Source organism: Pseudomonas sp. GW821-FHT04C07, assembly GCF_059420325.1.
In genome coordinates this window covers 129567-359507 of the sequence record NZ_JBWKTM010000006.1, presented here as the reverse complement: position 1 = coordinate 359507, position 229941 = coordinate 129567, and the positions used below count along the sequence as shown (strand labels likewise).

The following is a 229941-nucleotide window of genomic DNA, read 5'->3' as shown; positions in this document are numbered from 1 at the left end:
GGTGCGGTGACCTGGGCCGTACTGTTGCTGGCCCGGCGGCTGGTCAAACAATCGGGGACTGTCTTGTGAAACGCTCAACGCTGTTTGTCGGGCAACTGGCTTTTACCTTGCTGGTTTGCGCCTTCATGTTGGTGCCCGTGCTGATGTCGCTGCTGGCCGGGCTGACGCGCAATTATTTCGTGGGCCTGTCCAGCGGACTTACATTCGACTGGCTGATACAGGTTTGGCAGACCTACTCACCAACCGTCTGGCTATCCCTGCAACTGGCAGCGGCCTGCGCGCTATGTGTCTGCGTGATTGGTGTACCGGCGGCTTACGCGCTGGTGCGGATGGACAATCGCTTCAGCCGCGCGTTCGAAGAGTTGATGGTACTGCCCGTGGCGATGCCAGGTCTGGCCAGCGCTTTGGCGTTGCTGCTCACCTATGGTCAGTTCGGTGAGTTTCGTAGCAGCTGGGTGTTCATTCTCGTCGGCCATGTGCTGTTCACGCTGCCATTTCTGGTGCGCCCGGTGATGGCAGTGATGCAACGTCAGCACCTGCCAACGCTGGAGGAAGCGGCGGCCAGCCTTGGCGCCGGGCCGATCCGGCGTTTCTTCAGCGTGGTGGTGCCCAACTGCCGGGCGGGGATTCTCGCCGGGGCGTTGATGGTCGTCACCCTGTCGTTGGGCGAGTTCAACCTGACCTGGATGCTTCACACCCCGATGACCAAGACATTGCCGGTAGGCTTGGCCGACAGCTATGCCTCGGCCAGGCTGGAAGTCGCCAGCGCCTATACCCTCATATTCCTGTTGATGATCGTGCCGCTGCTCATTGCGTTGCAGGCCATCAGCGCCCGTCTTTCCCGTGGAGAGAGTCGATGACCGGAACCACCATTCGCCTGGAGGGTTGCCGCAAGGCGTTCTCTGACGGCACCGTTGCTGTGCATGATCTGAATCTGACCATCGAAGCCGGGGAAACCTTGGCGATTCTCGGCCCGTCCGGTTGCGGCAAAACCACCACCTTGCGCATGATCGCCGGTCTGGAACGCCCGGACGCAGGTCATATATTTTTTGGCGACCGCGAGGTCACGCGTCTGCCCATCGAGCGTCGCAACGTGGGCATGGTGTTCCAGAACTACGCGCTGTTTCCAAATCTGGATGTGGCCGACAACATCGTTTATGGCCTGAAAATTCGCGGCCTGTCGCCCGCTGAACGCAACAAGCGTTGCTCGGAGTTGCTGGAGCTGGTCGGCCTGCACGATCACGGCAAGCGCAGCATTCACGAGTTGTCCGGCGGCCAGCGCCAGCGTGTCGCACTGGCCCGCGCGCTGGCACCCCGGCCGCGGGTGTTGCTGCTCGACGAACCCTTGGCGGCGCTGGATGCTCAGTTGCGTGAACGCTTGCGCAGTGAGCTGGATAAACTGTTACGCGGCTTGGGAATCACCTCGGTATTCGTTACCCACGATCAAGGCGAAGCCATGGCACTGGGGGATCGCATACTGGTCATGGAGCACGGCCGCGTCGCGCAATTGGCCAGCCCGCGGGAAATCTATCAGCAGCCGGCCAACGCTTTCGTCGCCAGTTTTGTTGGCAACCTCAATGCGTTTTCGGTGATCGAGCGCACGACCCATGGCTTGAAAGTCAGCGGCGGCGAACTCCCATGGCATGGCGCCAATCTGCCCGCCACGGTGTATTGCCGCCCCGAACATTTGCGGGTGATGGACAGTCAAGGCCATCTGCGCGGACGTCTGGTGGGTCAGTTTTTCCAGGGCGCCCAAAGCCGCCTGTTGGTGGACGTCGACGCCGCACAGCCGTTGTTGGTGGACAGCACCGACGACGTCATTCACGCGCCCGGCGCCCTGATTGCCCTGGCCATAGAGCCGCAAGCCCTGTTCACCCTGCATTCGTGATGCTGTTGTTTTCAGAGAACTTATTTTGAACTGTCCGTTTCTCATTGCGCAGATCAGCGATCTGCACCTTAAAGCCGGTCAAAGACTGACTTATGGCGTCGTCGATACCCTTGGCGCGTTGCGTCGTGCTGTCGATCATTTGAATGCCAGCCATCCGCGTCCCGACATCGTGGTGATCAGTGGCGACCTGGTGGACTTCGGTCGTCCTGCTGAATATGCCGTGCTGCATCCCGAACTGGCGCGCCTGCACATGCCTTGCTACCTCGTGCCCGGCAACCACGACAATCGCGAGCATTTGCTGGCGGCATTTGCCGATCATGCTTACTTGCCGATGTCGGCCAGCGCACCACTGGATTGGGTGGTTGAGGAGTATCCGGTGCGCCTGATCGGTCTGGACACGACGATCCCTGGCGCCCATGGCGGTCAGTTGCTGGACAGCCAGTTGCTCTGGCTCGATGAACAACTGGCATGTCGTCCCGATGTACCGACGCTATTGGTTCTGCATCACCCGCCGTTTATCAGCGGTATCGGCCATATGGACCGCGAGCCGTTCATCAATGCGGCGGCGCTGGAGCAGCTCATCGCCCGTCACCCGCAGGTGGAGCGCTTACTGTGCGGGCATTTGCACCGGCCGATGCAACGGCGTTTCGGTGGCAGCCTGAGTTGTGTGTGCCCCGGTACTTCCCATCAGATCGTGCTGGATCTACAGGAAGCTGCTGCGGCGCATTTCAATCTGGAGCCGGCCGGGTATCTCTTGCATCGCTGGCATGCGCAACAGGGGTTGATCACCCATAACGCGGTGTTCGGTGAATATCCGGGGCCGTATCCGTTTTATGACGCTCATGGATTGATCGACTGATCACACAGGGACTTTCAAGGCGCTTTTCTGCCGGGTTTCTTCGGAGGTCGTAACGACTATCTCTTTCTGTGTGTTGGTGAAGTTTTTCTCGATGATTGTTTAGCGCACTGGTCAATTCGCTGATTGGCCGGATGCTTTCTGCTGTCTTTTCAATGTGCCCGGAACATAGGTCCCGCGCTGGAGTTCGTCCCGATGAAAGCCACGTTTCAAGTATTAAGTTTTTTGACCGGCGGCCTGAGTATGGCCATGAGCCCGTTGGCCTCTGCTGATTTCATTAAAGACAGCAAAGCCCAGTTGGGCTTGCGCAACTTCTACTTCAACAACGATAACCGCGACGGTGCCGCCGCGCCTTCGAAGACCGAAGAGTGGGGGCAGGCCTTCATGCTCAATTATCAATCCGGGTTTACCGACGGCACCGTGGGGTTCGGCGTGGATGCTATTGGCCTGCTGGGATTGAAGCTCGACAGCGGCACGGGTCGTCATGTCGGCGGCTCGATGTTTCCCAGCGACGGCGACAAGGCCGTGGACCAATGGGGTCGTGTCGGTGCGACGGCGAAGATGCGTTTCTCCAGGACCGAACTGCGTTACGGCACCTTACAACCGAAATTGCCGATTCTGGTCTCCAACGATGGCCGTCTGTTGCCTCAAACCTTCGAGGGCGGGCAGGTCACCAGCAATGAAATCGATAACCTGACCTTCACCGCCGGCCAACTTGAACACGCCACCGGGCGTGCTTCCAGCGATAGTGCAGGTCTGGCCGTTGCGGGCGGCACGCAGGAAAGCAATAAATTTACCTTTGCCGGTGGCGATTACAAACTAACGAAGGATCTGACCGCTCAGTATTACTACGCCAATCTCGAAGACTATTACCAACAGCACTTCGCTGGTTTGCTGCATGTGTTGCCGCTCGGTGAATACGGTTCGCTGAAAACCGACCTGCGTTATTTCAAGACCACGTCCGATGGCAAGAACAGCAGTGCGGCCGGTCGCGCCAGTGGTTTTAAGTTCAGCGGTTTCACCAAAGGCGGTACCGGTGAAATCGACAATGATACCTGGAGCGCGGCGTTCATTTATTCGTTGGGCGGCCATGCGATTACGGCGGGCTATCAGAGCGTTTCCGATAACAGCAACTTTGCGCAACTCAATCAGGGTGGCCTGGTCGATAAAGGAGAGGCAGGTGCCAGTCTTTATCTTTACACCGACCGCACCATTCAGACCTTCATCCAGGCGGGTGAGCGGACCGCGTTCGCGCAGTATGCCTACGACTTCGCTGCTCTGGGTGCTCCAGGCTTGAAGGCATCGGTGATGTACCTCAAGGGCGACAATATTCAGACTGCCAGCGGCAAGGACGCAAGCGAATGGGAGCGCGATATCTCTCTGGACTATGTGATCCAGAGCGGTGCGTTGAAGAACGTCGGTTTCGGCTGGCGGAACGCGATGTCCCGAAGTGATATCGCCCGCGACCAGGACCAGAATCGCCTGATCGTGAGCTATACAATTCCATTGATGTAAGGCGTAAAAGTTATTTACGAAACCCAGGAGCGCGAATTTATCTGACAGGCGTTGATTTGCCCTTAAAGCGAGCGACTGCTTTTGGCCGATTTCTGCCTGTCACCAATGGCCGCAGTCGACCCGAAGCAGACGGTGGTCACCTGCCGATATTGGCCAGAAAAGGCCATTCGATCCGTCTACGAAAATGGGGACGATTCATAGAGTTGTCGTGGTTGAGTATTTAATCAGTGAATTATTCTTGGTAAGTGGTGTTATTTTTAATTATTGCAGTGGATTGGGTTTCGATTGCACTGCACTTAATTAGGTTTTTGGCTAGGAAGTCTACAACCTGCACTTTCTCTTTTAAAGATAAAGCATCGGTGGCTTGGCGTTGAATTTCTTTGTTCAGGTTCTCTGTTAGCGTTTCATATGAAGAGCTGAGCTGGTGTGATAGGGCGTAATGTGTGCTGAATTTAGATTCATACTCTTTCTTGGCTTCTGGCTTGATCAATACTTGTGCGGCCGCATAAAACGCAGCGCAGCTTGTGTTAGCCATTGCAAGAGGTTCAAGACTCAAGCCTTTTTGATCCGCTGACACGTTGTGAGTAATTGCTGAAAGTGAAATTAAAATTATCTTCAGATGCTTGCGTTTCATGTCTTTGGATCCGGTATAACTACAAATAGGCCCTAAATGGGGCAAAAAACGCTTTCGTGGACTTGGTGGATAACATTCCTTGTTTCCTGCCTAGGCTGGGTTTTGCAGCGGTCCGATGACCACATAAGGGAGTTATACACCATGGCTGGAAAGCCACGGTTACTCTCGCAGATGCACGAGCAAATTCAGCTTAAACACTACTCGATTCGCTTTGCGCGAGTCTACTGCGACTGTCCGCTCCTGGCCGGAAGCAGACGTAGGCTGAACGTCCGTTGCTTCTGGCCGAACGCAGCCCGTAGAGAAGATCTCGCGCATCACAGAAATTTGTCACATTACACTGTGGTCAACTTACTGAGCTTGCTCTGGTGAATGGCATGAAAGTTGGCGTTATTTCCGATACTCATGGATTGCTTCGCCCCGAAGCCCTTGCTGCCCTGGCGGGATGTGAGCAGATCATTCATGCCGGGGACATCGGTAGCCCCGAGATTCTTGGTCAACTGGCGTCTATAGCGTCATTACACGTCGTGCGTGGGAACAATGATCAAGAGGCTCCGTGGGCAGCCAATCTCCCTGATCTTCTGCGTTTCGACGTCAACGGATGGCCAGCGCTGTTGGTACATGACATTGCCGATCTCCCGATCGAACTGGATACAGGCATCAAGCTGGTGATCACCGGCCACTCCCACAAGCCACGGATAGAATGGCGTGGGGAACAGCTATTTCTCAATCCTGGTAGCGCGGGACGGCGACGCTTCAAGTTGCCAGTGACCCTGGCTCTGCTTGAGATAACTCCAACCTCAGTTGAGCCTCTACTGATCCACTTATTGGAGTGAAGAGCGAGGGGTTGCCATCGAACCCACGCGGACTTGATCTATTCCATGACCGGTGCGGGTTCTTCATTCGCCTGAATTTTTGGGGCTTTGATAATCAGCAGCAGCGGCATGACCGCCAGTGACAGCACCATCAGCAGCTTGAAGTCATCCACGTAAGCAATCCAACTGGCCTGCACCGTGACCATTGCGTCCAGTGTTGCGCGTCCGGACGCGACCATCGGGTCCAGAAAGTGCTTGATCGGCCAGGCGTCGAAGGCCCGGTTGAAGGGCGTGACGTAGGCCCCTATTTCCGCGTGGTTGGCCTGGATGTTCTGCGTGAGCAGCACCGTCACGATAGAAATCCCGACGCTGGAGCCGACATTTCGCGACAGGCTGTAAAGCCCCGTGCCTTCTGCCCGCAAGGACGTTGGTAAGGTCGCGAAGGCAACCGTGGTCAAGGGCACAAACAGCATGCCCAGGCTGGTGCCTTGAATGAAGCCGACAACGATGATGGTTTGTATCGAGACATTGGGCGTCCAGCCCGTCATCAGCCACATCGACAGCGCTGACAAACCCAACCCCGTCAGCAGTAACAGGCGGGTATCGACTTTGCCCAGCAGTTGGCCGGCGAGGAACATGGTCAGCATCGTGCCCAACCCGCGTGGGCCCATCACCATGCCGGCGGTCAGCACCGGATAGCCCATCAGGGTTTGCAGGTAAGGGGTCATCAGCGCCAGCGAGGCCAGGTAGGTAATGCCGACGATAAAAATGAAAATGACGCTGATCGAAAAATTACGGTCCTTGAACAGCTTCGGGCTGATGAAGGGCGAATCAGTGGTGAAGGTATGGACCAGAAACACGTACGCGGCGACAGCGGCCACCACCGCTTCGATCAGGATTTCACCGCAAGAGAACCAGCCCAGTTGTTCACCTCGGTCCAGAAACAGTTGCAGGGCCATGATCGCTACGCTCAACGAACCAAAACCGAGCCAGTCCAGCCGTGACGAGGTGTCGGTCGACGTTTCGCTGACGTAATAGATGATCCCGGCCAGCGCCAGCAGACCAATGGGCAAATTGATGAAAAACACCCACCGCCAGCTGAAGTTCTCCGTCAGCCAGCCGCCGAGCATCGGGCCCAGCACTGGGCCGACCATGACCGACACACCAAACAGGGCCATGGCTGAACCGCGCTCTTTGAGGCTGTAGATATCCAGCAGAATGCCTTGGGACAACGGCACTAGCGCCGCACCCGCAAGCCCCTGCAGCAGACGGGCCAGGATGATTTCCTCCAGCGACTGCGCCAGGCCGCAAAGGATCGACGAGACGACGAAGCCGACAATCGCCCACAGCAGCACGCGTTTGCGCCCGAAGCGTCTGGCCAGGAAGGCAGAGGGCGGCGTCATGACGGCAGCGGCGACGATATAGGAGGTCAGCACCCAGTTGATCTGGTCCGAACTGGCCGAGATGCTGCCTTGCATGTAGGGCAGGGCGACGTTCGCAATGGTGGTGTCGAGCGCTTGCATGATCACGGCCAGCACGACGCAAGCGGTGATCATCCCGCGATGGGCCACCGGTTGCGTCGTTGCCGGATTACTCATGGGCGGGGGCCTTGCTCGCAAACAGCCCCGAGAACATGGACGGAAGGCCGCGCGCCGAACCTGTATCAATCTGCGCTTCCACACTCATGCCGGTGCGTAGCGGCGGTTTTTGTCCGGCATCATCGATGCTGATGCGCACGGGGATCCGTTGCACGACCTTGACCCAGTTGCCCGTGGTGTTTTGCGCAGGCAGCAACGAGAAGCTTGAACCCGACGCCGGGCTGATGCTTTCGACGGTGCCGTGCCACCAGACGCCGGGGTAACTGTCGACACTGATATCCACGGGTTGACCGGGCTTCATGTGGGTCAGTTCCGTTTCCTTGGGTGACGCGGCGACCCACAGGTGATCATCCGACACCAGGCTGATGCCTGATTGTGGTGGTTGTAGATAGGAACCGACTTGCAGCGAATCAACGTTGGTCACGACACCGTCGAACGACGCCCTGACGACTGAGTTGTTCAGGTTGCGCTGCGCTTCGTCGACGGCGGCCTGGGCCTGTAGATACGTGGATTGTTGTTCGACGGGTGTCTCGATATGCCCACCCAATTGGGCCAGCACCATTTGTGCGGTGGCCTTGGCAACGGCGATTTTTTGCCGGGTGCTGTCCAGTGCGTGCTTGGCATCGTCGTAGTTGGTTTTGGACACCGCAGAAACGCTGACCAGGGTTTGCTGACGCTGGAAGCTGGCCTGGTAGTACGCGAGGTCGATTTGTGCCTGATCGATTTCGGCCAGCGCCTGGTTGTAGTTGGCCTTGAGGTTGAGGATCTGATTGCGCACGTTGTCCCGTTGCGCCTTGGCACTCGCCAACGCTATCTGAAACGGCTCCGGTTTCAGGGTGAACAGTATTTGACCTTTGACGACCCGCTGATTGTCTTTGACATCCACCGAGGCGACCAGGCCCGAGACATCCGTGGAAACGCCGACATGATCAGCCTGTATGTAGGCATTGTCGGTGGAAATGATCTGCCCGCCTGTCACGTACAGGTAACCGGCGACCAGAAGCGCCACGGGCAACAATGTAAAGAGAGCTTTGCGTACAAGCTGCCGTTTTGGACGGGCAGGGGAAGCACTGCTCTGGCTGCTGTCGGTTTGCCCAAGGTCTGGTTTGCGCGCCTCGGTTGAAGCGGGGCCTTCCAGTCGTGAGGTCACGGGCAGCACAGGAGTCTGTGCAGGTGACTTCAGGCGTTGATCAGCCATGGCGGCGCGTCTCGTCGTCGATGGGAAGACTGCAGGCTTCGATCAGGTTGGACCTCATCCGCTTCATCATTTGCAGCAGCAGTTGTTCTTCCTCTTCAGAGAATCCGTTCGTGGCCTCCAGGCGTGTCGATCGGCCCATGTCACGCATGAGTTCCAGAAGCGGATGAGCCTGCTCCGTCAAAAAAAGCAGGGACAGGCGTCGGTCCGTAGGATGCCGGCGCCGTTCAAGCAGTCCGCGTTCCTCCATTTTGTCCAGCAGACGCACAAGGGTGATCGACTCCAGCTCCAGTAAATCCGCGAGGCCTTTTTGATGGATCCCCTCGTTCTTCGACAACATGGCCAGTACTTGCCACTGCGAGCGGGTGAGGCCGACATGCCGCGCCCGCTGCTCAAATCGCTTGCGCATCAACCGGGCGCTGTCATGCAGGGCAAAACCAAGTGTCAATGTGTCAGTCATGTCGAGGTCTGCGGCTAAGAAGTTACCTCATCATAGTTTAGCTTGTGATTAGCGTGCTATCTAAATGTGCGGATTGTTCGACAAGATCGGCCGAAATCAGTCATTCCGGCAGGTTGAGCCTCAGCAGTGCCAGCTGCCTGGCCCGTGCCTTTCGCCGATGGCAAAACAACACCCCCGGGAATGATCGGCGGCAAATACTTGGCTGAAGGCTGAAGGCTGAAACCGGGAATTGGGTTGCGCAATGGATGAGCAAGTGTCGGCGCAGATGTTCGTTTGGTGCCTGCTTCTGGTCGATAGTTGCCTTTCGCGAAGGGCTGCTATCGACCCAGGCTGTGTGAAAACGCATGCACCGTTTTGAAGTCTGCGTTGCTACGTAAAATCTGCCAGCGTTTGGTTAATCAGCAGACCTGAAATTTGCGTAGGAACGTGATTTTCGTTCCGGTCCTGACTGTCAAACCCGCTGTAAAACGTTTTCACACAGCCTGGACCCATAGCTGCCCATCGCATGAGGCAGAAAACGGCCGATGGTGTTGAAAAAGTCGACCCGGCCCGGCTACCCATTCATTGAGCAGTGAAAGCGCCTTTTTTACACGCCGCTACGTCAAATCTGAGTCCTGAACCTTCTGCGCAAAACACAGATTTCAATCTGCGAAGGCAGCAGCGCGCACCTTGAGGAACTGATCAATGAAGGGCGCGTAGACATGGCGCTGCTTCTACGCGAAGCCGATGTGTAACCTGGAAGAGTCGGTGCTGGTACACCCCCAAACTCATGCTGGTCGGTCGCGCCCAGGATCCGGATGTCACGCAGCCAACCGTCGAGTTATCCAGCCTGCAGGGGCTGCCCCTGGTGCTTCCATCGCGGCCACATCCATTACGCGCGCGGCTTGAAAAACTCTCCAAGTCGCACGGCATTCAATTCGATTGTGCCGTGGAGGCAGACTCGATCCGGCTGCAATGGGAAATCGTCGCTGCCGGTGGCGGCTACGCAATCACTTCGGGGTTGTTTGAACATGTCGACGACCCGCGCTTCTCGGGCGCCCGTATCGTCAAGCCGGAACTCATGCGCAGTGTGGTGCTGGCCAGCTCACTGCGTCGCCCAACACGCTGGCGGCCCGCACGGTTCAAAAGCTGCTGGAGCAGGAAGCCCCCCTGTTCTGCGAGTACCGGTAGACCTTTTTCCTGTCGAGCGCCAAAACGCTGATCATCGCTGGCTTCTTTGAACTAGCGCTCGATGCCATACAGTTTGTTGATCAGACTCAGCGCGATGTCGGCTCGCCCGGTCTTACCCTTGGGTTGCACTTTTTGCGCATCGACGAACTTACGTCGCGCATGTGCCCAGCAGCCCAAACGCTCGACACCGGGCTGCGCGCCCCCAAGGCGTTATAGCCGGCGTAATCGTCGGTCATCAGGTAGCCGCGATAATCGGCAAGCAGGCGCAGGGGCACCTCCTGCGCGTGGCTGGTGGTGTAGTCAAACAGGACAACTGGGCGCTCAGGCGGGCCGCTGGCTTGGACCCACATCCAGGGCTGGCTGGTCGGGTCTCGATCCGGCTCCCTCAACACTTGTACCCGCGTTTCGTCACAGTGGATCACCGGACTTTCCAGCAACCTGTCGCGCATCAAATTCAGCAATGGTTGCAAGTGTTCGCCGCACTGGATCACCCAGCGCGCCAAGGTTTGACGGGGGATATCGACGCCGTGTCGACCAAGTAATTTTTCGAACCGATACAGTGGCAAACCATCGACGTATTTGGTGGTCTGCAGCATCGCCAACACGTGGTGGTGCGCCATGAGTAAAAAAGCCCGCCTTCGTGATGAAGCGCGGGCTTTTTTATCCGTGTTGATGCGTGGTGGTTATGGGTGTTGCAGTCGCTGTGCTCGCTTGTCCGCCAGATGCTGCACCACCAAGCGGCCAATCAGCACCAGCAGCGTCAGGGAGATCAGTAACACCGAAATTGCTGCCACGCTCGGGTCGACGTTGTCGCGCAGGCCGCTCCAGATGCGTTTGGGCAGGGTGTCGACGTTGACGCTGGTGATGAACAGCGTCACTGCCACCTCTTCCCAAGACAGGGCAAAGCCCAGCAGGGCGGTGGAGGCCAGGCCCAGTTTCAGGTTTGGCAAAATCACCATGAACGTGGTCTGCATCAGGCTGGCACCGAGGTTGCGCGAGGCCAGTTCGATGCGCCGGTCAATCTGGCTCAACGCAACCAGCATGGTCACCACGCCGTACGGTACCACCATGATCACATGGGCAATCACCACGCCGGTCAGGGTGTCATAGCCCATGCCCGGCGCGAAGCGACCGAGCTTGGTTTCCATGAAGTACAGCACCAGCGCGGAAATCACCGGTGGAATCGCCATCGGCAACAACACCAGGCCAATCAACGCCGTGGCCAGTTTGGAGCGCATGTACCAGATGCCGAGGCTAAAACTCGCCGCCAGCAAGGTGGCGATGATGCTGGTGGTGAAGGCGATGGCCAGGCTCTGGCTGATGGCGTGGAACCAGTCAGGGTTGCTGACCAGCGCCTCATAGTGACGCAGCGACCAGTTGCCTTCGGGCATCGACAGGAAGCGTTTGCTGGTGAACGACACCGGGATGACCGTTAGCAGCGGGAACAGCATGAAGGCCATGGCGACCACGGCCAGCAGTCGGGTACTCAGGCTTGTGCGATGGGTGTTCATAGTGATCTCAGCCTACCAGTCGATTCACGCGGGTCATTTTCAACAGCACCCAGATCAATGCGCTGACCAAGGCCAGCAACACTACGCTCAGTGCCGCCCCCAGGCCCCAGTTACTGGTCTGGAACATTTGCAGGAACACGTACTCGGCGATCATCACCGTTTGCCCGCCACCCAACAGCACCGGGGTGATGAAGAAGCCCAGGCAGAACACGAAGACCATGATGAAGGCACCCAGGATGCCCGGCAGGGTCTGCGGCAGCAGCACTTGCCAGAAGGTGCGCAAGGCACCAGCACCGAGGCCGCGCGAGGCCATGAGCACACGCTGATCCAGTTGGCGCATGGTCGACAGCAACGGGAATACCGCGTACGGGATCATCACGTGGAGCATGCCGATGACTACCCCGATTTCATTGCGGCTCAGTTGCAGCGGCTGATCGATCAGGCCCATGTCCATCAAACCGTTATTGAGCACACCGTTGCTGCGCAGGGCGATCAACCATCCAAAGGCCCGTACCAGCACCGAAATCCAGAACGGGATGAAGATGCAGATCTCCACCACCCGCTGCCAGAACGGCGGGCTGAATACCCAGCAGTACGCCAGCAGATAGCCGATCACTAGGGCCAGGCAACTGACCGTCATACACAGGCGCAAGGTGCGCCAGAGCATCTCTTGGATCGCCGGGTCCGTGGCGATGCGCTGGTACTGTTCGATGCCCGGCGTGGGCAGCGAGAAGCTCCAGCCGACCACGCCGACAAACGGAAGCACATAGAAGACCAGCAGCAACACCGGCAGCGGGAACAGCAGCAAGCTGCGCTCCAGCCCCGGCGAACTGAAGCGGGGCTTGGGAGGGGTCAGGGTTGAGGTCAGGGTCGTAGTCATGGTCAATGGCTCACTTGGACAACCGCGTCAGATACTCTTCCAGTGCTTTGGAGTAATTGTCGGCGTACCACTGGGCATTGAGAGCGATCTGCTTTTTCAGGTTCTCTTCGGACGCGCAGTTGGCTTCCAGTTGCTTGGCCGACATCATTTTTTCCGTGGCGCTGTTCGATGGCCCGTTGCCCAGCAATTCAAACAGTTTGAGCTGGCCTTCAGGCTGCAAGGCTTGCTGGATGAACTGCATGGCCGGTTGCGTGCCGCCCGGATTGCCGTTCAGGACTGCCCAACTGCTGGAGTTGATGAAACCGTTGTCGAAGGTCCAGCGCACGCGATTGTCGGTGTCTTCGCTGAGCAGCTTGGCGCGGGTGTGCCAGATCGCGCCCACCGACACTTCACCGTCGACCATCAATTGCTGGCTCTCGGCACCCGAGCTCCAGAACGACAATACGTGAGGCTTGATCTCATCGATCTTCTTCATCGCCCTCGGCACGTCCAGCGGGTACAACTGATCTGCCGGAACGCCGTCGGCCAGGAGTGCCGCTTCGAGCATCCCGTTCATCCATTTGTACAGCGTGCGCTTGCCGGGGAATTTCTTCACGTCCCAGAAATCGGCCCAGGTCTTCGGCCCGTTGTCGCCGAATTTTGCGCTGTCCCAGGCCATGACATAGCTGAACTGGTAGCTGGCGATACCGAAATCGGAGGCGAGCGCCGGGGCCACGTTATCGCGCTTGATTACGTTGTAGTCCAGCGGTTGCAGTATCTTGTCTCGGCCCAGCACGATGGCGCTGTAGCTCTCGACGTCGACCAAGTCCCAGCTCGGTTGACCGCTGGCCAGTTGCGAGCGGATTGCGCCCTCGGTCGGGCCGGCGCCGTCGATGCGCACCTGGATGCCGGTGTTCTTGGTGAAGGTGTCGGTCCACGCCGAACGGAACGCGTTGAGGGCATCACCGCCCCAGTTGACCACCACCAGCGGCTTGTCCGCCGACCAGCTGATGCCGCTGCGCAGCGCCAGCGGCACTGCGGCCAGCAGGCCCATAGCCTGGATAAAGGTGCGACGGTTGATCTGACCGTCGCGGGCCTTTTCGATAAGCACTTCGATGCAGTCTTGTTGGTGATCCTGGCGCATGGGCAAGTCCTCAGGCGGCGGGTGTCTGCGTGGACACCGGCCTTTTTGTTGTCATTGGAAGAGAGCTTTGTGACGCAGTTTTTTTGGGGGTCAGGCTTGTAGCAGGAAGCTTTGCTGCACCGGCCAGCTCAGCCACACTGGAGCACCGCTGGTCATCGACGCGCCCGGGTGATTGCCGGGTACGGACAGGTTGATCGGTAATGTATCGCCGCCGACCTTGAGCGCCAGATGGGTACTGGAGCCTTGATAGACCTTGTCGGTGAGTTGTGCGGGCATCACGTTGTAGCCGTCCAGGGTCGGGCACTCGCTGTGCAGTTCCATGTGCTCGGGGCGCACGGCCAGCACAATCGGCGCCTGGCTCAGTGCGCTCGGGGCCTGGGCGTGCAATACGCTGGTGCCGCAACGGCCGCTGGCGGTCTGGCCATTGCGGGTCAGATTGTCCAGCGGGAACAGGTTCATCTTGCCCAGGAACTCGGCGACGAAACGACTCTCGGGGCGGTTGTAGATGTTTTCCGGGGTGTCGACCTGAGTCAGCTTGCCGTGGTTGAAAATCGCGATGCGCGATGACAGCGCCAGGGCTTCGTTCTGATCGTGGGTGACGAACACGAAACTGGTACCGACCTGACGGTGGATGCGTTGCAGCTCGGTTTGCAGCTGTTCGCGCAGGTTCTTGTCCAGGGCCGACAATGGCTCGTCGAGCAACAGCAGTTCCGGCTCGAACACCAGCGCCCGGGCGATCGCCACACGCTGCTGCTGACCACCGGACATCTCGGCGGGCTTCTTGTGCATGTGCGCACCGAGGCCGACCACTTCAAGAATATGCTTGACCCGGCGATTGCGCTCTTCGGCGGGGACTTTGCGGATGCGTAGCGGGTAGGCCACGTTGTCGGCCACGCTCATGTGCGGGAACAGCGCATAACCCTGGAACACCATGCCGTAGTTCCGCTTCTCGGCGGAGCGCTTGATGATGTCGACGCCTTGTTCCATCAATTTGCCCGACGTCGGGCTGAGGAAACCGGCAAGGATCATCAGCATGGTGGTCTTGCCCGAGCCGGACGGCCCCAGCAGGGTAAGAAATTCGCCCTGGCGAACGTCGAGATCGACGTTATCCAGCGCCGCGAAACGACCGTAATACTGGCTGATACCTTGAGCGCTGAGCTGAATCGCTGAACGGCTGGACACTATGGAGTTCCTCTTTTTATTGCCCATATGACGTACGAGGACGGATGCAAATCCGAAATGGGCTTTGGGCCTATTATTGTTAAAAATATCGCTACATCAATGGAATTATTTTGCCGATATTGGTTAGTTTTATTGAACAAATAAGCTGTGTATTTCGCCTCGGCCAGAGGCCCCGAAATAGAGCTTCTACCCTGTGGGAGCGAGCTTGCTCGCGATAGCGATTTATCAGGCGACATCAATAGTGACTGTGGTGGCCTCATCGCGAGCAAGCTCGCTCCCACAGGGGAATGTGATGTGCTTTTAAAGCGTGTCCTGCCAGGTCTGATGGGATGACTGAAGCTGCGTCTTGACCCAGCTACTGAAGGCCTGGACCACCGCGCGCTCGGCTTTTTGTGGGTCGGCGACCAGGTAATAGCCACGGTGCAGGTCGATGCTGATGTCGAACGGACGCACCAGCAAACCCTTGGACAAGGCATCGCCGCTGATCAGGTTGTCGCCGATGGCGATGCCCTGGCCGGCAATGCAGGCGGACTGCGCGCAGTGCGCATCGGAAAACAGAATGCCGCTCGTCGCGTTGACCCCTGAAGCACCGGCAGCGGTCAGCCACACGCGCCAGTCCGAGTAGTCGGTCATGTGCAGCAGCGGGTAGGCACTGAGTTCCTGCGGGTTTTTCAGCCCGCTCAAGGCGTTGATCAGACGCGGGCTGCACACCGGGAAAAAACGCAGCGCCACAATCTCTTCAACGACCATTTCCGGCCAGTCGCCGATGCCGTAGGCAATGAACAGATCGGTGTTGGGGTTGTTGGTGTCGTCCGGTGTCCGCGGCGAGATCAGCTGCAATTGCACCTGCGGATACTGACGCAGGAACGCACCGATGTGGTGGCACAGCCAATAAGTGGCGAACCCCGGCGCGCAACTCACGCACAACCGGCCCGAAACCTCCTGATCGTCGATCAACTGCCCGGCATCCAGCAGGTTCAACAGAATCCCGTGCACTTCCCGCGCATAGCGTTCGCCCTGATACGTCAGGCCGATGCCCCGGCCAATGCGCTCGGTCAGGGCGAAACCGACACATTCCTCAAGCTTGCTGATCTGGTGGCTGATGGCGCTGCGGGTCAGGTTCAGTTCACGGGCTGCGATCGACACGCTGCCTGTGCGGGCAACCGCATCCAGCGCGCGAAGGGCTGTCATCGAAGGAAAACGCATAAATCATCCCGTTATTGTTTTGAGTGGCTCATATGGTGACGTAAATCGAACAGTCAGGCCAAAAAAAATCGATTGTTGTATTGGTTGATTCAACAATACTAGCCCCATTCGTCGTTGGGCCACTGTGGCCCTTTATCCAGGAGGTGCTGCATGCCCCGATGTGCCCAGGCGCTTGTTCAGTTGCTGGAAGGCTATGGCGTTGAAACTGTCTTCGGTATTCCCGGCGTGCACACTGTCGAGTTGTATCGCGGCTTGCACGGCAGCCGCCTGAAGCACGTCAGCCCGCGCCACGAGCAGGGTGCCGGGTTCATGGCTGACGGTTATGCCCGGGCCAGCGGCAAGCCCGGGGTGTGCTTCATCATCAGCGGTCCCGGCATGACCAACATCATCACCGCCATGGGCCAGGCCTATGCGGATTCGGTGCCGATGCTGGTGATTTCCACCTGCAACCGTCGCGAACACCTGCGCCTGGGCCATGGTCACTTGCATGAACTGCCGGATCAGCGCGCGCTGGTCGCCGGGGTCTGCGCCTTCAGCCATACGTTGCAGCACCCGGCGCAATTGCCGGAAGTGCTGGCGCGGGCGTTTGCCTTGTTTGGCTGTACGCGGCCGCGGCCGGTGCACATCGAGATTCCGCTGGATGTGCTGGAAATGTCTGCCGGAGGTCTGGACCTGCGCCCGCGTCCGTTACCGGCAGCGCCTGCCCCGGCGCCGGAAGCCATCGATGCTGCGGTGGCCCTGATCGGCAACGCGAAGCGTCCATTGATCCTCGCCGGTGGCGGCGCGCGCCGTGCCGCTGAAGTCCTGGCCGCGCTCGCCGAACGTCTTCAGGCCCCCGTGGCATTGACCACCAACGCCCGTGGTCTGCTGGCTCCCGAACATCCTTTGCTGCTCGACGGTGTGCAGTCGTCGGCGCATGGTCGCGAACTGTTCGCCGAGGCCGACGTGGTATTGGCTATCGGCGCCAAACTGGCTCATCCGCAACGCCCGGCCGTAGCGCTGGTTGGCGACGGCGGCTTGCAGTTTTCCAGCGCCGAACTGATCGCTGCCAAAGAGGCGGGCGTCGGCGTGATCCTGCTGCTGTGGAACAACTCCAGCTACGGCGAAATCCGCGACTACATGAATGCCAAGGCGCCCGTTGCTGGGGGTGGACATCCTTACGCCAGACTTCGCTGCGCTGGCGCAAAGCTGTCACGTGGCCCATCACCGGACAAAAGATCCCGGTGCTTTGCGTGAACTACTGGGCCAACTCGGCAGTACCAAGGAGCCAGTGATGATCGAGGTCGACGCCACAACGTTTCTGGCTGAGTAAAACAACAACAATTTTTTCAGGTCGCCGACATGCACAACGCCCGGTGGACCTTCCAATCTCCCTGAACTCAAAGGTGGCTACCATGGCTGAGTCCGATAACTTTTCTTCTACCCATTCCGTGCAGGGGACCTACGCCGACCTGATCCTCGCCAACGGTCGTATCTACACCCAGGACCCGGCCAACCCGTGGGCCGAGGCCGTGGCCATCCGCGACGGCAAGTTGATCGGGGTCGCCAGCCTCGGCCAGATCGAGATGTACAAGGGGCCGAACACTCGCGTGCATGACCTGCAAGGCGCGTTCTGCATGCCGGGCCTGCACGACATGCACACTCACCCCGACCTTGCGTTGGCACCACGCTACGCCGATGACCTCGATGTCGGCATCGAAGACCCGACCCCGGAACAGCTGCGTGAAAGCATTCTCGCCTACGCCGACAGCCATCCCGGCGACGGCTGGATCTACGGTCAGTACTGGGTGCGCTACACCTTCCGCGAAGCCGGTTTGACCCCGGGCCGCGAGTGGCTCGACAGCGTGATGCCGGACCGTCCGGTGGCGCTGCTCGACCGCATGTGGGGCACCATGATGGTCAACTCCAAGGCCCTGGAACTGGCGGGCATCGACCGTCACACGTCCGACCCGCGCAACGGTTATTTCGAGCGTGACGAAGTGACCGGCGAACCCACTGGCCTGATGATTGACGGCGCCTACGCGATGATCCACGCCGCCATGCCACCGACGCCGGTCAGCGTGTTGCGCCGCGCCTATCGCGATGGCGTGCACTTCCAAAGCTCGCGCGGCGTCACGGCGAGCAAATACGTGCACGTCTGCGAACAACGTTTGCAAGCCTTGAAGGAACTGGACGACAGCGGCGAACTGACGGTGCGCATCGAAGCAGCGATCAGTTGGCAGGACGACATCTTCCCGGTGCGTCGTCGCTGGGAACTGCTGGCCGGCGAGCGTCACTACTACCGCAGCGCGCGCTTGAGCGCCAACGCGGTGAAGTTCCATTTTGACGGTACGGTCGAGCCGAAGTCTTCATACCTGCTGACGCCATGGCCGCAGGAATCGAGCTGGCGCGGCAAGCTCAATCTGACCCCGGAACACATCACCGACATGGTGGTGGACATGGACCGAAAGGGCATTCGCGTGATCGCCCACTGCACCGGTGACGGCGCCTCCGACGTGTTCCTCGACGCCGTGGCCGAGGCCCGTCGTCGCAATGGTTTCAGCGGTGTGCGCCACCAGTGCGCCCACAGCACCTTGCTGCATCCCGGCAACCTGCCGCGCTTCAAGGAACTGAATGTCATCGCCGAGTTTTCCCCGGCCGCCTGGTACCCGACACCGTTCGCCAGCGGCGCGCGTTCCGGTTACGGTCAGGAGCGACTCAAGCGCATTTACGACTTCAAAGGCGTACTCGCCGCGGGCGGCACAGCGGTAATGGGCACCGACTGGCCGGTGGCATCCATCGACCCGTGGCTGGCGCTGGAAACCATGATCACCCGGCAGAACCCGTGGAACGACGACCCGGCCTGCTTCGGTGACCCGATCAGCCTCGAACAGGCGGTGACCGTGATCACCAGCAACGGCGCCGTGGCCATGGGCCTGGAGCACAGCACCGGCAGCCTGCAAGTGGGCAAGTCGGCGGATCTGATCGTCATCGACCGCGATTTGTTCGCCGCACCGGCGCGCAACTACATCCACAAGACCCAGGTGCTGCTGACCTTCGTTGAAGGGCAATTGGTTTACGACCGCCATTCGACACTGGAAAAAGTCGGCCTCAAGGCCGTCTGGCAGGGCGAACCACCGGTGTTGGAGGGCAAGGCAGAATGACTTCCCCACGTATCTCCGTGACCGTCGTTTCGGGGTTTCTCGGCGCAGGTAAAACCACGCTACTCAACCGCATGGTGCGCCGTGCCAAAGGTAGTCGGCTGGCGGTGATCGTCAACGATTTCGGCGAGCTGAACATCGATGCGGCCATCGTTTCCGAAGTCACCGACGCCGTATACAGCCTGCAAAACGGCTGCATCTGCTGCACCGTGCAGGAAGACCTGCTGGCGCAACTCGGCAGTCTGGCGCAATTGCAGCCACGACTGGAGCGCATCGTCATCGAGTGCAGCGGTGTGTCCGACCCGCAGCGCATCGTGCAAACCCTGGCCTACCCGCAACTGCGCAGCCAGATGCAACTGGACATGGTCATCACCGTGGTCGACGCCACCCGTCATCTGCAACTCGATGGTGAGTACGCACGCCTGGCTCGGGCACAAGTGGCCGCTGCCGACTTGCTGTTGCTGAACAAGACCGATCTGGTCGACGAATCACAGCTGCAGGCGCTGCGCGATGCATTGGGCGCCAGGACCCGCGTGCATGAAAGTGTACAGGCCGAGTTGCCCGATGCACTGTGGCTGGATACCGACCTGGACCTTGAGCCCCGGGCGCTGAAACCGCTGACGCGGGTTTCCGACGGCGATCATGGCGAGATGTTCAGCAGCTGGTTGTGGCAGAGCAATGCTGCCCTCGACATCGAATGCTTGCGTGGTTGGTTGAAGGCACTGCCCAGCGATGTATTCCGGGTCAAAGGCTTGGTGCTGCTGACGCCGGGCAGCACCGCGCACTGGCTGCAACATGTCGGTGCGCGCAGCCAGTTTCTGCCGATGGTGGATGACACCCAGGCCAGCTCTACACGCCTGGTGTTTATCGCTCGCCGCGGCTTCGATGGCTGGGAGGCATTGGGACAAGGGCTGGAAGATTGCACCGTTAAAGAGGTTACCGAGGTATGACATTGACAGAGCAACGTCTGCGTGAAGAGTTGGCGGCCTGCTACCGCTTGATTGCGCACTTTCGCATGACCGACCTGATTTTTACCCACATCTCGGTGCGCATTCCGGGGCCGGAGCATCACTTTCTGATCAACCCTTACGGGCTGATGTTCGACGAGATCACCGCGTCCAATCTGGTGAAAATCGACCTCTATGGCCACGCTGTGGAACCGTCGCCGTACCCGGTGAACCCGGCCGGTTTCGTGATCCACAGCGCCATTCACGGCGCCCGTGAAGATGCGCAATGTGTGCTGCACACCCACACCCGATCCGGTTGCGCAGTGGCGGCGCTGAAGTGCGGGTTGTTGCCGGTGAACCAGATTTCCATGGAGTTCTACGGCCGCGTCGCTTACCACGACTACGAAGGCGTGGCGCTGGACCTGAGTGAGCAGCAACGGCTGGTGGCGGACATGGGCGACAAGCCGGTACTGATGCTGCGCAACCACGGATTGCTGACGGTGGGCGAAACGGTGGGCCAGGCATTCATGCGCATGTACTACCTGGAAAAAGCCTGTGACATCCAGTTGGCCGCGCAAACTGCCGGTGAGCTGGTACTGCCGTCGGCCGAGGTGTGCGCGCACACCGAGCGGCAGTTCAATGATCCGGGGCGGCCGCTGGATGAGGGTGAGTTCGATGACCCGGATGCCATGCAACTGGCCTGGGCGGCATTGTTGAGAATGCTGGATCGAGTGGCTCCGGGTTATCGCGACTGATCGCGGCGGGGGTATTCAGATTCATCGACCGCACCGCTAAGGAAGGTCTGAAGTAATCAGCGATTTTTGATGCCCTCCTTGGTTGAGGTTTTCCCCTTCTTCGTCTGATGCATTTCGGGGGCGCGTTTGCCGTCTTTATTCTTGGTCGAACTCGGCGCGTGAATGATCGTCGCATCGACCACCGTACCGTGGCGCAATATCAGGCCACGGTCGTCCAGATAACCATTGATGACCTGCAAAGTCCCTCCGGCCAATTCATGTTTTTCCAACAAGCGTCGGAAGTTGAGGGTCGTGGATTCATCGGGAGTCCGATCCAGATGCAGCCCCAAAAACTGGCACAGGATAGTGGTCTTGTACAGTGCTTCTTCCATCGCCAGATCGCTGTAGCCGAACCAGTTCTGCAGTAGATGGACCCGCAACATCGCCATCAGCGGATACGCCGGACAGCCACCGTCGCCTTTCGGATAATGCGTGCTGGCGCCGACACCGAATTGACCTAGTTGCCGAGATGTCAGTGACCCAGTCGGATACCTCGATAACTATTACCTTTTGCTGGATTTGTGCGGATTTGGAGATGGGTCAGTCTTGCATCAGCACGTGGTTCAATTCGGCGTGAGCGCCAACACAAGTGCACCACGGGCAAGCCAAGGCGCATGCCGAGGGCGCGGGCGAAGGTAGATTTGCCGCTACCGGCATCGCCCAGAATTACAATCCGTTGCACGGCCGGACTTCCTGTCGCGAAAAAAGCCGGCAATTGTGCAGGTTTCGGGGCATCAGTTAAAGGCTGATGTAGGGCGACCACGCCACAGGAATGAATTTTTTGTTGTCTGCTGCGCTATATGCAGATGAGAGCAAGATACTGCCCCCTCTTTGTCACATTGAACGTCTGCTTCTGGCCCAGAGTGTGTAAAAACACTCTGACCTCATCGTCTTGGATTATCGACCTTCGTTGGCTGAGCGATCGCACGGTCAATGCTGCGGGTCGCATCGGTCGCGATCTGGAACACGTCAACGCTGTTTTTACAGCCTCTGGGATGGGCCAAAATCAGCCTTTTTCAGGCCGTCAGCGCTTTCATCAAACCGTTGGCACCGATGATTTTCATAACCCGTTTCAAGTTGTAGGCGAGAACATTCAAGCTTATCTCCGCACTCACCCCGGTCAGTTTTCGCGTCAGGAAGTGCGTCGCACCCATCCATGTTTTAGCGTCCCGAAGGGATGCTCAACCGTCCGTTTTCGGACTCGCATCATCTCCGGTGCTTTGCTCAGCCGAAGCTGCATTTCCTCCAATACGGCTTCATGTTCCCAGCGTCGAACTCGTCGTTCCGTGCTCGGTGTGCATTGCGACTTCAACGTGCAGCCTTGGCATTTCGAACTCCAGTAACGATGCAACTTCAGGCCTTTTTCAACGTAGGAGTAGTGCCAGATCAGCGCCTCGCCAGCGGGGCAAATGTATTCGTTTTTTGCCGCGTCATAGATGAAGGCATCGTTATTGAAACGCCCGTCAGCCTTGGCTCCAGAGGTCATCGGCTTGGGCACATAGGCGGTGATACCTGCATCGTGACAAGCGAGGATTTGTTCGCTTTTGAAGTAACCTCGGTCAGCCACTACCGACAACGTATCTGACGCCATCGCCTCGTGGGCTTGCTTGGCCATCGAGCTGAGTTGATCTCGGTCGGAACCGACGTTGGTCACCTCATGCGCAACGATCAAATGGTGCTGAGTATCGACCGCTGTTTGCACGTTGTAGCCGACGATTCCAGTGCCACGCGTCATCATGGAGCGGGCGTCTGGGTCGGTCAGTGAGACCTGTTTATCCGGGGATTCGTTGAGCTGGATTTCGATCGCTTGAAGCTCCTTATTTGAGTTTTGAGCTTGGCGATTTTCTCTTCCAGCCGTACGGCGCTGGGCTCGGTAGCTGTTGGTTCTTGCCGATCGGCAGCATCGAGTACAGCCAGGTAACGGCTGATGCTCGATTCAATTTCTTCCATTCGCCGCTTCAGTTTGGCGCTGGTGAAATTGCGGTCGCGGTTGTTGACTGCTTTGAATTTACTGCCATCGATGGCTACCAGATTTTCTCCGAATAGTCCCAACTGCTGACACAGCACGACGAACTGGCGACAGACGCCTCGGATGGCCTTGCTGTTGTCTTTTCGGAAGTTGGCGATGGTTTTGAAATCAGGCATCAAACGCCCGGTCAGCCACATCAGCTCGACGTTGCGTTGAGCTTCTCGCTCCAAACGTCAGCTCGACTGGATGCGGTTGAGATAGCCGTAGATGTAGATCTTTAGCAAGATCGCGGGGGTGGTAAGCAGGCCGGCCAGTATCGGCTGGAATGGCACCTTCAAAACCCAGATTGACCAAGTCGAGTTCGTCGACAAAGACGTCGACTACGCGTACCGGATTGGTATCGCTGACGTAGTCGTCGAGGCTCTCGGGAAGTAAGGTGCCTTGGCCTCGATGTTCACCTTGGATAAAGCGCTTCATGGGCGATCCCTGCGATGAAATCCTCAGAATTCATAGCAAGTGTTCGCGAAGGCGTTTTTACACACTCTGGGCCGTTAACTGCCTGCTAAGAACTGCCATAAGCGCCCATTCATGGCTTGAAGGTCGCCTGTTGCTCACGTCCCCAGGGCCTGATCCGCACTTTTTCGCCTCACCTGCCACTTTCGCCACAATCGGCGTGGATCTAAAGTCAGGGGCGCACCTTCAGGGGACTTCCAGTCATGTACAGCTCGCTTGCCATACCGAGCACCGCTCGCCAATTGCATGACCGGATCTATGCTGGCGAGATCATTCGCTTCACTGACCTGCAGCCCATGACGGCGCTGGTGGAATATACGCGTGCGCTCCTCGAAGACGCGCTGCATCCCTGGTCGCCGCAACAGATCCATCGCCATTTGAGCCACCCTGAGCAGACTGAGCGCTTTGCGAAAATTCAGAACGACTTCGCAGGCTCGGCTGAGGTCCAGCAGCGCTGGCAGGACGTCGTGCAAAGCCTTGGCATCGCCCCCGATACCCTGGCGTGCGATCGCCTGCATTTGCGTTTTCAGCCGCATTGCGAGCCAGGGCAGTCGACGCCGCGTGCCCGCACGACGGCCACCATCGCGTTTCACCGCGATACCTGGGGGTCGAATATCTATGCACAAACCAACTGGTGGGCGCCCATCTATCCCATCGCGACAGGGCGTACCGTCGCCTTGTATCCAGGCCTCTGGCAACGACCGCTGGGTAATTCGAGCGCAGATTTCGATATGCGCGCAATTTTGCAGCGATCCCATCGAGACGGCCGCAATGCCGTGGATGCCGACGAAGCCATTCCGCATCTGCTGGAAGCGATCGACCCGCAGGAGGGGATTGCCGTCGATATCGCTCCGGGGAGCCTGATCGCCTTTTCCGGGGCTCATGCCCATGCCGGCGTCGGCAATAGCACCGGGCTGACACGCATCTCCTTCGAGACCCGATCAATACTGATCGCCGACCTGTTGGCCGGATTGGGAGCGCCCAATGTCGATGGTCACGCGCCGTGGAAGACTATTGGACTGTTTCGCCGAATGAACGATGCGCAACGCCTGAACGAGATCCTTGGCTGCGGCTTTATCGAGCCCTATCTGCGGCCAGCAGAGGCCTAACGCTGGCGCCGGTAGTCGCTTGGGGAAAGACCGGTGTGCTTGCGAAATACATGGGCGAAGTGACTGGGGTTGGAGTAGTCGACTTCATTGGCGACAGTGACCACGCTCAGTTGTGTTTCGCGCAATAAGCGCCCCAACGCCTTGAACGAACAGGCGGCTGGCCACGGGCCGTTCGGCTTCTTCGCGCAGGCATTGCAGCAATTCGACCAGCTGCGGATCCTCGAAGCCGGACATATCCCGAAGCGTGGCGTGTGCGGCGTTTGCCCCCGAAGACGTCCTGCAGTGCCTCGTCGAATAGTGACAGGCCCAGCAGCACCATGACCACTTCGAAAGGTTCGGGGCTTAACCGTCTCCAGCGAAAGTCATAGGGCGCATTGGCGGCGGTGAGGAAAAGCGAGAGTCCGCTCCCACAGAACTGCGGTGCTATTCCAACGACAGCTTTTGGCCGATACCTGCCGGTTCGGATGCCCTGCGCGGCGTCCGGTTTGATCTGCATTGAGTAGTAGGCCACCGCAAACCTGCGCGGCGGGTCAAAATGTCTTTGGCTATTTCACCGAGCCTCCTTGCCTGATATCCCCGCAAAAAATATCTACGTTGCCATCTGTTGGTGCAGTTCGCACAACAATGGAGTACTCACCGGAAAGCAGGACTGGCATTGCGACAGGTGCGCCTCTTGAAAAACTCCAGCCGCGTATAGCTTGGCGTTTGGTGTTGACCTGATCATTCATTGCGTAGGCGACTGGCCCGGGTTGCTGGCAGCTGCCTTTATTGATGAAAGTGTAGAGGCGCAAGGGCAGCGAGGCTCCGCTTGGAACACCACTGATGAAGAAACTGAATCCGGTTTGTTTGTCCCAGCTTGTCAAAGTTGCATTGCCGATCTGACCGAGGTTGCGGTGGGTGGCTACCAAAGGAACGCTCACTCCATGGTCTGATGAAGTGGTGCAGCCGAAGAGGCTTGCGGTGACCATTAGCGCTGCAAGTGAGTTTCTGAGCTTCATTACCAACCTCCTGCGTTGAAGAACGGTAGCGGGTATAGCTCATTAATCGCCTTCCAGCCGACAGCTACCGGTCTCGAAAGGCTGCTAACGACCCAAGCTGTGTGAAAACGCATGCACCGTTTTGGGTGGCAGCTGTGCGCGGGTTCGCAGACCGAGGAGTTAAGACCCGGCGATACCCCAAACTATCCGCAGCGAGCCAGTGAAACAGGAGGGGATTAGTCTTGTGCCTGCGGATACGAAAAAGCCCGCACAGGGCGGGCTTTGAAAATCAAGTAGGTGGCCGGTGCTGGTCTCCGGCTTACAAGGTTTATCAGGCGTCTCACAGAACAGTTTTGTGCTCTTCTGCTTCACACGGCATAAGGGCTGGATCTCATCACGGAGATCTTTCTAACCGTGTACCCTTGGGAACGCGCCCCACGTTTCCTTGCTATCCTCTTGTTGCGCATCAGTCTGCGTCTTCACCTACATCTTCAGAATAGCAAAAAGTCCGAAGCGCTGGCCGGGCTTTTTAGACCGATTTTATTCAAGGGGAAGAGCGGCAGGATGGAAAAATGCTATCGCCAGCCGGACATTTCTGGTGCCGTTCGAGTGGGGTACCGACATCGCCTGGAAAAATGCTCGCTGTGCCGGCAGGGGGTAGACAAGTGGCCCCCTGAGCTTGCTGTTATCTGCCTGGAGTCGGTGAGAATTTACCGGGTTTCAAGGGCAAGCTGAATGCACTTCATTGCCAGAATGGTTGTCGGGTCGATCAACGCCACTGTATGGCCTTTGATCATGAAAGCGTCGCTGTGCTCCAGAACCAGAGGCAACTCTGTACATCCCAGGATCAGCACATCGGCGCCCAGTTCACACAGGTGCTCTGCGGCGGTGAGGAGCTGGTCCTTACAAATGCCCTCGGTGAATCCAGCCTTGATACCACGCTCCCCATAAATGGCATCCATGACCAACGCTTGGTAATCCACACCCGGTGCGATTATTTGCAGCCCGGCTCGCCGGGCTGCCTCGTGGTAGACCAGACTTTTTATGGTGCCCGACGTCGCCAGCAGCCCAACTGTTTTGCCCGCACCGTACTGTTGAACGATAGCCTCTACCGTCTCGGTAAGCATGTTCACAATGGGTACACGCAAGTGTGCCTGGATACGCTCAACGAACGCGTGAGCGGTATTGCATGGAATCGCAATAGCATTGGCTCCAGCGCTTTCAAGTCGTTTGCAGGTTGCATACATCGCCATCGTCGGATCCGTCTCGTCATACAGCAGGTTGGCTGTGCGATCGGGAATCTGGGGGTTTTGTTCGACCACCATTTTGATGTGTTCCTGATCGCGGCCGGCTGGGGTATGCGCAACGACCTTACCCATGAAGTCGACCGTTGCGGCAGGCCCCACCCCACCGACAATCCCGAGTTTGAATGGAGGTCGATTCGATTGACCTTTTTCCAGGGTGGCGAAGCCAGCATAAATCTCGTTGATATCCAGGACAGTGACACCCCGACGCTGCAGGTCGCCACAGACCAGCGAGAGCTCGGTCATGCCAGGCAAGACGATCGTGGCGCCTTGCTCCTGAAGCGAAAGGCAAGCCTGATACACACACTCCAGCGGTACTCCGTCAAGGTATCCATCTTTGATACCGTTGACCCCATACATCGCCTCCATCAACCCTGACTGCTCGTCATTACCTGGATAAACCAGCTTGAAGTCAGTGCCGAAATAACGCTCGAACAAACCGGAGTGGCAAACATAGTCTGAAGCGATAATGCCCAATGTAGCGCCTGGTTCGCAGATATGGTCAATGTGCTTGCGTAACGCTGCCATCATGTCCAGAACAGGTATGCCAATCTCCTCCTGGATCTCCTCCCGGAAGGTATGGCTGGCAAAACAAGGCAGTACGACCGCAGTGACTGCGCTTTCCTCGAATGACTGACAAACCTGAAAAACATAGAACTTTCTGGAGGTCATGCTCGCGCCCTGGTCCAAGGGCATCAAGACATCTTTGAAGGGGTGCTGCTCAAACAGAAAGTGATAGCGGCCTTGATCCTCCAGTACAGTCCTGGACTTCACCAACTTGTAGAAAAGATCGCCGCCGGCCAGCGAGCCAAGCCCACCCACAATGCCTAGCTTGCGTACAAACGATGACCCACGAGACGGCTTCGATTTAACTTTCATCGTAATAGCTCTCAGGCGTTGGCTACAGTTCGATTCGCAAGTGTGGAGGCCTCGGTTTCAGGTACGTCGTCCGGCTCCTCATGAGGCTCTGATTTGGCGACTACAGCCGTTGCGATGCTATTGCCAACGACGTTGGTGGCGGTCCTGGCCATATCGAGGAACTGATCAATGCCAAGGATCAGCAAAATCCCCGCTTCTGGCAGATTGAACATGGGTAGCGTCGCTGCTACGACAACCACCGAAGCTCGGGCTACACCTGCCATTCCCTTGCTGGTGATCATCAGCGTCAGCAAGATCAGAAGCTGCTGTGTGAAGCTCAAGTCAACATTGTAAGCCTGAGCAATGAACATGATCGCGAACGCTTGATACATCATCGAACCGTCGAGGTTGAATGAGTACCCCAATGGAAGTACGAAGCTGGATATGCGCTTCGGTGCGCCAAATTTCTCCAGGGCCTCCATGGTTTTTGGATACGCGGCCTCACTGCTGGCAGTCGAGAACGCCAACAGAACAGGCTCACGAATGAGCTTGCCAAGGGTGAAGACTGAACGACCCAGGAACAGGTACCCGGCAGCAAACAAGACCGCCCACAGGATCAGAATACCCAGGTAGAACTGGGCAATCAGTTTGCCGAAGTCGACTAACAGGCCCAGACCCTGGGTGGTGATAGCGGCAGCGATTGCAGCGAAGACGCCGATAGGTGCAAGCGCCATGACATAGTCGGTGATCTTGAACATCACCTTCGCCAACTCTTCAATACTGTCGGTGATCCTGGTGTAGCCGGCGCGCTTGACGCCTGCCAACGCGAATCCGAAGAACAGCGAGAACACTACAATTTGCAGGATCTCGTTGTTTGCCATGGCTTCAGCAATGCTGCGAGGGAACACATGGCTGATAAACACCTTGAGGCTGAAGTCACCCGTGTTTACGGCTATAGGCGCCGCTGTGGCCTGAGTCACTTGCAGATCCAGACCTGCGCCTGGCTGGAATAGATTCACTAGCATCATGCCAATAAACAACGAAATCAGTGAAGCGCAGACGAACCAGGCCATGGCTCTTGTGCCGATCCGTCCTACCGACCTGGAATTTCCCAGGCTGGCAATGCCTGCGACGAGGGTGGCGAAAACCAAAGGAGCGATGATCATCTTGATCAGACGCAGGAAAATGTCTGTCACCATTGAGAAGTAGGATGCGATCTCTTTTGCAGCTTTTTCATCAGCTGAAAAATGATGGCAAGCCCAACCTGCAAAGATGCCCATGGCGATGCCGAGAGCGATCTGGCGGGGTAAGTTATTTTTTTTCACGGTGCTTTCCTCAAGTGGTGTTGTTGCTTTTCTACTTGGCAGGAGACAAGACAGGAATGACCCAATGCTCTACGGCAGCGGGGCTACGGCACCGATTCTAAGGACGCTGTTTGCGCAGGATGATGAGTAATCACCATAGGGTGATGCGTTTTTGGAATAGTTTTTGAAATACCCTCAATGGCGCCACTGCACCGCAGTAAACTCTTCGTCAGAGGCTGAATGAGGAGCCAGCATGCAAACCAAATGGTTGGACGATCTTCTGGCGATTGCCGAATGGAAGAACTTTTCTCGAGCCGCAGAAGTACGCTGCGTCACTCAGTCCGCGCTGTCTCGCCGCATTCGCTCACTTGAGGAATGGGTGGGGGCCGAACTGGTCGATCGCGGCACTTATCCTGTTCAGCTGACTCAAGCGGGTCGTAGTTTTTGCGAAGAGGGTCGCGAGGCGCTGGCTGCCTTGCTTCAATTGCGATTGGCCCTTCGTGAGGGAGAAAGAATGCCTGGCCGCTCCATTCAGGTTACCGCCGGGCACAGTCTTTCCATGACATTTCTGCCTAAATGGCTTACCCAATTTCAAAAGCAGAATGAGCACTTCAATGCTCGCGTTGTGGCCGCCAATATCCACGATGCGGTCATAGCGCTGGAGGAAGGCAGCTGCGACTTGATGATCGTTTACCATCATCCCCTCGCTCCGATCCAGCTCGACCCCGAGAAGTTCGGCAGTTTGACCCTGGGGCATGATTCGTTTGTTCCACTTTGCGCACCTGACAAAAACGGCAAACCGATGCATCGGTTACCGGGGGCGGCAGGCAAGCCGGTACCGCACCTCGCTTATACGGCGACGACCTTCCTGGGGCGCGTGGCCGATATCGTCATCAAGAATGCGTCTACCACTTGCGTTCTTGATCGATGCTATGAGGCGGATATGGCGATGCTGCTGATGAGGATGGCTATAGAGGGATATGGCGTTGCCTGGTTGCCTCTGAGCGCCGTGACTGATGAGCTGGCGCGAGGGCAATTGGTGATGGCAGGCGCTGATGAGTGGAGGACTCGCCTGGAGATACGCTCGTATTGTTCTATCGCCAATCAAAACCCCACGATGCGAGACCTTTGGAAGACGCTTGAAGCCGCATCGCGAGGCCTCCCAAAGCTTCAATAAGAGTGACGTACGACGTTGCTTCGTCTTTAAAATTGAGCCGCCCAATCATCTGATGAGAGTCACGCATGGGCCCATGCCAAATTCGCATCAGCCATTTTTTTTAGCGTGATAGAAAAACGTGTACGTTGTTGCGCTGACCGGTTGAGCCCACCACGGATTTTTTAAGCGGAGATCTTTTGGGTGTCGAAAAAACGGAGGAGGAACAGGCAATAAAAAACCCGCGACAATGCGGGTTTTTTTCGACTGAAATGCGGTCACTGACCCTTGGGCGTATCGAAACCACGCTGTTCAATCACCCCAAACACATCAGCCACATCCTGAACCATGACCCGCGCGATGTTGGTGACAGTGTTGATGTCGGTCTCGGCGTAGTCGGGCAGGTTGGTGCAGGCCATCAGGTTCAGGTATTTGAGGACGGCGCTGAGGCGTTCGCTGACGCAGGCGTGGAGGTCGCGTAGCGGGGCGTCGCTGTCGATGTGCAGGATGGGGTGATCGGTGGCGAAATGGGAGCAGGGGGTGAAGCGGCGGGGCGGGTGTTGAGTCGTCATGGTGTTAATCCTTACATAAGAAGAATTGCCACCTTTCTGCTGCGAAACAAATTGGGTGGCAGTTGTGCGCGGGTTCGCAGACCGGAGGATTAACACCAAGACCCGGCAGACCCGAAGGTCTCCCACGCACAACCGCCATAAAACATTACGCAGCCGGGAGCCGGCTGTGTCATGTCTGACGGTACTGGTGTTTATCGTTTTAGGGCTGCGAAACCCCATCGCCGACCGATGTCAGCGACGGGGCGAACTATAAGCGGCGACTTTGGCGACTGCAACCGGGGTGTAGGACGGTTGCGTGGTCATTATGGCGAGGGGGCTTGCGTTAATGCCGGTCAGTTAAGTGAATGCAGCCTTTGTAGGAGCGAGCTTGCTCCGGGCGGCGTTCCGACGATGGACTCAAGGGCAACGCGTTTATTCAGAAAACACGCGTTATCGTTAACGTCCATCGCGAGCAAGCTCGCTCCTACAGAGACCTCATTTCCTTAACTGACCGGCATTAGCGCAAGCTCCCTCGCCATAATGGGGGGATTCCTACGGGTTTTGCAGACGTCAGGATCAAGTGGTCGCAACCTTCTATCGTTCAGTGGAAGTCCGTCGCGGGTTGGCTCAAGCTCAACATCAACGTGAGCAACCGCTACGGCCTGCAAGCCAAGGACAACCGAGATGACTCAAACACTGGAACGTGCCATCGCCATCGCTGCCGCCGCTCACGAAGGGCAGGTCGACAAGGGCGGCTCGCCGTACATACTGCACCCGCTGAAAGTGATGCTGAAGGTCAGCACCCTGGAAGAACGGATCGTGGCGGTTCTGCATGACGTGGTCGAGGACTCCGGCATCAGCCTCGATGATCTGCGTAAAGAAGGTTTCAGCGAAACGGTACTGGCGGCCATTGAGTCTGTCACCAGGGTGCCTGGAGAGTCCTACGAGCTGTTCGTCGAACGAGCGGCGCAGAACCCGATAGGCCGGGTGGTCAAACTGGCTGACCTTGAAGAGAACAGCGACTTGTCCCGAATTGCCCAGCCGTCCTGGGAAGACCTGGAGCGAATTGAAAAGTATCGGCGGGCGATTGGCCTGCTGCGCTCCTAAATAAGCCAAAAGCCCGGCACTGGGCCGTAATGTTGTTCAGTTAAGGAAGTTGTAGGAGCGAGCTTGCTCCAGGCGGCGTTCCGACGATGGACTTAAGTGCGCCGCGTTTAGCCAGTAAACACGCGTTATCGTTAACGACCATCGCGAGCAAGCTCGCTCCTACAGTGGACCACATTCGCTTAACTGAACGGCATTAGGCACTGGGCCGGGCTCTATTAGCGTTTGAACGTTGTTTAGCTCAAAAGCCCGGTACTGACCGCGACAATCAGGAAAACACCCAGTGCCGCCCGGTAGATAACGAAGGGCCAGGTGGAAAACCTTTCCAGGAACTTCATCAGGCCCCAGATGGCGCAAAATGCCGACACACTGGCGATCACCAGCCCGAAAATCAGGTGCGACCATGCTTCGGCCGGGATGTGTGCATGAAACAGCACCCACAGCTCTTTCAGGCCGGCCAACGCGATAGCGGGCAGCCCGAGCAGGAATGAGAAGCGCGCGGCTTCTTCGCGTTTGAAGTTAAGAAAGAGCGCTGCGGTGAGGGTTGAACCGGAGCGGGAAACACCGGGTATCAGCGCGCCAACCTGGGCAATGCCGACGATCAACGCATCGCGCAGGCGCATCTCGCCCACTGTGCGGCGATGGCGGCAACTGAGTTCGGCCGCAGCCAGCAGAACGGCCATCACCACGCATGAGATACCAATCACCATCAGGCCTCTTAATGGTGAGTCGCACGCATTGAGTATCGAGGACAAGGCCAGGCCTGCGATGCCGATCGGGATGGTCGCAAGCACAATGGCAACGGCCAGCTTGAACGACTGGTTGTTGAAGTCACGTTGTCGCACGGCGCCGATGCTTCCAGTGACGACTTCCCGTACGTCACGCCAGAAATAGCTGACTACCGCGGCCAATGCGGCCAACTGCATGGCGGCGGAAAACGCCGAGCCGGGATCGCGCCAGCCGAGAAGGGCCGGTACGATTCGCATGTGCGCAGTGGATGAAATGGGTAGTAACTCGGTGATGCCTTGAATGATGCCCAGGATGCCAATTTGCATGTAATCCAGAGAAGCAAAGCCAATATCAAGGCCGCTGGAGCAGACGTTTGTCAAAATTTTATTCCTAGAGAATAAGGCTTATCCACTACCCTCGAAAACACCAAGCGAGGCTCGGAAAAACCAGGTAGTGGACAAATGTTCCTGAACTGAACCGCTATATGAGGCGGTCGTGTGTGGTGACTGCGGGCTGAATGATGGCCCTATTTCTGATGATTTTCTACCTGCTGTCGAGATCATTATTGTTCGCCTGGAGCACCGGCGAAACCCATCTGTATACGGCGCCGATCACCTGGTGGTCAGGCTGCGCCTCGCGACTACGGCGGGTTCAGGATGCACGTCGGATCGATAACCTCGGTATCAACGTACACCCCCACGACCGGATTGTAGGAGCGGATGAATACGCGGGGTTTGGCATCAACGACCGTGGGCCACCTGGAGTTGTGGAAGTCATGCCGATCGGTGATCAACACAAAACTCTGGGGTGAAGTCGATAGATAAGGCTGGGGGGGTGTCGAGTGAAACTCCTCCGGCTCGGGATTGGCGTAACGCTGGCCTTGCCCATAGTCGACAGCGAAATCGCCACCCAGCATCAGGTTGCCGGCACGGGATTGGACGCTAGCGGGGACTATCGTGCAGCAGACGAGGATCAGCAGCATCTTGTTGAGGTTTCGCATGGCAGCACCTGCGAATCGAATCCCCCGTGTGCCCCCAAGACTTTTAATTATAGCACTACCGAACTTCGGCTCGGTGAAGGCTACCCGGTACCCGGTACCCGGCATCCTTCGCCTCGAAGGGCATTTCACAGAGCCTCCAGGTAAAAGAACTTCAGTGATGACGAATGGTTGCGCGATGAGCACGCTGACCTAAGCTTCAGAGCAGCACAACGGATGCGGCCCTGAGCTTGAACTCTCACGGATGAAACTTTCAATGAACGATGCATGGACATGAAAAGGTGGTACACATGCTCATTCGGTCACTGACCCTCGTCACCTTGCTTGCTGTGATCAACCCCTTGTTGGCCGCCGACAGCGATGCCCCTCTGGCTCAGGATCAGGGAAAACTACGCCCGCTGATCATCATCGCTCCCAGCGCCATGGATCCGACGCTGGTCAATCTGAAGAAGGCCCTGGAGGAGCCGGCCAACCACGCAGCGTTCGCCGAACGCAACATGGTGCTCTATACCGTGGTCAATACCATTGGCCAGCGCAACGGCAAAGACCTGGACGCGCAGACCACCATGGCGCTGATTCGCGAACTCAAACTGGGTGCCGGCGGCCAGGCCAAAGTCATCCTGGTGGGCAAGGACGGCGAGAAGAAACTCGAACACTCCGGCCCCATCGAAGCCAAGGAAATCTTCAGCACCATCGACCAGCTCCCCCAACAGGAAAAAGAGACTGTAGCGCCACCTCCACCAGAGCCCGAGGCCACGCCGGGCCCTGCGGGCAAAGCAGGCAAAAAAGGCAAAAAAGGCAAAGGAGGCGAAGCCAGGCCGGAGATGCCACCCAAACCGCTGGAAGACTGACAAGGGATATTGGGCCGTTGGAGTCGTGCCGGTATTGCAAGCAATGGGCACGACTCGTTTTCAAATACACACCGACGACACCTTTGGCATAGACCCGGGCACTGCACCGCACTCATTTTTTGGCGACTGTCATCGCCCATTCCTTCGGCAAACAGTCAGTGCATCGCCGTATCAGGGTTTTCGGACGATGCCGAGCACGCTTTGGGTGCGCGCCATTCAAGGCGATGGCGCGTAGAATCGCGCAGTGAAAGGCAAGTTCTTGAGGTTGCAGTGGTGGATTTACAGCAGGGTTTTGTCCTGACCCGGCATTGGCGCGATACGCCCGCGGGTACGCAAGTCGAGTTTTGGCTGGCGACCGACGACGGTCCCCGGTATATCCGTCTGCCTTACCAGCCCTCGGTGGCCTTCATTCCGGCGCAGCAACGCGAGCAGGCCGAGTTGCTGCTGCGCGGCGAACGCGATGTCGAACTTCGTCCGTTGGGTCTGTGCGACTTCCAGAGTCGTCCCGTGCTCGGTCTGTATTGCCAGCAGCACCGTCAGTTAATGCACCTCGACAAGCTGCTGCGCACCGCCGGTGTGGACGTCTTCGAAGCCGATATTCGCCCGCCGGAACGCTACCTGATGGAACGCTTCATTACCGCGCCGGTATGGTTCGACGGCAGGCTGGATGGCAGCGGTATGCTGCTCGAGGCGCAGATGAAGCCCGCACCGGACTATCGCCCGCCACTCAAGCTGGTCTCTCTGGATATCGAAACCACCGCCCAGGGCGAGTTGTACTCCATTGCGCTTGAAGGCTGTGGCGAGCGCCAGGTGTACATGCTTGGGCCTGCAAACGGCGACGGCAGCACGCTCGATTTTCATCTCGAGTATTGCGATTCCCGGACGCTGCTGCTCAAAAAACTGAACGAGTGGCTCGCCCTCCATGACCCCGACGCCATCATTGGCTGGAACCTCGTGCAGTTCGACCTGCGGGTGTTGCACGAGCATGCTCGACGCCTGGCCGTACCGTTGCGCCTCGGGCGCGGTGGCGAGGAGATGCAGTGGCGCGAGCACGGCACGAGCAAGAATCACTTTTTCGCCGCCGCTGCCGGACGTCTGATCATCGACGGCATCGAGGCGCTGCGCTCGGCAACCTGGAGTTTCCCCTCATTCAGTCTCGAAAACGTCGCGCAGACATTGCTCGGCGAAGGCAAGTCCATCGATAACCCGTACCAGCGCATGGACGAAATCGACCGCATGTTCGCCGAGGACAAGCCTGCGCTGGCGCGCTACAACCTCAAGGATTGCGAGCTGGTGACGCGGATCTTCGCGAAGACCGAGCTGCTGACGTTCCTGCTCGAACGCGCCACGGTGACAGGTCAGCCCGCCGACCGTAGCGGTGGCTCGGTCGCGGCCTTTTCGCACCTCTACATACCGCAGATGCATCGCCAGGGTTTTGTCGCGCCGAACCTCGGGGAACGGCCGCCAGAGGCAAGCCCGGGGGGCTTCGTAATGGACTCGCGGCCCGGGCTTTACGAGTCCGTACTGGTACTCGACTACAAGAGCCTGTACCCCTCGATCATCCGCACGTTCCTGATCGATCCGGTGGGTTTGGTGGAGGGCATGCGACATCCCGAGGACAGTGAGTCGGTACCGGGTTTTCGCGGTGCGCGTTTCTCGCGGACCCGGCATTGTCTGCCCGCCATCGTCGAACGTGTCTCGCAAGGTCGCGAAGTGGCCAAGCGTGAGCACAACGGGCCGCTCTCACAGGCGCTGAAGATCATCATGAACGCGTTCTATGGCGTGCTGGGTTCCAGCGGCTGCCGCTTCTTCGATCCACGCCTGGCATCCTCGATCACCCTGCGCGGCCACGAGATCATGCGCAAGACCCGCGAGCTGATCGAAGCAGAAGGTTATGCGGTGATTTACGGTGACACCGACTCCACTTTCGTCTGGCTCGGGCGCACGCATTCAGAGGACGATGCGACGCGTATCGGGCGGGCGCTGGTGCAGCACGTCAACCAGTGGTGGCGCGACCATCTGCTCAAAGCGTTCGGCCTGGAAAGCGCGCTTGAGTTGCAGTTCGAGACGCATTTCAGCCGTTTTTTGATGCCGACTATTCGCGGTGCCGAGGAGGGCAGCAAGAAGCGCTACGCCGGGCTGGTCACGCGCGCCGACGGTAGTCGCGAGATGGTCTACAAGGGGCTGGAAACGGTACGCAGCGACTGGTCGCCACTGGCCCAACAGTTCCAGCAGGAACTCTACCTGCGCATCTTCAATCGGCAACCGCATCAGGATTACGTGCGCGACTATGTGCGCCGTACATTGGCCGGTGAGCTCGACAATCTACTGATCTACCGCAAACGCCTGCGCCGGACACTGGATGACTACCAACGCAACGTGCCGCCGCATGTGCGCGCGGCGCGTATCGCCGATGAATACAACGATAGCCAGGGCCGGCCGCGTCAGTACCAGAACGGTGGCTGGATCAGCTATGTCATCACCACCGCAGGTCCCGAGCCTCTGGAAACCCGGCATGCGCCAATCGACTACGACCACTACGTCACGCGCCAGCTACAACCGGTTGCGGACGCCATCCTGCCGTTCGTGCACGACGACTTCAGCACATTGATCGGCGGCCAGCTCGGCTTGTTCTGAGCCGGGCACATGTTGTGCGTAGGTTTAGATGGGCACGGCGATGAGCACTATCGCGGTGCCGTGTGCGGCCGTGGCAGCGATCACGCCGTAGCGCATGCGGACCAAGGCGCAAGCCAGTCCTTCAATCAGTGTGAACGCCAGGATTGGCCACCCGATCCGGGTGACGGTCAACGCCAGGAACGAATGGCAGGCGGCAAAGGCGACAGCACTGATCAGGGCGGCGCGAAGGGCGGTTGTGTGGTGTTCAAGATGACCTTGCAGGAACCCGCGAAACAGCAACTCTTCCAGCGCATTTCCTCCATAGGCAAGTACCACCATTGCTGCCAGCCAGGACCAGTAGCTGACTGTTTCACCAACATTGATGCCCTGATAGAGCCGCAGCGGAATGCCGATTGCACATCCGGCAGCGACACCTAGCGCTAGCCCGACGGCCGGATTGCCCTTTGTCCAGACGACGAGTTTCCACAGCTGCGGGGCGATCCATGCCAGCGCGGCGATGATCGCCACTGACAGGATGCCTAACGAGGCCACGACAAACGGATTCGAAGTAAAGCCGATCTGCACGTCGTCGCTCAGGGACCATAAACCCAGCGGGGTCATCACATCGCGCATCAGCACAAACGTGAGCAGCAGGATCATGATGCGCAAGCCAGGCTGCGTTTTGGGCGTCAGCCAGAACCAAAGGGAACAGAGGCTCAGGCCAGGCAGCAGATAAACACCGTAGTCGATGAGATGGGAAAGTCCTTCTGTGAGCATTGGCTACCTGCCGGTGTTCTGGTTTTCATAAAAGATCCGGGAGGCGTCAGCACACTGCCTTTGTGTCATTCCCATATCCTGCGCGTGCCGATTCGAACGCTCGTCGACAGCCGCGGCGATAATAAGCGGATTCTGGTTGAGTGTGTAATGACTCAGAATATCGGCGGGAAGAACCCGGTCTTTGAAACGACGGCAAGAACCGATTGCGCCAAGCGAACGCTGCCCTCTGTAGGAGCGCAGCTTGCTCGCGATGGACTCAAGGGCGGCGCGTTTATTCAGAAAACACGCGTTATCGTTAACGTCCATCGCGAGCAATCGAGCGTCGACCGGCTGCTCCTACAGAGGGCAGTGTTGGGCTTGCCCCCGTTACTCGCCACAGGTCCTGCGCCTGACGCTCAGTCTGGCGTTGACGCTGCTGACACGAGTGTTATGCGGTCGGACTCGTCGCTTTCGCATCGCTCGACTGATGAGAGGGGTGTGCCTCCACTGCGTCGCTCACCAGCGCAATCTCCTTGCCTTCGGCGTCGAAGAGTTTGCCGCCGCTGAAATAATCGCCTTCACGCAGCGCCGCGATATCCTGAAAGTGCAGGCTACGCTCGGTGCCGGCGACGAACACCGACTGTTGATCCGAGTTGCCTGTGGTGAAGTGATTGAATGTCAGGTTCAGTACAATCGCCATGATTGCCGAAGAACTGATGCCGGAGTGGAAGATCGTGGCGAACCAGCTTGGGAAGTGGTCGTAGAAGTTCGGTGCCGCGATGGGAATCATGCCAAAACCAATCGAGGTAGCGACAATGATCAGGTTCATGTTGTTGCGGTAATCGACCTTCGACAGCGTGCGGATGCCGCTGGCAGCGACGGTGCCAAACAGCACGATACCGGCGCCACCCAGCACGGACGTCGGTACGGCGGCAATCACCCGACCCATCACCGGCAGCAGCCCGAGAATCACCAGAAACAGCCCGCCGGTGGCCACCACATAGCGGCTCTTGACCCCCGTGACGGCGACCAGGCCAACGTTCTGCGCGAAAGCACTCTGGGTGAAGGAGCCGAAGATCGGCGCGATCATGCTCGACAGCATGTCGGCGCGCAGGCCGTTGCCCAGGCGCCTGGAGTCGACCTTGGTATTGATGATTTCACCGACCGCAAGGATGTCTGCGGAAGTTTCGACCAGCGTCACCATAATCACGATGCACATCGAAATGATTGCGGCCACGTGAAAGGTCGGTACACCGAAATGCAGGGGGGTAGGGAAGCCCAGCATCGGCCCTTCGCTGACCATCGAGAAGTCAGCCATGCCCAGGAAAACGGCGATGACAGTGCCGATGACCATTGCCAGCAGAATCGACAATCGTGAAATCGTCGCACTGCCAATCTTGCTCAACAGTAGTACCAGCACCAGGGTTATCGCGGCCAGACCGATGTTCGACATGCTGCCGAAGTTCTCTGCATGGCTGTTGCCACCCATCGCCCAGCGTGCCGCAACGGGCATCAGTGTCAGGCCGATCGTGGTAATCACAATCCCCGTCACCAGGGGCGGAAAGAACCGGGTGATCCTGGAGAAAACCGGCGTGATCAACAACCCGATCAACGATGCTGCGATGACCGCCCCCAATATCGACTGAAAACCCCCGCTGCCGTCGCTGCTGACAATCGCCACCATGGTGGCGACACCGGAGAAGGACACCCCCTGCACCAACGGCAACTGGCAACCGAAAAATGGCAAGCCGAGGGTTTGCAGCAATGTCGCCAGACCACCCGCGAACAGTGACGCGGCGATCAACAGACCAATGTCGGCAGGGGACAGCCCGGCCGCTTGCCCGACGATCAGCGGTACCGCGACGATGCCGCCATACATGGTCAGCACATGTTGAAGGCCATAAGCCATATTCGCGCCGATCCCGAGATTTTCATCCTCAGGCCGTTGTTGTGAAACAAGAGGCGTTTTCATGGTGAAGGGTTCTCTGTTTTTATTGTTGGCGACACTGTATTCAATAAAACAAAGAGTTGTCCATGAAATTGTATACAGGTTTTTACTCGAAACTCGTCAAAGGTTGCTTCGGCCATGAACCGATGGTCTGCACCCCGACATGACGCCAAGGGTCGTCAGCGCCATGCCCAAGGTGTGGATCTTCCGGTTACTTGCGCGCCTCGAGGATCAGGTTGAACGGCGTTTGTGCAGCGCTGCGCAAATGCGTGAACCCAGAGTCGTCTCAAACCAGCAGACGCAATGTTTCAAAGAGTTGTCGATCTTCTTTTTTGGCTGAGCGGGCGTGACGCCGAATGACCTCCAGCAGGCAATCGGTAAAACAGTTCGCCGCATTGCTGAGCGCGCCATTGCGGCGTGTGACGATGCTCAGTTGCCTGGGTTCGAACTGCTCGATCAGGGACAAGGGAACCACTCGACCCAGAAAAGGCGGGGCGATACTCAAAATGGATGGCCCCCAGGTGCACATGTCGGCGCGCTCGACCATCATCTGCAATATCGCCAGTGAATGGGCTTGAACGATTCGTTCCTCGTTGATCTGCGCGCCATGCTTCCAGAACAGCTCGCGCATGAGCGCATCGTGTCCATCCGGCGCGTAGTTCAGTGTCCAGTTCTGGTCGAGCAGATCAAGAATGGTTCGAGCCCCCTGTCGTGCATGGCCCTGGCGGACCAGAACCGAGGTCTGGTAGTCGAGCAATGTTTCGCAGGCAAACTCTTGGGTCGCTTGCGAAGGATGAAGCTGGCCAATCGCAAAATCCATGCTGCCATCGCGCAGAAGAGGCTGGGCGACCGCCATCAGGCTCTCGAACAGTTCCAGTTTGACTTCCGGCATTCGCTCTCGAAATGCCAGGACCACTTCGGGCAGGAAGGTCAACGCGATCCATGGCGTTATCCCGACGCAGAGTCGCCCCTTGGCTTTTCCACGCAAGTGATCGAGTTCTGTTTGGGCATGTTCCAGTTGCTTGAGCACCAGTCTGGCGTGAGTCAGCAACACCTTGCCATATTCAGTGAAGCTCAGGCCGCTGGGGGTTCTCACGAACAGCGGCAGCTGTTGAGACGTTTCCAGTTCGCGCAGCGCTTTGGTCACGGCAGCCTGAGAAATGTCGAGCGAACGGGCGGCGGCCCGGATGCTACCCGTCTCGGCACAGGCAATCAGCGCTTTTAATTGATGCAGTTTCATCAGCTTACCTTGATGACAACAATTGGTTGTCATCATAACCAAATTGAGCCTCCCCGGCACCGCGTCGGGTCCCTAAGATCAGCCCCAAGCAGCGCCTCGAAGATTCGCCTCATGGATCCGGGTGCCTGATGGATCTTATTGAGGAGCAGCGCCATGAATGCCGGCCACGTACTACCAGCCATTGCCGAGATGCAGGATGAGATGATCGCGCTGCGTCACAGTATCCATGCTCACCCCGAGCTTGGGTTTGAGGAATTCATCACCAGTGAACTCGTTGCGCAGCGGCTGACCGAGTGGGGGTTTGAGGTCAGTAAAGGGGTGGGCAAGACCGGCGTGGTCGCTACCCTGAAAAATGGCGAGGGGCGCTCGCTTGGATTGCGCGCAGATATGGATGCGCTGCCGATACAGGAAGCCACCGGGTTGCCCTATGCCAGTCATATTGACGGCGTCATGCATGCCTGCGGCCACGATGGCCATACGGCAACCTTGCTTGCGGCGGGCAAATACCTTGCTCAATCGCGCGCGTTCAAAGGCACTCTTCATCTTGTTTTTCAACCCGCTGAAGAAGGCCTGGGCGGCGCCAGGAAAATGCTTGAGGATGGCCTGCTCGAACGATTCCCCTGCGACGCCATTTTCGCGATGCACAATATCCCGGGTTATCCGGCAGGGCATTTTGGATTCTACAGCGGACCGTTCATGGCCTCGGCCGACACCGTGACGATCAAGATCATCGGCACCGGTGGCCATGGTGCGGTGCCACATAAAGCGATCGATCCAGTCGTCGTCTGCTCGTCGATCGTGATTGCGCTGCAAAGTATCGTGTCGCGCAACGTCAACCCTCAAGAAACGGCAATCATCACGGTGGGTTCCATACACGCCGGGACCGTCTCGAATGTCATTCCCGCTTCTGCCGAAATGATCTTGAGCGTGCGCGCGTTGACCCCCGAAATTCGCCAACTGCTCGAACTCAGAATTACCGAGCTGGTACAGGGGCAGGCGGCGAGTTTTGGTGCCCATGCCCATATCGACTATCAGCACTGCCATCCGGTATTGATCAATCATCCCGAGGAAACCGCGTTAGCCCGTGAGGTCGCCCGCGAGTGGTTGGGAGAAGAGCAACTGATCAACGACCTGCGGCCGTTCACTGCAAGTGAGGACTTTGCCTTTATCCTGGAAAAGTGCCCCGGGAGCTACCTGGTGATCGGCAATGGCCAAGGGGAGGGCGGTTGTCTGCTGCACAACCCCGGTTACGACTTCAATGATGCCTGCCTGCCGATTGGTGCGAGTTATTGGGTCAAATTGGCTGAACGTTTTCTGAGTTGAAGCAACACCCTTCGAGCGTCAGCGTCTGTACAAAAGTCGTCAGCAACCGGGCTCTGCGGGCCTATAGAGGAAAACAATAATGAATAAAATGATTGCGGCTGTTTCACTGGTGTTCTTGACGGTCTCCAGCATGGCCGGGGCGGCCGATTGGACCGGTAAAGAATTGAGGCTGGGCGTCGATCCGACGTATCCACCGCTGGAGTACAAAACACCGGATGGCAAGTTGACCGGCTTCGGTATCGATATCGCCGAAGCGCTTTGCGAAGAGCTGCACGCCCACTGCGTCTGGGTGGAAAGCAGCTGGGACGGGATGATTCCAGCGCTGCTGGCCCGCAAGTTCGACGCCGTTGCATCGTCGATGACCATCACCCCAAAACGCATGGAGCAAATTGCGTTTACCGACAAGGTTTCCAACGCGCCGGCACGATTGGTCGTCAAACGGGGATCGGATCTGTTGCCAACGGTCGAATCGCTGAAAGGAAAACGCATCGGTGTGGAGCAGGGCTCTACCCAGGAAGCGTATGCGAAAGCGGTCTGGGGCTCCACAGGGGTCGATATTCTCTCTTATCAAAATCAGGATCAGGTTTACGCCGACCTGGTGGTGGGGCGGCTCGATGCCTCTTTGCAAGGCTCTATTCAAGCCAGCTATGGGTTTCTGAATAAACCGGTGGGTAAGGACTACGAGTTTGCGGGCGCCACGCTCAGTGACCCGAAATTCTTTGGCGTCGGTGACGGCATCGGCGTGCGCAAGAGTGATGTGGCGCTGCGCGAAGACTTGAACAAAGCCCTCGCGACCATTCTCGCCAACGGCACTTACGCCCGCATCAACAAGAAGTACTTCGACTTTGACATCTACGGCGCTCAATAAAACGCACCTTGTCTTTTAAGCAAAGCAGTGGCTTGGACAGCACTGCTTCAGCATCACCTTTGCGGTGGTCAGCAACAGCGCGTCGCTATTGCTCGAGCGTTGGCCATGGAGCCGCAAGTGATGCTGTTTGCTGAGCAAGGGCCGCCCGGCAGCGTGCTCGACCATCCCCAAAGTGAGCGTCTGAAGCAGTTTTTGGCTGGCAGCCTCAAGTAACAATAAACACGAAGGCGTGGGCAGACTTCAGCTAGCGACGCAGACTTCAAAGAAGCCCGTCAGGCAGCCACCCTCAAAAAGGCCGCCTGAGTCGCAAAACCGTGTCCAGACTATCTGAGGCGGTACAAAACTTGACGATCGATTGCTGCACCTGCGCCATGTTTGTGGTCTGCTATCATAAAAAAGTCGCCGAAGCGGATGGTTGATGTGTTGACCAAGAACAAGACGCGGTCTGGTCGATAGTGCAAAAAAAGCACCATACGCCGCAATGTTCGTAAGACACTACTTTGGGAAGATCGGGTCGCAATGGACATTAAAGCCGCCTTGCTCGGTACCATCTCGCTGTTGACCATCGTCGTGATCGCCCTTCTTATCGAGCGCATCAATCCAGCCCAGGTGCAACCATTAAAGTCGGCTGGCTTTAATCTGGTCTACACGCTGTTGAACACCTTGGCGCAGGCCGCAATTATTCCGCTCGTCTCCGTTGCCACCGTTGTCGCCGTCAATGCTGCAGGCGGTGGCTGGATCGATCTGCCGAACACTGGATGGGGGCTACTGTTCGGTTTTCTGCTTTATGCTTTCACGCTCGATTTCATGGAGTACCTGTTCCATCGTGCGCAGCATCGCTTTGCGCTGATGTGGGCCATGCATTCGTTCCACCACAGCGATACGGCGCTAAACGCAACGACAACCAACCGGCATCATTGGGCTGAACACGGAATCAAGATGCTGACGATCTACATGCTGGCCGGGGTGATCTTCAAAGCAAATTCCGCCATCGTCGGCCTATACGCGGCCATCAGTTTCTACAACGTGTTCTCCCACATGAATATCCGAATTGGCTTCGGCCGCATGTCGTTCGTTCTGAACTCGCCGCAATATCATCGCATTCACCACTCGGCGCTGCCTGAGCACCACGACTGCAATTTCGCAGGGCTGTTTCCGATCTTCGACGTGCTGTTCGGCACCTACCGCCAGCCGCGCACGGGGGAGTTCCCACCCACCGGCCTCGATGACAGGAAACAACCGTCCGGCCTGATCGATGCGATCATCTGGCCCGCCCGGTCGAAGTAGCACGGATCAGGTGCGGGCGAACACGAAGGCGCGTGGACGGTTCGCGATCCAGCTGATGCATGTTGACCTCGCAAAGAAAAATCCGCCGAAGCGGGTAATGCCAGTCAGTTAAGGAATTTCAGGTTCAGCACTGTCCCCCGTAGCAGCTGCCGAAGGCTGCGTCCGGCGGCGAAGCCGTCGCAAATCCTGCTTCCACGATTTGTCTGGAATACCGCAGTGACTGTTTTACGACTGCTGCGCAGTCGGACGCAGGCTTCGCCAGCTGCTACGGTTCGCGTAATGTCTAAACTGACTGGCATTAGCCGAAGCGGGTTCATTAATTTATGGATTTGTAAAATCTTATGCGTATCCAAGCGCTCTCAAAAAGCTCACCTCGTTCGAGCTGGCTACCGGCCGGCACGCTTCTGCTCGTCGGTGCGGTGATTGCGTCAATAGCGGGTTTCGATATTGTCTTCAACGCCATCACTGGCGACATGCCGTGGATTCGCGTCGCGCTGTTTCTTGCACTCACTACCCTGGGGATTTTTTTTGCGCAGCGCACCGGCCTTCGACTGGCTTCCCATGATCTTGATCATCCTATTGCTGTCGCTTTTGGTATCGGGCTGCTCGTCGCAATATATATCGCAACCATGGACGTCGTAGTATTCAGGCACCTGCTACCGCCGCGCTACGTTGCTTATTTTTCCGAGCATTCCCTATCCGAGCGCATGATTTACTTCATGCTGCGCGCGTTCAACGAAAACATTCTTTACCGACTATTTTTCATGTCTGCAGTGGTATGGGGCATAGGACTTGCCTGGCGAGATTCGCAAGGACTACCCCCCAAAACCGCTTACTGGATCGCCATTATTCTCGCCCAGACCATCCCCATGCTGCTCAACGAAGCCAGTTTTTATCCGCCGCACATAACGCCAATTTTTTTGTTCTACGTCGCCGTGCGATTCATACTGGCAGGCATTCTTTGGGGCTTCCTCTATTGGCGGTATGGCTTTGTAACGGCAGAAACAGCCCACGTCAGCACGCATATTTTTCTGCAGCCGATCCTGGGGTACTCATTTGGGCCAGGTTGACACAAAAACCTGCGGCCTTTGCAAAGTGATCGTAGTGTTCGCCTCCCCCCATCTCCCTATAGCCCTCAAAATTGTCTTTCATCGCTGAGGTGGCCAAGGCGACACCAATGGAAGCGAGCACAACAACGGAAGAGTGACTAAGGGAGAAGAAAAAAACCAAGGTGACCGGACGTTTCTTTTCCTGCATCAACGTGGGGACCGTGCCGGGATTGAACCGGCTTCTCGCTATGCAACATGTAGATAAATTTACCTGACCAGTGACTCAATGCGCTGTCAGTAATGGCGTCACGAGTTTATCCAGCAAAGGCAGATCGATTTTCGGGTCTCCGACGCTGCCATCCTTGCGCACCACACCTTGCTTGTCGATAACGTAGGTCATCGGCATGCGCCAGATTCGGCCAAAACCCTGGAAATCTGCATCTCGCTGGAACGCTGCGGGATAGCTGTAATGGGCCATGACCTTATGCACCATCTGATCATCCTCTGGCTCATCCATGCTGATCGCAATAATCTTTAGCCCTTCACCTTTGTGCTGCTGGTAATAGGTTTCCATGGCTGGCATTTCTTCACGACATGGCTCACACCACGACGCCCAGAAATTCACGATTACCACCTGATTAGCCTGTTTCTGCAAATCAAACGTTTCGCCATTTAGCGTTTTTGCCGTCAGATTCGGGGCGTGCTCGCCTACATCAATCGCCCATGCGGGCAGACCAATCAGGCTGCAACAAAGTGCGAACAATGGCAGTAGTCTTTTTGCGGACATCAGGTTCCCCTCGGCTTCATTAGCTCAGCACAGCAGGCTCAGTCGGTTTCCGATAATCAAAATGCAGTGACAAGGCGTCGGGAGAATGTCGCCGACGCCCGATATCATCACTCAGTGATCTTGAACGTGTAGCTGCCTTCACTCTTGTGGGTGTCGACTGAAACGGCATGCCACTCGACTTTGTATGATCCTGGCTTCAAGGGTTGTTCTGGGGTAACGATCAACAGTTTTTTGTCGTTCGGAGCCGTGTCGATACCTTTGATGGCAACCGGCTGCCCGTTGTCAGTGACAGTCACTTTCGTGAACTTTGCTTCGACGCCTTCGGAGAAATTCAAGCGCAGCTCTTTGGGAGCTGTAACGCTGCTGTCGGCGGCAGGTATTTCGCTTTTCAGATGAGCATGCGCAAAGGCATTGCTGATCGACGCGAGAGAGGCAATCAGGGCAACAGCAGTTAAGGCTTTCTTGGTGAAATGAGCAGACATCTTCAAGTACCTTCGGTAGTGGGATAGGTGGTGTATCAACTCGGCATCTTCGAGACCGTGCAGGCCTGTATGCGCCTTGTCTGGAATCAGAAAGTCAGGGTAATACCGCGAGGGCGTGCTCGCCCGTCCTCCGGTGAAAGTCGGCGGCAAGCCACCGACCCGAATCACTAGAACGAGTAGCGAGCCCCCATGGTCGCGGTATAGCGCGGAGCAAGCTGCACGCCGTTGACGTTTTGATACACCGGCACCTGCACGAAACTGTAGAGCGAGACCTTTTTACCGAGCGGCACTGTCACGCCTGGGCTGAGGTAGGCCAGCGTTCCGCCGGTACTGATGGTATCGGCATTGGCGCCGTCATCGTGCTCGACGTGTCGCACATTCAACTGGATTTGCGGCATGACGTAGGCGTTGCCCATGTAACGCAGGCCCGCGTTCAGATTGACGCCGTCGCCAGGGCGATAGTGGTCGCTCGAATTCAGCGCCTTCTGCACCAACGCCTGGCCGAAGTAGTCCCAATTCTTACTGAGCGTATCCATGTAATAGACACCCAGGATGCCATCGGTGGTGCCGGTGCCGGGTTGCAGGCCACGATCAATGGCCACAGGATCAGGAGCGGTGGGATCGCTCGACGCAGCGGTGTCGTCATGGGCGCCGGTGGGAAGCTTCAAGCCAAACATCACGCCAAAATTATGCTGCGGCGTGAACCCCTGGTAACGGCCGATGATCTTGATGTCCCCCAGACTGGAGGTCTTGGAGTCGTACTGGCCACCGCCATCGCCCGGCGTGGTGCCGTCCGATGCTGTTCCCAGCGTGCTGTGGCTGCGAAAGATGTAGGGCACTTGCAGATCCACGCCCCAGCTCGGATTGAAGCTGTAATCCAGACCCAGTGTCAGATAATCATTGCGCGTGTATTTCTCCACTTCCTGGGGATTGCCGTTGTTGGAGATTTGGCTCGCGGCGGTGGGGGAAATGGTATGGGTACCGCTGCGCAACTGGTTCTGATTCAGGTAGTCGTAGCGCAGATCCAGCTTCAGCCCGGACGAGTTGCTGATGCCGAGGTTGTCCCAATCGGAGCTGAGGGTGCAGCCGCAACTGGCGCAAGCCAACGCAAGGTGCGGGAATAAAGCGGTGACAGACAAAACCGCGAACGGCATTACGGTACGCCGGGTACGGCGCAGTGATGGCATGACCATGGAGATGGCATTCCTTGATTAAGTTGCAACGCATAGAGGCAAGCATCCCGAGCAGGCTGGGGATGCTTGGTCATCGCAAAAGAAATCAGGAAACAGCAGGTGGGCCGCGCGGCTCCGAGATAAGCCAGATTGCACTGATGTAGGGCTTATAGGTCGCTTGCGCACGTACTACATTGGCGTGGCCGGACAGCTGCCACTGCACGATGCTGGGCGGTAAACCGATGTCTACCGCATGCACGACGCACAACAGGCAATGGCATTCGTGATACTGATCCGGAGCGGGGTTGCCACTGCCGGGGGCCTGGACGTGTCCGGCCATATTGCAGTGTTCGCCCATCTCCATCGGCTGCCCATGTGCAGCAGGCAGCCACAGCATCACGCTCGGCAGCAATGCTGCAAGCATGGCCAGGTACATGGCAAGCTGACGCAATGAGTGGGGAACCCGGGGCATGGACACGAAAGGAACGTCGCTAATTGTTATCAAGCCGAAATGGCAAAATCGAAATACTGGTATTGCCTTGGGCGCACTTCAATCCAGGTGCGCGGCTCGCTAACGCTTGCAGTGATCCTGCGACGTTCGTCCGCGACGTTCGTCCTTCGTCGGCGGCAAGGGTGACAAACAATGGGATCAAGTACAACGCATCAACAATGCCTGCGGCATTCCGCCGCAACCCGCGACAAAGGCCCTGATGCTCTTGTTTCACCAATGCGCTCGACAAGGTATGCCGTCGGTGCCCTTTAGGACTGCTTCCATAGCCGAGATATCTTACGAACAGTGAATCGCCCCTGGTTTCGTAGACATACCTGAGCGTCCCTTTTGGTCGATGCTGTTTCCCCATCCTTGCCTGCACCAAGCCAAACCGCTCGCGAACTCACCAATATGGATCGCTTGTATTGAAGTTGATATTATATTGGCATCATTTGTGGGAATCTGATCCAGGGAATTTTATGCGCGCGATGGGGATTTCAGGATTTCTGTGTATTGTCCTGTCAGGCTGCGCGGGGCCCGAAGCGCTCACCCAACAGCAGGTAAAGGACAGCGTTAAGGCCCAGTCGGGCTATGCAGGTTGCGCAGCGTGCTACAAGGTCAAAAGCTTCAGCTCGCCTGTTGTGGCAAACATCCGCTCGCAGGTGTCCGAAGGCAGCCAGTCGGGTTGGCTGAACGCGAAGGTGCGGCTTGTTTCCACCAACGATACGCCGCAAAACATACCGAAATATCGGCTTCGGCTAGAGATGGTTAATAACGGGATATTCCAATCCGGCGTAGAGGTCTTGATCAGAGACGGTAGCGGCAAGCTGGAGAGTCTCTCAACCATTCCACCGGCTCAGAGCGATCTCCAGTGCTTCAGCAATGTTGGGTCCGGTTGCTCATGGACTCAATTCGTCGAGCTGCCGACTGACGCTGTGCAAAACGCGCTGGACAATAAGCAGGGCCTGAGCTTTTTTGTGGGTGTGAAAATCGCTAAGCAGATGCAGTCGAGCGACGGTTACAAGCCTACGACACAAAGAACCCAGGAGTTGAGGGGCGCAGCCTTCACAACCACCGCTCAAGCGGTTGCAGGGTTTGTGGAGGGCATCCAGCTTCAAGGTGGACAATTACCGTCCCTGAAGTCAGAACACGCCAGCGCTTTCGCGATCACTCAAAGCGCTGAAGAACGACGCAATGCGAACGCCGAGCGGCTGATCCGCGAGCGTCCGTTAAAGCAAAAAACGGGCGCCCAGATCTGCCGTACGCATGGACAATGGATCAGTTCCGGTTTTGTCGAACAGGCCACGCAAGACAAATTGAAAATCAGGATCACGGACGTGCACTGGGTGGAAAATCCCAATCTGCAACCAGGCAACTTCAAAGAGCAAATCATATGGGACAGCCCTGACGCCTGGGAACTGTGCGTTCCATGATGTACGGGAATTCGTCGTAGGGGAGTTTGGTTTGCGCCATTTGGGAGAAAGGGGGCGCAGACATCAAATCTGCCAGTGTTAGCTGATCGCAGACGATGAATTTCCTGTCCTCAAAATGCTTGTCGAGCACTGCAGCGTTGGAACGACCGTTGTTGAAGATGAATTCGACCATGGTGGGGTCTTGTGCCCCGCCTATGAAGCGTTTGCCGATGCGCTCGTTGAACAGGCAGGTCGAGAACACGCGCCAGTATTGGGCTGCCCAAAACATCCATTTCAACGCTTTGTAACGCGTGCTGCCCTTTTCTCCGGCCTGGCGGGTTTCCCCCTGGCTGACTCGTCAGTTTTTCCAGGCCCTCCATTCATGCGGAATCTGTCAACAGTGTTTGTCCAGTGGGCCGCTATATGGGGAAGGGATAAACACCTAGCATCGTCTCTACCCAGTGAGCAAATGGAGTAAGTATTAACCCGCTCGCGAGGTGAAAACCAGGAAGTTCGATGTGAGCTTTACGATCATCTCGGTCGCAAAGTAACCCTGAAACGATACGGTGAATATAATGAAATTTTCAAAAGTTGCGATTTTTCTTGCTCTTGGCTTTGTAGGGGCACACGCATTTGCAGACGAGAGCCATTCAACTACCGCGGCCAGCAAGGCACCCGTTGAAATTTACACTTACGCAACAAAACTTGACATAAAAAAAGTCATTACGCTTACAGATATTCCGGACCAGTGCGGGTCGGTCCCGGCGCAAATGACGTATGAAGACTCTCACGGTCAACAACATGTCCTTCAATATCTAGTAATGGGAACTGGCTGTTCAAACGGTTGAATACTGTGCGGACGATGGAGGGTCGACACTCCATGCCTGCAGCACTAGCGAATTCAAAAACTGTTATCGTTTTTTTGATGAGCCTACGATTTTTTCATCGGCTGCCAACAAGCCCGGAATGTAATCCTTAAGAAACTCTACCCATGTTCTTATTTTTGCATCCACGAACTTTCGTGATGGGTATATTGCAAATAAATTAAACTCTTCAAAATGATAGTCTGGCAGTACGCGCACTAACGTGCCCGCCCTGAGGCCGGCGACTGCAGAAGCAATAGGCTGAACACCGATACCCATCCCATTTGTTATAGCGACGGTCATGCCATCGGCGGTGTTGATGTGCAAGGGAGACAATGGGATGTTGACTGTCTCTACGCCTTCGGGCCCCTCAAATGCCCAGTTTTCAACCGGCATTATCGTATTAACAATTCTCAAACAATCATGTGAGCAAAGGGAACCCGGAGAATCGGGGATCCCGCGTTTCTTCAGGTATGCTGGCGAGGCGCAGAGAATACTGTAAGTGATGCCGAGCCGCTGAGCTACAAACCCTGAATCGGGTAGATCCCGCGCCAAAACAATCGATATGTCATATCCTTCCTCCAGCAAGTCAGGTAGCCGATTAGTCAGTGTCAAATCAAACATTACCGAGGGATGAGTCTCTCTATACTTGGCAATGGCGTCGATTACATAATGATTACCAATGGCTCCCATAGCGTGAATCTTCAGCCTGCCAACCGGCATGACGTGAGCGGTACCCGCTTCCTCATCGGCTTCACGTACCTCGTCAAGAATTTTCTCGCATCGTTGCAAATAGCGCGCACCTGCTTCGGTCAACGCCAGGCGTCGGGTCGTGCGGTTAATCAGGCGTGTTTGAAGCCTGGCCTCCAGACTGGAGACAGCTTTGGAAACGTTGGTTGTGGTGGTGTCCAATACCTCAGCCGCCGCCGTAAAGCTGCCGCTCTGAGCGACAGCAACGAAACAACGCATGGTTTGGAAAATGTCCATCGTTTCCACCTCAGGTGGGTCAGTAAAAAAATATCAGCATGCTCTCTGAGCATGTCTCGCGTGAAGATTTGTTCGCATGGATAAAAAGGGGCGGCCCTGCAGCAGACCGCCCCCTTGTCGAGCGTTACTTTTTCCGTGGAATAAATCCAGGCACACCGGTTTCCACTACCGAGTTAAATCGTACCCTGGTCGTAATATCTTCCTGAATTTCACGCATGGCTCTATGAGGCAGGGTAGAAATATCAAAGTTTTCCTTGATATGGCTCGGGTTTGCCGAAGTGGTCAGGAAAGCGACTCCGCGCTGTACAGACCAGGCCAATGCAACTTGAGCCGGGGTCTTCTGTAAGCGCCGAGCGATCCCTGTAATCACGGAGTCTTCCAGTACGTTCGGTTCCATGCCATGTCCGAGTGGCGCAAAGGCAAGGACGATGATTCCATGCTGCTGACAAAATTCAAGGAGCTCCCACTCAGGCAGATAAGGGTGGGATTCGACCTGCACGACGGCGGGTTTTATCCGGGCCACTGCGACAATCTCTTGTAAAGCCTCCAACGTGATATCAGACAAGCCGATGGACTTGCACCGGCCTTCATCCACGAGGCGCTCAAGTGCTCTCCAGGTCTCTATCAACGTCACGCCCGAATCGTAGATGACTTGACCCTGTTCGTCTCTTGGGTCCTGGTTCTCACCGGGTTGAAAGGCAAAGGGCGTGTGGATGAGATAGCAATCGATATAGTCAACTTGAAGTCGTCGGCAGCTTGCTTCAAAAGCCGGTAAAACCCGCTCGGGGCGATGGTTGGTGTTCCACAGTTTCGTGGTAATAAACACGTCCTCTCGCCGGACCTTACCCGCCCCCAGAACTTCCTGTATAGCAACGCCGACCATCTCCTCGTTTCGATAGCGTTCTGCACAATCGAAATGACGAAATCCTGTTTCCAGCGCGTGCTTGACTGCTTGGGTTGTAACGGTCAGATCCCGGAATAGCGTGCCAAATCCAGCGGCCGGCATCTCACCCGATCCGTGTCTAATAGGAAATCTTGTATCGCGAAGTGCATCGTGAAACGCTTCGTATGACATGTCTTTACTCCGATGTCTGGGGCCACAGCCGCGATGGCGGTAGTGGCCTCTCGTAAAACGCAGGTGGACAGATAAAAACCAGTGAACGGCGCTAGACAAGTTTTGAAAAAACGCCGCCGCTATTGATAGGAGGTTTTGCGCTCTTAGCGACTGGCAACTCGTTGCTCAAAAACACCGACGCTATTACCGCCGAGCACCACAAACAGCCGCACCGTGTCGAGATACTGCGCGGTCTTCACCTTGATTCGACCCAGTAACGCCTGCTCATAGGCACGTTCGGCCTCCAGCACCTGGAGAATGCTGTTCTCGCCTTGCGCGTAGGCTTGTTGGTTCAACCGGAAACTCGTTTCTGCCGCTCGTAACGCGTCCTCCTGCGCCTGGTTTTCCTCGGCGTCATGGTTTATTGCCTGCAGTGTGTCTGCGACCTGACCGAACGATGTAATGACGGTCTGTTGGTAGCCGGCAAGAGTCGCCTTGTAGCCGTCGACTGCAGCCTGACGTTCAGCTTTGAGCGTTCCACCATCGAAGATCGGACCCGCCAGCCCCGCAGCCAAGCCCCAGAGTGCGGCGCCGCCATTGCCTGAAGCGGCCTGGACAAGCGACGCGGACAGCGTTACATGGGGATAGAGGTTCGCTGTCGCGACGCCAACTGCAGCGCTGGCCATGTGCAGCTCAGCCTCTGCTTGCAGTACATCGGGCCGGTCGTGGGCCATTTCCGAGGGCAAGCTGACTGGCACGTTTGACGGCAAGGCAAACTCGGCAAGATTGAAGTCAGGCGCGATCCAGTCCCCTGGGCCCTTTCCCGTCAGAATCGACAGAGCGTGTCGGGCCGAATCACGCTGCTGGGCGAGGGGCGGCAACAGCGTGCGGTCCTGAGCGAGCCGTGTCTCGGCCAGCGAAACGTCGATCTGCGTGGTGGCGCCATTGATGTGCGCCATGCGCACGAGTTCGAGGTTCTTTGCGTCATTGGCGAGCAGCTTCTCGACGGCTTCCATCTGCGCGTTTGCAGAGGCAACCAACAACGCCTGGCTCGCGACATCGCCAGTCAGGGTCAGGTACGCCGCTTCGTATCGATGCTTCTGCAGATCGGTAAACGCTTCCTGCTGCTCGACCCGCCGCTTGTTACCGCCGAACGCGTCAAGGTCAAAGCCGACCCGGGGCCCAATCGCATAGAAATTGGAGATGGAAGGCTCTTTCGCGTTGTGTACCCGTTGCCGGCCAGCCTGAGCGCCAAAATCGACCTGCGGATAAAGTGCACCTTCCGCCGCGGCGACGGAGGAGGCCGCTTGCCGGATCGTCGCGTCTGCAGCCACGAGCTCAAGATTGCCGTCGATTGCCCGACGTACAATCTTGTCCAGCTTCAGCGAATGAAAGGCAGACCACCAGTCACCGCTGACCTTTTTCCCAAGCTCAATGTGCTGTTCAGCGAGCCTATTACCCTTCTCGCCGAGATGTTGCTCGGCCTGTTGATCATAGTGCTGCGACAGGCTCGGTGGGGGCATTTGATAGTCAGGGCCGACGGTACAGGCGGACAGGAACACAAGAGCCGACACCGCACCGAACGTGGTGTTGAACATCTGTCTGTTGAGGAAGCGCGCATTGGATTTCATTTGGCAAACTCCACGAAAACTAGTTGGTCGGAACGGGCTTGCGAAGAAAGAGAACCAGTGGACTCACCACCAGCATCGCCACCATCAAAATCTTGAATTGGTCGATGACGGCGATAAAAGCCGCCTGGCCGGTAATCATTTCGTTGAGGCCCCCAAGCGCTTGCAGGGACGTCGACGCCGTCACGGAATGTGCAGCGGCGCGATAGGGCGTCAGTTGGCTTGCTAGCGCCATGTGCATCGCTTGCGTGTTGTTGAAGAAGAAGGTTTGCACGACCGCAACGCCGATGGTGCTTCCGTAAACACGGGCCAGGTTGAAAAAACCGGTACCTTCCGGGCGGAACTTGGGATCGAGCGTGCTGAACGCCACCTTGCTGATCGCCGGCATCAAGACACCGAGGCCGACACCCTGGAGTGCACCCGCCACCGCCACGGGCCACCAGTCCATCAACGGCGAATAGCCGACCATCAGCCAGTTGGCATAAGCCACCACCGCTACGCCCGCCGCAACGAAGAGTCGCGAGTCGATACGAGCGGGAACACGGCCCATCAGGATGAATGCGCCGACGAGTCCCACACCTCGCGGTATCGTCAGGTAGCCCGTCGTGGCAGGTGGGTATCCGAGAATTTCATCCAGCATCGGGGACGTCAGTGCCATCGTCGGCAACAGCACGAAACCGAGTGCGAAAAAGATGATCGTCGACAGCACGAAGTTGCGGTCTCTGAACAAATTTTTGTTGAGGAAATGCACCTTCGCGGTCAGCACATGTACGACGAACAGGTAGAGCCCCACTGCACCTGCCACCGCTTCCAGCCAGATCTCGGGCGAGGCAAACCAGTCCAGGCGCTGACCACGGTCGAGCAGCATTTGCAACCCGATCATTCCGAGCGTGAAGGTGCCGACGCCGAAGAAGTCAAAAGGCGGACTTTTCTCGGCCTTTTTCTCGGCAAGCAAAAGCGCTACCACGAGGAAGATAAACGCCGACAGCGGAACGCTGATGTAGAACATCGAGCGCCATCCGTAATATTCGCTGACCCAGCCACCGATACTCGGGGCGCTGGCGATGCCCAAGAGCACGATGGCCGTGAACACCGAGCCAAATTTCGCACGCCGCGCGGGTGGCAATGTCTCCATTGCAATCGCCATCGAGAGCGGCGCCAGCACGCCACTCGCTGCACCCTGAATAATCCGCGCGCCGACGAATTCCAGCGGGGTCGTTGCCTGCGTAGCGAGCAACAAGCCAAGGACGAAGAATGCTAACGCGGCTTGATAAACAAGCTTCAAGCCATAGCGTCCGGCGAGCCACTGCGCCAGCGGCATGGTGATGGCGCTCGCAGCGAGGTACGACGTGAATACCCAGCCAGCCTCATCGTCGGTCATCGACAAGGTGCCCTGAATAAACCTGAGTGCCGCATTCGGCAGAGGCAGGTTCGCGGACTGCATATAGGTCGCCAGCAGAGCGGCGAACCTTAGCGTGCGCACACCTTCTCCCCCCGGGGCTCCAGCAAGATTGGCGTTCATCAGAAGTTACCTGCGGTTAACAGCGCTTTGAGCGGGTGCCACCAGGGCGTGCGATACCCGGTATCGACTTTGACCGTGGCGCTGGTACCCGAGAAAAGGGGCAGATCGGGATCCACCTTATCCAGTTCCAGTCGAACCGGTACCCGCTGGACGACCTTGACCCAGTTGCCGGTCGCATTTTCGGGCGGCAGCAGTGCGAAGTCCGATCCGGCACCCGGGCTCATGCTGGTAACGTGGGCTTTGAATACGTGATCAGGATAAGTATCGATACTGATAGTTGCTTCCTGGCCTGGACGCATATGGGTCACCTCCGTTTCGCGGAAGTTGGCCTCAACCCAAATCTGGCGATCAGAGAGCAGAGCAAAGGCTGGCGCACCGCTGTTGACATAGTTGCCAACCTGTAAATCGTCGACCTTGGCGACGATGCCATCATCCGGGGCATACACCGTCGCATAAGAGAGGTAAAGCTGGGCCTCGTCGAGCTGAGCCTTGGCCTCACGAACCGTCGGGTGACTATCGGCTTGGATGTCTGGATTGCCGTTCAGTGCAACGACGGTACTGGCGATCTGCTGTTCGATAGACGCTATTCGTTGCCGCGCAACTTTAAGGTCTGTGTCTGCACGCTCGTAAATGGCGCGCGAGACGAACTCGGTAGCGACCAGGGCCTTCTTGCGGGCGAACTCCCTTTGGTCGAAATCGGCCGACTCTTTGGCCGATTGCAGTTCGGCCTGCTGCTGCCGGTAGCTGGCCTTGAGTCCATCGATGCGAAGCCGCGCGACGCTCAGCTGTGCTTGTGCACGGTTAACCGCAATCTGGAACGGCTCCGGGTTGATCCGAAACAGAACCTGGCCCTTGCGAACAGGCTGGTTGTCCTCGACTGCGATTTCGACGACTTGTCCGGAAATGCGAGCGTTGATCGATGCCTTCGCCACCCGGGCGTAGGCGTTATCGGTCGAAACAAAGGGCTCACCCGCCACATAGTGTGCGTACCCAACCGCAGCGAAGATGACAGGGAAACCCACCATAAGCAGTGGTCGTAATTTCTCCTTGAGCGGTTTCTTGATGGGCGTGTCAGTCGGGTTCGGCCCTGGGTGCTCAAAGGTCTGCGAAGCTGGGATGTCGAACTGTTTAGTCATGATCGAGTACACCTATAACCGGGAAGTCGTGCCTGCAGAAGTCGCCTGCGGCCCTGATGTCAATAATTGCTGTGAGAAAGCAAACCCGTGCGCGGTCAGGAGGATCGCCCCGCCGCACCTGTTTCGTCGCCGCAACACCCGGTTCGAGCTCCGCTACAACAAACCTGAAATTTAGGAACTTCTGGTTCCTTAATTTTGTGCGATGGTGTAAGAATATCCCCTCGCAAACCTTCATTCAAGGATTTTGTACAATATGGCACAAAAAAAGATTACAGAGGGGAAAGGCCGAGGCCGCCCCCGCGCGTATGACCCGCAGACAGCGCTGCAGCAGGCGCTTGGCGTGTTCTGGAGCACCGGATATTCCGGCGCTTCTCTGGATAGCATCGCCACTGCAGCCGGAATGAATCGTCCAAGCCTCTATGCGGCATTCGGTGACAAGCACGCGCTCTATATCAAGGCGCTGGAGCAGTATTGGGAGTTTGCCGTTGCTGCCATGCATGAGGCGCTGACGGACAGCGATCTGACATTGCGCCAGGCGTTGATGCGTTTCTATGAGGGGCAGTTGTCGATCTACTTTTCGGGTGACGGCCAAGCGCGTGGCTGCTTTGCGATCGGCACAGCGACTACCGAGGCCGTCGAGGATGCTGAAATACGAGAGGTTCTTTCGGATCGGCTCAGCAGGCTCGATGCCGATCTCGAAACGCGTCTACGAGCAGCAATCGATGCCGGCGAGTTGAAAGGCGATGTCGACCCTGCGGCCCTTGCCGTACTCGCGTCATCCCTGCTGCACAGCATTTCGATACGTGCGCGGGCGGGCAAATCCCGCGCAGAACTGACGGAGCTTGCACGCAATGCGGTCGGCGTGATCTGCGGATGAGAGGCTTTTATGGTGGGTGAAAGACTCGAAGATATTCTTGACGAGCATCTTGCAGTGATTTTTTGTGGCATTAATCCCGGAGTGACTGCCGCAGCCCTTGGGCATCATTTTGCGGGCAGAGGCAATCGCTTCTGGCGCACACTCCATCTCGCCGGCTTTACGCCGCAGGAAATACGCCCGGAAAACGATCGGACGATCTTGCAGTATCAGTGTGGATTAACGGCAGTGGTTGAACGGCCTACGGCGCGAGCGGATCAGCTGTCTTTACATGAATTTATCGCTGCCGCTGCCGATTTTGAACAAAAGATCGCGCGCTATGCGCCACGCTTTGTGGCTTTTCTCGGTAAAGCTGCATATTGCGCGTTATCCGGCCAACGAGAAATTACCTGGGGGCTGCAGTCAAAGACCTTTGGTAATGCCTCGGTATGGGTCCTGCCCAATCCTAGTGGGCGAAATCGTGCGTTCACGCTTGATCAACTGGTTGGCGCGTACCGCCAACTCTGTTTAGCAGCAGGCGAGAGTCGCTTTCCCCGGCTCTGAGAGGGGGAGGGGGCGGCTAGATGATTCTAAGATGACATAAGAACGCCGGGCCGGATCGGCATTGGCGTTCCCTGTAAAGACGATCATCCTGGACTCGCGCAATACCTGCCGGCTGAGTTACACCTGGATGACTATAAGGAAAATGGCAGGGGCGGCTGGATTCGAACCAACGCATGGCAGGATCAAAACCTGCTGCCTTACCGCTTGGCGACGCCCCTGTATCTGTTGCTACGAGTGGCCAGCACTCTCTTCCTGACTTTGCAGCTCGCGAGCAACATCGAGATGTTGCTTCCTTTCGCGACAAGCCCTGTAAGGGCCTCTGCAGGAGTGCGCGGAAATTTATCAACTTTCGCTTCGCCTGGGAAGACCCAAAACACACAAATTGGTTTGAAAACAGCTACTTATTGTTGATCGAGGTCAGGCGCGATCCTCTCGGGGACTTTTGAGCTTTCCAGTGGGAGCTGGAACGTCATCAGGTATCACGAAGGTTTCAAGGCGCTGTTGCCTGCATGAGAGTCCTGCTGATCAGGCTTATCGCTATGCTGTGCGATGGTACAGAATGGAAAACACCGTGAGCCGATCAAGACCGCTGCTGCTATGGATAGTCAGAAGTAATCCCCTGCGCTGCCAGCCATGGCGCTATGTGTCGGGGCAGTCTGCGAGGAGTTTCACGTGTTCGGTTTCACACGGATGTTCTTGCAAATATTTAACGTCTAGATAGAAATGTGCCTGGCTCCTGGACTGAATCGCTCCTGGTTTCATAGGCACTTCGGACTGTCCGCAAAGGGTCGAGGACGACAACCATCATGAAGAAGGCGGCAACCACCATGAAGACGCAGAAGATCGGCTCAAAGGAAGGAGAGGGGGAAGGCTCTGCCTCTCAGCTGATAGATGCGAGGATCGAGGAGCTGCGTGATTGGCGGGGCGAGACGCTTGCTCGGGTCCGAACGCTCATCCGGCAGGCCGACCCCGACGTGGTCGAGGAATGGAAGTGGAGGGGGGTTCCGGTGTGGTCGCACGGCGGAATCATCTGCACCGGTGAGACCTACAAGAATGTCGTGAAGATGACCTTCGCCAAGGGCGCCTCGCTGGAGGATCCTTCAGGTCTCTTCAACTCCAGCCTCGAAGGCAACACCCGACGTGCCATTGATGTCCATGAGGGCGACAGGATTGATGAAGACGCGTTGAAGGCGCTCATTCGCGCCGCCGTGGCGCTCAACACGTCGGTGCGAGCGGCCGCTCGCACCAGACCGGCTGAATGAGCTGCCCAGCGAAACCCTGATTCGGTCTCGCCGACATACTATTCCTTTAGAAGTGAGCTCAGGGACCGGTCCTCTTGAGTATCAACAAAAATCGAATATCCCGGGTGGTGATCGCTACAACTACACACCACCCGACGTCTTATGCCTGAGAGGCGCTTTTAAGGCCGGGCAACAAGGCGCTGGCTGCCGTCGATGAAGGAGCGGCGATGATGTCTGCCTGTACCGTCTCGGGCTTGTCCTCTTCTACTTCCCCATTAAGCGCCTTGTTCATCTTCACCGTGTCCAGCGCTCCGACCCATTTGGCGATGGCCATGGTGCCGACGCCATTGCCGATGGTGTTGGTGATTGCTCGCGCTTCCGACATGAACCGGTCGACGCCCAACAGTAGCACCATACCCGCCACCGGAATGGTACCGAGCGACGCTAACGTGGCAGCAAGAATGATGAACCCCGAACCGGTTACACCCGCAGAGCCTTTGGAGGTGAACATCAGCACCGCCAGTACGATCAATTGATCAGTGAGGGTGAGCGGTGTGTTCGTCGCCTGGGCAATGAAGATTGCTGCGATGGTGTAGTAGATCGCCTGACCGTCCGGGTTGAAGGTCAAGCCGGAGGGAATGATCATCCCGGCCACGGGCTTGGAAACACCGGCCTTTTCCATCTTGGAAATCATCTGCGGCAGCACCGACTCCGAGGAGCTGGTGCCCAGTACGGTGAGCAGCTCTTCCTTGATGAATCGCAGAAACTTCCACAGGCTGAAACCGCTGTAGCGGCAGATCGGGCCCAGCACGAAGATCACGAACACCGCGCAGGTCAGGTACACGCAGGCCATCAGCTTGCCGAGGGAGAACAGCGAGCCGAAGCCGTATTTGCCAATGGTGAAGGCAATCGCTCCGAATGCGCCGATAGGTGCCAGGCGCATGACCATGTTGACGATGCGGAACATGCCCTGCATCAGGCTATCCAGCGCATCAACGAAAACCTTTCCGCGTGGCCCCACCTGTGCCAGGGCAATGCCGAGCAGGATGGAAAACAGCAAAATTTGCAGCACATTGCCTTTGGCGAACGCGTCCACGATGGTGTCGGGGACGATGTTCATCACAAAGTCCATGAACGAGGCGTGTTTCGCTGCCGTGGTGTAGGTCGCCAGACTTGAGGTGTCCAGCGTGGCGGCATCGATGTTCATGCCTGCGCCGGGCTTGAACACATCGACGACGACAAGACCGACGACCAGTGCCAGTGTGGATACCACTTCGAAGTAGAGCAGCGCGCGAATACCGACACGGCCCAGCTCCTTCATGCTTTCCATGCGTGCAATGCCCGTGACCACGGTCAGGAAAATCACCGGAGCGAGGAGCATCTTGATCAATTTGATGAACGCGTCGCCGAGGGGTTTGAGCGCTGTCCCGGTTTCGGGAACGAGCACCCCGACGATTGCGCCGAGGATGACGGCGATGAGGACTTGTACGTACAGTTTGCCAAAAATTCTTTTCATGACAGGGCCCTGATTTTTTATTGTTGTCAGGAAATGCCAAGGGGTCGGATCGGTGATCGGCCCCCTGGCGTTGTGCCGCAGTACTACTTTGAATCCGCGAACAACATCAGCGGTCGATCAATTCGATCACCGCATCAGTGATCTGCCGGGTAGTGGCTTTGCCGCCCAGATCAGGGGTATGCAGACCGCTTTCGGTCACGGCCTCGATGGCAGACATCAATTGTTTCGCCGCTGCCGCTTCGCCGAGGTGTTCGAGCATCATTGCCGCCGTCCAGAACGTTGCGATCGGGTTGGCGACGCCTTTGCCGGTGATGTCGAAGGCCGAGCCATGGATCGGTTCGAACATCGAGGGGAATTTGCGCGATGGGTTCAGGTTGGCGGTCGGCGCGATGCCCAGGCTGCCGGACAGGGCTGCGGCCAGATCGGACAGGATGTCGGCGTGCAGGTTGGTGGCGACGATGACGTCCAGCGTCGACGGTTTGAGCACCATGCGCGTGGTAACGGCGTCGACCAGCTCCTTATCGATCTTCACGTCCGGAAAATCCTTGGCGACTTCGTAGAAGATCTCGTCCCACAACACCATGCCGTGACGCTGGGCGTTGGACTTGGTGACCATGGTCAGGTGCTTGCGTGGACGGCTTTGCGCCAGTTCGAAGGCAAAACGGTGAATGCGCTCAACCCCGGCACGGGTGAACACGGACACTTCGGTGGCGACTTCTTCAGGCAGGCCTCTGTGGACGCGACCGCCGTTGCCGGAGTATTCGCCCTCGGAGTTTTCACGCACCACCACCCAGTCGATCTGGTCACCGTTGTGCAGCGGGCTTTTTACCCCAGGCAGCACCCGAGCCGGACGCACGTTGGCGTACTGGTCGAAGCCCTGGCAGATTGGCAGGCGCAGACCCCAGAGCGAAATGTGATCCGGTACGTTGAGGGCGCCGACCGCGCCGAAGAAGATGGCGTCGAAGGTTTTCAGTTCTTCCAGGCCACCTTCAGGGATGTAGTAACCGTTTTTCAGGTAGTTATCGGAGTTCCAGTCGAAGTGTTTGAAGTCCAGTTCGAAACCGGATTTTTTCGACAGGGCTTGCAGCACCTCAACGCCTGCGGCGATCACTTCCACACCAATGCCATCACCGGGAACCGCAGCAATTTTGTAAACGCTCATCGTCAACTCCACTCTCGTTACGTTCTTGTTGTGCCTGTCGAACCGGACTGTCCAAGCAGGGTGTGAAGGGAGTATATGTAGTGAGCAAAGAGGTGTGAGTTACTCAAAATCACTACATACATAACTTTGAGTTACGAATGAATCAGTCATTGGATTTGTCTTTTTTCTACCTGCTGGCCAACCAGGGCAGTCTGGCTGCGACCGCTCGAGAGCTGGGTGTTACGCCGCCGGCGGTGAGCAAACGCCTGACGGCGCTGGAAGCCCGGCTGGGGATACGCTTGGTCAACCGCACCACGCGTTCGATGAGCCTGACCTCGGAAGGTGAGCTGTATTTCTCACATGCCGCTCGCATCCTGACGCAGATCGATGAGGTCGAGCAGCTGATCAGCAGCAGTCGGGCAACCCCCAAGGGCCTGATTCGCGTCAACGCATCGCTAGGGTTTGGTCGTCGCTACATCGGCCCGGCATTGGCCGCGTTCTTCGCGCTCTACCCCGAGGTGGAAATACAGCTGGAAATCAGCGATCACCCGCTGGACCTGGCGACTCACGGGTTTGATCTGGGCATTCGTTTCGGCACGCTGCCGGATGCCGCCTTCCACGCACGAAAGATCGCGTCCAATCGCCGTTTGTTATGCGCCTCGCCGCTGTACCTGGAAAAGCACGGCGTACCTCAACGCCTGGCGGATTTGCCGCAACACAACTGCATCTTCCTGCGGCAAAACGAAACACCGTACGGTGTGTGGAGTTTTACCAACGGTGGGCGCACGCAAAACATCAAGGTGCGTGGCGCCTTAGGCTGCAACGACGGTGAAGTGGCATTGAATTGGGCGCTGGAAGGCTATGGCATTCTGCTTCGGGCCGAATGGGACATCGCTCGTTATGTGCGTAGTGGTCGCCTGCGTCTGGTGCTGGAGGATCAGACACCGACCCGCGCGGATGTCTATGCGGTTTATCCGCAACAGTTGCACCTGTCCGCGCGGGTGCGCTGCCTGATTGATTTCCTGGTCGAACGCTTCAAGCACATCGACCACCTGGATGAGTCGGAATCGACACTCGACTGAAATACAAAACGCCCGATGCAGTGCATCGGGCGTTTGAGTGAAACAGGCAAACCTGTTTCAGGACTAGACATAGCGGCCTCGTTCTTTGCAAAAGGTTAGCGCTATGCATTGTCGAGTCGTTCGCGCAGAAACTCGATAAATCGCTGGGTTTTCGCCGGCAACAGCCGCGTCTCGGTGAGGGCATAAACCGAGATAGGTGTGGCTTGCCACTGCGGCAAGACTTTGCGCAGTGTTCCATTGGCAAGGTCTTGCGCAGCGATACCTTCCGCTAGTAACGCGATACCCAGATCAAGCGTCGCCAAACGTCGAATCATTCCCACACTGTTGAGTTCGAATCGCCCACCAATCTCAACTTCCACAGCCCCTTCATTGTTTGACAGCGTCCAGCGGTCAGCATGCGTCCCGCGCAACCGCAGGCATTCGTGGTTGGTCAGATCCGAGGGATGAGCAGGCTCACCGGACAGTTCCAGATAGTGGGGCGAGGCGTAAAGACAGCGCCGAAAACTGGCGAGCTTACGGGCGATCAGGTTCGAACTCGCAGGCTCTCCCATGCGAATGACCACATCGACCGGCTCACTCACCAGATCGACCTGACGCGGGGTCAGATCGAACTCGAAGCTGATACCGGGATAAAGCCGGGCAAACTCGGCAATCAGCGGCGCCAGGTAGATATTGGCGAAATCCACCGGGAGCGAGGCACGCAGTACGCCACTGGGTCGGGCAAGCATTTCCCCCAGCTGTTCATGGGCCAGCCTGGCTTCGTCGACGATGCGTTTGCATCGATCAAAGTACAGCTGACCCGCCTCGGTCAGTTCGATCTTGCGCGTTGTGCGGTGCAGAAGCCGTAATCCAATGGCCTTTTCCAGCCCACTTATTCGACGAGACAGCGTCGAGTTCGGCATCCCCATCGCCTCCGCGGCTCGGCGGAAGCTGCGAGCTTTCACGACCTCGACGAACAGAGCCATATCGTTCAGAAATTCCAATGCTATTGCTCCATCAGTGGATCAGTCATTTCAATTTTACCCGGTTTATCCCGGATTCAGATTGATCAATGATAGCCACATCGTTTACAGAGGAGCACCGCAATGAATTCGCTTTTTTCTCAAGTCCGTGTGGGTCGCTATAGCTTGTCCAATCGTATGGTCATGGCACCGATGACGCGCTCGCGTGCCGACGATGCCGGCGTACCAGGCGAACTGGTTGCGACTTATTACGCACAACGCGCCAGCGCCGGCCTGATCATCAGTGAAGGCGTGTTCCCCGCTGCGCTTGGCCAGGGCTATGTCCGTACCCCAGGCATCGAAACCGCCGAGCAGGTCGCCGCGTGGAAGCAGGTCACCGAGGCCGTGCATGCTCGCGATGGCCGGATCTTCATGCAGCTGATGCACTGCGGACGCATTTCGCACCCTTCGCTGTTACCTGATGGCGCCCAGCCACAGGCACCCTCCGCGATCAAACCCGCCGGCCAGACCTGGACCGCGACCGGCCTTCAGGACTTCGTCATCCCCCATGCGCTGAGCGTGGTGGAGATTGCCGCGGTCATCGAGGGCTACCGGCAGGCGGCGCGCCTGGCCATCGAGGCCGGTTTCGACGGTGTCGAGTTGCATGCCGCTTCCGGGTATCTGCCTGAACAGTTTCTCTCGACTGGCAGCAATCAGCGCACGGATGAGTACGGCGGATCGGTTGAAAACCGTGTTCGCTTTGTACTGGACGTGCTGGCCGCGGTATCGACGGAGATTGGTAGTGATCGGGTGGGCCTCAAGATCTCGCCTGAAATGAACTTCAACGACATCCTTGATGCCAAGCCGCAAGAAACCTACACCCATCTGGTCGAGCAACTTCGTGGGCTCAATCTCGCCTATCTGCACGTCGCATTGTTCGGGGCCAGCGTCGACTACCACGCGTTGTTGCGCCCACTGTTCGACGGCAGCTACCTGATCGGTGGCGGACTTGACCAACGCTCCGCCGAATCCCTGATCGCTGAGGGACGGGCCGATGCGACAGTTTTTGGCAGCGCATTCCTCGCCAACCCCGATCTGCCCGAGCGCTTTCGTGCAGGCGCCGAGCTTAATGTTCCGAACAAAGACACGTTCTACGCACCGGGCGCACAAGGGTATATCGATTACCCGGCCATGAGCCCGGCACAAAGCGCCTGAGGAAACAGCCATGACGACCGTCGCACGACTACAGCGTATGAATCACGGCAACCACTTCCGTGCTTTCACGCTGCGGGGAGGTCAGTCCGCCGAGCCCATCGACCCCTTCCTCGCGGTCGACCATGGCTGGATCAGCGGGCCAACTTTTCCACCACACCCGCATGCGGGGTTTTCAGCAGTGTCGTATCTGTTTCTCGATTCCGAGACCGGGATTGATAACCGGGACTCTCTGGGCAATCGCAACCTGATTCAGCCTGGAGGGCTGCATTGGACGGCGGCGGGTAAAGGTGTGGTGCATGAGGAAGTGCCCGCCGAGCCGGGCAAGACGGTACACATGCTGCAAATCTTCATCAACTTGCCGAAGGAGCGCCAAGCGGACGCACCGTTTGCGCTCAGTCTCGAAGCCCAGGATGTGCCCGTGGTGCGCTTGCCAGGGGTCAAGGTGCGCGTGCCACTGGGCAGCTTCGCCCAAGTGTCATCACCCATGTCGGTGCCCACCGAAGTGAGCGTGCTGGACATCTCTCTCGAGAACGGCGCTGAAGTCAGCGTGCCGATCCCCGAAGGCCATGTGGCGTTCGTGATGCCGATTGACGGCGAAGTGTGGGTCGATGGCGACCCCTTCAGCCTCATCGAACCCGCGCTGCCGGTGAAACTCCCGCAGCGTGACAATCGCGTGGTCAGGTTGAGCGCACCCAAGGGCAACGCCAAGGCCGTGCTGTTTTCCGGCGTCCCGTTGAATCAACCGGTGTATTGGCAAGGGCCGCTGGCGCTTGCCTCTTCAGAGGCGCTGGCCGAAGCCATTGACGGCTACCAGCGCGGTGCATTCGGAAAGCTGCAACCTCGTTGAATGATCGAAACAGTCCCAAACCCGGGGCGCTAGAGCCCCAACCTTACTGCCAGGAGAATCATCATGCCGTACGAAAAATTCAGTGCCGACAATGCCGCCCTGCTGTTGATCGACCACCAGGTGGGGACCATGGGCTGGGTGAAATCCATTCCCTTCGAAGAGCTCAAACGCAACGCGCTGATGCTCGCCAAGGCGGCCAGCATTCTGAAACTTCCGGTGGTCTTGACCTCCAGCATGGAGGAGTACGCTCAGGGACCGCTGCTCAGTGAACTGGAGCAGATTCTGCCCGCCGAGTTCGCTTCCCGCGTCAAACGCCTGGGTATCGTCAACGCCATGGACGATGAAAACTTCGCCGCCGCCGTCAAGGCTACGGGTCGTAAAAAACTCATCATTGCCGGTGTCACCAACGACGTGTGCACGGTCTATCCGGCCCTGAGCCTGGTGCGCGATGGGTATGAAGTTCAGGTGGTGGCCGATGGTGGTGGCTCACCGACCGTAATGGCCGATGACATCGCCCTGCGTCGGATGGATAAAGGCGGCGTGACGCTGACCACGACCAACCAGCTGATTGCGGAACTCGCCGGAAGCTGGGCGACGCCAGAAGGCGGACAATTGGTGCAGGTACTGATGGAGGCGCTTCAAGGCTAAAAGCGTGCCTGGATGTGTCCGGTTCCCCAGGCCAGGTCCAGGCCGCCACCATCAATCATTGCAAGCAATTCGGTATTGCGCGTGATCCTTACCTCAAGACTTACCGCCGGCCGCCCCCGCGATAACACGACGAAACAGCGCTTCTTTCATCATCTGGTCGAGAAGTTGAACCAGTCACCGGGCCTTGATCCAGAGGACGTCATGGTGGTTATTAGCACGACCGCGGCGGATGAATGGTCCTTCGCCGGTGGGCGGGGCAATTAGTCCTGGGGACGGATATCGGGCAGGTTTGGCTCAGGGCCTGTTCTGAACCTGCTCACCAATAAGCTGGGCCAGTATCCTGACTGGCTCGGTGAAGCTTTGCCGAGACCGATGCACGAGACCGATATCACGATGGAAGGTGTGCTGCCCCAGATCAAGGGCGCGCACCCCGGTGGGCCAGTCTTGATGAGTCGCGGTCTGAGGCACCAGGGCTACGCCGACACCATTGGCGACCAGTTTGACGATGGCCTCCAGTTCATCCAGCTCGCATACCTCACGCAAGGTGAAATGCGTTTGTCGCAGGAAGCGGTCGACTTGCCGGCCGCCGAATGATGATCGGTCATAGCGAATGAACGGCTGGCTGGAAAGCAGTTCCGACCAATCCTCTCCAGGAACATCGCACGGAACGATCAGCCGATAGGGTTCGAGTGCCAACGTCGTCCAGCGCAGATCGCTTTGAAGCGAGAAAGGGGGGCGAATGATCGCCGCCATGTCGATTTCGCCCGCATCCACCAGGTTGACCAATTCCATTGATAGACCCGGGATCACACGGGTTCGGCATTGGGGGCATTGTTGGTGAAATTTGGCCAGCGCGTCCGGTAAAAAAGAGCGCTGCACGGAAGCGATTGCGCCGATGTTCACCAGGACACTGGCGGGGAGCCCGACCGTTGTGGAGCCCAGGCTGTCATAAAGTCGAAGCAACTCCTGCGCCTGCAGGAGTATTTGATGGCCCATCCTGTTCAGGTGGGCCGAGCGTCCCTTGCGGTCGAAAATCTCGAAGCCGAGCTCGGCTTCCAGGCGTTGCATCTGGGCGCTCACTGCGGCCTGGGTAAGACCAATCTTGTTCCCGGCAGCGGCAAAGGTGCCTTCCCGCGCGACGGCTATAAGTGTTTTCAGTTCTTTGATCATTCACAAATATTAATTGTGTTTCTAAGAAAAATATATTGATTTTTTTGCTTGGTCTGTACCTCTAGGATGACCCCATCCACTCCGTTCAAAACCCCGAAGTTTTTGGACGGTGCTCAAAACCGTCGGACGGGCTTAATTCGCTGTTCCGATTTTATAAACCTATAAAAACACCGCAATTGGAGTTCTGATGAGCCTCTCTCCCTTTCACCTGGCAATCCCTGTTTATGACCTCGCGGCAACCCGCACCTTTTACGGTGAGGTGTTCGGACTGGAGGAGGGTCGTTCCAGCACGCAATGGGTCGACTTCAACTTCTATGGCCACCAACTGGTCATTCACGAACACCCCAAGACGGCTTCCCAAGAGAGCGTCCATAGCAATCCGGTAGACGGGCATGACGTTCCTGTTCCGCACTTCGGCATTATTCTGGGCTGGGAACAATGGGAAGCGTTGGCCGAGCGCCTGAAGTCCTTTGGTACCGAATTTGTGATCGAACCCTACATTCGTTTCAAAGGGCAGGTTGGCGAGCAAGCCACCATGTTTTTGTTCGACCCGTGCGGTAATGCCCTGGAATTCAAGGCCTTCAAAGATATGAGCCAGCTCTTCGCCAAATAACAAAAGTAATGGCACAACAGCGTTGTGCCATTTGATCTCAAGTGAGCTGGAAGCTCATGAATCTAGCTACTGCCTCGTAACGCAGAACATTCATTCCAACAAGAAGGCTAGACATGAAACGTATCCCTTTGGTTTGGCAAATAATTGCCGGGCTTTTGCTTGGCGTGCTCGTCGGTTGGTACTTCAATACACATCCGCAGTATCAATTGTGGGTCAGTACTGAAATCCTCAAACCGCTTGGCGATATCTTCATCAAAATGATGAAGATGGTCGTTGTTCCAATCGTGTTCTGTTGCATGATTCTGGGCATCGCAGGAGGCGGTGATAACAAGTCTTTTGGTCGTATGGGCCTGAAATCGCTGGGTTACTTCTTTGCGGTTACCGGTCTGGCCATTGTAATGGGCTTGTGCTTCGCGAATATTTTCGAGCCTGGAACAGGCACTGACATTTCGGGAATCTCGCACAGCAGCGCCTCGATGAACCTGGAGCCTTCCAAGGGCGCCCTTGTCATCTTGCAGAACATCGTCCCCGATAACGTTTTTGTAGCGATGTCGGAAGCGAAGCTGTTGTCGGTGCTGTTCTTCGCGGTGCTGTTTGGCCTGGCATTGAACTCGCTCCCCAGAGAGAAAAGTGCGCCGGTGGTTGCGGTGATTCAAGGTATCTCTGATGCAATGTTCAAGGTCGTCTCAATCGTCATGGCTTATGCGCCGATCGGTGTATTTGGCATGATCGGTGCCACCGTTGCGACCTTTGGCTTTGCCTCGCTGTTGCCTTTGCTCAAGTTGATCGGTGTGGTTTACCTGGCACTGATTCTCTTTGCTCTGGTGGTGCTCGGCGGTGTCTGCTACCTGATTGGCGAGAATATTTTCAAGCTGATCAAGTACTTCAGGAATGAGCTGATTCTGGCTTTTTCGAGTGCAGCATCGGCGGCCGTAATGCCGCAGTTAATGAGCAAGCTGGAGAACTATGGCGTTCCACGTCGCATCGTCAGTTTTGTGGTGCCTGTAGGGTATGCATTCAACCTGGATGGCGCGTCTATCTTCCTCGGCGTGGCGACCATTTTTGTCGCACAACTCTATGGTATCGACCTGTCGCTGTCTCAGCAGATTCTGCTGGTGGTCACGATGGTGCTGACGTCCAAAGGTGCTGCCGGGGTGCCGGGGTTTGCCATCATCATCCTTTCCGCCACATTGGCGTCTGCCGGTCTTCCATTGGAGGGGGTAGCACTTATCGCGGGTATCTTCAGGATTATCGATAGCGGCACCACCACGCTGAACGTGCTGGGCAATGCGATTGCACCCTTGGTCATTGCCAAATGGGAAAGAGCAACGCTTGAGCCTTCAAGAGTCGAGCGAGTAGCGCAGAAAGCATAGCTACCCGTGAAGAGCCATCGGCCATCAAACGCCCATGGCTCTTCTTGTTTTCGTAGGCCAACAATAAATCTTTATGCCTTTTCTCTTTGCCGGGCTCTGAGCTATGCAGTCGGATTTTCAGAGGCTGATTTCGTGCTTCAAATACCCGAAGGACTTGACCCGGCGAGTGCCGCTCCGACTACGAGGCTTCAGGCGGCACAACCTGTGCTCCACGAGCCCTCAGCAGTTCGCGTAGCACCGAGCGATGGCAGTGGCGCTCATCCTCGCAGTAGCAGCCGATGGCCAGCGATGTCTGATGGGACAAGGCGCTCAACAGATCAAGCAGTTGGCTGGGGGCCGAATGGTTCATCTCGGCCTTGAACCTGCGCCGAAAGGCTTCCCAGGCTTTTTCGTCTGCTGCGGTTTTAGCTTGCGCTATCAGTTCTGCGCTGGGGGACAGGAGGGGGAGCCAGGTGTCGTAAAAGTCGCGGCTGGCGAATTCGCCCTTCGGTACGCCACGCGGTGGCCGGCGTACTGTACCCAGGCGCAGACCTTCATGAGGTGTTCGGGGTGAACCGAGTCGCACGATATGGATAGGCATGAATGCTCCTTTACTCACGGGATCCGTCGAACCCGTCCAGGGCCGTGCGCCAGATGCAGACCCCCAGAAAGTAAGCCGACATTGCCAGCCACAGCCCCATCACCAACGGGTTGATGGCGGGATGGTTGAGCACCAGTGACAGGCTGCACAGCATCCAGATGGACGTCACGGCAATGTTGATCGGCATGAACCGGCGCACGCGGAACGGGTGAAGGAACTTCATTCGGGTCACCGTCAACAGCGCCAGGCCGATGATGGTGAGCAGCGTCAGCCAGGAGGGTGGGGCAACGATGTAGAGGCACAGGGCGACGACGTTCCATGTGGCGGGGAACCCCTGGAAGTAATTGTCGTTGCTCTTCATGTTGACGTTGCAGAAGCAAAAGAGCGACGAGACCAGGATCACTGAAGTGCTCGGCAACGGGGTGTAGGCGGGCAAGTCGATGTAACGGTAGATGAACAGGGCCGGGATGAACACGTAGGTCAGGTAGTCGATGACCAGATCCAGCACGGATCCGTCGAAATGCGGCAGTACCGTCTGGACATTGACCTTGCGCGCCAGCCAGCCGTCCACACCATCGACGATCAGGGCTACGCCCAGCCACAGCAGGCAGGCTGTGGGCTGATTATCGAACAAGGCGAGAGTCGCCAGGAAAGCGATCACCACTCCGGTGGCGGTAAAGCCGTGGGCACCCCAGGCTTTGAGCCTGGCCACACGTCGCGTCGATATCAAGGGGCGTTCTCCAGCGAATGAAACAGGCCGGTTACCACCACCGACGGGGTCACCGGCAAATCTGGATGGGGTGCGGCTATCGACCGGATATCCGGCGACAAGGTTTACCTGCGCTCAAACGACCCGAAGTCGACACTCAGTAAACATAGCCTACCTTTTGCCACCCTCTGATCCACCGGGCATCACATTAATCGCTCGCCCACGGCACGCCTGGGATTCGGCATGGCGGGACCTTCTCACCTGCATCAAATCCTGCGCTGAAATACGCCCAGCGCCAATGGCAGCGACCTACGGTGCAGGAGTGGGTCAAACTGCAACGTCCTGCGATGTAGTCGGGATACGCGTCGTTTGAAGCTACCTTCAATGGGAAACGGGTGCGCCCATTAGCCGGTCTCAAGTGCTAATGGGTGCCCCTTTTTGGTCAGCGCCTTTTCAGCCGCAGATTATTGCTTGCCGATTGCTGCTGCCAGTAGCGGAGCTGCCTGCTCATCGGTCAGTGCCGGGAGAATCTCCATACTGATGAGGTCACTCCACTCGAGTACCCATTTCTGTATCAGCGCAACATCACTGGCCTCTGCGACGCCAAAACCAGTCATGCGTCCTACGGCGTGCCAGCGTCCCAGCATGGTTACGCCTGCGGGTGGAGCTCCACCTGTTTTGAGAAAACGCTCGATTGCGCTATTGCGACGTTCGGGACTGATCGACCAACTGACGATGTATAACATCTGCCACCTCCGGATAGGGATTGGCACCTGTTCTTCTTTTCGCGTACCGGGCGGGCGCCGCGACCACGGCCACGCGTCTGTTCCCGGCCCGCACCCTGGCCAGCCTGAAACGACTTCTCCCATGGGAAGGAATAGCAGCCTCTGCAACCCCGCGTATGACCGCTGATCCTCTTTCCTTTCATCTGAAACAAATCCCGAGCGCACCCATCACGCTTCAGTGCTCCATAACCGTTCGCTGTACTGTGCCCATCGGTAGGGGCTACGAAACCCGCAGCGATTCAGGATGAGGCCGCTGCGTCTCGCGGTCGGGAAGGGTGACGTTCAATCTCTCGCCATCTGCCGGAATGCGTAAGCGTGATTCAACCCCCGCGTGTCGTGCCGCATCGGCCAACGTCTTGCGGGTCACGGGGCAATGGCTGAGTGCTTCCAGATGGTTGGCGATGACGAGGCCCGGCACCAGTCTGGTGAATTCGAGAGCTTCATCGAGGCCCATGATGATGTCGCCTCCCAGATCGAATCGGGCACCGCCGGCGGGAATGACGCTAATGTGCGGCCGATGCCGCGCCACGAACTCCCTGACAGTAGCGGTCAGTAATGTATCTCCACTGAGGTAGAGACTGGGTTCGTCCGGTACTTCGATCAAATACCCGACACCATGCTCCATCAGTTTGCCGACCAGCCCACTTCCATGGGTGCAACGGACGGTTCGGATCTGGCCGCCGAGAAATGGATTCGGTTGCTCATGATCTTTCGGCAAGGATTGGACGTTCAATCCGCGATCGCTCAGATAACCGGCATCGTGCGGCGTACAGATCACCGGGATTCGTTTCTCTCGTAACCACTTTTCCCCTGCTCGATCGAGATGGTCGAAGTGGCCTTTCTGGCAGTGGGTAATCAAGCAATGGGTCACCGATTCGAGCGCTTGTGCTGCCGATTCCGGCAACTCGACCATGGGGTTGCGTTGCCTCGCGCCGAATAGACGCAAGGGCGGCAGTCCATTTTTGGGGGCGAGCATCGGATCGATCAGAATTCGATGGGGGCCCAATTCCACAATGATTGTCGCGTTGCGAAGTTGATGGATATGCATGGCGTGGCCTCTTGGAAGAGGCTTGATTGTGTCTATACGTTTAACGGCGGAGAATGGCATGCCAAGACATAATCAGTTCATTTTATGCCATGACCAAAATACATCGAATCGGCTTGCTGCTTTTCCCGCACTGCATGCCAGCAGGGTTGTTTGCATTTTCAGACTTGCTTAACGCCGCCAATCGCCTGGTAGGTCACACGCTTTTTGAAACTCGCTTTGTCGCGTTGCAGACAGGGTTGGTCGAGTGCGCTCAAGGCGTCTCGTTGCAGGTGAACGAAACGCTTGGGCAGGCTGATCTGGACGCGATTCTGGTGCCCGGTTTCTGGGCTGAATCGGCATCGCAGGTAGACACGATGATCGGCGAAAGCGGGGCTCTGATATCGGCGTTGGCGACACGCGCGAACACCTTGATGCTCTGGAGTTATTGCAGTGGCGTAAGCCTCTTGGCTGCGAGCGGTGGGCTCAACGGGCAGTCTGCAACCGTGACGTGGTGGCTGGCAGAGTCGATGGCCCAGCGTTATAAAAAGGTGAAGTGGCAGACTGAGCAGAACTGCATTGTGAACGACCGTACCGCCACGGCATCTGGCGTGAATGGCTACCAGCCAATCGCACAGGCATTGGTAGAGCGCTATGTCAGTCCGGACGCGTTGCATCATCTGATCAAGTTAATGGTGCTCCCACGCCCCGTGCAGACCCATGGCGTCTTTCAAGCCATGAGCATGATCGAGCAGTCCTCGGTGTTGTTGCGCAAGTTACATGGCCTGGTCGAGCAGTTGCCCGCGCAAGAGATTACGGTGCAGCGGCTGGCTGAGCGACTCGGTATGGCTCAACGCACCCTCGCGCGCAAGGTGATGGGCAAAACCGGGGTTCCGATTGCAACCTATGCGCGCCGTATCAAATTGAATCAAGCCAGCGAACGTCTCATTCTCACCTCATCGTCGGTCAGCGCTATCTGCGCCGAGCTGGGATTCAGCAGCGATTCGAACCTGCGGCGCATGTTCAAGGAGCTTACGAAGCTGACGCCCCTGGAGTACAGGCAGCGGTTCGGGCGCTTATGACCCGGGTTGTGGCAACTGGGTTTTGACCACGTTCACCCCAAGGCAACGTCCAGGAAAGGTGGGCCGATTCATTAAACGTGTCAGTGCCCATCGCTACGGGCAATAATGCCGCGCAATTTTAAATTCAACTCAACGGAGTCCTGCAGCAGTGATGTTCGAGATCAAGCAGATGAGTCCTGAGACCTATCGACGGCAAACGCGCCGCAGCACACTGATCATTGCCCTGATCTTCGTGCTGCTGGCGATGGTGCTGTCCAGCGTTGCCGTGATGCTGGCAGGCGAACCCGGTGGCGATAATTTCCGTTTGAATCTGGGCGGGGTTGTTGCCGCGCTGGTGCTGAGCGTGGCGCTGATTCGGATCAAGTTCTGGTCGCAGCCATGGATGGCACCGGCGGTTTACGGCTGGCAGCTCAAGCGTAGTCTGATGAGCATTACCAACGCCATGCATCAGGTCACCGACGGCGTGCTGGCCGGTGATCCGACGGCGATGAAACTGCTGCGCTTTTATCATCTGGGGTTAACGCAGATGCACCAGCTGGATGGCAACTCCAGCGCCCTCAGCCAGATGGTGCGAGAGATCGACCAACACAAGGTGTGCATGGAGGCTCTGGCAATCGATACCGAGCAGTACCAATTGAACCCCGCCTGGCTTGCGGCGGTGAAGAAGGCCGGTGCGGCGAAGTAAACGCCGCGATCAGCGCCTGCACGCCTGCAAGGCCGATGCTATCCGAAGCGGGCGCGTGGATGTGGGCTGCGGCTATGGCGATGCAATTGTCTTGAGCGTATCGAGGTCTGGCGCAGAGCTTGGCGGAGTATCAGGTGCGATAGAGAAAAGGTTATAAAGTAAGATCGTATCGGTATAAATGATTATAAGAAAAATCGCTATGCTGCTGGCTAGATTTTTTGTAGTCGCGCTTGATTTGTAGGTCGTGATAATGGAATTCAGTAATATTGGTTTTGTGGTTGCAGGCTTGGTTGTCGGGTTTGTTGTCGGCATGACCGGTGTGGGTGGCGGCTCTTTAATGACGCCCATTCTTTTATGGTTTGGCATTAACCCGGCAACAGCAGTCGGGACGGATTTGCTTTACGCTGCAATCACTAAATCCGGTGGCGTACTGGTTCATAAAAAGAACAAAAATATTGACTGGACTATTACCGGCTGGCTGACGCTTGGCAGTGTGCCGGCGGTAATGCTTACCCTGTGGTTTTTGAAGAATTTACATACTGACCCCCAAGCGATGAATGCAATCATCAAGCAGGCATTGGGCTTTGTCTTGTTGCTGACCGCGCTGGCCATTTTCTTCAAGAAGCAGTTACTGGCATTGGCCCATAAGCATGCCGGCGATCGCTATCACCTCAGCGGCTCGAGCTTGAACGTGCTGACCGTGGTCACTGGCATGATACTCGGCACAATGGTGGCATTGACCTCCATCGGTGCCGGCGCCTTGGGCACTGTGGCGCTCTTTATCCTGTACCCTTTTCTGGCCACCAAGCGTTTGGTCGGAACAGAAATCGCACACGCGGTGCCCCTGACGCTGGTCGCCGGTCTGGGCCATGCGAGCATGGGTAATATGGATTGGCATCTATTAGGCTATCTACTGATGGGGTCACTGCCAGGGATTTACATTGGCAGTCATTTATCCGGCCGCATTTCTGACGAAGTATTGCGTCCTTGCCTGGCCGTCATGCTGATTTTTATTGGTTCCAAGCTGGTGTTTTGATCCCGTTGCCATACTCACCCCGAACATCGTCCGCATCGGACTGACCTGAAACACATCGCGCTGATTTGCTGACCTGATCAGATACGACAAAGCCCAGTCTGGTACTGGGCTTTGTCGTATCTGGGATTCGTGCAGGCCGAAAAAGAGCCTCAAAGCTCTGATGGGCGAAGAAGAACCATTGAGGCTCAAGATGTTCGTGGAGCGAACGGCAAGCTTGGTAGGCGTTCAGATCACTCACCACCCACGCAGCTGCACGGAGCATTCAAGCGGCTATGTGGAGTCATCGCAGGAAGGTGGCTGGTCGCGCTCAAGTACCGCTAGTTGAATGGGGCGCGATTCGTGCCGATACCGGTGAGCGTGTAGTGGTCTAATGATTCCGGACACCCATTTAGGCGAGAATACCCGCCAGATAGAGGTGTCTGATGACCAAGCAACGTGGTTCCTTTTCCGCTGAGTTCAAACGCGAGGCCGCAGGCCTGGTGCTCGATCAAGGCTATAGCCATATTGAAGCCAGCCGCGTCCTCGCGGTACGTGCCATCGGAATGCCTAGCCCAACCAGATTTGTAAATTCCGGTGGTTCTCAGGATGCATAGATCAGCTTTCAGAAGAAATGATTGAGTCGTGACTGGATTCAGCCGCCAGCTTCAATCGGTCAGCTTTACTAATGTATTTAGACTTGCTTGGCGGCGCCAATTTGGCACTAGCCTTTTTGGCGTGAGCCTTTAATAACTGCTTTATTTTTTTACGACGATTCATATGTTTCTACTCGGCTTGTAAATTCTTGAATGATATCAGCTTAAAATATTGAAACAGATCCCTGTAGCACGCTCTTAGTGAATCGCCCCTGGTTTCCTGGACGCTTCCGAATGACCTTTTGGGCCGATAGCTGCCTGTCGTAAAGGGCATCTATTGACCCAAAATTGTCATTTCCGCATGTGGCGAGCTTTTCAGTTTACTAATCGAATTTATGTGAATTTGGTATTAGTGCTATGTGATTGGCGCGCTTTATCGATTAATCGTTGAAAGGTAATTTGCATCTCGGCGATATCAAATCGAGAGCAAGCCATGATTCAGAGCTTCATCCGCAAAAGCATGCCCGCCACTGCAAAGGCCGGCAGTCTTTGTTTCGCGCTAGGTGCCAGTGCGTTTGTCAGCGCTGACGGTCACCCCCCGCTGATCATCAAGGATCAGGGCAGCCTCATTGCCGGCGGTGGGTTGATCACCCAGCCGGGAGCCTTCGACCCCTACAAACCCTTGATGCCCGATGGCCAGACCTTTCACGGCGACCATGTGTATGCGTTCTATCAGGTTCCCGTCGACGCTCGTCCGCTGCCGATTCTCATGCTGCATGGCGCGGGGCAGTCCGCGAAGTCCTGGGAGACAACGGCCGACGGCCGTGAAGGGTTCCAGAACATTTTCCTGCGGCGAGGATTCTCCACGTACCTGATCGACCAGCCGCGCCGTGGCGATGCGGGACGCAGCCTGGTTGAAATGACGATCAAACCAGTGCCGGATGAGCAGCTGTGGTTCAATCAATTCCGCATCGGCCTGTGGCCCGAGAGCTTCGAAGGCAGCCAGTTTCCACGTGGGCAGGCGGCGCTGGAGCAGTTCTTTCGGTCGATGACGCCCAACACCGGGCCTTACGACATTGACGTGGTATCCAGTGGCGTTTCCGCTCTGCTGGAAAAGACGGGGCCGGCCATTTTGTTTACCCATTCTCAGGGCGGCGGCCCCGGTTGGCTGGCGGCGATCAAAAGCCCTAACGTGCAGGCCATCGTAGCGTTCGAACCGGGCAGCAGTTTCGTGTTTCCAGAGGGGGAGGTGCCCGCGCCGATTGCCAGCGCGTTCGACACGCTCTCGGCTCAGGCCGTATCGGCGGAACAGTTCAAAGCACTGACCCAAATCCCCATCGTTGTTTTCTACGGCGACAACATCCCCGACCAACCGGTTCGGTTGCCCGCCCAGGACAGTTGGCGTGCGCGGCTCGAGATGGCGCGCCTGTGGCGCGATACGGTGAATCGCCATGGCGGTGACGTCACGCTTGTTCACCTGCCGGAGATCAATATCAAGGGCAATAGCCACTTTCCTTTTTCGGATATGAACAACGTCGAGATCGCTGATCTGGTTTCGCAGTTTCTCGCTGAAAAAAATTTGGATTGACCAAGCGCGTGGCGATATCGGCCACCCCTCTCACAAACTTGAAATGTCAGGAGTATTCCTATGATGCGAACCACGCTGAAGGCCACATTGATGGCTGCCATGATCGGGATGTCGGGCGTCGAAGCCGAGGCTGCGGACTACAAGCAGAATCCATTCACTTTGACCTACGGTGGAGCGCTGACCAGGAACGAACCGGGTAAGGTCAATATCCATCCGGTCACCTACAAACTGGATGGCCTGGACATTGCCGCCAACGTTTACACCCCGGCGAACTATGATGCGGCGAAAAAATACCCGGTCGTCGTTGTGGCGCACCCCAATGGTGGGGTGAAGGAGCAGGTCGCGGGCCTGTATGCCCAGCGTCTGGCGGATCAGGGCTACATCACGATCACGGCGGATGCGGCGTATCAAGGGGCCAGTGGTGGTGAGCCGCGCAATGTGGACAAACCGGCGCATCGCATCGAAGACATCCATGGCATGGCTGACTTCATTGCCGGTTATCCCGGCGTCGACAGCAAGCGTCTGGGCTTGCTGGGTATCTGCGGTGGTGGCGGTTATTCATTGGCGGCGGCGCAAACCGACAAGCGCTTCCAGTCGATTGCGACCTTGAGCATGTTCAACTCCGGGCTGGTTCGCCGTAATGGCTACCAGGATTCGCAGCTGTCGACGATTCAGGAACGCTTGCAGCAGGCGTCGGCGGCCCGCGCCCAGGAAGCGGCGGGTGGGGAAGTTCTCTACGTCGGTGATGTCAAACTGACCGATGAACAGATCGCCAAGCTGCCGTTTGATCTGTATCGACAGGGCTTCGAGTATTACGGCAAGACCCACGCTCATCCCAACTCGACTTTCCGTTACACCCAGAGCAGCCTGATGGACCTGATGAGCTTCGATGCCACGGATCAGATCGAGCTGATCGACAAGCCGTTGCTGATGATCGCGGGCAGCAAGGCCGACAGCCTGTACATGTCGCAACAAGCCTTTGCCAAGGCCACCGGTACCCAGGACAAAAAACTTTTCATCATCGATGGCGCGACGCATATCGACACCTACTGGGTGCCTGCGTATGTGGACGTCGCAATGGGCCAGTTGACCGCGTTTTACGCCAGAACGCTCTGACTTGAAGGGGTACGTCCTCATGAAGAACACCTTGATAGGCATCGCGGTGTGCGCCGCGGCCCCCTTTGCCGACGCCGCCGACGCCGCCGACGCCGCCGGTGCAGACAATGCCAGTGAGTCCCGGACGGCGCAGCAGATCAGCCGGGCGGGCACTCAGGCGGCGGTTGCGGGACCTACGGATTATTTCACCGGGCGGGTACGTGTCGATCCTTTGTTTCCCGCCACGGACGAGATCAATGCTTCCGGCGCTTATGTCAGCTTCGAACCAGGCGCGCGCTCGGCCTGGCATACCCACCCCGCAGGACAGCGACTGGTGGTGACTTCCGGCGTGGGACTGGTCCAGGAATGGGGCAAGCCGATACAGCAAATCCGCCCGGGTGACGTGATCGTCTGCCCTCCGGGCGTCAAGCACTGGCATGGCGCTGCTGCGACGAGCGCCATGACGCACCTGGCCGTGACTGGCTCGGTGGATGGCAAGAGTGTGCAATGGCTGGAGAAAGTGACTGACGAGCAATACAACGCCCAAGGTTCGCAGGCACCGAAAGCCGTGCCGGCGACCCAACCGGTGTCCGAGACGCTGTCCGCCAGGCAACAGGCCATCCCGTTGATGGCCGCCGCCATGGCCACGAGCAACATGTCCGGGCTCAATACCGCGTTGAATCAGGGGCTGGATGCGGGCCTGACGGTCAGCGAGGCGAAGGAAATTCTGGTGCAACTCTACGCCTACAGCGGTTTTCCACGCAGTCTCAATGCACTCGGCGAGCTGATGAGTGTGGTCCAGGTACGCAAGCAACGCGGCGTTCAGGACGATCCGGGGCGCGAGCCCGGTCGGGTCATTCCCGTCGGCGATGAACTCCTGGCAGCAGGCAAAGCCAATCAGACGCGAATCGCCGGTGCGCCTGTTCAGGGCCCGCTGTTCGACTTCGTTCCCGTCATCAACCAGTACTTGCAGGTGCATCTGTTCGGCGACATCTTTGAGCGTGACAACCTGGACTGGCAAAGTCGTGAGCTGGCGACGGTTGCAGCGCTGGCGGTCACACCTGGCGTGGAGGCACAACTTCGCTCGCACATGGCTGCCAGTCTACGGGTCGGTTTGACAGCTTCACAGTTGCGCCAACTGATCCAACTGCTGGCCAACCAAGGTGATGCTGCTGCGGCCAAGCGTGCCGGCGAAGCATTGGACACCATCCAGGCCAATCAACCCAAGTAGCGCAAGGCTTCGCGCAGCAACGTGAAAGCCGGTGAACTCTGGCGCCGGCTCGGATAGTAGAGGTGGTAGCCAGAGAACGGTTCGCACCAATTTTCGAGTACGCGAATCAATCGACCCTGCGCAACATGTGCCTGCACCAGATCCTCCGGCATATAGGCCAAACCCAACCCTTGGAGGGCGGCCTCCAGGCGCATGGCGATGTTGTTGAACACCAGCTGGCCTTCGACCCGAACGTTCAGTTCTTGCCCGTCTTTCTCGAACTCCCAGAGAAAGAGACCGCCGTAAGTCGGCATGCGCAGGGTGATGCAGTTGTGCACCATGAGGTCACTCGGGGTGACCGGCTTGGGATATCGGGTGAAATACGCCGGGGAGCCAACCACCGCCATCCGCATGTCAGGGCCGATGCGCATCGCGATCATGTCCTTGGCTACTTGCTGACCTAACCGTACGCCGGCGTCGAACCCCTCCGCCACGATGTCGGTCAGGCCGTAGTCGACGATGATTTCGATATTGAGATCGGGATTGTCGGGCAGCAGTTTCGCTAGCACCGGATGCAACAGCGTGATCGCCGAGTGCTCACCCGCCGTGATGCGCAATTTGCCGGCCGGTTTGTCGCGGAATTCGCTGAGCAAGGCCAGTTCACTGTCGATTTCTTCAAACCGGGGGGCGATCACCCGCAGCAAATGCTCGCCAGCTTCGGTGGGGGAGACGCTGCGAGTGGTGCGGGCAAGCAACCTGACCCCCAGTTGCTCCTCCAATTGACGCATTGCCCGGCTCAAGGCCGGTTGAGACATGCCGAGCCTGGCGGCGGCGCGGGTGAAACTGCGGTCTTGGGCCACGGCCGAGAAGATTGCGAGTTGATCATAGCTTGCGACGGTCATTTATATGCCCCTGTTATGAACAGTCTGCGATTATGCCATCTGGGCGATTGATCGCCCGGTAGCCAAGCGAGCGAAGAATAAAATATACCGACCGTGACTATCCGCTTTTGGCTGTGGATTCAACCGGTCGATGCAACACTACTAAATTCTGTGTAAGCAGAAGGAATGTTGCAGATGAAGCAGAGACCTCGGATCTATTACACCGAAAGCCAGAAAAAACTGATGTGGGATCACTGGCGCAAAGGCGACTCTCTCCAGCAGATCGCCCAACTATTTGAACGAAACCACTCATCGATACAACGCATCTTGGCGGAGACAGGGGGGATCAGGCCCGCTGTACGCCGCAGGTCCGGATTGGCGCTGACGTTGGCTGAACGCGAAGAGATTTCGCGTGCAGTGGTGGCAGGTAACTCGATCCGCTCCATAGCCGCGTCAGCTGGTTGAGGCCGCCCGAACTCTGGAGAAGGCCGGGGCCGCGATGCTGTTGGTGGAATGCCTGCCCAGTCCTTTGGCCGAACAGATCAGCCAGGCGGTGCGCATCCCGGTCATAGGTATCGGCGCACCCATGTGATCGGCGCGCTCGTTGCTTGCTATTGATGGGACGCTGCCCCTGCTCAGAGGTCAGGGTTCAGCCGCAACGGAATTCTGCGCTGGCCGAACGCGCCGGTATATTGCTCGAAGCGCCCGGCGATGGGGGAGTCGCACTGCGGACAGCGACCGCCTGCCGTCACCTGGTAGTGCAGGATGCGGTGCCAGTCACGCACGATCAATGGCTCGCCGCAGCCCGGACAAGCAGTCGTGCCGCCTTCAGCATCATGTACATTGCCCGTGTAGACAAAGCGTAGCCCTTGTGCACAGGCTATCTGTCGGGCGCGGGTGAGCGTCGCCGCCGGAGTCGGCGGCGTGTCGAGCATCTTGAAATCGGGGTGGAAGGCGGTGAAGTGGATGGGCACATCCGGGCCCAGCTCCGTGAACACCCAGGCGCACAGTGCCTCGATTTCACCATTCGAATCGTTGTAGCCCGGAATCAGCAAGGTGGTAATTTCCGTCCAGACGTCGGTTTCATGCTGCAGATAGACCAGGGTATCCAGCACTGGCTGCAGATGCGCGCCGGTGAGCTTGAAATAGAAGTCGTCGGTAAAAGCCTTCAGGTCGACATTCGCCGCGTCCATCACCGCGAAGAATTCGCGCCGGGGCTCGTCGTGCACATAACCTGAGGTCACTGCCACCGTCTTGATGCCGAGCGTATGGCAAGCGTTTGCTGTATCGATGGCGTATTCAGCAAAGATCACCGGATCGTTGTAGGTGAAGGCCACGCTGCTACAGCCCGACCTTTGCGCAGCCAGGGCTATCTGCTGCGGGCTGGCCTGATCCATCAGACGGTCCATGTCCCGCGATTTGCTGATATCCCAGTTCTGGCAAAACTTGCAGGCGAGATTGCAGCCCGCCGTGCCGAAGGAGAACACCGCCGAGCCGGGGAGGAAGTGGTTGAGCGGTTTCTTCTCGATAGGGTCGATACAAAAGCCGGATGAGCGGCCGTAGGTGGTCAGCACCATCTGCCCGCCTTCGCGCATGCGCACGAAGCAGGCGCCGCGCTGTCCGTCCCGCAGCTTGCAGTCACGAGGACACAGGTCGCATTGAATTCGGCCATCGGGCAGGTTGTGCCACCAGCGGCCGGAGTAATGTCCAGACAGGTCATTCATAGCCAGGTTCCTGCCGCTTGCTGACTGTGTCGCACGCCAGACGGATATCTACATGCCAGAATCGGCGGGCGCGTTTCAGCCGTGTGCACTCCTCACTTGTGGGCAAACGTACAAAACTTCAGATCGGTGGCAGCCTGGCTGCAGAGTGCCCAGGATCGGCAAAAGCAATGCCTGCGACAGCGATATCGTCGTGAGGGATCGCAAGGGCGCGCTAATTGATCTGCACAATGACCGGACCTTCCGTTACGACCGGCGGGTTCGCGTGGATATGCGAGGCATTTTTCTGTATCCAGTCGCGCGCGACTTTCAAGCTCTCATCGGTGCCGGCCTTGTCCGTGCAAACAGTCACCGATATACCGCCATCACCCGTATTGAGCAGTGTGTAGCTAACCAGGCCAGGCACTTTGCGCAGGGTAGATTCGACGTCGGCCTTGCGCTCTTCCAGAAAATCGAAAAGCTGCTTTGCTCCAGCACCCAAGTAGGTTCTTACAACCGTATACATATGAATCTCCTTTGTGAGTTACCGTCTGAATGCCAATCCAGTTTCGCTGATGGCCGCAATCACTTGGGTTTCAGTTCGTCCCTATTTATTCAGCTTAGCCAAACGCCGGCGACAAGCGAAATGCAACGACCATTGGCTGCTCCTGGCCGATTCCCGCCTTTCACGACTGACCGGAGTCGACCCGGTCATTCACCAGGGGGCGCCACAGCATTTGTGGGATCACCTTCAGCAAGCATCTGCGTCAGGATTTCTCGCTCCTTCACGCCAGGCACGACGCCGCTGGTTTCTGCTTCCCGTACGGTGAAGCCTTCTTCGTTGGTCATCGTGATAGTCGCTGAGGCTCGGCCCTGTTCATCCATTTCCTTGATGAGCCAGTGGCAGCGGATGGTGCCACCGGCATAGACCGGCTTCTTGAAGTGGAAAGTCATGCCGGACGCCAGCCAGCCGATCTCGGTGACCAGACTTGCCGTCAGCAGGCGATGGGAAATCGGCGCCCTGAAGCGGCGGGCCTCGGCGTAGCGCGCATCGAAATGCACCGGGTTGTAGTCCCGGGAAATCCTCGCGAAGAGCTAAATGTCTTCCTCGGAAAAGAGTCGGGAAACCGTGAAGCTATCACCCACGTGCAGCCCTTTTGCGGCGCGCTGTCTGAAGCTGATCACTGAATAATCCTTCGTCGTGGTTTTTATGGATTGGCCACTCATCGCACGGGTAGCGGCAAGGGAGTGTTCAATAAATAAGAAATGAATTAACCGCCCAGGCCACTAGCTATCCGGTCAGTACTCCGTTGAACTTTCTGCATCGACGCTTTGAAGGCATTGTTTTGATGACGGGCTCGCTATACTTCACGTGTCGGCATCATCTGTCATCAAATGTTAAGTCACTGACGCTCAATGAAAAGCAGGCGCTTTGTGCGTGACGATACTGGCTTGGTCACCGAAGTCGGTCAGTTAATCGAAAACCCGCTTTTACATTACGTCGGATACCTCTCCGCCTTGACGGGGGGCTGTCAGTTGCATCTCAGTAAAACAATCCTGGAGAGAGCAGCATGAAGTTCAGTCTTGTTGATAACGGCAACCCCAGCCGCCGGCGCGTTCTACGCGATGCCTTCGCCTTGGCTCTGGCAGCTTCTCCATTGGCAAACCTCGCCAGGGCAGCCGACGAAACACCGGAAGAAGTGACCTTTGCTGCCGGCCCACGACCGCTGGTGCAATACCCGCAAAAACGACCGTTGACCCTGGTGACCAGCCGCCCACCGCACCTTGAGACGCCATTCCCCGTCTTCAACGAAGGGCCCATCACGCCGAATGACGCCTTTTTTGTGCGTTACCATCTGGCCAATATCCCTACCAGCATTGATCCGGACAGCTATCGTCTGACGATCAAGGGCTCGATCAACACGCCGCTGTCACTTTCCCTTACAGAACTCAAGGCCCTCGCCGAACCGGTAGAAGTGGTGGCCGTCAATCAGTGTTCGGGTAACAGCCGTGGGTTCTCGATGCCGCGCGTGTTCGGCGCTCAGCTGGGCAATGGTTCAATGGGTAATGCCCGCTGGGTGGGGGTACCGCTCAAGGCGGTATTGGAAAAGGCAGGGGTGAAAGCCGACGCCAGGCAAGTGACATTCCGTGGGCTCGATAAGCCAGTGTTGCCGAGCACGCCGGAGTACATCAAGGCCCTGGACATCAGCCATGCCATGGACGGCGAGCCCATGATCGCCTGGTCTATGAATGGTACCGACCTGCCATTTCTCAACGGTTACCCGATACGTCTGGTGGTGCCAGGCTATTTCGGCACGTACTGGGTCAAGCACCTGAGTGAAATCGAAGTCGTCGACCACACCTACGACGGTTTCTTTATGGCTAAAGGCTACCGCGTTCCGGACAACGATTGTTTCTGCGTCGCCCCCGGCACCACTGCGGCGCAAACGCGGCCGATATCCAAGATGCCGGTACGCAGTTTCATCACCAGCGTCAAACACGGCGATGTGTTGCCGCTGAAAAAAAGCGTGGTGCTCAAGGGCATTGCGTTCGACGGCGGCGTTGGAGTGAACAAGGTGGAAGTGTCGATCGACGGCGGAAAAAGTTGGCGAGAAGCCAAGCTTGGTGCGGATCTTGGGCGTTTCTCCTTCCGTGAGTGGACGTTGCCGATCACCTTTACCAGCAAGGGCGCCACACAGTTAATGGTACGAGCCAGTAACAGTGCGGGCGAAACGCAGCCGCTGCGAGCCGACTGGAACCCCGGTGGCTACCGCCGCCACGTCGTAGAAACCAGCCACGTGACCGTCGCCTGAGGGGGCCCCGCATGAAACGCATGACCACCTTGCTGTGCGCGGCTCAGGTTTGTTTGGCTGCCATGGCTAGCGCAGCGCCACTATCGATCACGTTGCCGCCCGAAACGGCTGTGCTCAAGCCCAATGCGCTGCCTGGCTACCAGTTGGCCCAGCAGAAATGCTCCACCTGCCATTCTGCCGACTACATCAACTTCCAGCCTCCCGGCATGAGCCTGGCGCAGTGGACTGGGGAAGCGAGCAAGATGCAGCACGTGTATGGTGCTCCGATCAGCGATCAGGATGTGAGCATCATCGGCGCCTACCTTGCGGTGACCTACGGGAGTGCCCATGCCAGCGATGCCGATGTGCAGGCTGCCTCGAACCCATCGCCAGGCCAGACCCCGACGGCGCCGGTAACCAAAGTCGACGCCATGGCCTTGCTGCAGAGCAACTCCTGTCTGTCCTGCCACGCGATCGATCATAAGGTCGTAGGCCCGGCCTATCACGATGTGGCTGCCAAGTATGCCAATGACCCGCAGGCACTGGCCAAGGTAACGTCCAGCATTCAGCACGGCAGTACCGGCAAATGGGGGGATATCCCGATGCCGCCTTTCGCGCAGTTAAGCCCGGACGACCTGCAAACCCTGGCGACTTTCGTACTGCATCAGTAAGCCCGGTCCCGGCTCGGCCAGATACCTGATGGTGTAATGCAGCCGAACTCAAAACGCTGTGGACGCCGAGTACTGTCTGGAACTGGAGAGCCTGATCAGCAAACACTCCGCGCTGATGTGGGTCGCGGTCGTGGGCATTGCCGATAAGCAATGGGGTGAACGCCCCATGGCCCTGGTGGTGTGCGAGTCGGGGGCATACCTTGACCGAGCACATTGGCTTCCCACACCGGGTTTATTTAACGGCATAAACCTTTCGTACATACCGAGTGCTTTTCCACGCGCACGGCGTACCTTGCGCTACGAACACGGTGTCACCGGTGTTGACCGTCAGGCTCGTTCCGTCGGGAGCCAGCAGGGTGACGCTGCCTTCGATCAGGTGCATCAGCTCATTGAGTTTGTGCGCTCGAGTATGGCGTTCGTAAGGTGTCGAGTCCCAGACACCCACTCGCAGGTCTGTTGTGTCGTCTTCGAAGGCATTGCGTGACCGGCACTGCGGAGCGGGCCCGATCAGTATGTGTGGTTCCGGTGCCGCCGAGGGCGACAGCATCGCCTGCGGGTCGAGCGCTGTCAGTCCTGGTGTCGGGGCAGCGGTGGGGCGGGTTACCGCGCAGAATGCCCACTGAGTGTCGATTTGCGCCTCGATCCGCAGCGCGGTCCCGCGACCGATCACTGCGCTGGCTCCGATCCCCAGTTCCAGCGTCTGCCCCGGGGATTGCAGTACGACGTGGCCGGCGTGGACCACGATCACTTCGGTATGTGGAAAATCATCAATACTGAGCGCGCCGGACGCATGCACGGTCCCCGCAGATACCCCATCGGGTCCGGTGTAGGCGACCTGACGACTGTCCATAAACGGATCGATGGAGCTCAAAGGCGCTGCATTGAAGGAGGTAGAAACACTGCTGCCGTCGGCGCGGGCCAGCAGCATAAGGGTAGGTTGGGACATACGGGTGACGCTCCATGGAAACAGGGTGTAGAGGGTGTTGGGTGCAAGTGGCTGTATCGCGCACCGTTGTCAGCCAATGGCTTGGGTCACGAGTGCGAACTGCCGGACGCCGTTGAGCGCTTGCGGCGGTGTGCCCCGTGACATTTGCGCCACGGTGTCGACCTGTTTGAGGCCAGCCAGCCCTAGCCACTCGTTCAAGCCACAGTCGGCCGGAATGTCGATGCGCACGAAGGCATCCGGCACTTGGGCCAGCAACACCGCGATCAGGTGTTTGGCCTGTTCGAGGTTTTCTGCGACGACCGGGCCGATGCAGCGACCGCGGCCGAAGGGCCGCAGCAGGGCGAAGGCGCGCAATTGGCCGTCGCGCTCGATACCCACCGAGTGCTCGACGATATCGAACAGATCCGTGAGCACGGCTTGCCGGTCCAGCCCGCTGCCGGCGTTGGCCAGGAAAACTTGCTGAGCCCGATCAGACTCACGTAGTGGGCGGCATTGCTCATCGTCTGCCAGCGGTTCGGGTGCGGGTGCTTGCGCCTGGCCTTGATGCTGCTGAACCCGGCCGAATTCGATAAAGCCCTGGCTGGCGTAAAGCGGCGCACCGGCAAGGGTGGCGTTCAGCATCGGGGTACGTGATGTGCAGGCTTCAAGTGCCTGTTCCATCAGCTTGCGACCGATGCCCTGGCCCTGATAGTCGTTGCTGACAATCACCAGGCCGATCGTCGCGAACTCACCCTGAGGGCAGGCGAAAGCCGTGCCGATCAGACGCTCGCCGTCCAGGACCACAAAGCCTTCGCTGACCCGCTGCAACATGGTCCAGTCTTCCAGGCGATGGGGCCACTTCAACTGCACGGACAAGGCATGGGCCGAGGGCAGGTCGGCGGCCGTCATCGGGCGATAGACATAAGCAGATTGTTGCGAGGCGGACATGGCGAGTCTCCGTTGGACAGTGTGCGCGATCAACCGCTTTGCGGCGCGATGGAGCCTGTATCCCATCTGTGTGAAGGCCTGACAAGGGGGGCTGGAACATTCGGCAGATTCCGCACGCCCGAGGCCGGAAGACCACACTTACTACTTAATTGCACACTAAGGTCGGCAGCAAATGCTTGGGCTTTTTTTCTACGATGGAGGCCTGAGTTCACGACTCGCCGTCCCTTTTTGGAGTGCTCCATGGATAGCTTCGATCCTCGTCTTATCGCTGTGCGCAGCGCTCATTTCATCGCCGGAAAATACCGCGATGCTCAACCGGGGCTGGAGGTCGTGCGACCGTCGGACGGCCAGGTCTATGCCCAACTGCCGATCGCCGATGCCGACCTGGTGGATGAAGCCGTCAACAATGCCTGGCAGGCTTTCAACCGCAGCGATTGGGCAAGCCGCCCACCCCGGGAGCGGGCGCGGGTCATGCGCCGCTGGGCCGACCTGATCGAAGCCGATGCAGCCGTCCTGGCACCGCTCGAAGCGGTGGGCTCGACCCGTCCCCATAAAGATGTGATCGCCTGGGATATTCCCTATGTGGCGGAAGGCATTCGCTTCTTTGCCGAACTGGCGGACAAGCACGGCGGCCATGTTGCAGCGACCCAGACGGATCGGCTGGGCATGCAGATCGCCGAACCTTACGGCGTCATCGCCGCCATCGCGCCGTGGAATTTCCCCCTGAGCATGGCCTCCTGGAAAGTTGCCCCGGCATTGGCGGCAGGTAATGCCGTGGTGCTCAAACCGTCGGAATTGACGCCGTTCTCCAGTCTGCGCTTTGCCGAGCTGGCGTTGCAGGCGGGTATTCCGGCCGGGATCTTCAACGTGGTCCAGGGCGATGGTCGCGTCACCGGCGATGCCTTATGTCGCCACCCGCGTGTGGCCAAGGTGACCTTTACCGGGTCCACGGCGACCGGGTCGAGCATCATGTCCACCTGTGCACTGACAGGACCGAAACCGGTGACACTGGAACTCGGCGGCAAGAGCCCGCAACTGGTCTTCGCCGATGTGCCGGATATCGCGAAAACCGCTCGCACCGTGGCGCTGGCCATTACCGGTAATGCCGGGCAGGTCTGCGTGTCCGGTTCGCGGCTGTTGATCCAGCGTTCGATCATGGAACCGTTTATCGCGCACTTGCAGGCGTATTTCGAGGAGCTGCGTCCAGGTCCGACCTGGTCGAGCGAGAGCACGCTGTCACCGATCATTTCCCGTTTACAGGCCAGCCGCATCGACGGTATCGTCCAGCGCTCGCGTCAGGCCGGGGCCGAGGTACTGACCGGCGGCGGATTGTTCGAGGGCCTGGGCGGTGCTTATTACCAGCCAACCTTGCTGGCCGGTCTGGATAATGAGAACCCGGCGGTGTGCGAAGAAATCTTCGGCCCGGTACTGACGATCCAGGCGTTCGATGATGAAGAGCAGGCACTGAGCCTGGCCGCGCATGCCACCTACGGCCTGGCGGCGGGTGTGCACACCGCCGACATCAACCGCGCCCTGCGCCTGGTTCGGCGCCTGGAGGCGGGAACGGTGTGGGTCAATCGTTACGGGCGCAGCAATGACTACATCCTGCCGACCGGCGGCTACAAACGCTCCGGCATCGGCAAGGACCTGGGGCGAGAAGCGTTCGAAGCCAATTTGCGATTCAAGAGTGTGCTGATCGATATCGCTGGCTAACCCGCCGATCAATTAACGAACGACGTAATCCGTAGCAGCTGCCGAGCCTGCGAGGCTGCGTTCGGCTGCGAAGCAGTCGTAAACCTGGTGTGCGGGATCTGTCTGATGTACCGCGAGTTCTGATTTTGCGACTGCTGCGCAGCCGGACGCAGCCTCGCAGGCTCGGCAGCTGCTACAGGGATCGTAGGCAGGTTTCAAACCGCACCCAAACGGGCGCTTCCTCAGGGAAGCGCCCGTTTTCGTTCGGCCCGGCGCAGGTTCTGCGGCACACAAGTGTGTGCTTGAGCCCCGCGGGGTAACAAGGATCCATAAGAGCGCACAAATACGGGGTTTGCCCAAGGCTGGAGCGAGCCGCAAAGTCTGCTGAGGGGGGGCGGTAAAACGGTGGTTTGTATCAAGCAGAGGTCGCTTTTAACGCCATCTGCTGATTTCGCGGTGTTGTAATGACGGTGTGCTGCAAGGTTGCATCACAGCTTCGGCAACGGAGCGAATGCTTGTCACGCCATGACCTCAACGAACTTTCAGGACCGCACTCAATGAGCTTTCTTCGCCCCAAATTCATTACGTTCGACTGCTACGGTACGCTGACCAATTTCCACATGGGAACGATGACTCGCGAACTATTCGCCGATCGAGTCGTGCCCGAGCAGATGGATCAGTTCGTCAAGGACTTCTCCGCCTATCGCCTGGACCAGGTCATGGGTGACTGGATGCCGTATGACGAGATTCTCAAGACCGCCCTGGCGCGGACCTGCAAGCGTTGGGGGATCGAATACCGTGACGAAGGTCAGCTGTATTACGACGCCGTGCCAACCTGGGGCCCGCACCCTGACGTACCGGCCGGCCTGTCGAAAATCGCCGACAAGATCCCTCTGGTGATTTTCTCCAACGCCAGCAACAGCCAGATCATGTCCAACGTCGACAAGCTTGGCGCACCGTTCCACAAGGTCTTCACCGCCGAACAGGCTCAGGCCTACAAGCCTCGTCTGGCGGCATTCGAGTACATGCTCGACAACCTCAACTGCGGCCCGGAAGACATCTTGCATGTCTCTTCCAGCTTCCGTTACGACCTGATGCCGGCCCACGACATGAAGATCAAGAACAAGGCCTTCGTCGCCCGTGGCCACGAAGTCCCGGCCAATGCGTTCTATGGCTATCAGCAGATCACCGACATCGGCGGGCTGGCCGCGCTGGTCGGTCTCTGAGTCGTAAGGGTAACGGCACTCTTCAAGGCACTCTTTTTGGTATAGGCGGGTTAGACATGCGCAGTGAATCCTACTGGCTCGACACCGCTCCGGCGTTCACCGGTGCCCAGCTCGGTGCGCTGCCCGGGCAGGTCGACGTGGCCATTGTCGGTGGCGGTTTCACCGGTCTGGCGGCGGCTCGGGCGCTAGCCTTGAAGGGCGCCAGTGTGGTGGTGCTGGAAGCCGGCCGGGTGATTGGCGAGGCGTCAGGGCGCAACGGCGGCCAGTGCAATACCGGCGTTGCTCAGGACTATGCCGGCTTGAGCGCCAGCCTCGGCGCCGACAAGGCGCGGGCCTATTACCAGGCTTATGAAAGCGCTGTGCAGAGCGTCGTTTCGCTGGTGGAGCAGGAGCAGATCGCCTGCGACCTCAAGCGCAACGGCAAGCTCAAGCTGGCAGCCAAGCCGCTGCACTACGAAGGGCTGGCGCGGACCTGCGAGTTGATTCGCCGGGAGGTCGATGCCGATGTCGAGTTGCTGTCTGCCGAACAGATACGCGCTGAAGTCGACTCGGCCCAGTTTCACGGTGGCTTGCTGCAGCGCAACGGCGTGCAGATGCATGTCGGGCGTTTCGGCGTCGGCCTGGCCGAAGCCGCCGCACGCCACGGCGCACTGATCTATCAAGGCACGCCGGTGACGGACTGGAAAGCCAATGCCAACGGTTATCAGGTCAACACCACCAAGGGTTCGCTGCAAGCCGGGCAGGTTCTGCTGGCCACCGGCGCCTGTCAGCACGGTGGATTGAGCTGGTATCGGCGGCGGATCGTTCCGGTCGGCAGCTTTGTCATTGCCACCGAGGTTTTGTCCAAGGCCTTGATCGACCAACTGCTGCCGACCCGGCGCGCCTACGTCACCAGCCGGATGATCGGGAATTACTTTCGCCTGACGCCCGACAACCGTCTGCTGTTCGGTGGCCGGGCACGTTTCGCCATGTCCAACAGCGTTTCCGACGCCAAGAGCGGCAAGGTACTGCACGCCGCGATGGTGCAGATGTTCCCGCAGTTGGCCGACGTGAAGATCGACTATTGCTGGGGCGGTCTGGTGGACATGACCTCCGACCGGCTGCCGCGTGCCGGCCAGCATGGCGGGGTTTATCACTCCATGGGCTACAGCGGCCATGGGGTACAGATGTCGGTGCACATGGGCCAGGTCATGGCCGAGGTCATGGCCGGAAAGGTCGAGGCCAACCCCTGGCGCGAACTGGACTGGCCGGCGATTCCCGGGCATTTCGGCAAGCCCTGGTTCCTGCCGCTGGTGGGCGCTTATTACCGGTTCCAGGACTATTTGCACTGAGTTGATGTTGTGGTGTCACCGTCGTTTGCGTTTCCAGGACGTTCCGGTCAACCGGAACACTTGAGCCTTCTCTTTATCGACAGGTACAACTGATATGACTGACAACAAGACCGACCCAAAACTGATCTCGGGCCAAGAGAGCCTGCGGGTATTCGAAGGGCTCAATCGCGGCATGTCGCGCCGCAGTGCCTTGCAAATGCTGGGGGTGGCCGGGGTTGCCGCAGCGGGCGCCGGTAGCCTGTTCGGTGCCGCCGGCAAGCTGTTTGCCGACGAAGCCGCAAGCCCTGGCAAAGGCAAGCCGGGCGGGCGGATTCGCGTCGCCGGCATGTCCAGCTCCACCGCCGATACGCTGGATCCGGCCAAAGGGGCGCTGTCCACCGACTACGTGCGCCACTTCATGTTCTACAACGGCCTGACCCGTTTCGACGGCCATCTGGTGCCGCAGCTGGAACTGGCCGAGCGCATCGATAACACCGATGCCACGCTGTGGACCATCACCCTGCGCAAGGACGTAACGTTCCACAACGGCAAAACCCTGAGCGCCGCCGACGTGGTGTTCTCACTGTCGCGACACAAGGATCCGCTGACCGGTTCCAAGGTCATGCCGCTGATGGAGCAATTCGTCGAGATCAAGGCCACTGGCGCCAACGAGGTACAGATCCGCCTGAGCGCACCGAACGCCGAACTGCCGTCGATCCTGGCGGTGTCGCACCTGCTGATCGTTCCCGAAGGCACCACCGACTTCAACCAGGGCATCGGCACCGGGCCGTTCAAGGTCAAGGAGTTCAAACCGGGCGTGCGCTCGATTGCTGCGCGCAATACCGGCTACTGGAAACCGGGCCTGCCTTATCTGGACGAGATCGAGTTCATTGCCATTGCCGACGAGCCATCGCGGGTCAACGCGCTGCTGTCGGGCGACGTGCACATGATCAACGAGGTCAACCCGCGTTCGACCACGCGGATCAAGGCCAGCGCCGGTCACCGGGTCGTCGATGCGCCGTCGGGCAACTACACCGACTTGATCATCCGTCAGGATCAGATGCCCGGCAAAAGCCCGGAATTCACCCAGGCCCTCAAGCATCTGATGGACCGTGAGCAGATCAAGTCCGCGGTATTCCGTGGGTTTGCGGTGGTCGGCAATGACCATCCGATCGCTCCCGGTTCGCGCTACTACAACGCCGACCTGCCGCAGACGGTCTATGACCCCGAGAAGGCGCGTTTCCTGCTGAAAAAAGCCGGGATGGACAATGTCAGCATGGCGCTGGCCGCTTCGCCAGCCGCCACCGGTTCGGTGGACATCGCGGTGCTGTTGCAGCAGTCGGCGAAACAGGCCGGGCTCAAGCTCGATGTCAACCGCCTGCCCAGCGATGGTTACTGGTCCAACCACTGGATGAAGCATCCGTTGAGCTTCGGCAACATCAACCCGCGACCTAACGCCGACGTGATGTTCTCGCAGTTCTTCCAGTCGAGCGCGCCGTGGAACGAATCGGGCTGGAAGAACGAGCAGTTCGACCAGTTGCTGATGCTCGCCCGGGGCGAAACCGACGACGCCAAGCGCAGCAAGATGTACGCGGACATGCAGACCCTGGCGCATGAACACTGCGGCATTGGCATTCCGGTGTTCATCAGCAACATCGATGGCGTCGACCAGCGCATCAAAGGCTATGGCAGCAACCCGCTGGGCGGTTTCATGGGTTACATGTTCGCCGAGCAGGTCTGGCTGGACGCTTGATGGGCTGGTGCAGGTTCTTGCGGGAGTAGTGCTATGAATTGCAACACACTGTGGCTGATCGGTCGGCGCCTGGGCGCTGCGATCGTGACCTTGTTGATCGTGTCGATGGTGGTGTTCGCCATCACGGCGGTGCTGCCGGGAGACGCGGCGCAACAGGCCCTGGGGCAGTTTGCGACGCCGGAACAAGTGGCGGCGCTACGCCTGAAACTGGGGCTGGATCAGTCCGGTGTGGTGCGTTACCTGCATTGGCTGATGAACCTGCTCAGCGGCGACATGGGCCTGTCCGTCTCCAATGCCATGCCGGTCGGCGAATTGATGGCCGGGCGGGTTCCCAACACCTTGATGCTGGCGGCCGCCACGGCGCTGGTGTCAGTGCCGGTGGCCTTGATTCTGGGTATCGGTTCGGCCATGGGCCGGGGCGGGCGCATCGACAGCTTCCTCAGTCTTGTCACCTTGGCAATGGTTGCAGTACCGGAGTTTCTGGTAGCGACCCTGGCGGTGCTGATTTTTGCGGTGAACCTGGGCTGGCTGTCGGCGTTGTCCTATGCCAGCGACATCACCTCACCGCTGCAATTCCTGCGTACTTACGCCTTGCCGGTGATGACGCTGTGCTGCGTGATCGTCGCGCAAATGGCGCGCATGACTCGGGCGGCGGTGATCGATCAACTCGATAGCCCTTATGTGGAAATGGCCCGGCTCAAAGGCGTGAGCCCGGTGCGGATCGTCTTGCGTCATGCCTTGCCCAATGCCATCGGACCGATTGCCAATGCCATCGCCCTGAGTCTGTCCTATCTGCTGGGCGGGGTGGTGATCGTCGAGACGATCTTCAACTATCCCGGCATCGCCAGCCTGATGGTCGATGCGGTGACCAACCGTGACATGGCGCTGGTCCAGGCCTGCACCATGCTGTTTTGTACGGCGTACCTGGGATTGGTGCTGATTGCCGACCTGTGCGCGATTCTTTCCAATCCAAGGCTGAGAAACCAATGAACAAGCTCATTGTGAAATCGATGCCTGCGACTCCCGACCTGTCGGTTGGCAAGGTGCCTCATGGACCGTCCTGGCTGGGTCTGGTCGGGGCTGCGATGTGTTTTATCTGGTTGCTGGTGGCGGTTTTCGGCCCGTGGCTGGCGCCGCATCCGGTAGGCGAAGTGGTCTCTGACAATGTCTTCGACAGCCTGAGTGCCGCGTACCCGTTCGGCACCGATTACCTGGGCCGCGACATGCTCAGCCGGGTCCTCGTTGGTGCACGTTTCACTGTCGGCCTGGCGTTGGTTGCCGCGGTGCTTGCCAGCGGTCTGGGCACCAGTTGCGCACTGCTGTCGGTGGTCTCGCCCAAGTGGCTGGATGAGGTGATCAGTCGCTTGATGGACGCCTTCATTTCAATCCCGAGCAAGATGCTGGCGCTGATCATGGTCTCGGCCTTCGGCTCCTCGGTGACGTTGCTGATCTGCACGGCGGTGCTGAGCTTCACCCCTGGCGCGTTCCGTATCGCCCGCAGCATGGCGGTGAATATCGAAGCGCTGGAGTACGTACAAGTGGCCCGAACCCGTGGCGAACGCCGGCTGTATATCGCGTGTGTGGAAATCCTGCCAAACATGCTCAACCCGGTGCTGACGGACCTGGGGCTGCGCTTCGGTTTCATCGTGTTGCTGCTCAGCGGCATGAGTTTCCTCGGCCTGGGTGTGCAGCCGCCGGATGCCGACCTCGGTTCACTGGTGCGCGAGAACATCGGCGGCCTCAATCAGGGCGCGCCAGCCATCGTGATTCCGGCCCTGGCCATTGGCACCCTGACCATCGGTGTGAATTTGTTCATCGACAGACTGTCGTCCCGACGTAGTCGACGTGCGGGAGGTCATTGAGATGAATGAATTGATTCGAGTCCAGGACCTGCGCGTGGTCGCCTGTGGTTTACGCGGCGAGGTGGAAATCGTCAAGGGCGTGAGCTTCTCCCTGGAAAAAGGTGAAGTACTGGCGCTGATCGGTGAGTCCGGCTCCGGCAAGACCACCATCGCCCTGGCGCTGCTCGGTTACGCCCGGCGCGGTTGTCGGTTGGCTGGCGGCGTGGTGCAAGTCGGCGAGCACGACATGCTGGCGTTGAGCGAAAACCAGCTGCAAGGCCTGCGCGGCAACCGTGTGTCTTATATCGCCCAAAGCGCCGCTGCGGCATTCAATCCGGCGAAAAAGCTCATCGACCAGGTGGTGGAGGGCGCATTGATTCATGGCCTGGGCAGCCGGGCCGTGCTCGAAGCCAAGGCCATCGAGCTGTTCCGCGACCTGGCCCTGCCGGACCCCGATCACATTGGCCGGCGCTATCCCCATCAGGTCTCCGGCGGGCAACTGCAGCGAGTGATGGCGGCCATGGCGCTGATCAGCGATCCGTTGTTGGTGGTGCTCGACGAACCGACCACCGCCCTCGACGTGACCACACAAATCGACGTGCTGCGCGCGTTCAAGCGGGTAGTGCGCGAGCGTGGCGCGACGGCGGTCTACGTATCCCACGACCTGGCCGTGGTGGCGCAGATGGCCGATCAGATTGTGGTGCTCAATGGTGGCCAGATCTTCGAACAGAGCACCACTGCGCCTTTGCTCAAGGGCCCCGCCCATGAATACACCCGCAGCCTGCTGGCGGCGGCACGGCCGGATACAACGATTCGCCCGCCCTGCGGTGTCGCCGAAGACGAACCGCTGCTGACCATCAAAGGACTGACTGCCGGCTACGGCAACAAGAACCTGCAAGGCATGCCGTCGATCCGCGTGCTGGAAGACATCGACCTGACGGTGCGCAGGGGCCAGGCGATCGGCGTGATCGGTGAGTCGGGCTCCGGCAAGTCGACGCTGGCGCGGGTGGTGGCCGGGTTGCTGACGCCCGCGTTGGGTGGCCTGACCTTCGATGGTCAGCCGTTGGGCGGCAGCCTCTCCGAGCGCACCGATGAACAGTTCCGACGCATTCAAATGGTCTTCCAGAATGCCGACACCGCGCTCAACCCGATGCACAGCGTCAGCACCATTCTGAGCCGACCGCTGAAGATGTATTTCGGCCTCAAGGGCGCCGCGTTGCGCCAGCGTATCGATGAACTGCTGGACCTGGTGCGCTTGCCACGCAGCCTGGCCGAGCGTCGCCCGAATGAACTCTCCGGCGGGCAAAAGCAACGGGTCAACCTGGCCCGGGCCCTGGCGGCCAAACCGGACCTGATTCTGTGCGACGAAGTGACCTCGGCGCTGGATACCGTGGTCGGCGCGGCGATTCTCGAACTGTTGCGCGACTTGCGCCAGGAACTGGGGGTGTCCTATCTGTTCATCAGCCACGACATCTCAACCGTGCGGGCGCTGTGCGATGACATCGTGGTGATGTACAGCGGCCACAAGGTCCAGGCCGGCAGTCGGCAGTCGTTCGCCCAGGCACCGTTCCATCCCTACACCGACCTGTTGATCCACTCGGTGCCGGAGCTGCGCCAGGGTTGGCTGGAGAACTGTGGCACCACCTGCGGCACGCTGCCGCCGATCGGTGCGAAGGCCAACGTGCCGCAGCTGTGCACCTTTCTCAATCGCTGCCCGGTGCGCGTCGATGGCGTGTGCAATCGCACCGCGCCGAACCGTCGGACAATTGTTGGCGGCAGTGAAATCCTTTGCCATCACGACAGTGCCGAGTTGCTCAAGACTCAGCAGGATTTAAACACCATGACCCTGGGAGCCTATGCATGAAGGGGCGTTTTGTGAGGCTGGCCGAGCAGGGCCGACTGACCGTCAATTTGAAGGTGGACGGCGTACCCATCGAGGCGTTGCAGGGCGATACCCTGATGGTCGCGTTGCTGACCCAGGGCTCGGCCTTGCGCCAATCGGAGTTCGATTCGGGCCGACGAGCCGGTTTTTGTCTGATGGGCGCCTGTCAGGATTGCTGGGTCTGGACCCGCAACGGAGAACGTCTGCGCGCCTGTTCCAACGAAGTCCGTGAAGGGCTGGATATCGTCACCACACAACCGGAGGCGATATGGCCACTGCACGGCTGAGCACTCATCGAGTCGTTATCGTCGGCGCCGGGCCGGCCGGTATTCGCTGCGCCGAAACCTTGCTGGCGGCGGGCTGCAAGCCGATTCTGATTGATGAAAATCGCCGGGATGGCGGGCAGATCTACCGTCGCCAACCGGAAGGTTTTACCCGCGATTACGCCACGCTGTACGGCACCGAGGCCGCCAAGGCCAAAGACTTGCACCAAAGCTTCGACCGCTTGCGCGGGTTGATCGACTACCGCCCGGACACCCTGGTGTGGAACCTCACGCCGGGGCAACTGTGCTGCGTCAGCCAGGGCAAACACTCGACCGTCGACTACGACGCGCTGATCCTCTGCACCGGCGCCACCGACCGCTTGATGCCGATCGAAGGCTGGCAGTTAGCGGGCACCTACAGCCTCGGCGGGGCGCAGATCGCGCTCAAGTCCCAGGCGGTGTCCATTGGTCATAGCGTGGCGTTCATGGGCAGCGGACCGTTGCTGTATCTGGTCGCCAGTCAATACCTCAAGGCCGGTGCCAACGTGGCGGCGGTGCTCGACACTTCGCCGCTGAGCAAGCGCATCGGCGCGTTACCGAAATTGCTGGCGCGCCCCGGTTTGCTGTTCACCGGCATGAGACTGTTGGCGCAGCTGTATCGGGCCAGGATTGCTGTGCACTTGGGGATCAAACCGCTGCAAGTGATGGGTGACGCTGCGAGCGGCGTCAGTGGTGTGCGGGTGCTGACCGCCGCAGGCGAGACATTGGCGGTGGATTGCGATGCCGTGGCCCTGGGTTATCACCTGCGCCCGGAAACTCAACTGGCAGATCTGGCCGGTTGCCGTCTGCGCTTCGATGAGGCGTCCAGCCAATGGTTGCTGGCCACCGATGAAGAAGGCCGGACCACGGTCAGTGGTGTGTATGCCGCTGGCGACGGCTCGAAGATTCGCGGAGCCGATGCGGCCGAACACGCCGGACGCCTGGTGGCGATGGCGCTGCTGGAAGATCTGCAGCAACCGGTGGACGCCGGGCTGCGGGCCGAACAGCGGCGTGCCCTGGCGGTGATGGAGGAATTTCGTCTCGGTCTGGCCCAGGCATTTCCCTGGCCGGCGGCCCAGGCCAAGGCACTGCCGGACGAAGCCATCGTCTGTCGCTGTGAAATGATCAGCGCCGGTGAATTGCGTCGCACGGTCAGCGAAAAGGGCGCCTGCGAAGTCAATCGGGCCAAGGCGTTCAGCCGGGTCGGCATGGGCCGGTGCCAGGGCCGTTATTGCTCCCAGGCCGGAGCCGAGGTGATTGCCGCTGCGGCGGGCGTCAATGTGCAACAGGTCGGCCGCCAGCGTGGTCAGGCACCGGTCAAACCGCTTTCGATGCTCACCGAGGAGGTGTCGCCATGACGGTACAGAAAGCCGATGTGGTGATTGTCGGCGGCGGCCTGATGGGCTCGGCGGCGGCGTTTTTTCTGCGCCGACGCGGGCAGTCGGTGATCTTGCTGGAGCGCGACCAGATCGGTCAGTACGCCAGCGGCGTGAACTTCGGCAACGTCCGGCGCCAGGGGCGTTTTCTCGGGCAGCTGGAATTGGCCAACCGTTCCTGGGCGCTGTGGAAGCGCTTGCCGGAGCTGATCGACGACGACCTCGAGTTCATTGCCAGCGGGCACATGCGGGTGTGTTACCGCGAAGACGAAATCGCCGAGCTTGAAGCCTATGCCGCAGCTCCCGAGGCGGCGCAGCTGGACCTGAAAATCTATCGAGGCGCCGAGCTGCACCAGCGTTTCCCGTTCCTCGGGCCGGATGTGAAGGGCGGTTCCTACGCACCCCACGACGGGCACGCCAATCCGCGTCTGGCGGCACCGGCGTTTGCCCGGGCGGCACGACGCCTCGGCGCGCGGATCGAAGAACAGACGGAAGTTGCCGAGGTGCAGAAGGTGGGCGGTGAGTTCAACATCACCACCACCGATGGTCGCCAGTTCAACGCCGAACGCTTGCTGATTACCGCCGGTGCCTGGGGGCAGAAGCTTTCGGCGCAGTTCGGCGAGCCGGTGCCACTGGATACCCATGGCCCGCAAATGGCCGTAACCGAGCCGGTGCCGTATGCCTTGCCGACGGTGATCGGCGTGTACACCAGGATCCCCGAGGAAGTGATTTATTTCCGCCAGATCCCTCGCGGCAACATCGTCATCGGCGGTGGCTACCGCAGCAAACCGGACATGCTCACCCGCAGGGCTCAGGTCGAGCCGCGCAGCATTCTCAACCAGATCCAGCAGATGCGCCGCTTGTTGCCGGGTGTCGGCAACCTGAACATCATCCGGGTCTGGAGCGGCATCGAAGGTTACCTGCCCGATTCCCTGCCGGTGATGGGTCCCAGCGGCACCGTCGACGGGTTGTTCTACGCGTTCGGTTTCTGCGGTCACGGGTTTCAGCTCGGCCCGGGCGTCGGCGATGTGATGGCCGAACTGATCAGCACCGGCAGCACCAGCACTTCGATTGAGCCGTTCTCCATCCGCCGGTTCGCCCCTTCAACCGAGCAACGGAGCAAGGCCTCATGAAACCCCGTGTACTGGATATTCTCAAACGCTTGATGGCCTTCGATACCGTCTCCTCGGAGTCAAACCTGGCCTTGATCGAGTATGTGCGCGAACTACTGCTGACCAAGGGCATCGAGTCGCTGATCGTCAAGGACGAAAGCGGCCACAAGGCCAACCTGTTCGCCAGTACCGGGCCTGGCGAGTTGCCTGGCATCTTGCTGTCCGGGCACACCGATGTGGTCCCGGCGGCAGGCCAGGCCTGGACCTTCCCGGCGTTTCAGGCGACGGTGCAGGACGGGAGGATTTACGGCCGCGGCAGCTGCGACATGAAGGGCTTCATTGCCCTGGCCATCGACGCCATGCTCGATGCGGCGGACAGCCCGTTGAGCCGACCGCTGCAGCTGGCGCTGTCCCATGACGAGGAGACTGGTTGCGTTGGCGTGCGGCGTTTGCTGGACGTGTTGCACCTGGCACCGGTGCGACCGTTTTTGTGCCTGATCGGTGAACCGACCAATATGCAATTTGTGCTGGGACACAAGGGCAAGGGCTCCTACCGCACGTACTGCCGGGGCCAGGAAGCCCATTCCTCGCTGGCGCCGCGATCAGTCAACGCGATTCACGTGGCTTGCGATTTCATCGCGGCACTGCGTCAAAGCCAGCAGCAGTTGCAAGAGCAGGGCGCCCAGGATGCGGACTACGACGTGCCTTACAGTACCGTGCATGTCGGGCAGATTGTCGGCGGCAAGGCGCTGAACATCGTGCCGAACCTGTGCACCCTGGATTTCGAAGTGCGCAACTTGCCGGCGGACGATCTGGATCAGTTCCTGGAGCAGATGCAAGAGCGTGCCGAAGTGATCGTGCGCGAGGCCAAGCGGCTGTCCAGCGTCGCCGCCATCGAGATCGAAACCCTGAATGTCTATCCCGGCCTGGAGACACACCCGAGCGTTGAAGCGGTGCGTTTTCTGAAGCACTTTGCCGCGCCGGATACCAGCATCGCCAAAGTGTCTTTTGGCACTGAGGGCGGGTTGTTCAAACAACGTCTGGATGTGCCGGTGGTGGTCTGCGGGCCAGGCTCCATCGAACAGGCGCACAAGCCGGACGAGTTCATCGAGATCAGCCAGATGGAGGCCGGAGAGCGCTTTCTTGAAGGGTTGCTCGGGTCGTTGAAATTGTGATGATCGTTCCCACGCTCTGCGTGGGAATGCAGCCCGGGACGCTCCGCGTCCCAAGAGCGGACGCAGAGCGTCCATTGAGGCATTCCCACGCGGAGCGTGGGAACGATCAGTAACGGACCATAAAACACCTCGGTAGAGCCTGCCGTCCCACCGCGATCTTCAGCATCCGACGCTGCCGTTGCGACGCTTTCAGCATCCTCGTTCGTGGCACCTCCCTAGACTGGCAAGTGTCTCGGATCAGGACTCGACCATGCTTAAGAATCGTTTGAAAGACCCAAGCCTGCTGGTAGAACGTGCCTACATCGACGGTCAGTGGATCGGCGCCGACAACGCCGCGACCCTGGACGTCATCGACCCGGCCAACGGCCAATGCCTGGCCCGGGTGCCGGCCATGCAAGGCGCGGAAGCCCGCCGCGCCATCGAAGCGGCAGAGCGGGCGTGGCCGGCGTGGCGTGCACGTCCGGCGGCGGAACGTGCGGCGCTGCTGGAGCGCTGGTATCAGGCCATGATCGACAACCTCGACGATCTGGCGCTGATCATGACCTGCGAGCAGGGCAAACCGTTGAATGAAGCCAAAGGCGAAATTCGCTACGGCGCCGGTTTCGTCAAATGGTTCGCCGAGGAAGCTCGGCGGGTTTACGGCGAAACCATGCCGGCCCCCAGCGGCGACCGCCGACTGTTGACCCTCAAGCAACCGGTCGGGGTCTGCGCCGCCATCACCCCGTGGAACTTCCCCAACGCGATGATCACTCGCAAGTGCGCGCCAGCCTTGGCGGCCGGCTGTCCGATCATCGTCAAACCCTCGGACCTGACGCCGCTGTCGGCGCTGGCCCTGGCGGTACTGGCCGAGCGTGTCGGCATCCCGGCCGGGGTGTTCAACGTGCTGACCGGGATGCCGGCGGGGATCGGCGAGGAGCTGACCGGCAATCCGACCGTACGCAAGATTTCCTTCACCGGCTCCACGGCAGTCGGCCGCTTGTTGATGCGCCAGAGCGCTGAGCACATCAAGCGCTTGAGCCTGGAACTGGGCGGCAATGCGCCGTTCATTGTGTTCGACGACGCCGACCTGGAACAGGCGGTGGCCGGCATCATGCTCAGCAAGTTTCGCAACGCCGGGCAGACTTGTGTCTGCGCCAACCGCATTTTGGTGCAGGACGGCATCTACGAACGCTTCGCCCAGCGGCTGGTGGAGGAGGTGGGCAAGCTCAAGGTTGGCAACGGCCTCGACGCCGACGTCACTATTGGCCCGCTGATCAACCCGGCAGCGGTGAACAAGGTCGCCCGGCACATTGACGACGCCCTGAGCCAGGGCGCGCGTTTGCTCTGCGGCGGTGTTCCCGAGGGCGACAGCCAGTTTGTCCAGCCAACGGTACTCGGCGATACCCACGCCGGCATGCTGCTGGCCAATGAAGAAACCTTTGGCCCGGTGGCGCCGCTGATGCGCTTTACCGATGAAGCCGAAGCACTCGCATTGGCCAATGCCACGCCCTATGGCCTGGGCGCCTACTATTTCACCCAGGACTTGCGCCGCTCATGGCGTTTCGGCGAAGCGCTGGAGTTCGGCATGGTTGGCCTCAATACCGGGATCATTTCCATGGAAGTCGCGCCGTTCGGCGGCATCAAACAGTCGGGGCTGGGCCGTGAAGGCAGCAAGTACGGCCTGGATGAATACCTTGAAGTCAAAGCCTTCCATATCGGTGGGCTGTAATTCACAGACACGGGGAGCCACGAGTGATGAGCAAGACATTCAGAATCGCCGCGATTGCCGGCGATGGCATCGGCAAGGAAGTCCTGCCCGAAGGGCTGCGAGTCCTGGAGCAGGCCGCGAAGAAATGGCAGCTGGATTTGAGTATCGAGGTGCTCGATTGGGCCCACTGCGATTACTACCTGGAGCACGGGCAGATGATGCCCGACGACTGGTTCGAACAGCTCAAGGGCTTTGACGCGATCTACTTCGGCGCCGTGGGCTGGCCGGACAAGGTGCCGGATCACATTTCCCTCTGGGGTTCACTGCTCAAGTTCCGTCGGGACTTCGACCAGTACGTGAACATCCGCCCGGTGCGGCTGTTTCCTGGCGTGCCGTGCCCATTGGCCGGGCGCAAACCGGGGGACATCGATTTCGTGGTGATTCGCGAGAACACCGAGGGCGAGTATTCCTCGGTCGGCGGCAAGATGTTCGAAGGCACCGAACATGAGTTCGTCTTGCAAGAGTCGGTGTTTACCCGGCGCGGCGTGGACCGGATTCTCAAGTTCGCCTTTGAGCTGGCCCGGACCCGACCACGCAAACGCCTGACGGCGGCGACCAAGTCCAACGGAATTTCCATCAGCATGCCGTACTGGGACGAGCGCACGGCGTTGATGGCCGAGCAGTACCCGGACATCACCTGGGACAAACAGCACATCGACATTCTGTGCGCGCGTTTCGTGCTGCAACCGGACCGCTTTGATGTGGTGGTGGCGTCGAACCTGTTCGGCGACATCCTCTCCGACCTCGGGCCGGCCTGCGCCGGAACCATCGGCATCGCGCCTTCGGCCAACCTCGATCCGGAGCGGCGTTTTCCGTCGCTGTTCGAGCCGGTGCATGGCTCGGCACCGGATATCTATGGGCAGAACATTGCCAACCCGATTGCGATGATCTGGTCCGGGGCGTTGATGCTGGATTTCCTCGGCAACGGTGACGAGCGTTATCGCGCCGCGCATGACGGGATTCTGCAGGCGATCGAGCGGGTGATTGCCGACGGGCCGATCACGCCGGACCTGGGCGGGAAGGGCTCGACTCAGGAGGTGGGCAGGGCGATTGCCGACAGACTCTAAACCCAATGATCGTTCCCACGCTCCTGCGTGGGAACGCAGCCCGGGACGCTCTGCGTCCCAAGCGGACGCGGAGCGTCCGGTGAGGCATTCCCACGCGGGAGCGTGGGAACGATCAATGGGGGTGTATTCAGTAACCTTGTTTTCGATCGATCTGGCCCACCATCGACTCGCCCCGTTGATGCCGGCGAATGTTCTCCAGCAACACCCCAAACGCACTTTCCGGTTGAGTCATCGCCGCGATATGCGGGGTCAACAGAATCTGCGGATGATCCCAAAAAGGATGATCCGCCGGTGCCGGTTCTTCCTGCAGCACATCGAGTACGGCGCCGCTGAGCTGTCCGCTGTCCAGCGCCTCAAGCAAATCACTTTCCACCAGATGCCCGCCACGTCCCATGTTGATCAGCGCCGCGCCATGGGGAAGTTGTCGGAACAGCCTGCGATCGAGGATGCCCTGGGTCTGTTCGGTCAGTGGCAACACACACAACAGAATGTCGCACTGGCTCAGAAACGCCGGCAGTTGTTCGGCACCGGCATAGCAATCGACGCCCGCGATCCGGTGGGCACTGCGCGCCCAGCCGGACAACGCAAAGCCCAGGGGCTGCAAGGTGGCGAGTATCTGCCGGGCCTGGGTGCCGAGGCCCATGACGCCCACCCGGCGCTTGGCCGCCGGTTGCAGTAAGTGGGCTTGCCAGCACCGCGCCGCCTGTTGCTGGCGATAGCGGAGCATGTCCCGGTGCAGGCTGAGCACCGCAAAACTGGCGTATTCGCACATGCCGCGGGTGATGCCGGGGTCCAGCAGGCGCACCACCGGCAAGCTCGCCGGCAGGCGGCTGAGATCCAGTTGATCGACTCCTGCGGACAAGGCGAACAGCACGTGCAGATTGGGCAGCAGAACCTCGAGATCGTCAGGTGCCTGCCAGGCAGCGAGGTACTGAATGTCCTTGGCGTCGCCGATGTCCGGCCAGGCGCGCCATTCGATATCCGGGGCGTGTTCGGCGAACAGCGCTTTCCACTGTTCGCCGCGCACAGGGTCAGCTTTATAAAGCAGGGCCATGGGCATTTCCTGAAAGGTGAAGGTGCTGTCCAGCATGGCGCAATGACAGAGCAGGATCTGTCGAAAGGGCCGGATTAAACGCGTTGCGCCACGTTCTATTGGCCATGACCCGGCAGAATCGACGGGCTGAAGGAATCTGCCGTTTGGCAGGGTGAAAACAGTCGATCCGAATTTCTCAGGGGGCAAGTTCGGCGTAGTTCGTTTCGCGCAAGCCTTAACCTGAACACCATCGCAACCACTTCCCGGTTGCCGGACTCACGATGGGAAATGCCATGAATAGCAAAGTCGACGAAACCCCTCATTTGCTCCGTCAGCGCGATCAATTCGTGCCACGTGGTCTGATTACCGCTCACCCGTTGGTGATCGATCGGGCCCAGGGTGCCGAGTTGTGGGATGTGGATGGCAAGCGTTACCTGGATTTTGTCGGCGGCATCGGCGTGTTGAACATCGGTCACAACCACCCGAAGGTGGTCGCTGCGGTGCAGGCCCAGTTGCAAAAGGTCTCCCACGCGTGTTTCCAGGTGGTTGCCTATAAGCCTTACCTCGATCTGGCCCAGCGTCTGTGTGAGTTGGTCGGTGGTCAAGAAGCCTATAAAGCGGCCTTTTTCACTTCCGGTGCCGAAGCCGTGGAAAACGCGATCAAGATCGCCCGCGCCCACACCAACCGCTCGGCAGTGATCGCATTTCGCGGCGGGTTTCACGGTCGCACCTTGCTCGGCACCACGCTGACCGGCATGAGCCAGCCGTACAAACAGAACTTCGGACCGTTCGCGCCAGAGGTGTTTCATACCCCATATCCGAATACCTATCGCGGTGTCAGCAGCGAGATGGCACTCAAGGCACTGGACGAGTTGCTGGCCACCCAGGTTGCCCCTGAGCGGGTCGCGGCCATCATCATCGAACCGGTGCAGGGCGACGGTGGTTTCCTCTCGGCGCCGGTGGAGTTCCTCCAGGCCTTGCGTGCCCTCACTGAAAAGCACGGCATCGTGCTGATTCTCGATGAAATCCAGACCGGTTTCGGCCGTACCGGCAAGTGGTTCGGTTTCCAGCATGCCGGCATCCAGCCGGACCTGGTGACCGTCGCCAAAAGTCTTGCCGGTGGCTTGCCGCTGTCCGGAGTAGTCGGTAAGGCCGAGATCATGGACGCACCGCTGCCCGGCGGCTTGGGTGGCACCTACGGCGGTAACGCCCTGGCCTGCGCTGCTGCACTGGCGGTGATCGAGGCCTACGAGCAGGAGCAATTGCTGTCCCGTGGCGAAGCCTTGGGCGAGCGTCTGCGTCAGGGGCTGCTGCGCTTGCAGGCCCGTCACCCGCGTATCGGCGACGTGCGAGGCACCGGGTTCATGCTCGCACTCGAATTGATCAAGGATGATGAGGCCCGTAGCCCGGATGCAGACCTGACCCAGCGGCTGATCGATGAAGCCCGGGCAGGCGGCCTGCTGGTGATCAAATGCGGGGTGTACCGCAACGTGCTGCGCTTCCTCGCGCCGCTGGTCACCCGGGAAGAACAGATCGACGAAGCGCTGCAGATTCTTGAAGCGGCACTGGCACGAGTCTTGAACTGAACTCATGCCTGCTCGGGGCGGTGCCGCAGGCTATCGCCCGTGAGCATTTATGGAGCATGGATTGATGGAACGCATCATTGGAGGCTTTGTACACCATGGGGCTGACTGATTATCGAGCACTGCTCATCGATTGCGATGAGGTCCTGGTCGATCGGGACTCGGGTGTCTGGACGGCATTGCAACCGCTGCTCGAAAGCCTGGGCGGTAATCCGGACAAGGAACAGGTGCTGGCCGAGTACAGCGAGGTCGTGCGTGCGCTTTACCCGCGTTTCGGTGAGCTGGGCTTCAGTGGCCTGCTGTGTTTCGCCCATCGCCAGTTGGCCGAACGCTGGGGGCTGAAAGCCAGTTGGGAGGAGGGCATGAGCTTTGCCCGCTCGGTCACCAGTTGGTCGCTGTTCGAGGATGCGCCCGGCGCGATGTTGTACCTGCGCAAGTTCTATCGCATGCTGGTGCAAGGCGACCGGGATGCCGAAGATCGAGGGCTGCTCTGTGAGCGTTTGGGGATCATGCCCGATGATTTCATTTCACTGGCCAGCGATCCCTTGCTGGATCACGACTGGTTGCAGGCCAATGAGCTTGAAGTCGGGACAATTCTGCAAGTGACCCGGCCATCTGCCGGTCGGCAGGCTGCCACCCATGTGTGCCTGATCTGTCGTGGTCGGGCGAAACACCTTCAGCCTTGCGCCGCGGATTACTGCATAAACAGCATGGCTGATCTGGTGGCTCAGCATCAGCTGTCTTTACGGCGCTGATTTTGCTAGAAGATTGTCCTACAAACGGCAATCAAGAGGTACCCAATGGAAGGTTTAGTGAAACTGGACCGGATCGATATCAGCATCTTGGTTGAGCTGCAGAAAGACGGTCGCATGACCAACGTCAGCCTGGCCGATGCCGTGGGATTGTCGGCAAGCCCCTGTTTGCAACGGGTCAAACGGCTTGAATCGGCCGGGTATATTTCCAGCTACAAGGCTCACCTGAATCTGGCGAAGATCACCGATTCGGTCACGGTCTTCACCGAGATTACGTTGAGCGACCACAAGCGTGAAGACTTCGCCAAGTTCGAATCCAATATCCGTCTGGTGGACGAAGTGCTCGAATGCCATTTGATCAGCGGTGGCTATGATTATCTGGTGCGCTTCATGACCCGCAGCATCCAGCATTACCAGGAAGTGGTCGAAAGCCTGCTGGACAAGAACATCGGCATCTCCAAGTACTTCAGTTACATCGTCATCAAGTCTCCGGTGCTCAAGGACGGCGTGCCGCTGCGCAAATTGCTGCGTCACTGAACTGACTCTGCAAACATCCTCCTGTTATGCAGCTTGCCGCGCCTTTAAAAGAGGCGCGCGACGGGCTGCTTTGACGTACCAATCAATCGGTGGCGTATTTGGAGTGCGCCTCGATAGAGCCTTGGGCCTGCTGGGTCTCTCGTTGCGCCTGATTTTGGTGTGTTTCGCATAAATAGCTGTTTCCGGCCACAAAAATGCTCATCGAGGGCACCGTGTGCAGCGGGTTCGCAACAGCGCTCCCGACGAATGTCGACTTCCTCAGTCCCAGCTAAGTTTGCCTGCGTAGTCTCTCTCCTGCGCCAATTGCAGCGCTGTTATGGAGACGCACCCCACATGAAGCCGCTTACAAAAGCCGATTGGCTCAACAAAGTCCCCGAAGTGACGCTGTCGTTCTGGGTCATCAAGATCATGTCCACCACCGTGGGTGAAACCGGTGCCGACTTTCTTGCCGTCGATGCGGGTTTAGGACAGGGTTTGACCAGTATCGGCATGGCAGTGCTGCTGGCGATCGCATTGTTCGGGCAACTTCGCACACGCGCCTACACACCCTGGATTTACTGGCTTACCGTGGTGCTGGTGAGCGTTGTCGGGACGCAGATTACCGATGTGCTCACCGACAAGCTGGGCATCAGCCTGTATGCCAGCACGGCCGTATTTTCCGTACTGCTGGCGATCAATTTCATGGTCTGGTTCAGGTTTGAGCGCAGCCTGTCCATCAATGAAATCGTTACGCCGCGCCGGGAGTTGTTCTATTGGACGACGGTGCTGTGCACCTTTGCGCTGGGCACGGCGGCCGGCGATCTGGCCACCGAGGCGCTGGGCCTTGGTTTCACACTGGGCGCAGTGATTTTCGGCGCGCTGATCGCCGGGACTTTCGCCGCCTGGCGCCTGGGTGGCAATACGGTCCTGACTTTCTGGATCGCCTACATCCTGACCCGTCCTTTCGGCGCCTCCCTGGGAGACTTGCTGACTCAAGCCAAGACCTATGGTGGCCTCGGCATGGGCGCGATGTGGACCAGCGCCATTTTCCTCAGTGTCATCCTGATTCTGGTGGCCGCCGCGCAGATGAGCGTCGGCAGTCGCAAACTCGTCACTGAATAACACGTTCAAAAGCCTATCAAGGAATCATCATGCTCTACGTTCAAACCGCCATTCGTAAAGCCGCCATCCTTTCAGCCATCGTCGTATTTGGCCTGGCCGCCGGGTGTTCGAAACCTGCTGACGCCCCAAATACGAGCGCTACTTCGGGCGCGGCCAGTGTTCAGCAGAGCTCGGCCTCGAAACTGGGCGACCTGTCGGCGTTCCAGAGCATTGCGGCAAACGTCGCCGATCTCGTCGACAAGAACGACTTGCCGGGCGCGAAAACACGTATCAAGGACCTGGAATTGTCCTGGGACTCCGCGGAAGCCGGCATCAAGCCTCGTGCTGCCAGTGACTGGCATGTACTGGACAAGGCCATTGACCTTGCACTTGAGGCCTTGCGCGCCAGCACCCCGAAACAGAGCGACTGCAAGGCGGCAATGGATGATTTGCTGAAAACCTTCAATTCGCTGCAAGGAAAAAAATGACGGCAAGAAGCGAAGGGGACGGCTTTCAATCCAGATAAATCGCTTCGCGCACGCTTGAACAGGTGATTCAATGCGGGCTCGACACTCACGCAGGTATACCCGCGTGAGTGTCGAGCCTCACTTATCACCGGAGAGGGCCATGCGGATATTGCTGGTCGAAGACGATCCCATGATCGGGGATGCGATCCAGGGCGCGCTGACGGATGCCAGTTACGCCGCCGACTGGGTCAGGGATGGGCTGACCGCCCTTACTGCGCTGGACACTCAACATTATGACCTGGTGCTGCTTGACCTTGGCCTGCCCGGCAAGGACGGCCTTGCGGTATTGAGCAGCATTCGTGCCGGCAACAACGGCGTTCCGTTGCTGATCATCACTGCCCGCGACAGCCTCGACGATCGCTTGCGCGGCCTCGATGGCGGCGCTGACGACTACCTGCTCAAACCCTTTGAAATGGCGGAATTGCTGGCCCGCATGCGTGCCGTTCTGCGCCGCAAAGGTGGCAGCGCGTTACCCGTGTTCAGCAACGGCGTGGTGTCGCTGGATCCGACCTCGAAACAAGCCAGCACCGAAGGAAATCCCGGCGTCCAGCTCTCCAGCCGTGAGTTTTCGCTGCTGCAGGCGCTGTTGATCAGGCCGGGCGCAATTCTTTCGCGCAGCGATCTCGAAGACCGTATCTATGGCTGGGGCAATGAAGTGGAAAGCAATGCGGTGGAGTTCCTGATCCATGCACTGCGTCGCAAGCTGGGTAGCCACGTCATCAAGAATGTCAGGGGTATGGGATGGATGGTTTCAAAAAGCGACTGAGCGAGTCAGTCCAACTCAGGCTGTCCGTTTCCCTGTCGCTGGTCATCCTGATCGTCGCTATCGTGGCCGGTATTTTCGCCTTCGTCTCTGCCTTCGATGAAACCCTCGAAATGCAGGACAATACCTTGCGTCAGGTGGCCGCGCTGTTCGAGCGTCAGCAGATGACGCTGGCCTATCCGCAGCACGGCGGGGGTATCGAGGGCGACGATGAAGAATCCAGGGTCATCATTCAGCACCTGACCGATGGCAGCAAGGCGTCGGGCAACGTTGATGCCGGGGCACCGCTGCCACTGCCGACCACGCTGGCCGATGGGCTGTCGACGCTGGAAGTCGGTGGCGAACCGTTTCGTGTGTTGGTCAAGACCATGAAAAGTGGCGAACGCATCGCCGTCGCGCAGGAAACCGGCGCGCGCGACAAGGACGCCCGCGAGAGCGCCTGGCGCGGCCTGCTGCCGTTTTTCATCCTGTTTCCCGTGCTCTTGCTGGTGGTTGCCGATCTGGTGCGCAAGCTGTTTCGACCCATCGCGGTACTGGCTTGTGAAATCGACCAGCGCGGCGAGCAGGAACTGCACCCCATTGACGAGAACCATCTGCCTGCCGAAATCCGCCCCTTCGTGCTGGCCATCAATCGATTACTCAACCGTGTGGCTCAGTCGATGGAAACCCAGCGCCGCTTCGTCGCCGACGCTGCCCACGAACTCCGATCGCCGCTGACGGCGCTGTCCCTGCAAGCCGAACGCCTGGCTGGCGCAGAGATGTCGACTCTGGCCCGGGAGCGTCTGTTTCCGTTGCGGCGGGGGATCGAGCGCGGCAAGAATCTCATTGATCAACTGTTGGCGCTGGCCACCGCACAATCGACCTCGATGCTGCCCACATCGCCGGTTTCCGTGCATGGTGTCTATCGTCGCGTGCTGGAGGACCTGCTGCCGCTGGCCGAAATCAAGCAGATCGACATCGGCGTCGAGGACGAACAGGATGTGCAGGTGCTGATCAACGAGATCGACCTGCTCGCCGTGGTCAAGAACCTGGTCGATAACGCCATTCGCTATACACCTGCGGGCGGGCGGGTGGACCTTTCGGTGGGCATGGAGGCGGGCGGGGCGCTGTTGCAGATCAGGGACTCCGGCCCCGGGATTGCGGCTGAGGAACGGGAGCGTGTATTCGATCCGTTTTATCGCAGCCTGGGGAGCCATGAGGTGGGGTCCGGATTGGGACTGTCCATCGTCAAGGCGATAGCGGATCGCAACGGGGCACGGATCCGCCTGGGATTTTGCGATGAGACGGGAAGAAGCGGGTTGTGTGTTTCGGTGTGGTTGCCGTCAGCGATCACCCGCAGAGCCCCCGTCGCCGCCCGTCTGTAGGAGCGGATTCATCCGCGAAAAGAACACATGGCTGGCCCATATACCCCTTCGGCCAGCCCTGGATACTCATACAAGGATCAACCCATGCTTTTAACCAAACGCGATCAGGCGCGAATCGAGCGTCGCCTGGTGGCTACCCTGACCGAGGCTTGTGAGACGGCCAAAGCGGAAATTACAGGGTTCTCCTGGCTGACCCACGAGGTGGATTACACGGTGTTCCCCGCCAGCCTGATGGTTACCTGGATCTTCGACACGCTGGCCAACAAGAGCCAGGCCCTGGCCAGCGGGCAAGGTGAGCGCATGGTCGAACTGACTGCCGCGGCGTTCAGTGACGCGGATATTGTCGTCAGTCCGGTCTCGGCCCACGTGCAATTTGACACTGAAGAGCAATGTCAGCGCGCCAATGCCGGAAACTGGCAGCAACGCCTGGCGCGCAAGCGCTCGACTCGAGGTTGACGCATGGCCAAAGATATCGAAAACCCGTGTATTGCCGTTTGTCAGCTGCGCGGTGAGCTGTGTGTGAGTTGTGGCCGCACCAAGGAGGACATCAGAAAATGGAAGCGCATGAAGCGCCCCGAAAAGATGGCCGTCGTGCAACGAGCGAGCCTGCGCCTGCAAAGTCTGCAAAAAAAGAACGCGTGAGCCGCTGGCTTCATCGCGGACAAGCCATCCGACACTGGAACCGTTTCAGTCGTGCAACAGTCCCGAACTGTATTGATTGAAACTGTTACCCAGCGTTGCCCCCCCAACATTCAGCTTGGGGTTACTGGTGTCAGACTGACGGCAACTCTCTGAAAAACAAGTGCTGGTAGTCATTCCAGAGCAGGCGCTCAACAATAAAGTGCTGACCATTAAAAAAACTTTGACGTGATTCAACTTCATTTTTCAGTCTCGCCTGGCTGGAAGCTACACAATGCATGATCCGATAACCTTCCGAACGCCGCCACATACCCTGCCGTTGTTCCAACCTGTCGCAGGAGTGGCGCAGCATTAGCGTCGAACGCATGGCTGTTGGAGTTTGGTACAGGTTCTGTATTTTTCGTATTTCTTCATCGGGATCCTGTCGGCCAGCAGGGCACACAATCGTGCTCTGCCTTGGCCTGTCTCCCGTGGCGAGTGCTACAGGCTGCCTTCGACGTCTTCCAGACTGAACGTCTCGGTGTGGTCGTTATAGGAAAAAATTTCAGCGTATCGTCCCCAGCTGATTACGCTTTCCAGTGTTTCTTCCACAAAAGCTTCACTGAGTGAATCTTCCAGTTCCTGCTCGAAACGTACACGTGGCGCCCAGTGCCCGTGCCGTTCCTGCAATACCTGGCGGATTCGCGCGGCCAATGGCACCTGTCTGAGCAGATGTTCCGCGAACATGACTTTGCGTTCCTGGGTGCCGTACTCGGCGAACAGCTTGCCAGCCTCGGTGAGTGTGATCTCGGCACCCTTGAGTTCAGCAAACCCCAGATGTTCCAGCATCTCTGCCACCGGGAACAAATCGTCCACTTCCAGCAACAACCGCTCTGCAACGTTCGGCAAGCCTGCATGGCCGTTATAGGGTTCGGCCGCCAGTGCTTCGATCAGGCCAGCCATCAGGTTGGTTGAGACATCCGGCAACTGACTGCCCACCTGCAGTTCGGCCTTGCCGGTCTTGGCGTCGGCACTTCGCCGGTTGGTCATCAATGCATAGATGTCATCGACCATCTTGCGAAAGGGCTTATCCAGACGGTTGCGTGGGTGGGCGAACGGCACCTTGATTTCCGCCACAACCCGCCCGGGATTTGACGACAAGACCAGAATACGGTCGCACATCAATACCGCTTCTTCGATATTGTGAGTCACGATCAGGATGGATTTGATCGGTAGCTGCTCCCCGCTCCACAAATCCAGCAAATCGGTTCTAAGCGTTTCTGCCGTCAGTACATCCAGGGCAGAGAAAGGCTCGTCCATCAATAACAAGGTGGGGTTGACCACCAGGCCTCGGGCGAAGCCCACCCGTTGACGCATCCCGCCGGACAGCTCACGCGGGTAGGCGTTTTCGAACCCGTCAAGGCCGATCAGGTCAATCGCGGCCAGCGCGCGCTTACGCGCAGCTTTTGGTTCTACCTGCAGCGCCTGGAGACCGGCCTCTACGTTTTCCAGTACGGTCAGCCACGGAAACAGGGCAAAGGTCTGAAAGACCATGGCCACACCTTCAGCGGGACCCGACAACAATGAGCCGTTGTATCGGACCTCGCCAGAGGTGGATTGTATAAGGCCGGCGATGATGCGCAGCAACGTCGACTTACCCGAGCCGGAGCGGCCCAGCAGGCCCACAATCTCGCCTTCGCGCAGGGTCAGGTCAACGTTGCTAAGAACTTGCCGCTCATCCTTGCCATTGCCAAAGCCCTTGCTCACCTTGGTGAGCGAGTAGATTTCGGAGGCTGCGCTGGAGTATTCGGTATGGCTATTCATGAGACCGACTCGGGTTAATTCAAACGGAGTTTGTTTTCAGCAATGGCGTACATCGGCCGCCACACCAAACGATTGAAGGCCACGACAAACAGCGACATGACCACCACGCCCAAGGTAATTTTCGGAAAATCGCCGGCCGCCGTGGTTTGCGCGATATAGGCACCCAAGCCATGTGCCACCACCTTGTCTTGTCCCCATGAAACGAACTCGGAAACGATACTGGCGTTCCAGGCCCCGCCAGAGGCGGTAATCGCCCCGGTCACGTAGTACGGGAAGATGCCGGGGAGCATTACTTTGCGCCACCACTGCCAGCCGCGGATGCGGAAATTGGTAGCCGCCTCTCTGAAGTCATTCGGAAACGCACTGGCGCCGGCGATCACGTTGAACAGAATGTACCACTGAGTACCCAGCACGATCAGTGGGCTCAGCCAGATATCCGGGTTCAACTTGTAGTGCAGGATCACGATGACAAACACTGGAAACAACAGGTTGGCCGGGAACGCCGCAAGGAACTGGGCCAAGGGCTGGATTTTTTCCGCAAGGTGCGGACGCAGACCAATCAGCACCCCAAGTGGAACCCAAATGAGTGACGCGACGGCAATCAGCAGAACCACCCGCAACAGCGTGATCAAACCCAGACCGAGCACATGCCAGAGCTCTGCAAAGGTCGCTTCGCTGCTGACGTAGAGCACTATGTGGTACAGCGCGTAGAGGGCGAGCGCAGTAATCAGCCCGCCCCAGACCCAGTCAATGATTCGTGAGGTTGCCGGGCTCGTGTTCATCGCTATGGCCTGGGCTCGTGGCAAGCTCAGGCGCATGTGGCCAATGCGGGTCATGGCGCGGACAAAAGGTCGTAACAGACGCTGAATGACCCGGGTGCGCTGGATCAGATTCAGCACCCAGGACTCAGGTGCGCCGCCCTGGGAGGCCGTGTCTTCCATACGGAACTTGTCCGCCCATGCCACCAGCGGCCGAAACAGGAACTGGTCATAGATCAGGATGACCACAATCATCGCCAGAATGACATAGCCCACCGCATGCATATCGCGCTGTTCAATGGCGGTCGCCAGATAGGAGCCCACGCCTGGCAGCGTGATGGTCTTGTCACCCACGGTGATGGCTTCAGAGGCAACCACAAAGAACCAGCCCCCGGACATGCTCATCATCATGTTCCAGACCAACCCCGGTATGGCGAACGGAACGTCCAGCTTCCAGAATTTTTGCCAGCCGGAAAGCTGCAGGCTGCTGGATACCTCTTCCAGATCACGGGGCAGCATGCGCAGTGACTGGTAGAAACTGAAGGTCATGTTCCAGGCCTGGCTGGTGAAGATGGCAAAAATGGCGGCGCATTCCGCGCCCAGTACTCGTCCTGGAAACAGCAACAGAAAAAATGTCACGGTAAACGAGATGTAGCCTAGAACCGGCACCGATTGCAGGATATCCAGTACCGGCACGAGCAATTTCTCTGCCCGCCGGCTTTTGGCAGCCAACGTACCGTAAACCAGGGTGAATATCAGCGAGGCAACCATCGCCGCGAGCATGCGCAATGTAGTGCGTACCGCATATTCGGGCAGGTTGGCCGGATCCAGCGAAATAACCTGGCTCTGCAAGGTCGAAATCGGCGCCCATGTCTCACGCGCACCGATCGAGAAAAACAGCAAAAAGCCGACAACCAGCGGCAGGGCTACCAGATCCCAGCGATTGGGCAGCAGCCGCCTTGCCGTAGCCGGGATGTAATGACGGAATACCTTTTTCATGTTCAGCGATTCCAGCAGCGTTCTGAGTGTGGTTCTTGACCACAGGTCAACACCTTCCAGAGTACAAACGCACGAAACTGCGTAGCAGAGGCAGTCTAAGCACAGCACACTCTAGAGCAGTGGTAAAAAAAACGACGGAGGGAGGCCACGCAAATGAACGCTACAGGGCAGTTGCCGGGGGAGCGGCCGAGTTACTCAGTGGTACAGACTGCTGAATAATGTCGCGCACCGGCTACGCCGTGTTCGGCATCCCATACATGGCCCACCGAGAATGGGCAGGATCCACGACTGGAGTCTCCTTTGGCGGGGTTGAAATGGGTATTGAGGCTGGAAAAGCGAAACCGCACCCTGACGGTAACGTCATCAAGCCATTGGCTTGGGTGTTGCGTGTGTTGCAGCTGCCAGCAGGCCAGGCGCCAATGAATCGCTTTTCAGGGCGGGATTATACGTATCAAAATATTACAGAAGTGTAAAATTCACATAACTTTTGAATATTAAAGGATCGCGCTGTGCACAGCGTCTGGTTCGGCTCTGCGCACTGTGCGTATCCATTGTCAGCCGTCTGGGTGCCCCTCATCGCAGCGACCCGCAAACGCTTCCAGGGAGGCGATGTCAGCACCGTGCTCGCGTGGGCGCAGCTCGACCCTGGGCAGTTCTGCACCTGCGGCGCGCCAGTGCGCCAGGAAGACTTCCTCGACCCCGTCCGGCCAGGCCAGGGCATCCAGCACGCGGATCTTGCGGGCCAGACCGGGTAGCGCGGTATCGAGTTCGGACAGGGGCGCTGTGCTCACGCAAACCTCCTTGGGGGACGAGGATCAGTTTTCCCAAACTCAGGCTCTGCCAGAGCATCGTGTTGCGGCTGGAGTCCAAGAGATTGCCCGCCTGGCGGGTGTGCGAGTCCGATGGTTGTGATTTAGCCGGTTGAGCAGGCTGAAACTGTCCTACAGTCTTTTGGCTGTCGGCCATCCGACACGACAATTACTTACCTTAAAACAAGAGAATCGACTCATGAATTTCGAGCCCCTTGCCAAATCATTTATTGCCACGGCACTCGCTCTTGGATTCACCTGTGCACAAGCAGCTTCGCAAGCCCCGGTCGCTGCCGAGAATGGCATGGTGGTCACGGCCCAGCATCTGGCCACCCACGTCGGCGTCGATGTGCTCAAGGACGGCGGCAACGCAGTCGATGCGGCGGTGGCGGTCGGTTATGCGCTGGCAGTGGTTTACCCCGCTGCGGGCAACATCGGCGGTGGCGGTTTCATGACCATCCAGTTGGCCGATGGCCGCAAGACTTTCCTCGACTTCCGCGAAAAGGCGCCCCTGGCAGCCACCGCGAACATGTATCTCGACAAGGATGGCAATGTCGTCCCGGACCTCAGTACAAAGGGACACCTGGCAGTCGGCGTCCCGGGAACCGTTTCAGGCATGGAGCTGGCGCTGAAGAAATACGGCACGATGAAGCGTGCCGATGTCATTGCACCAGCCATCAAATACGCCGAGGACGGCTTCGTGCTTGAACAGGGCGACGTCGATCTACTCGAAACCGCGACCGACGTCTTCAAGAAAGACATGCACGACTCGGGCGCGATTTTCCTGAACAAAGGTGAGCCGATGCAGGCCGGCCAGAAGCTGGTGCAAAAGGACCTGGCCAAGACGCTACGGGAAATCTCCAGTAAGGGGGCTGAGGGCTTCTATAAGGGCTGGGTTGCCCAGGCTATCGTCGACTCGAGCAAGGCCGGCAAGGGCCTCATCACGCAAGCCGACCTTGATAAGTATCAGACCCGCGAACTCGCGCCGATCGAGTGCGACTACCGTGGCTACCACGTCGTCTCCGCACCGCCGCCGAGCTCGGGTGGGGTCATTATTTGCGAGATCATGAACATCCTCGAAGGCTATCCGATGCCCAACCTGGGCTTTCACTCGGCTCAGGGGCTGCACTATCAGATTGAAGCCATGCGTCACGCCTATGTTGACCGCAACAGCTATCTAGGCGACCCCGACTTCGTCAAGAACCCGCTGGCGCACCTGCTGGACAAGGATTATGCGGCTAAGCTGCGCGCCGCTATCGCCCCGCAAAAAGCCGGTATTTCCCGCGAGATCAAACCTGGAGTGGCGCCTCACGAGGGTAACAACACCACGCATTACTCGATCGTCGACAAATGGGGCAACGCGGTCTCGGTGACCTACACCCTCAACGATTGGTTTGGTGCAGGGGTCATGGCCAGCAAGACCGGCATCATCCTCAACGACGAAATGGACGACTTCACCTCCAAGGTCGGCGTGCCCAACATGTACGGTCTTGTGCAAGGGGAAGCGAACGCTATCGCCCCAGGCAAAGCCCCACTGTCCTCAATGAGCCCGACGATCGTCACCAAGGACGGCAAAACACTCATGGTCGTCGGCACGCCAGGCGGCAGCCGGATCATCACTGCGACCTTGCTGACGATCCTCAACGTCATCGACTACAAGATGAATATTCAGGAAGCGGTCGATGCGCCACGATTCCATCAACAGTGGTTGCCTGAAGAGACTAATCTTGAAACGTTCGCCGTCAGCGCTGATACCCAGAAAATCCTCGAAAGCTGGGGACAAAAGTTCATCGGCCCGCAGAACGCCAACCATGTCGCGGCGATATTGGTCGGGGCACCTTCGCTCGGCGCAAAACCGGTCGGCAAAAACCGTTTCTACGGCGCGAACGATCCGCGTCGCAACACGGGCCTGTCACTGGGCTACTAAGTGATGTGAAGCCCTGTTTCAGGGCTTCGTTGAGCGACGCAAGTTCAGCCTGATCGCGTTGAACCTGCGTCGCGTGTAACAAGAGTGCTTGTTATCGGGAACAGCGGAACCAGTCCGCGCGGCACAAGTCTGGTGTCAAACACACGTTAAAAAGAGGTAGCGGTCATGCCATTCATGCTCGAATCTCCCGCTTTTCATGCCCAAGGTCCGATACCGGCGCAATACAGCTGTGAAGGCCGGGATGTTTCTCCGCCGTTGGCCTGGAGCGGTGTCCCCCCAGGCACCCAGAGTCTGGCGCTGATCGTGGACGACCCGGACGCGCCAGACCCCGCTGCCCCCAGGATGACCTGGGTGCATTGGGTGCTCTATAACCTGCCCGCGGCGACAACCGAGTTGCCCGAAGACCTGCGCATGCTGCCGCCCGGCACGCTGCCGGGGCTCAACGACTGGCAGAAAACCGGCTACGGCGGCCCTTGTCCGCCTATCGGCAACCATCGGTATTTTCACAAGCTCTACGCGCTGGACACGGTCTTGCCGGACCTGAAACTGCCCACCAAAGCCCAACTCGAAAGCGCAATGCGCGGCCATGTACTGGCAAAGGCCGAGCTGATTGGCACCTATCGTAAAATGAGGTGAGCGCAGGAGCTGCCGAAGGCTCGGGCCGCATTCGGACGATCTTTGGCTGACGGCTTTTGTGCAGGAGCAGCCGGTCGACGCTCGATTGGTCCGGGCGGCGTTCCGACGATGGACTCAAGGGCGACGCGTTTATTCAGAAAGCACGCGTTATCGTTAACGTCCATCGCGAGCGAGCTCGGCTCCTACAGTCGGCCGTGGTAAGCCGCTGCGAAAATTTCTGCCGCGCCATTTCGTGTCAATGGCAGCGGGTTGCCGCCGGCGCAGGGGTCGACAATCGCCATGTCCGCGATCAGATCGGCCTGCCGATCATCCACTCCCAGCTCAACCAGCGTATGCGGCACGCCAATGTCCTTGCGCAGCTTGAGGACGAAGGCCAGAAAGCTGTCGAAACCCGGGGTGGGCAGACGCAGATAAGCTGCCAGGCGGGTGATGCGTTCCTCGATGGCCGGGCGATTGAACTTCAGGACATAGGGCATGAACGTGGCATTGGTCATGCCGTGATGGGTGTCGTACAGGGCGCCCACCGGGTGCGCAAGTGCGTGCATCCCGCCCAGCCCTTTCTGGAATGCGGTGGCGCCCATCGCGGCAGCCGCCAGCATGTGCGCTCGCGCATCGAGGTCGGAGGGTGTGTGGACTGCCCGTACCAGTGCATTGGCCACCAGGCGCATGCCTTCCACCGCGATACCTTCGGCCATGGGATGAAAACCGGGGGCGCAGTACGACTCCAGGCAATGGGCAAAAGCATCCATGCCCGTGCCGGCGGTGACTTTTGCCGGCATGCCGACGGTGAGGGCCGGGTCGCTGATCACCACCCGCGGCATCATCTTCGGGTGGAAGATGATGCGTTTGGTGTGCGTACGCTCGTCGATGATCACCGCCGCACGGCCCACCTCGGAACCGGTACCGGCGGTGGTCGGCACCGCGATGATCGGGGCGATACTGCTTTCGTCGGCACGTGTCCAGTAGTCGCCGATGTCTTCGAAATCCCAAACCGGTCGGGTCTGGCCGCTCATGAAGGCGATGAGCTTGCCCATATCCAGGCCGCTGCCACCGCCGAAGGCGACCACGCCATCGTGTTTCCCGGTATGCCAAGCCTGGAGCCCACCCGCCAGATTGGCTTCCACCGGATTGGGCTTGAGGTCACAAAACAGCGCTACACCGAGGCCCGCAGCGCGCAAGGAGTCCAGCGTTGCCGTGGTGATCGAGGCACGTGCCAGGCCACTGTCTGTGACCAGCAACGGTCGCTGGATACCTTGACTGCGGCAGATCTCGGCCAGCTCGGCGATGCGGCCGACACCGAAGCGGATGCTTGTGGGGTAGTTCCAGTTCGCGGTCAGGCTCATGTTCAGATCTCGTGGCGCAGATGGAAGGATTTTGCTCGAGTCAGGTTTTCGTAGCCAATGCGCGACAGCGTTACGCCGCGCCCGCTGTCCTTCACCCCGGTCCAGGCCAGGGCCGGGTCCAGATAGTCGCAGCGATTCATGAAAACGGTGCCGGTTGCGATCTCGTCGCCCAGGCGTTCGGCGGCGGCGAGATCTTGCGTCCAGATGGAGGCGCTGAGCCCGAACGCACTGTCGTTCATCAAGGTGATGGCTGCCTCGTCGCTGGCAACCGGCATGATCCCGACCACCGGGCCAAAACTCTCCTCGCGCATCACCGACATGTTATGGGTGACGTCCACTAACACCTGCGGCGCGAGGTAGGCGCTGCCGGGCGCGTCGGCGGCAAAAGCCTTTGGATCGATCAGTGCACTGGCCCCCAGTGCCAGTGCTTCGGCGATCTGCCGGCGAACGGATTCGGCGGCGCTCGGTGTCACCAGCGGGCCCAGCGTGGTGGCTTGGTCCAGTGGGTTGCCCAGCACGTATTGGCGAGTCAGGGCGACGAAGCGTTCGACAAAGGCCGGGTAGATTTTTTTATCGACATAGATCCGCTCGATGGCACAGCAGCTCTGCCCGCTGTTGAAGAAGCTGCCGTCCACCAGGTTCTCCACCGCATGCTCAAGGTTGGCGTCTGCGCGGACATAGGCCGGGTCTTTGCCGCCGAGTTCCAGCCCCAGGCCGAGGAAGCGTCCCATGGCGGCGACTTCCATGGCCTTGCCGGCGTCCACCGAACCCGTGAAGTTCACCTGCTGCACGCTTCCTGAGGCGATGATCGCGGCGGTCTGCCCATGATCGAGCAGCAGGTTGTGGAACAGGCCTTCGGGCAGATTGGCGCGGCGAAACGCCTCGACGAAGCGCTCGCCCACCAGCAGCGTTTGCGTGGCGTGCTTGAGGATAACGCTGTTGCCGGCCATCAGCGCCGGGATGATCGAATTCACTGCAGTCAGGTAGGGGTAGTTCCAGGGCGCGATGACCAGCACCGTACCCACCGGTTCGCGTTTGATATGGCGCCGAAAACCCGCGAGAGGAGCGGGTGCTACCGCCGCCAGGGCTTCAGGCGCAATGGCGATCATGTGCCGTGCGCGTTCTTCGAAGCCGCGCAGCTCGCCAGCGCCAAAGCGGACCGGGCGGCCCATCTGCCAGGCCAGCTCCGGCACGATTTCGGCGCTCATCGCCAGCATCGAGTCCACGGCGGCGCTGCAACAGGCTGCGCGTTCGCTCAGCGGCCGGCGCTTCCATTGCGCCTGGGCGGCGCCGGCAGCCGCCAGAGCCTGCTCGATCTGCGCCGCCTCGGTGCGGCGGCGTTCGGCGTAGACCCGGCCATCGACCGGTGAGATGAGTTGAATCATTGCGGTCATGACTTTCTCGATAATGGATAGCTCAATAATGGATTGCTCAATAGCGCTCAAAGCCGCGCTGCAGTTCCCAGTCGGTTATCCGCCGGTCGTATTCTTTCTGTTCCCAGTCGGCGGTATGCACGTAGTGGTTGACCACCTCATCACCGAATGCCTCGCGCAACATGGTCGAGGCCCGCAGCGCGGCGCAGGCATCGCGCAGGGTCTTGGACACTTCAGGCAAGTGCTCGTCGAGGTAGGCATCGCCCTCAAAGGGCGGCGCAAGGCTGAGCTTCTCGTCGATGCCGGCCAGGCCCGCGGCGATCAAGGCGGCGAAAGCCAGATAGGGGTTGAGGTCGGCGCCGCCGATACGGCATTCGATGCGGATGGCTTTGCTGCCCTCTGCACACAAGCGAAAGCCCGCGGTGCGATTGTCCCGACTCCACACCGCCCGCGTCGGCGCGAAGGTGCCGGCCTGAAAACGCTTGTACGAATTGATGTAGGGCGCGAGAAAACAGGTGATGTCGTTGGCGTATTTGAGCTGCCCGGCCACCCACGAGCACATCAGCCTGGACATGCCAAACTTGGCCTTGGGGTCAAAGAACAGGGGCTTCCTGGTATTTTTGTCCCACAGCGAATTGTGTATATGGCTGCTGGAGCCCGCGGCGTCATAGCGCCACTTGGCCATGAACGTGATCGCCTTGCCCTGCAGTTGCGCGATCTCTTTGCAGGCGTGCTTGATGATGACGTGGTGGTCGGCCATGGTCAGGGCGTCGGCATACCGGATGTTGATCTCTTCCTGGCCCGGACCCCATTCACCCTTGGAGTTTTCCACGGGAATGCCTGATGCCTGCAGGTGTTTGCGAATCGCTCGAAGCACCGGCTCCTCGCGGGTGGTCTGCAGGATGTTGTAATCCTCGATGTAGTGGCCGGCGGTCTTCGGGTTGCGGTAGTTGCGCTCGTGGATAGCCTCGTAACTCTCGTCGAACAGATAGAACTCCAGCTCGGAGGCGAACATGCCGCTGTAGCCGCGCTCGCGCAGTCGCTCGACCTGCTTTTTCAGGATCGCCCGCGGGCTGTGGGGCAGGTCCCGCCTGTGGTGATGATCGAGCACGTCGCAGAGCACCAGCGCCGTGCACTCAAGCCAGGGCACGCGACGCAGCGTGGCCATGTCGGGTTTGAGCACAAAATCGCCATAACCTTTGCTCCAACTGGCAGCGGCGTATCCCGGCACCGGCTCCATGTCGATGTCGTCGGCCAGCAGGTAATTGCAGCAGTGGGTTTCTTCATGGCCGCTGTCGATGAAAAACTCGACCTGGAATCGCTTGCCGACCAGTCGCCCCTGCATATCGACCATGCAAACCAGCACGGTATCGATTTCACCGCAGGCGGCGGCGAGCTTGAGTTCTTCAAAGCTGAGGAGGGGCTCGGTCATCACGTCAGTCCTGCGTGAAATGCTTGGGCCTGTCTGAAATAGCTGTTGCAGACGCTCTTCAGAAAACCCAAAACCTGCCGGAGCGAGCATCATGAGCAATGAGCTGTTGAAAGCTTAGCCTACTGTTGCTGCGCGCAAGTTTTGGGGGAGCGAAACCCGACGAATCAGGAGCAGATCCAGAAGCTAAAATGACATTCAAGAGGGGGCCGTGCAGCTGTTGAGTCGGGTGACTCAGCATCATGGCCCGAGCGCCGGTCGCACCCTGGAGTGGCACCATGAGTGAATTCGTCAAGGTCGCCTGCGTGGGCGATATCGAACCCGGTACCGGCAAGACCGTGAACCTTGGGGGAACGCCCGTCGCGCTGTTCAATGTGGACGGCCAGTATTTCGCCATCAACAACAGCTGCCCGCACGAGGACGGCCCGCTGGGCGAAGGCACGCTTTGCGGCAGCGTCGTGACGTGCCCCATACACGCCTATGAGTTCGACGTGATCAGCGGCGAATGCCTCACCGAATCGGCTTATCAAGTCGAACAGTTCGAGGTCCGTGTGGACGGCGACGACATCCTGGTGCGCGAGCCGGCAGAGACTTGAGCACTGCGGGCTGCAGGCTGCGGGCCTTGTAGGAGCCGAGCTTGGTCCGGGCGGCGTTCCGACGATGGCGATATCAAGGACGCCATCGCCGGCAAGCCGTGCTCCTACAGGTTTTGCGTACCCCCCGTTCGGACGATCTTGGCGATCTCGCACGTGCCGCAAGGGAGTATAGTAAAAAGATCAATTCGTCCTGCCAGACGCAGGAGGAGTCAGCGATGAGCACTGACAATGCCAGGATCCGCGAACTCAGCAGCCGGGCGTACAAGTACGGCTTCGTCACCGATTTGGAGAGCGACGCCGCCCCGCGCGGGCTCAACGAAGACGTCATCCGCCTGATCTCGGTGAAGAAGAACGAGCCGCAGTGGCTGCTCGACTGGCGCCTGAAAGCGTACCGCCACTGGCTGACGATGCGCGAGCCAACCTGGCAGAACGTCCATTACGAGCCCATCGACTACCAGGACATCATCTATTACTCGGCGCCCAAGCCGAAAACGCCGGGGCCCAATAGCCTCGACGAGGTCGACCCCGAGCTGCGCGAGATGTTTGGCAAGCTCGGCATCTCGCTCGCCGAGCAGGAGCGCCTGACAGGCGTGGCGGTGGACGCTGTGGTCGATTCGGTCTCGGTGGCGACTACTTTCAAGCACAAACTGGCCGAAGTCGGCGTGATCTTCTGCTCCTTCTCCGAAGCCGTGCAGAACCATCCGGAGCTGGTACGCAAGTACCTGGGTTCGGTCGTCCCCTACAGCGACAACTTCTTCGCCACACTGAACTCGGCGGTGTTTTCCGACGGCTCCTTCTGCTACGTGCCCAAGGGCGTGCGCTGCCCAATGGAACTGTCGACCTACTTTCGCATCAACGCCGCGGATACCGGCCAGTTCGAGCGCACGCTGATCGTCGCCGAGGAGGGCGCCTACGTGAGCTACCTGGAGGGCTGCACCGCGCCGATGCGCGACAAGAATCAGCTGCACGCGGCGGTGGTCGAGCTGGTCGCGCTGGACAACGCCCAGATCAAGTACGCCACGGTGCAGAACTGGTACCCGGGTGATGCAGACGGGGTCGGCGGCATCTTCAACTTTGTCACCAAGCGCGGCAAGTGCGCAGGCGCGCACTCGAAGATCTCCTGGACTCAGGTCGAAACCGGTTCCGCCATCACCTGGAAGTATCCGGGGGTGATTCTCCAGGGCGACTATTCGGTCGGCGAGTTCTACTCGGTCGCCCTGACGACTAACCACCAGCAGGCGGACACGGGCACCAAGATGATCCACATTGGCCGGCACACGCGCAGCACTATCCTCTCCAAGGGGATCTCAGCCGGCCATGGGCAGAACACCTACCGCGGCCTGGTGAAAATCCAGAAGGCCGCGACCGGCGCCCGCAACCATACGCAGTGCGACTCCCTGCTGCTGGGCAGCCAGTGTGGCGCGCACACCTTCCCCTATGTCGAGGTGAAGAACCCGAGCGCCCAGGTCGAACACGAAGCCTCCACCTCGAAGATCAGCGATGAGCAGCTCTTCTACTGCCGGCAGCGCGGCATCCGCGAGGAGGACGCGGTGCCGATGATCGTCAACGGCTTCTGCCGCGAGGTGTTCAAGGAACTGCCGATGGAGTTCGCGGTGGAAGCCCAGAAACTGCTGGGCGTGAGCCTGGAGGGCTGCGTGGGCTGAGGCCCGGGGTGGAGCATGCTCGAGATCAATAATCTGCACGCCAGCGTCGAGGGCCGTGAAATCCTGCGGGGTATCACGTTGCGGGTCGACGCCGGCGAGGTGCACGCGATCATGGGGCCTAACGGCTCGGGTAAAAGCACGCTGGCCCAAGTGCTGGCGGGCTTTGATACCTATGAGGTCAGCGGCGAGGTGCTCTACGAGGGCCAGGATCTGCTCGCCATGGCGCCGGAAGAGCGCGCGGTCGCCGGCATCTTCCTTGCGTTCCAGTACCCGGTCGAGATTCCTGGCGTCGGCAACCTCTACTTCCTGCGCACCGCCCTCAACGCCGTGCGCAAGCAGCGCGGACTCGAGGAACTCGACGCGCTGGATTTTCTCGCGCTCGCCAAGGAGCGCATGGCGCTGGTCGAGATGGACCAGAGCTTCATGAACCGCTCGGTCAACGTGGACTTTTCGGGTGGCGAGAAGAAGCGCAACGAGATCTTCCAGATGGCGATTCTGGAACCCAAACTGGCCATCCTCGACGAGACCGACTCGGGCCTCGACATCGACGCGCTGCGGATAGTCGCGGCCGGCGTCAACGCGCTGCGGAGCAAGGATCGCGCGCTGCTGGTCATCACCCACTACCAGCGATTGCTCGACTACATCGTCCCGGATCGCGTCCACGTCATGGCCAACGGCCGGATCGTGCAGTCCGGCGACAAGGCCCTGGCCGTCGAACTCGAGAAGCACGGTTATGGGAGCTTCGAGCAGGCACCGTCAGCGCCCGGAGCCACGCGATGAATACTCCGGCGAGCGTAGCGTTTCTCGCGCGGCTTGAGCCCAGGGCCAACGACCGGCAGCCCGCCTGGCTGGGAGAATTGCGCAACGCAGCGTTCCAGTGGGTGGCCGAACACGGCTTTCCTGCGGCCAAGGACGAAGCCTGGAAGTACACACGCGTTGCGCCGATCCTGGAGACTCCTTTGCGGCCAGCCGAGCCGGGCGCGAGCGGGGGCCTGTCCGACGCCAGTATCGAGCAGCTCGTCGGCAACTATGGCGGCCCGCGGCTGGTCTTCGTCAATGGCTATTTCGCTGCCGAGTTTTCGGTGCTTGAGGCGCTACCTCCAGATACCCGGGTGACCCATTTCGCCAGGCTGCTGTCGGCCGACAGCGGGACGCTCGAAGCGCCGTTCTCCCATGCCTTCCGCACACGACCGCAGGCGTTCACCGCGCTCAATACGGCCCTCGCCGAGGACGGAGCCTTGGTGCAGATACCCGCCCATACGACGGTCGATGAGCCGATCCATCTGGTGTTCCTCTCGGCCCCGGGCGTCACACCGCTGATGACCCAGCCGCGCGCCTTGGTGCTGATGGGAGCGGGGAGCCGCGCGACCCTGGTGGAAAGCCACGTCGGCAGCGGGGCAGAGGTCTACCTCAGCAATGCCGTCAGCGAAGTGGTACTCGACGCGGATGCTGCGCTTGAGCATTACCGGGTGCAGAACGAGAGCACGGCGGCGTTCCATGTCGCGCTGCTCAATGTGCGTCAGGCCCAGGGCAGCCACTTCGCCGCGCACTCCTTTGCACTGGGTGCGGCGCTGGCACGGCAGGAGGTGCGGATCATGCTCGAGGGTCCCGGCGCGCAGGTGGCCCTGAACGGCCTGTACCTGCCCCGGGGCGAGCAGCACCTGGACAACCAGACGACCATCGAGCACCTGGCGCCGCGCTGCACCAGCCGCGAACTCTATAAGGGCGTGATCGATGATCGCGGGCATGGGGTCTTCGACGGGCGGATCATCGTGCGTCCGGGTGCGATGAAGACGGATGCCAGCCAGACCAACAAGAATCTTTTGTTGTCGGGGTTGGCCCAGGCCAACACCCAGCCACGGCTGGAGATCTTCGCCGATGACGTCAAGTGCGCCCACGGCGCCGCCATCGGCCAACTGGATGAGCAGGCTATTTTCTACCTGCGCTCGCGGGGGATTCCCCTGGCGGTGGCGCGGTCTATGGTGATCTATGCGTTCGTCAGCGAGATGCTGGAGCTCATCCACCTGGAGCCGCTGCGGGCCCATGTGGAGCGACTGGTCGCCGCGCAGCTACGGGGCCTGGAGGTGTCGGCATGAATGACCTCGAAAGCAATTTTCAGGGACGCTCGAAACAGCTCGACGTTGCGCCAGGCTATGACGTCGAGCGCGTGCGCCAGGCGTTTCCGATCCTCAAGCAACGGATCTATGGCAAGCCGCTGATCTACCTCGACAGCGCCGCGACCAGCCAGAAGCCGCAGGCGGTCATTGACGCGATGTCACGCTTCTTCCTGCAGGAGAACGCCAACGTGCACCGAGGCGTGCATTACCTCTCGGTGCGCGCCACTGAGGAGTACGAGAAGGCTCGGGCCAAGGTCCAGGGCTTCCTCAATGCCGAGCACGTCGAGGAGATTGTCTTCGTCCGTGGCACGACCGAAGCGGTCAATCTCGTGGCGCAAACCTATGGCAAGGCGCAGCTGCGCGCGGGCGACGAGGTGCTGATCAGCACCATGGAGCATCACTCCAATATCGTGCCCTGGCAGATGCTCTGCGAGCAGACCGGCGCCCGGTTGCGGGTGGCCCCGATCAACGACGCAGGCGAACTCCTGCTCGATGAGCTGGAACGGCTGATCGGGCCCCGGACCCGGCTGGTGGCCGTTACCCATGTCTCAAATGTGCTCGGCACCATCAACCCGATCCGGCGCATTGTCGAACTCGCCCATGCCCGGGGCGTGCGCGTGCTGGTCGATGGCGCCCAGGCGGCCCCCCACCTTAAGGTCGATGTGCGAGCGCTGGGTTGCGACTTCTACGCTCTGTCGGGTCACAAGATGTACGGGCCCACCGGTATAGGCGTGCTCTACGGTCGCCACGAGCTGCTCGAAGCCATGCCGCCCTACCAGGGCGGCGGCGACATGATCCTCTCGGTCAGCTTCGAGAAGACCCTCTACAACAAACCGCCGTACAGGTTCGAAGCAGGGACACCGAACATGGCCGGCGCGATTGGTCTCGGCACGGCGGTCGACTTCCTGGGCCTGCTTGGGCCAGCGGCCATCGCCGCCCACGAGCAGGCAGTGCTGGCCTATGCACAGAAGGCGCTCGCGGCAGTGCCGGGCCTGCGGCTGATCGGCACCGCGGCGCAGAAAGTCGGCGTCCTCTCGTTCGTTCTGGACGGCATCCATCCGCACGATATCGGTACCATTCTGGACCGTGAAGGGGTCGCGATCCGCACCGGGCACCACTGCGCGCAGCCGTTGATGAACCGCTTCGGTCTGGCCGCCACCGCCCGCGCCTCGCTCGGCTGCTACAGCACCGAGCAAGATATCGATGCGCTGGTGGCAGGTCTGGCCAAGGTCCAGGAGGTGTTCCGGTGAGCAACGATGAACTGCGCGACCTCTACCAGGACGTGATCATCGACCACGGCAAGCGGCCGCGCAATTTCCGCGAGCTCCTGGACGCCACCTGTACGGCGGAAGGTTTCAATCCGCTGTGCGGCGATCAGCTCAGGATTTATATCAAGCTCGCGGACGGCGTGATCGAGGACATTGCCTTCCAGGGGGCCGGCTGCGCCATCTCCCAGGCCTCGGCATCCCTGATGACCCTTGCAGTCAAGGGGAAGAAGCCGCAGGAGGCACTGACACTTTTTGCCCATGTGCATGCGCTGCTCACCGAGGGGCCAAACGCCCGGGTGACGCCCGCGCAGCTTGGCAAGCTCGCGGTGCTTTCAGGGGTCTGGGAGTTCCCGGTGCGGGTCAAATGCGCCACCCTGGCCTGGCACACGCTGCGCAGCGCCCTCGAAGGTGGCAGCTCACAGGTCACGACGGAGTAATAAGCCATGGCAGCCGATCTACCCATCCCCAGCATTCGTCTCAGCGACTCGGCGCGGCGAATCTTGCGCGACGCCCTGGAGGATGGGCGCGTGGACGGGGTGCGGCTCAATATCGACGAGCGCTTCGTGCATAAGTTGCTCTTCGAGCCCGGCGAGGAAGGCGATATGGCCGTCGAAACGGACGGCATCAGCCTGTTGCTCGATCCGGCGAGCGCACGGCGAGCCGATGGCCTGTCCATCGATTTCGTGCATGACCTGCGCGGCGCCGGTTTCCAGTTCGACAACCCGAACCAGCCAAGCCGGCCCCAGTGGATAGAGCTTGCGCGGGACTGCGCGGTGACCCTGATACCGGGCGGGGAGCGGCTGCAGTTGGGGCGCGGCGAACGCGTGGTGGTGACCCAGGCACTCGGTGGCAGCTTCACGGTTCAAATCTCCAGGGGCCGGCTGGCGCGGATCGCCGCCGCCGACGCCGATGCCTTGGGGCTGGATGTTCACCAGGGCGGGCAGCCCCAGGCGAGCGCCCAGCCGGCGGCGAGCGGCGCCTTCGACATCCGGCAGGTGCTCGATATGCTGCGCACCGTCTACGACCCGGAGATTCCGGTCAATGTGGTCGATCTCGGGCTGATCTACCAATGCCAGGCCCGGCCGCTCGCCGACGGCGGTCAGCGAGTCGAAATCAAGATGTCCATGACCGCGCCCGGTTGCGGGATGGGCGACGTGCTGAAGGAGGAGGCGCGCACCAGGGTCGAAACCATCCCCGGGGTCAGCCAGGTCGAGGTCGAAATCGTCTGGGAGCCGCCCTGGGATCAAAGCCGCATGTCCGATGCAGCCCGCCTGCAGTTGGGTCTGTTGTGAGGAGTCAGTGATGAGCAATCGACTCGCCAGGGAAACTTCACCTTATCTGCGCCAGCACGCAGAGAACCCCGTCGATTGGTATCCCTGGGGCGAGGAGGCGTTCCGCCGCGCGCGCGACGAGGACAAGCCCATCCACCTGTCGCTGGGTTATGCCGCCTGCCACTGGTGTCACGTAATGGCCCATGAGTCGTTCGAGAACCCGGAGGTTGCGCGCCTGATGAATGAGCGCTTCATCAACATCAAGGTCGACCGCCAGGAGCGGCCTGACCTCGACGACATTTATCAAAAAGTCGTGCAGATGATGGGGCAGGGCGGCGGTTGGCCGCTAACGGTATTCCTCACGCCGGAGCGCGAGCCGTTCTTCGGCGGCACCTACTTCCCGCCGCAGGAGGGTTACGGCAGGCCTGGGTTCACCCAGCTCTTGCACGGTCTGAGCGCGGCCTGGCAGAACAACCGCGCGGCGATGCGCCAGAACGTCGAGCTGCTCCTCCAGGGCTACCGCGAGATGGAGACGCTGATGGTGGAGGGCGAGACGCCGCCGGAGCAAGACCCACCGGCCGTCGCTGCCCGACTGTTTGCGAAGAACACCGACCCTGTGCATGGTGGCCTGGGCAGCGCACCGAAGTTTCCCAACCCGGCCTGCCACGATCTCGTCCTGCGCCTCTATCAGCGCTTGCACGAGCCGGACTTGCTGCAGTCCCTTGCGCTGACCCTCGATTGCATGGCCGCCGGTGGACTCTACGATCACCTGGGCGGCGGCTTCGCTCGCTACTGCGTGGATGAGCGCTGGGCCGTACCGCATTTTGAAAAGATGCTCTACGACAACGGCCAGCTGGTGAAACTCTATGCCGACGCCTATCGCGCGACCGGCAAGCCTGCCTGGCGGCGCGTGTTCGAAGAGACGATCGACTACCTGCTGCGTGACATGACGCACCCTGAGGGCGGTTTCTACGCCAGCGAAGACGCTGACAGCGAGGGTGAAGAAGGCAAATTCTATGTGTGGACACCCGCGCAGGTGCAGGCCGTCCTCGGCGACCCGGACGCCGCGCTGGCCTGTCGGGCCTGGGGTGTGACCGCCAGCGGGAACTTCGAGCATGGCAGCACCGTGCTGCACCGCGCCGTCGCACTGGACGTGACGCAGGAAGCGCAACTGGCGGGCCTGCGCGACAAGCTGTTGGTGGCGCGTGCCCGGCGCGTTCGTCCGGGGCGCGACGAGAACATCCTCACCAGCTGGAACGCGCTGATGATCCAGGGTCTTTGCGCCGCCTATCAGGCGACCGGAACCGCAACCCACCTGGACGCCGCGAGACGCGCCGCCGATTTCATTCTGGACCGTCTTTCGACGCCCGAGGCAGGCCTGTACCGGGCTTGGCGGGAGGGCACGGCCAAGGTTCCGGGTTTTCTCGAGGACTACGCCTTCCTCGCCAACGCGTTGCTCGATCTCTACGAGTGCGACTTCGATCAGCGTTATCTCGAACGCGCCACGCGGTTGGTCGAGCTGATCCTCGAGAAGTTCTGGGAGGACGGGCTCTACTTCACGCCCAGTGATGGCGAGCCGCTGGTGCACAGGCCCCGCGCACCGCACGACAATGCCTGGCCGTCGGGCACCTCGAGCAGCGTATTCGCGTTCTTGCGACTCTTTGAGCTGACCGGCCGCGAGCTATACCGCGAGCGTGCCGAGCAGGTGTTCACGATGTACCGCGCCGCAGCCGCCCGGAGTCCCTTCGACTTTGCCCATCTCCTGGCGGCGCAGGACTTCGTACAGCGTGGTCCGGTCAGCATCGTCATCGCTGGCGAACGTTGCGCCGCCAGCGCCTTGGTGGCGAGCCTGCGACGCCGCTACCTGCCGGCACGAGTCCTGGCCTTTGCCGAGGATGTGCCCATCGGCGTCGGCCGGCTTGCGATCGCAGGGCAAACCAGCGCCTATGTGTGCCGTAACCGTACCTGCGAAGCGCCAGTAACCAGTGCCGCGGAGCTCGTAGAGCGCTGCCTGGGGTGAACGTCTATGCACATTCCCTTGGGCTAGTAGCTATTGCTGGAAGTTGTACCTCGGTACTTTCTGTTTGCGGGTACTTTTTGTCCGCGCCCCCACGCTCTGGAATATCGACGGATAACACAACATGCCATGAGCAGGCTTATTAGCGGCCTGACAGAACATCCTCCTGCAAATACTTGACGATCTGCTCAACGAACGCGCCGGCTCAGGGTGTTGGGCGGCATTCCCATGCGCCGCGCCAGCAAAACTGCCTGCCTGCACCACCTGAACAAACATCGAGATTTCGTTGAGGTCCAGCACCGTATTACTTCCAGGAATGGACGGGTTCAAGTCAATTATGCCTACTACTCAATCAATAGGCGTCTGGATACGCTGGGCTCAATTTCGTAAACCCTTTCAGGAAAAACGCTACATGACACTTTCAACGACGGCTTTGAACCGCATCGTCTGGGCCATTCGTATCTTCGTGGCCTTGCAGCTGCGGCAGGCCAATACCTCTGACGCCACTTCGAAAATGGAGAGAACATGAACATGAGTCCCGCCACCGCTCCCCAAAAAAATGCCTCGCGCGACATCAGCCTGCGCATCCGCGGTCATGGGCACGGCCCCATTGTTCGACTCATGAGTCCTTCGGACCTGGGCCAGTTACTCAAGCCGTTTGTGTTTCTCGACCTGATCGACGCCGATACGTCGCTCATTGGCAGCATGCCGCTGCATCCCCATTCGGGGATCGCGACCATTACCGTGATCACTGAAGGCAACCTTCGCTTTGATGATCCGGATGCAGGTTTCGGACTCATCGGCTACGGCGGTGTCGAATGGATGCGCGCAGGCGGGGGTGTCTGGCATGGGAAAGAAATGTCTGCCGGCACCTCGGCGCGGATCCAGGGGTTTCAGCTGTGGATCGCGCTGCCCGCTGACCTGGAAAACGCACCGGTCGACAGCCAGTACCTGGAAGCACATGCCATCCCACAGGTAGGGCCGGCGCGCGTAATCGTCGGCGACTATCAGGGCATTCGCAGCCCCGTACGTGCCCCTTTGGGCCTGAACTATCTATTGGTGACACTGGCCGCGGGTCAAAGCTGGGAGTACCAGCCACCGTCCGGGCATGAGGTGCTATGGCTCAGTGTCAGTCGGGGAACGGTTCATACACCGCAGCTTGTCCAGGCGGGAGAACTCGTCGCCTTCGTGCCAGGTAACGGTGCGTTGAAACTCGAGGCTGGGGACAAGCAAGACGTGGTGTTTGTGCTCGGGTCGGCCATTGCTCACCCGCACGATCTGCATATGGGTAACTACTCCGTGCACACCAGCCTGGAAGCGTTGAAAGCCGCAGAGGCAAAGATTACGGAGTTGGGCAAACGTCTACGGGCAGAGGCCGGGCAGCGGTCCGGATCGGTTTCAGTACCGATCTACAAATGACCCGGCTCCGCTGCTGAAAGCGTTTTGACTGATGCAGGTTCAGGGGGACTGTCAGAAAATTTGTGTTCGGGCATCACCACCGCTCGCTTCGACAGCCTGAGCAACCACCTGCATCTGGGCGTAAGCGAGCGGAGCCATGTAATGCCCCAAGAGGTCGACACCGCCATCACGCGCTTGTCGCGTGCATGGAGTTGTTATGCGATGTATTCCAGTCTTGGCAAGTCAACCGGTACAAGCGCACCGGCCGACCATGAAATTCAAGAACGTCGAACTCGTTAAATCCAGCATGTTCAGCAACTCTGAGCGAGGCCACATGCTCCGGCTCGATTATTACGACGACGGATGCCAGTTGCCTGCGAGCAAAAGCGAAATCAAGAACTCCTTTGGCTGCTTCGCACGCAAGACCCTGGTTCCAGTACCTTCTGGCCAACCGATAACCCAAATTAGCTTCTTCTACTCCGTCAACCAATTCTGGCCCAACACCACAAAATCCAACGAGGTCATTGGAAACCTTTTCTACCAGCGCCCATGGACCCATTCCGTGAGATGCATAGCATTCCAGGCACCAGTCAATAAAATTACGCGTGGCATTCTCGTCGCAAACCCCACGAACAGAGTACTTCATCACCTCAGGATCGCTCAGAATCTCTGTAAGTGCGGGCAGATCTTGCCGCGATAATGGCCGCCCGATCAGCCTCTGTGTTTCAAATAAGGGCACTCGTTCCTCCTTGTGCATAACGCTAAATTAAGGGGCACGCCTTAGTGCGTCCCTCTTGAATGCAAGGTTAGTTGGCAGCATCCCGGCCACGTACAGACTCCGATTATGGCTAACTGTAATTAGATTCTGTACGAAAATTCGCTGAGTTAGACAATCCCGAATGTTTTCACGCAACCCAGGCCAAAAGTGAATGCTGTCAACCGCAGCTACTGGGGGCGGGGATTGAAGTCCTTCAACTCGCAGACATGCTGCGCAAGTTTTACCTTAAGTCTGCACGTGTCAGTGGGAGTTCTTTGCTGTTATTGGGAATGATACTTAAATGTAATTCGGTCGATATTGGTCTGTTTGCGCATGCTTATTCACTGTTCGTGCGATCAACGGCACCGGTTGGGAAGCAGCCCTGCTGCTACGCGCATTAGAGAGAAGGATGCTGGCATTAGGCGGTAGCGTTAAGGTGTTAATTTGCCACCGTCTGTCGGCAGTACTGAACGATCAGGGGGTACCGGCCTCTGAACATCCAGCGGACAGCATCCTTGTGAACCTGATCTGCGTCAGTAGTAAAAAAGAAGTGGACGTTGAACCTCATGTGCATTGAATGCAAATGGGGCTTTTTTTACTCGGAATTTGGAGTAGCTGAATGCCAGGATCCGTGACTCGCTGGGCGAGCCGATTTTTTTTGTAATACCAAGTCTTTGATTTGGTTCCGTTTGTACGAGATTGATCATGGTTGTGATGAAGCAATTCATAAGCCTGTTAAGTGATCAGTTTGCACTATTGTATTAAGTGGGGGAATTAACCGTGGCGTTAAATACAATTATCAGCCTTCTCGAGCAGAAAGAGACCATGGAGTTTTTGCGGTTAGGACTTGTTTATGTTCATCTTGTGGCCTGTTGCGTAGCTATTGGTCTGGTATTTACCAGTGATGTTGCGATGGTCAATGATTTATTAAAGGGTCGTGTGTCGACCGAACACGATAATGCGCATATGCAGAGTCTTCAAAAGACTGTGGTTATTGCATTGGTATTTTTGTGGATCACAGGGGCGGCTGTGATCGGTGTGGATTATCTTGATAAGGGAATGAGCTATTTTTCGAATCCGAAACTCCAGGCCAAAGTCATCATTGTCCTGCTACTGACGTTTAACGGTATGTTGTTGCATCGTGCCGTGCTGCCTGCGCTGCAAAAGGCCGGGTCGTTGTTCGATCTCACGTTTGGCGTTCGGATGCTGGCTATTTTCTCCGGCGCGCTGTCGGGCGTGTCCTGGATGTATGCCGCGATGCTGGGCGTTGGGCGCCCCCTTGCGTGGAAATATTCGCTGTTCGAGTTGCTGATGGCTTATCCGGTGCTGATTGTGCTTGGGTTCGCGATGATGCTGGCGCTGACCCAGTGGGCGCGAAAGCAGAGCATGGCAACGCGGGATGAGGAAGTTTCATCGCCGCAAACCAGTATGAATGCACGCTAGGTTTGTACGAAAACCCTTGAAACACCGAAATGGGTAAAATCGCCGCCATCAAAGGCAGGAGCCCCTGATGGCCAAGCGATACAAACTCAGCGATGCGTCCTGGGAAATGATCGACGGTCTATCAACGCTTTCGCGACTGGCGCAATCGAGGCATCTTTGACCAAATGCTCAAGCGCCTGCATATCAGGCTCAACGAGCAAGGGTTGATTGATCTGGACACCTGGATGATCGACTCCACCGCGATACGCGCAACCCGAGCCTCTTCCGGCACCGGGAAAATAGGGGGCCTGAAGAACCGCTAGACCATGCACTGGGCCGCAGTCGCGGCGGCCTCACGACCAGGATTCATATGCTCTGCGATTCGACCGCAATCGCTCTGTGTTTCAACCTGTCAGGTGGACAGGCCAGCGATATTGCTCATGCGCAGCCGTTGCTTGATCAGGTTCAAGTCCCAGGCAGCCAGAGGGGACGACCTCGCAAGTGCTGTCGCTGGCTATTGGCAGACAAAGGATACGATGCTGAACACCTTCGGCGCTATTGCGACCGCTACCGGATGCAGCCGGTGATTCTTTTGCGCACCATGAAGCGTAAGCCCAAGCCTGGCTTGCCCAGACTGTTCGACAAGCCCAAGTCTCAAAAAGTTGGGTTTTCGCCGACCGTACCGGCGCTACTCTACGGTCCATCCGCCCCCTAGAGCGCGGAACGTGGCCACTGCGGCACGCGCATCGTTGGCATTGAGTTCTGCCATCTGGTCTCGTGTGCGGAGTAGTTCGCGGTCCTCGTTCAACACTTCGATCAGGCTCACCGCACCGCCTTGGTACGCCTCGCTCGCTGCTTGTCGCGCGGCTTGTCTGGAGGAGATTTCAAGGGCCAGATCCTGACGTTGGGCTTCTAGTTGAGTCAGGGTCACCACGGCATTTTCGACGTCTTCGCTGGCGCGCAGCATCGACTGGCGGTATTCAGCCAGCGCCTGGGCATTTGCGCCTTTGGCCTGGGCGACCTGCGCGTCGACACGGCCGAAATCAAACAGGCGCCAATGCAGCCCCAACAGCGCCTGTGGCTGGAATGCCTGTTCTGTAAAGAGTGAACCGCCATGCAGGCTGGAGAAACCCAGGAGGCCACCCAGCGAAACCTTCGGGTAAAACTCCGCAGTGGCTACGCCAATCCGCTCGTTGCTGGCGGCCAAACGCCGCTCGGCCGCGATCACATCAGGGCGCCGGCGCAGCATTTGTCCTGGGGCGATGTCGGAAGGAATCTGTGGAATCTTGTAATCAAAAAAATCGGGCGGGGTACCGGCCAGATCGCGGGCATAAGTACCGGGCGCGGCGCCCATCAGCACGTCGAGGCGGTTGAGTTGCACCGCCAGTTCGGTTCGCAAGGGCGGCAGGGTGGTACGCGCCTGTTGCAGCACTGCCCGGGCCTGGGCGGTCTCGCGCTGGTTGCCCAGCCCTTGGGCCAGGCGTGTCTCGACCAGATCGAGCAAATCGCTTTGGTTTTTTACCTGCTGTTCGGATACCTGAATACGCTGCTGAGCACCGCGAATGCGCAAGTAAGCGTCAGCTGCTTCGGCGGCAACGGAAACGCGTACACCTGCCTGGCTGGCTTGCGCGGCCTGGGCGTCGTCCAGCGCTGCCTGCTCGCCGCGCTTGAGCCCCCCCGCCAGATCCAGCTCCCAGCTCGCGCCGGCGCCGATGTCGCTCAATGTCTGGTTGCGGTCATAGCCGGGCTGGCTGCTAGCCAATTGGCCCTGCGGGCTTTTCAATGACTGGCGTTGCCGCACGACCTGGCCATCGAGGCTTCCTTGAGGCAGGCGCGTCGCGCCGGCCTCTCGGGCGACGGCACGAGCCTGCTCCACGCGGGCCATGGCCACGGCCAGGTCAAGATTCTGCGCCAGAACCCTCTGAATCAACTGGGTCAGTTGCGGGTCTTCAAAGCCTTTCCACCAGCTTTCCAGCTCGGGTGCGGGGCGCCCGGCGTCGCGGCGCTGCAAGGCGTCCTGCGCCATGAACTGAGTGGCGGCCTGATCGGCGGGGCGCTGGTAGTCAGGACCCACTGTGCAGCCGGCCACCGTGATGGCCAGCGCAGCCATCACAAAGCGCCCATAGGGAAGCATGCGATCAAGCAAAGTGTTCATCGAATAATCCTTCAAGCGTGATTAATGAGCGTCGGCGGACGGTTGTTTGGGCGGCTGAACTTTACGCATCAACGGCACCAGCAACGTGGCGACCACGAAGCAGGCCATGATCATCAGGAAAGCGTCGGCATAAGTTAGCGTTTGTGCCTCCCGCCAAGTCAGGGCCCACAGTTGATGCAGTGCGACCTGGCTGGCATCAATGCTGTTCTGCCCGAGCAGTTGTGCATTCACGGTCAGTTGGTCGAGCCAGGTATTCATGGCTTCGTTGCGGGTATTGAGGTGCTCGGCCAGCCTTAGAAAATGCAGGTTGGTCCGGTCGTTGAGCACGGTGGCGCAGGCGGCGATGCCAATGGCTCCGCCCAGGTTGCGCATCAGGTTGAACAACCCCGAGGCGAGCTTGAGGCGGTTAGGGGCCAAGGCGCCGAGGGTGAGGGTGACGACGGGCGGAACGGCCATTTGCTGGGCAAAGCCCCGTATTGCCTGCGGCAGCAGCAGCTCTTTGGCGCCCCAGTCATGGGTGATGGGGGAGAAGTCCCACATCGACAGGGCAAACAAGGACAGCCCCAGCATGAGAATCCAGCGCAGGTCGATGCGGTTGGCCAACATCGCATACACCGGGATCGCCAGCAGCTGGAACACGCCGGTGGAAAACACCGCCAGGCCGATGTCCAGCGAGCCGTATCCACGTACGCGCCCTAGAAACAGTGGCGTCAGGTAGATGGTGGCGAAAATGCCGATACCGGTGATAAAGGAAAAAAGGCAGCCCAGGGCAAAATTGCGATCGCCCAGTGCGCGCAGGTCGACGATGGGTTCGGAAATTTCCAGGCAGCGCCATATGAACAATCCGCCACTAATGCCCGCAATCCAGGCGGTGGTAGCGATGGTGCTGTCGCTGAACCAGTTCCAGCGCGGCCCTTCCTCCAGGGTGTACTCCAGACAACCAAGAAACACAGCCATCAGGACCATGCCGATATAGTCAGCACCCTTGAGCAAGGCAGGGTTGGGCCGGTCAACCTTGACCAGCATCGGCACGACAAAAGTCACGAACAGGCCGGGTACCAGGTTGATATAGAACAGCCAGTGCCAGGATGAAATGTCGGTGATCCAGCCGCCCACTGCAGGGCCCAGGGTCGGGGCCAGCGAGGCGATGGCGCCGATGGTGGAGGCTGCGATCACCCGCTGCTTGCCGGTGAAATACATGAATGCCGTGGTGAACACCAACGGGATCATCGAGCCGCCGAGAAAGCCTTGCAAGGCGCGAAAAGCGATCATGCTCTCGATGTTCCAGGCCAACGCGCACAGCAGGCTGGTCAAGGTGAAACCGGCTGCCGACACGGCGAACAACCAGCGCGTGCTCATCACTCGCGAGAGCCAGCCGGACATGGGGATCACGATGATTTCCGCGATGAGGTAGGCTGTCTGCACCCAGGCCGTATCGTCTGCGCCGGCCGACAGGCCGCCGCCGATGTCCTTGAGCGAGGCGGAGACGATCTGGATGTCGATCAGGGCGATGAACATGCCGACGCACATGGTGGCGAAGGCGGCGACTTTTTGTGCCATGGTCAGTGTGGGCAGTGGGCTGCTCATGGCTGGCCTGCCAATGCAGCGTCGTTGTGCTGCAACGCATCATGAGTGTTCACTTGGGCAACAACCGACAACCCAGGACGTAGTGCACCCAATTCGGCATCGGCGATGTCCAGACGTACCCGTACCGGCACTCGCTGGACGATCTTGGTGAAGTTGCCCGTGGCGTTTTCCGGTGGCAGCACGCTGAACTGCGCGCCAGTGGCCGGCGCCAGGCTTTCGATGTGACCGTGAAACTCACGGCCGGGCAGGATATCGGCCCGGATGTTGACACCTTGGCCAACCTGCATGCGCGCCAGTTGGTCCTCCTTGAAGTTGGCGTCGATCCACAGCCCCTTCGCCGGCACGACCGAGATCAGTTGGCTACCAGCGGCGGCGTAGGTGCCGACCCTGGCGCGGCGGTTACCGACGTAAGCATCCACGGGCGCGCGCAACTCGGTATAGCCGATGTTCAGCTGGGCCTGTTCGCGCTCGGCTTGTGCTTGTTGCAGCGCTGCCCGGGCCTGGCCGCGTTGACTTTCGATCACCGCCAGTTGACGGCGTGCCGCCAGCAGTCCGGCGTCAGCCCGAGCGCGATCAGCTCGGGCGGTTTTCCAGGTGGCATCGACCCGCTGGGCACTCTCTACCGACACAGCCTGGCTGCGCACCAGATTCTGATAGCGCGTGCGATCATCTCCAGCCCGTTGCGCTTCGGCATCCGAGGCATCGATCTGTGCCTTGGCCTGGTCGATCACCGCCTGTTGCAGCTGTTCGGTCGCATCGAGATTGATCAGGCTGGCCTGCTGCGCCGCCACGGCGCCATCGGCCTTGGCCAATGCGGCGCGATAGTCACGCACATCGATACGGGCAAGCAGATCGCCGGCTTTGACAAACTGGTTGTCCAGCACCGCCACCTCACTGATATAACCCGGCACTTTGGCGCTGATGACCGTGACATCGGCGCCCACGTAGGCGTCGTCGGTATCTTCGATGAAGCGGTCGACCAACCACCAATGGCTGCCATAGCCGACGGCGCCGATCACGGCGAGGGCCAGCAGCCCCAGGCGCAATGCTTTCTTGCGGCGGGCGGGGGCGGATGAGGCGGGGGTGTCTGCTTGTTTGGGCTCAGCGCTGACTTGAGCTTCCATGGCGAAATGACCTCTGCGGAAGGTTAATTGGGAAAGTGACTGACCAGAGCATCGGTCTGGCGGTAGGCCTGGCCGGTACGGACACGCCATTGAGTCAATTCATCGGCATCGTGCGACACATGTACTCGGTGGCCCTCATGGGTGATGGGCTTACCGGTATTGGCATCCATCAACGCCAGCGCCACGGGTTGTCCGGTTGTTTCGTCTGCCAGGAAAACTTTGTCTGAACCGCTGGAGTGGCGGGCGCCCCAGGCCATCAGCGTCAGGATGACCGGGCGTAGATCCCGGCCCGCTTCGGTGAGGTGGTACTCATGGCGTGGCGGGTTGTCCTGATAGGGGCGGCGCTCCAGCAAACCGGCTGCCACCAGATCATTCAGGCGGCGGGTCAGGGTGTTCGAGGCGATACCAAGGCTGTTGAGGAACTCGTCGAAACGGCGCAGGCCGTAGAAGGCATCGCGCAGGATCAGCAAGCTCCAGCCGTCACCAATGTGCTCGAGGGCATGGGCGACCGGACAAGGCATGGGTTGGAAGCTGGCTCTTTTCATCGGGATTCTCCAGATCGGTGTTCGTTTATATTTCGGTCATAATATTACATAGTGAATTTCATAATGAAAGTTACTCTGACGAAGAATCGGTGCCGATCGTCGGCCAGCTCTCGGCGCCGGGCCGGTACGATTGCCTGCTCGCTCGATGGCGCAGGGGGAGGGAAGGATGCGAATGGATATGCGGGGCTTTGTTGGTCTTTTTTAGTCTGGGCTCAGCAGGCCTTTGGTGCCCCGTATTCCTTGAAAACCTCGTGGCTGGTCGCGCTTGGGTGACCAGGCAAGTCCTCGGCGGCGGGAGGCCGCGTACCGAACTACGATCAAGGGGGGACGGTCAGGCGCGGTTAGTAGTCAGCGACAACAGATCTTCAGCATCTGCATGTGCTTTGACCGCGTCATTGCCTTGCGTGACCGACAGTTCCAAAGCGTGTCCCGCAGCACATCCGGGCTCCGTGTTCTAGAACAACTTGAACAGATAGAGCAAAACAAGGGTAAAAAAACGATGTGATTACCACCACTGGGCATCTCCCGCTGCAACCAGCCTTCCCCCCTCTGTCCAGCAGGTTTATGACGAACGGCCACGGCCTCCGCTGCCGATCATCCAGTCGCCCCTAGGGCGACACCCTGCGCGACTAATCTGAAGAGACAGGGGAAAGGTCCCGGCGAGGGTTCATCATGGTGGACAAGAGCAAGATCATGCTTGCCCTGGGCGAGGAGGTCATCGCCCTGCCGGCCTTGGTGAACACGGCGCTCGCCGCCAATGATCGGCTGAAATACCGATTCGCCCTGTTGCAGGCGGCTCGCTCCCATGCGCGACGACCAGACTTGCCATTTTCCTCAATGCACGTCGAGCGCTTGGCCTGCGGTGTGGATAGTGTAGAGCTGGATACAGTGGTCGGCAGTGCCCTGCAGGAGAATGGCCGCTATCGCATCCCTTATGCAGAGGGACTGGTCTGCGGTATCGTCGAGGACATGCAGGAAATGCTGGTGCCGCTCGGTCTGCTGGCAAGCGGCGAAGCCGGGAGCAGCGAAGAGGCGGAATTCACTACGCGACTGGCGCGTCTGTCAGAACGGATCCAGCGCCCTGCCGATGACCTGCTCGACGACCAGGCCCTGGGCCTGCTGACCTCAGGCGACCGCGAAGCCGGTGACAGCTGGCATCTGCTGGTGATGGATGCGCACAAGGCGCTCAACCAGGTGCAAAGCCGGCTTGCCGCGGAGTATCTGGAAGGGGCGGCGGTCTACAACATCGACGAGGCGGATCGGGACGCGGTGCGCGCGTTCATGGCCGGCCTCCACCAGACGGCGCCGCTCAAGTTCAACCATCCCGGCCTGGGCACCACGGCGACCCGTTCGGGCGACACCCTGATCATCCAGAACGACATCGGCACCACCGACGCCCATGTACTGGTGGTGCATGTGCGCGTGGACGAGGTGACCGTCACCTACACCGATGTCCACCACCAGCGCTTGCAGTTCTTCCAAGGCTTGTTCGATGCCGTCGAAGTCGACTGGGAAGGCGCCCGTTTGCGCGAGGACCCGAGCATGGAGGATGGGCTCTATCACCTGTGCATCGGTCGCTTCCGCTCCGCCCAGCGCGACAAGCTGCTGCAGTTCCTCGACCTGCTGGGCTCGCGGCTGGTGTTCCTGATCGACTGGAACAAGGCGCGCAAGCAGCTCAAGGCGTTCCTGCCGAACGAGGAGACGATCGCGCTGCTGTCCTGGGCGGCGAAGAACGGCTATGGACACATAGCTTTCCTGCTCTGTGGTGGCCAGCAGTTGCTATACGACACGCTCGAGTCGGCTGGCCACGGCAGCCTGCGCTATGGCGAACAACTCCAACAGATCATCGGCCTGCCGCAGGCGCGCCACCTGCTGCAGTTCGTGCTTGCAGCCTGCAGCAATGCTCTGCTCGCCGGGCGCTCCCAGGCGTTGGTGCGCGACGAGGTGCAAGCCGAGTTCTTCAGCTACTTCCACAGTGCTGAACAGGACTTGTTCGACGCGGTGGTCGAACACGCGGCCTACACCGTCGAGATCGCCGAAAGCCTGCGCGACGCCTGGCTGCAACTGGGCATCGCCGATTTCAACCAGTGCCTGGCGGCCCGTGCCCTGCGCGCCAAGGACTGGGAGCGGCGCGCCGACGACCTGGTGCTGCGCGTGCGCGAGAGGAGCCCGCGCGTCGAATGCGGTGAATTCATGCTCCGGCTCGCCAGCTGTGCCGACGACGTCACCGATGAGCTGGAAGAGGCCGCCTTTCACTGCTCGCTGTTGCCGCGCAGCCCGTTGGCACACCCGGCTGCTGCTCCGTTGGCGGCGCTGTTCGCGCTCGCCCTGTCGGCGACTCAGGAATACCTCAAGGCGCTGGTCGCGGCACAGGCGTTGGGGCGGGGAACGGCGCGCGAGGACATGCAGGATTTCCTCCAGGCGGCGCACCGGGTAGTCGATCTGGAGAAGATGGCCGACGACACCCTGCGTCAGGTCCGCCATGCCTTGCTCGCCGAGGAGATCGAGGCGCGCGAGCTCTATGTGCTCGACGCCATCGCCGGCAATCTGGAGCGCGCGACCGATGCCCTGAGGCACACCGTGCAGATGCTGCGGGATCAGACGCTGGCCCGCGCGGCCCTATGAGGAGTACCTATGAGCGACCTGCCCCTCATTCAGCAGATCTTCCATATCGGTGCCGGCGAGCCGGCACCGGCGGCCGGCGCCGATCGGCTCGGGGTCAAGGCCTGGAACCTCGCGGGCATGGCCGCGGCCGGTCTGCGGGTGCCGCCAGCCTTCGTTCTCACCACCGACTGGTACCGGGCCTGGCATCAGGCAGGAGGCGCGCTGCCGACACTCGGCGGTGCGCTGGTAGATCACATGCGCTGGCTGGAACAGCGCAGCGGCACCAGCTTCGGCGGCCACCGCCGGCCGCTGCTGGTGTCGGTGCGTTCCGGCGCCCCGGTGTCCATGCCGGGCATGCTGGAGACCCTGCTCAATATCGGACTGTGCGACGCCACTACCGCAGGAGTGCTGCGCATCACCGGCAACCCGCGCCTGGTGTGGGACTCCTACCGGCGCCTGGTGAGAAGCTACGCGGAAGTGGTGCATGCCGCACCGGCGGGTCGCTTCGATGATCTGACCGCCCGGCATCTCGCCACCGCGGGGGTCGCCGCTCCGGCAGAGCTCGACTTCCACGCGCTGCGCGCGCTCACCCGGGAGAGCCTCGAGCTGTTCCGCGCGGTAACCTGCCATGAGTTCCCCCAGAATCCGCAGGACCAGCTGCAGGGCGCGGTACTGGCGATCCTCAGATCCTGGGACTCGGGCAAGGCGGCGACCTTCCGCCGGCTCAACGACATCCCGGAAGGCCTCGGCACTGCGGTCGCGGTGCAGGCGATGGTGTTTGGCAACAGCGGCGGCACCTCGGGCTCGGGGGTCGCCTTCAGCCGCGACCCCGCGACCGGCGAGAAGCACCTGTACGTCGACTTCCAGTTCAACAGTCAGGGCGAGGACCTTGTCTCCGGCCGCCACGCGCTGGGCGACCTGAACCTGTTCGAGCGCTGCATGCCGACGCTGGCGGCCGAGGTGCAGGAGGCCGCCACGGTGCTCGAGGCCGCATTCGGGGACATGCAGGAATTCGAATTCACCATCGAGGAAGGCGTGCTCTACCTGCTGCAGACCCGCTCGGGCAAGCGCACCCCTTGGGCGGCGGTGGTGGTGGCGGTCGAGCAGGTGCGCGAGGGCCGGATCGACCCGGCGCGCGCCCTGGAACGGCTCGCGGGTCTGGATCTGGAGGCTGTCGGCCGCCGCCACCTGGCGCTGCGCCCCGGTGATATGCCGCTGGCGCGTGCCCTGCCCGCCAGCCCTGGGGTCGCCAGCGGCTGCATCGCCCTTAGCCTGGCCGCGGCGCAAGCGCTGCACCGAGCCGGTAGGTCGGTAATCCTGGTAAGGACGGAGATGGCGACCCAGGACCTCGCCGGCATCGCCCTGGCCAACGGCGTGCTCAGTGTGCGCGGCGGGCGCACCGCCCACGCTGCGGTGGTGGCACGGCAGATGGACAAGGTCTGCCTGGTCGGCTGCAATAGCCTGCACGTCGAGGCCGAGCGCGGCTACCTGCAGTTCGCCAGCGGCGAGGTGCTGGCCGAGGGCGAGCTGATCACCCTGGACGGCGACAGCGGCGAAATCTGGCGCGGCGAGTACGAGACGCTGATCGAGCGGCCGGAGGCCTGGCTGGCCGACCTGCGGCGCTGGCGCGACGGCCCGAGTTAGCGCAGCGCGAGTGGTCTAAAACGCTACCCTGCCAACTGACGGTATCAACAATCAGTAAGCCTGAAAGCCTGAAAGCCGCAAGATAGAGCCATCACATGGCGTTTGGCCACATGCTGTGAACAAGCTATCATCCGCTCCTTGTGTCATTTCCCTGAGGACTTTACGGATGAAAGTTGAGATAAAACCAGCACAGAGCAAGGCTGGGTGGGAGGTAACATTAGGTACCTGCGCTGTAAGTTTTTGCAGTCATGAGCAAGCAGAAGCCTTTGCCGAGCGACTGCAAGCTCGACTCGATGCTCCTCATTCCCTACCGACAAGCTGCAGTGAAATGCTGACGGAATTGTCATTGCCCGCGAGCGCTACGTGAGTGGCATTGCCGTGCATCGGCAGGTCTTTATTTTGTTTTTTGCCAGATCTTTGAGGTAAGCGCTTTTTCGTCGCAAGTAGCCGTAGCAGCTGTGCCAACTGAGCCTCTGCTTTCATGAGTGCAGTTTCGGCTGCTGCGTGCCACACCTGCGCAAGCGGCTGCAGGTCTTTTTCGTGTTTGGCTTTGAGGCACCACTGGAAATGGTCATGCCAAGCGCCGAGGGCTGACTGTACTGCCTTGAGCGATGCTGCGGCTTCATCAGACAGGAGTGAAAGTTGAGGAAAAGCATCGTTCAGGTAGCGCGTACGTTTGACCAGAATTCTTAACTGATGGCGATCAAACTGCGGGTCTGCTAACGCAGTCTTGAGACGCTCGACCTGCTTGTGCAAGCGTTTGATGATCTGCTTTTTAATATTGCGTAATGCGCCTGCCCGCTCAGCACTTCGGAAAACCAGGGGCCACTCATCCAGTTGTGAAAAGAGCTGGTTGATCGCACGGTCTCTAACAATCCGGCCATAGCTGGCCTGTAAAGTAGCCTTTCTGACATTGGCCTGCTTTGTGAACCCTTGCGCCTCAAGCTCTTCGATCAATACCTCCAGATCACGCTCGGGGGTGGTCAGCCTGCCCACCTCGGCGGCTGCCTCATTCAGTGGTGCGATGCCTTCTAATTCGCGCAATGGCCGTAACAGACTTCTTATGCGCCGCAGATTGATTCTGAGGTCATGCAACGCCTCACTGTCCGTCCTGGCGTCCATTCGGGCGTGAGCATGGTAGAGCCCTACCTCGAGCGCTACGATTTGGGCAACGAACAAGTCTACGAATGCCATCAAATTCCATCCAACTGCAGAGATGATGGAGCCAGATTAGCAGAGGAAGTTTGGGCTTAGAGGAAAGCGTTCCTCAGTGAAACACTGATCGGGTCAATACGCAGGGTGCCGGGCAATAAACAACGACCTTCTGCCCGGTACAGGCATGTGTTTCATGCCCTCACTCAGCAGAAGGTCGTCGTATTCATAACATCTAACGTTCGTCTGGCTCACATAACAGAACGCTTGCGCTCTGAGTTTTTCGTCAGCTTAGCGTGCATTCGTACTGGTTAGTGGCGATGAAACTTCCTCATCCCGTGTTGCCATGCTCTGCTTTCGCGCCCACTCCACGAAGTGCCTGCATTGGAAGCTAGCTATGCCAACCTTCAGGACCACCTGGCCGACCTGCCGTGTGAAGCGGTGAAGCACTCCGGTCTGGCGGCCGCGCCTCACGAGGGGTGATGCTGCCGCCGACATGGAGTTCGGTGGGCTCGTTGCCCCAAACGCGTTATCACCTTTTCGACGATTTGCTGCTATTGGGTACATGCAGGTAAGACATCACGCTTTCGGTCAGTTCGGTTGCCAGCTTCACGGCTTCTTTGTTGCGCGCCATCACGCCCGCCACCAATCCTTCGATCAACGCGAGTACGGCGATGTTGGAACTGGTCAGTACCGGGTGGTCGGCGGGGGCAAATAGCACGTGCTGGGCAATATTGGTCAACGGCGAGGCAGGTGAGTCGGTGATCGCCAGCACTGTAGCGCCACGTTCATGGGCAAAGCGTGAGAGCTGCAGGGTGTCGAGGGAATAGCGCGGAAGCGAGATCGCCAACAGGATGTCCTGATCGGTGATGGCGGCCAGGCGGTAAGCGGCGTTTTCGTTGCCGCCCTCCATGCTGATGGCGGTGGCGTCGGCACAGAAGGGCATCAGGGTCGAGGCTGCGAGTCCCGCCATGTAGACGCTGTTGCCGAATCCCAGGATGTAAATTTTGCGGGCCTTGGTCAGGCAGGTGACGAAAGCTTCAAAGGTGTCTGCATGGTTGTTGGTGCCTGCGGTGCCGAGGTTGCTGGTGGCGCTCTGGATTTGTTCATGCAGGCCAAACGCGCCACCGGTGCGGTGTGCCAGTTCGTTGCGCAGTTTGTCGACCGGGGACACCATTTGCTGCAAGGTCGCCACCAGCTCGGCCTTCATGCCGGTGTAGCCACCCAGATTCAAGGCCTTGGCCAGGCGGTTGACCGCGGCTGGTGAGGTAGACGTCTCGTGAGCCAGCTCCTCGATGGTCAGCGTGGCTGCCTTGAGTGGGTGACGCAGGATAAAGTCCGCCACCTTGCGCAGTGACGGCTGCAAATCGGAAACGATTTCCGCCAGTTTGCGCATCACCGGTGCGGCATAGACAGTCGTGTTTTTCGATGGGGTCGGCATATCCGGCTCAACATTTTTTGATGGTTAGAAGGGACTGTGCCTGGTGCCCTGGCATAAGGTTGGCTGAAGTGTATCCGAAGCCAACCGCTGGCGTGCAGCGCAGAGCCAACGGTTGGTGAGTGAGGGTGCCGGTTATTTCAAACTGCCGGCCAGGAACTGCTGGAGGCGCTCGGACTGTGGCTTGACCAGCACTTCGCGCGGGTTGCCGCGCTCTTCGACCAGGCCTTTGTGGAGGAATACCAGTTGGTTGGATACCTCGCGAGCGAAGCCCATTTCATGGGTCACAACCACCATGGTCCGACCTTCCAGGGCGAGGTCCTGCATGACTTTAAGCACTTCGCCGACCAGTTCAGGGTCGAGTGCTGAAGTCGGCTCATCGAAGAGCATCACTTCAGGTTCCATGGCCAACGCGCGGGCAATCGCCACGCGCTGCTGCTCGCCGCCCGACATGTGCGCCGGGTAGGCGTCCAGACGGTGCGCCACGCCGACTTTGTTCAGGTAGTGCTCGGCCTTTTCCCGAGCCTGTTGCTTGTCCATGCCCAGGACATGCACGGGGGCTTCCATGACGTTTTCAAGGGCGCTCATGTGCGACCAGAGGTTGAAGTGCTGAAACACCATCGCCAGCCGCGAACGCATGCGTTGTAACTGCTTGGGCTCGGCGGCCTTGAGCCCGCCGGATTTGTTGGTGACCAGTTTCAACTGTTCGCCGTTAAGCAGAATCTTGCCCGCGTTGGGCTGCTCCAGCAGGTTGATGCAACGCAGGAAGGTACTTTTGCCAGAGCCACTGGAGCCGATGATGCTGATCACGTCACCGGCTTGCGCCTCCAGGGACACGCCCTTGAGCACTTCGTGTGTGCCGTAACTTTTGTGTAGATCCTGAATCTCGAGTTTGTACATGGTTTCCACTCTTTTGAATCAGTCGCTGAGCAAGCGACCCTGGCGAATAGGGGTAACGCCTGCGACCTTGGCCAGCCACAATCCGGGCTGGGCAAAGCGCAGACGCTCGCGGGCATAGAGGATGCCGTCGGTGCTGGCAAGCACCACGCTGTGGCGATCGGTCAGCGGATCAATCACTTCGAACAGCGGGTCGCCGACCTTGACCCAGGCACCCACCGGTTGCAGAAAACTCACCACACCCGGGTGCGGTGCATAGGCGTACTGCGCACCGGCGAACGGCGTGGCTTCACAGCAGGTCGGCGGAGCGGCCGGCCAGTCACCGCTGATCAGGCCTTGTTCGGCAAGAAAGCCAAGAATGGCGTCTGCGCTGTCGACGCATTGCTCACGCTCGGTGTCGGCCATGCCGCGCAATTCAATGGTGGTGGCCACACACGCCAGCGGAATATTGGCGGCAGGGAAGCGTTCGGCCAGGCGTAGCCAGGGAATGGCGCAGGCTTCATCGAACGCACTGCCGCCAGCATCCTGCGCCAACAGCGCGGCGCGAGCATTCAGGCGCGCGGCCAACGAGCGCAAGCGCGGCCAGTTTTGCGGCATGGCGTAAAGCAGCATGATCGACTCGAAGTCGCAGTGCAGGTCCAATACGAAATCGGCATCGCAAGCGTGCTGCATCAGCAGTCGGCGCAGGCCATCGAGTTCCGATGTCGGTGCGCTCATGTTGGTGAGGGCATCGCTCATGGCGCGGCGGATGAGTGCGACGTTGGCGTTGCCATCCTCGCCCAATTGACCTTCCAGGTGTGGTGTCACGGCGTCAGCCAACTCCGGGAAGTCGCGATTGAAGTTCTTCCCGCTGGAGAACTCGAAGCGGCCCTGGTGGGTGGCCTGGAACATCTGCGCGATACCGATCGGATTGGCCATCGGCACCAACTCGATCACGCCCGTCAGGCGGCCTTGCTCTTCCAGCTCGCGCAGGCGGCGTTTGAGTTCAACGGCGACGCGCATGCCCGGCAACTCGTCGGCATGCAGCGATGCCTGGATATAAGCCTTGCGCGGCCCGCTGCCAAAACGAAACAGCGACAGGTGTCGTTCAGTGCCCGAGGCACTCCACGGCAACAGGTATTGAATGTGCTTCATAAAGCTCCTTAGTGCTTGCGCGGTGCCAGATACGCCAGCCAGCGGCGCTCGGCCAGCTTGAACAGACGAACCAGGATGAAGGTCAGGACCAGGTAAATGAGGCCGGCGGTGATGAACGCCTCGAACGGCAGATAGAACCGCGAACTGACCGTACGCGCGGCCCCGGTGATGTCGACCAGCGTGACGATGGACGCCAGGCTGGTGGTTTGCAGCATCATCAGCACTTCGTTGCTGTACTGCGGCAGCGCCCGGCGCAAGGCCGACGGCAGGAGAATGCGGCGGTACAGGGTGAAGCGCGACATGCCCATGGCCTTGGCTGCTTCGATCTCGCCGCAGGAAGTGGACTTCAAACTGCCGGCCAGGAGTTCCGCGCTGTAGGCACTGGTATTGATCGCAAAGGCCAGGCAGGCACAAAAGGTCGCGCTGGACAGGTAAGGCCAGAGCACGCTTTGGCGTACCGCTTCAAACTGCGCGAGCCCGTAATAGATCAGAAACAATTGCACGAGCATTGGCGTGCCGCGAATCACATAGGTGTAAAGCCAGGCAGGGAAGTTGATCAGCGGTGATCTGGACACCCGCATCAGCGCCAACGGAATTGCCAGCACCAGGCCAAAGGCCAGGGAAATCAGCAGAACTTTCAGGGTCAGCAAGGCGCCATTGAAGTACAGCGGCAGGTTTTCCCAGATCAGGTTGTAGTCGAGGATCATGTTCGCTCCCAATCACAGTTCGGCGGCTTTGGTGCCGACCGAGTAGTGTTTTTCCAGATAACGCAGCACCAGCAACGACAGGCTGGTCAGCATCAGATAAAGAGCCGCCACCGCGAGGAAAAAGGTAAAGGGCTCATGGGTTGCATCCGCTGCGTTCTTGGCTTTGAACATCATGTCCTGCAAACCGATGACCGAGATCAGCGCGGTAGATTTGGTCAGTACCAACCAGTTGTTGGTGAAGCCGGGAATGGCGAAACGAATCATCTGTGGCACCAGAATCCGCCAGAACACCTGCGCACCACTCATGCCGTAGGCTGCCCCGGCCTCGCCCTGACCTTTAGGGATCGCCATAAAGGCGCCGCGAAAGGTTTCCGAGAGATAGGCGCCGAAAATGAAGCCCATGGTGCAGACGCCGGCGATAAAGGGATTGATGTCGAAGTACCGGGTGTAACCGAGCGCAAGGGCAATGCGGTTCACCAGATCCTGGCCGCCGTAGAAGATCAGCAGAATCAACACCAGGTCCGGGATGCCGCGAATAACGGTTGTGTAACCTTCGCCCAGCGCCGCCAGCCATTTGATCGATGACAAGCGAAATGCTGCACCGATCAGACCCAGGGCAATGGCCAGGGTCATGGAGGTCAGGGCCAGATTAATAGTCAGCCAGGCGCCATCGAGAATGCTCGATCCGTAGCCGTGAAGCATGATGAAGTTCCTCAAACGAGCGCCGGGAGGCGCGCGGGACAAGCCAAAGGCGGCGCCTGCAACGGGCCGGCGCCGGAGTTACGGGTGGACGCTTATTCGCCGTAGATATCGAACGCGAAGTACTTGGCCATCACTTGCTGGTACTTGCCATTGGCCCGGATAGCGTCAATCGCTGCACTCAGGCGTGCGGCGTTCGCGCTGTCACCTTTGCGCACGGCGATCCCGGCGCCTCTGCCGAAGTATTTCGGGTCGTTGATGTCCGGCCCTACCAAGGCGAAACCTTTCCCGGCAGGCGTTTTGATAAAGCTTTCATCGGTGTTGACGATGTCTGCGAGCGTGGCGTCCAGACGACCCGAAGCCAGGTCAAGGAACGCTTCATTTTGTGCGGAGTAGCGCACGACCTCGACCCCGGCTTTCTCAAGCTGTTCAGTGGCAAAACGGTCATAAGTCGAGGAGCGTTGCACGCCGACCTTCTTGCCTTTGAGATCAACCAGAGGGTTGTTGATCACGCTGCCGTCCTTCATCGCGAACTTGCCCGGCGTGTGGTAGTACTTTTTGCTGAAGTCGACTGACTTCATGCGGTCATCGGTAATCGACATCGATGACAGCACGGCATCGATCTTGCGCACTTTCAGCGAGGGGATCATGCCGTCGAATTCCTGAATGACCCATTGGCATTTGACCTTCATCTCCTCGCATAGCGCGTTACCGATGTCGTAATCGAAACCGCTGACGTTGCCTTCCGGGGTCTTGAAAGAGAAGGGTGGGTAGGCGGCTTCGATACCGATACGCAGACTCTCTTCGTCGGCGTGGGCCAGGATGCTGAAGGCGCAAAGTGCCAGAGCACCTAGAAGTCCAGTCTTGTTCATATTGTTGACTCCTTTTGTAGGGTGTTTGGGTGGTTCGATACCCGCAAGTACCCGGCGTGGGCGCTTCTCGGGGAACTGCTGTGGCTGAGGTACTGCCTCAGTCGGCGTCGCGATCTGCCCTGAAAGGTGAGGGTGCTTGCCGTCCGGTCTGGCGAGGTGGGTCGGTATTGATGATCTTGTCGAGCCTATAAATGACACGTTTTATTTCATAAATCAAATTTATGAAAATAAAAACATCATTTCTGGTGAGTCTCCAGCCGGGTCGTCATTTCTGCAGATGGGTGCAAACCGGGGGGGCGTGGGCGTGCCAGATCCGTCGCAATAACGAATTCACGCTGAGGTTGAAAGGGCGGAAGGGGGAACAAGCGCAGCGTTGCATCGGGTGGGCAACGCTGGAGCGAAGGCCGCGCAGCCCCGTTACAGCACCGCTACGCGTATGTTGGCAACGATCTGCAGGATCTCTACGGCGTTGATCCCCTGCACATCGGTGAGGCAACGCGGGCAGCAGGGACGTTGCCTGGAGCGCCTTGTCGAGCCGGCTTAACCGGGTAGTTTGGCCGCAAGGACGTCAACCTGCTCGATTGACGGCGGTTTGGCAAACAGCTCGGGAGCCTTGGCCATAAGCGCCGCTGCGACCTTGCCCGAAAGATGGGCCTGCCGGCCTGCTTCATCCGGGAAGGCGTCAAAGATGCCAAAGGTGGACGGTCCCAAGCGGATTGCGAACCAGGCCGTGGTGGCTGGCTCTTGCTCCACGATTGGAAGGCCACCCAGGAGAAAGCTCTCTACCTCTTTCTCTTTCCCGGGTTTTGCTTGCAGACGAACGAACAACGCTACTTTGACCATGATGTGCCTCCTGTTGCTATGACTACATCACCCTGCGTCACGCTTTCCAGTAAGCCCGACGCGATACTCTCCGATTCGGCATAGACACCCGCCACGACGGTACTGCCCAGCCGCCCAAGCGTTGCAATGTGGCCGTTGCCGCCGCCTCTGAGGGTGTTGCTTCAGACGCAGCATTGAGTCAGCGGGCTTCCAGGACTCCTGCCGAGTAAACCAGCATAGTTCTTTGAGTAAACTTCATTGGCGCTAAATTTTTGCTGATCGGCAGTTCCTGGCCGGTTGCAGTCAGTCAACACTGGCAGAGAACGACCCGAAACAGCGGCTACTGTCTGGACCCATCTCGGCCGGGTGTCACTGAGTAACTCCAGCAAGCCGAATAGAAGGCATATTGCTGGCCCCCAAACCTGAAAGTTATCGCCAAAATTACTTTATTTTCAGGTGGTTAGGCGGAATGCAAATGCGGAATGTATTGATCGCGCTCATCTCGTTGGCCCTGGCGAGCGTTGCAGTCTCTGCCCAGGCCAGGGAGCTGATGTCGAATGATCGGTTTAGGTGCAGTTGGGGAGCGGGTACCGCGCAACGAGCCCAGGAACTCAAGCTGTCGGGGGTTTCACTGTATGCCGCTCGCCAGAAGATACAGGCTTACAAGTTTAGCAAGGGGTGGATGCGAATGATGGCCTTGGGCATTACCGAGCAAACCTACGACAGTAAATCCCGATTCAAGCCCGCTGCCGTCCGGCAGAGCTTCTATGAAGAGTGCGTCAGGTATAAGTTGGCGCGTAAATGACGATGTGGCATGGAGGCCTTGGCGCTGGTGCAGATTGCCGCACACAAGAGAAGCGCCAGGAAGTGATCCACCTTTGTAATGGCAGGGCTCCTGATCGGGCGCGGCGACGCTGCCACGGCGAGGAGGAATTTGCCACACGCAAAGAACACGCAATAGCCGAATAAAGTCGACGCTAATGGTCGAAAAACTGGAATGGTCGGTGCTTTACTCGTGTTGCTGTGCGAAGCGCTCGATCAGCCATTTTGCCGCCGGACCGGGCGGTGTATCCGTACGATAGATGGCATCGAAGCTGTAGACACCGCTTTTGAGGTCCGGCATGTCGAGTTGCACAAGGCGGCCTGCCGCCAAGTCATCCCTGACCATGGACAATGGCATGTTGCCCCAGCCGATCCCCTCCCTGAGCAGCATGTGTTTGGCCCCCAGATCCGCCAGGCGCCAGGTCCTCGTGCCGATGACGGCGAAGTCCTTGCCTTGGGTCAAGGGTGAACGATCCGACAGCACCAACTGGACATGCTCGCGTCCAGCGCCTGGGGCGTTCAGCCGAGTCGTTGCCAGCGGGTGGCTGGGCGCTGCGACCGGCACCAGTTTGACGCTGCCGATGCCGATGCGCTCGATTCCATCGATGATGTTATCGAGTTGGCCACCCACGCCGATGCTGGCCTTGCGATTGAGCACGAGCTGAGTGACGGCGCCCAGGGCTTCCATATGAAGGTGCAGGGATACGGTCGGAAAGGTCTCCTGGAATGATTTGAGCGCATCGACCACGCGCTCGGCAGGCAACAGCACATCGAGCACCAGGTGGATCTCTGCCTCCAGGCCTTGCAGCAGTCCCTTCACCTTGGCCCGCAGCCCGTTGACCCCATTGGTGATGGTGCGTGCTTCGGCGAGCACGGTACGTCCCGCATCGGTCAGTTGGGGTTTGCGGGTGGTGTTTCTATCGAACAGAACAACGCCGAGTTGCATCTCCAGATTGGAAATCGAGTAGCTGATGACAGAAGTGGCCCTGCTCAGTTTTCGCGCCGCCGCGGCAAAACTGCCGACCTCGACAACCGTCAGGAATACACGCAGTTGATCGAGAGTGGGGGTGCCTGGGTCTGAGATCATTTCGATTTCCTTGAACACTTGCGGGGGTATTTATGTTGATTTCACGTGCAGTAGTGCCGCAAGAACCAGATGAGCAGGGCGTGATTATATTTCGAAAAAATAGAACGTAATCGTCGAAATTAGTCGGCTATTGCGATTGTAGAGTGGGTGGCAGACTTTCCTCAATGCGGCGCTCCATGGTGGATGCGCCCTATTTGATGGAAGAACAACCCATGTCTCAATCTACAGCAACTATCTCCCGCGATACCCATGAACTGTCCGGCTCTGTCGCTACCACCGCCACGGCTGCTCTGGTCGGCCGTGTGTTACTCAGCGCCATCTTCATCCTCTCGGGCGTCTCCAAACTGAGCGCCCCGGCGATGATGATCGGCTACATCGGTTCGGTTGGTCTGCCGTTCCCGCAGCTCGCTCTGGCATTGGCCATCATCATCGAAATCGGCGGCGGTATTGCTCTGATCGCTGGCTACCGCACCCGTACTGTTGCGCTGGTGCTTGCCCTGTTCAGCGTGTTCACCGCCCTGGCATTCCATAACGGTCTGAGCGACCAGAACCAGTTCATCCACTTCTTCAAGAACATCGCCATGGCGGGCGGCCTGTTGCAGGTCGTCGCGTTCGGCGCCGGTCGCTTCAGCCTCGATGCCCGTCGTCGCTGAGCCAATGGCGCCGCAGTGAATGAACGCTTGCGGCGCCTCCCGGGTTTCATCTTTCGAAATCATCCGAGGATTCACCATGAAAGCCATACGTGTGCATGAATACGGCAGCCCGGATGTGCTGCGCCTGGAAGACGTCGCCGACCCGCTTGCGGGGGAGGGCGAGGTGCTGATCGACGTGGAAGGTGCCGCGGTCAACCCGATCGATTGGAAGATTCTTTCCGGCTCCATGAAAGCCTTCATCCCGTTGCCGTTGCCCTACACGCCGGGGACCGAAGTGGCGGGAACGATTTCCGCGATTGGCAAGGGTGTGAGTGGTTTTGCAGTCGGCGATAAGGTATTTGGTTTTATCGGCATCGTCGGCGGATATGCCACAAAGGCTGCCGTACCAGCAGATCGCCTGGCGCTCAGGCCGCGCAGTCTTTCCGCCCTGCAGGCCAGTGGTGTGGCAGTGGCGGCACTGACGGCCTGGCAAGCGTTGCATGAGCATGCGGGCATCAAGGCGGGTCAGCGAGTGCTGATTCACGGTGCCGCCGGCGGAGTCGGCAGCATGGCCGTGCAGATAGCCAGGCATGCCGGCGCCACGGTCATTGCCACCGCTTCGAGCGGCAACCATGACTATCTGGAAAAAATCGGCGCGAATCAGCTGATCGACTACCGTAGCCAGGCCTTCGAGGAGGTAGTGGCGGATGTGGATATCGTGCTTGACCTGATTGGCGGCGAAACCCAGCTACATTCCTGGAAGGTATTGAAGCGGGGCGGGGTCCTGGTGTCGCCGGTCAGTGCGCCGAACGCAGAGTTGGCGAAGGTGCACGGCGTTTCGGCAAAAAACTTCGCCACTCGGCCGGATGGCAGGCAACTCACGGCCATCGCCGAGTTGTTCGATGCCGGCCAACTCTCTATAGAGGTCGAAGTGTTCCCGATCTCGCAGGTGAAGCAGGCCGTAGGAAAAAGTATGGCCGGACATACACGTGGCAAAATCGTACTCAATCTTGGCCAATAAAAATCAGGCAATAAAAGACCGCAAGCATGCAGGCGATCGCTTGATTGCATCGCCTGATCGGACGGTCTGATTTGTTGAAGAGGTGCAAAAGCTTTAGCGGTTGGAATCAGAGCTTATGACTGGCGGAGGAAATGAGCGTCTGCTTTGGGGCGGTCTGCGTCGTGAGTACTGTGAAAGCGCGCTGGCCATGGGCTTGATCCAATGTGTGAATACAATTCCACTCGATCGGCGCCGTGGGGGACGATCGCGCATGCGCGCTACCCCATGGTAGGCAAGTTGCCGAAGTGGTCCGGCTGGCTGCGCGGCTAGAATGAAGGTGTCAGTCCCGATTTTGGAGAACCAAGATGGTCAGCAAGAACACGATTTGTCTCTTGTACGACGGTGACGCGTTGGACGCTGCGAAGTTCTACGCCGAGACGTTCCCTGACAGCGCGGTGGGAGCTGTCCTTCGTGCGCCTGGCGACTATCCGGCGGGCAAGCAGGGCGATGTCTTGACGGTCGAGTTCACGGTGATGGGCATCCCTTGTCTCGGGCTGAACGCGGGGGCGGCGTTCAAGCACAACGAGGCTTTCTCGTTCCAGGTTGCGACCGACGACCAAGCCGAAACGGACCGCTTGTGGGACGCGATTGTCGGAAACGGCGGCCAGGAAAGCGTATGCGGCTGGTGCAAGGACAAGTGGGGACTGTCGTGGCAGATCACGCCACGCGTCCTGACGGCCGCGATAGCCGATCCCGATCGAGCGACGGCCAAGCGCGCGTTCGAAGCCATGATGGGGATGAGAAAGATCGACATCGCTGCGATCGAAGCGGCTCTTGAGCGTTAACCCGTGCGGCTTGGGGCTGGGCGCTGTCGGATGCTGGCCGGTGCTCAAGCCAAGCGCTGGACAAGGCTTCATCCGGGCATCGCACTGTCGATTTCGCAGAGTCTCGTTCGACTATCCGTTAGGGGATGAATCTGATTGGTCGCAGTGATCGTAGGCGTTCCCTGTACGAGAACTTTCACGAGGACGAACCAGGAGAAGAATATGCGCAAGCTCACCGTTGCCGCTTTCATGAGTCTGGATGGCGTTATTCAAGCGCCCGGCGGGCCTGAAGAAGATCCCGGCGGCGAATTCCGCCTCGGTGGCTGGATAGTGCCCTACGCCGACGAAGCCTTTGGCCAGGCCATACAGGACCTGTTCGCGCAGCCGTTCGAGTTGTTGCTGGGGCGTCGCACCTACGACATATTCGCGGCGTATTGGCCGCACAGACGGGCCGATTCAAAAAACCGCGTCATCGCTAACCTGTTCAACAGCGTGCCTAAACATGTGGCCACGCATCGATCCGATACGCTTGATTGGCAGAACAGTCGTGCGTTGGAGGGAAACCTTGCCGACGCGATACGCGCGCTCAAGCACCAGGACGGCGCCCACCTATTGACGCAGGGCAGCGGCGATATGGTGCGCCAACTGCTTGCAGCCGGGTTGGTGGATGAGCTTCGGCTTATGATTTTTCCCATCGTACTTGGGCGCGGCAAGCGCTTGTTTGGCGACGACGCACAAGCGTCGGCCTTCACTTTGGCGCACTCGACCAGCACGCCTGGCGGTGTGCTGATCACCCATTACGTGCGCAGCGGCGACGTGCGCACAGGAGCGTTTGAAGAGTAGGAAAAGCCCGTGACGCCTGACAACTCGTTGAAGGCCGACGTCCCTGACGGGCCACGGCCTTCACGCGAGCAGGCGCATGGTCGAGCAAACACGCCTGCCTCTGCGACCAATCAGATTCACTCCCTAACGGCTCGCATTGAATGAAATCAATGCGGGTTCTCTTGAGGTCGGTTGCAACAGGTAACGACCGGAGCTCTGCGCCCCAGACTGACAGTCACTCCCGCAGCTTGGGGCCGTGAGCAGGCGTTCCCGGGTGTCCGTTTCTGGCCGTTATCTGCCTGATGCAAAAGCCGGTTATCCCTGGCAACGCCGCCGGCCCGATGCGCTCGGCTATCGGTCCAGCAGAGGTGCCAGCAGTGCACACATGCCGCGCCAGTGCGAACCCTCCCAGTAAACCCGTTGGCAGGCGTCGCAGCGCAGGAAGCGCGAATAGAGGGCGCCAATGCGTGGCGGCACCTGCGACCGGGCCAGTTCCGGGCTGATCTCGTGCAGCGGCAGGTTGCAATGCAGGCACAGGCTGAATGGCCGCGCGCTACGCGCCAGGTCGAGGCGCTCGTACAATTCGCGCAGCTGCAGTGACGGTTTCAGGGCATGCACGTAACAGCCGTGGCTGATGATCCGCCGCTTGAGCAGTTCGCGGTCGCGGGTTAGCACGATGCGTCCTTGCTGCGCAGCGATCTCGGCGATCTCGCCATCCTCGAAGCGATTGTCGTAGAGGGTGTCGAAGCCGCTCATGCGCAGCAGGCTGGCCAGCCCGCCAAGGTGCGCATCAGCGACGAAGCGCAGCACCCGTAAAGGTTGCGCACGAACCTTGAGCAGCGGGCTGATGTCCAGCGCTTCGAACTTGGGATACACCGCCAGCCGGTCACCGTCGAAGATCACCCGCTCGAGGCCCACCGACTCGCCGTTGAGCAGCACCAGCTCGACCTCGGTGTGCGGTATCCCGAGCGCCTCGATCATGTGCTTGGCCGTCGCCCCTCGCGCGCACTCGCAGGTAAAGGCCTGCCGCCGCCGTTCGGCCGGCAGGAAATCGTTGAGCTCCTCGTAGAAGCGGAAGGTTGCACGGGTCATGCTGAACAGTATGGCAGGGCTGCAGGATGAGCGAGTCTAGTCCGGACATCTTCTCCGGCAGGCCCCAAACTACGAAACGCCCGCTGAACGATTTAGCCAATCTGTTGCATCGACCGGTTGAATCCACAGCCAAGAGCGGACGTTCGAGCCAGAGCCGCGCTTGGCCCAGACCAGGCAATTAGATCTAAATTGAAATACGGTGAAAAAAAGGCGCCATATTGGCGCCTTAGCGGTATCAAGCGATTTTTATTACAACCTTCCCAAATGCCCCCCTCGCAAGATGCTCGTAAGCTTCTCGTGCTTTCTCGAATGGATACACCTGATCGATTACAGGACGAATCTTGTGTTCGTTGAGGAACGCATTCATCCGGTCGAACGATGAGCGCGGCGCCACGGCGATACCGCGAATGGTCGTCTGGCGGAAAATGAGTGGCATCAGATTGAGTTCAACGGTCTGCCCGGTCAAAAAGCCGATTTGCGCAATACGCCCGGATGCCTTAGTCGCTGCGACCGATTGATTGATGCCGCTGCCGCCGGCCACATCGAGCAGCAGATCCACGCCTTTGCCTTCGGTCAGCTTCAACACTTCGTGCGCCCAGTTCGGAGTAGTTCTGTAGTTGATGCCCGCCACGGCCCCCAGCCCCTTCACGGTTTGCAGATTCTGGTCGCTACTCGACGTTGCAATTACCCTCGCGCCAAGCGCAGTAGCGATCTGCACGGCAAATATGGATACACCGCCAGTGCCTTGAACTAACACAGTTTGCCCCGGCTGAATTTGTCCAAAGTCCACCAACGAGTACCATGCCGTGAGCGCGGCAATCGGGAGTGTTGCCGCCTCTTCGTCGCTCATGTTGTCTGGCGCACCCACGGCGCTGTCTTCGTGGATGATCATGTATTCAGCCAAACCGCCTGGCAACGGCGAGCCGAAGCAGTAATCGGGTTCATTTGGCCCAGGCTCGCCATCCAGCCAACGGGAGTACAGATGCGAGTTGACCCGATCGCCGACTTTGAAGCGCGTGACGCCGTCACCGACCGCGACCACTGTGCCGGCTGCATCGCTAACCGGGATCAGGGGTTTGGGCACCATATGCGGCTCATAGATGCCGTCAACGATAGCCTTGTCGCGAAAATTGAGCGAGACAGCACCGACCTTGACCAACAGCTCGCCGGTCTTTGGTTGCGGGGTAGCTACCTCTCCCAATTGCAGGTTGTCGAGTCCGAAATCTTTCAATAACCAAGCCTTCATCATGAATCTCCAAATACACGTCAATGGGCCGCAAACCGGAAATGGTTCTGCCTTGGGCACATCTTTCGCTTTTGGCGGAGCGCAATAAATGCGCGCAAAAAGACATGATTGTTCTATTCTGAGGCAACAATTATTTTCAGCTCCGTGAGTCAGTCGGGGCCCACATGGAAACGCCATGGAATTGCTGCAATCGATGCGACTGTTCGCCAGACTTGCTGAACTCGGCAGCTTCACTAAAGCCGCCGAGTCGCTGGACATCGGGCGACCTCAGGTCACCCGTTATATCCAGGAGCTGGAGACGTCATTGGGCGTACGCCTATTCCAACGCACCACGAGAAAGGTGGCGCTCACCGCAGAGGGTGAGCGGTTCTATGAGCGGGTGCAGGAAATTCTCGCGGGTATTTCTGCTGCGACCTCGATGTTTGATCGCTCCGGAGCAACGCTCGTGGGCCGACTTCGCATCGATATCCCGACCGCTTTTGCACAAATGGAATTCATCAAAAGCCTTAAAGAGTTCACCACCACCTTCCCGGGCATCAACATGGTGCTGGGCGTGACAGACCGAGCAGTTGACCTGATAGGTGAAGGCGTTGACTGTGCGTTGCGTATAGGCGATTTACCGGACTCGACATTGATCGCTCGCCCCATTGCAATGGCAACCATGGTGACATGCGCAGCTCCCGAGTATCTGCACGAGCACGGCGAACCCAAGAAACTCGACGATCTAGTCGCCCATCGAGGTGTCAACTTCTTGTCCGGCCAGAGCAACAGGACATTGCCTTGGCACTTCTCGGTAAAGGGTCAGGATCGAGCGTTTGTGAGTAACGCCGGTATCACAGTCACCGAGTCGAATGCGTACGTTCAGTGTGGCGTGTCGGGTTTCGGAATAATCCAAGCGCCAGGCATCACCGTGGCCGAGCATTTGGACAGTCGCGCTTTGGTGGAGATTCTAAGACCCTATCGGCCAACCCCTCGTCCTGTGTCGGTGCTGTACCCAAGCCGGATGCACCTAGCGCCGCAGGTGCAAGTTTTTATTGAATGGCTGCAAGAGCGTTTTCCGCAGCTTCATTCCGACTGGCTGGAATAATAGGCGTTCATTAGTTCGGTGCCGTCAACGGCCGCAATGGGTTGATTTCGGTCGGTTGTGACAGGCAGAAATCGGCAAGTAGCGGACACCCGCCCCTTTCTTTTTCCCTATCAGCATCACGGTCTGACCTGAGAGCTATGATCCACGAATGACGGTGCACGATTCTAGAAACCTTTGGGTCGACCTCGCCAATTCTCTGGATGCCAGAGCAGATCTGCCTCTCTCTCAAAGCATGAGTCTGATGCCCGCCCTATAGCTCTCATCTCGCTATAACCATTCAGCGAAATCTTCATAGTGAAACCAAATGCCTAAGAATGAGGACTCAATTAGGAGGGGTTGCCATAGGGATTTTCACCAGCTAGGCTCTGGCCAACGGCCCCTAAGGTCGCCGCCGTTGGCCAGAGCCTGACGAGAGATTCATCCTTTGAATTTCATCGGATCTGCCAAACTTTAGATGAGGAAGTCAGCCAAATGGAAATCGGTCCACAGCAAGGATTCGAACCTTATCTACATCCTTATCGATTGCATTTGGCCTGCGCTCTATATCGCTCGGAATTCGGAGCTTCCCGCCCATGAGTACAGGCATGTTCAAACCGGTTCATGGTGCACACGCCGTTGTTGAAACAGTGTTTTTTTTCGAGTTCGCGTCTCCGATTCTGTCGGACGAGTCAATCGAACAACACTTGGCGGTCGCTTATGCCGATGCCCTGGCTCGCGTAGATAGAGCAGACTCAATTGAGCTGAGTTTCGATTCTGCAACTCGTGAGTCGAGCCAGAGAGAAATCTTCACTTATACGTTTTCCAATGGAAGCGGTGAGGAGAACGAGGCTCCGGAATGGGCTGTGCGTATTACCGATGGCATTCAGGTTTCTATCCATTGCACGGCCTATACGCGTTGGGATGCCGTTTCAAAACAAGCCTTTGAATTCCTAGATAGACTGGCTAATAACTCTCAAGCTGCTCTTGACCTAAGGTCGCTGGGCTTCAAGGTCGTAGACCAGTTTCGTTATGAGCCGGACGAGGGTGTTTATGATCTGCGCTTACTCTGCGACCAGAGCAGCAGCTATCTGTCTCGCAAGAGTTTTGAATCTGGAGAACGTTGGCACAACCACTCCGGCTGGTTCTGGGAGCATCCCAATGGGAAACAGATACTTAATCAATTGAACGTGAACTCATCTGTTGTATCGGTACAACATAAAGCTCCCCACACCTATGTGACTATCGATCATGTCCAAGTGCTTCGCCGGGAAGAAGATAGTGATGCTTTGCTCAGCTCCTTTGACTCGGACAAATTCTCTGAGCTGGCCCATGTTTTCTTTGAACCGCTGCACGATCAGAACAAGCTGGTGATCAACGACCTCTTGACTGAGGACGCTTGCCGTCGTCTCAGCCTGGTCGTGGGAGGGAAACAATGAACGCGACGATGCTTAGCAATCCTTTCGGGAATGCTCAAGAAACCGCTACGGGAGGTGGAACGTGGCTGCCCTCTACCAAGGGTAAAGGTAAAAGCAAAATCATCTACGCAAAGGCAGGTAATGTTCAAAGAACGGTGAAAAGCACCGATTCTTTCACTGTTTCCTATACGTGGGTCTCGCGAGCGTTCCTGTCCGGTAGCCAGGTGCAGAGCACTCTACGCGGACAAGCGAAAGGAAATCAGTTCCCTCTCTACGACTTCCGCCAGGCTCATACGCTAAAGAACAGCTTGCTGGCTAAAATTCGTGGTCTGCTTGACTTGGAGCCGGCTTGGGATGGTTATACCGCGAAGGTCCCTTCCGTAGCTGCAATCGATGAAGCTGAGCAATTTTCAAGTACTGTACTTCCAGCCGGTGAATTTCAATTGCCCACGGTCACGGCAGCGGCAGATGGTGAAGTGAACTTCTCTTGGAAGAACGCCCTTGGCTATATTGATCTTGGCTTCTACGGTGACGGAAGCTATTCCTATTACGCCAAGACAGCAGTGGGCCAGGAGTTCATGAGTGATGAATCTTCCCTTACTGAGCACCTTCCAGAGCAGATTTTGAAGATTATCCGAGGAATCTGATTTCATGGATGTACCGCCACTGTCCGAAGATGAAAGCTTGGTCAGAGCATTCTTTTGCCCAGAACAGCACAATGGTCAGGAGTTCCTGGCCAATGCTGTCAGCCTCGATGATTTGAAAGATCGAGGGTTCAGTGTTGATCGTCCGATACTGACACCACTGTCGGTGTTGACACACCGCGTGGATACCCAACGTGCCAAGCTGCCTGAGGTTCGAGAGTTCACTAAATTCTCACAGCTTTTCTACGCCAAGCTCAGGGAAGATCGAGACCCAGCAGGGCAAGACTACTTCGATGTCCAACCCTCTCCGGTCACCGAGTCCGAGCACGAGCCCGCCAACCCTGGCCATGCTTCTATTTACAGTGCCGACAAAAGTCTAGGAAGGGGCGGCCTACGCAAGATCCGGACAGAGCTCATCAAGCACCTAAACAACATCGTGGATTTGGAGAACGTTGCCTATCTTCGCGATTCTGTAGGGGAGTGATTAGTTAGTTCATCTCGCCTTCTTGGCCGGGCCACAAAAAAATGTGTTCCCCACCACTCCCTGAGCGAATTAGGCGGCCTCTCTGCAGCGTTGACTATCAACTTGGTCTCTTCCGTTTCATCAAAGCTCACGCCTTCAAGATGCAAGTGTGTATCCATCTCGCCACCCTGTACCCAAGGAACGCTAACCCTGGCGCGGCATAGAACGAGCCGCTGCTTCAGCGGCGGCGCTCGTAAGACAGGCCTTTGTACAGTGTTTCGACAGTGGAGCTATAGACAGTGGAGGCGGTGTCGGACACCACGTCTGCTACATTGCCGACAGTTTCGCATGAGGGAGTAGCCAATGCATTGTGTCGACCGGTTGAATCCACAGTCAAAAGCGGACCAAGACGAACGTCCGTTTCTGGCCGTTAGCTGTCCATTACGAATGGCAAGACGCGCCCCGAATCTGTCTATCAGACATCTTCCTGTGTCCAGGGACGCTGGGGCGATAAACTTCCTGGTGGACTCCATTCAAGGCTTCTGGCTATTTACAATCCCCATCCCTCCTTCGCAGCCCTGCGGATCCCCTCCAGTAACATCGCGAACGCCGGATTGTCATTGTTTTCGCGCCAGATCAAATGCAACTCGCTCTGCACTCCTTCTCCCAAATCGATATCGCGAAACACCACGTTCTTGAACACGACGCTGGTGGCGCAGCGAGGGACCAGGGCCAGGCCCATTCCGGCGTTGACCATGGCCAGGATGGTCAATGATGAGCCAAGCCATTGCACGTACTCCGGGGCCACGCGGGCGGAGCGGAGCGTGCCGGTCAGCAGCTCGTTGAACGGTGGGTAGGCGGAATGGGCGTACATCCGGAAGGGTTGTGCGTCGAGGTCATTGACGGACACGGTTTCGGCACTGGCCAGCCGGTGGTTGCCGGGAGCGGCGACAGGCATTCGGTGGCGTAACCCGGCTCCAGCAAGGGCGCGCGGACGATGCCCAGGTCGATACGGCGGGCGCGCAGGGCTTCGTGCTGCTGGTAGGTGTTCATCTCCGACAGGTCGATTTTGACATGGGGCTGTTTGAGCCGTGCTTCAGCGATGACTTTGGGCAGAAATTCGTACACAGCGCTGCCGACGAAGCTGATATTGACCGAGCCGATGTCCCCCTCGGCGAAGCGTCGGGCGGTCACTGCGGCTTGCTGGGCGCGCTCCAGCAGGCTCGGCGCTTCGACGAAGAAGGCGCGGCCGGCGGCGGTGAGGGCGACGCTACGGGTGCTGCGGGTGAACAGCTCGACGCCCAGGTGGTGTTCCAACAGTTGGATCTAAGGCGGCAAGCTGCCCATCGTCGATGGCTGCGTGAAGATCTCCCGTGCGCCCGGGCTGGGTCTTGAACTGGATCACGATCAGTTGGGCAAACTGCACGACCAATACCTGACCTGCGGCATTCGACAGCGCGATGACGTGAAACAGATGCAACGTTACAAGCCGGAGTGGAAGACCATCAAACCGCGTTTTTGAGCCCGTCCGGTACTTGGCCTGATGGGGCGCAAGCCCATCGGGGGAGGGCGGTGGGCAGGGCGCGCCGAACTGTATCAGCGCGAACACGGGTTTTGATGACCCTGACTTGCGCTGATCCTTGGCGTGGTGGGGGGCATCCCCCCTTGAGGACATAGACCTCCTGGCCGGCGTCTCCCGTCCGCGCCGCTGTAACACACTGTATCTCGCGGCTGTGTGTTGCAACTGCCTTACAAAACCCCTCGCGCCGGGATACACCGGTGATACATCCATCCCTCGAAATGGCCACACCCGAACACGGCGGGCCATGCGAGGTGAGGATCCGGCAAATGCCACCTCCCGCTGACCTCAACCCTGTTCGAGCCATGACCTTGCGACGCGCCGCCCCGGTGGGCAGCGCAAACCCTACGGCGCTGCCGTAATCCACACTGGAGAATTACCATGTCTCGTACCCACTGCACCCTTGGCCTGATCGGCGCCGCCCTGGTCGGCGGAATGTTCCTCAGCGGTTCTGCTTTCGCGGTGGAGCCCCTGGCCCAGGGCTACCAACTGGCCTCGGCAAAAACCGCCGGCGAAGGCAAATGCGGCGCCGGCGCCAAGGTGAGCCAGGCCGAAGGCAAATGCGGGGAGGGCAAGTGCGGCGATGCGTCCTTCTCACGCACCGACAGCAACCATGATGGCAAGGTCTCGCGCGACGAGTTTCTCGTCGTGGCCAAGGATCGCGCCGCCGACTTCGACAAGATCGACAGCAACCACGACGGCTTCATTTCTGAACGCGAGGCCTACGACCATCTGAAGGCCATTTACCAGGCCAACGGCAAGCCGATGCCCGACGGCCTGTTCAGCCACCTGCAAAACGACAAGTCCTGACCTGCCCCCTTGCGCCGCGCCCCTCCTGCCTGACAGGCGGGGCGTCGTGCGTTTTCCCGGAGCCACACCATGAGCATGATCGATAACCCAATCCAGGCCGGGCTCGGCCTGCGCCGTGGGCTGCTACCCGCGCTGCTGGCGATGGAGGACGGCGCGGTGGACTTCCTCGAATGCGCGCCGGAGAACTGGATCGGCGTCGGCGGCGCCTTTGGCGAGGGGCTGGCCAGCCTGGCCGAACGCTTTCCTGTCGCCTGCCACGGGCTGTCGCTGTCACTGGGTGGCAGCGAGCCGTTGGACCGGGACTTTCTCGTCCGCACGCGACAGTTTCTTGAACGCTACCAGGTCAGCCTTTATAGCGAGCACCTGAGCTATTGCACCGATGACGGCCACCTCTACGACCTGATGCCGATCCCCTTTACCGACGAGGCCATCCAGCATGTCGCCGCGCGCATCCGCGAAACCCAGGAGCGCCTCGGCCGGCGCATCGCGGTGGAGAACATCAGCTACTATGCCGCACCGTACCAGGCACTGAGCGAGATCGACTTCATCACAGCGGTGTTGGAAGAGGCCGATTGCGACCTGCTGCTGGACGTCAACAACCTGTTCGTCAACGCCTGCAACCACGGTTACGACGCCTTGGCATTCCTTCACGCGCTACCGCTACAACGGGTGACAAGCCTGCATGTCGCCGGCCACTACGACGAAGCCGCGGACCTGAAGATCGACACCCACGGCGCTACGGTGAGGGACGGCGTGTGGGCGCTGCTGGCCGCCGCTTACCAGCGTTTCGGCGTGCACCCCACGGTGCTGGAACGCGATTTCAACTACCCGCCGCTGGCCGACCTGCTGGAAGAAACCGGGCGCATCCGAGCCATCCAGCAGGCCTGTCTTGGCGCGCTTGCCAACAGCAGTGCCGCTCATGTCTGAAACCCTGCGCGAGCAACAATTCACTCTGGCCCGCCACCTGCGCGACCCGACCCGTCAGGCGCCGCCGCCGGGCATCGAGGCGCGGCGCCTGAAGGTCTATCGCGAGCTGTTCTACAACGCCATCGAAGGGCTGCTGGCCGGCAGCTTCCCGGTGCTGCGGTCCACCCTCGGGGATGCACGCTGGCATGCCCGGGTGCGCGACTTCTATGCCGGGCATCGCAGCCAGACGCCACTGTTCACGGGCATCGCCGAAGAGTTCGTCGCCTACCTGCAACAGCAGCAGGCGGATACCGACCCGGCCGCGCCCTGGCAGGTGGAGCTGGCCCACTACGAGTGGGTCGAGTCGCAGTTGTACCTGAGTGACGCCCAGGACCCGCCGCACCAGCAGGACGGTGACCTGCTGGCCGGTGTCCCGCTGCTGTCCTGCCTGGCCATGCCACTGGCGTACCGCTGGCCGGTGAACCGCATCGCTGCGGACCATCAACCCACCGAGGCACCGCAAGTGCCGACCTTGCTGCTGGTGCACCGCGATGCCGGGCACCAGGTGCATTTTGCCCGGTTGGCGCCTCTGGCGTATCACCTGCTGGCCTCGCTGGCCGCTCACCCGCGCAGTGGGCGGGAGCACCTGCAGGCCCTGGCCGCAACGGCCGGCGGCGATGCCCAGGCCATCCAGCACCAGGGCCTGGCGCTGCTAGAGTCGCTGCGCGCTCAGGGCATCGTGATCGGCACCCAGATCCACCTCTGAATCCCCACTGCCGCTTCCACACCGGGGGCGGCGTGATCCACGACCGAAAACGAGAAAGCCCTGCAAGCGTAAACCTGCAGGGCTTCTCGGTCAGGCGGACCATCTCACTAAGCCCGTCTTGCGACTAATGCCGGTCAGTTAAGACATTACGCGAACCGTAGCAGCTGGCGAAGCCTGCGTCCGGCTGCGCAGCAGTCGTAAAACAGTCACTGCGGTATTCCAGACAAATCGTGGAAGCAGGATTTGCGACGGCTTCGCCGCCGGACGCAGCCTTCGCCAGCTGCTACGGGGGGCAGTGCTGAACCTGAAATTCCTTAACTGACTGGCATTGCGTCTTGCGACGGGCTTTTTTTGCGGGCTCAGGCCCGTTGCCGGCGCCAGTGCTGGAGCAAGTAGTCCAGGCTCAGTTTGCCCGGTCCGTTCAGTAGCAGCGGCAACAGCGCTACCAGGTAGATGGCCGGCAGTTTGTAGTTGCCAAAACCCTGGTTGCTGATGGCGTAACCCCGGGCCAGTTCGGCGAGGCTCGACCACTGCGCCGGCCAGTGCACGGCGGCGATTGCCACGACCGTCACCACCATCAGCACCAGCGCCGACAGCCGCGTACCCAGGCCCAGCAGCAGGAAGAGGGCGCCGAGCAGTTCGGTCCACATCGACAGTTCCCAGTTGAGGGTGGCGGGCAGGTGGTTGAAGGGGAAGGGAAAGGCGGACTGGATCTGCGCGAACCAGTTTTCGCCGTTCCATTTTTCCCTGCCGGATTCGAAGAACTCCCAGGCGAGGAACACCCGCAGGGCAAGGTCGGCGCTCCAGGCGCCCAGTTGGTTCAGCGGTGCGAGGATGCCGAACAGTTTCCAGCCCGATGGCAAGGCGATGGTTTTCATGGAGAGCTCCTGTATCAACCGGCGACGGCGGGGTGCCGTCGCTTATTGTGTTCAGGATTCTTGCAACCGGTCTTATCGGCAGTGTGTCCGCCGCAGGACGTTGTGTATCCCAGTGTAGAGGCGGCCCTCAGGCCGCCGGACCGCACAGCTCGATCTGCGCACACAAGCCGCCGCCGTCGCGGTTGGACAGGGTGAGGGTGCCACCGATGGCCTGGGTCAATTGATGTGCGATGGCCAGCCCAAGGCCGGTGCCGCCGGTGCTGCGGTTACGTGAGGTTTCCAGGCGGTAGAAGGGTTTGAGCACTTCTTTCAATTCCTCGACGGGGATGCCGGGGCCGTTGTCCAGCACTCGGATCAGCGTCGTATGGCCTGCGCCGGAACGGACTTCCAGCTGCGCGGCGCCAGTGAACTTGAGGGCGTTGTCGATCAGGTTCACCAGCACCCGGCGCAAGGCATGGGGCCGGGTTTCGATCACTGCACCATTCTTCGCGCACAGGTCCACCTGCTGGCCGCTGTCCTGGTAGTCGAACACCAGGCTGTCGAGGAAGGCGTCAAGGTTCACCCGGCAACTGGCCTCGGTGCTGCCCTCCACGCTACGGGCATAGGCCACGCCTTCGCGCACCAGATGCTCCATGGCTTCGAGGTCGTTCCACAGCTTGTCCTTCTCGGCGGACGTGTCCATGAACTCGACCCGCAGCTTCATGCGCGTGATGGGCGTCTGCAGGTCGTGGGAGATGGCGGCCAGCAGTTGCATGCGTTCTTTCAGGTAGGCAGCGATGCGCGCCTGCATGGCATTGAAGGCCACCGCCGCGTAGACCACTTCCCGCGGCCCGGTTTCATCCAGGTGCGGCCCGGGGGCGTTGGGGTCGAGGCGGTCCACCGCCTGGGCCAGGCGCGTCAGCGGGCGAATCGCGGTTTTCACGGCCAGCCAGGTGCACAGCAACAACACGGCGAGCTGGATCAGCAGCACGATCGGTAGCCAGGTCGACAGGGGCACCGGCGCCGGGGTCACGTCAACGGTCAGCGGTTTGCCGTCGGCCATGCGCAGATGGACCTGGAAGTGGGGGACCGGCCCGGGGATGGTCTGGAAGTCCAGCGCGTACTGGCGACCGATGGCCTTGTCGAGGGACAGTGCCGCAATGGGCGCCTCGTCCAGGTCCAGCGCCTGGCCCGGTTCGCCGTCGTCGAGGCGGTAGCGGTAGGTGTGCCGCTCCAGCCGTGGCAGCCAGTCCGCGCGTTCCGCCGCCGGCAGGCGGTCGAGGATCGCCACCGAGGTGGACACGTCCCGTTCCAGGTTGCCCAGCATCATCGAGCGCGCGCTCTGGTAGCGCTCGTAGAACTGGAAGCTGAAGGACAAGCCGTAGGCCAGTACCAGCCCGGTGAAGAAGATCAGCGCGAGGCGCGAGGCGAGGGTGCGCGGCCAGCGCGGCAGGCTCTTCACGATTGTGGCTCGACCAGTTGCACGGGCAGGGAGAACACATAACCTTCGCTGCGTACTGTCTTGATGTAGGCCGGCTCGCGGGCGTCGTCCTGCAAACGCTGGCGCAGGCGGCTGACCAGCAGGTCGATGGAGCGGTCGAAGATATCCGCCTCGCGGCCCTGGGTGAGATTGAGCAACTGCTCGCGGCTGAGCACCCGTTGCGGGTGGTCGAGGAACACTCGCAGCAGACGGTACTCGGCGCCGCTCAACGCGACCAGGGTGCTGTCGCCGTCCAGCAGGTGACGCGCGGTGGTGTCCAGGCGCCACTGGCCGAAGCCGATCAGCCGGCTGCTTTCGCTGATGGTCATGTTCGGCGGCAGCATGCGCGTGCGGCGCAGCACGGCATTGATGCGCGCCAGCAGCTCGCGCGCAGAGAAGGGTTTGGTCAGGTAGTCGTCGGCGCCCATTTCCAGGCCGATGATGCGGTCGGTTTCGTCGTTGCGTGCGGTCAGCATCAGCACCGGCGTGGCCTTGTGCTTGCCGGCGCGCAGCTCGCGACACAGTAGCAGGCCGTCGTCGCCGGGCATCATGATGTCCAGCACGATCAGGTCGACCGCGTTGGATTCGAGGAAGGCGCGCATCTGCCGGCCGTCGGCAACGATGGTGGTGCGCAGTCCGTTCTTCTTCAGGTAGTTGCCTACCAGTTCCCTGATCTCGCGATCATCGTCAACGATCAGGATGTGATCGACATGCTCCATCGCCCGGCGCCTGTTCTGTGGTTGTGCCCTGAAGTGTACAGAGCCCGATGGCACTTGCCTGCCGCGCTTTGTATTGCAGTGTATCCAGTGCGCCGGCAGATACGTGGAGAGGCAACCGGCCCCCGTCATGGACACATCTGCAACAACTCCCGAGCCTGAAATGAATGCCAACGGGGAGGGGGCTTCCTCCTCGCAGTGAAGCGAATCACTCAACAGAGCAGCCCGTTGCACTGATCCGTGTTTTTCTTCGCTACCTGCATCTGTATCGAAACCAGCGTCCGTCGGACAATGATCCTCCCGGCCGGCCTCACCAGTTGAGCCTGATGGGAGAGTCGCTATGTGACTCGATTTTCGCTGTACCGCAAACCTCTCATTCAGGAGGCCTAATGGCTAAGCTTGCAATTTTCTTGGGCGGATTTTTAGCGTTAACGATCGTGATCGGTATTCTTGCGACAATCTCTCCGACATAAGGAGAGGCTAGTCATGCCGCTGTTGCCCACCGGCAAGCGCCTTGCGAGATAAGCTGCAAGTTCGCTTGCCAGTTCATTGGCGCTTTTATCGCGAATAAATTCGCTCCTGCGACTATCTATTCAAATCCGCGCCAGCGCCTGGGCCAGGTCGGCGCGCAGGTCTTCGACATCCTCGACACCCACTGACAAACGCACCAGCGCATCGCCGATGCCGAGCTGCGCACGGGTCTCTGCGGGGATGCTGGCGTGGGTCATGATCGCCGGGTGCTCGATCAGGCTTTCCACCCCGCCCAGGCTCTCGGCCAAGGCAAAGATCTGCACACTCTCGAGGAAACGCTTGGTGCCGGCCAGGTCGCTGTTCAGGTCGAGGGAAATCATCCCGCCGAAACCGCGCATCTGCCGCTGCGCCAGTTCGTGCTGCGGGTGCGACGGCAGGCCCGGATAATAGACGCGCGCCACCTGCGGCTGACGCGCAAGCCATTGCGCCAGCTCCAGCGCGTTGCTGCAGTGGCGTTCCATGCGCAGCGCCAGAGTCTTCACTCCGCGCAGGGTGAGAAACGCGTCGAACGGCCCGGCGATAGCACCCACCGCGTTCTGCAGGAAGCCCAGGCGCTCGGCCAGTTCGGCGTTCTGCCCGACCACCGCGATGCCGCCGATCACGTCGGAGTGGCCGTTCAGATACTTGGTCGTCGAGTGCAGCACGATATCGAAACCCAGCTCCAGCGGGCGCTGTATCCACGGGCTGGCAAAGGTGTTGTCGGCCACACAGATGATGCCTCGCTCGCGACAGATGCGCGCGATGGCGGCGAGGTCAGTGAGGCGCAGCAAGGGATTGCTCGGCGTCTCGACCATGACCATCCGCGTGTCGTCCTGCAGCGCCGCTTCGAAGGCCGCCAGGTCTGTCAGATCGACGAAGCTGAAGCGATGCCCGGCGCTGCGCCGGCGCACCTTGTCGAACAGTCGGAAAGTACCGCCGTACAGGTCGTTGCCGGAGACGATGTGCGCGCCAGTGTCGAGCAGTTCGAGCACGGTGGAGATCGCGGCCAGCCCGGAGGCGAAGGCGAATGCACGGGTACCGCCTTCGAGGTCTGCCACGCAACGTTCCAGCGCCCAGCGCGTGGGGTTGTGCGAGCGCCCGTAGTCGAGGCCCTTGTGTACACCGGGACTCTGCTGCGCATAGGTGGAGTTGGCGTAAATCGGCGGCATTAGCGCCCCGGTGGAAGGGTCCGGCGCCTGTCCGGCATGGATCACCCGGGTGGCGAAGGCGCGTGGCGCGGCGGTTTCGTCGTGCTGACTCATGGCAGGGATCTCCGCAAGTGATTGAGCAGGTCGACGCGGGTAATCAGGCCGTGGAAGCCCGAGGCGTCTTTGATGATCGCCACCAGCCCACGGTCGAGCTCCGCCTGCAGTTCAGCCAGACTGGCGCCGGGCGGCAGCGTTTCCAGCTTGTCGGTCATCGCGCTGGTGACGGTCATACGAAAGTGCGAAGCGTCTTCGTACACGCCAAGCAGAATATCGGACTCGTCGATCACGCCGACCAGCCGCTGTCCGTCCACCAGCACCGGCAGTTGCGACACATCAGCCAGGCGCATGCGCTGGAAGGCGGTAAGCAGCGTGTCGTCCGGGCCCACGCTGATCACCCGGCCATCCTCGAAGCGCCGCGCGATCAAGTCGCGCAGATCACCGTAGTGCTTGCGCTGCATCAGGCCCTGATCGGTCATCCACTGGTCGTTGTAGACCTTCGACAGGTAGCGGGTGCCGGTGTCGCAGACGAAGCTGACCACCCGCTTCGGCTCGGTTTGCTCGCGGCAGTAGCGCAGTGCCGCCGCCAGCAACGTGCCGGTCGAAGAGCCGCCGAGAATGCCTTCGGCGCGCAGCAGTTGGCGGGCATGATCGAAGCTTTCCTCGTCGCTGATCGAATAGGCCTGGCGCACGCTGGAAAGGTCGGCAATAGACGGAATGAAGTCTTCGCCGATGCCTTCCACCGCCCAGGAGCCGGGCGTACCGAGGGTGCCGCTGCGGCTGTATTCGGCGACCACCGAGCCGACGGGATCGGCCAGCACCATGGCCAGGTCCGGCTGCACGCGGCGAAAGAAACGGGTCAGCCCGGTCAGCGTGCCGGCCGAACCGACGCCGACGACGATGGCATCCAGATCATGCTGAGTCTGCGCCCAGATCTCCGGAGCGGTGCTGCACTCGTGGGCCAGCGGGTTGGCCGGGTTGTTGAACTGATCGGCGAAGAAGGCGTCGGGAATCTCCTGCGTCAGCCGCGCAGCAACGTCCTGGTAGTAGTCGGGATGGCCCTTGCCGACGTCGGAGCGGGTGATGTGCACCTCGGCGCCCATCGCCTTGAGGTGCAGGACCTTCTCGGTGGACATCTTGTCCGGCACCACCAACACCACCCGGTAACCCTTGGCGCGGCCGACCAGGGCCAGGCCGAGGCCGGTGTTGCCGGCGGTGGCTTCGACTATAGTGCCGCCGGGTCGCAGGCGGCCATCGCGCTCGGCGGCGTCGATCATCGCCAGGCCGATGCGATCCTTGATCGAACCACCGGGGTTCTGCGATTCGAGCTTGAGGAACAGCGTGCATGGACCGGTATCGAAGCGGCTGACACGCACCAGCGGCGTATTGCCGATCAGTTCGAGCACGGCGGGGCGGGAGTCGTTCGGCATGTCGTCACCTCGCTGCAGCAATCGGCACTGGATGGACAGCAACCTGCGGCGAGTTATCGTGCGTCAGTCGCTGGCAATGTCTCGCTTGGAACATAGGCCGGGATTGCGCCGCCCGCAACCTTGCGCAGCCAGCCGGTAGTGTCGCCGCCGAAACGACAACCAACCGGATGAACACAATTGCAGTGCGCTCAACCTCTGCGCACATTTACGCCTACGCCAGCCAGAGCCGCGTCATTGCCTTCATTGCACAGGCGGCGCAGTCGGTCTGTCTGGAGCGCAAGATGATGGTGTTGGCTTTGGTGACGTGCGAGCGCTGGTTCTCGATGACGAATTTACTGGTGCATCGAAGACGGCTCCTTAAGACAGCTCTGCTACAGGTCTGTTAATGCTGATAGGCAAGGGATGCGATGCGTTTATGCGGTCTTCCAGTCTTTTCACGAACGCTTCGGCTTCTGCATAACTGCGAAATTTGACGCACCATGCATCCATCCAGACAACCCAGCTTTCGGGAGTGTTCACTTCCTCGATTCTGATCAGCATCACTGGAGCCCTTTCTTCGTGAGGTGGTGCAGGTCAATTACGAGCCCAGGCAAAAAAGCTCGTACCATTTCGAGATCTCAATAGCGACTCGCAAGCGGCGCAGGCACCTGGTTGACGGGTTTCATCTGAGGGTTTTTCTCAGCGACTCAATTCCCTTTCTGACGGACTCGGCGTTCAAGTCGAGTGTGGCGACAGCTCCAAGAGCGGTGCTGGAAACGCCAGTGGATCCCCTCTGATCGATCCACATCGCTATCGACTCAATGGCGTCGGCAAGCGCGAGCTGGTTTTCGTGAAGGGTTTCGAGTATGTCCGGCAGTTGGGGCGTTGCTGGCATGGCGACATTTCCTCAGAGTGAACTGAAAAGCCTAGCAGCGTCATGGCTAGTGTGCCGGAGCATCACGGTTATCCAGGTAGATTGGCCGGGTGTCTGTTCATTTGAAAAGGTTAGAGGGTGTCATCTTGGCGTCATCGAACTAATGGCAAGATCCTCGCAAACCGTCTTCAGCGCACAGCAGGCATCCGCCTGCTGGTTGATGAATTTGCAAGGAATCCCCCATGAAAGGCGACGCCTCCCTGTTTGCGGCCATTGACCTGGGTTCCAATGCGTTTCGCATGATGATTGGTCAGTCGGTCAAACGGAACCAGCAGTTCGTGATCCAGGAAGTGAAAACACTGCGTGAGCCCGTCCGTTTGGCAGAGGGATTTCAAGGCGGGGATCTGGATGAATTGGCGCTGGATCGGGGATGGCAAGCGCTCGCGCGATTTGGCAAAAAATTACGCGGCTTTGAGGCGGGTCGTGTGCGGGCAGTGGCGACCAGTGCGGTGCGCGAAGCTGATAATGCTCAACTGTTTCTGGGCAGCGCGGAGCGGCACCTGGGTTTTCGTATTGACGTCATCTCCGGGCATGAAGAGGCGCAACTGGTGTATGCCGGTGTTGCCCATAGGATACCTGGTGCAGAGAGTATGCGACTGGTCGTGGATATCGGCGGCGGCTCCACTGAATTGATTCTTGGGAGGGGCGTTCAGCCCCTTGTCACCGAAAGTATTGCCATTGGCAGCGGCACCATTGGTGCGCGTTACTTTCAAGGGGGGCGTATCACGGCTCAGGCGCTCCTGGAGGCTGAGCGTGTGGCCACTCTACAGTTTGAAAAAGTGGTGCGCCGTTATCGCGCGCGGGGTTGGCAGCAGACTATCGGCTCTTCAGGTACCGCACGGATGCTGGCCAAAGTGCTCAAGGCCAACGGATTGAACGACTATGACCAAGGTGGTATCACCTACGGCGGTCTGTTGCGCCTGTCGTTGCGTCTGCTCGAAGTGGGGCATGTCAAACAACTCAAATTGGCGGGCTTGCAAAGCCATCGCCTGAGCATCCTGCCTGGCGGTCTGGTGGTCATGCTGGCGGCGTTCAAGGTATTTGGCATCCCGCATATGACGCCATCCGAGCCAGGCTTAAGGTTCGGGGTTCTTCATGGCCTGATGTGTAAACACTAATCACGGACAGCTACCTGAGAGAAGCAGTTATCAGCGAGGTGAACCGCGTCTGGATTCATTGCCGCTCCCGAACGTGCAGCCTGATGGCTGCTCTATCTACGGATGCAGAGGCCGATACCGTATGCTCCGGCGACTGGCCCGCCAGCGATATCTGAGTCCAAGTCTCAAGTGCCCGGGCGCTCTATGAGCGCTCGGAGTAGCAAAGAAATCCTCTCTCGACATCCAATCGCATGTCCTTGATGCCCTTCGCGCAGATATCCACGCGTATCGGGGGGCTTCAACCGTCATCCTGGCCACCTTACTGCTCAGAATGTTTGCCTGATCTCAGGTAAGGACAGAGTCCCGCTCACGACCCGGCGGGCGAATTCACTGAATCAGGCAATAGAAGAAACAGATCCGGCAACTCGCTCCGGGCACTGCACCACATACTTCGAGCACCACGATTCACCGCCGAGACTCATCCGGATCGGCTGGTGTTTCGTGCTGTCTGCCATTCAAATCCATGGAAATTCATACGATGAAGAAGCTCGTCATAGGTGGTGTTGCTGCGATCATCCTGGCGCTTGCCACCACCAGCCAGGCACAGGATGCGCAACCGCACGGCTACATGATCGCCAACTACGAAATCAAGGATCAGGCAACGTTCCAGAAGTACATGGAAGCGGCCGGGCCGCTCGCGCCGAAATACGGCGGCAAGGTGATCGTTTTCAACCTCAACGCACCGGTAGTCGAAGGCAAGCCAAAGTCGGTGATGGCTATCGCTGAGTTCCCAACTCTTGCCGACGCTCAGCGCTTCTACAACTCTGCTGAATACACCGCGGCGAAGAAACTTCGCATCGCGGCCACCCAAGGCTCGGTCGTGATCACTGAAGGATTCGTGCCTGCGCAGCAGTAGTGCGGGTCGATGCACAAGGGGGCGTTCTGTTCCCCCAGCACTCAGCTGAATCGACTTCTCAACGGTAATCAGGAGCTTGATATGGGCAACCCCCGTGACATCACTGTTCAGCCGCAGAGTGTCCCTGCTCACGGCCGTCGACAAATTCTGCAAGCAGGCGCGGCCCTCGCCGCGCTGCCGATTGTGGCCGCCACACTCGGAGCCGTTCAGGCTGCGGACAAGCAAACCAGCACAGGTATCAAAATGCCCGAAGTTAAATCCGACGAGTTCATCAATGGTCTGGCCGACTTGATGGCGCATTCGACGCGTACGCCCATCTTGAGATGGCCGAATGAGTACGACATGGAGTACGAGGAGATCTTCTTTCCGGCAATGGATGGCGTGACGATCGAGGGCTGGTTCATTCCGGGCAAATCAGACCGGCTCATCATCTGCAACCATCCGATGCCCTGCAACCGCTATGGCTACCCGGGGCACCTGGAGCCCTGGACCAATTTTGGTGGCTTCGAGGTGAACTTCCTGCCGGAGTACAAAATTCTGCACGAGGCGGGCTACACCATTATTGCCTACGACATGCGCAACCATGGCCGCAGCGGAACGGGCAGCGGTGGGGTCAATGGCCACGGTGTGCTGGAGTACCGTGACGTGATTGGCTCCTTGCGCTATGCGAAATCCCGGTCCGACACCAAGGACATGAAAACCGCGCTGTACAGCCGCTGCCTGGGTGCCAATGCCACCATCGTGGGGATGAAAAAGCACCCGCAAGAGTTCCAGCACATCAAGGCGATGATTGCGCTGCAACCGGTGACGCCGCGAGTCTTCGTCGAAACCGCCATGCAAACGCAAAAAATCGCCAATGGTGTCGAACGATTCGACGTGGCCTTCCACACGCGCACGGGCTATCGCCTGGCCGACGTCTGGCCGATGGAATATGCCAAGGCCGTGACCGTTCCGACCCTGGTCGCCCAGGTCCGTAACGATTTTCTGACCAAGCCGTCGAACGTGCAGGAGATCTTCGATACCCTCTCTTCGCGCGACAAGAAACTGTTCTGGATTGAGGGGACGGACCAGCGTTTTCAGGGTTACAACTACTTCGGGACTCATCCTGAACTGATGCTGGAGTGGTTTGATTCCCACTTTGCATGACCCACAAACGGGCTTGCTGAATCGAGCCGGCACAACGGGCCGCAAGCCTGTTGACTGAGCCGCGGATGACTGCGACGGTTAACGCCAGGGTTGGATCAAGGAGAGTATCCAGCCATCCACCATTTTACTGCCTGAAATGAAGGCGTCAGGTCAGGCAGCGAATTTGCGACTGCACAGAGCGCTATGCTTTGAGCATTGAGTCAAACGCTTGGAGTTGACAGTGCGTCCCGAAGATAAAGTAAATACGCCCAGCGCCGTAGATACCAGCGCGCTTGCTCGCGCAATTGCCCGAATTGCCCCGACTGATGGCGATTACAACACCGCGCTCCCCGCACTCACTGTTCATCGGCGCAAGGCCGCGACGGCACCGATGCACTGCCTCTACGGGCTAGGGCTGGGGGTGACGGTCCAGGGCGCAAAGCAGGTGATGGTGGCGGACGAAGTGCTGTCCTATGCTGCGGGCCAATCGATGCTCAGCACCGTTGACCTGCCCGTGGTTTCTCATGTGACGCGGGCCAGCGTTTCGCAGCCTTTTCTCGGCTTGATGCTGTTACTGAACAGTACAACGATCATGCGCATTGCCGCCGAGATGCAATTACCGCAGCCGCCGAAGGACTGTGTTTATCGACCGATCACGGTGCAGACGCTGGATGCGGCCACCCTCGATGCCCTGGTCAGGCTGGTTGACCTGCTGGACGAAGCGGTGTTGCTGCCGCAACTGGCGCCGCTGATTCAGGACGAAATCATCGTGCGGCTGCTAACCGGTCCCCACGGTCCGCAGTTGCGCCACATCGTCACCGCCGGTTCGCCCAGCCAGCAGATCGCCAAGGCGGTGGCCTGGCTCAAGCTGAATTTCTGTCTGCCGCTGCGCATGGATGAACTGGCTGCCCGGGCGCACATGAGCCCCTCAACGTTCCGTCAGCACTTTCGCGCCGTCACCGGCATCAGCCCGCTGCAATACCAGAAGCAGTTACGGTTGCAGCAGGCCAGGCAATTGATGCTTAGCGAAAACGTCGATGCCGGCAGCGCGGGCGACCGGGTGGGCTACGTCAGCCCATCCCAGTTCAGCCGCGAATACAGCCGGTTGTTTGGTCAGCCGCCGCAGCGGGACATCAAGCGCATGCGTGTGCATTGATGGCAGGCCATTGCTGATCCTGGCGGTGTTGGCGACGACGATCGGGATCAGTATTGGCCTCCTCATCATCCCGCGCGTCGTGGTTTCATCGGCTCTGTCAGTCGTAGGCGAGGGAGCAAGACAGCGCTCGGTAGGCGTCGGCCTGGGCGAGCAGATCGTTGGCCTTGGCTTCGAAGGTCTGTACGGCATCGGCACCGGCGGCGAAACGGGCAGGGGGCTTCTCGAGCCCGGCCAACTGCACGAGAGCGGTGGCGAGCCTGGCGGGATCACCGCCCTGCTTACCGTCCATGCTGTTCCAGGCCGCGATGGTCTCCCTGGTGCGTTGCACGTAGTCGTCAATGTTGGGCGTGGCGTAGGTGGTCGAGCTGGTGGTGAGCAGCTCGGTGCGAAAGAAACCGGGCTCGACCAGCATCGTCTGAATACCGAAGGGGGCGATCTCCGGGGTGAGCGATTCCATCCAGCCTTCGATCCCGAATTTTGCCGCGGCGTACGCTGAGCAAAACAGTCCACCGGTGATGCCGGCCGTGGAGGAGAGGGTGAGCAACAGGCCGCTGCGCTGTTTGCGCATCACCGGCAATACGGTGCGCGTGATGTTCATCGGGCCAAACAGCAGCGTCTCGATCTGATCGCGGACCTGCTCGGGGCTGAGCTCTTCGAAGAAGCCCGCGTAAAAATTGCCTGCGTTGTTGACGAGCACATCGATGCGACCGAACTTTTCGACAGCCGCCTTGGCCGCGGCCTGGGCGTCCTCAAGGCGGGTGATGTCGAGCTTGATGGTCAACAGGTCAGCGTGGGCGCCAAGTGCTGCCGCGACCTTCTCGGGATTGCGACCGGTGGCGACGACTGCGTGGCCGGCGGCCAGCGCCGCCTTGGCGATGTCTACGCCCAGCCCGCGACCTGCGCCGGTGATCATCCAGACTTTTTTCTCAGTCATGTGCTGTTCCTCATTTCTCGTTGTGTGCGTGCTGCTCGGGAGGTGGGTTTCAACGGTGGCTGGACATGCTTCACGAATGAAGGTGAGCAAGTGGCAAGCATAAAGCGTTTGTTCCCGCTGCCATTGTCTGCGGCCCGCTGTGAAACAGCTTGCATGGATCGGTGCATTTCTTGCCTGAAATGACGGAATTGCATCAGAAGCGCCCGATGGATTTTTCTCGATATCGGGGGGGATTCGGCGCTCGGAGTAGACGATTCAATCGGATCGCAAGCGCGTAGCTGGATCACCCCGTCGGCCTGATGGGCATACGCCAGCACGGCAAACGCCCATCTGCTTGCCTTCCGGGTTTTCGAGCTAATTCACGAACGGCCCGACGATGGCGCTGTAAACTGGCCGCGCAAAAGGCGTTGCTTCATTGAATGCCCCAGCGGACTTGGCGGACCGAGCCCGCTGACGACGTCGGGCCCACCGCCCATACACGACCGCCCCTTTACCACCTCAAGCAAGAGATCCCCATGGCAAACCACGACCTCACCTTCATCCCCGACCCCGACCCGGAATCCATCTCATCCGACGTCGCCGGTTTTGGCGGCCTGCTGGTCTCCACTCAGATCCCCACCCGCGCCGATGGCAGCCTGGAGCTGGGCGGCATCGCTCTGCAGAGCGAGTGCACCCTGCAGGCGCTCAAGGTAGCGCTGGAGCGCGCCGGCAGTTCCATGGACCGGGTCCTGCATTTGACCATCTACCTCACCGACATGGCCGACCGCGCCGCCTTCAACGAGGTCTACCAGCGCTTCTTCGCCAAGCCCTGGCCGGTTCGCGCCGCCGTTGGCGTGGCCGCCCTGGCGGTCGAAGGCATGCGCGTGGAAGTCACCGCGATGGCGGCCCGGGGCTGAACCCGCGGGCTTATCCCGTGAGCTTATCCGGCGGCCCCGCTCAGCGAGCGGCCGCCACCGGGCAGCACACGGGTGCCGGTCAAGCGTTTCGCCGCTACAATGCGTGCCTTGACCGTGACAAGCCAGACTAAAAAAAATGTCCCTACCCAAGCATCACCTGGAACTGCTCAGCCCCGCCCGCGACGTGGCCATCGCCCGCGAGGCCATCCTGCATGGCGCCGACGCCGTATACATCGGAGGCCCGAGCTTCGGCGCCCGCCACAACGCCTGCAACGAGGTGAGCGATATCGCCCAATTGGTGGAGTTCGCCCGTCGTTACCACGCCCGGGTGTTTACCACCATCAATACGATCCTGCACGACAACGAGCTCACGCCTGCCCGCAAGCTGATCCACCAACTGTACGATGCCGGTGTCGACGCGCTGATCGTCCAGGACCTGGGTGTGATGGAGCTGGATATCCCGCCGATCGAGCTGCACGCCAGCACCCAGACCGACATCCGCACCCTGGCACGGGCCAAGTTTCTCGATCAGGCCGGTTTCTCCCAACTGGTATTGGCCCGCGAGCTGAACCTCCAGGAGATCCGCGCCATCGCGGACGAGACCGATGCAGCGATCGAGTTCTTCATCCACGGCGCACTGTGCGTGGCGTTCTCCGGCCAGTGCAACATTTCCCACGCGCAGAACGGTCGCAGTGCCAACCGTGGCGACTGCTCCCAGGCCTGCCGCCTGCCTTACACCCTCAAAGACGACCAGGGCCGCGTAGTTGCCTTCGAGAAACACCTGCTGTCGATGAAGGACAACAACCAGAGCGCCAACATCCGCGCCCTGGTAGAGGCCGGCGTACGCTCGTTCAAGATCGAGGGGCGCTACAAGGACATGGGCTATGTGAAGAACATCACCGCCTATTATCGCCAGCGCCTGGACGATGTCCTCGAAGACCGTCCGGACCTGGCCCGTGCTTCCAGCGGCCGCACCGCGCACTTCTTCATGCCCGACCCGGAAAAGACCTTCCACCGTGGCAGCACCGATTATTTCGTCAGCGAGCGCAAGATCGACATAGGCGCCTTCGACACGCCAACCTTTACCGGCCTGCCGGTGGGTGTGGTGGAGAAGGTCGGCAAGCGCGATTTGCAGGTGGTGACCCATGAACCGTTGTCCAACGGTGATGGCCTCAACGTGCAGGTCAAGCGCGAAGTGGTGGGCTTTCGCGCCAACATCGCCGAACCCAAGGGCGAGTTCGAGGAGGACGGCGAAAAACGCTACCGTTACCGCGTCGAGCCCAACGAGATGCCGGAAGGGATGTACAAGCTACGGCCGAACCACCCGCTGAGCCGCAACCTGGATCACAACTGGCAGCAGGCCCTGCTCAAGACCTCCGCCGAGCGCCGGGTGGGCCTTGCCTGGGTCGCTCGCCTGCGCGAGGAACGCCTGGAACTGACCGCCACCAGCGAGGAGGGCATCAGCGCCAGCGTCGCCCTGGACGGTCCGTTCGGCCTGGCCAACAAGCCGGAACAGGCCCTGGAGCAACTGCACGACCTGCTCGGCCAGCTGGGTACCACCGAGTACCACGCCACGGACGTCAAACTGGATGCACCGCAGGCGTACTTCATCCCCAACTCGCAGCTCAAGGCCCTGCGCCGCGAAGTCATCGAAGCGCTGACCGCGGCCCGCATCAATGCCCACCCACGGGGCGGACGCAAGGCCGAGACCACGCCGCCACCGGTGTACCCGGAGTCGCACCTGTCGTTCCTGGCTAACGTCTATAACCAGAAGGCCCGCGACTTCTATCACCGTCACGGGGTCAAGCTGATCGACGCGGCCTTCGAGGCCCACGAGGAAACCGGCGAAGTGCCGGTGATGATCACCAAGCATTGCCTGCGCTTCTCCTTCAACCTGTGCCCCAAGCAAGCCAAGGGCGTCACCGGCGTGCGCACCAAGGTCGCGCCGATGCAGCTGATACACGGCGACGAGGTGCTGACGCTGAAGTTCGACTGTAAGCCCTGCGAGATGCACGTGGTCGGCAAGATCAAGGGTCACATCCTTGACCTGCCGCAACCGGGCAGCGCGGTGCAGTCGGTCGTCGGGCACATCAGCCCAGAGGACCTGCTCAAGACTATCCCTCGTGGCCCGCACTGAGTGACGGGCGAGCGCGAAGTTACGGCACCGCGCCCGCGCGCTTGGCCAAACTTCGCGCGATCAAGGGGCAGGAAGCCATCCAGGACAAGCGCTGCATCGTCCGCGCAGAACCTGGTCTACGTATAGCTCTTCTTGCTCATCTCCTTACTCCTTGTAGAGGGAGGGTTGGTGGTGAATCGGTAGGCGCTCAGCTGTGCGAGAAGTACTGCTTCAGGCCATACACGAGGCCAGCGAAGGGCATGCCGAGCGCAGCGTAGACGGCCTCGGCTTCGGGTGCGGCGTTGTCGGCCAGAATCTCAACGGCGACGCTCGAGTAACCGACGGGGATCACGCCGGCCTGTTGCATGCGCGCCACGCCCATGGCGACTTGCGTCTGGGTGAAGCCGCCGGAAGCATCGATCACTGCATAGCTGTTGTAGCCGTCGGCAATTGCCGAGATCGCCGGGAAGGCGAGGCAAACGTCGGTCGAGATACCCGTCACGATCAGGTTCTTGCGGCCGGTCGCCTTGACCGCATCGACGACGCGACGCTCGTCCCAGGCATTGACGGTGGTGCGCTCGATGCGCTTCACACCCGGCAGCGCTTCGACGAGCTCAGGGATCAGCGGCCCCCACATCCCCTCGGTCGTCGTGGTGACGATGATCGGCAACTTCAGCGCCAGCGCTGCCTTGGCCAGGCCGACGACGTTGTGCTTGAGCGCCAGTGTGTCGATGTCGCGCACGCCGGTGTAAAGGCCGACCTGATGGTCGACCAGCAGCAGGATGGCATTTTCGCGGGTCAGGCGTTCGTGGAGCTGGGGCGAGTTCATGGCAAGGCTCTCCGGGGCGGGTTGAGATGCATTAACCTTGGCGCTGGGACAATCCGAGAACAATTAGCCAAAATGAGAACCATCGTCCATACGACGGGACGATAAGTCGACGCGAGACGTCGGCTGCCGTGTGCACCGAGGGCTGCCGATGCTCGATCTCTGTGACGTCTACTACTACGCCAGGGTGGTCGAACACCAAGGCATCACGGCTGCGGCTCGGGCGCTCGACGTACCCAAGTCTAGCATCAGCCGGCGCATCCTCGTGCTGGAGGCATCGCTGGGTGCACGGCTGATTCAGCGCACGTCACGGCGTTTTGTCGTGACGGAGATCGGCGCGGAGTTCCATCGCCACGCGCTGGCCCCGCCGTTGAAGGTGGCTCGTCCGGTGTTATTGCTCATTGGACACCTTCAGATCGCAAGAAAGGGCGTTGGCGGCCCGGATGCTGCGGCGCAGTTCGGGAAGTCGAGCCTGTGTTTGGTCGGGCGCTAAAGCCACGTATTCACCACTCGTCGATCCAGCTCCTCCCAATCCGCTATGCCCAGCACCCGCGTGGTGTTCAACCCGCGCAAATAACCGCGCAACTGATTGGCGGTGGCCCGCGCAAGCTCCGGGGCGGGCGCGTTTTCGCACAACAGTACGGTTTCGTATTGGATCAAATACTCGGCCACCCGGTCACGGAAATCGGGCAAAACGGCGTCGCGGATCAGGTCAAAAGTTCTCAAGGAGAGATCCTCATCAATCTTTTCTGGTTGTGATGGAGTGTGCATCCGTCTGCACGGCGCGCAACTATTGCTAGAAGTGATAGTGACCATTACGAAACGCAAGTTCTGCTTTGTCGGCAATAGTCGGAAAATCGCCTCCATCGAACACGCGGCTCAAGAACTTTGCTCCATGAAGACATTGACCCGACTGGCTCTGGTCAGCCCAGCTGACGGGCGGAGTGGTTACTGCACCTGGTTGAACACACAAAACACCAATGGCAATGGCGGCGCTCGTGACGCAGTTCCGCTGTTTGATGAACCGAACCTTTTATTTTCAGGATGAGACCGATGCGCCCTTTTTTCGTGTCTGCCACGGCGTTTGCCTCTTTGCTGCTCGCCGGTTGTGCCTCCGCGCCGAACGATCCGACCCTGACCTTGCAGACCAACAAGACCCCTGCCCAATACGCCGACTGCGTCGTACCGAAATTGCAGGGCAGTGCGTTGAACCCGACTGTCTCGCAGACCCAGCGCAGCTACCGGATCGTGGTGCCGAGCAAAGTCTCGGCGGACAACGTGCTGGAAGCCTACAAGGCCGGGAACGGCGGCAAGGTGTTCATCTACGAGCGGCATTTGCTGGCCTCGAACTTCCTGCCTTCGAGTTTTGAACGCGCCGCACAGGATTGCATCTGACCCCGGCCCGTAAACGCTTTTCATAGAGCTCCTTTGGTTGGCCGCAACCAACCAATTTTTTTGCCCCGCACCGCATTCGGTTGCGGGGCTTTTTTTTTCTGCGAATGAACAAAGGCTTTGATCGTTCCCACGCTCCCGCGTGGGAATGCATCCGGTGACGCTCTGCGTCATCTCTACAGCGGACGCAGAGCGTCCGGGGCGGCATTCCCACGCAGAGCGTGGGAACGATCAAGACCATGAACGTCGCCTAAGGGGAGTTCAGCGTCATCGAGCCCCATTCGGTGTTGAGCCGGGTGGGGCTTTTTTGCGTTGATCGTTCCCACGCTCCCGCGTGGGAATGCATCCGGTGACGCTCTGCGTCATCTCTACAGCGGACGCAGAGCGTCCGGGGCGGCATTCCCACGCGGAGCGTGGGAACGATCAAGACCATGAACGTCGCCTAAGGCGAGTTCAGCGTCATCGAGCCCCATTCGGTGTTGAGCCGGGTGGGGCTTTTTTGCGTTGATCGTTCCCACGCTCCCGCGTGGGAATGCATCCTGTGACGCTCTGCGTCACCTCTACAGCGGACGCAGAGCGTCCGGGGCGGCATTCCCACGCAGAGCGTGGGAACGATCAAGACCATGAACGTCGCCTAAGGCGAGTTCAGCGTCATCGAGCGTTAGGGTGAAACGGGTGTAAACCTATTTCAGGACTAGACGGTCTATTGTGATTTCAAGGATTCGAAGGTGCCCGGGCACTACTCGCCACCCCGTCCAGCGGACCTTGATTGACCTGCAGTTGCCCCTTTGGCGCGCGCAATGTCCATAGCAGGTAAACTCCCACCAACCCCGCTGCCGACAGCGACAACATCCCAGCCCGTGGATCGGTGAACCAGACCTCCATATTGGCCTTGAGTATTGGCGCGACAAAGCCGCCGATGTTGCCCATGGATCCAATCAGAGCAATACCACCGGCCGCGGCAACCCCACCGAGGTAGCCGGTCGGCAGCGTCCAGAACAGCGGTTGAACGGTCACGAAACCGGCGGCTGCGAAACAGAAAGCCAGCAGTACCGGTGCAAAACTGTTGAGCAAGGCCGAGGCCGCAATACCCAGGGCAGCCATGCCCAGCATGCACATCGCCATCTTGAGATGAGCCCCATGCCGGTCGGCATAACGCGTCACGAAGTACATGGCGATGGCAGCGCACAGCCACGGTAATGAAATGAACATACCCACCTCTAAGCCGACCTTGGTCCCCAGCAGCTCCGAAATTCGGGTCGGCAGATAGAAGATGACCCCGTACACACTGACCTGAACGCTGAAGTAGATCAGGATGAACTTCAGCACCCGCTTGTTGCGCATCAGACTCAGCAGGTTGGTCGGGCCATGGGCCAGTTTCAGCTTGTCTTCAGCCTCGATCTCCTGGCTCAGGGCCGCTTTCTCTTCGCGGGTGAGCCAAGGGGCATGCTGTGGCTTACTCTTGAGGTAGAACAGCGCAATGATCCCTACGACGACCGCCGCCAGGCCTTCCACCAGGAACATCCATTGCCAGTTGGTCAGGTTGAACATGTCATGCATTTCCAGCAACCAGCCCGACATTGGACTGCCCAGCATCAAGGCCATTGGCAAGCCGAAATAGTAGATGCCGATAGCCTGGCCGCGACGCTGGGCCGGAAACCAGTAGGTCAGGTACAGGATCACACCCGGGGAAAAACCCGCTTCGGCCACGCCGAGCAGAAAGCGCAGCACGTAAAACGTTGTTTCATCCCGGGTGAACATCATGGCGGCGGACACCAGCCCCCAGGTGATCATGATCCGGCTGAGCCAGACTCTCGCGCCGACGCGGTGCAACATCAGATTACTCGGCACTTCGAAGATGGCATAACCGATAAAGAAAATACCCGCACCCAGGGCGAAGGCCGCATTGCTCAAGCCGATATCGGTCTGCAGTGCCGCCTTGGCGAAACCGACGTTGGAGCGATCGATCATTGCCAGGGCAAACATTAAAGCGAGGAACGGCAACAGCTTCCATCGACACTTGGCAATGGCGCTCTCGATGGCTGCCGCGTGATCCGGTCTTGTCGTGTTTTTGGTCATCATTTGTGTGCCTTATTATTATTGTCCAGCGATCACTGTTTTTATCTGCCAGGAACCTCTGGCAGGCAAATCAGTGGAGTGATTTACCTGCCACCAGACCCCGAGCGGCCAGGTTGCCCATCAATGCACGCAGGCCAAACGTCCAGGGTGTGGCTTCATTGCTGTAGGTGACGCGATTGTGAAGCGTGCCCAACAACGGGCTCCCGATGCTAACGCTATCGCCCGGCTTGTGAGTGAAGCCACTGCCCGGCTCTTCACGGTCTTGTGTGGGGGCAAACAGCGTGCCGAGAAACAGCATGAAACCGTCCGGGTACTGGTGATCGCTGCCCACAGTCTGCGCGACCAACTCAAGCGGGTCGCGACTGATCTGCTCCATCGAACTGCTGCCGCGCATGATAAAACCGTCATCACCCTCAACGACCAGATCGACCACGCAGCGGCGCACATCATCCAGAGAAAAGCCTTCGTCGAACAGGCGAATAAACGGGCCGATCGCACATGACGCATTGTTGTCCTTGGCTTTGCTCAACAGCAATGCGCTACGGCCTTCGAAGTCGCGCAGATTGACGTCGTTGCCCAAGGTTACGCCTTGTATCCGGCCACGGCTGTTTACCGCCAGGACTATTTCCGGCTCAGGGTTGTTCCATTTCGATTTGGGATGAATACCCACCTCATTACCGCTGCCGACGGAAGCGAGGACGGGGGCCTTGGTGAATATCTCGGCATCAGGGCCGATGCCGACTTCCAGGTATTGTGACCAAAGCCCCTGCTCGATCAACAAGGCCTTCAGCCGGTCGGCTTCGGTTGAACCCGGTTTGATCGAACTCAGGTTGTCGCCGATAGCCGCTTTGACGAGGCTGCGTACACTTTCGGCCTTGACTGCATCACCGCCCGCCTGCTCTTCAATCACGCGTTCAATCATGCTGGCGGCGAATGTCACACCTGCAGCCTTGATCACCTGCAGGTCAGCCGGCGGCAACAGAAAAGCCTTGGCGGGATCGGACCCGGGGCCCGTATTGGCCAACAATGCCTCAAGACTCCCGATGTATTCACCGCGAATGCTACGAACAGCCTCAAGCGGTGAAGCACTTTCCAGCAGATCACTCAATGTCGGGAACACCTTCGACAAATCAAACACACCGTCGGCGCGCAGCACTACCGGCGAGGGGCCAGCGGCCTCCCCCGGCACCCAGGCACGACCGATCAGAGTGCCTTCCAGCCCATCGATCGGCAGGGTGTTTTTACAGGTCAATTTCAGATGGGGCATATATAGGTCCAGGTCAATTCGATGACGACCCGGCAAAACTAGTGGACTTGTCTGATAAATCCCAATGACATATTTTCAGCGTTTGATATCGTTTCGTTATCAACCAGATCGAGCCTCTTTATGGAAAACGACGAGATTTCATTCGCCAGCGTGAGCAAATGGCTGAAGATCAAGCATTTGATATTGGTCGACACTTTGGCCAAGACCCGCAACATGCACACCACTGCCGAACTGATGAATCTGACACAGCCAGCCATCAGCAAGATGTTGCGCGACGTCGAGCTGTTACTCGGTTTTGCGTTGTTCGAACGGCAAACCCGCAGCATGGCCCTGACCGAACTTGGCGAGTTCGTGGTCCGCTATGCCCGGATGACGCTCGACGACACGCAGTCATTCGTCGATCAGCTCAATAAATTGCGCAAAGGTGGACATGGTCATTTGAAAGTCGGCGCGATTTTCGCCGCGACCTCGGTCGTGCTGCCCGAGGCGATCACCCGGATCAAGCTGGATCGCCCCATGCTGTCCATCGAAGTGATTGAGCAAACCAGCAATCAACTGCTGGAAATGCTTGAGCACAAGAAGCTCGATTTGATCATTGCCCGCTTCACGGATGAGCGTTATCAGCAACCGTTCGACTTCCGCGCACTCGGACCTGAACCCTTTTGCCTGGTGGTCAACAGTCGCCATCCCCTCGCGCAGTTCGACGAAGTGGCTACCGAGCAACTGAGCGATTGGCCCTGGGTGATGTACCCCTTCAATGCGCCCATACGGCGCCGGATGGAAAGCGCCTTCACCGAGTTCAACATGCGCACGCCCACCAACACCGTCGAAACCATCTCGATGCCCACCTTCCTGCAACTCCTGCAATCGGGGCCGATGCTCGCGATGTTGCCCGAATCCATGGTGCAGTCGCAGGTTCAGAGTGGCTTGCTTAAAGTGCTCAACACTCCGTTCAAGGTCGAACCTCAGGACTACGGCATCATCACGCGCAAGGACGAACCACTGACCGAAGCGGCCCGCGAATTCGCCGACACCTTGCTGGAATTCGCCAGGCTGCGACGGGAAACTGCCGATCACTGAGGACTTTTTTTGTCAATAACGGCAAATAAGATGAGAAAAAGTTATCGATCAATCCAAAGGTCTCATTAGGCAGCAGCATCCGGGGGCTCTTATAGTGCAGCAACAAAGGCATGGCGCGGCCTGTTGGCCAGCGACCTCCCACGCTTCATAGCCAGAGAGTTTCCGATGGAATTGATCATGAAAACCGGTGCAGCCGCCGTCCTGCGCCTCAATCCTCTGGACGATGTGCTGATCGCCCGTCGGCCGTTGATACCGGGTGAAGTCCTCGAACAGGAAGGCGTGACCGTACGTCAACCTGTACCCGCCGGTCACAAGATCGCCGCACGTCGCATTGATGCAGGCCAGGCCCTGCGTCGCTATGGGCAGATCATCGGTTTTTCCACCGAGGTTATCGAGGCCGGTGACCACGTGCATGTGCACAACCTGGCCATGGGCGATTTCGCCCGTGATTATGCATTCAGCCTCGATGTGAAACCCGACAAGCCCTTGAACAGCGAGCCTGTGTTCATGGGGATCGTGCGCCCGGACGGTCGCGTGGCTACCCGAAACTATATCGGCATCCTGACCTCTGTGAATTGCTCGGCCACCGTCGCCCGCGCCATAGCCGACCACTTCCGACGGGACATTAACCCTGGCGCATTGCTGGCATACCCCAACGTCGATGGCGTGGTCGCCCTGACCCACTCCGCCGGTTGCGCCGTAGACCCCGCCGGCGAAGGCCTGGCGTTGCTGCGCCGTACATTGGCGGGCTACGCGACCCATGCCAACTTCGCCGCTGTGCTGGTGATCGGGCTGGGCTGCGAAACCAACCAGATCGAAGGGCTGCTCAGCACCCAGGGTCTGAGCCGCAGCGATACGCTGCGCACTTTCAGCATCCAGGACAGCGGCGGCACATCCAAAGCGGTCGCCAGCGGCATCGCTCAGGTCAAGGCGTTGCTTGAGGAGGCTAACCAGGTCAAACGTGAACTCGTCAGTGCCAGGCACCTGATCATTGGCCTGCAATGCGGTGGCTCGGATGGTTATTCCGGCATCACCGCCAATCCTGCGCTGGGTAATGCGGTGGACCGACTGGTCGCCTGTGGCGGCACGGCAATCCTTTCTGAAACGCCGGAAATCTATGGCGCCGAACACCTGCTGACCCGCCGGGCAATCAACCGCGCAGTGGGTGAAAAACTCATTGCACGGATTCATTGGTGGGAGGCGTATTGCGAGCGCATGGGTGCAGAACTGAACAACAACCCTTCGGCCGGCAACAAGGTCGGAGGCTTGACCACCATTCTGGAGAAGTCACTGGGTGCTGTTGCTAAAGCAGGGTCCAGCAACCTGGTCGATGTTTATGAATATGCCCAGATAGTCAGCGCCAAAGGCCTGGTGTTCATGGACACCCCTGGCTATGACCCTGTATCGGCCACAGGCCAGGTCGCCGGTGGCGCCAATCTGATTGCCTTCACCACCGGACGTGGCTCGGCCTACGGTTGCGCCCCCTCCCCATCGATCAAACTGGCAACCAATACCGCGTTGTGGAACCGCCAACGCGAAGACATGGACATCAACTGCGGCGAGATCGCTGAAGACACCATGACCATCGAAGAATGCGGTGAAGCCATCTTCAAACTCATGCTGCGCATCGCTTCGGGTGAACGCAGCATGAGCGAGCAGCACGGTTACGGGCAGAACGAATTCGTGCCCTGGCAGATCGGCGCCGTTACCTGAATCCCTGCCCTCCTCCCCTATAGCCCTGAAATCCCCGCAAGGGGATTCGAACATCCTTTTCTGGAGCCAGAAATGTCCACGATTATCGGCCACAACTACATCGGTGGTCAGCGCAGCGCTACTGGCACTGTCATCGTCAACAGCGTTGATGCCAACACCGGCGATAACCTGCCTTACAGTTTCCACCAGGCCACCCTTGAAGAAGTCGACGCCGCTGGCAATTTTGCCGCTGCCGCTTACCCGGCGTATCGCAGCCTGAGCGCCGAACGTCGCGCGCAGTTTCTCGATGCCATTGCCGATGAGCTGGATGCATTGGGCGATGATTTTGTGGCGCTGGTCAGCCGCGAAACCGCGCTGCCCGCCGCCCGCATTCAAGGCGAGCGCGGTCGCACCAGCGGCCAGATGCGCCTGTTCGCCAAGGTCCTGCGTCGCGGGGATTTCTACGCTGCGCGGATCGATCGGGCGTTACCGGACCGCATGCCGTTGCCGCGTCCGGACCTGCGCCAGTACCGCATCGGCCTCGGCCCGGTTGCGGTGTTTGGTGCGAGCAACTTTCCCTTGGCGTTTTCCACCGCCGGTGGCGACACCGCCTCGGCATTGGCGGCTGGCTGCCCGGTGGTGTTCAAGGCCCACAGTGGCCACATGGCCACGGCCGAACTCGTTGCCGATGCGATCATCCGCGCCGCGGAAAGAACCGGGATGCCGGCCGGTGTATTCAACATGATCTACGGCGGTGGCGTCGGTGAAGCGCTGGTCAAGCATCCGGCGATTCAGGCGGTCGGTTTTACCGGTTCGCTCAAAGGCGGACGGGCGTTGTGCGACATGGCTGCAGCCCGTCTTCAACCCATCCCGGTGTTCGCAGAGATGTCAAGCATCAACCCGGTGATCGTGCTGCCGCAGGCGTTGCAAGCGCGGTCAGAATCGGTCGCCCGTGACCTGACCGCTTCGGTGGTTCAGGGCTGCGGCCAGTTCTGCACCAACCCCGGTTTGGTGATCGGCATTCGCTCACCGCAGTTCAGTGCGTTCGTGCAGCAGGTCGCGGTTTTCATCGGCGATCAGCCGGCGCAAACCATGCTCAATGCCGGGACGCTGAGCAGCTATGGCAAGGGCCTGCAAAAACTCCTCGCACATCCGGGCATCGAGCATCTGGCCGGCCAGGCGCAACAGGGCAACCAGGCCCAGCCGCAGTTGTTCAAAGCCGATGTCAGCCTGTTGATCGAGGGCGATGAAGTGCTGCAGGAAGAAGTCTTCGGACCGACCACGGTGATTGTCGAAGTGGCGGATCAGGTGCAATTGAGTGCCGCACTGCAGGGCCTGCATGGGCAGCTGACGGCGACGATCATTGGCGAATCGGCAGACTTCGAACAGTTCGGTGAACTGACGGCGCTGCTGGAACAGAAGGTCGGACGGATCCTGCTTAACGGCTATCCAACCGGTGTGGAGGTGTGTGATTCGATGGTCCACGGCGGGCCGTATCCGGCGACATCCGATGCGCGCGGTACGTCGGTGGGCACGCTGGCCATCGATCGCTTCCTGCGCCCGGTGTGCTTCCAGAACTACCCCGATAGACTGTTGCCGGAGCCATTGAAGAACGCCAATCCACTGCGCATTCAGCGGCTGGTGGACGGCCAGCCCTCCCGCGACGCCCTCTGACGGTCGAACACTGTTCTCTGTAGGAGCAAGCTTGCTTGCGATAGCGGTGTGACAGACACATGGATGCTGAATGTGCCGCCATCATCGCAAGCAGGCTTGCTACTACATCTGTTCTGGGTTGTGCAGGCGTTTTATGCCCGGCGCAGTCGATCGCCAGAGCTAAATATCCGACATCATCAAACATTCCCCCCAATCGCTCCGGCTCCCCGATACGTCCGTAGTACCTGAGAAGCCTTCGAGCAAAGGGCTTAGCCCTGCGGAGACGGTGGAGGAAAGGGGCGTAGCCAAGGGAAACACTGACAAGAACCCCGTGCCCCGGACGCTGAGCCGGAGCAGTTGCGCGTCGATGGGACTTGAAGGTGTATGTCAAGCAGCCCGCACGGACAAGGGCATGCAATTCACGGCATTGCTGCACCACATTACACCGCAGCTTTTGGCGCAGAGCTTAATGCCAGTCAGCTTAACTGACTGGCATTAAGCTCAAAGCTGCCGTTTTCCCAACCTACTCCTTAGGCCGCGCTAAACAGCTTGTGCGGATCCATGACGAATTTCTTCGGCACCCCGGCATCAAACTCGTGGTAGCCGCGCGGCGCGTCGTCCAGGCTGATCACCTGCACGCCGACTACCTCGGCAATGTTGATCCGGTCCCACATGATGGCCTGCATCAGCTGACGGTTGTACTTCATCGTCGGGGTCTGGCCGGTGTGGAAGCTGTGGGACTTGGCCCAGCCGAGGCCGAAACGGATGTTCAGGCTGCCATGCTTGGCGGCTTTGTTGACCGCACCCGGGTCTTCGGTAACATACAGGCCGGGGATCCCGATACTGCCGGCGACCCGCACCACGCCCATCAGCGCGTTGAGCACGTCGGCCGGGGCTTCGTGCTGCGCGCCGTCATGGCCGTGGCCACGGGCTTCGAAGCCGACCGCATCGACCGCACAATCGACTTCCGGCTCACCGAGCAGGTTGGCAATTTGCTCGTGCAGCGGAGTGTCCTGGGTCAGGTCGGCGATCTCGAAGCCCTGAGCCTTGGCATGCGCCAGACGCAGCGGATTGACGTCGCCGACTATCACCACCGCCGCACCAAGCAGACGGGCGGAGGCGGCAGCAGCCATTCCGACCGGACCGGCACCGGCGATATACACCGTGCTGCCAGGGCCGACACCGGCGGTCACCGCGCCGTGGTAGCCGGTCGGCAGGATATCGGAGAGGCAGGTCAAGTCGCGGATTTTCTCCATGGCCTTGTCGCGGTCGGGCAGCTTCAGCAGGTTGAAGTCGGCATAAGGCACCAGCACATATTCGGCCTGGCCGCCAACCCAATCGCCCATGTCCACATAGCCATAGGCACCGCCGGGGCGCGCCGGGTTGACCGTCAGGCAGACGCCGGTGTGCTGTTCCTTGCAACTGCGACAACGGCCGCAGGCGACGTTGAACGGCACCGAGACCAGGTCACCGATCTGCACGTTTTCCACGTCACGGCCCTTCTCGATCACCTCACCGGTGATCTCATGGCCAAGCACCAGCCCGACCTGGGCCGTGGTCCGGCCACGCACCATATGCTGGTCGGAGCCGCAGATATTGGTTGAAACCACGCGCAGGATCACGCCATGGTCGATGCGCTTGCCGCGCGGGTCTTCCATTTTCGGATAGGGGATGGTCTGCACCTCGACCTTGCCTGCGCCGAGATACACGACACCACGATTACCAGACATGCTTTCACCTCGCTTTTGTTGTTGTGAGAACACGGCCCTTGTACTGCGAAGGGGCGCGCGGCCTTACAGTGCAGCGGTATATGTCTTGCGTTTGCGCGTGAATGCCGATTGGTTGGAAGTGACCTTCCAACGACGCGTGATTAGCAGTCATCGTATCGATCCTACGCCTGGTATCAGCTCCCTGCGAGAGCATTTAGCAGCCAATCACCACCAGTTTCAGGACTCTCAACTGCCAGCCTTGCTGGAGTGGGCTGAAGCCACTGGCCCAGCAACTCACCTCCCCTATCCGACTTCTCAGCGGCGTGGGCAGCAGGGTTACGGGTTTTGGCCTTTCCTGCTCCGCCCGGTGCTTGCGCACCGGGCACCGCCGAGATCTCCCAGTTTCTGTGCGAAGGACTTCCCGACATGCACAGGGTCTCCGACCGCGCGAGATCAGAGCAAGACTGGCGTATAACGCCATGCTCCGTATTGCCTTCTGCTTCGCTTAACAGCATCGGCATCCCGGATTCCTGATTACGCGGCTCAATGGCTGGCCCATCGGTTTCCCCTGTCAACGCTTCACCCTGTACCTCACGGTGCAACATGCATGACTCGGGGTCTGGTTGATTCGCCATTTCTTACCAGTATCGAACTTTCATCGACGATCCTCCGCCAGCTTTAACTGGCGCACCAAGCGTCCGGCCAACACACCTTTCATGGTTAAACCGGCGCTCACCTGTGCGGCAGCAGTTCGGTAGTCTCACTCTCCCGCTGCAGTACCCGGAAGTAATTTTCCGAAATTCGAGGAACTAATTATGCGAAACCGGGAAATTGTTCCCCGTTTCGGAAAATTACTTCCGGGTACTGCTTTCTCGAGGCGTCTGAATGACTGACTTCACCTTCCTCACCCGTCATTGGCCAGCCGGCTGCCCATGACCGGCGCTATGATTATGAACAAGTGGTTGTGTCGTTCGATGAGGCCATGCAGCGCTGCACCAGGGATTTGTACGTAACATTGCATAAGCCATGCGGTGGCCAGAATAATCCGGGAGGCGACCGTATTATCGTGACCAAGGCGGTGAGCAATACAACATATCAGGAGTCCCATCATGAGCTATGGCAAGAACAGAGCGCAGGCCCTGGATGACCTGGAGGAAGCGACAGATGACATACGCCGAACTGACAATCATGCCGAGCGCCTGGAAGCGTTGTACAAGGCTCAGGGCATGCTGTACATGCTATGGCGTATTGATTGGGTGAACAGCGAAGACTTCGAAAAACTGAAGTTAAAGCTTCTCCGGGCTGATGCGGAGGCGGTGCGGCAGATAGAGGAGAAAGTGAAGCCCGCGTGAGCGCGAATGACAAATAATTTGTTGTGCGTTACAGCTCCCTCCTCCAACCCAGCCGCCGCCGGGCGGTAATGATTTGGGTGAAGCCAACATGAAAACGGTCACGGCCCTTTTCACCTGTCTGCTCGCTGCCAGCGTGTGCGCGGCGACGAGCACCTGTGCAAATGCTGCGTCCCCCTCGCCTTCCATACCCAGCATTACGAATGTGAATATTGCTCGCCGGAGCAATGGGAATTCCTTGCATACTCATCATCTTATTAATGATGATTCCTCGCCATCATGCCCATCAAAATACCGCCCTTATCCGGAAAAATGGTGCTTGAACGCAACGCCCTTCACCTGAAACGGATATGGGTGAAGGGCGTTGCACTAATGGTTCAGCCAAGGTGGCTCGTGCCAAATAGTACATTCGGCAAATGGGGTTTAACTGGATGCCAAAACACCATTCAACTTCGCCACTTGCGTAGCCAATACGTCCATCAGATCTGGCGACAAGCAATCATAAGGTTCCAAACCAAGCGCGCGCAGTTTTTCGCGAATTTCCTTCATGTCCTCCGGCGGTGTGCCGGTTTCGATGATCGACGAAACGAAGGCTGCAAAGCCCGGTGCAGCCCAACCTTTTTGCGGAGAAAGCTCGGTATGCACGAAGTCCAGGCCATAGAACGCGTGGTCTTTATTTTCGATGCGGCCGTACATATGTGCACGGCACTCTTTGCAGGCATGTCGTTGAATAGTCGCGCGCTCGTCGACGATGACCAGCTTCTCAGCGTTCGCGGTGACGCTGACTTTATCGCGTGGAACAACAGCAATGACCGCGAATTTCGCACCTGCGGGCTTCCAGCATTTGCTGCAGCCACAGGCGTGATTGTGCAGGGTCTGGGCGTCAATCCTGATTTCAACCTTATCGGTCGGACACAGGCATTGCAGGGTACCTCCAGAGAAGTTTGCAGCGCTTGGCTCTATTCCGTTATCCAGTGAAGGATGAAGCTTCAAGTTGCTCACGATAAACCTCCAGTATCAGGGAGTATTCGAACTGTATCTGGAGCCTGAGCTCCAGGGCACACATCAGTATTTGACAACGGTGCGGACCGATTTACCTTCATGCATCAGATTGAAGCTCTCATTGATACGGTCAAGTGGCATGGTATGAGTGACGAAGGGAGCCAGACCGATTTCGCACGTTCTGTATCAGCGCCTGTTTTAGAAGGAACACCCTCAGGGAGCGCTCTTCGACGCCGTGGGTTTTCCGACCCGCCTCTTGCGCTTGGCGACGGGAGCCCGACGAAGCTGCGTCAGTTGCTTCTCCAGCGTGTCGGCCGCCGGGCGGTGTGACAAGTTTTGAGCACTGACTTACACTGCGGATGCACCCAATGCGAACGAATGACTGTTTAACGGATCGATAGGTCCCACGGTAATCAGGGCATCACGTAATGATCTGGGTGAATCCAACATGAAAACGGTCATGGCCCTTTTCACCTGTCTCCTCGCTGTCAGCGTGTGCGCGGGGACGAGCACCTGTGCAAATGCTGCGTCCCCTTCGCGAACTTTCAAGACCAGCTTCGACTGCGCCAAGGCAAGGGCATCCGTCGAAAAGCTTATCTGTCGCGATCCCCAACTGGCCCAGATGGATATCGAACTGACGCGTCTTTATCGCCTGGCGCTCACGGATGAACATTCAGTACCGCGTCCAGACAAAGTCATGATCGACCAGCAGTTCTGGATCGAGGCCCGCAATCAGTGTGCCTCCGAGCCTGCGCCCAAGGCGTGCACGATCCGAAGTTATGCCGAGCGCGCGCACCAGCTACGCCAAGGCTCGGCGATTGTGAGAACCAAGGATCCAGACAGACTCACCGAAGGCCCCCTGGCTTTTCGTTGTACAGGGTTTAACGCGCTGATTGCCGCCACCTTCTTTAGCACGCAGCCTGGCGTCGTGTACCTGAAATGGGCGAACACCTCGATCACCCTGAGCCAGGTGCAGAGTGATTCGGGAACCCATTACACCGGCAAGGATTACCAGGGGAACTACAGCTTCTGGCAAAGCGGCAACGTGGTATTTTTCCAGAAACCAGGCTCTGGGGAAATGAGTTGTACGGCCGAGCCGGTCGGCTGACTTCTCTGGCGCAAGTACGGTATACACAATTTCCGTCAGATCGATCGTGAAGAGTGAAGTCGGCTCCGCAGTTGCAAGACTGATGCACTTAATGTCCCGGTTGAGGAACCGAGCAGATGTCGCCGCTAACAGTTGACGTCCATGACCAATCGATTTTCGGCCCATCGCACAGGCACTGGTTCCAACTGCGCGCCTTTGCAGGGTCCGTCGATGCAATGCCCGTCTTCAAAACGAAACATTGCGCTATGGTGAGCGCACATCAGGACCTTGCCGCGATACGTGCAGAATGCTTGCGGACGATAGTCCAGCGGCACCGAGAAATGTGGGCATCGGTTGATGTAGACCCACACCTGCTCGCCTTGCCGCACCGCAACCAGCCCGGCGGGATGTAGCTGCTGGTGTTCGGGCAGACCCAGGGCCAGGTAATAGGCGAACTCCGCTACCAACCGCAGGCTTGAACGATCCGCCCAGAATGGCGCACTGATCAATACCAAAACACAGATGCCCAGCAACGACAGCCCAATCATGCTGCTGGTGGTCGTCCTTTGTACGCGATAGGTGAGCGCGGGATTATTCATGGCATTCATCAGTCGACACTCGTCTTGAAGAAGCGCGCATCCTTGCCGTATAGCGTCGTGACGTTGAAACCCCAGTCAGCCTCTTGCGGCATGGGTCCCGGGAACGGCCCTACCCGACCAATCAGGTTGCTCTTGGGTTTCTTTTCCACGGCAAGGGCGAACTGGTTGAGGTTCGCGCCTTCGTCGGAGCTGAAGAAGTTTTGTTTGCTGACGTCATCCGTGCCGTTGTTGTAGCTCGCACCCACCTGGCCCCAGCCGTAGACCTTGATGCCATGTTCGCGCTCAAGGCTATCGCCGAAAATCCCGCGAACCAGCGAGCCCATCGGATCGCCCGCCGCCGAAGCCCCCGAAAGGGCAAAAGTCCGAAAACAAGGTATGACAAGAAGGAGTCTGTCTTGATGGGCCCTGGCTTGGGCTCCACTCGATCCTTGGCAGATCGTAGCGTTCGGCGTAATGCAGGCTACAAGCCCGTCACTACCCCAACAATTCCATTCTCAGCGACTTCAGTGTTTGCGAATCAAGAACAATCTCGCGCGTATTGATCGATAAAGGCTGGGTATTCCGATGCTGAAGGCTGAATTGGCTCAAGCCCCCACCATCAAGAAATATCGCGTGGTGTTTGCCGAAGGCAATGGCGTCGCCTGGGATCAGGCACTGTCGTTCAATGCCCAGCAGGATATCGAAGTAACAAATGTTGACCGCTGGATTCGAGGATTCGAGAGAACCTGGTTTAAGACAACGCCTACGCGCCATCGAGCGCAGGTTACCTGTCCGATATCCCGATCGCTTGATGTCAGCGTTATGGATACCGGACAGGGAGTTTGATGCCTAGAAGTCGTCCTCCACCTTACCGTTCTTGACCTTGAACTCGCGGCTCTGCAAGAAGGCGTTGCGGATGAAGGTGTATTTATCGCCGGTGATCACTTTCTCGCCCGACAGGTAACTGGCGCGGGTGTCGACGGTCTCGACCGCGAAGACGGTATTACGGGCAGGGATATCGTTCATGTAGCGGTACGGTGCGGTGTAGGTGTCCGGGTACTTGGCGATGCCATCGCGCACCGTGCTAGGCCCCAGCAACGGCAGCATCACGTACGGACCGGTCGGTACACCCCAGTGCCCGAGGGTCAAGCCGAAGTCTTCATCATTGCGCTGCAAGCCCATCTTGGTACCGACGTCGAAGAAGCCCGCCACACCCAGCGTGGTGTTCAACAGCAAACGAGCGGTGTCGACACCTGCGGCATGAGCTTTGCCCTGCAAAACATCGTTGGCAAAGTTACCAATGTCGCCGATGTTCCTGAACATGTTATGGATGCCGTCCTCCAGAAACTGCGGCGTGATGAACTGATACCCCCTCGCCAACGGCTTCAGTGTGTAGGTGTCGAGGGTGTCGTTGAAGCGGTAGATAACGCGATTGACGTCTTCCCACGGGTCGTCATCAGCCGCGTGAGCGGCGATGGGAACCAGAGCGGCCCCGGCAACGAAGCACAGCTGGGTCAGACGATTGGTAAGGCGTGCGCCGGTCACGGGCATAGCCGGAACTCCTGCGAAATGGGGGACGCTATGCTCAGCGACTCGAGCGAGTATAAGTCCTTCTGTCAGGATCTCAGGCAAAGTATTGGGCTGAAAATACTCGTACCCCTCCCCTTAAACGCTCTATACGTCATTGAGGCTGTGACCGGTCAGGCACGGATAGGCTATACAACAAGGCCGGCAGAAACACGAAGGTCGACAGCAGCACGGCGAACAGGCTCAGCAGCAACACCAGGCCCATGCTGGCTGTACCAGGATGGCGGGCGATGGCCAGGCAGCCGAACGCAGTGCCGGTGGTCAGCGCCGAAAACAAGATCGCGTGCGCGGTGGGCGATCCCAGGAACTGGCGCATGCCACTGCGCCAGTTCATCACGAAATAGACGTTGAAGGACACGCCGACGCCCAGCAACAACGGCAATGCAATGATGTTGGCGAAGTTGATCGACAGGCCGAGCAAGCGTACCAGCAGTGCCGTCAGCAAGGCCGACATCAACAAGGTAACCATCACCAGAACGGTGTCGCGGACCCGCCGCAGGACCACCATCAGCACCACAGCGATGGCCAGCGTGGCATAGACAGCGGCCTGCTCAAACGCCTCCAGGACCGTGTCGGCCGACTTGACGGTATCGAACGCCGAGCCGACGGCCAGGGGTGCCACCGCATGAACCGCCTCGACGAACCGGCGTAGCCCGGCGGTCGTTTGCGCCTGATCGCCCGGCGTCAGTTGTATCCGCACCCGACCGTCGGCAGTAAACCAGTCACGTTTGAGTTCGTCCGGCAGCCGCTGCAGGGTGATGCGTTGAGCGGAAAGCGAGTCATTCAGCGCCTTGAACGTCTGCGGCAAAAACCGCGCCAGTGATTGGTTGGCCGCCAGCAGAACGCTGTCCGGTGCCTGCGCCAACCGGCCCAGTGACTGACCAATGTGCAGCAACGGCGCATTTGGCGGCACGTCGCCGGAGACGCTGGTAATCGCGGCGCTGGTGTCACGTGCAGTGGCGCGCAACTCGGCGACCGTGGCGGGCGGTCTCAGCGCGTGGGGACTCAGTACCGAATACATCAGGTCCGACGCCTGCTTGATCTGTTCGAGCTTGTCGTCCTGGCCCTCGGGAACAAAGTCCGAGCCTGAAACCACCTGCGCGACTTCGGGCAGCGCACCGAGACGTTCACTTAGACGGCGAGCGGTCGGTAGATCCGCCGCCAGCACGTTCAGGGTGAACGGGTTGGTGTTCGGGTCGTTCATCAGCGCGCTCAAGGTCTGCATGGCCTCGCTGTCCGCGCGCTTGGTATGCAGCGGATTGGCGTCGAAGGGCATGCTGACGGTGCTCCACAGGCCGGCCACCGCCAGCAACGCGAAAACCACCAGCACCGGCATCCGGCGATGTGCCAACCAGCTATCGGCCGCCGTGCCACCGGGCAGCACGACGTCAGTGTGCTGCGGTCCCTTTGCCAGCAGGCCCAGCAGCGCGGGCAATACCGTCAAGGTACACACCAGCGCCAACAGCATGCCGACGCCGGCGATGATGCCCAGTTCGGCCATGCCGCTGAAAGGGGTCGGTGCGAAGGCCAGGAAACCGCAGGCGGTTGCCGACGCGGCCAGGCCGATTTGCCCGCCGACCTGAAGGCCCGTTAGGTGCAGGGTGTCGGCGAAATCTCGGTCGCCGCGCTGCAGTGCCTGAAAGCGCACACCGAACTGGATGCCAAAATCGACAGCAAGGCCAATGAACAGCACCGCGAAGGCAACCGAGACCAGGTTCAGGCGGCCAACCGCGAACGCGGCGAAGCCCAACGTGTAGACCAGGCCCACGACCAGGGTCAGCAACACCGGCACAATCAGTCGCCAGGAACGCAGGGCCAATACCAGCCAGAAAATCACCAATAGCGCACTGCCGATGGTGATGGGTGCCGCTCGGTCGGTCAGGGAGCGAAACTCCTCATCGGACAATGGCACCGAACCGGTGTAATTCACTCGGACCCGCCCTGCTTTCACATCGGGCAGGTTGGCAACGATGTTCAGCATCGCCTGAGTGGCGTCCTGGCCAGGTTCGAGGGCATCGTGGTCAAGCACCGGTTGGATCAGCACCAGTTCCAGACCGCCGCTATGACCAACCAGCTGGGGTGTCAACAACGCCTGCCAGGACAACGGCGAAGCCTGCCCATTCAGGCTGTCGTCCAGAGTCTTGGCAATGTTGCCCAGCGCGGAATCGTAGGTTGAGAGGTAGTCGCCCATGCCGTAGCTCACGCCTTCGACCAGCATATTCAGGCCCTTGAGCAGGCCACGGGCGGAGGGATCGCTGGCCAGCGGATCCAGTAGCTGACTGCCCTGCACCATGCTGTCGAGGACGTCGAATAAATCGCTGGACGACTGCAGCATCAAGCCTTCGCGGTCGAAGAATGGGCTGATGCCTGGCGTGGACACCGAGCGTATGTGGCGCGGGTCGGCCGCCAGACCATTGGCCAATGTGAGGGCATTTTCACGCGCCTCCTCCACCGTTGGTGCATGCACGACGGTGATGAGGGTATCGCTGAACTGCGGGAACAGGCCGGCGAACACCAGGCTCTGCTGACGCCACGGCAGGTCTGCGGAAAACAGGTGATCAGAATCCGTATCGATACTTAGGCGCGTGGCGGCGCCCATCAGACTCGCCGCCGCCAGCACTATCGCCAACAGCAGGACAATAACCGGGTGACGACCACTGGCATCCACCAGCCACACGATGCAGCGCTGCGCGATGCTGGTCATGACCAGCTTATTGCGTAGACGCCGAGTGCGACTGACGGACGCGGAGGATTCAGCGACGGCTTTTATCATGTCGTTGTACACCGCAAGGAGGTTCGCGCTTCCAGGTTCGGGCTGCCGTCGCGGCTGCGCGCAATGCACCGATGGCCCTGTTCATGCGTGATGAGAGTCCGGGCAAACCAGCCAGCAACCAGGGGCGGCGGGCCAAGGTCACGATCAGTTGCGGCACGCGGGGTCGACCCCAAGGATCAATCACAGCCTGCAACGCCTCGGGGAGTTCATCATCGCGTTCATCGATGACGGCCCTGAGCACGATGAATGGCAGATCGCGACTCGCCGCCACCGCCGCCACCGCCGCGCTTTCCATATCCACCGCCGCTGCGGTGTAGCGCTGCTGCGCGGCCATTTTTGCCGCGGCGGTGGAGAGCGGTCCGGGCAGGCTGAGCAAGGTGACATCAAACACCGTCGGCAATGCCGCGTCGGTCAGTCGCCGCTGCAATCGGTCGCGCCAAACAGGATCCACCGGGTAAATATGCCCCTGCTCGTCGAGTACGCTGTGCGGACAGAGCAACATGCCGGTGCGCAAGCTGCCATTCAGAGCACCGGCAACACCGAATGTCGCCAGCGCCTGAGCCCCGGCATCGGCCAAGGCCAGCGCCGCCTTGCGAGCAGCGTCCTGCCCCATGCCGCTGAGCCACAGACCGCAGCCCTCTGACAGGGGCACGATGCAGTCGGGGTGTACTGTCTGGGTCGTCAACGCAGCCGCTTCAGCCTTCAATGCCACCACGATACCCAGCGAGTGCAGTCTCACCTTTGCGCCCTTGACTGGCTGAGCAGGTGTCGAAAACGGGCCAACGCGTACAGCGGGAAATACGCAGCGTAGCCGTGATATTTGAGGTAATACACCCGTGGAAAACCGGGTGCGTTGTGCGAGGGATGAGACCAGAGTCCTTCATGCTGCTGGCAGGCGAGCAGCCATTGGATGCCGCTGCGCACCGAATCGGACTTGACCTCGCCCATCGCCAGCTGGGCCAACACCGCCCACGCGGTCGAGTGAGGTGTACTGACGCCACCGTTGGTGCCGGCCAGGCTCGGGTCGATGTAGCTGTCATTGCTCTCGCCCCACCCGCCGTCATCGTGCTGCCGCGTGCGCAGCCAGTCCACGGACTTGCGCAAATAAGGTTGCTGGAGATCCTCACCTGCCAGCGCCAGTCCAGACAGCGCGCTCCAGGTGCCGTAGATGTAATTGTTGCCCCACCGCCCCCACCAACTGCCGTCGGCCCGCTGGGTGGCACGCAGATAATCGACGCAGCGACGCAGGCCGCCACGGTCCTGATCGCGCCCCAGCACGCCGAGGCACGCGGCCACACGGCCAGAGACATCCTCGGTCGGCGGGTCAAGCAGTGCGCCATGGTCGGCGAAGGGAATCGCGTTGAGGTAGTAATACGTGTTGTCTGCGTCGAAGGCCGCAAAGCCACCGTTCTTCGACTGCAAGGCCAGCATCCAGTCCGTGGCCCGATCGATGCTCTGGCGATGGTGTCCGGGCTGACCGCAGCGGCGATCCAGCACGTGCAACAACGCCGCCACCAACGCGGTGTCGTCAATGTCGGGGTAGTAGGCGTTGGCGTACTGAAAGGCCCAGCCACCCGGCGCCGCCCGGGGTGAACGCGCCACCCAGTCGCCCTTGCATTCCAGCTCCTGTCGCTGCACCAGCCAGTCGCAGGCCCGCACGATGGCCGCCTCGGTCGCCGTGTTGTCATCGCTGTGAATCAAGGCCATTGCACTCCAGCCGGTATCCCACACCGGCGAAACGCATGGCTGGCAATACGCTGATCCGTCGGCGCGATGGACGACCAGTTTTTGGATCGAACGCAAACACGTATGCCGGGCCGGGTGATCCTTGGGGTAGCCGAGCAGGATCATCGCTTCGTAGCTATTGACCATCGGCGGAAAAATGGCCCCGAGGCCATCCTCGCCATTCAAGCGCGGCAGGAACCAGGCTTCCGCCTTGCGGATTGCACGCCGGCGCAGCCCCCCCGGCATCCAGCGATCAAGTCCGCGCCCCAGCTTGTCCAGCCCGAGGAACAGCCGGTTCAACAGGCCACCACGGAGAAAATAGTTACGCTCCTGTTCCGGCGGGGTAACGAACAGCTCACGAATACTGACTCGCCCGGGATTGATCGCACGGGCCTTGAGCGAACAGAGGATGGTCAAGGGCACCAGGGTCGTCCGTGCCCAGTACGAGGTCTTCTCGATGTGCAGAGGCGCCCAGCGCGGAAACAACATGATCTCGACCGGCAAATAAGGGACCGCGCGCCAGGGCACCTGCTCGAACATCGCCAGCAGGATGCGCGTAAACACATTGGTTTTGGCGGCGCCACCCAGCGCCAGTACCGCTTCCCGGGCACGGCACAGGTGTGGCGTATCGAGCGCGTCGCCAGCGACCTTGAGTGCGTAATACGCCTTGACCGTGCACGACAGATCGATCGCACCGCCCACATACTGTGGCCACCCGCCATGGCCCTCGAGGACCTGAGTCGAACGCAGGTAGCGGGCCATCTTTTCCTGCAATACCTCGTCGATCTCATCCGTGAAATGCATCATCAGGATGTATTCGGCGGTGATCGTGCAGTCGGACTCCAGCTCGAAACACCAGTGGCCATCAGCACGTTGACGTGCCAACAGCGCAGCACGCGCACGGGCAATGGCCGAATCCAACACAGTGGTTTCGGGTACCCGCGCGCTGTTGCCAACGACAGCGTCAATAGAGGCGGAACACTCCCTCATGGCTGCACATCATCGGTGTCGGTGGAGGTGCACCAGATCGTTTCGGTGCAATAGGGAATGGCACTTTTCGGCCAATTGATTTTCCCCCCCGAGGGGGCATTCCACTCTGCAGACAGCAGTGTCAATGGAAGCTTGCGGGCGGCCGTTTCGAACAGCCAGCGCAAACCGCTGTTGGAGTTCCCACTCAATCGGGTGAGCGCGATGATACTGGCCACCGTTTTGTGTGAGATCTTGACTTGCTCACCGGCGCGAAAATTGAGGTTTTGCTGCAACTTGCGCAGCGTCATGACGGCCAGGCCGATGCTCCACAGGCAAAAACGGCGGAACCCCGCCTGCTCGATCGGAATGGCCAGCGTGTACTCCAGCGCGTTGCGCAGGTGGGCATGGGCCACGCCGATCAATTCGGACATCGCCCCCTTCTGACCCTCCTGACCCGCCTGACCCGCCTGCATGTCTGCCAGATGCACGCCATTCCGGGCGAAGACATCCTGTGGCAGCCAGCACACGCCATGGCTGTAGTCTTCCCATTGGTCCTTGAGGATATTGGTCATCTGCAGGCCCTGGCCGAAGGACACCGCCAGACGCATCAGCCGCTCCCGTTGGCTGGCCACGGAAGGATCGAAATCGATGAGCAACTCGGTGAGCATTTCGCCCACCACGCCGGCCACGCAGTAGCAGTAGCAATCCAGATCGCGCAGCGTTTCCAGTCCTTGCTGCCCCACGCAGCACTGAAAGTCGCGCATGCCGTGGGACATGATTTTCAGGCATTTGATAATCGCCAGGCGCTGCGCTGGCTTCAAGTCCTGAGTGACTTGCAGCACCAGCGGCAACTGGCTGACCAGCTCGCGCTCGGCCAGCAAGGTCTCCTGTGAAAACAGCGGCGCCAGTTCGGCCGCGAAGCGCTGCGGGTCGATGCGGCCAGTGACGGCATCGATGAACCCATCCTCGTAACGCAACTTCTGCTCGGCAGACAGGGCCGGCTCGTCTTCGATGGTGTCGGCGACACGGCATAGCAGGTACGCATTGGTGACTGCACGGCGTAAGGCCGGCGGCAATTGGGGAATGGTGAGTGCAAAGGTTCTGGATACTTTGGGCAGAATGGCGTTTTGGTATGCGTCGGCAGCGCTTTCGGTGGCCTCAGTGGCCGGCTGGGATTCGATCATAGGCATGCCTTAGCCTTCCTCTTTTTGTAGAGTTAGGGACGGTCGGAAATAGCCCCCGACCGAAAAACAAGGGCGCGGCTATCAGACGCGGCCAATGTCACGCTTCCGAAATCAGTGTTCTACCCCCAAGGATGCGATGCGAGGCGTTTGCCTGCCTGGCAGACGCGCCTGAACCCTGTTGCTCAGGGCTCTCTTTTCGCACAATCCTCTGGCAACAATATAGTAGGAAAATTTGGTCCATACTGAAAAACGAACTGTTTGGAAATTTCAGTATCCTCTTCCCACAGCAAGCTCTGGCAGAGAACTCAAGGATTATTTACCGATGGTAGTGCCGTGAAAATACTGGTGAGCGGAGCCACTGGCTTTGTCGGCTCGGCCGTAGTGCGACGCCTCCTGCAAGATGACCACCATGTTCGGGTGCTGGTGCGGGCGACCTCGGATCGTCGCAACCTGCACAATCTGAATGTGCAAGTCATCGAAGGGGATCTCACCCAACCGACTTCGCTGCAGCGCGCCTGTGATGACTGCGACGCTCTGTTCCACGTGGCGGCCGATTACCGACTGTGGGCGCCAATTCCCGCGCAGCTCTATCAGACCAACGTCGACGGCACGCGGGCAATACTCGAAGCGGCCAGGCTGGCTGGTGTGCCACGTATCGTCTATACCAGTAGCGTCGCCACCCTTGGCAATCCCGGGGATGGCCGCCCCGGTGACGAGAACACCTCGGTGACACTGGGCGACATGATCGGACACTACAAGCGTTCCAAGTTCCTCGCCGAGGCGCTGGTCCGGGAGCTTGCCGCCGAGGGGCTGCCGGTGGTGATCGTCAACCCCTCGTCCCCGATCGGACCGCGCGACATCAAACCCACCCCCACCGGCCGGATCGTGCGCGACGCCATCGCGGGGCGCTTGCCCGCCTACGTCGATACCGGCCTCAACGTCGTGCATGTGGACGATGTCGCGGAGGGCCACTGGCTGGCGTTCCAGCGTGGCGTGGTGGGCGAGCGCTATATCCTGGGTGGCCATAATCTCAGCCTGCGCGACCTGTTGATCGAGATCGCCGACATTGCCGGGCGGGCTCCGCCGCGCTGGCGATTGCCGCATGCCGTGGTCATGCCGGTGGCTCATCTGGCAGAAGCCTGGGCACGGCTGACCGGCACCCAGCCGATTGCCACCGTGGAGGAAGTTCGCATGTCCAAAAAACGCATGTTCTTCTCCAGCGCCAAGGCCGAGCGCGAGCTCGGTTATGCCCCGGGCCCTGCCCGCCTGGCACTGGAAGATGCGGTCAGGTGGTTCGAGCAGCACCGGTAGCCATCAACGCATGAACCGGCGTGCCAGACGCGCGAGCCCCGGTACAAAGGTCGGACGCAGCAAGCGCTTATCGTAGCCGTCCATCCGCCGCCGATCCTCGGCTAGACACAGGTCCAGCAACTCGGGCAACTTGAGATCCAGGCCGATCTGCTGATGCCCGGTGAGGGTGAAGTTGGCGTCCTGCATTTCGTCGTTGCTGTCCAGCCCCTTGGCGATGCCGATGCGCTCCCAGATCAGGAAAGCCCAGACGCGAGCAACCTTGAACTCAAAGGCCACGCGTCGCCACCACGGCAACTGACGCCGGTACCAGGCGACCCAGTTGGCGAAAAACAGGATGTGCCGGGCCTCCTCCTGGATCACCGGTTCGAAGGTGTCCACCAGTTCCGCCGGAAAGTAACCGGTCAGCTTGGCCGACTCGAACAGGCCAAAGGCAAAGAAACTGTCGATGCACTCGCTGTAGCCGGTCACCAGCCACCCCCATTCGGGGTCCTTGGGCACCAAATAGTCCGGTTCCGGCTCCAGGGGAATGCCGTAGGCCTCGACCAGTTTGCTGAGCACCACCTTGTGGCGCGCTTCTTCGCCGCCATCCATGTTCAGCGCCTCACGCAGCAGCGGGTCCTTCACCGTATTGGAGTAGGTCTGCACTTGCAGCTGCGCGCGCCCCTCGGTCTGCACGGCGATGTCCCAGATCGGCAGTGACGTAATGCGCTGCAACACGTCGGGGCTCAGTTCGGGCCAGACCATTACCGCGGGCTTGTAGGGATTGTGGGTGTCCAGCAGCATGCGACAGAACAATCGCTTATGCGCCTCGGAGCCGATCCTGATCCGGCCGGGCTCCTCGCCCCGCCAGTGGCGCATGGCGTGATCGGCAGCGTCTGTGAGGGCATTGCCAAGCATCGGACATTCTCCTCTCGTCACTCAACGCTATAAACAGTCGGGCATCATTGCGCAGCTTGATCGCACTGCCGTCCTGCCTGACGGCGCACTTCCATCCAGTGCCAGTAAATCAGCGCCGGCACGCCAACCCCCACCTCGCGCATGCGCTTGACCAGTGACAGCGCCAGACTGACATCAGGCGGAACTCCTATCATGCTGCCGAACAGGATCAGACCGCCCTCCTGCACCCCCAGACCGGCGGGCACGATGAAGATGATGTGGCGCAGGGCCTGGGTCACCGCTTCGATGGCGATGGCATCCCAAACGCTGATCGAATAACCCAGCAGGTGCAGCGCCAGCCAGGTCTCGACGCTGCCCAGCAAGAACCCGGCAAACTGCCAGGCACCGGCGCCGATCAGCCGCATCGGGCTGGCACAAAGCGCGCGAATATCCTGGTCCAGATTAGAACCGTCGATCAGTTCGGTCAGGCGATTGCGACCGCCAAGGACTTTCTCCGCCACCCCCTCCAGACGCGAGAACACCTGGCCGTGGCGCAGCAACATGAACAACCCGAACGGCAGCGGCAAGCTGGCGGCCAAGGCAATCAACAGCGAGTCCAGCGCGCCCACCTGATGGGTCAACGCAATCAGCAACACGATGCCCAGCGCGGTGAATAGGTACTGGTTGACCAGGGTCAGCAAGACTTCGATGACGATGCTGGCGGTGGCGGCTGCACCGTCGATGCCGCGCCATTTGACCAGCCGGATGCCGACGATCTCGCCGCCGATGTTAACCACCGGCAAGAGCCGGTTACAGGCTTCGCGAATGGCGGCGATCCAGAACAGGGCCCAGACACCGGCGCGTCGTTGCGGGTCACGCGGTGCCAGCAGCATGCGCCAGCCCAGTACATCCAGCAGCAACGGCAATGCATGAAAAGGCAGCAGCCACAGCAAGGCCCAGCCGGCATGGTCGAGGGCACCGAGAATGGCGGCCCCGTCCTCATGCACCACCATATAAATGATTGCCGCCAGCCCGAGCAGCCCGGCAAGGTAGCTGAGCCGCTTCATGCTGCAGCCGCCGCCGGATCGCAGAAACCGTGGCACAACTGGCAGCAACCTTCGATGGCGCTGCGCACCCGTGGTGACAACAGCGCCGCCAGTTCGTCGGCATGGCGGTAGTCGGCCATGCCGGCCGTCAACCCGCCGTGAACCGCCGGGTGCAAATACAATTCCGAAAGACCGCTGGGCAACTGCTGCAACATCTCCAGCAGCACGCCCTCGTCCATGCCGCCGGTGTGCCGAAGGCCAAAGACATGATCGTTATAGATCACCCCGGCCCGCTCCAGGCGCTGGCGCATCAAGCCCAGCCAAGGGCGCAGCCACGGTCCCATGCCTGGCTCGGCGGGCAGCCGCACGGCGTGCAGTCCGAAGTCTCGGCCAATAGAGAGTAACAGTGATAAGACGGTCGGATGCAGATGGAAATGCTTGTGCGCATTGACGTGGTCTAGCGTCAAGCCGGTCGCCGCGAAGGCCTCGAACTGGGCGCGGATCTCGGCGGCCAGTTGGCGCCGTACACGGGGCAGGAAAAAAAACCGGAAGCCGTTGCGCACCATGGCGCTGTCGAACCAGCCTTGGGCATTCACCAGATCAGGAATACTCGCCGTTGGCAGCATGGCCTTGCCGTCAGCCAGTACCAAGTGCAGGCCAATGGCAAGACCGGGCATACGTCGGGCACGGTCGACGGCATCGGCCGCTGCGGGCGCCGCCACCATCAAGCTGGCGGCCCGCAACACCCCTTCTCGATACGCCTGTTCGACAGCCTCGTTGACCGCCGTGTGCAGCCCAAAGTCGTCCGCGGTGACGATCAGGCGCGGCCGCCCGACACGCATCGCGCTCAAGCCTCGTGCTCGCGCAGGAAGCGGAAGAACTCCACCCCCTCACGCAGGCGGCGCTTCGTCATGTCCCAGCTACCCAGCATTTCTTTAACGATCTCCCAGATCTTCGAGGGCCGGAAGTAGAAGCTTCGGTAGAAGGTCTCGATGCCGTGGAAAATATCTTCTTTGGACAGGTGCGGGTAACTGATCAGCGCCAGCTGTACGCCTTTCTCGTTGACCAGGTTCATGTCCCGGTTGGGTTGCAACCAACCGTTCTCCACCGCCTGCTTGTACAGCGTGGTGCCAGGGTACGGTGCCGCCAGCGACACCTGGACGGTGTGCGGATTGATCTCTTTGGCGAAGGCGATGGTCTTGGCGATGGTTTCCTTGGTCTCGCCGGGCAGGCCAAGGATGAAGGTACCGTGCACCTGAATGCCCAGCTTGCGACAGTTTTCAGTGAAGGTCCGCGCGATATCGGTCCGCAGGCCCTTTTTGATGTTGTGCAGTATCTGGTCGTCGCCGGACTCGTAGCCTACCAGCAGCAAACGCAGGCCGTTGTCCTTCATGATCTTCAGCGAGGAGTAAGGTACGTTGGCCTTGGCGTTGCAACTCCAGGTCCAACCCAACGCGTGCAGGCCCCGGGCAATCTCGTGCACGCGGTCCATGTTGGAACTGTCGGTGAAGGTGTCGTCGTCGAACATCAGCTCCTTGACTTCGCGCATGTTCTCCTTGATCCACTTCGCCTCGGCGATCACGTTGGCGGCCGAGCGAACGCGGTAGCGATGGCCGCCGACGGTCTGTGGCCAGAGGCAGAACGTGCACTTGGAGCGGCAGCCGCGGCCGGTGTAAATGGACACGTAAGGGTGTTTCAGATAGCCGATGAAGTAGCGGTCGATCTTCAGGTCGCGTTGGTAGACGGGCGCCACGAACGGCAATTCGTCCATGTTCTCGATTATTACCCGCGGCGGGTTGTGCTGCACACTGCCGTCGGCGAGCTTGTAGCTGATGCCGGTGACGTCCTTGAACGCCCGGCCCTCGGCAATTTCCTTGCAGGTGAAGTCAAACTCCTCGCGCGCCACGAAATCGATCGCCGGCGAGGCAGTCAGTGAATCAGAGGGATCGACCGCCACTTTGGCGCCGACCATGCCGATCAGGATCTCGGGACGGCGCGCCTTCAGCAGTTCGGCGAATTTGGCATCGGTGGGGAACGAAGGTGTACTGGTATGGATGATCACCAGCTCATATTCGGCGGCAATCGTCAGCGATTCCTCCACCGTGAGCTCTTCCACCGGCGCATCCAGCAAACGTGAGCCGGGCACCAGCGCGGCGGGCTGGGCCAGCCAGGTGGGGTACCAAAAGCTCTTGATCTCGCGTTTGGCCTGATAACGTGAACCGGCACCACCGTCAAAACCGTCGAAGGACGGCGCCTGCAGAAAAAGCGTCTTCATAGGAATTATTAGCTCCAACGGTCACTGGACCGAGATATGCCAACCGCCTGCGAACGCACTACAGAAAATCACGGTCAACTATAGCGTATGGGTCCGCCCTTGCGCGCATGCAGAACGTTGCCGCGCCACTTCACCCGCCGACCGGTCAGGGCCACTGCCCACTCCATTAATAGCAGCAGGTCGCGCAAGGGGGTAAACGGCACGCAATACCAGGGTGTCGATAGGCGTCTGACGTTGCGCCCGAGAAAAAACTGCGCAACCCGCGCAACACCCGCGACCACCGCCAGGCAGACGTTCAGCGTCGAAGGCGCCAGCGTAAGACCCACCAGCGACACCGGCCAGGTGAAACAGACGACGCTCATCGCAAAGCCGCCTGGCGAGATGGCACGGATGGTCCGCAGCCAACGCAGTTCGTGCATCCATAGCTCGCTCAGGCGGGTTTCGCTGACTTCAGTGCCTACCCATACCTCCGACAGCACGGTCCGTAACCCGGCTTCCCGGGTCAGCTGGCCCAACCAGAAATCATCGGCCAAGGTATCGCGCAACACCTCGAAGCCGCCGACGGCTTGCAACGTTTCGCGGCGCAGCGCGATCGTCGAGCCGAACGCGAAACGCCTGGAGCCGAAGGCATGCGCCAGGCAGACCGAAGGTGCAAACCAGTCGTCAATGAAAAGGCAGCCCAGACGCGACCAGAACCCGCCCTGCGGGACTCCGTGATATAGGCAGGTGACGATTCCCACACTTGGGTCCGCCAACGGCGCCGTCACCCGCGACAAATAATCCGCAGGCACACTGATATCGCTGTCGGCCAGCACCAGCCAGTCGTGACGGACCAGCGGCATCATGTTCAGCAGGTTGCTGACTTTCAAATTGACGCCCTGCACGCGGGGATCGACGACCAGGTCAATGGCCAGCTGCGGGAATTCCGCGCACAGCCTCTGCACCACAGCAATGGCGGGGTCCTGAGGCTCGCGCACACCGAATATCAATTGATCACCCGAGCGGATCTGCTGACAGAATCCGCGCAAGTTTTCGTACAGCCGCGGTTCGGCGCCATGCAAGGGCTTGAGCACAGACACCGGGTGCGCCCGCCCACCGACACCCGCCAGAGGAGTCGGTGCGCGAAGGTGCTTGAGCACAGCGCCCAAGGCGACGACGGCATAGCCGGCGGCGGCAACGACCAATCCGCTGCCCAACCAGGTGGCGAACGTGCTGACGAAGTAAGGGGTCGGCATGTGGGGTTGATTACAACAATTGCTCGTTGATAGCAATCGACGTTAGATCGAAATCTGCGCAATGGAGATTCTGCGCTACGCTACACTGCCAAAACGGGATCTCTCGAGGAGGTTGATTTTGGCTAGCCAGGAACAGGAATGTCGCCAGTGGCGTGAATCGACGGACGTGGTTTCCTTTAATGACGAGCAGCTGGTTCTTGTCGACAGGTTCGATCAGGAAATCGGGTTTCTCGACAAGGCCTCCGCGCATCAGGGGCAAGGCTTGCTGCACCGGGCCTTTTCGCTGTTGGTATTTAATCGCAAAGGCGAGTTGCTGTTGCAGCAACGGGCAGCGGGTAAGCGCCTGTGGCCGGGCTTCTGGTCCAACACCTGCTGCAGCCATCCACGGCGTGGCGAGACGCTGGACGTAGCCATTGAACGACGTCTCGGTGAAGAACTGGGCATGCAATGCTCGCTACAGTTTCTCTTCAAATTCGAATACCAGGCACAGTTCGACACAGAAGGCGCCGAGCATGAGTTGTGCTGGGTGTATGCCGGGCGCAGCGACGAAGTGCCCACGCTCAACCTCAACGAAGTCTCGGCGCTGCGGTATATTTCTCCGGAAACGCTGGACACGGAACTGGCGGAACAACCACACCATTTTACGCCTTGGTTCAAGATCGAGTGGGAGCGCCTGCGTCGAGAACATGCCGACCTGTTCACGCCGCTTTCTTAAGTTCCCGATGGTAGATGGCAGACAGAAATCGCGGAGACTTCCTTGGGCATTCCCCTTATTCAACAGGCCAGGATTGCACGCTACATCCTCGGCAAGAAGCTAAGAGGCCAGCACCGCTATCCACTGGCGATGATGCTGGAGCCCCTGTTCCAGTGTAATTTGGCCTGCGCAGGTTGCGGCAAGATCGACCACCCCAAGGACATCCTGCGCAAGCGCCTGAGCGTCGAGGATGCCTTGCGCGCCGTGGACGAATGCGACGCGCCCGTGGTCTCCATTCCCGGTGGCGAGCCCCTTATTCACAAGGAAATGCCGCAGATCGTGCGGGGCATTATTGCCCGCAAGAAGTTCGTTTATCTGTGCACCAACGCGATTCTGCTGACCAAGCACATCGATGAATACGAACCGTCCCCCTACTTCACCTGGTCTATCCATCTGGATGGTTTACAGCAGCGCCACGATGATTCTGTGTGTATGGAAGGCGTGTTCGACAAAGCCGTTGAGGCGATCAAGCTAGCGCTTTCTCGCGGCTATCGGGTGACCATCAATTGCACCTTGTTCAATCAAGAGCCGCCGGACAACATCGCTGATTTCTTCGACTACGCCATGTCCCTGGGCATCGAGGGCATCACCGTGTCTCCCGGTTTCAGCTACGAGCACGCACCGCGTCAAGACGTGTTCCTTGGCCGCACCGAGAGCAGCACCCTGTTCCGCGAGGTGTTCAAGCGCGGCAAGGACCGCAAGAGCAAATGGGTGTTCAATCAGTCCTCGATGTTCCTCGACTTTCTCGCCGGCAACCAACGCTACCAGTGTACGCCGTGGTCCAACCCGACCTTCAATATCTTTGGCTGGCAGAAGCCTTGCTACTTGCTGGTCGATGAGGGTTACGCGCCGACCTACAAGGTATTGATGGAAGAAACCCAGTGGGAAAACTATGGCGTCGGTATTAACCCCAAGTGCGACAACTGTATGGCCCACTGCGGCTTCGAAGGCAGCGCCGTCAACGACACCTTCGACCATCCACTGAAAGCGATGCGTGTGGCCCTGTTCGGCCCCCGCACCGATGGCGCCATGGCGCCCGCGCTACCTGTGCTCTACAGCGAACGTGTCGAGCCCCCCTCCGCACGCATCCCGGTTCGCATCGTCGAACCCACCGGTGCGGATCCCGGTAAAGGCTAGTGGCGACATTGACCCTGTCCGCGTACGGCTGGGCGCTTACACTTCTCCCTGCCGTGATCTGGGTCGGACTGCTCATGGCGCCATGGCGGCCGTGGAGCACCCGCGAACGGCTTGAGGCCGACTCACACGCCGGCGGTACGACTGATCTCAGCGACATTACCGTGTTGATTCCGGCACGCAACGAAGCCGACACGCTCGGCGTTACCCTGACCGCCTTGCAGGCACAGGGCACAGGGTTGCAGGTGGTGGTCATCGACGACCAGTCCAGCGACGCCACGGCCACTATTGCTAGCGCCTTTCCTGGCACTCGCGTCGTCAGCGGCCAGCCATTACCGGAGGGCTGGGCCGGAAAACTGTGGGCATTGGAGCAGGGAAAGTCCCACGTGCGTACGCCAATGACGCTGTTGCTCGACGCCGACATCCAGTTGCAGCCTGGCCTGCTGTCGGCGCTGCGGGCGTTCAAACAGCGTGAGGGGAAGCAGTTTGTTTCGTTGATGGCAGACCTGCGCCGCACCAGCTTTTGGGATCATCTGTTGTTGCCGGCGTTCGTCTATTACTTCAAATTGCTGTATCCGTTTGCCCTGTCCAATTCTCGCCATCGGTACGTGGCCGCGGCAGCGGGCGGCTGTGTACTGGTCGATACCGAGGTCCTGCAAAGTATCGGTGCCTTTACCTGCCTGCGGGATGCATTGATCGACGATTGCTCGTTGGCACGACAGGTCAAAAACGCTGGCTATCGTACCTGGCTGGGCCTTAGCCGTGGGGTGATTAGCCGGCGCCCTTACGGCACCCTGATCTCTATCCACGATATGGTCGCGCGTTCAGCTTTTACCCAGCTCGGCTACTCCATATGGATACTGCTGACCGTGACAGTGATGTTTGTCGTCGCCTATGCGGCACCGTTCGCCTTGCTGAGTTTGCCACTTGCTCGACCGTGGGCGCTGACTGCCTGGGGGGCCATGACGCTGAGCTATCTGCCGATATTACGCTACTACCGAATGTCTCCGTTCTGGGCCTTGTTGCTGCCACTGGGCGCAGCGTTTTACCTTGGCATGACCTGGAGTTCGGCGATCCGCTACTGGCGTGGAGTCCGTTCTCATTGGAAGGGACGAGTCTATAGTGCCTGATTCACGGGGCATTGATCCTTGGCGTCATTCGCCCTTCGACGACGCGCCGGTTGTGGCGTTTGCCGCAGAGCAATCGCTCTGCTAGTGTCAGTATTGAGTTGTTTTTTGAACCGCTGCCGACACTGGTTTCTGCCCATGGCCCCCAAGAAAGCCACCGTCGATTTCGAAAGTCCTCCCCTAAAACCGTGGCAGCCGGTTGCCCCTGATACAGACCGAGCAGAGTGTGCAGAACCTCCTCAAGCACGGCGTGCTCCTCGAACAGCGCCCTTCGGCGTGGACACTCAAGCATGATCGCGACCTACCAAAAACAATGCCAGGCGCGCGTCGATGCCGCTCTGGAAGAACTCCTGCTACCTCCACGCGACGAACTGCAACGCCTGTACCAGGCGATGCGCTACAGCGTCGTCAACGGCGGTAAGCGGGTCCGCCCGATGCTGGTCTATACCGCTTGCGAAGCCCTCGACGGCGCGGCGGAACAGGCCAAAGGCGCCGCCTGCGCAGTGGAGCTGATCCACGCTTATTCGCTGGTTCACGACGATCTGCCAGCGATGGATGACGACGACCTGCGTCGCGGCCAGCCGACCACCCACAAGGCGTTCGACGAGGCCTGCGCGATCCTCGCAGGCGATGGCCTGCAGGCGCTGGCCTTCGAGGTGCTCGCCGATCCCCGGCACAACCCTCAGAGTGCCGAAGTTCGCCTGGAAATGTGCGGTATCCTGGCGCGTGCCGTCGGCCCTGCCGGCCTGGTCGGTGGCCAAGCCATCGATCTCGAGGCGGTCGGTCACCAGCTCGATCAGAACGCTCTGGAAACCATGCATCGACACAAGACTGGCGCATTGATCGAAGCCTGCGTGCAGCTTGGCGCGCTGGCCAGCGGTAACGCAGACGAAGCCTCGCTACGAGCCCTGCGCGACTATGCTCGGGCCATCGGCCTGGCCTTCCAGGTGCAGGACGACATTCTTGACGTGGAGAGCGATACCGCCACCCTCGGCAAACGCCAGGGCGCCGACATTGCCCACGACAAGCCGACCTACCCGGCCCTGCTCGGTCTCGATGCGGCCAAGACCTACGCCCGCAGTTTGCACGACCAGGCCCTTTCCGCTCTGCATCCGTTCGGCGTCGGCGCCGAGCCGCTGCGCGCCCTGGCCTGCTATATCGTCGAACGGCGCCACTGAGCCAACCGGCGTCACCTGCGACCATTGGCCAAGTCCGCTAAAGGATCCTCCGATGTCCAAGACGTTCCATGAGATCCCCCGCATGCGCCCCGCCACTCCACTGCTGGACCGCGCCGCGACGCCGGACCGACTGCGTCTGCTCAGCGAGGCGGAGCTGGAAATACTGGCCGATGAGTTGCGTCAGGAGCTGTTCTATATCGTCGGTCAGACGGGCGGCCACTTCGGCGCCGGGCTCGGTGTGATCGAACTCACCATTGCCCTCCATTATGTCTTCGACACGCCCAACGACCGCCTGGTATGGGACGTCGGCCACCAGGCCTACCCACACAAGATCCTCACCGGTCGCCGGGGGAGGATGCACACGCTACGCCAGAAGGGTGGCATAGGCCCGTTCCCGCGCCGCATCGAGAGCGAGTACGACACCTTTGGCGTCGGTCATTCCAGTACCTCAATCAGCGCCGCCCTGGGTATGGCCATCGCCTCGCGCCTCAAGGGTGAGAGACACAAATCCATTGCCGTGATCGGCGATGGTGCTCTGACGGCCGGGATGGCCTTCGAGGCGCTCAGCCACGCGTCGGATGTGAAGGCCGACATGCTGGTGATCCTGAATGACAACGACATGTCGATCTCCAATAACGTCGGCGGCCTGTCCAACTATCTGGCGAAGATCCTCTCCAGCCGCACCTATGCCAGCGTGCGCGAGGGCAGCAAGAAAATCTTGTCGCGCCTGCCCGGCGCCTGGGAGATTGCTCGCCGCACCGAAGAATGCGCCAAGGGCATACTGGTGCCCGGCGCCCTGTTCGAGGAACTCGGCTGGAACTACATCGGCCCGATCGACGGCCACGATCTGCCGACCCTCCTCGCCGCCCTGCGCAACCTGAGCGACCTCAGGGGGCCGCAGTTCCTCCACGTGGTCACCAAGAAGGGTAAGGGGTTTTCCCCTGCCGAGGTCAATCCGATCGGCTATCACGCCATCACCAAACTGGAGCTGGAGCCCGCCGGTGCGCAGCAGCCGCCGAAGAACGCGAGCGGACCGAAATACTCTAATGTCTTCGGCCAGTGGCTGTGCGACATGGCCGCCACCGATTCGCGCCTGACCGGCATAACTCCGGCCATGAAAGAGGGCTCCGACCTGATCGCCTTCAGCGAACGCTACCCGGATCGCTATTTCGACGTCGCCATCGCCGAGCAGCACGCCGTGACCCTTGCCGCCGGCATGGCCTGCTCTGGCCTGAAGCCGGTTGTGGCGATCTATTCAACCTTCCTCCAGCGCGCCTACGATCAGTTGATCCACGACGTCGCGGTGCAAAATCTCGACGTGCTGTTTGCTATCGACCGCGCCGGTGTGGTCGGTGAGGACGGTCCGACCCACGCGGGCAGCTTCGACCTCTCCTATCTGCGCTGCATTCCCGGAATGCTGGTGATGACCCCCAGCGACGAGAACGAATTGCGCCGCATGCTCACCACCGGCTTCCGCTACCCAGGCCCGGCGGCGGTGCGCTATCCCCGTGGTTGTGGGCCGAACGCGGCCATCGAACCTGGCCTGGAACCCCTGGAAATCGGTAAGGGCGTGCTTCGTCGCCGCGGCAAGCAAGTCGCCCTGCTGGTGTTTGGCACGCAGTTGCCGGAAGCGTTCAAGGTCGCCGAAGAGCTGGATGCCACGGTGGCTGACATGCGCTTCGTCAAACCGCTGGACGAGGCCTTGATACGCAAGTTGGCCTCCAGCCACGAACTCTTGGTCACCATCGAGGAAAATAGCATCATGGGCGGTGCCGGCAGCGCGGTGGCCACATTTCTCGCCAACGAGAACCTGGTCCAGCCGATCCTTCATCTGGGCCTGCCGGATCGCTACCTGGAACCCGCCCAGCCCGCCGAAATGCTCGCCGAATGCGGGCTCGACGCCGCTGGCATCGAAGCTGCGGTGCTCGGGCGCCTGGCACTGTTGCACTGGGCTGACGACGGGCAGAAACAAGGGGTTCTCCCGTAAGGGTCAAACACATTAAACTTTGCCCTCGCCTGAAAAGGCTGCGGCTGGCAGCAAGGTGTCCTTATATCAGCGAGCCCCGTTAGCGTCGCCGTTTGGCCTCAGCGCCCTGAAAAAGGCTGCACGTGACTGCTTGTAATCCCCCTGAATTCGAAGCGAGGCTGCGAGGATTGTTAATCCCGTCGCCACGGTTGGCTGAAGATCGCCGGGCTTTTCTTGGCGTATCTCTTGGTCTTGGCCTTCTTGGTACTGGATTTGCGTACATTCTTTATTATTTCATTGTGCAACGCCTTGGTGCGCTTGCAGCGGCCTCGGTGACTTACATTCCACCGGTTGTGGCGTTGCTGATCGGATTTTTCGTGGCCCGGGAGCCAGTACATGTGATTGATCTTCTAGCCATCGCAGCAATTCTTGGTGGCGTGTACGTTGTGCAAGTCGGACGGTGACAGGCACTGGTGCTCCCTTCTCAGAACGGACCAGGCCTGGAGCGTAATCGCAGTCACTGACACCTCTGGCCTGGTGTACCAGAGGGTTCGTTAGCCCTCCTCTCCGCCACCATCCGTCCGGTTTTTCTACGCCACAAAAATAGAGACTTGCAGCATGCAAGCTGCCAAATCATATTATGACTGTAATATTGTTGATGAAGCGCAAAAAAATCAGGCCTATCGGAGTTGATCCCATGAATGATGCAACCACCCTTCACAAGCTGTTCCTGGACGACTTATCAATCGGCGACACGTTCCGCAGCGGCACATACCTGATCGATGAGCAGCAAATAAAGAGTTTTGCACAGCAATTCGACCCCCAACCTTTTCATCTGGACAATCAGGAGGCTGAGCAAACTTTTTTTGCCGGGCTCGCTGCAAGCGGCTGGCATACGGCTGCCATCACCATGCGCTTACTTGTCTCATGCCTGCCTTTGGATGCGGGTCTTATCGGCGCTGGCAGCGAGCTGAGCTGGCCTACCGCTACTCGCCCTGGAGACGAACTGCGCGTCGAGACCTCCGTCCTGGCCATCAACCCTTCGAAGTCCAGGCTTGATCGCGGTCTTGTTACGTTCCAGACTGACACGCTCAACCAGCACGGTGAGTTGCGTCAACGCTCAGTCGCCAAATTGCTGATCTTTCGCCGCAGCACCTCCGCGACCCACTGAAGCGTTTCAACTAAAAAGCTACGTGTTCGCGAGAGAACCTCCATGCCTCACGACCTGAGTCACCTTGACACCGCGCTTGCGGCCTACCCCCGGGTGGCGCTGCTGGAAGGCCCCACACCGATCCAGAAACTGTCTCGATTGAGCCAAATGCCCGAGCTGAACGGATGCAATCTCTACGTAAAGCGAGATGACCTGACTGGCCTCGGCGGGGGTGGAAACAAACTGCGTAAGTTGGAGTTTTTGCTCGGCGAGGCACTCGCCGAGGGCGCCGACACCCTGGTGACCTGGGGCGGTCTTCAATCCAATCACGCTCGGTTGACCGCTGCAGTAGCCGCCCGCCAAGGCCTGGCCTGCGAACTGATTCTGACCCAATCTGGCGTGCGCACAGATGATGACTATCGCCTTAACGGCAACGTCCTGCTGGACGCTCTTTTTGGCGCTGCGATCCATCGGCTACCCCTCGGGGCTGTTCCCGACACCTATGCAGCAGAGCTGGTCGAGAAGCTCAAGCGACAGGGTAAAAGGCCCTTTGTCATGCCGTTGGGCGGTTCAAGTCCCAGAGGTTGTCTGGGCTATACCGCATGCGCGGCCGAGGTTCTTCGCCAGGCGGATGCTCTGGGACTCCATCTCGACCGTATAGTCGTCCCCAATGGCAGTAGCGGGACTCACTCGGGCTTGCTGGCCGGCGTCACCCTGGCCCGAGCATCAACGCGAATTATCGGATACACCGTACTCGGAACAGAAGAACAAGCTTTCGGTATAACCCTGGAAAAAACCCGACAAGTTCTACACCTCCTTGACCCGTCCACCATACTGGCTGAAAGCGCGCTCAGCGTGGATGGCAGCCAGCGTGGCGACGCCTATGGCGCCCCGACCGAAGCCATGCTGGAGGCTACCCGTCTACTGGCTTCCCATGAAGGGTTGCTCATTGATCCCGTATACGGCGGCAAGGCATTCGCCGGATTGCTGGCATCCGTCCGCCGTGGCGAATTCCCGGCCGGCAGCAATTTGCTCTTTCTGATGACTGGAGGAATACCGGGCATTTTCGCCTACCGTGCTGCCTTCAGCTGACCGGTTATGGGCGTTCTCCAGCGGTCGTAAAACCCTCCCTGCAGGCGAGCACCGGGAGGTTGGAACAACAGAGACGTATCAGCCCTTCGCCTGGCTCATGCGAGTGAACAGTTCAGTGGGCATTTTCTTGCCGTTGAAGGTGTACTGGTTGCTCCTGAACGTGTAGACCTCGGCTTCGGAGAGGTAACCGTCTTTGTTGGTGTCCATGGCTTTGAATTCCTCACCGCCCTTCGGGGCCACGGTCAGGAGTTCCTTGAGCGAAGCGCGGCCGTACCGGGGTGCTAGACTCAATCACGCCTTGGGCACTGATCAGCGTTGCTCCTTCGCGGCACCTGAGCTGCCAAAGCCCCTGTCTCCTGATCTGGAGGTATCCAATGAGCGATAGTACCGAACTCACTTCCTTCACCGGCTGGGCCGCAACGGCGGCCGGCGCTCCACTGGAGCGCTATAGTTACGATCCCGGTCCATTGGGGGACGAGGAGGTGGAAGTCGCCGTGGAGTATTGCGGCGTCTGTCACTCCGACCAGTCACTGATCGATAACGAATGGGGCATTAGCCACTACCCCTTTATCCCCGGCCACGAGGCGGTCGGCAGTATCGTGCGAGCGGGCGCGCAAGTACGCGGTCTTGAAGTGGGACAACGGGTGGGTATTGGTTGGTACAAGGGCAGTTGCATGCATTGCTCCTCGTGCATCGGAGGCTCCCATCACCTATGTGGCACAGTCCAACCCACCATCATCGGCAGCAACGGAGGCTTCGCCGACCGCCTGCGTTCGCACTGGGCCTGGGCTCTGGCGATACCGGATGGACTCGACCCGGCCATGGCCGGCCCTCTGTTCTGCGCCGGTTCGACGGTGTTCAACTCGCTTGTGGAATTCGATGTCAAGCCCACCGACCGGGTCGGTGTGGTGGGCATCGGTGGCCTCGGGCATCTGGCACTGCGCTTCCTTAACGCCTGGGGCTGCGAAGTCACGGCCTTTACCTCGTCGTTGAGCAAGCAGGACGAAGCCAGACGCCTGGGCGCGCACAAGGTAGTCGCCTCGACCGACAGCAATGCGCTGAAATCCATTGCCGGCACCCTGGATTTTCTCTTGGTCACCGCCAACGCCGACCTTGACTGGCCGGCCATGCTCGCAACCCTGCGCGGCAAGGGACGCCTGCATTTTGTTGGCGCAGTGCCCGGCGCTATTCCAGTGCACGTGTTCGACCTGCTTGCGCAACAGAAGACCTTATCTGCCTCGCCGGTGGGTTCGCCCAGTACCACGGCGACCATGCTGGAATTCTGCGTACGTCATCAGATCCTGCCGCAGGTTGAGCACTTTCCCATGAGCCGGGTCAACGAAGCCATCGATCACTTACGCAGTGGCAAGGCGCGCTACCGCGTCGTGCTCGACGCCGGCAAATGACAGACGGGCGCGTCGGGTAACGCCGCACGCGCCCTCTACCGCCGCTACTACAGCCCCCCCTCATCGGCTCGAGCAGAGCAGACACAGACCTTTCCATTAGAAGCTCCCAGCTGTCGCAGCGCAGCGACTGTGCCGCCATGGACATGACTGCTCGAATGTTTGCTGGTTAGCTCAAAGCGCCGAAATGCTCGATTGCGGACATCGACGTCCGAAATGTTCGGACCTGTACTGATCGACGCCATCGAGATCTCCAACCGCGACGGTGTACGCCTGACGCTGAAGGCGTAAGCAATCAGATGCGCAAGTGCGCACTCATGTAGTCAATGAAAACCCGCAACTTGGGCGAGGCATAACGGCTGGCTGGCCACAGCATCCAGAAGACGACCTGGCGGTCGATGTAGTCGTCCAGCACCGTGACCAGCTGCCCGCGTTCCAACGCTTCGCGCACCAGGAAGACGGGCAGAAAGGCAATGCCTCTGCCCTGGATTGCGGCATAGGCAAGGGGCTCGATCGTGTTCGACGTCATCGTGGCGGGCAGCACCAATTCAGCCTCGGAGGCTTCGAGCCGCAGCGGCCAACGCTCCAGCTTTCCCGTCGCGGGAAATTTGTGTTGCAGGCAGAAATGACTTTCCAGTTCACGCGGATAAGTAGGTACACCCTGCCGCTTGAGATATGTGGGCGACGCCACCAGCACATGTGCGCAGGAACCCAAGCGGCGCGCGGCCAAGCGCGAATCGGTTTGCTCGCCGGTCCGAATCACCGCGTCGAACCCCTCCTCGATCACATCGACCATGCGGTCGCAAAAATCGATATCCAGTTCGACTTCCGGATACCGCTCCATGAACCCGTCAAAGGCCGGCATCATCAGGTCGCCCAGTAGAGGTGTGCCCACGCGAAGCCGCCCACGCGGGCTGCCAGCCAGGCCTGACAGCTCGGACTCGGCAGCGGTGACCTCGCTGAGGATGCGGCGGCATCGCTCAAGGAACAGGGTCCCCTCGGCAGTCAGCGTGATACTGCGTGTGCTGCGATGAAACAGCCGTACCCGCAAGCGCTCTTCCATCCGAGCGATGGTTTTGCCCACGGTCGAGGACGACACCCCCAGCTGACGGCCGGCCTCGGTAAAGCTGCGCGTTTCGGCAACTTGCACGAACATTGAAATGCCACTCAGGCTTTCCATCACTTTTCCTGCTTGCCCCCGGTAGTACCCCACCAACAAGGCGGGATTACGGAAAAACTATCCGAAATGTTCGGCATCGCGGGATATTTTTCTTCACGCACTTTACGCCTACATTGCCCCCATCCCACCACTGATAGGTATCGACGTCATGTCCAAACTGCATACGAACATCCAAATAGGCCCATACCAAATTGCCCACCGCGTGGTTTTAGCGCCACTTACCCGCATGCGTGCCGAACCAGGCGCCATTCCTGGCCAGCTGATGGCCGAGTACTACGCCCAGCGTACCACCGCCGGTGGCCTGCTGATCGGCGAAGCCACTATCGCCGCAGCCAATGGCAATGGATACCTCGGTGCTCCCGGTCTGTATGACGACAGCCAGATCGCCGGCTGGAAGCTCGTGACCGACGCAGTCCATGCCAAGGGCGGCAAAATCTTCCTGCAGCTCTACCATGCGGGGCGCCAGTCCAATAGCCTGCTGCAACCGGACGGCGGCCAGCCGGTGGCCCCTTCCGTCGTGGTCCACGGCGGCGTGGCCTACACCGAGCTCGGCTGGACCCCCGGCACCCCGCCGCGCGAACTGACCATCGCTGAAATCCGCCAGCTGGTGGAAAGTTTCCGCGCTGCGGCCGAACGCGGTATTGCTGCCGGCTTCGACGGTGTCGAGATCCACTCGGCGAACGGCTACCTGTTCGATCAGTTCCTACAGGACGGCAGCAACAAACGTACGGATATCTACGGTGGCTCGTTCGAGAACCGCAGCCGGTTCCTGCTGGAAGCGGTAGAGGCTGTGATCTCCGTCTGGGGCAGCAATCGGGTGGCGGTGCGTCTGGGGCCGAGCGGCAATTTCGGCGATATGTCCGACAGCGACCCCGTTGGCCTGTTCACCTATGTCGCGCGCGAGCTGGACAAGCTGGACCTCGCCTATCTGCATCTGATCGAGCCGCGCATCCTGGGTGTCGTCGAGGACGAGAGCCGGGACCAGAATCCGGTGGCGACCCAGCTCCTGCGCAAGCACTACAAGGGCACCCTTATCGCAGCGGGCGGCTTCTCCGGTGAATCGGCCAAGGCGATCCTTGAGGCCGGCGATGCTGATCTGGTCGCTTTTGGCCGTCACTTCATCGCCAACCCTGACTTGCCAGAGCGCCTGCGCAACGGCTGGCCGCTGAACCCGTACGACCGCGAGTCTTTCTTCGGTGGCACGGAGGTGGGTTACACGGACTATCCTTCCCATACCGAAGCTGCATGATAATCCGCACTGCTGGCAACTGGGGTCGTAGTACCCCAGCTGTCCAAAAAACCTGACTCACCTCAGCAACGGGGTTGAGTGCATTCTGGCTGATGAGTACCCGGAGTGCCGGCCGTGCCTTGATCGAACATCTTGTAGCGAGTCTTCCTTCGGTCGACCTGTTCATCCGGACAGCGCGCTGGACGGCCTTTATTTCCATCCTTCCAGGAGAAGTGTCATGCGTATGACCGGCAATACTATCTTCATCACTGGCGGCGGCTCCGGCATTGGCCGAGGCTTGGCCGAAGCCTTCCACAAACTCGGCAATCAGGTGATCATTTCTGGCCGGCGTATGGAGCGGCTGCAGGAGACGCTCGACGCCAATCCCGGCATGGCCGCCATTGAACTCGACATTACCGACCCGGACAGCATCCAGGCGGCAGCACAGAAGCTCATTTCCAATTACCCGGACGTGAATGTGCTTATCAACAATGCCGGCATCATGCTGCTGGATCACGCGGACGGGCCGGTGGACGATGCACTCGCACTGTCGACCGTCACCACTAACCTGCTCGGCCCGATCCGCATGACCTCGGCACTGGTCGAGCATCTGAAGGCGCAGCCCGATGCGGTGATCGTCAACGTCTCCTCCGTTCTCGGCTTCGTGCCGATGGCGGTGACGGCGGTCTATTCAGCGACCAAGGCAGCGCTCCATTCCTACACGTTGTCACAGCGCTACCTGCTGCGCGGACATGGCATCCAACTGGTCGAAATCGCGCCGCCTTGGGTACGCACCGAGCTGCTCAATAGCAGCGAGGAAGAGCGCGCTATTTCTCTCGACCAGTTCATTACTGAAGCGATCAAGCAGTTCGAGAGCGGCGTGGACGAAATCCTCGTCTCTCCAGCCGAGGCTATGCGTGCCAACCCCGGCCCGAACGAGCATGCGTGGGTCAGTCAGTTCAACGACATGATCGGAGCCGGGCCGGCTTTGGGCTGACCGCGACGACGTCAGAACTGGCCAGGCCCACGCTGACACATCACTGGAGCATCTCGCTGGTGGCGCGATGCTCCGGCACTTGCGCTCCATCTCCAGGGGGACGCTGATCGCCAATGTCCGATGGACGCCGAAACGCGGTAACCGGCTCATCGCTGAAGGCAGCGCCGATGGCCGGCACTTCATCTCCAATCCGGATCAGCTCATCAAGGCGCTGGATATGGCTTACGAGCAGCGAGGGCGGCCTCAGGGGCAGCTGTTTCACCCGGATCAGGGTTCGCAATATGGCAGCCGTCAGTGATGCATCGGTACAATTGGATTCGGCCCCATCAATTCAACGGTGGGCTGGCGCCAGCTCAGGCCGGGAAAAAACTTAACGTCGTGTCCAGGATTAGCTGACCACTACAGGTGTGTTGGCCTGCTTGTGGCAGTCCGCGTGGAGGCTTGACGCGTAAAGCTATCGAGGCTCAAACCCTCGCAGGACGTTGTAGCGTCTGCAGTAGCGGCATAGGGTGAACGGGAAAGGCGGCGAACAATGGAATATCCGCAGGAAAGACTATTTTGAACACAACCTCCCCTCTCAATGCCCGCGAGGTCTACCAGGTGCTAAGAGACGTTGCGCTTGGCACGCGTTCCATGAAAAGAGCCTGCAGTCAGTCTTGGAATGAAATCTGCAACGGCCCCACGTTCGTTGAGGTCGACGGCTGGCATCTCACGCTTTTCAACGATTGCGACGCGTTGGACTACTGCGAGCATTGCAGGGCACCAGACGGTCGAGTCGGGACTCTTGAAACCTGGCAGCGCTTACGGCACTGATCCTGTCGACCTATTGAGTGGCTGGGAACGTGAGCAGCTTGAGCAGCTGTTAAATGCGCTCTGACCGTTACTGCCAATGCTCACATAATTGAATCAGCTCATCGACCACGTATCTAACCTTCGGGTTGATGCCCCATTCGCACGACTGTATCCCGAAAACAAACGAGACCGCATCGACAAAGAGGGCTCGCACGCAACCGGCCCTCTTTGTTCGAGCGATGGATGACGCGCCGTTTTCACTGCTGGGGCCCTTGCTGCTGAGACGGATACTGCTGTCGTTGCGATTTCTGTTGCGGCTGCGGCTGCGGTTGCTGCTGCGGCTGATGCATTAGCTGTCCCGCCTCGTGCTGCTGTTGGGGCGGTCTCTGTTGCGGCAGCGGCTGCGGTTGTAGCTGCGGCTGATGCATTAGCTGTCCCGCCTCGTGTTGCTGTTGGGGCGGTCTCTGTTGCGGCAGTGGCTGCGGTTGTAGCTGCGGCTGATGCATTAGCTGTCCAGCCTCGTGCTGCTGTTGGGGCAGTCTCTGTTGCGGCAGC

The 229941-nt window shown here is 59.4% G+C and carries 209 protein-coding genes, 1 tRNA gene and 22 pseudogenes (1 of these 232 cut by a window edge); 126 read left to right on the top strand and 106 right to left on the bottom strand.

The features are described 5' to 3' along the window. From AC07UI_RS14265 to AC07UI_RS14245, 5 genes are all read left to right on the top strand, one after another. On the top strand, positions 1-69 hold the 3' end of the coding sequence (locus AC07UI_RS14265) for an ABC transporter permease (protein WP_494993101.1). It extends 750 nt beyond the left edge of the window; 69 of the gene's 819 nt are visible here — the last part of the coding sequence; its start codon lies off the left edge, out of view; its stop codon occupies positions 67-69. Further along, positions 66-860, top strand: a complete 795-nt coding sequence (locus AC07UI_RS14260; protein WP_494993080.1) for an ABC transporter permease — start codon at positions 66-68, stop codon at positions 858-860. Before AC07UI_RS14265 ends, AC07UI_RS14260 begins: the two co-directional genes overlap by 4 nt. Beyond that, positions 857-1888, top strand: coding sequence for an ABC transporter ATP-binding protein (locus AC07UI_RS14255; RefSeq protein WP_494993079.1), 1032 nt, complete (start codon positions 857-859; stop codon positions 1886-1888). Before AC07UI_RS14260 ends, AC07UI_RS14255 begins: the two co-directional genes overlap by 4 nt. A 25-nt stretch (positions 1889-1913) precedes the next feature. Next, positions 1914-2747 carry a phosphodiesterase gene (locus tag AC07UI_RS14250; RefSeq protein ID WP_494993078.1) on the top strand — a complete coding sequence of 278 codons (834 nt, stop codon included), beginning with the start codon at positions 1914-1916 and terminating at the stop codon, positions 2745-2747. A gap of 192 nt (positions 2748-2939) precedes the next feature. Next, entirely contained in the window at positions 2940-4259 is a 1320-nt protein-coding gene (locus AC07UI_RS14245) for an OprD family porin (protein WP_494993077.1), read from the top strand. Positions 4260-4491: 232 nt separating this feature from the next. Here AC07UI_RS14245 and AC07UI_RS14240 read toward each other — a convergent pair whose 3' ends face one another. Next, on the bottom strand, positions 4492-4893 hold the full coding sequence (locus AC07UI_RS14240) for a hypothetical protein (RefSeq protein ID WP_494993076.1): 402 nt from the start codon (positions 4891-4893) through the stop codon (positions 4492-4494). Between the two features lie 374 nt (positions 4894-5267). Between AC07UI_RS14240 and AC07UI_RS14235 the strand changes: the two genes are divergently transcribed. Then, the gene (locus tag AC07UI_RS14235; protein WP_494993075.1) at positions 5268-5726 is read left to right on the top strand and encodes a metallophosphoesterase family protein; all 459 of its coding nucleotides are present in this window, start codon (positions 5268-5270) and stop codon (positions 5724-5726) included. A 38-nt stretch (positions 5727-5764) separates the two neighbouring features. On the opposite strand, the gene AC07UI_RS14230 is transcribed toward AC07UI_RS14235, so the two are convergent. From AC07UI_RS14230 to AC07UI_RS14220, 3 genes are read right to left on the bottom strand one after another with little or no spacing between them, the layout of a single operon-like run. Then, entirely contained in the window at positions 5765-7303 is a 1539-nt protein-coding gene (locus AC07UI_RS14230) for an MDR family MFS transporter (RefSeq protein WP_494993074.1), read from the bottom strand. Then, complete coding sequence (locus AC07UI_RS14225; protein WP_494993073.1) at positions 7296-8501, bottom strand: HlyD family secretion protein; 1206 nt, start codon at positions 8499-8501, stop codon at positions 7296-7298. Before AC07UI_RS14225 ends, AC07UI_RS14230 begins: the two co-directional genes overlap by 8 nt. Beyond that, the gene (locus AC07UI_RS14220; RefSeq protein WP_494993072.1) at positions 8494-8958 is read right to left on the bottom strand and encodes a MarR family winged helix-turn-helix transcriptional regulator; all 465 of its coding nucleotides are present in this window, start codon (positions 8956-8958) and stop codon (positions 8494-8496) included. Before AC07UI_RS14220 ends, AC07UI_RS14225 begins: the two co-directional genes overlap by 8 nt. Positions 8959-9727: 769 nt before the next feature. On the opposite strand from AC07UI_RS14220, the gene AC07UI_RS14215 reads away from it, so the two are divergent. Continuing rightward, complete coding sequence (locus AC07UI_RS14215) at positions 9728-10159, top strand: LysR substrate-binding domain-containing protein (protein ID WP_494993071.1); 432 nt, start codon at positions 9728-9730, stop codon at positions 10157-10159. Here the strand turns inward: AC07UI_RS14215 and tnpC are convergent. The 6 genes and pseudogenes from tnpC to AC07UI_RS14185 all read right to left on the bottom strand — a co-directional run. Then, positions 10096-10748 (bottom strand): annotated as a pseudogene (gene tnpC, locus AC07UI_RS14210) (IS66 family transposase); the annotation flags it as partial. The gene AC07UI_RS14215 and the pseudogene tnpC overlap by 64 nt on opposite strands. 63 nt (positions 10749-10811) lie before the next feature. Further along, positions 10812-11639 carry an ABC transporter permease gene (locus AC07UI_RS14205; protein WP_494993070.1) on the bottom strand — a complete coding sequence of 276 codons (828 nt, stop codon included), beginning with the start codon at positions 11637-11639 and terminating at the stop codon, positions 10812-10814. Between the two features lie 7 nt (positions 11640-11646). After that, positions 11647-12519: an ABC transporter permease gene (locus AC07UI_RS14200; RefSeq protein WP_494993069.1), complete on the bottom strand. Its 873-nt coding sequence runs from the start codon at positions 12517-12519 to the stop codon at positions 11647-11649. 10 nt (positions 12520-12529) lie between these two features. Further along, complete coding sequence (locus AC07UI_RS14195; protein WP_494993068.1) at positions 12530-13642, bottom strand: ABC transporter substrate-binding protein; 1113 nt, start codon at positions 13640-13642, stop codon at positions 12530-12532. A 90-nt stretch (positions 13643-13732) separates the two neighbouring features. Beyond that, positions 13733-14824, bottom strand: coding sequence for an ABC transporter ATP-binding protein (locus AC07UI_RS14190; protein WP_494993067.1), 1092 nt, complete (start codon positions 14822-14824; stop codon positions 13733-13735). A gap of 300 nt (positions 14825-15124) precedes the next feature. Further along, a complete protein-coding gene (locus AC07UI_RS14185) occupies positions 15125-16030 on the bottom strand; it encodes a LysR substrate-binding domain-containing protein (RefSeq protein WP_494993066.1) in 906 nt (301 codons plus the stop codon). A 150-nt stretch (positions 16031-16180) separates the two neighbouring features. Here AC07UI_RS14185 and AC07UI_RS14180 point away from each other — a divergent pair. The 4 genes and pseudogenes from AC07UI_RS14180 (at position 16181) to AC07UI_RS14165 (ending at position 20872) form a co-directional block, all read left to right on the top strand. After that, positions 16181-17342: pseudogene (locus AC07UI_RS14180) on the top strand (thiamine pyrophosphate-binding protein). An 82-nt stretch (positions 17343-17424) separates the two neighbouring features. Beyond that, entirely contained in the window at positions 17425-19173 is a 1749-nt protein-coding gene (locus AC07UI_RS14175) for an amidohydrolase (RefSeq protein ID WP_494993065.1), read from the top strand. Further along, positions 19170-20120, top strand: a complete 951-nt coding sequence (locus AC07UI_RS14170) for a CobW family GTP-binding protein (RefSeq protein ID WP_494993064.1) — start codon at positions 19170-19172, stop codon at positions 20118-20120. Before AC07UI_RS14175 ends, AC07UI_RS14170 begins: the two co-directional genes overlap by 4 nt. Then, positions 20117-20872 (top strand): class II aldolase/adducin family protein, encoded by a 756-nt coding sequence (locus tag AC07UI_RS14165; RefSeq protein ID WP_494993063.1) that lies wholly within the window; start codon positions 20117-20119, stop codon positions 20870-20872. The genes AC07UI_RS14170 and AC07UI_RS14165 overlap by 4 nt, the downstream gene beginning before the upstream one ends. Positions 20873-20964: 92 nt before the next feature. Here the strand turns inward: AC07UI_RS14165 and AC07UI_RS14160 are convergent. The 3 pseudogenes from AC07UI_RS14160 to AC07UI_RS14150 form a co-directional block, all read right to left on the bottom strand. Continuing rightward, a pseudogene (locus tag AC07UI_RS14160) lies at positions 20965-21342 on the bottom strand (transposase); the annotation flags it as partial. Between the two features lie 119 nt (positions 21343-21461). Next, a pseudogene (locus tag AC07UI_RS14155) lies at positions 21462-21593 on the bottom strand (AAA family ATPase); the annotation flags it as partial. 334 nt (positions 21594-21927) lie between these two features. Next, positions 21928-23357 (bottom strand): annotated as a pseudogene (locus AC07UI_RS14150) (IS1182 family transposase). A gap of 239 nt (positions 23358-23596) precedes the next feature. On the opposite strand from AC07UI_RS14150, the gene AC07UI_RS14145 reads away from it, so the two are divergent. Further along, entirely contained in the window at positions 23597-24502 is a 906-nt protein-coding gene (locus AC07UI_RS14145) for a hypothetical protein (RefSeq protein ID WP_494993062.1), read from the top strand. On the opposite strand, the gene AC07UI_RS14140 is transcribed toward AC07UI_RS14145, so the two are convergent. The 4 genes from AC07UI_RS14140 to AC07UI_RS14125 all read right to left on the bottom strand — a co-directional run bounded on the left by AC07UI_RS14140 (position 24499) and on the right by AC07UI_RS14125 (position 28966). Beyond that, complete coding sequence (locus AC07UI_RS14140; RefSeq protein WP_494993061.1) at positions 24499-24627, bottom strand: helix-turn-helix domain-containing protein; 129 nt, start codon at positions 24625-24627, stop codon at positions 24499-24501. The genes AC07UI_RS14145 and AC07UI_RS14140 overlap by 4 nt on opposite strands. A 420-nt stretch (positions 24628-25047) precedes the next feature. Next, positions 25048-25500, bottom strand: a complete 453-nt coding sequence (locus tag AC07UI_RS14135; protein WP_494993060.1) for a hypothetical protein — start codon at positions 25498-25500, stop codon at positions 25048-25050. 689 nt (positions 25501-26189) lie between these two features. Continuing rightward, positions 26190-27662 (bottom strand): cysteate racemase, encoded by a 1473-nt coding sequence (gene cuyB, locus AC07UI_RS14130; RefSeq protein ID WP_494993059.1) that lies wholly within the window; start codon positions 27660-27662, stop codon positions 26190-26192. A gap of 11 nt (positions 27663-27673) precedes the next feature. Further along, on the bottom strand, positions 27674-28966 hold the full coding sequence (locus AC07UI_RS14125; protein ID WP_494993058.1) for a dicarboxylate/amino acid:cation symporter: 1293 nt from the start codon (positions 28964-28966) through the stop codon (positions 27674-27676). A 232-nt stretch (positions 28967-29198) separates the two neighbouring features. Between AC07UI_RS14125 and AC07UI_RS14120 the strand changes: the two genes are divergently transcribed. Beyond that, complete coding sequence (locus AC07UI_RS14120; protein WP_494993057.1) at positions 29199-30122, top strand: LysR substrate-binding domain-containing protein; 924 nt, start codon at positions 29199-29201, stop codon at positions 30120-30122. A 254-nt stretch (positions 30123-30376) separates the two neighbouring features. On the opposite strand, the gene AC07UI_RS14115 is transcribed toward AC07UI_RS14120, so the two are convergent. After that, entirely contained in the window at positions 30377-30670 is a 294-nt protein-coding gene (locus AC07UI_RS14115) for a fructose-bisphosphate aldolase (protein ID WP_494993056.1), read from the bottom strand. Positions 30671-31333: 663 nt separating this feature from the next. On the opposite strand from AC07UI_RS14115, the gene AC07UI_RS14110 reads away from it, so the two are divergent. After that, positions 31334-31756, top strand: coding sequence for an HD domain-containing protein (locus AC07UI_RS14110; RefSeq protein ID WP_494993055.1), 423 nt, complete (start codon positions 31334-31336; stop codon positions 31754-31756). A 233-nt stretch (positions 31757-31989) separates the two neighbouring features. On the opposite strand, the gene AC07UI_RS14105 is transcribed toward AC07UI_RS14110, so the two are convergent. Both AC07UI_RS14105 and AC07UI_RS14100 read right to left on the bottom strand, forming a co-directional pair. Further along, positions 31990-32862 carry an undecaprenyl-diphosphate phosphatase gene (locus tag AC07UI_RS14105; RefSeq protein ID WP_494993054.1) on the bottom strand — a complete coding sequence of 291 codons (873 nt, stop codon included), beginning with the start codon at positions 32860-32862 and terminating at the stop codon, positions 31990-31992. A 260-nt stretch (positions 32863-33122) separates the two neighbouring features. Beyond that, on the bottom strand, positions 33123-33482 hold the full coding sequence (locus AC07UI_RS14100; RefSeq protein ID WP_494993053.1) for a hypothetical protein: 360 nt from the start codon (positions 33480-33482) through the stop codon (positions 33123-33125). Positions 33483-33769: 287 nt separating this feature from the next. Between AC07UI_RS14100 and AC07UI_RS14095 the strand changes: the two genes are divergently transcribed. Together AC07UI_RS14095 and AC07UI_RS14090 are read left to right on the top strand one after the other, a co-directional pair. Further along, entirely contained in the window at positions 33770-34330 is a 561-nt protein-coding gene (locus AC07UI_RS14095) for a DUF4174 domain-containing protein (RefSeq protein WP_494993052.1), read from the top strand. Positions 34331-34603: 273 nt separating this feature from the next. Continuing rightward, complete coding sequence (locus AC07UI_RS14090) at positions 34604-36967, top strand: DNA polymerase II (RefSeq protein ID WP_494993051.1); 2364 nt, start codon at positions 34604-34606, stop codon at positions 36965-36967. Positions 36968-36991: 24 nt separating this feature from the next. Here the strand turns inward: AC07UI_RS14090 and AC07UI_RS14085 are convergent, their stop codons facing one another. The 4 genes from AC07UI_RS14085 to AC07UI_RS14070 form a co-directional block, all read right to left on the bottom strand. Next, entirely contained in the window at positions 36992-37723 is a 732-nt protein-coding gene (locus tag AC07UI_RS14085; RefSeq protein WP_494993050.1) for a CPBP family glutamic-type intramembrane protease, read from the bottom strand. Between the two features lie 3 nt (positions 37724-37726). Continuing rightward, positions 37727-38029 carry a hypothetical protein gene (locus AC07UI_RS14080; protein WP_494993049.1) on the bottom strand — a complete coding sequence of 101 codons (303 nt, stop codon included), beginning with the start codon at positions 38027-38029 and terminating at the stop codon, positions 37727-37729. A 121-nt stretch (positions 38030-38150) separates the two neighbouring features. Beyond that, positions 38151-39674: a nucleobase:cation symporter-2 family protein gene (locus tag AC07UI_RS14075; RefSeq protein ID WP_494993048.1), complete on the bottom strand. Its 1524-nt coding sequence runs from the start codon at positions 39672-39674 to the stop codon at positions 38151-38153. A 262-nt stretch (positions 39675-39936) separates the two neighbouring features. Then, positions 39937-40926, bottom strand: coding sequence for a LysR family transcriptional regulator (locus AC07UI_RS14070; protein WP_494993047.1), 990 nt, complete (start codon positions 40924-40926; stop codon positions 39937-39939). A gap of 117 nt (positions 40927-41043) precedes the next feature. On the opposite strand from AC07UI_RS14070, the gene AC07UI_RS14065 reads away from it, so the two are divergent. From AC07UI_RS14065 to AC07UI_RS14045, 5 genes and pseudogenes are all read left to right on the top strand, one after another. Further along, the gene (locus AC07UI_RS14065; protein ID WP_494993046.1) at positions 41044-42213 is read left to right on the top strand and encodes a M20 aminoacylase family protein; all 1170 of its coding nucleotides are present in this window, start codon (positions 41044-41046) and stop codon (positions 42211-42213) included. An 88-nt stretch (positions 42214-42301) separates the two neighbouring features. After that, positions 42302-43081 carry an ABC transporter substrate-binding protein gene (locus AC07UI_RS14060; RefSeq protein WP_494993100.1) on the top strand — a complete coding sequence of 260 codons (780 nt, stop codon included), beginning with the start codon at positions 42302-42304 and terminating at the stop codon, positions 43079-43081. A gap of 57 nt (positions 43082-43138) precedes the next feature. Next, positions 43139-43294: pseudogene (locus AC07UI_RS14055) on the top strand (histidine/lysine/arginine/ornithine ABC transporter ATP-binding protein); the annotation flags it as partial. A gap of 306 nt (positions 43295-43600) precedes the next feature. Then, entirely contained in the window at positions 43601-44368 is a 768-nt protein-coding gene (locus AC07UI_RS14050; protein WP_494993045.1) for a sterol desaturase family protein, read from the top strand. 341 nt (positions 44369-44709) lie between these two features. After that, positions 44710-45438: a hypothetical protein gene (locus AC07UI_RS14045; RefSeq protein WP_494993044.1), complete on the top strand. Its 729-nt coding sequence runs from the start codon at positions 44710-44712 to the stop codon at positions 45436-45438. On the opposite strand, the gene AC07UI_RS14040 is transcribed toward AC07UI_RS14045, so the two are convergent. The 5 genes from AC07UI_RS14040 to AC07UI_RS14020 all read right to left on the bottom strand — a co-directional run bounded on the left by AC07UI_RS14040 (position 45383) and on the right by AC07UI_RS14020 (position 48330). Next, on the bottom strand, positions 45383-45628 hold the full coding sequence (locus AC07UI_RS14040; RefSeq protein ID WP_494993043.1) for a hypothetical protein: 246 nt from the start codon (positions 45626-45628) through the stop codon (positions 45383-45385). The genes AC07UI_RS14045 and AC07UI_RS14040 overlap by 56 nt on opposite strands. A 72-nt stretch (positions 45629-45700) precedes the next feature. After that, positions 45701-46204 carry a TlpA disulfide reductase family protein gene (locus AC07UI_RS14035; RefSeq protein WP_494993042.1) on the bottom strand — a complete coding sequence of 168 codons (504 nt, stop codon included), beginning with the start codon at positions 46202-46204 and terminating at the stop codon, positions 45701-45703. A gap of 107 nt (positions 46205-46311) precedes the next feature. Beyond that, the gene (gene copC / locus AC07UI_RS14030; protein WP_494993041.1) at positions 46312-46686 is read right to left on the bottom strand and encodes a copper homeostasis periplasmic binding protein CopC; all 375 of its coding nucleotides are present in this window, start codon (positions 46684-46686) and stop codon (positions 46312-46314) included. A gap of 167 nt (positions 46687-46853) precedes the next feature. Further along, positions 46854-47879 carry a TonB-dependent receptor gene (locus AC07UI_RS14025; RefSeq protein ID WP_494993040.1) on the bottom strand — a complete coding sequence of 342 codons (1026 nt, stop codon included), beginning with the start codon at positions 47877-47879 and terminating at the stop codon, positions 46854-46856. 85 nt (positions 47880-47964) lie between these two features. After that, positions 47965-48330 (bottom strand): DUF2946 family protein, encoded by a 366-nt coding sequence (locus tag AC07UI_RS14020; protein WP_494993099.1) that lies wholly within the window; start codon positions 48328-48330, stop codon positions 47965-47967. Between the two features lie 443 nt (positions 48331-48773). Between AC07UI_RS14020 and AC07UI_RS14015 the strand changes: the two genes are divergently transcribed. Then, on the top strand, positions 48774-49781 hold the full coding sequence (locus tag AC07UI_RS14015) for a hypothetical protein (RefSeq protein ID WP_494993039.1): 1008 nt from the start codon (positions 48774-48776) through the stop codon (positions 49779-49781). Here the strand turns inward: AC07UI_RS14015 and AC07UI_RS14010 are convergent. After that, positions 49738-50049, bottom strand: coding sequence for a glutathione binding-like protein (locus tag AC07UI_RS14010; protein ID WP_494993038.1), 312 nt, complete (start codon positions 50047-50049; stop codon positions 49738-49740). The genes AC07UI_RS14015 and AC07UI_RS14010 overlap by 44 nt on opposite strands. Before the next feature lie 286 nt (positions 50050-50335). Between AC07UI_RS14010 and AC07UI_RS14005 the strand changes: the two genes are divergently transcribed. Continuing rightward, positions 50336-50608, top strand: coding sequence for a DUF2790 domain-containing protein (locus tag AC07UI_RS14005; protein ID WP_494993037.1), 273 nt, complete (start codon positions 50336-50338; stop codon positions 50606-50608). Positions 50609-50671: 63 nt separating this feature from the next. On the opposite strand, the gene AC07UI_RS14000 is transcribed toward AC07UI_RS14005, so the two are convergent. The 5 genes from AC07UI_RS14000 to AC07UI_RS13980 all read right to left on the bottom strand — a co-directional run bounded on the left by AC07UI_RS14000 (position 50672) and on the right by AC07UI_RS13980 (position 56950). Next, on the bottom strand, positions 50672-51610 hold the full coding sequence (locus tag AC07UI_RS14000; protein ID WP_494993036.1) for a LysR family transcriptional regulator: 939 nt from the start codon (positions 51608-51610) through the stop codon (positions 50672-50674). Between the two features lie 124 nt (positions 51611-51734). Continuing rightward, a complete protein-coding gene (locus AC07UI_RS13995) occupies positions 51735-52685 on the bottom strand; it encodes an aldo/keto reductase (RefSeq protein ID WP_494993035.1) in 951 nt (316 codons plus the stop codon). Between the two features lie 143 nt (positions 52686-52828). Beyond that, on the bottom strand, positions 52829-54295 hold the full coding sequence (locus AC07UI_RS13990; RefSeq protein WP_494993034.1) for an efflux transporter outer membrane subunit: 1467 nt from the start codon (positions 54293-54295) through the stop codon (positions 52829-52831). Between the two features lie 19 nt (positions 54296-54314). After that, positions 54315-55814, bottom strand: coding sequence for a DHA2 family efflux MFS transporter permease subunit (locus AC07UI_RS13985; RefSeq protein WP_494993033.1), 1500 nt, complete (start codon positions 55812-55814; stop codon positions 54315-54317). Next, positions 55814-56950 carry an HlyD family secretion protein gene (locus tag AC07UI_RS13980; RefSeq protein WP_494993032.1) on the bottom strand — a complete coding sequence of 379 codons (1137 nt, stop codon included), beginning with the start codon at positions 56948-56950 and terminating at the stop codon, positions 55814-55816. The genes AC07UI_RS13985 and AC07UI_RS13980 overlap by 1 nt, the downstream gene beginning before the upstream one ends. 253 nt (positions 56951-57203) lie before the next feature. Here AC07UI_RS13980 and AC07UI_RS13975 point away from each other — a divergent pair, with 253 nt between their 5' ends. Together AC07UI_RS13975 and mug are read left to right on the top strand one after the other, a co-directional pair. After that, entirely contained in the window at positions 57204-57827 is a 624-nt protein-coding gene (locus AC07UI_RS13975; RefSeq protein ID WP_494993031.1) for a TetR/AcrR family transcriptional regulator, read from the top strand. A gap of 12 nt (positions 57828-57839) precedes the next feature. Further along, on the top strand, positions 57840-58367 hold the full coding sequence (mug, locus tag AC07UI_RS13970; protein ID WP_494993098.1) for a G/U mismatch-specific DNA glycosylase: 528 nt from the start codon (positions 57840-57842) through the stop codon (positions 58365-58367). 143 nt (positions 58368-58510) lie between these two features. Here the strand turns inward: mug and AC07UI_RS13965 are convergent. Next, positions 58511-58585 (bottom strand) — tRNA-Gln (locus AC07UI_RS13965). After that, positions 58565-58747 (bottom strand): annotated as a pseudogene (locus AC07UI_RS13960) (hypothetical protein); the annotation flags it as partial. The pseudogene AC07UI_RS13960 and the gene AC07UI_RS13965, both read right to left, overlap by 21 nt. A 447-nt stretch (positions 58748-59194) precedes the next feature. On the opposite strand from AC07UI_RS13960, the gene AC07UI_RS13955 reads away from it, so the two are divergent. After that, complete coding sequence (locus AC07UI_RS13955) at positions 59195-59629, top strand: DUF1801 domain-containing protein (RefSeq protein ID WP_494993097.1); 435 nt, start codon at positions 59195-59197, stop codon at positions 59627-59629. Between the two features lie 139 nt (positions 59630-59768). Here the strand turns inward: AC07UI_RS13955 and AC07UI_RS13950 are convergent, their stop codons facing one another. Further along, positions 59769-61124, bottom strand: coding sequence for a dicarboxylate/amino acid:cation symporter (locus AC07UI_RS13950; protein WP_494993030.1), 1356 nt, complete (start codon positions 61122-61124; stop codon positions 59769-59771). 106 nt (positions 61125-61230) lie between these two features. Then, positions 61231-62286, bottom strand: coding sequence for a tartrate dehydrogenase (locus tag AC07UI_RS13945; protein WP_494993029.1), 1056 nt, complete (start codon positions 62284-62286; stop codon positions 61231-61233). Between the two features lie 137 nt (positions 62287-62423). Between AC07UI_RS13945 and AC07UI_RS13940 the strand changes: the two genes are divergently transcribed. After that, the gene (locus tag AC07UI_RS13940) at positions 62424-63347 is read left to right on the top strand and encodes a LysR family transcriptional regulator (RefSeq protein WP_494993028.1); all 924 of its coding nucleotides are present in this window, start codon (positions 62424-62426) and stop codon (positions 63345-63347) included. A 101-nt stretch (positions 63348-63448) separates the two neighbouring features. Here AC07UI_RS13940 and AC07UI_RS13935 read toward each other — a convergent pair whose 3' ends face one another. After that, complete coding sequence (locus AC07UI_RS13935) at positions 63449-64330, bottom strand: LysR family transcriptional regulator (protein ID WP_494993027.1); 882 nt, start codon at positions 64328-64330, stop codon at positions 63449-63451. Positions 64331-64432: 102 nt separating this feature from the next. Between AC07UI_RS13935 and AC07UI_RS13930 the strand changes: the two genes are divergently transcribed. The 4 genes and pseudogenes from AC07UI_RS13930 to AC07UI_RS13915 all read left to right on the top strand — a co-directional run. Further along, positions 64433-65503: an alkene reductase gene (locus tag AC07UI_RS13930; protein ID WP_494993026.1), complete on the top strand. Its 1071-nt coding sequence runs from the start codon at positions 64433-64435 to the stop codon at positions 65501-65503. Between the two features lie 10 nt (positions 65504-65513). Next, entirely contained in the window at positions 65514-66350 is an 837-nt protein-coding gene (locus AC07UI_RS13925) for a pirin family protein (protein ID WP_494993025.1), read from the top strand. A gap of 63 nt (positions 66351-66413) precedes the next feature. Continuing rightward, positions 66414-66998, top strand: coding sequence for an isochorismatase family protein (locus tag AC07UI_RS13920; protein ID WP_494993024.1), 585 nt, complete (start codon positions 66414-66416; stop codon positions 66996-66998). A gap of 99 nt (positions 66999-67097) precedes the next feature. Further along, positions 67098-67262, top strand: a pseudogene (locus AC07UI_RS13915) (tautomerase family protein); the annotation flags it as partial. A 30-nt stretch (positions 67263-67292) separates the two neighbouring features. Here AC07UI_RS13915 and AC07UI_RS13910 read toward each other — a convergent pair. Beyond that, positions 67293-68168, bottom strand: coding sequence for a LysR family transcriptional regulator (locus AC07UI_RS13910; protein ID WP_494993023.1), 876 nt, complete (start codon positions 68166-68168; stop codon positions 67293-67295). 187 nt (positions 68169-68355) lie between these two features. Between AC07UI_RS13910 and AC07UI_RS13905 the strand changes: the two genes are divergently transcribed. Next, complete coding sequence (locus AC07UI_RS13905) at positions 68356-68781, top strand: VOC family protein (RefSeq protein WP_494993022.1); 426 nt, start codon at positions 68356-68358, stop codon at positions 68779-68781. 113 nt (positions 68782-68894) lie between these two features. After that, positions 68895-70154 carry a cation:dicarboxylate symporter family transporter gene (locus AC07UI_RS13900; protein WP_494993021.1) on the top strand — a complete coding sequence of 420 codons (1260 nt, stop codon included), beginning with the start codon at positions 68895-68897 and terminating at the stop codon, positions 70152-70154. Between the two features lie 178 nt (positions 70155-70332). Here AC07UI_RS13900 and AC07UI_RS13895 read toward each other — a convergent pair whose 3' ends face one another. The 4 genes from AC07UI_RS13895 to AC07UI_RS13880 form a co-directional block, all read right to left on the bottom strand. Continuing rightward, positions 70333-70734: a DUF488 domain-containing protein gene (locus tag AC07UI_RS13895; RefSeq protein ID WP_494993020.1), complete on the bottom strand. Its 402-nt coding sequence runs from the start codon at positions 70732-70734 to the stop codon at positions 70333-70335. 10 nt (positions 70735-70744) lie between these two features. Continuing rightward, positions 70745-71464, bottom strand: a complete 720-nt coding sequence (gene pcsA, locus AC07UI_RS13890; protein ID WP_494993019.1) for a phosphatidylcholine synthase — start codon at positions 71462-71464, stop codon at positions 70745-70747. A gap of 443 nt (positions 71465-71907) precedes the next feature. Continuing rightward, positions 71908-72189: a DUF3303 domain-containing protein gene (locus AC07UI_RS13885; protein WP_494993018.1), complete on the bottom strand. Its 282-nt coding sequence runs from the start codon at positions 72187-72189 to the stop codon at positions 71908-71910. Between the two features lie 259 nt (positions 72190-72448). After that, the gene (locus tag AC07UI_RS13880; RefSeq protein ID WP_494993017.1) at positions 72449-73276 is read right to left on the bottom strand and encodes an MBL fold metallo-hydrolase; all 828 of its coding nucleotides are present in this window, start codon (positions 73274-73276) and stop codon (positions 72449-72451) included. A 53-nt stretch (positions 73277-73329) separates the two neighbouring features. Between AC07UI_RS13880 and AC07UI_RS13875 the strand changes: the two genes are divergently transcribed. The 4 genes from AC07UI_RS13875 to AC07UI_RS13860 all read left to right on the top strand — a co-directional run bounded on the left by AC07UI_RS13875 (position 73330) and on the right by AC07UI_RS13860 (position 76648). Further along, positions 73330-74334, top strand: a complete 1005-nt coding sequence (locus AC07UI_RS13875) for a GlxA family transcriptional regulator (RefSeq protein ID WP_494993016.1) — start codon at positions 73330-73332, stop codon at positions 74332-74334. Between the two features lie 151 nt (positions 74335-74485). Beyond that, the gene (locus tag AC07UI_RS13870) at positions 74486-75019 is read left to right on the top strand and encodes a DUF3087 domain-containing protein (RefSeq protein WP_494993015.1); all 534 of its coding nucleotides are present in this window, start codon (positions 74486-74488) and stop codon (positions 75017-75019) included. A 250-nt stretch (positions 75020-75269) separates the two neighbouring features. Next, positions 75270-76055, top strand: a complete 786-nt coding sequence (locus AC07UI_RS13865; RefSeq protein WP_494993014.1) for a sulfite exporter TauE/SafE family protein — start codon at positions 75270-75272, stop codon at positions 76053-76055. Positions 76056-76477: 422 nt separating this feature from the next. Then, the gene (locus AC07UI_RS13860; protein ID WP_494993102.1) at positions 76478-76648 is read left to right on the top strand and encodes a hypothetical protein; all 171 of its coding nucleotides are present in this window, start codon (positions 76478-76480) and stop codon (positions 76646-76648) included. 1 nt (position 76649) lies between these two features. Here the strand turns inward: AC07UI_RS13860 and AC07UI_RS13855 are convergent, their stop codons facing one another. Next, on the bottom strand, positions 76650-76811 hold the full coding sequence (locus AC07UI_RS13855; RefSeq protein WP_081729292.1) for a DUF2986 domain-containing protein: 162 nt from the start codon (positions 76809-76811) through the stop codon (positions 76650-76652). A 309-nt stretch (positions 76812-77120) separates the two neighbouring features. On the opposite strand from AC07UI_RS13855, the gene AC07UI_RS13850 reads away from it, so the two are divergent. The 3 genes from AC07UI_RS13850 to AC07UI_RS13840 are packed head-to-tail and all read left to right on the top strand — an operon-like array spanning position 77121 to position 80541. Beyond that, positions 77121-78215 (top strand): alpha/beta hydrolase, encoded by a 1095-nt coding sequence (locus AC07UI_RS13850; protein ID WP_494993013.1) that lies wholly within the window; start codon positions 77121-77123, stop codon positions 78213-78215. A gap of 60 nt (positions 78216-78275) precedes the next feature. Beyond that, positions 78276-79331 (top strand): alpha/beta hydrolase, encoded by a 1056-nt coding sequence (locus tag AC07UI_RS13845; RefSeq protein WP_494993012.1) that lies wholly within the window; start codon positions 78276-78278, stop codon positions 79329-79331. Positions 79332-79350: 19 nt separating this feature from the next. Further along, positions 79351-80541, top strand: coding sequence for a (R)-mandelonitrile lyase (locus AC07UI_RS13840; RefSeq protein WP_494993011.1), 1191 nt, complete (start codon positions 79351-79353; stop codon positions 80539-80541). Here the strand turns inward: AC07UI_RS13840 and AC07UI_RS13835 are convergent. After that, on the bottom strand, positions 80529-81422 hold the full coding sequence (locus AC07UI_RS13835; RefSeq protein WP_494993010.1) for a LysR family transcriptional regulator: 894 nt from the start codon (positions 81420-81422) through the stop codon (positions 80529-80531). The genes AC07UI_RS13840 and AC07UI_RS13835 overlap by 13 nt on opposite strands. 174 nt (positions 81423-81596) lie before the next feature. Between AC07UI_RS13835 and AC07UI_RS13830 the strand changes: the two are divergent. Beyond that, positions 81597-81851: pseudogene (locus AC07UI_RS13830) on the top strand (IS30 family transposase); the annotation flags it as partial. 1 nt (position 81852) lies between these two features. Then, a pseudogene (locus AC07UI_RS13825) lies at positions 81853-81984 on the top strand (3-methyl-2-oxobutanoate hydroxymethyltransferase); the annotation flags it as partial. 52 nt (positions 81985-82036) lie between these two features. Here the strand turns inward: AC07UI_RS13825 and amrS are convergent. From amrS to AC07UI_RS13810, 3 genes and pseudogenes are all read right to left on the bottom strand, one after another. Further along, positions 82037-83125 (bottom strand): AmmeMemoRadiSam system radical SAM enzyme, encoded by a 1089-nt coding sequence (amrS, locus tag AC07UI_RS13820; protein WP_494993009.1) that lies wholly within the window; start codon positions 83123-83125, stop codon positions 82037-82039. A 211-nt stretch (positions 83126-83336) separates the two neighbouring features. Continuing rightward, entirely contained in the window at positions 83337-83627 is a 291-nt protein-coding gene (locus AC07UI_RS13815; RefSeq protein ID WP_494993008.1) for a hypothetical protein, read from the bottom strand. 185 nt (positions 83628-83812) lie between these two features. Next, positions 83813-84286, bottom strand: a pseudogene (locus AC07UI_RS13810) (MaoC family dehydratase). A 386-nt stretch (positions 84287-84672) separates the two neighbouring features. Between AC07UI_RS13810 and sorA the strand changes: the two are divergent. From sorA to AC07UI_RS13795, 3 genes and pseudogenes are all read left to right on the top strand, one after another. After that, a complete protein-coding gene (gene sorA, locus AC07UI_RS13805) occupies positions 84673-85914 on the top strand; it encodes a SorA family sulfite dehydrogenase catalytic subunit (protein WP_494993007.1) in 1242 nt (413 codons plus the stop codon). A gap of 11 nt (positions 85915-85925) precedes the next feature. Continuing rightward, the gene (gene sorB, locus AC07UI_RS13800) at positions 85926-86564 is read left to right on the top strand and encodes a SorB family sulfite dehydrogenase c-type cytochrome subunit (protein ID WP_494993006.1); all 639 of its coding nucleotides are present in this window, start codon (positions 85926-85928) and stop codon (positions 86562-86564) included. Between the two features lie 76 nt (positions 86565-86640). Then, positions 86641-86772, top strand: a pseudogene (locus tag AC07UI_RS13795) (AMP-binding enzyme); the annotation flags it as partial. A 24-nt stretch (positions 86773-86796) separates the two neighbouring features. Here AC07UI_RS13795 and AC07UI_RS13790 read toward each other — a convergent pair. Next, positions 86797-87510 (bottom strand): cupin domain-containing protein, encoded by a 714-nt coding sequence (locus AC07UI_RS13790; protein WP_494993005.1) that lies wholly within the window; start codon positions 87508-87510, stop codon positions 86797-86799. A 69-nt stretch (positions 87511-87579) separates the two neighbouring features. Then, entirely contained in the window at positions 87580-88437 is an 858-nt protein-coding gene (locus AC07UI_RS13785) for a GNAT family N-acetyltransferase (RefSeq protein ID WP_494993004.1), read from the bottom strand. 240 nt (positions 88438-88677) lie between these two features. On the opposite strand from AC07UI_RS13785, the gene AC07UI_RS13780 reads away from it, so the two are divergent. From AC07UI_RS13780 to AC07UI_RS13720, 13 genes are all read left to right on the top strand, one after another. Next, positions 88678-90150, top strand: a complete 1473-nt coding sequence (locus AC07UI_RS13780; protein WP_494993003.1) for an aldehyde dehydrogenase family protein — start codon at positions 88678-88680, stop codon at positions 90148-90150. Positions 90151-90686: 536 nt separating this feature from the next. Then, entirely contained in the window at positions 90687-91355 is a 669-nt protein-coding gene (locus tag AC07UI_RS13775; RefSeq protein WP_494993002.1) for a haloacid dehalogenase type II, read from the top strand. Positions 91356-91411: 56 nt separating this feature from the next. Then, positions 91412-92686 carry an NAD(P)/FAD-dependent oxidoreductase gene (locus AC07UI_RS13770; protein ID WP_494993001.1) on the top strand — a complete coding sequence of 425 codons (1275 nt, stop codon included), beginning with the start codon at positions 91412-91414 and terminating at the stop codon, positions 92684-92686. A gap of 94 nt (positions 92687-92780) precedes the next feature. Further along, positions 92781-94418 carry an ABC transporter substrate-binding protein gene (locus AC07UI_RS13765; protein WP_494993000.1) on the top strand — a complete coding sequence of 546 codons (1638 nt, stop codon included), beginning with the start codon at positions 92781-92783 and terminating at the stop codon, positions 94416-94418. 33 nt (positions 94419-94451) lie between these two features. Further along, positions 94452-95408, top strand: coding sequence for an ABC transporter permease (locus tag AC07UI_RS13760; RefSeq protein ID WP_494992999.1), 957 nt, complete (start codon positions 94452-94454; stop codon positions 95406-95408). Next, positions 95405-96280, top strand: coding sequence for an ABC transporter permease (locus AC07UI_RS13755; RefSeq protein ID WP_494992998.1), 876 nt, complete (start codon positions 95405-95407; stop codon positions 96278-96280). The genes AC07UI_RS13760 and AC07UI_RS13755 overlap by 4 nt, the downstream gene beginning before the upstream one ends. Position 96281: 1 nt before the next feature. Further along, positions 96282-98123, top strand: a complete 1842-nt coding sequence (locus tag AC07UI_RS13750) for an ABC transporter ATP-binding protein (RefSeq protein WP_494992997.1) — start codon at positions 96282-96284, stop codon at positions 98121-98123. Continuing rightward, positions 98120-98428 carry a (2Fe-2S)-binding protein gene (locus AC07UI_RS13745; protein ID WP_494992996.1) on the top strand — a complete coding sequence of 103 codons (309 nt, stop codon included), beginning with the start codon at positions 98120-98122 and terminating at the stop codon, positions 98426-98428. The genes AC07UI_RS13750 and AC07UI_RS13745 overlap by 4 nt, the downstream gene beginning before the upstream one ends. Further along, a complete protein-coding gene (locus AC07UI_RS13740) occupies positions 98410-99801 on the top strand; it encodes an FAD/NAD(P)-dependent oxidoreductase (protein WP_494992995.1) in 1392 nt (463 codons plus the stop codon). The genes AC07UI_RS13745 and AC07UI_RS13740 overlap by 19 nt, the downstream gene beginning before the upstream one ends. Then, positions 99798-100952, top strand: a complete 1155-nt coding sequence (locus tag AC07UI_RS13735) for an NAD(P)/FAD-dependent oxidoreductase (protein ID WP_494992994.1) — start codon at positions 99798-99800, stop codon at positions 100950-100952. Before AC07UI_RS13740 ends, AC07UI_RS13735 begins: the two co-directional genes overlap by 4 nt. Further along, positions 100949-102106, top strand: coding sequence for an acetylornithine deacetylase (gene argE / locus AC07UI_RS13730; RefSeq protein ID WP_494992993.1), 1158 nt, complete (start codon positions 100949-100951; stop codon positions 102104-102106). The genes AC07UI_RS13735 and argE overlap by 4 nt, the downstream gene beginning before the upstream one ends. 250 nt (positions 102107-102356) lie before the next feature. After that, positions 102357-103814, top strand: a complete 1458-nt coding sequence (locus tag AC07UI_RS13725; protein WP_494992992.1) for an NAD-dependent succinate-semialdehyde dehydrogenase — start codon at positions 102357-102359, stop codon at positions 103812-103814. Positions 103815-103840: 26 nt separating this feature from the next. Beyond that, complete coding sequence (locus tag AC07UI_RS13720) at positions 103841-104920, top strand: tartrate dehydrogenase (protein ID WP_494992991.1); 1080 nt, start codon at positions 103841-103843, stop codon at positions 104918-104920. Between the two features lie 127 nt (positions 104921-105047). Here the strand turns inward: AC07UI_RS13720 and AC07UI_RS13715 are convergent, their stop codons facing one another. Further along, a complete protein-coding gene (locus AC07UI_RS13715) occupies positions 105048-105974 on the bottom strand; it encodes a 2-hydroxyacid dehydrogenase (RefSeq protein WP_494992990.1) in 927 nt (308 codons plus the stop codon). 272 nt (positions 105975-106246) lie between these two features. Between AC07UI_RS13715 and gabT the strand changes: the two genes are divergently transcribed. From gabT to AC07UI_RS13670, 9 genes are all read left to right on the top strand, one after another. After that, positions 106247-107539, top strand: a complete 1293-nt coding sequence (gene gabT, locus AC07UI_RS13710) for a 4-aminobutyrate--2-oxoglutarate transaminase (RefSeq protein ID WP_494992989.1) — start codon at positions 106247-106249, stop codon at positions 107537-107539. Positions 107540-107634: 95 nt separating this feature from the next. Continuing rightward, a complete protein-coding gene (locus tag AC07UI_RS13705; RefSeq protein WP_494993096.1) occupies positions 107635-108291 on the top strand; it encodes an HAD family hydrolase in 657 nt (218 codons plus the stop codon). A gap of 45 nt (positions 108292-108336) precedes the next feature. Beyond that, entirely contained in the window at positions 108337-108825 is a 489-nt protein-coding gene (locus AC07UI_RS13700) for an Lrp/AsnC family transcriptional regulator (RefSeq protein WP_003174918.1), read from the top strand. Between the two features lie 333 nt (positions 108826-109158). Then, complete coding sequence (locus AC07UI_RS13695; protein WP_494992988.1) at positions 109159-109926, top strand: COG4705 family protein; 768 nt, start codon at positions 109159-109161, stop codon at positions 109924-109926. A 29-nt stretch (positions 109927-109955) separates the two neighbouring features. Beyond that, complete coding sequence (locus tag AC07UI_RS13690; protein WP_494992987.1) at positions 109956-110393, top strand: hypothetical protein; 438 nt, start codon at positions 109956-109958, stop codon at positions 110391-110393. A gap of 139 nt (positions 110394-110532) precedes the next feature. Continuing rightward, complete coding sequence (locus AC07UI_RS13685; protein WP_494992986.1) at positions 110533-111198, top strand: response regulator transcription factor; 666 nt, start codon at positions 110533-110535, stop codon at positions 111196-111198. Further along, positions 111174-112559, top strand: coding sequence for a sensor histidine kinase (locus AC07UI_RS13680; RefSeq protein ID WP_494992985.1), 1386 nt, complete (start codon positions 111174-111176; stop codon positions 112557-112559). Before AC07UI_RS13685 ends, AC07UI_RS13680 begins: the two co-directional genes overlap by 25 nt. 84 nt (positions 112560-112643) lie before the next feature. Next, positions 112644-113015: a hypothetical protein gene (locus AC07UI_RS13675; RefSeq protein ID WP_494992984.1), complete on the top strand. Its 372-nt coding sequence runs from the start codon at positions 112644-112646 to the stop codon at positions 113013-113015. Between the two features lie 3 nt (positions 113016-113018). Continuing rightward, positions 113019-113201, top strand: a complete 183-nt coding sequence (locus AC07UI_RS13670) for a DUF1289 domain-containing protein (protein ID WP_494992983.1) — start codon at positions 113019-113021, stop codon at positions 113199-113201. Positions 113202-113246: 45 nt separating this feature from the next. On the opposite strand, the gene AC07UI_RS13665 is transcribed toward AC07UI_RS13670, so the two are convergent. The 3 genes from AC07UI_RS13665 to AC07UI_RS13655 form a co-directional block, all read right to left on the bottom strand. Beyond that, positions 113247-113441 carry a hypothetical protein gene (locus AC07UI_RS13665; protein ID WP_494992982.1) on the bottom strand — a complete coding sequence of 65 codons (195 nt, stop codon included), beginning with the start codon at positions 113439-113441 and terminating at the stop codon, positions 113247-113249. Positions 113442-113678: 237 nt separating this feature from the next. Continuing rightward, the gene (locus AC07UI_RS13660; RefSeq protein WP_494992981.1) at positions 113679-115001 is read right to left on the bottom strand and encodes an ABC transporter ATP-binding protein; all 1323 of its coding nucleotides are present in this window, start codon (positions 114999-115001) and stop codon (positions 113679-113681) included. 14 nt (positions 115002-115015) lie between these two features. Continuing rightward, a complete protein-coding gene (locus AC07UI_RS13655) occupies positions 115016-116758 on the bottom strand; it encodes an ABC transporter permease (protein ID WP_494992980.1) in 1743 nt (580 codons plus the stop codon). A gap of 218 nt (positions 116759-116976) precedes the next feature. On the opposite strand from AC07UI_RS13655, the gene AC07UI_RS13650 reads away from it, so the two are divergent. After that, complete coding sequence (locus tag AC07UI_RS13650; protein WP_494992979.1) at positions 116977-117231, top strand: hypothetical protein; 255 nt, start codon at positions 116977-116979, stop codon at positions 117229-117231. A gap of 84 nt (positions 117232-117315) precedes the next feature. Here AC07UI_RS13650 and AC07UI_RS13645 read toward each other — a convergent pair. Then, positions 117316-117549, bottom strand: a pseudogene (locus tag AC07UI_RS13645) (flavohemoglobin expression-modulating QEGLA motif protein); the annotation flags it as partial. Positions 117550-117766: 217 nt separating this feature from the next. On the opposite strand from AC07UI_RS13645, the gene ggt reads away from it, so the two are divergent. Together ggt and AC07UI_RS13635 are read left to right on the top strand one after the other, a co-directional pair. Further along, entirely contained in the window at positions 117767-119494 is a 1728-nt protein-coding gene (ggt, locus tag AC07UI_RS13640) for a gamma-glutamyltransferase (RefSeq protein WP_494992978.1), read from the top strand. A 165-nt stretch (positions 119495-119659) separates the two neighbouring features. Then, entirely contained in the window at positions 119660-120130 is a 471-nt protein-coding gene (locus tag AC07UI_RS13635) for a YbhB/YbcL family Raf kinase inhibitor-like protein (protein ID WP_494992977.1), read from the top strand. A gap of 182 nt (positions 120131-120312) precedes the next feature. Here the strand turns inward: AC07UI_RS13635 and AC07UI_RS13630 are convergent, their stop codons facing one another. From AC07UI_RS13630 to AC07UI_RS13620, 3 genes are read right to left on the bottom strand one after another with little or no spacing between them, the layout of a single operon-like run. Further along, the gene (locus tag AC07UI_RS13630; protein WP_494992976.1) at positions 120313-121473 is read right to left on the bottom strand and encodes an iron-containing alcohol dehydrogenase; all 1161 of its coding nucleotides are present in this window, start codon (positions 121471-121473) and stop codon (positions 120313-120315) included. Positions 121474-121475: 2 nt separating this feature from the next. Continuing rightward, positions 121476-122867 carry an aldehyde dehydrogenase family protein gene (locus AC07UI_RS13625; RefSeq protein ID WP_494992975.1) on the bottom strand — a complete coding sequence of 464 codons (1392 nt, stop codon included), beginning with the start codon at positions 122865-122867 and terminating at the stop codon, positions 121476-121478. 37 nt (positions 122868-122904) lie between these two features. After that, positions 122905-124278 carry a glutamine synthetase family protein gene (locus tag AC07UI_RS13620; protein ID WP_494992974.1) on the bottom strand — a complete coding sequence of 458 codons (1374 nt, stop codon included), beginning with the start codon at positions 124276-124278 and terminating at the stop codon, positions 122905-122907. Positions 124279-124553: 275 nt separating this feature from the next. Here AC07UI_RS13620 and AC07UI_RS13615 point away from each other — a divergent pair, with 275 nt between their 5' ends. The 9 genes from AC07UI_RS13615 to AC07UI_RS13575 all read left to right on the top strand — a co-directional run bounded on the left by AC07UI_RS13615 (position 124554) and on the right by AC07UI_RS13575 (position 134627). Beyond that, on the top strand, positions 124554-124871 hold the full coding sequence (locus tag AC07UI_RS13615; protein ID WP_494992973.1) for a Rieske (2Fe-2S) protein: 318 nt from the start codon (positions 124554-124556) through the stop codon (positions 124869-124871). Positions 124872-125086: 215 nt separating this feature from the next. Next, the gene (gene sufB, locus AC07UI_RS13610; protein ID WP_494992972.1) at positions 125087-126535 is read left to right on the top strand and encodes a Fe-S cluster assembly protein SufB; all 1449 of its coding nucleotides are present in this window, start codon (positions 125087-125089) and stop codon (positions 126533-126535) included. 15 nt (positions 126536-126550) lie between these two features. Further along, positions 126551-127315 (top strand): Fe-S cluster assembly ATPase SufC, encoded by a 765-nt coding sequence (gene sufC / locus AC07UI_RS13605; RefSeq protein WP_494992971.1) that lies wholly within the window; start codon positions 126551-126553, stop codon positions 127313-127315. Beyond that, positions 127312-128631 (top strand): Fe-S cluster assembly protein SufD, encoded by a 1320-nt coding sequence (sufD, locus tag AC07UI_RS13600; protein WP_494992970.1) that lies wholly within the window; start codon positions 127312-127314, stop codon positions 128629-128631. The genes sufC and sufD overlap by 4 nt, the downstream gene beginning before the upstream one ends. After that, positions 128628-129902: a SufS family cysteine desulfurase gene (locus tag AC07UI_RS13595; protein ID WP_494992969.1), complete on the top strand. Its 1275-nt coding sequence runs from the start codon at positions 128628-128630 to the stop codon at positions 129900-129902. Before sufD ends, AC07UI_RS13595 begins: the two co-directional genes overlap by 4 nt. Next, the gene (sufU, locus tag AC07UI_RS13590) at positions 129899-130357 is read left to right on the top strand and encodes a Fe-S cluster assembly sulfur transfer protein SufU (protein ID WP_494992968.1); all 459 of its coding nucleotides are present in this window, start codon (positions 129899-129901) and stop codon (positions 130355-130357) included. Before AC07UI_RS13595 ends, sufU begins: the two co-directional genes overlap by 4 nt. A gap of 6 nt (positions 130358-130363) precedes the next feature. After that, on the top strand, positions 130364-131212 hold the full coding sequence (gene sufT, locus AC07UI_RS13585) for a putative Fe-S cluster assembly protein SufT (protein ID WP_494992967.1): 849 nt from the start codon (positions 130364-130366) through the stop codon (positions 131210-131212). A 10-nt stretch (positions 131213-131222) separates the two neighbouring features. Then, positions 131223-133211, top strand: a complete 1989-nt coding sequence (locus AC07UI_RS13580; RefSeq protein WP_494992966.1) for a thioredoxin domain-containing protein — start codon at positions 131223-131225, stop codon at positions 133209-133211. A gap of 522 nt (positions 133212-133733) precedes the next feature. Continuing rightward, positions 133734-134627: a pirin family protein gene (locus tag AC07UI_RS13575; protein WP_494992965.1), complete on the top strand. Its 894-nt coding sequence runs from the start codon at positions 133734-133736 to the stop codon at positions 134625-134627. Positions 134628-134793: 166 nt separating this feature from the next. Here the strand turns inward: AC07UI_RS13575 and AC07UI_RS13570 are convergent, their stop codons facing one another. Then, positions 134794-135345 (bottom strand): GNAT family N-acetyltransferase, encoded by a 552-nt coding sequence (locus tag AC07UI_RS13570; RefSeq protein WP_494992964.1) that lies wholly within the window; start codon positions 135343-135345, stop codon positions 134794-134796. 798 nt (positions 135346-136143) lie between these two features. Between AC07UI_RS13570 and AC07UI_RS13565 the strand changes: the two genes are divergently transcribed. After that, entirely contained in the window at positions 136144-136806 is a 663-nt protein-coding gene (locus tag AC07UI_RS13565) for a hypothetical protein (protein ID WP_494992963.1), read from the top strand. Between the two features lie 110 nt (positions 136807-136916). Further along, positions 136917-137437, top strand: a pseudogene (locus AC07UI_RS13560) (IS5 family transposase); the annotation flags it as partial. 36 nt (positions 137438-137473) lie between these two features. Here the strand turns inward: AC07UI_RS13560 and AC07UI_RS13555 are convergent. From AC07UI_RS13555 to AC07UI_RS13540, 4 genes are read right to left on the bottom strand one after another with little or no spacing between them, the layout of a single operon-like run. After that, positions 137474-138940, bottom strand: a complete 1467-nt coding sequence (locus tag AC07UI_RS13555) for an efflux transporter outer membrane subunit (RefSeq protein WP_494992962.1) — start codon at positions 138938-138940, stop codon at positions 137474-137476. A 21-nt stretch (positions 138941-138961) separates the two neighbouring features. After that, a complete protein-coding gene (locus tag AC07UI_RS13550; RefSeq protein ID WP_494992961.1) occupies positions 138962-140527 on the bottom strand; it encodes a DHA2 family efflux MFS transporter permease subunit in 1566 nt (521 codons plus the stop codon). Beyond that, positions 140524-141651, bottom strand: coding sequence for an HlyD family secretion protein (locus AC07UI_RS13545; RefSeq protein ID WP_494992960.1), 1128 nt, complete (start codon positions 141649-141651; stop codon positions 140524-140526). Before AC07UI_RS13545 ends, AC07UI_RS13550 begins: the two co-directional genes overlap by 4 nt. Before the next feature lie 23 nt (positions 141652-141674). Then, on the bottom strand, positions 141675-142196 hold the full coding sequence (locus AC07UI_RS13540) for a winged helix-turn-helix transcriptional regulator (RefSeq protein ID WP_494992959.1): 522 nt from the start codon (positions 142194-142196) through the stop codon (positions 141675-141677). A gap of 672 nt (positions 142197-142868) precedes the next feature. Between AC07UI_RS13540 and AC07UI_RS13535 the strand changes: the two genes are divergently transcribed. Beyond that, entirely contained in the window at positions 142869-144821 is a 1953-nt protein-coding gene (locus AC07UI_RS13535) for a hypothetical protein (RefSeq protein WP_494992958.1), read from the top strand. Between the two features lie 9 nt (positions 144822-144830). Continuing rightward, the gene (locus AC07UI_RS13530; RefSeq protein WP_494992957.1) at positions 144831-146444 is read left to right on the top strand and encodes a PEP/pyruvate-binding domain-containing protein; all 1614 of its coding nucleotides are present in this window, start codon (positions 144831-144833) and stop codon (positions 146442-146444) included. A gap of 300 nt (positions 146445-146744) precedes the next feature. On the opposite strand, the gene AC07UI_RS13525 is transcribed toward AC07UI_RS13530, so the two are convergent. The 8 genes from AC07UI_RS13525 to AC07UI_RS13490 all read right to left on the bottom strand — a co-directional run bounded on the left by AC07UI_RS13525 (position 146745) and on the right by AC07UI_RS13490 (position 154186). Then, complete coding sequence (locus AC07UI_RS13525) at positions 146745-147638, bottom strand: CHAD domain-containing protein (protein WP_494992956.1); 894 nt, start codon at positions 147636-147638, stop codon at positions 146745-146747. Between the two features lie 490 nt (positions 147639-148128). Next, complete coding sequence (locus tag AC07UI_RS13520; RefSeq protein WP_494992955.1) at positions 148129-149037, bottom strand: MurR/RpiR family transcriptional regulator; 909 nt, start codon at positions 149035-149037, stop codon at positions 148129-148131. Between the two features lie 132 nt (positions 149038-149169). After that, positions 149170-149934, bottom strand: a complete 765-nt coding sequence (locus AC07UI_RS13515; protein WP_494992954.1) for an ABC transporter ATP-binding protein — start codon at positions 149932-149934, stop codon at positions 149170-149172. An 18-nt stretch (positions 149935-149952) separates the two neighbouring features. Further along, a complete protein-coding gene (locus tag AC07UI_RS13510) occupies positions 149953-151065 on the bottom strand; it encodes a succinylglutamate desuccinylase/aspartoacylase family protein (protein WP_494992953.1) in 1113 nt (370 codons plus the stop codon). An 8-nt stretch (positions 151066-151073) separates the two neighbouring features. Beyond that, positions 151074-151772: an ABC transporter permease gene (locus AC07UI_RS13505; RefSeq protein WP_494992952.1), complete on the bottom strand. Its 699-nt coding sequence runs from the start codon at positions 151770-151772 to the stop codon at positions 151074-151076. 12 nt (positions 151773-151784) lie between these two features. Then, positions 151785-152474 (bottom strand): ABC transporter permease, encoded by a 690-nt coding sequence (locus AC07UI_RS13500; RefSeq protein WP_494992951.1) that lies wholly within the window; start codon positions 152472-152474, stop codon positions 151785-151787. 92 nt (positions 152475-152566) lie between these two features. Further along, positions 152567-153343, bottom strand: coding sequence for an ABC transporter substrate-binding protein (locus AC07UI_RS13495; protein WP_494992950.1), 777 nt, complete (start codon positions 153341-153343; stop codon positions 152567-152569). A gap of 540 nt (positions 153344-153883) precedes the next feature. Then, positions 153884-154186 carry a putative quinol monooxygenase gene (locus AC07UI_RS13490; RefSeq protein WP_494992949.1) on the bottom strand — a complete coding sequence of 101 codons (303 nt, stop codon included), beginning with the start codon at positions 154184-154186 and terminating at the stop codon, positions 153884-153886. A gap of 454 nt (positions 154187-154640) precedes the next feature. Between AC07UI_RS13490 and AC07UI_RS13485 the strand changes: the two genes are divergently transcribed. Further along, positions 154641-154970, top strand: coding sequence for a hypothetical protein (locus AC07UI_RS13485; protein WP_494993095.1), 330 nt, complete (start codon positions 154641-154643; stop codon positions 154968-154970). Between the two features lie 204 nt (positions 154971-155174). On the opposite strand, the gene AC07UI_RS13480 is transcribed toward AC07UI_RS13485, so the two are convergent. Then, entirely contained in the window at positions 155175-156074 is a 900-nt protein-coding gene (locus AC07UI_RS13480) for a LysR family transcriptional regulator (RefSeq protein WP_494992948.1), read from the bottom strand. A gap of 212 nt (positions 156075-156286) precedes the next feature. On the opposite strand from AC07UI_RS13480, the gene AC07UI_RS13475 reads away from it, so the two are divergent. The 4 genes from AC07UI_RS13475 to AC07UI_RS13460 all read left to right on the top strand — a co-directional run bounded on the left by AC07UI_RS13475 (position 156287) and on the right by AC07UI_RS13460 (position 159373). Next, a complete protein-coding gene (locus AC07UI_RS13475; RefSeq protein WP_494992947.1) occupies positions 156287-156727 on the top strand; it encodes a DoxX family protein in 441 nt (146 codons plus the stop codon). A gap of 76 nt (positions 156728-156803) precedes the next feature. Next, complete coding sequence (locus AC07UI_RS13470; RefSeq protein ID WP_494992946.1) at positions 156804-157727, top strand: NADP-dependent oxidoreductase; 924 nt, start codon at positions 156804-156806, stop codon at positions 157725-157727. A 344-nt stretch (positions 157728-158071) separates the two neighbouring features. Then, positions 158072-158551, top strand: a complete 480-nt coding sequence (locus AC07UI_RS13465; RefSeq protein ID WP_494992945.1) for a VOC family protein — start codon at positions 158072-158074, stop codon at positions 158549-158551. A gap of 201 nt (positions 158552-158752) precedes the next feature. Beyond that, on the top strand, positions 158753-159373 hold the full coding sequence (locus tag AC07UI_RS13460) for a dihydrofolate reductase family protein (protein WP_494992944.1): 621 nt from the start codon (positions 158753-158755) through the stop codon (positions 159371-159373). Positions 159374-159703: 330 nt separating this feature from the next. Here AC07UI_RS13460 and AC07UI_RS13455 read toward each other — a convergent pair whose 3' ends face one another. Both AC07UI_RS13455 and AC07UI_RS13450 read right to left on the bottom strand, forming a co-directional pair. After that, entirely contained in the window at positions 159704-160444 is a 741-nt protein-coding gene (locus AC07UI_RS13455) for a Mut7-C RNAse domain-containing protein (RefSeq protein WP_494992943.1), read from the bottom strand. A gap of 235 nt (positions 160445-160679) precedes the next feature. Then, positions 160680-161690 (bottom strand): zinc-dependent alcohol dehydrogenase family protein, encoded by a 1011-nt coding sequence (locus AC07UI_RS13450; RefSeq protein ID WP_494993094.1) that lies wholly within the window; start codon positions 161688-161690, stop codon positions 160680-160682. A gap of 175 nt (positions 161691-161865) precedes the next feature. Between AC07UI_RS13450 and AC07UI_RS13445 the strand changes: the two genes are divergently transcribed. The 4 genes from AC07UI_RS13445 to AC07UI_RS13430 all read left to right on the top strand — a co-directional run bounded on the left by AC07UI_RS13445 (position 161866) and on the right by AC07UI_RS13430 (position 165299). After that, entirely contained in the window at positions 161866-162777 is a 912-nt protein-coding gene (locus AC07UI_RS13445) for a LysR family transcriptional regulator (protein ID WP_494992942.1), read from the top strand. Positions 162778-163361: 584 nt separating this feature from the next. Continuing rightward, the gene (locus tag AC07UI_RS13440) at positions 163362-164192 is read left to right on the top strand and encodes a TIGR04255 family protein (protein WP_494992941.1); all 831 of its coding nucleotides are present in this window, start codon (positions 163362-163364) and stop codon (positions 164190-164192) included. Continuing rightward, positions 164189-164818, top strand: a complete 630-nt coding sequence (locus AC07UI_RS13435) for a hypothetical protein (protein ID WP_494992940.1) — start codon at positions 164189-164191, stop codon at positions 164816-164818. The genes AC07UI_RS13440 and AC07UI_RS13435 overlap by 4 nt, the downstream gene beginning before the upstream one ends. Positions 164819-164822: 4 nt before the next feature. Beyond that, positions 164823-165299 (top strand): hypothetical protein, encoded by a 477-nt coding sequence (locus AC07UI_RS13430; RefSeq protein ID WP_494992939.1) that lies wholly within the window; start codon positions 164823-164825, stop codon positions 165297-165299. A 529-nt stretch (positions 165300-165828) separates the two neighbouring features. Here the strand turns inward: AC07UI_RS13430 and AC07UI_RS13425 are convergent. Further along, a pseudogene (locus AC07UI_RS13425) lies at positions 165829-166595 on the bottom strand (LysR substrate-binding domain-containing protein). Positions 166596-166608: 13 nt separating this feature from the next. Here AC07UI_RS13425 and AC07UI_RS13420 point away from each other — a divergent pair. From AC07UI_RS13420 to AC07UI_RS13405, 4 genes and pseudogenes are all read left to right on the top strand, one after another. Then, positions 166609-166800, top strand: a pseudogene (locus tag AC07UI_RS13420) (glucarate dehydratase); the annotation flags it as partial. A 438-nt stretch (positions 166801-167238) separates the two neighbouring features. Further along, complete coding sequence (locus tag AC07UI_RS13415) at positions 167239-167667, top strand: HvfA family oxazolone/thioamide-modified RiPP metallophore (protein ID WP_494992938.1); 429 nt, start codon at positions 167239-167241, stop codon at positions 167665-167667. A 69-nt stretch (positions 167668-167736) separates the two neighbouring features. Further along, positions 167737-168594, top strand: a complete 858-nt coding sequence (locus AC07UI_RS13410; RefSeq protein WP_494992937.1) for an HvfB family MNIO-type RiPP peptide maturase — start codon at positions 167737-167739, stop codon at positions 168592-168594. Then, on the top strand, positions 168587-169339 hold the full coding sequence (locus AC07UI_RS13405) for an HvfC family RiPP maturation protein (protein WP_494992936.1): 753 nt from the start codon (positions 168587-168589) through the stop codon (positions 169337-169339). The genes AC07UI_RS13410 and AC07UI_RS13405 overlap by 8 nt, the downstream gene beginning before the upstream one ends. 359 nt (positions 169340-169698) lie before the next feature. Here the strand turns inward: AC07UI_RS13405 and AC07UI_RS13400 are convergent, their stop codons facing one another. The 6 genes from AC07UI_RS13400 to AC07UI_RS13375 all read right to left on the bottom strand — a co-directional run bounded on the left by AC07UI_RS13400 (position 169699) and on the right by AC07UI_RS13375 (position 176411). Further along, entirely contained in the window at positions 169699-170217 is a 519-nt protein-coding gene (locus AC07UI_RS13400; RefSeq protein WP_494992935.1) for an HvfX family Cu-binding RiPP maturation protein, read from the bottom strand. Between the two features lie 127 nt (positions 170218-170344). Next, positions 170345-171658, bottom strand: a complete 1314-nt coding sequence (locus AC07UI_RS13395; protein WP_494992934.1) for an ATP-binding protein — start codon at positions 171656-171658, stop codon at positions 170345-170347. Then, on the bottom strand, positions 171655-172395 hold the full coding sequence (locus tag AC07UI_RS13390; protein ID WP_494992933.1) for a response regulator: 741 nt from the start codon (positions 172393-172395) through the stop codon (positions 171655-171657). The genes AC07UI_RS13395 and AC07UI_RS13390 overlap by 4 nt, the downstream gene beginning before the upstream one ends. Positions 172396-172985: 590 nt before the next feature. After that, on the bottom strand, positions 172986-174164 hold the full coding sequence (locus AC07UI_RS13385; RefSeq protein ID WP_494992932.1) for a cystathionine gamma-synthase: 1179 nt from the start codon (positions 174162-174164) through the stop codon (positions 172986-172988). After that, on the bottom strand, positions 174161-175537 hold the full coding sequence (locus AC07UI_RS13380; protein WP_494993093.1) for a pyridoxal-phosphate dependent enzyme: 1377 nt from the start codon (positions 175535-175537) through the stop codon (positions 174161-174163). The genes AC07UI_RS13385 and AC07UI_RS13380 overlap by 4 nt, the downstream gene beginning before the upstream one ends. A gap of 661 nt (positions 175538-176198) precedes the next feature. After that, a complete protein-coding gene (locus AC07UI_RS13375) occupies positions 176199-176411 on the bottom strand; it encodes a hypothetical protein (RefSeq protein ID WP_494992931.1) in 213 nt (70 codons plus the stop codon). Between the two features lie 221 nt (positions 176412-176632). On the opposite strand from AC07UI_RS13375, the gene AC07UI_RS13370 reads away from it, so the two are divergent. From AC07UI_RS13370 to AC07UI_RS13350, 5 genes and pseudogenes are all read left to right on the top strand, one after another. Beyond that, a complete protein-coding gene (locus AC07UI_RS13370) occupies positions 176633-177568 on the top strand; it encodes a Ppx/GppA phosphatase family protein (RefSeq protein WP_494992930.1) in 936 nt (311 codons plus the stop codon). Between the two features lie 212 nt (positions 177569-177780). After that, a pseudogene (locus tag AC07UI_RS13365) lies at positions 177781-177890 on the top strand (2-hydroxycarboxylate transporter family protein); the annotation flags it as partial. A 195-nt stretch (positions 177891-178085) separates the two neighbouring features. After that, a complete protein-coding gene (locus AC07UI_RS13360; RefSeq protein WP_494992929.1) occupies positions 178086-178463 on the top strand; it encodes a DUF1330 domain-containing protein in 378 nt (125 codons plus the stop codon). A gap of 81 nt (positions 178464-178544) precedes the next feature. Continuing rightward, the gene (locus AC07UI_RS13355; protein ID WP_494992928.1) at positions 178545-179609 is read left to right on the top strand and encodes an alpha/beta hydrolase family protein; all 1065 of its coding nucleotides are present in this window, start codon (positions 178545-178547) and stop codon (positions 179607-179609) included. Between the two features lie 220 nt (positions 179610-179829). Next, positions 179830-180744 carry an AraC family transcriptional regulator gene (locus AC07UI_RS13350; protein WP_494992927.1) on the top strand — a complete coding sequence of 305 codons (915 nt, stop codon included), beginning with the start codon at positions 179830-179832 and terminating at the stop codon, positions 180742-180744. A gap of 97 nt (positions 180745-180841) precedes the next feature. Here the strand turns inward: AC07UI_RS13350 and AC07UI_RS13345 are convergent, their stop codons facing one another. Both AC07UI_RS13345 and AC07UI_RS13340 read right to left on the bottom strand, forming a co-directional pair. Then, entirely contained in the window at positions 180842-181678 is an 837-nt protein-coding gene (locus tag AC07UI_RS13345) for an SDR family NAD(P)-dependent oxidoreductase (protein ID WP_494992926.1), read from the bottom strand. Positions 181679-181899: 221 nt separating this feature from the next. Continuing rightward, positions 181900-182001 (bottom strand): annotated as a pseudogene (locus AC07UI_RS13340) (LacI family DNA-binding transcriptional regulator); the annotation flags it as partial. A 192-nt stretch (positions 182002-182193) separates the two neighbouring features. Here AC07UI_RS13340 and AC07UI_RS13335 point away from each other — a divergent pair. Together AC07UI_RS13335 and AC07UI_RS13330 are read left to right on the top strand one after the other, a co-directional pair. Further along, complete coding sequence (locus tag AC07UI_RS13335; protein ID WP_494992925.1) at positions 182194-182574, top strand: RidA family protein; 381 nt, start codon at positions 182194-182196, stop codon at positions 182572-182574. Between the two features lie 136 nt (positions 182575-182710). Beyond that, on the top strand, positions 182711-184711 hold the full coding sequence (locus AC07UI_RS13330; RefSeq protein ID WP_494992924.1) for a peptidase U32 family protein: 2001 nt from the start codon (positions 182711-182713) through the stop codon (positions 184709-184711). A 187-nt stretch (positions 184712-184898) separates the two neighbouring features. Here AC07UI_RS13330 and AC07UI_RS13325 read toward each other — a convergent pair whose 3' ends face one another. Next, the gene (locus AC07UI_RS13325) at positions 184899-185519 is read right to left on the bottom strand and encodes an isochorismatase family protein (RefSeq protein WP_494992923.1); all 621 of its coding nucleotides are present in this window, start codon (positions 185517-185519) and stop codon (positions 184899-184901) included. 148 nt (positions 185520-185667) lie between these two features. Here AC07UI_RS13325 and AC07UI_RS13320 point away from each other — a divergent pair, with 148 nt between their 5' ends. Next, positions 185668-186009 (top strand): LysR family transcriptional regulator, encoded by a 342-nt coding sequence (locus AC07UI_RS13320; protein ID WP_494992922.1) that lies wholly within the window; start codon positions 185668-185670, stop codon positions 186007-186009. Here the strand turns inward: AC07UI_RS13320 and AC07UI_RS13315 are convergent. Further along, the gene (locus AC07UI_RS13315; protein WP_494992921.1) at positions 186006-186242 is read right to left on the bottom strand and encodes a hypothetical protein; all 237 of its coding nucleotides are present in this window, start codon (positions 186240-186242) and stop codon (positions 186006-186008) included. The two genes, AC07UI_RS13320 and AC07UI_RS13315, sit on opposite strands and share 4 nt — an antisense overlap. Before the next feature lie 82 nt (positions 186243-186324). Here AC07UI_RS13315 and AC07UI_RS13310 point away from each other — a divergent pair, with 82 nt between their 5' ends. Both AC07UI_RS13310 and AC07UI_RS13305 read left to right on the top strand, forming a co-directional pair. Next, complete coding sequence (locus AC07UI_RS13310) at positions 186325-186564, top strand: hypothetical protein (protein WP_494992920.1); 240 nt, start codon at positions 186325-186327, stop codon at positions 186562-186564. Positions 186565-186569: 5 nt separating this feature from the next. Next, a complete protein-coding gene (locus AC07UI_RS13305; RefSeq protein ID WP_494992919.1) occupies positions 186570-186911 on the top strand; it encodes a hypothetical protein in 342 nt (113 codons plus the stop codon). A gap of 711 nt (positions 186912-187622) precedes the next feature. On the opposite strand, the gene AC07UI_RS13300 is transcribed toward AC07UI_RS13305, so the two are convergent. Both AC07UI_RS13300 and AC07UI_RS13295 read right to left on the bottom strand, forming a co-directional pair. Then, complete coding sequence (locus tag AC07UI_RS13300; RefSeq protein WP_494992918.1) at positions 187623-188990, bottom strand: MFS transporter; 1368 nt, start codon at positions 188988-188990, stop codon at positions 187623-187625. Between the two features lie 67 nt (positions 188991-189057). Continuing rightward, positions 189058-190254: a fumarylacetoacetate hydrolase family protein gene (locus tag AC07UI_RS13295; protein ID WP_494992917.1), complete on the bottom strand. Its 1197-nt coding sequence runs from the start codon at positions 190252-190254 to the stop codon at positions 189058-189060. Positions 190255-190374: 120 nt separating this feature from the next. On the opposite strand from AC07UI_RS13295, the gene AC07UI_RS13290 reads away from it, so the two are divergent. The 3 genes from AC07UI_RS13290 (at position 190375) to AC07UI_RS13280 (ending at position 194700) form a co-directional block, all read left to right on the top strand. Further along, positions 190375-191334, top strand: coding sequence for a LysR family transcriptional regulator (locus tag AC07UI_RS13290; protein WP_494992916.1), 960 nt, complete (start codon positions 190375-190377; stop codon positions 191332-191334). A 165-nt stretch (positions 191335-191499) separates the two neighbouring features. Beyond that, positions 191500-193047 (top strand): UxaA family hydrolase, encoded by a 1548-nt coding sequence (locus tag AC07UI_RS13285; protein ID WP_494992915.1) that lies wholly within the window; start codon positions 191500-191502, stop codon positions 193045-193047. A 72-nt stretch (positions 193048-193119) separates the two neighbouring features. Then, entirely contained in the window at positions 193120-194700 is a 1581-nt protein-coding gene (locus AC07UI_RS13280) for an aldehyde dehydrogenase (NADP(+)) (protein WP_494992914.1), read from the top strand. Positions 194701-195209: 509 nt separating this feature from the next. Here the strand turns inward: AC07UI_RS13280 and fdhA are convergent. Continuing rightward, positions 195210-196409, bottom strand: coding sequence for a formaldehyde dehydrogenase, glutathione-independent (gene fdhA, locus AC07UI_RS13275; RefSeq protein WP_494992913.1), 1200 nt, complete (start codon positions 196407-196409; stop codon positions 195210-195212). Positions 196410-197497: 1088 nt separating this feature from the next. On the opposite strand from fdhA, the gene AC07UI_RS13270 reads away from it, so the two are divergent. Further along, positions 197498-197740, top strand: coding sequence for a hypothetical protein (locus AC07UI_RS13270; RefSeq protein ID WP_494992912.1), 243 nt, complete (start codon positions 197498-197500; stop codon positions 197738-197740). Positions 197741-198160: 420 nt separating this feature from the next. On the opposite strand, the gene gfa is transcribed toward AC07UI_RS13270, so the two are convergent. Both gfa and AC07UI_RS13260 read right to left on the bottom strand, forming a co-directional pair. Further along, on the bottom strand, positions 198161-198739 hold the full coding sequence (gene gfa, locus AC07UI_RS13265; protein WP_494992911.1) for an S-(hydroxymethyl)glutathione synthase: 579 nt from the start codon (positions 198737-198739) through the stop codon (positions 198161-198163). 63 nt (positions 198740-198802) lie between these two features. Continuing rightward, a pseudogene (locus AC07UI_RS13260) lies at positions 198803-198913 on the bottom strand (hypothetical protein); the annotation flags it as partial. 274 nt (positions 198914-199187) lie between these two features. Here AC07UI_RS13260 and AC07UI_RS13255 point away from each other — a divergent pair. Next, positions 199188-199847 carry an MliC family protein gene (locus AC07UI_RS13255; RefSeq protein ID WP_494992910.1) on the top strand — a complete coding sequence of 220 codons (660 nt, stop codon included), beginning with the start codon at positions 199188-199190 and terminating at the stop codon, positions 199845-199847. Between the two features lie 125 nt (positions 199848-199972). Here the strand turns inward: AC07UI_RS13255 and AC07UI_RS13250 are convergent, their stop codons facing one another. Further along, positions 199973-200269 carry a Rieske (2Fe-2S) protein gene (locus AC07UI_RS13250; RefSeq protein WP_494993092.1) on the bottom strand — a complete coding sequence of 99 codons (297 nt, stop codon included), beginning with the start codon at positions 200267-200269 and terminating at the stop codon, positions 199973-199975. A gap of 164 nt (positions 200270-200433) precedes the next feature. Continuing rightward, positions 200434-200748 carry a hypothetical protein gene (locus tag AC07UI_RS13245; protein WP_494992909.1) on the bottom strand — a complete coding sequence of 105 codons (315 nt, stop codon included), beginning with the start codon at positions 200746-200748 and terminating at the stop codon, positions 200434-200436. Between the two features lie 241 nt (positions 200749-200989). Here AC07UI_RS13245 and AC07UI_RS13240 point away from each other — a divergent pair, with 241 nt between their 5' ends. Then, a complete protein-coding gene (locus AC07UI_RS13240; protein WP_494992908.1) occupies positions 200990-201250 on the top strand; it encodes a hypothetical protein in 261 nt (86 codons plus the stop codon). Between the two features lie 3 nt (positions 201251-201253). Here the strand turns inward: AC07UI_RS13240 and AC07UI_RS13235 are convergent, their stop codons facing one another. From AC07UI_RS13235 to AC07UI_RS13215, 5 genes are all read right to left on the bottom strand, one after another. Next, positions 201254-201955, bottom strand: coding sequence for an MlaA family lipoprotein (locus tag AC07UI_RS13235; protein ID WP_494992907.1), 702 nt, complete (start codon positions 201953-201955; stop codon positions 201254-201256). A gap of 130 nt (positions 201956-202085) precedes the next feature. Beyond that, positions 202086-204695: an MMPL family transporter gene (locus tag AC07UI_RS13230; protein WP_494992906.1), complete on the bottom strand. Its 2610-nt coding sequence runs from the start codon at positions 204693-204695 to the stop codon at positions 202086-202088. Between the two features lie 49 nt (positions 204696-204744). Further along, a complete protein-coding gene (locus tag AC07UI_RS13225; protein ID WP_494992905.1) occupies positions 204745-205503 on the bottom strand; it encodes a phosphorylase family protein in 759 nt (252 codons plus the stop codon). Next, positions 205500-207479 carry a squalene--hopene cyclase gene (shc, locus tag AC07UI_RS13220; protein ID WP_494992904.1) on the bottom strand — a complete coding sequence of 660 codons (1980 nt, stop codon included), beginning with the start codon at positions 207477-207479 and terminating at the stop codon, positions 205500-205502. Before shc ends, AC07UI_RS13225 begins: the two co-directional genes overlap by 4 nt. Then, the gene (locus AC07UI_RS13215) at positions 207476-208648 is read right to left on the bottom strand and encodes a phytoene/squalene synthase family protein (protein ID WP_494992903.1); all 1173 of its coding nucleotides are present in this window, start codon (positions 208646-208648) and stop codon (positions 207476-207478) included. The genes shc and AC07UI_RS13215 overlap by 4 nt, the downstream gene beginning before the upstream one ends. Positions 208649-208900: 252 nt before the next feature. On the opposite strand from AC07UI_RS13215, the gene hpnA reads away from it, so the two are divergent. Then, complete coding sequence (gene hpnA, locus AC07UI_RS13210) at positions 208901-209953, top strand: hopanoid-associated sugar epimerase (RefSeq protein WP_494992902.1); 1053 nt, start codon at positions 208901-208903, stop codon at positions 209951-209953. 3 nt (positions 209954-209956) lie between these two features. Here the strand turns inward: hpnA and AC07UI_RS13205 are convergent, their stop codons facing one another. From AC07UI_RS13205 to hpnI, 5 genes are all read right to left on the bottom strand, one after another. Next, a complete protein-coding gene (locus AC07UI_RS13205) occupies positions 209957-210850 on the bottom strand; it encodes a ferritin-like domain-containing protein (protein ID WP_494992901.1) in 894 nt (297 codons plus the stop codon). Between the two features lie 44 nt (positions 210851-210894). Then, complete coding sequence (locus tag AC07UI_RS13200; protein ID WP_494992900.1) at positions 210895-211896, bottom strand: lysylphosphatidylglycerol synthase domain-containing protein; 1002 nt, start codon at positions 211894-211896, stop codon at positions 210895-210897. After that, positions 211893-212717, bottom strand: a complete 825-nt coding sequence (gene hpnK / locus AC07UI_RS13195) for a hopanoid biosynthesis-associated protein HpnK (RefSeq protein ID WP_494993091.1) — start codon at positions 212715-212717, stop codon at positions 211893-211895. The genes AC07UI_RS13200 and hpnK overlap by 4 nt, the downstream gene beginning before the upstream one ends. A gap of 5 nt (positions 212718-212722) precedes the next feature. Next, a complete protein-coding gene (hpnJ, locus tag AC07UI_RS13190; protein WP_494992899.1) occupies positions 212723-214150 on the bottom strand; it encodes a hopanoid biosynthesis associated radical SAM protein HpnJ in 1428 nt (475 codons plus the stop codon). A gap of 74 nt (positions 214151-214224) precedes the next feature. Beyond that, positions 214225-215385: a bacteriohopanetetrol glucosamine biosynthesis glycosyltransferase HpnI gene (hpnI, locus tag AC07UI_RS13185; RefSeq protein WP_494992898.1), complete on the bottom strand. Its 1161-nt coding sequence runs from the start codon at positions 215383-215385 to the stop codon at positions 214225-214227. A 61-nt stretch (positions 215386-215446) separates the two neighbouring features. On the opposite strand from hpnI, the gene idi reads away from it, so the two are divergent. The 8 genes from idi to AC07UI_RS13145 all read left to right on the top strand — a co-directional run bounded on the left by idi (position 215447) and on the right by AC07UI_RS13145 (position 223786). Continuing rightward, a complete protein-coding gene (gene idi / locus AC07UI_RS13180; protein ID WP_494992897.1) occupies positions 215447-216100 on the top strand; it encodes an isopentenyl-diphosphate Delta-isomerase in 654 nt (217 codons plus the stop codon). A 42-nt stretch (positions 216101-216142) separates the two neighbouring features. Further along, positions 216143-217276, top strand: coding sequence for an adenosyl-hopene transferase HpnH (gene hpnH / locus AC07UI_RS13175; protein ID WP_494992896.1), 1134 nt, complete (start codon positions 216143-216145; stop codon positions 217274-217276). A gap of 74 nt (positions 217277-217350) precedes the next feature. After that, positions 217351-218403 carry a glycosyltransferase gene (locus AC07UI_RS13170; RefSeq protein WP_494992895.1) on the top strand — a complete coding sequence of 351 codons (1053 nt, stop codon included), beginning with the start codon at positions 217351-217353 and terminating at the stop codon, positions 218401-218403. Between the two features lie 287 nt (positions 218404-218690). After that, complete coding sequence (gene ispA / locus AC07UI_RS13165) at positions 218691-219578, top strand: (2E,6E)-farnesyl diphosphate synthase (protein WP_494992894.1); 888 nt, start codon at positions 218691-218693, stop codon at positions 219576-219578. 52 nt (positions 219579-219630) lie between these two features. Next, positions 219631-221565 (top strand): 1-deoxy-D-xylulose-5-phosphate synthase, encoded by a 1935-nt coding sequence (dxs, locus tag AC07UI_RS13160; protein ID WP_494992893.1) that lies wholly within the window; start codon positions 219631-219633, stop codon positions 221563-221565. A 122-nt stretch (positions 221566-221687) separates the two neighbouring features. After that, positions 221688-222008 (top strand): EamA family transporter, encoded by a 321-nt coding sequence (locus tag AC07UI_RS13155; RefSeq protein ID WP_494992892.1) that lies wholly within the window; start codon positions 221688-221690, stop codon positions 222006-222008. Between the two features lie 233 nt (positions 222009-222241). After that, positions 222242-222715: a MaoC family dehydratase gene (locus tag AC07UI_RS13150; RefSeq protein WP_494992891.1), complete on the top strand. Its 474-nt coding sequence runs from the start codon at positions 222242-222244 to the stop codon at positions 222713-222715. Between the two features lie 42 nt (positions 222716-222757). Beyond that, positions 222758-223786: a D-cysteine desulfhydrase family protein gene (locus AC07UI_RS13145; protein ID WP_494992890.1), complete on the top strand. Its 1029-nt coding sequence runs from the start codon at positions 222758-222760 to the stop codon at positions 223784-223786. A 78-nt stretch (positions 223787-223864) separates the two neighbouring features. Here AC07UI_RS13145 and AC07UI_RS13140 read toward each other — a convergent pair. Beyond that, positions 223865-224056 (bottom strand): annotated as a pseudogene (locus AC07UI_RS13140) (HvfA family oxazolone/thioamide-modified RiPP metallophore); the annotation flags it as partial. 104 nt (positions 224057-224160) lie between these two features. Here AC07UI_RS13140 and ahr point away from each other — a divergent pair. Then, on the top strand, positions 224161-225192 hold the full coding sequence (gene ahr / locus AC07UI_RS13135) for an NADPH-dependent aldehyde reductase Ahr (protein WP_494992889.1): 1032 nt from the start codon (positions 224161-224163) through the stop codon (positions 225190-225192). 292 nt (positions 225193-225484) lie between these two features. Here ahr and AC07UI_RS13130 read toward each other — a convergent pair whose 3' ends face one another. Next, on the bottom strand, positions 225485-226369 hold the full coding sequence (locus tag AC07UI_RS13130) for a LysR family transcriptional regulator (protein ID WP_494992888.1): 885 nt from the start codon (positions 226367-226369) through the stop codon (positions 225485-225487). A gap of 148 nt (positions 226370-226517) precedes the next feature. Here AC07UI_RS13130 and AC07UI_RS13125 point away from each other — a divergent pair, with 148 nt between their 5' ends. The 4 genes and pseudogenes from AC07UI_RS13125 (at position 226518) to AC07UI_RS13110 (ending at position 229471) form a co-directional block, all read left to right on the top strand. Continuing rightward, positions 226518-227618 carry an alkene reductase gene (locus AC07UI_RS13125; RefSeq protein ID WP_494992887.1) on the top strand — a complete coding sequence of 367 codons (1101 nt, stop codon included), beginning with the start codon at positions 226518-226520 and terminating at the stop codon, positions 227616-227618. Between the two features lie 217 nt (positions 227619-227835). Further along, positions 227836-228594 carry an SDR family oxidoreductase gene (locus tag AC07UI_RS13120; protein WP_494992886.1) on the top strand — a complete coding sequence of 253 codons (759 nt, stop codon included), beginning with the start codon at positions 227836-227838 and terminating at the stop codon, positions 228592-228594. 202 nt (positions 228595-228796) lie between these two features. Next, positions 228797-228990 (top strand): annotated as a pseudogene (locus tag AC07UI_RS13115) (IS3 family transposase); the annotation flags it as partial. 162 nt (positions 228991-229152) lie between these two features. Beyond that, positions 229153-229471, top strand: a pseudogene (locus AC07UI_RS13110) (DUF7693 family protein). The last annotated feature ends 470 nt before the right edge of the window (positions 229472-229941 follow it).

Coding starts and splice junctions, on each gene's coding strand:
- AC07UI_RS14255 (WP_494993079.1), top strand. CDS start 857: ATGACCGGAACCACCATTCGCCTGGAGGGTTGCCGCAAGGCGTTCTCT.
- AC07UI_RS14245 (WP_494993077.1), top strand. CDS start 2,940: ATGAAAGCCACGTTTCAAGTATTAAGTTTTTTGACCGGCGGCCTGAGT.
- AC07UI_RS14240 (WP_494993076.1), bottom strand. CDS start 4,893: ATGAAACGCAAGCATCTGAAGATAATTTTAATTTCACTTTCAGCAATT.
- AC07UI_RS14235 (WP_494993075.1), top strand. CDS start 5,268: ATGAAAGTTGGCGTTATTTCCGATACTCATGGATTGCTTCGCCCCGAA.
- AC07UI_RS14230 (WP_494993074.1), bottom strand. CDS start 7,303: ATGAGTAATCCGGCAACGACGCAACCGGTGGCCCATCGCGGGATGATC.
- AC07UI_RS14225 (WP_494993073.1), bottom strand. CDS start 8,501: ATGGCTGATCAACGCCTGAAGTCACCTGCACAGACTCCTGTGCTGCCC.
- AC07UI_RS14220 (WP_494993072.1), bottom strand. CDS start 8,958: ATGACTGACACATTGACACTTGGTTTTGCCCTGCATGACAGCGCCCGG.
- AC07UI_RS14215 (WP_494993071.1), top strand. CDS start 9,728: ATGCTGGTCGGTCGCGCCCAGGATCCGGATGTCACGCAGCCAACCGTC.
- AC07UI_RS14205 (WP_494993070.1), bottom strand. CDS start 11,639: ATGAACACCCATCGCACAAGCCTGAGTACCCGACTGCTGGCCGTGGTC.
- AC07UI_RS14200 (WP_494993069.1), bottom strand. CDS start 12,519: ATGACTACGACCCTGACCTCAACCCTGACCCCTCCCAAGCCCCGCTTC.
- AC07UI_RS14195 (WP_494993068.1), bottom strand. CDS start 13,642: ATGCGCCAGGATCACCAACAAGACTGCATCGAAGTGCTTATCGAAAAG.
- AC07UI_RS14185 (WP_494993066.1), bottom strand. CDS start 16,030: ATGCGTTTTCCTTCGATGACAGCCCTTCGCGCGCTGGATGCGGTTGCC.
- AC07UI_RS14175 (WP_494993065.1), top strand. CDS start 17,425: ATGGCTGAGTCCGATAACTTTTCTTCTACCCATTCCGTGCAGGGGACC.
- AC07UI_RS14170 (WP_494993064.1), top strand. CDS start 19,170: ATGACTTCCCCACGTATCTCCGTGACCGTCGTTTCGGGGTTTCTCGGC.
- AC07UI_RS14165 (WP_494993063.1), top strand. CDS start 20,117: ATGACATTGACAGAGCAACGTCTGCGTGAAGAGTTGGCGGCCTGCTAC.
- AC07UI_RS14145 (WP_494993062.1), top strand. CDS start 23,597: ATGTACAGCTCGCTTGCCATACCGAGCACCGCTCGCCAATTGCATGAC.
- AC07UI_RS14135 (WP_494993060.1), bottom strand. CDS start 25,500: ATGAAGCTCAGAAACTCACTTGCAGCGCTAATGGTCACCGCAAGCCTC.
- cuyB (WP_494993059.1), bottom strand. CDS start 27,662: ATGAAAGTTAAATCGAAGCCGTCTCGTGGGTCATCGTTTGTACGCAAG.
- AC07UI_RS14120 (WP_494993057.1), top strand. CDS start 29,199: ATGCAAACCAAATGGTTGGACGATCTTCTGGCGATTGCCGAATGGAAG.
- AC07UI_RS14115 (WP_494993056.1), bottom strand. CDS start 30,670: ATGACGACTCAACACCCGCCCCGCCGCTTCACCCCCTGCTCCCATTTC.
- AC07UI_RS14110 (WP_494993055.1), top strand. CDS start 31,334: ATGACTCAAACACTGGAACGTGCCATCGCCATCGCTGCCGCCGCTCAC.
- AC07UI_RS14100 (WP_494993053.1), bottom strand. CDS start 33,482: ATGCGAAACCTCAACAAGATGCTGCTGATCCTCGTCTGCTGCACGATA.
- AC07UI_RS14095 (WP_494993052.1), top strand. CDS start 33,770: ATGCTCATTCGGTCACTGACCCTCGTCACCTTGCTTGCTGTGATCAAC.
- AC07UI_RS14085 (WP_494993050.1), bottom strand. CDS start 37,723: ATGCTCACAGAAGGACTTTCCCATCTCATCGACTACGGTGTTTATCTG.
- AC07UI_RS14080 (WP_494993049.1), bottom strand. CDS start 38,029: ATGGACGTTAACGATAACGCGTGTTTTCTGAATAAACGCGCCGCCCTT.
- AC07UI_RS14075 (WP_494993048.1), bottom strand. CDS start 39,674: ATGAAAACGCCTCTTGTTTCACAACAACGGCCTGAGGATGAAAATCTC.
- AC07UI_RS14070 (WP_494993047.1), bottom strand. CDS start 40,926: ATGATGACAACCAATTGTTGTCATCAAGGTAAGCTGATGAAACTGCAT.
- AC07UI_RS14065 (WP_494993046.1), top strand. CDS start 41,044: ATGAATGCCGGCCACGTACTACCAGCCATTGCCGAGATGCAGGATGAG.
- AC07UI_RS14060 (WP_494993100.1), top strand. CDS start 42,302: ATGATTGCGGCTGTTTCACTGGTGTTCTTGACGGTCTCCAGCATGGCC.
- AC07UI_RS14050 (WP_494993045.1), top strand. CDS start 43,601: ATGGACATTAAAGCCGCCTTGCTCGGTACCATCTCGCTGTTGACCATC.
- AC07UI_RS14045 (WP_494993044.1), top strand. CDS start 44,710: ATGCGTATCCAAGCGCTCTCAAAAAGCTCACCTCGTTCGAGCTGGCTA.
- AC07UI_RS14035 (WP_494993042.1), bottom strand. CDS start 46,204: ATGTCCGCAAAAAGACTACTGCCATTGTTCGCACTTTGTTGCAGCCTG.
- copC (WP_494993041.1), bottom strand. CDS start 46,686: ATGTCTGCTCATTTCACCAAGAAAGCCTTAACTGCTGTTGCCCTGATT.
- AC07UI_RS14025 (WP_494993040.1), bottom strand. CDS start 47,879: ATGGTCATGCCATCACTGCGCCGTACCCGGCGTACCGTAATGCCGTTC.
- AC07UI_RS14020 (WP_494993099.1), bottom strand. CDS start 48,330: ATGCCCCGGGTTCCCCACTCATTGCGTCAGCTTGCCATGTACCTGGCC.
- AC07UI_RS14010 (WP_494993038.1), bottom strand. CDS start 50,049: ATGTTTTGGGCAGCCCAATACTGGCGCGTGTTCTCGACCTGCCTGTTC.
- AC07UI_RS14005 (WP_494993037.1), top strand. CDS start 50,336: ATGAAATTTTCAAAAGTTGCGATTTTTCTTGCTCTTGGCTTTGTAGGG.
- AC07UI_RS14000 (WP_494993036.1), bottom strand. CDS start 51,610: ATGGACATTTTCCAAACCATGCGTTGTTTCGTTGCTGTCGCTCAGAGC.
- AC07UI_RS13995 (WP_494993035.1), bottom strand. CDS start 52,685: ATGTCATACGAAGCGTTTCACGATGCACTTCGCGATACAAGATTTCCT.
- AC07UI_RS13990 (WP_494993034.1), bottom strand. CDS start 54,295: ATGAAATCCAATGCGCGCTTCCTCAACAGACAGATGTTCAACACCACG.
- AC07UI_RS13985 (WP_494993033.1), bottom strand. CDS start 55,814: ATGAACGCCAATCTTGCTGGAGCCCCGGGGGGAGAAGGTGTGCGCACG.
- AC07UI_RS13980 (WP_494993032.1), bottom strand. CDS start 56,950: ATGACTAAACAGTTCGACATCCCAGCTTCGCAGACCTTTGAGCACCCA.
- AC07UI_RS13975 (WP_494993031.1), top strand. CDS start 57,204: ATGGCACAAAAAAAGATTACAGAGGGGAAAGGCCGAGGCCGCCCCCGC.
- AC07UI_RS13955 (WP_494993097.1), top strand. CDS start 59,195: ATGAAGACGCAGAAGATCGGCTCAAAGGAAGGAGAGGGGGAAGGCTCT.
- AC07UI_RS13950 (WP_494993030.1), bottom strand. CDS start 61,124: ATGAAAAGAATTTTTGGCAAACTGTACGTACAAGTCCTCATCGCCGTC.
- AC07UI_RS13945 (WP_494993029.1), bottom strand. CDS start 62,286: ATGAGCGTTTACAAAATTGCTGCGGTTCCCGGTGATGGCATTGGTGTG.
- AC07UI_RS13940 (WP_494993028.1), top strand. CDS start 62,424: ATGAATCAGTCATTGGATTTGTCTTTTTTCTACCTGCTGGCCAACCAG.
- AC07UI_RS13930 (WP_494993026.1), top strand. CDS start 64,433: ATGAATTCGCTTTTTTCTCAAGTCCGTGTGGGTCGCTATAGCTTGTCC.
- AC07UI_RS13925 (WP_494993025.1), top strand. CDS start 65,514: ATGACGACCGTCGCACGACTACAGCGTATGAATCACGGCAACCACTTC.
- AC07UI_RS13920 (WP_494993024.1), top strand. CDS start 66,414: ATGCCGTACGAAAAATTCAGTGCCGACAATGCCGCCCTGCTGTTGATC.
- AC07UI_RS13910 (WP_494993023.1), bottom strand. CDS start 68,168: ATGATCAAAGAACTGAAAACACTTATAGCCGTCGCGCGGGAAGGCACC.
- AC07UI_RS13905 (WP_494993022.1), top strand. CDS start 68,356: ATGAGCCTCTCTCCCTTTCACCTGGCAATCCCTGTTTATGACCTCGCG.
- AC07UI_RS13900 (WP_494993021.1), top strand. CDS start 68,895: ATGAAACGTATCCCTTTGGTTTGGCAAATAATTGCCGGGCTTTTGCTT.
- AC07UI_RS13895 (WP_494993020.1), bottom strand. CDS start 70,734: ATGCCTATCCATATCGTGCGACTCGGTTCACCCCGAACACCTCATGAA.
- AC07UI_RS13885 (WP_494993018.1), bottom strand. CDS start 72,189: ATGTTATACATCGTCAGTTGGTCGATCAGTCCCGAACGTCGCAATAGC.
- AC07UI_RS13880 (WP_494993017.1), bottom strand. CDS start 73,276: ATGCATATCCATCAACTTCGCAACGCGACAATCATTGTGGAATTGGGC.
- AC07UI_RS13875 (WP_494993016.1), top strand. CDS start 73,330: ATGGCATGCCAAGACATAATCAGTTCATTTTATGCCATGACCAAAATA.
- AC07UI_RS13870 (WP_494993015.1), top strand. CDS start 74,486: ATGTTCGAGATCAAGCAGATGAGTCCTGAGACCTATCGACGGCAAACG.
- AC07UI_RS13865 (WP_494993014.1), top strand. CDS start 75,270: ATGGAATTCAGTAATATTGGTTTTGTGGTTGCAGGCTTGGTTGTCGGG.
- AC07UI_RS13860 (WP_494993102.1), top strand. CDS start 76,478: ATGACCAAGCAACGTGGTTCCTTTTCCGCTGAGTTCAAACGCGAGGCC.
- AC07UI_RS13855 (WP_081729292.1), bottom strand. CDS start 76,811: ATGAATCGTCGTAAAAAAATAAAGCAGTTATTAAAGGCTCACGCCAAA.
- AC07UI_RS13850 (WP_494993013.1), top strand. CDS start 77,121: ATGATTCAGAGCTTCATCCGCAAAAGCATGCCCGCCACTGCAAAGGCC.
- AC07UI_RS13845 (WP_494993012.1), top strand. CDS start 78,276: ATGATGCGAACCACGCTGAAGGCCACATTGATGGCTGCCATGATCGGG.
- AC07UI_RS13840 (WP_494993011.1), top strand. CDS start 79,351: ATGAAGAACACCTTGATAGGCATCGCGGTGTGCGCCGCGGCCCCCTTT.
- AC07UI_RS13835 (WP_494993010.1), bottom strand. CDS start 81,422: ATGACCGTCGCAAGCTATGATCAACTCGCAATCTTCTCGGCCGTGGCC.
- amrS (WP_494993009.1), bottom strand. CDS start 83,125: ATGAATGACCTGTCTGGACATTACTCCGGCCGCTGGTGGCACAACCTG.
- AC07UI_RS13815 (WP_494993008.1), bottom strand. CDS start 83,627: ATGTATACGGTTGTAAGAACCTACTTGGGTGCTGGAGCAAAGCAGCTT.
- sorA (WP_494993007.1), top strand. CDS start 84,673: ATGAAGTTCAGTCTTGTTGATAACGGCAACCCCAGCCGCCGGCGCGTT.
- sorB (WP_494993006.1), top strand. CDS start 85,926: ATGAAACGCATGACCACCTTGCTGTGCGCGGCTCAGGTTTGTTTGGCT.
- AC07UI_RS13790 (WP_494993005.1), bottom strand. CDS start 87,510: ATGTCCCAACCTACCCTTATGCTGCTGGCCCGCGCCGACGGCAGCAGT.
- AC07UI_RS13785 (WP_494993004.1), bottom strand. CDS start 88,437: ATGTCCGCCTCGCAACAATCTGCTTATGTCTATCGCCCGATGACGGCC.
- AC07UI_RS13780 (WP_494993003.1), top strand. CDS start 88,678: ATGGATAGCTTCGATCCTCGTCTTATCGCTGTGCGCAGCGCTCATTTC.
- AC07UI_RS13775 (WP_494993002.1), top strand. CDS start 90,687: ATGAGCTTTCTTCGCCCCAAATTCATTACGTTCGACTGCTACGGTACG.
- AC07UI_RS13770 (WP_494993001.1), top strand. CDS start 91,412: ATGCGCAGTGAATCCTACTGGCTCGACACCGCTCCGGCGTTCACCGGT.
- AC07UI_RS13765 (WP_494993000.1), top strand. CDS start 92,781: ATGACTGACAACAAGACCGACCCAAAACTGATCTCGGGCCAAGAGAGC.
- AC07UI_RS13760 (WP_494992999.1), top strand. CDS start 94,452: ATGAATTGCAACACACTGTGGCTGATCGGTCGGCGCCTGGGCGCTGCG.
- AC07UI_RS13755 (WP_494992998.1), top strand. CDS start 95,405: ATGAACAAGCTCATTGTGAAATCGATGCCTGCGACTCCCGACCTGTCG.
- AC07UI_RS13750 (WP_494992997.1), top strand. CDS start 96,282: ATGAATGAATTGATTCGAGTCCAGGACCTGCGCGTGGTCGCCTGTGGT.
- AC07UI_RS13745 (WP_494992996.1), top strand. CDS start 98,120: ATGAAGGGGCGTTTTGTGAGGCTGGCCGAGCAGGGCCGACTGACCGTC.
- AC07UI_RS13740 (WP_494992995.1), top strand. CDS start 98,410: ATGGCCACTGCACGGCTGAGCACTCATCGAGTCGTTATCGTCGGCGCC.
- AC07UI_RS13735 (WP_494992994.1), top strand. CDS start 99,798: ATGACGGTACAGAAAGCCGATGTGGTGATTGTCGGCGGCGGCCTGATG.
- argE (WP_494992993.1), top strand. CDS start 100,949: ATGAAACCCCGTGTACTGGATATTCTCAAACGCTTGATGGCCTTCGAT.
- AC07UI_RS13725 (WP_494992992.1), top strand. CDS start 102,357: ATGCTTAAGAATCGTTTGAAAGACCCAAGCCTGCTGGTAGAACGTGCC.
- AC07UI_RS13720 (WP_494992991.1), top strand. CDS start 103,841: ATGAGCAAGACATTCAGAATCGCCGCGATTGCCGGCGATGGCATCGGC.
- AC07UI_RS13715 (WP_494992990.1), bottom strand. CDS start 105,974: ATGGCCCTGCTTTATAAAGCTGACCCTGTGCGCGGCGAACAGTGGAAA.
- gabT (WP_494992989.1), top strand. CDS start 106,247: ATGAATAGCAAAGTCGACGAAACCCCTCATTTGCTCCGTCAGCGCGAT.
- AC07UI_RS13705 (WP_494993096.1), top strand. CDS start 107,635: ATGGGGCTGACTGATTATCGAGCACTGCTCATCGATTGCGATGAGGTC.
- AC07UI_RS13700 (WP_003174918.1), top strand. CDS start 108,337: ATGGAAGGTTTAGTGAAACTGGACCGGATCGATATCAGCATCTTGGTT.
- AC07UI_RS13695 (WP_494992988.1), top strand. CDS start 109,159: ATGAAGCCGCTTACAAAAGCCGATTGGCTCAACAAAGTCCCCGAAGTG.
- AC07UI_RS13690 (WP_494992987.1), top strand. CDS start 109,956: ATGCTCTACGTTCAAACCGCCATTCGTAAAGCCGCCATCCTTTCAGCC.
- AC07UI_RS13685 (WP_494992986.1), top strand. CDS start 110,533: ATGCGGATATTGCTGGTCGAAGACGATCCCATGATCGGGGATGCGATC.
- AC07UI_RS13680 (WP_494992985.1), top strand. CDS start 111,174: ATGGATGGTTTCAAAAAGCGACTGAGCGAGTCAGTCCAACTCAGGCTG.
- AC07UI_RS13675 (WP_494992984.1), top strand. CDS start 112,644: ATGCTTTTAACCAAACGCGATCAGGCGCGAATCGAGCGTCGCCTGGTG.
- AC07UI_RS13670 (WP_494992983.1), top strand. CDS start 113,019: ATGGCCAAAGATATCGAAAACCCGTGTATTGCCGTTTGTCAGCTGCGC.
- AC07UI_RS13665 (WP_494992982.1), bottom strand. CDS start 113,441: ATGAAGTTGAATCACGTCAAAGTTTTTTTAATGGTCAGCACTTTATTG.
- AC07UI_RS13660 (WP_494992981.1), bottom strand. CDS start 115,001: ATGAATAGCCATACCGAATACTCCAGCGCAGCCTCCGAAATCTACTCG.
- AC07UI_RS13655 (WP_494992980.1), bottom strand. CDS start 116,758: ATGAAAAAGGTATTCCGTCATTACATCCCGGCTACGGCAAGGCGGCTG.
- AC07UI_RS13650 (WP_494992979.1), top strand. CDS start 116,977: ATGTCGCGCACCGGCTACGCCGTGTTCGGCATCCCATACATGGCCCAC.
- ggt (WP_494992978.1), top strand. CDS start 117,767: ATGAATTTCGAGCCCCTTGCCAAATCATTTATTGCCACGGCACTCGCT.
- AC07UI_RS13635 (WP_494992977.1), top strand. CDS start 119,660: ATGCCATTCATGCTCGAATCTCCCGCTTTTCATGCCCAAGGTCCGATA.
- AC07UI_RS13630 (WP_494992976.1), bottom strand. CDS start 121,473: ATGAGCCTGACCGCGAACTGGAACTACCCCACAAGCATCCGCTTCGGT.
- AC07UI_RS13625 (WP_494992975.1), bottom strand. CDS start 122,867: ATGACCGCAATGATTCAACTCATCTCACCGGTCGATGGCCGGGTCTAC.
- AC07UI_RS13620 (WP_494992974.1), bottom strand. CDS start 124,278: ATGACCGAGCCCCTCCTCAGCTTTGAAGAACTCAAGCTCGCCGCCGCC.
- AC07UI_RS13615 (WP_494992973.1), top strand. CDS start 124,554: ATGAGTGAATTCGTCAAGGTCGCCTGCGTGGGCGATATCGAACCCGGT.
- sufB (WP_494992972.1), top strand. CDS start 125,087: ATGAGCACTGACAATGCCAGGATCCGCGAACTCAGCAGCCGGGCGTAC.
- sufC (WP_494992971.1), top strand. CDS start 126,551: ATGCTCGAGATCAATAATCTGCACGCCAGCGTCGAGGGCCGTGAAATC.
- sufD (WP_494992970.1), top strand. CDS start 127,312: ATGAATACTCCGGCGAGCGTAGCGTTTCTCGCGCGGCTTGAGCCCAGG.
- AC07UI_RS13595 (WP_494992969.1), top strand. CDS start 128,628: ATGAATGACCTCGAAAGCAATTTTCAGGGACGCTCGAAACAGCTCGAC.
- sufT (WP_494992967.1), top strand. CDS start 130,364: ATGGCAGCCGATCTACCCATCCCCAGCATTCGTCTCAGCGACTCGGCG.
- AC07UI_RS13580 (WP_494992966.1), top strand. CDS start 131,223: ATGAGCAATCGACTCGCCAGGGAAACTTCACCTTATCTGCGCCAGCAC.
- AC07UI_RS13575 (WP_494992965.1), top strand. CDS start 133,734: ATGAACATGAGTCCCGCCACCGCTCCCCAAAAAAATGCCTCGCGCGAC.
- AC07UI_RS13555 (WP_494992962.1), bottom strand. CDS start 138,940: ATGAACACTTTGCTTGATCGCATGCTTCCCTATGGGCGCTTTGTGATG.
- AC07UI_RS13550 (WP_494992961.1), bottom strand. CDS start 140,527: ATGAGCAGCCCACTGCCCACACTGACCATGGCACAAAAAGTCGCCGCC.
- AC07UI_RS13545 (WP_494992960.1), bottom strand. CDS start 141,651: ATGGAAGCTCAAGTCAGCGCTGAGCCCAAACAAGCAGACACCCCCGCC.
- AC07UI_RS13540 (WP_494992959.1), bottom strand. CDS start 142,196: ATGAAAAGAGCCAGCTTCCAACCCATGCCTTGTCCGGTCGCCCATGCC.
- AC07UI_RS13535 (WP_494992958.1), top strand. CDS start 142,869: ATGGTGGACAAGAGCAAGATCATGCTTGCCCTGGGCGAGGAGGTCATC.
- AC07UI_RS13530 (WP_494992957.1), top strand. CDS start 144,831: ATGAGCGACCTGCCCCTCATTCAGCAGATCTTCCATATCGGTGCCGGC.
- AC07UI_RS13525 (WP_494992956.1), bottom strand. CDS start 147,638: ATGGCATTCGTAGACTTGTTCGTTGCCCAAATCGTAGCGCTCGAGGTA.
- AC07UI_RS13520 (WP_494992955.1), bottom strand. CDS start 149,037: ATGCCGACCCCATCGAAAAACACGACTGTCTATGCCGCACCGGTGATG.
- AC07UI_RS13515 (WP_494992954.1), bottom strand. CDS start 149,934: ATGTACAAACTCGAGATTCAGGATCTACACAAAAGTTACGGCACACAC.
- AC07UI_RS13510 (WP_494992953.1), bottom strand. CDS start 151,065: ATGAAGCACATTCAATACCTGTTGCCGTGGAGTGCCTCGGGCACTGAA.
- AC07UI_RS13505 (WP_494992952.1), bottom strand. CDS start 151,772: ATGATCCTCGACTACAACCTGATCTGGGAAAACCTGCCGCTGTACTTC.
- AC07UI_RS13500 (WP_494992951.1), bottom strand. CDS start 152,474: ATGCTTCACGGCTACGGATCGAGCATTCTCGATGGCGCCTGGCTGACT.
- AC07UI_RS13495 (WP_494992950.1), bottom strand. CDS start 153,343: ATGAACAAGACTGGACTTCTAGGTGCTCTGGCACTTTGCGCCTTCAGC.
- AC07UI_RS13490 (WP_494992949.1), bottom strand. CDS start 154,186: ATGGTCAAAGTAGCGTTGTTCGTTCGTCTGCAAGCAAAACCCGGGAAA.
- AC07UI_RS13485 (WP_494993095.1), top strand. CDS start 154,641: ATGCGGAATGTATTGATCGCGCTCATCTCGTTGGCCCTGGCGAGCGTT.
- AC07UI_RS13480 (WP_494992948.1), bottom strand. CDS start 156,074: ATGATCTCAGACCCAGGCACCCCCACTCTCGATCAACTGCGTGTATTC.
- AC07UI_RS13475 (WP_494992947.1), top strand. CDS start 156,287: ATGTCTCAATCTACAGCAACTATCTCCCGCGATACCCATGAACTGTCC.
- AC07UI_RS13470 (WP_494992946.1), top strand. CDS start 156,804: ATGAAAGCCATACGTGTGCATGAATACGGCAGCCCGGATGTGCTGCGC.
- AC07UI_RS13465 (WP_494992945.1), top strand. CDS start 158,072: ATGGTCAGCAAGAACACGATTTGTCTCTTGTACGACGGTGACGCGTTG.
- AC07UI_RS13460 (WP_494992944.1), top strand. CDS start 158,753: ATGCGCAAGCTCACCGTTGCCGCTTTCATGAGTCTGGATGGCGTTATT.
- AC07UI_RS13455 (WP_494992943.1), bottom strand. CDS start 160,444: ATGACCCGTGCAACCTTCCGCTTCTACGAGGAGCTCAACGATTTCCTG.
- AC07UI_RS13450 (WP_494993094.1), bottom strand. CDS start 161,690: ATGAAGGCTTGGTTATTGAAAGATTTCGGACTCGACAACCTGCAATTG.
- AC07UI_RS13445 (WP_494992942.1), top strand. CDS start 161,866: ATGGAATTGCTGCAATCGATGCGACTGTTCGCCAGACTTGCTGAACTC.
- AC07UI_RS13440 (WP_494992941.1), top strand. CDS start 163,362: ATGTTCAAACCGGTTCATGGTGCACACGCCGTTGTTGAAACAGTGTTT.
- AC07UI_RS13435 (WP_494992940.1), top strand. CDS start 164,189: ATGAACGCGACGATGCTTAGCAATCCTTTCGGGAATGCTCAAGAAACC.
- AC07UI_RS13430 (WP_494992939.1), top strand. CDS start 164,823: ATGGATGTACCGCCACTGTCCGAAGATGAAAGCTTGGTCAGAGCATTC.
- AC07UI_RS13415 (WP_494992938.1), top strand. CDS start 167,239: ATGTCTCGTACCCACTGCACCCTTGGCCTGATCGGCGCCGCCCTGGTC.
- AC07UI_RS13410 (WP_494992937.1), top strand. CDS start 167,737: ATGAGCATGATCGATAACCCAATCCAGGCCGGGCTCGGCCTGCGCCGT.
- AC07UI_RS13405 (WP_494992936.1), top strand. CDS start 168,587: ATGTCTGAAACCCTGCGCGAGCAACAATTCACTCTGGCCCGCCACCTG.
- AC07UI_RS13400 (WP_494992935.1), bottom strand. CDS start 170,217: ATGAAAACCATCGCCTTGCCATCGGGCTGGAAACTGTTCGGCATCCTC.
- AC07UI_RS13390 (WP_494992933.1), bottom strand. CDS start 172,395: ATGGAGCATGTCGATCACATCCTGATCGTTGACGATGATCGCGAGATC.
- AC07UI_RS13385 (WP_494992932.1), bottom strand. CDS start 174,164: ATGAGTCAGCACGACGAAACCGCCGCGCCACGCGCCTTCGCCACCCGG.
- AC07UI_RS13380 (WP_494993093.1), bottom strand. CDS start 175,537: ATGCCGAACGACTCCCGCCCCGCCGTGCTCGAACTGATCGGCAATACG.
- AC07UI_RS13375 (WP_494992931.1), bottom strand. CDS start 176,411: ATGCCAGCAACGCCCCAACTGCCGGACATACTCGAAACCCTTCACGAA.
- AC07UI_RS13370 (WP_494992930.1), top strand. CDS start 176,633: ATGAAAGGCGACGCCTCCCTGTTTGCGGCCATTGACCTGGGTTCCAAT.
- AC07UI_RS13360 (WP_494992929.1), top strand. CDS start 178,086: ATGAAGAAGCTCGTCATAGGTGGTGTTGCTGCGATCATCCTGGCGCTT.
- AC07UI_RS13355 (WP_494992928.1), top strand. CDS start 178,545: ATGGGCAACCCCCGTGACATCACTGTTCAGCCGCAGAGTGTCCCTGCT.
- AC07UI_RS13345 (WP_494992926.1), bottom strand. CDS start 181,678: ATGACTGAGAAAAAAGTCTGGATGATCACCGGCGCAGGTCGCGGGCTG.
- AC07UI_RS13335 (WP_494992925.1), top strand. CDS start 182,194: ATGGCAAACCACGACCTCACCTTCATCCCCGACCCCGACCCGGAATCC.
- AC07UI_RS13330 (WP_494992924.1), top strand. CDS start 182,711: ATGTCCCTACCCAAGCATCACCTGGAACTGCTCAGCCCCGCCCGCGAC.
- AC07UI_RS13325 (WP_494992923.1), bottom strand. CDS start 185,519: ATGAACTCGCCCCAGCTCCACGAACGCCTGACCCGCGAAAATGCCATC.
- AC07UI_RS13320 (WP_494992922.1), top strand. CDS start 185,668: ATGCTCGATCTCTGTGACGTCTACTACTACGCCAGGGTGGTCGAACAC.
- AC07UI_RS13305 (WP_494992919.1), top strand. CDS start 186,570: ATGCGCCCTTTTTTCGTGTCTGCCACGGCGTTTGCCTCTTTGCTGCTC.
- AC07UI_RS13300 (WP_494992918.1), bottom strand. CDS start 188,990: ATGATGACCAAAAACACGACAAGACCGGATCACGCGGCAGCCATCGAG.
- AC07UI_RS13295 (WP_494992917.1), bottom strand. CDS start 190,254: ATGCCCCATCTGAAATTGACCTGTAAAAACACCCTGCCGATCGATGGG.
- AC07UI_RS13290 (WP_494992916.1), top strand. CDS start 190,375: ATGGAAAACGACGAGATTTCATTCGCCAGCGTGAGCAAATGGCTGAAG.
- AC07UI_RS13285 (WP_494992915.1), top strand. CDS start 191,500: ATGGAATTGATCATGAAAACCGGTGCAGCCGCCGTCCTGCGCCTCAAT.
- AC07UI_RS13280 (WP_494992914.1), top strand. CDS start 193,120: ATGTCCACGATTATCGGCCACAACTACATCGGTGGTCAGCGCAGCGCT.
- fdhA (WP_494992913.1), bottom strand. CDS start 196,409: ATGTCTGGTAATCGTGGTGTCGTGTATCTCGGCGCAGGCAAGGTCGAG.
- AC07UI_RS13270 (WP_494992912.1), top strand. CDS start 197,498: ATGAGCTATGGCAAGAACAGAGCGCAGGCCCTGGATGACCTGGAGGAA.
- AC07UI_RS13255 (WP_494992910.1), top strand. CDS start 199,188: ATGAAAACGGTCATGGCCCTTTTCACCTGTCTCCTCGCTGTCAGCGTG.
- AC07UI_RS13245 (WP_494992909.1), bottom strand. CDS start 200,748: ATGGGCTCGCTGGTTCGCGGGATTTTCGGCGATAGCCTTGAGCGCGAA.
- AC07UI_RS13240 (WP_494992908.1), top strand. CDS start 200,990: ATGCTGAAGGCTGAATTGGCTCAAGCCCCCACCATCAAGAAATATCGC.
- AC07UI_RS13235 (WP_494992907.1), bottom strand. CDS start 201,955: ATGCCCGTGACCGGCGCACGCCTTACCAATCGTCTGACCCAGCTGTGC.
- AC07UI_RS13230 (WP_494992906.1), bottom strand. CDS start 204,695: ATGACCAGCATCGCGCAGCGCTGCATCGTGTGGCTGGTGGATGCCAGT.
- shc (WP_494992904.1), bottom strand. CDS start 207,479: ATGAGGGAGTGTTCCGCCTCTATTGACGCTGTCGTTGGCAACAGCGCG.
- AC07UI_RS13215 (WP_494992903.1), bottom strand. CDS start 208,648: ATGCCTATGATCGAATCCCAGCCGGCCACTGAGGCCACCGAAAGCGCT.
- AC07UI_RS13205 (WP_494992901.1), bottom strand. CDS start 210,850: ATGCTTGGCAATGCCCTCACAGACGCTGCCGATCACGCCATGCGCCAC.
- AC07UI_RS13200 (WP_494992900.1), bottom strand. CDS start 211,896: ATGAAGCGGCTCAGCTACCTTGCCGGGCTGCTCGGGCTGGCGGCAATC.
- hpnK (WP_494993091.1), bottom strand. CDS start 212,717: ATGCGTGTCGGGCGGCCGCGCCTGATCGTCACCGCGGACGACTTTGGG.
- hpnJ (WP_494992899.1), bottom strand. CDS start 214,150: ATGAAGACGCTTTTTCTGCAGGCGCCGTCCTTCGACGGTTTTGACGGT.
- hpnI (WP_494992898.1), bottom strand. CDS start 215,385: ATGCCGACCCCTTACTTCGTCAGCACGTTCGCCACCTGGTTGGGCAGC.
- idi (WP_494992897.1), top strand. CDS start 215,447: ATGGAGATTCTGCGCTACGCTACACTGCCAAAACGGGATCTCTCGAGG.
- AC07UI_RS13170 (WP_494992895.1), top strand. CDS start 217,351: ATGGCGCCATGGCGGCCGTGGAGCACCCGCGAACGGCTTGAGGCCGAC.
- ispA (WP_494992894.1), top strand. CDS start 218,691: ATGATCGCGACCTACCAAAAACAATGCCAGGCGCGCGTCGATGCCGCT.
- dxs (WP_494992893.1), top strand. CDS start 219,631: ATGTCCAAGACGTTCCATGAGATCCCCCGCATGCGCCCCGCCACTCCA.
- AC07UI_RS13150 (WP_494992891.1), top strand. CDS start 222,242: ATGAATGATGCAACCACCCTTCACAAGCTGTTCCTGGACGACTTATCA.
- AC07UI_RS13145 (WP_494992890.1), top strand. CDS start 222,758: ATGCCTCACGACCTGAGTCACCTTGACACCGCGCTTGCGGCCTACCCC.
- ahr (WP_494992889.1), top strand. CDS start 224,161: ATGAGCGATAGTACCGAACTCACTTCCTTCACCGGCTGGGCCGCAACG.
- AC07UI_RS13130 (WP_494992888.1), bottom strand. CDS start 226,369: ATGGAAAGCCTGAGTGGCATTTCAATGTTCGTGCAAGTTGCCGAAACG.
- AC07UI_RS13125 (WP_494992887.1), top strand. CDS start 226,518: ATGTCCAAACTGCATACGAACATCCAAATAGGCCCATACCAAATTGCC.
- AC07UI_RS13120 (WP_494992886.1), top strand. CDS start 227,836: ATGCGTATGACCGGCAATACTATCTTCATCACTGGCGGCGGCTCCGGC.